The organism is Flavobacterium limicola (genome assembly GCF_003634755.1).
Lineage (GTDB): Bacteria > Bacteroidota > Bacteroidia > Flavobacteriales > Flavobacteriaceae > Flavobacterium > Flavobacterium limicola.
On record NZ_RBXA01000001.1, the window covers coordinates 1 to 230,686 of the forward strand.

The window sequence follows — 230,686 nt, forward strand, 5'->3', positions numbered from 1 at the left end:
CTTTTGTTCTAAGATCTCTCTTAAAACGGCTGTCAATTCAATATGTCTAGGAACGTGTTCTTATCTTGTTTTTCAACTTCTTTTAACACTTGTTATAGTGTTTCTCGAAGCGGGTGCAAAAGTACAACTTTCTTTTTAACTGGCAAGAAAATTTTGAAGTTTTTTTTAAGATAAATTTTATCTTATCTACTTCTCTTTTCTTATCAATCTATCAAGGAACTTTGCGCGTTTTGCGGGGTGCAAATGTAACATCCGTTTTCTAATCTCACAAGCTTTTACAAATCTTTTTTAGAAAATACTTCTTCTCTTTTGATTTGTTATACTTGTCAGTTTGTTAATGAACGGCTGCGTTGTTGCGGGTGCAAAAGTACCACCTTTATTCGCTTTTACAAGCTTTTTTAAACTCTTTTTTTACCCTTTTCTTAACTTTTACTTTAACATACTGAAAACATGGTTTTTGAAACAGAAAGTTTTTTTAACAAAACAGCAACCCAACAACCCATAAACACCATTTCAATCCAAAATCGCCGATTTCAGTACGATCGGATGCTTTCAACTTCCCTTCTTTATTTAATAATGCCTTCGAAATTCAATCTTTATTCATCTTTTATAAGCTCTTCACTAAGCGCTACTCCTTCAAAACAGTCTGCTTTGACAGTATTTGAACAAAAGAAACTCGTCTGCATCAATAAAATGGTTTTATACTATACCTTATATAGTAACCAAAATCCCTTTTTCATTCTCTTCTATATATAAGGTAACCTTATCATCTTGATATGAGTTCTTCTACTCTTGATTGAACTGAATATCCTAATTATTCTAAACTCGCGTTAGGGATAGCAGCAAAAAGCCCACAGTCTCGTCTTTTCGGACGAGACGAGGACTTGTAGCGAATAGCCCGACTTATAAAATACAGAGAGGCGATTACCCTTTACGATAATCGCCTCTCTGTATTTTATGAGGAACGCCCGAAAGATAAACTAATCGAAACGGATGGCTTTGACCGGTGAAATTTTGGTTATGATATAGGAAGGAATTAGCAATACGAAGAAACAAACGGTCACGGTGAGCAGATTTAACAACAGTATGTACCCCCAATTTAAATATACTGGCGCTTGATTTACGTAATAATTCTCAGGTGGAAGTTGGATTATCCCGAATTGTTGCTGGATTAGCAGTAATGAGATGCCTATTAGATTGCCCCAGAAGAGCCCTCTTATTATAAGATAGAAGGCATTGTACAGAAATATTTTTCGGACTGACCAATTATTGGCGCCTAATGCTTTTAGGATTCCTATCATTTGTGTTCGCTCAAGAATCAACACCAATAATGCTACGACCATATTGATTGTGGCAACAAGTATCATGACTACTAATATGACAATGATGTTGAAATCGAAAAGTTGAAGCCACTCAAATATATAGCTATATTTCTCGATTATAGTTTTCGTATCAAGTGTAGACGACGTTTGCGCATAAACTTGTTCTCCGGTAGATTCTATAGCGTTAAAATCATCTACAAAAACTTCGAAAGCACCAATTTGATCTGGAGCCCATTTATTGATTCGCTGCATGTGACGAATATCTCCTATTATATAAGTAGCGTCGAATTCCTGGAAACCAGAATTGAAAATTCCTGTGATTTTAAATCTTCGAATATTAGGCAACTGGTTTTGATCTTCTTTGATGAAGAATGTATTAAAAAGGTCACCTACTTTCAAATTCAATCTATTTGCAAGGAATTGCGATATTAATACTTCTTGATTGACATTTTTTGAATAATTCGGTAATTTTCCTGAAACGAGATACTCCTTTATATTATCCCATTTATAATCATTCCCAACTCCTTTGAAAATAATTCCCTCGAAAGCGGTTTCGGTTCTAATGATTCCAGCTTTACTTGCGATAGCTTGAATATGCTCCACCCCAGAAACTGACGTAAACTTTGGATAAAAGTCCTGTTTTTTAGAAATTGGAACTAGTGTGACTTCAGATTGATTGTTGTCGTAATTTGAAATAATAATATGTCCGTTGAAAGCGGAAACTTTTTCTCGTATTTTTTGTTGCAGTCCAATTCCAGTTGCTACTGAAACAATCATCATAATCATACCAATGGCAATTGCCGAAATAGCAATTTTTATAATTGGAGCAGAAATGCTACTTTTATAATCTTTAGCAGTAATGAGTCGTTTGGCTATAAAATATTCTAAATTCAATTTGATTGCGTTTCTAATTTGGATTTGCTTCGCCAGTTTGCGTTGCTAAAGCCAAAAATACAGCTAAAAAACACGAATTACACTAATTGGACTTAATTTTATTTGAACCTCAATATGACTCCATTTCACAAAATATCAGTTTGCTTTATATATTTTATTATCATTTCAACATCTTGTTCCTCCAGGAAAACAGAGGTCAAGGAAAATATTAGCTCAGTTTTGGATAAAACTAAAGACAATACAAAAACAGAAATAAAAACTGGAGCCGATAATTACAACACCTACTTACCATTGTTAAAGGACAGGAAAATTGGAATTGTAACCAATCAAACAGGTATTCTCTCTAATAAAATACACGTGGTAGATTTTCTTTTAGAAAAAAATATAGCCATCCGGAAAATATTCGCACCAGAACACGGTTTTCGGGGAACTGCTGATGCGGGTGAACTTATCGTTGACGGAAAAGATTCTAAAACTGGGCTTCCAATTATTTCACTTTATGGTGACAATAAAAAACCGAAACCAGAGCAACTTGAAGCAATCGACATCATGGTTTTTGATTTGCAAGACGTAGGCGCTCGATTTTACACTTACATCTCTTCTTTACATTATATAATGGAAGCCTGTTCCGAAAATAACATTCCTCTTTTAATTCTTGACCGACCAAATCCTAACGGAAGTATTGTTGACGGTCCTATCCTTGAGCCAGCATTTACCAGTTTTGTGGGCATACATCCTATTCCTTTGCTTCACGGAATGACAATTGGCGAATATGCGCAAATGATAAACGGTGAAACATGGTTGAAAAATGAAGTGCAATGCAAATTGACCGTTATTCCTTGTATTAATTACAATAGAAAAATGAATTATAGTTTACTTATAAAACCCTCACCGAATCTTCCGAACGATCAAGCCGTAAATCTTTATGCGAGTTTGTGTCTTTTTGAAGGTACAAATGTGAGTGTGGGAAGGGGAACTGAAAAACAATTTCAAATATATGGTTCTCCTTATTTACCAAAAAGTGATTTTAGTTTTATTCCTAAACCAAATTTTGGCGCACAAAATCCTGTTTACAATGGTATCGAATGTTACGGAGAGGATTTAACTACAGTTACAAAAGTAGATCGACTGGAATTAAAATGGTTTATTAAAGCCTATCAAACTACAACGGACAAATCTAAATTCTTCAATCCTTTTTTTACCAAACTCGCAGGAACTAAAAAATTACAACAACAAATAGAAGCTGGAACTTCGGAAGATAAAATCAGAGAAAGCTGGAAGAAAGGATTAATCGATTTTAAAGAAATGAGATTGAAATATTTGATATATTAAAAAAGAATAAAGAAACAAGAGGCAAAGCTTGCTATAAATTATTTATAAAGGTAATTTCTTCTTCATTTCCTCAACAATATTAAAGGCTGCAGGACAAATAGCAACATTTTTTAGCGTTAAATCCGTGATTTGTTGAAACTTTTTTCTATCAGTATGTGGAAATTCTCTACATGCTTTTGGACGAACATCATAAATCAAACACGCATTTTCATTATCCAGAAAAGTACACGGTACACTTTGCAATACATAATCTCTGTCTTCATCGATGCGAAGATATTGCTCAATAAACTGCTGTGGTTTTTGTCTAAGATATTTTGAAACACGCTCAATATCGGCATCAGTAAATAATGGCCCAGTAGTTTTACAGCAATTGGCACATTTCAGACAATCCGTTTTCTTAAATTCAGCATCATGCAAATCCTGCATCACGTAATCTAAATTCTTTGGCGTCTTCTTTTTCAGTTTATCGAAATACTTTTTATTTTCGATATGCTTATCTTTGGCTTCTTTAGGAAGATTGTTTAAAATATGTTTCAAGTTTAAAATTTAAAGTTGGAACGACAAAAGTAATGAACTAGAAACCTGAAACCTTAAACTTTAAACAAAAAAGATGAAAGACCTTTTTGGCAAAGCCATACTAGATTTCCAAACTAATAATTCTCCGGAAGATTTAATCACGGAAACCTCCATTTCTGAGGAAGATGAAATGAGTGTTGAATATCTATTTCGTACATATGATGAAATGCCAAAACTGGAACAAAAAGCCTTGCAACTTGCCAAAGGAAAAATTTTGGATGTAGGTTGTGGTGCAGGAAGTCATAGTTTGTATTTACAAAACGAACGAAATCTTGATGTTTATTCAATTGATATTTCTAAAAATGCAGTTGAAGCATGTAAACTACGTGGATTGAAAAATGTTCAAGTTCAAAATATTCTTGAAATAGACTCTAATGATCCACAAAATAAATTTGATACCATTTTATTATTAATGAATGGAACCGGTATTTTTGGAACATTAAAAGAAACCACTAAATTTTTACAGAAACTGAGAAACTTGCTAAATCAAAATGGACAAATTCTTATTGATTCATCGGACATCATCTACATGTTTGATAATGATGAAGATGGTGGCAAATGGATAACCAGTACCGGTTATTATGGCGAATTGACTTTTACGATACGTTATAAAAATGAAAAAGAAGTGGAATTCCCTTGGCTATACTTGGATTATAATACATTACAAAATGCGGCTTTCGCCAATGGATTACAAAGCGAATTAATTCTTGAAGGAGAGCATTATGACTATTTAGCCAAACTTTCGATTTAAAAATATTATTAAATGGAAAATACAACATTAGAAAAATTACAGTATCCTATTGGTAAATTTACTGCCTCAGAAATTTATTCAAAAGAATACCTAGCTAATATAATTGCTGAAATCGCAAGTTTCCCTGAACGATTGAAAAATGAAGTAATTCATTTAACTGACGAACAACTAGAAACACCATATCGTAAGGGCGGTTGGATAATTCGTCAAGTAATCCATCATTGCGCGGACAGTCACATGATAATTTAACAATGCAAATCCAACCTACACTTTCTCTACTGAAAGGTTTACACTTTCGTTTAGCATATTTAATGAATAGTTTATCAGAATCTGATTTAGAAAAATCCTTTATTCATGAGGATAATAAAGCCACTTTTCAATTAAAGGAAATAATCGGAACATACGCTTGGCATGGGAACCATCATTTAGGACAAATTATTGAATTTAAAAAAATTACGATTTTAAAATTCAATAATCTAATTCCTTATGGTTATTGGAAAGTTATGGTAAATAACTCTTACTTTTTTACCATTCTGTTGACCAGGAGACCAATTAGGACATTTCAACAAAACCCTAACTGCCTCATCCCCGGCTCCTTCTCCTACCTCATTGATTATTTTTACAGAACTTATTGTTCCATTAGTCTCAATTACAAAATCAATTTTTAAAACTCCAGACAATCCTTCAACTTCGGGAGCTCTGTAATTTCTGGAAATATACTTAAGGAATTCTTTAAATCCTCCGGCATACTGAGGCTGATATTCCACTGTCTGGTAATCATAGAGATTATTATTATACACATCTCCATTTTGAGCTGTAGAAAATTGAAAAATAAAAAAACAGATTATCGAAATTGATTTTAAATACATCACAAATATTTTTTTTAAATGTAAGAAAAAAAGCTTACTTAAATCATTTTTCAACAATTAAAAAAAAGAATAAAACAAGTTTTTAACTATATTACAATTAAATAAATTAAATTCTACTTATTTTTCATTTTATAAAGTAAAAAATATAGATAATTGATTTATTTTCAATAATTCAAAAATATTAAATAAACATTTTAAAATTATTATAACTCACGAGAATTTATGTTATGTAAAAACCTTTACAGAAATAGATTAATTGAATGTAAAAAAATTAATTAAACTGCTCTATAATCTACATACAAAAAATTTGATAATCAATCGTTAGAATTTACTACACTATAAGAGTAATAACAAATTAAATATTACAATCAAATAACCACACTTATAATGACAATTTTACAAAATTGACTAGTATTATTTGTTGTCTACTACTATGGAATATTTAAATATTTATGGGTTTGAAGAGAAACACGCCATTTAGGATTATTCATTACGTAATCAACAATTAACGGAGTCATTTCTTCTTTTTTACTCCATTCCGGCTGCAGGAATAAAATAGCATTGCTATTTACCTTTTCTGCTTGTTCTTCCGCAAAAATAAAGTCATGTTTATTATAAATGATTACTTTCAATTCGTGCGCATTATCATAAACTGTATCCGTTGGCAGCTTATTTTTCTTTGGAGATAAACAAATCCAATCCCAAGTTCCTGTAAGTGGATAAGCTCCAGAAGTTTCAATATGAACCCTTCTATTATTCACTTTTAGCTTTTGCGTAAGCAAATTCATATCCCACATCAAAGGCTCACCACCAGTTATTACAACAGTTTCTGAATATTTACTAGCATTTTCAACTATTAGATCAATCCCAGTAGGAGGATGTAATTCAGCATTCCAACTTTCTTTTACATCGCACCAATGACAACCCACATCACATCCGCCAATTCTAATAAAATATGCGGCTGTACCTGTATGAAATCCTTCTCCTTGAATAGTGTAAAACTCTTCCATCAACGGAAGCATGGCTCCTTTATTAACTTCTAACTGTATTTCTTTTGATAACATTCTTTAATTTTAAAATGCAAAGATAGTTAATTTGAAAGGAGTTAATTTGAAAACAACGACTAATATGACAAACTTTGAAAGCGACAAGAAGTCTCATAGCCTAATTTAATCAACTACTGAATAAAAAAAATCTTAAAACTAAGAACCATAAAAAAACCGATAGCCACAAGACTAACGGTTTTCTAATTTGGAAATTAAACCTGTATTACTTTAATATTTTTATAGACTCTGTAGCATAATTATTAGCTGGATCTATTGCTAGCGTTTTTTTGAAATACTCAATAGCTTTAGCTTTGTCAGTGTTTGCAAAACTAGCAGCCATATTATTATAAGACTCAATAACCTTAGCTTTTACAGCTGGCTTAGCTAGTTCTTCTGCTCCTAGCTCAGTAACTTTCGCCACATAATCTTCATAATTCTTAACCATAACATCATCTTTTTCAAGCAATCTGTTTGTTCTTGCTCTATATAGATATGCCTCTAAATAAGTTGGAGAAGCTACTAATACTTTCTCAAAGGCTGCGTCTGCTTTTTGAAGGGCAACAACATCAACTTTCACATCTTTTCCTTTATTGATGTTAGCATAGTAATTTGCTAAGCCATAATATACATTATCATCTAGAAAACTTGTAGATTCTTTAGTGTTTGCACCAAATTCAAATATTGCAGCAGCTTCATTATATAATTTTTGCGTAAATAATTGTTTACCAACTTCACTTAAATCCTGCACCGCTAAAGGTTCCATCTCAATAGCTTTTTTAACATCTACCAAACCAGCACTAAAAGCACTCGGATCAATTGATAAACCATCAGCACTTGTTCCTTTTTTAATTTTAGTTAATCCTAAATACAAATAGTCTAGTGCTATCGCTTTATTTCCTGGAGCATTGATAAAACTTTCTAAAGATGTTATTGCCACATCGACATTTCCATTTTTGTAAGCAGCATATCCTAAATAACGATAAATCCTTGGATTAACTTTATCCAATTCTATCATTTTATTAGCTTCAGCTTCAAGAGCAACATAATCCTCAACTAAGATAAGAAAATCAGCACGACGCATTCTAGAATGAATTGAATAATCCGTTAAAGACATGTACTTGTCATAATATCCCATTGCCGTCTTATAATTCGCAGCAGCTTGAGATGGTTTATTACGTGCGATTTTATAATACGTTTCAGCCAATTCTCTATAAACTGGACCGTAATTAGGATTTATAGCAATAACTTCATTATAAGCTTTTAAAGCTTCATCATAAGATTTTGCTCCTTTCAATAAAACCCCCAATTGCATTTTTGCTCTTAATAAAGTATTATCTGCTTGGAAAGCATTTCTATAAGCAACATAAGCTTCATTTTGTTTTCCATCACCATAATAGGCATCTCCTAAAGCAAGTTGTACTTGAGCATCTTGAGAATTATTAATCGCAGCACGACTCAGAATTGCAATAGCACTCTTATAATCTGGCCTTTTGGCATTCATATATGCTCTAGCAACATAAACATACTCTTGAAAATCTTTTTTTCTCATGTCTTTAGTTGCCAATGCAAATTTAGCCTGAGCACCAGTAACATCATTTATATCTAAATCCATTTGGCCTAAACCAATATAATTTAGTTTAGCTTCTTCAGATGCATTTAGACCATTTTGAAAATAAATTTTCGCAGAATCTTCAATAGCCTGTATGAGATAAACGTTCCCTAGAGTATAATAAGCAGCCCCATTAGAAGGTTTAGTCTTAATAATAGATTTTAAAATCGATTTTGCACTTTCAAATTGCTCTGCATCAATAGCTTTTTTTGCTTGATTTATATCTTGCGCTTGACTCGCAAATGCTGAAGCTAGTAATGCAACACTAAAAATTGATAATTTATTCATTTTCATTATAATTAATTTATTTTTTATCATTGTATATTCCCTTTCTTACTTTAATCTTTCTGCTTGGTGTACGAAAAGGAAGCAGGCCTGATTTAAGCACTACTCTTTGACCTTGCTCTCCTGCAACAAAAGAAGCAAACCCCATTCCTAATCCAGAAGAACCTTGACAGTTTATTATATACAAATCACGTGCCAAAGGGTATTTTCCTTCTGCTATATTATTTTGTGAAGGAGGATAAAATTCATTCCCCGTAGTGCTTTTTACGCTAAGAACTTTAACCTTCTTAACAATATCTTTCATAACTCCTGAAGGTTGATAGAGCCAATTCAATCCAACAACACCTATCATGCCTTCATTTTCAGAAACAAACTTAATAACCTCTTCATTGGTTTTAAAAGAAAAAATTCCTTTTTCCGGACTCTCCTTTATCCCCGCCAAATCATTCATGTACCGAACAGTACTTGAATTTGGATTATCAAAAACCAATCCCTTTATACCATTTTGTGGTTGTCCTTTCATGAAAGCTATTATGTCATTCAAAGCTACTAAAGTGTCTTTGTTATTTTTATTAGAGATTAATGCAATCCCGTCTGTAGCAAAAAAAGTAACTTTAGGAATAATTTTTTTATTATCAAAAATCTTATTCTCTTCTGCTGTCAATTTTCTTGACAAAACGGCAATACTTGATGAATCATTTATCAAAGAGCGAACAACTTCTTTTTCAGATCTTGCATCCATGATAATTTTAGCCGGATAGAAATTTTCAAAAACTTCAATCTGATCTTCAATAATAGGCTTTATAGTTTCATCAACAAGAATAGTTACAGAACCTTTAAGAATTGTTTCCTTATCTTTCTTTTCATCATCGGATTTCTTGCAAGAAGAAATTACTAGAAAAAAAGAAAAAAATACAAAACACGGAATTACTGCAAAATTTTTCATAATCTAATTGTTATCGTTAATAAGTCGTGTGAATCTAAAAAAAGCATACACAATAAGTATTATACCAAATGCAATTCTGTAATTGGTATCCATAGCTATCGGAAATTCTTTCATAAAGATAATGAATAAACCTAAAACAAGATAAACTAAAAAAAACAAAATTCCCAAAACGAGAAGAAATCGCTCTTTGAGCGATTTCTTCTGTAAATTAATAAGTATGCTCTTTAACATTACTCTGCTGATTGTATCGTAATTGGTAACGAATAAAGTACCCTTACTTTTTTACCATTTTGCTCTCCAGGTGTCCATTTAGGACATTTCTTTAAAACACGAATAGCTTCTTTTCCAGTACCGTAACCAATATCTCTGATTACTTTAATATCTGTTAAAGATCCGTCTTTTTCTACTACAAAAGTAACGTACACTTTTCCTTTTAATCCTTCTTCTTCGGGAGTTTGATAATTATCCCCAACAAATTTATAAAATTTATTGATTCCTCCTGGAAAATCAGGTTTCACCTCAATACCGGCAGTGCTATAAATTTGATTATCCACTTCTTCAACTACAGCTGCAGTTCCAGTTCCTACTGGTTCTACAGACAATACCGCATCAGGATCTCCTTTAATAGTTTCTGCTCCAATTTTCTTGTCTTTCATTTCGACAATTTTTGGCGGCTCTTCCGTTATTTCCTCTGCTTTAGCCACAACTGGTTTCACAAACTTAACCTGATCCACTTTTGGTGCTGGTGGAGGTGGTGGCGGTAAATTTTCTTTAGGCTTCTCTTGCTTTGGTGGCAACTTTATTGCAGTTATCTTAATATCTCTGTTTTCTTCCACATCTGATGAATCAGGAAGCAAACTTAAAATAAGTGGTGCACTAACAGCTAAACCAAAAAGAATACTTCCAACAATAAGTGCTCTGACAGAAGTTTTTGTATTTGATTTTCTTAGTTGATATGCACCATAACTTTTGTTTCGTCCATCAAAAACGATATCAAGCCATTGGTTTTTAAATATATCTAATTTCATTTTTATTAATTATTAGGTTATCTGGGCAAAGAATAAATCTATTTACCTTCTAACAATTTTGTTTCCTCAGGCGTGTATTCATTGACTATCGCATAAGTTGATACGCCAGTTATAGCCATTTCATCAAGTATATCTACCAAATTACGATAATTAGACTTTTTACTTGGCTTTATAATTACAATGATTCCTTTATCTTTATTACCAGTATATTCAACTACTGATTTTTTTCTAGAAAACAATTCTTTACGAATACCCTCTTTTCCATAAGATATATCTTTTGGACCAGCAATAGGCGTAGCCAATAAACCCATATAATAAATCATCTTGTTATTCTCGCCAACTAAGACCGTCAAAGTTCGATTTTCATCTACTTTCATGTCCTTGTTTTTTGAAGGATCTTCGTCCTTATCAGGCAAGCCCAAATCCATCGATTGAGGCTTAGACAACGTAGTGGTAAGCATAAAGAATGTAATCAACAAGAAGGCCAAATCAACCATAGCAGTTAAATCTACTTTAGAATTTGCTTTTTTACTTCTTACTTTTCCACCTTTTCCGCCTCCGTCGCCGGTATTTAATTCAGCCATTGTAGTGTATATTATTTATTAAAAGTCTTCCGTTCTTAAACCAGTAACTAAATTAAAATTATTGATTTTTTGATCTTGTAAAATATCCATAACTCTTCTAACAGCTTGATATTCTTCTTTTGCATCGCCTTTTATAGCTATCTGCAATTCTTTGTCAGCTATTTCAATATTCGCAATACGAGCATTGTAAATCCATTCTTTCAACTGATTATCAAGAGAATCTTTTGGAATCCCAGGCTGATCTGCTTTACTTCTATCTACCGCTCTCATGTCAAGAATTTGCTTAAGACTTTCTATTGGAACACCAAATCCTTCCATTAGTGCAAATTCCTGAGCTTCTGATTCCGAAAAAGCAATCCCATATTTTTGCCCCATTAACTCCAAGGTTTTTTTACGAATGTCTCTTCCTTTTAAATCAAAAAACACTTTACCTTTCCCTATCGTTATGGTAGCTAAATCAGATTCAGGTAACTTCGTCTGAACTGTTGAAGAAGGCGTATCTACCGGCAATGCTTCTGGTATCTTTGCTGTTGCTGTCATTACAAAGAATGAAAGCAAAAGAAAAGCTACATCACACATAGCAGTCATATCTGTAGACCCTGCCTTTTTTTTCATTTTTATAGCCATTAATATATTTTTTAAATATTTATAAGAAAATAGAATCCTATTTACTAGACCTCTATTTCCTTATAAATTAAATTATTAATTATTTACTTGTGCTTCTAAAGTGTCTGTAAGTGTTTACAATTGTATTACCCGCTTCATCGATAGAATAAGTCAAGTCATCAATTTTAGATGTGAAAAAATTGTAAACTACAATAGCTAAAGCTGAAGTCGAAATACCAGTAGCAGTATTGATAAGTGCTTCAGAGATACCGTTTGCAAGAGCAGCAGAATCAGGACTACCTGCAGCAGACAAAGCACTAAATGCTTTAATCATACCTGTAACTGTTCCTAACAAACCTGCTAATGTACCTAAAGATACTAATGTAGAAAGAATAGTCATGTGCTTTTCTAACATTGGCATTTCCAATGAAGTAACTTCTTCTATTTCTTTGTGAATAGTTTCAGCAGCTGCTTCGCTATCTAAACCTTCTCTTTTAACTTCTTGATACTTCAATAAAGCAGATTTTATTGGATTTGCAACAGAACCTTTTTGTTTGTCACATGCAGCAATAGCTCCTTCAATATCTCCATTAACGATACTTGCTTGCACTTTTTTCATGAATTGATCTAGATTCCCTGTACCAGATGCTTTTGAGATAACAAAATATCTTTCAAAAGAAAAAACAACAACCATTAACAATAAACCTAACAAAACTGGAACAATAGGACCTCCTTTGTATACCATTGCTAACATATTTCCTGGTAATGGATGACCCGTATTAACACCACCTTCAAAATTTGCGCCATTACCCATTATAAAATTCCAAATCAACCATCCTACAAAAATACATGCTACAATAATGATTCCTGAAATCATTCCTCCTCCGTTTGCACCTTTTTCTTTTTTAACGTTTGCCATTTTTTTTTAATTTTAATAGTTTTAAATAAATTATCTTAGTTATAATAAACTTGTAGTGGAGCAAATTTATATTTTTAGTTTAAATAAAAAAACTTTTTTTAATTTTATTATGATTATATTTATTTCAAATATACATTTACAATTCGATAGTTTACATTTATATTAAAAAACGCAAATAAATCAGCCAATTTACATAAAAAAGCTTATTTTTTTATGAACTATCCACATAATATTTCAAAAACAATCTCAAATCTACCAAAAGGATTATTTTGCACTATTAACACTAAAAAAGCAAGAAAATTGCATTATACACTAAAACTATAGGTTTTAGAAAAAAAAAATTATCTTGCAATTGATTTAAATCCACACCTATTATGAGCAGAAAAGAAGATTTCATACAAGATATTACAGCCGGTTATAATTGTAAAGGAGAAAGTATTACTCTGGGAGGAGCAATTTTAGATGGAGAAGCCTTGACCGATGCACATGTAAAAATCCCCTTAAAAACCTTAAATCGTCATGGATTAATCGCAGGAGCGACCGGAACTGGAAAAACCAAAACCATTCAAGTTTTTTCAGAACAATTATCAAATTTTGGAATTCCCGTTTTAATGATGGACATTAAAGGTGATTTTAGCGGAATCGCGAAAGATGGTGAAGAAAAACCATTTATAACGGAACGCCACGCTAAAATTAATATACACTATACCACTGCAAGTTTTCCAGTGGAACTATTGACTTTATCCGAACAAAATGGAGTTAGGCTTCGTGCAACAATATCTGAATTTGGACCGGTATTATTTTCTAGAATACTCAATTTAAACGATACTCAGGCTGGCGTAGTTTCTGTTATCTTCAAATATTGCGATGACAATAAAATGCCTTTATTGGATTTAAAAGACATCAAAAAAGTAATCAATTACATTACCGAAGAAGGAAAAGATGAAATTGAAGAACATTATGGCAAGATTTCCACTTCGACAACTGGAACAATTCTTAGGAAAATAATTGAATTGGAACAACAAGGAGCTGATCTATTTTTTGGAGAAATGTCTTTTGATGTGGAAGATTTAATGCGCATCGATGAGAATGGAAAAGGATATGTTAACATATTACGATTGACTGATATTCAAGATAAACCAAAGTTATTCTCGACTTTTATGTTGAGTTTATTAGCGGAAATCTACCAACAAATGCCGGAAAAAGGTGATGCTGAGCAACCTGAATTAATTATTTTTATTGACGAAGCCCATTTGATTTTCAACGAAGCCAGCAAAACTTTGTTAGAACAAATAGAGACTATTGTAAAACTTATTCGTTCGAAGGGTGTTGGTATTTATTTCATCACACAAAACCCAATGGATATTCCAAGCGGGGTTTTGGCACAATTGGGTTTAAAAATCCAACATGCTTTAAGAGCTTTTACAGCCAATGACCGAAAAGCCATTAAACAAACCGCAGATAATTACCCAACGTCCGATTATTACAAAACGGATGAAATCCTGACCAGCCTTGGAATTGGAGAGGCACTTGTAACAGCATTAAACGAAAAAGGAGTTCCCACACCACTTGCAGCAACGATGATGCGTGCCCCGATGAGCAGAATGGATATTCTGACCGAGAGTGAAATTCAGGAAATCAATAACAAATCAAAACTGGTAAAAAAATACAGCGAACTGATTGATCGCGAAAGTGCTTATGAGATGTTAAATAAAAAAATTGCCGTTGTCGAAGAGGAAATTAACGAACAAGAGCAAAAACAGGAATCTCAAAAGCAGCAGAACCAAGGACCAAGTACAGCGAGTGTTGTTGGTAAATCAGTTTTGAAAGTGCTAACAAGTGCTACATTCATTAGAGGCGCGTTTGGTGTATTAACAAAAATGTTTAAAAAATAAATTAAGATCCCGAGTTTTAGAGGATAATTCTAAAAAAAATCCATCATGAAAAAATATTTTGTTCAAAACGCTCCGTTCATTGTTCCCACCAACGATGGAAAACTAATCGAAGAACATCACGGAAAAGCATCAACAGATAATAATGACATCTCCATAGCTCACATGATTGCACCGCCTAACTGGAGTGAACCTTTTCAAACCCCTGATTTTGAAGAATACACCTATATTATTAAAGGTAAAAAGCAATTCATAATTGAAGATGAAATTATCATTTTAGTGGCTGGACAATCGATAAAAATAGAAAAGAATACTCGCGTTCAATATTCCAATCCTTTTGATGAACCTTGCGAATATCTTGCGATTTGTAAGCCCGCTTTTTCTATACAAAACGTTAATAGAGAGGACTAACCCCTGCTTTATTTCTATCTTTATACTTTCAAAAGAAATTAGATATGGGAATTCAAAAAAAAATTGTAATTATTGGAGCTGGTTTTGCCGGTTTGCGTTTGGCTCAAGATTTAGAAAATACCGATTTTGATGTTTTATTAATCGACAAAAATAATTACCATCAATTCCAACCCTTAATGTATCAAGTAGCAACTGCAAGATTAGAACCTGCCAGTATCTCATTCCCATTACGAAAAGTTTTTCAACACTCAAAAAATGTCCGTATTCGAATTGCTGATGTTCTTAGTGTAGACACGCAAAATAAAAAATTAAAAACTTCTATTGCTGATTTTGAGTATGATCATCTTATAATCGCATTTGGATGTACTACGAATTATTTTGGAAATGCCGAAATAGAAAAATTCGCATTCCCTATGAAATCCGTACCTGAGGCAATTCAACTTCGCAACCAAATTCTGCAAACATTCGAAGATGCTTTAATTGCCCCACCAGATAAGATACAAGCTCTAATGAACTTTGTTGTCGTAGGCGGTGGACCTACAGGTGTAGAACTAGCAGGTGCTTTGGCAGAAATGAAAAAAAATATTCTTCCCAAAGATTATCCGGATAAAGATTTTTCAAAATTGACAATCTACTTACTAGAAGGATCTCCTAACGTTTTGAGCCCTATGAGTATTGATTCACAAAAAATGTCTCGTAAATACTTAGAAGAATTAGGCGTAATTGTAAAAACAAACACGATTGTAAAACATTATGACGGTAAAACTGTCAGCTTACAAAGTGGTGAAATTATCGAGTCAACTAATGTTATCTGGGCAGCCGGAATTATTGGAAATACTCTTGAAGGAATCCCTACAGAAAGCGTTACAAGAGGGAATCGGTTCCTTGTCAATCGATTCAACAACATCGTAAATCTTGAAAATGTATATGCACTTGGCGACATTGCTTTTATGGCTACGCCAAAATACCCTAACGGACATCCGCAGGTTGCCAGTGTAGCTATTGAACAAGCAAAAGTATTGGCTAATAATTTCAAACTTAGCCTTAAAAGTAAACCGAAAGTTGAATACGAATACCACGATAAAGGCTCCATGGCAACTGTAGGAAAGAGAAAAGCAGTAGTTGATTTGCCAAAATTTAGTTTTCAAGGAAGATTGGCATGGTTTACATGGATGTTCATTCACTTGATGTTAATCTTAAGCGTGAAGAACAAATTGTCTATTTTTGTTAACTGGATGTTCAGTTATTTCAATAATGACAGTACATTAAGAGTATTACTTAAACCTGCATCAAAAAATAAATAACATAAAAAAAGGACTCTTATTAGGAGTCCTTTTTTTATGTTAACAGTTCCAAAATTTTATTTTCAACAGCTTCTGAATCCCATATTTCAGTAATGTTTTCCATTTTTAAAACTTCTTCCATGATTGCATTTTGATAATCTCCAATCGCTAAAGCTTCTGCATACGGACGATCACTAAAAGTAACACGACTATATAAAGGAATCCATTTTTCAGGATGCTTATCCGAAAATGACTTTTCAATTTTCTTTTGCAAAAGGAAATTTTCATCAGCTGTCTTGGAGCTCATTTCTAAAAAATTACGATACGAAAGTTCCGCAATCGCATCTGCATTTGGTTTTCGTGATTTTTGATATTCCGAGAAAATCGATTTCCAATTGTCACCGTATTTCTCCATCATTTCATAAAGCACCGAAATATCTTCAAAACCAGCGTTCATTCCCTGACCATAAAAAGGTACAATTGCGTGGCTTGCATCACCAATAAGTGCAATTTTATCCTCATAAGTCCATGGATAACATTTCATTGTTACTAATGTACTTGTAGGATTCTTAAAGAAATCTTCCGCAAGTTTTGGAATTACATCAATAGTATCCGGTAAGTTTTTTTCGAAAAAAGCCTCCACTAATTTTATGTCATTTAATGATGCAAAAGAATTTTCTCCTTCAAACGGCATAAACAAAGTACAGGTAAAACTTCCATCAAGATTGGGCAACGCAATCAACATATACTCACCACGAGGCCAAATGTGAAATGAATTCTTATCTAATTTATAAGTCCCATCAGGATTTGCAGGGATATTTAACTCCTTGTAACCAATAGGCAAAAATTCTTGCGAATAGTCAAACATACTTTGGCGTTGCATGCGGTGACGAATCCTGGAAAAAGCACCGTCAGCACCAAAAACCATATCGTATTTTTTATCTTCCCAAGCGCCACGTTCCGTTTCACCAATATGAAGGGTTGCATCATCAAGTGAAACATCCCATATTTTTTGTTCAAAAAAGAATTCTGCTCCTGCGGCTTCCGCCAAATCAATCATTTTCCTATTCAAAAGTCCTCTCGAAATGGAATAAATCGACTCTCCTTCCTGACCGTAATTTTGAAAATTGAGTTTATCAACCAAGTGGATAGCGCGTTTTTCCATAGGAATCGCAATTTTACGAACCTCGTTTCCTATTCCTACTCCATCCAAAGCTTTCCATCCGCGATTAGACATCGCTAAATTAATGGAACGACCAGAAAATTGTATTTTTCGAATATCAGGACTTCTATCGTAAACATGAACCGTATGACCCGCTTTACGAAGATAAATAGCCAATAAAGATCCAACTAATCCTGAACCTACAACCGCTATTTTTATGGGAGTTTGCATTATTTTTTTATAAAAAGTTAAGCAAAATTACTGATTTATTATTTTAGGCTCTTTAAAAAGAATCATTTTTTACGGGGAATAAAAACCAATTTTGTTGAAGTTCTAACAATTTCCTCTTTATTGAGCATCATTCGCCTGAATTTACCGGCATTATATAACTCTGCCTGATCGCTATAATGTTCACTCAATGGATTCCCTGATTGTCCCGTAGGCAATATACTCCAGCTGTTTTCTATATCCGAAAAATCAATAATTCTTCTAGTTGACGGACCTCCTTTTACGATGTAATTCCCATCATCAGTAAAATCAAAAAACAGATTATTAATTACTTCCGTAGAACCAGAAACTTCAAAAGGACCAACATTAAAGATACTTCTTAAAGCCGCTACTTTCCCCAAAGGATGCTGGTGTTCTAAAGTGTGTACTTTATTCCAAGTCCAATCCGAAACTGTACTTCCCAATTGGTTTTCTAAAGCTGCAACGGATTCTTTGAATGATTTTGAGACAATCTGACTTCTTGTTTCTTTCTCATTTTTGGTATTGATGTTATCCCACCAAAGTGATTTTTCATTCGTGATTTGTCTTGCAATAATTTGCTTCATGATATGCGTTCCTAAAAACATCTTGAAATTTTCAGCACCAAGTTCATCTTCAAAAGTATTTTTTAAGTAATTAAAAATCCATTTATTATAGATTGTAGGAGCCACATCACTCAGATTATTAGTTCCTTTCCAATTTTTTAAAACACTAAGAGCTTGTTTTTCGTTTTCAGTAAGGGATTCCTGATCTACATTTGAGATTAAATCTTTCACAACTTTTGGAGCCACAGAAGAAGTATTATCAAAAATCATCTTCCCAACCGAAACCATATCCCAATCTGATTTTGGATTCAATAATTGCGTAATTCTTTTGGCTCGATCCTCTGGAAGATAATACCCCGGATACAAAAATCCGTCAATTGCTTCTGGTTGATTATTAGCGGAATACACATAATTCCATCTAGGGTTCACCGCGGAAGGATTTTTGGAGAAATCCAAAAAATCTTTAATATCATCCTCACCGCTCGCTCCATCCAAAATAAAATTGGGATTCACTCCTTCTTTATGCTTGTATAATTTTCCAGTTGCCCACCAAGCGACATTTCCTTTGGCATCGCCATACATCACATTCAATCCTGGCGCTGCAATTAGTGAAACTCCTTTCTGAAAATCTGATTTATTTTTAGCATGTGAAAGTGCATATACCGCATCAAGAATTTGAATGGGTTGTTGCGTATAAATCCAAGACATTGCAACAGGTTTGTCTTGCTGTAAACCATCTATCAAATCGTTCATTACAGGTCCATGTCGAGTAGTTTTCACTTTCAAAACCACGTTAGATGAATCTTTTACTTTGATTGTTTTCTCCTGAATTTCATACGCAATGAAACCATTTGGTGTCTTATATTCATTGGCATTAGCCGGATTATTCTGCTCTTGGTACAAATCAATATCATCATTTTCAAACATGGTCAAACCATAAGCATATTCCCTGTTGTGTCCCAATAACGGATACGGAGTTCCTGCTAAATAACAGCCGTACAATTCGAAATCCGGAGTAACAATATGCGCTTCGTACCAAGTTCCCGGTTGTGAAAATCCAATATGAGGATCGTTAGCAAAAATAACTTTTCCGTTTTTAGTTTTCTTTGGAGCAATAACCCAACTGTTGCTTCCTATAAAAGGTGATACTGGCGACTGCTCCAAAAGCGATGCTACTGATTTCGAAATAGCAGCATATTCTTGTGGCCTGTCTTTCGCATTTTTAATTTTAGTAGTATTGAAGGAACCATCAATTCCAAAATCCTTCAAATATTCCATTCCATATTTGTTTCGAATGTCGGTCAATAACGGATCTGATTTTTGAGCCATTGCAAAACTAAAAGACATGTATCCAAAAATATTATAAACGTCTTTAATGGTAAACTTCTCTTTTTTGACGCCTACTAAACTGAACTCTATTGGTGTAGTTCCTTCTTCCATGTATTGATTGATTCCATCTAAGTAAGCCATAGTCAATTGATAACTTGGACTGTTTTTGTCCAAACCTGCAATCGCTTTGGCGGAAGCTTCTTCGATTCCTAATCCAGCAAAGAACTTATCGTTTTTCAATGCCACTGAACCAAAAATCTCCGATAATCTTCCTGGGGCGATACGACGCATCAATTCCATTTGCCACAATCTATCTTGCGCATGCACATAACCCAAGGCTACCATGGCATCTTTTGAAGTAGTCGCATAAATATGAGGAACACCAAATTCATCAAAATAAACAATAGTCTCCTTCTTAATGTTTTGCAAGCGCAACTTGCCTTCGTATTTTGGTTTTAAGTAATAACCATAAACAAGCATCGTTACCGCTAAAACAATTACTAACGAAAGTAAAACGAGAAGGACTTTTCTAAGTATTTTCATCATTGGATAAATTGAAAAACAAATATATAGGATTTGGAAGTTATTTAAAAACTATTTATTCCAATGTATTTATTTCAAACTAAATAGAATAAATCATTGATGAATTTAAAATATTTTGTTTAATTTATTTCATATTTAATTAAACAAAAGTATATTTGTTTCAAATATGACTAAATATGAAACACATTTCAAGAGATGATATTTCTCAAATGGAAAAAATCGAAAGATTAAACTTAATCAATTCCTGCACTGGTTATAAATCAGCTAATTTGCTTGCTACAAAATCCCTCGACGGAAAGTCTAATGTTGCCATTTTCAGCAGCGTAACGCATCTGGGAAGCAATCCTGCTATGATTGGATTCATAATGCGTCCTACAACTGTTCCAAGAGATACGTATAAAAACATCAAAGACACTGGATATTTTACAGTAAATCACATTACTGTTGACATGATTGAAGATGCGCACCATACCTCTGCAAATTACGAACTGGGAATTTCCGAATTTGATAAAACCAATCTGGAAGAAGAGTATAAAAATGACATTGAAATTCCATTTGTAAAAGGAAGTCCGGTGCAGTTGTATTGCAAATACGTAAACGAATATTACATCAAGGAAAATGATACGATTCATGTAATTGCGTCTATTGAAAACTTATTTTTTGAAGAAGAATTAGAACATAAAGATGGCTGGTTACAAATTGACCGAGGCAATGTTGTGGCATTAAATGGTCTTGATGGGTATTGTTTACCCAAATTAGTGGATCGTTTTCAATATGCCCGAAAGGAAATTCCAACCACTTCCTTTTTTAAAAAATAATAAATGAAAAAACTGCGCTTAATCCTTGGCGACCAATTGAATTCAGAACATTCTTGGTTTGAGGAAACTGATAAAAACACAATGTATGTCTTGGCCGAAATGCGTCAGGAAACGGATTATGTCAAACATCACATCCAAAAAGTAGTAGCCTTTTTCGTGTCGATGAGGAATTTTTACACATCGATAAAAGCAAATGGACATCAAGCAGTCTATTTTCAAATTACCGATGCTGAGAATCCACAAGACTTAGAAAAAATCATTGCCATTTGTATTGAAAAATATAATATAGAAAAATTTGAATATCAATTACCAGACGAATACCGACTGGACCAACAATTAAAAACGATTTGTTCCAATCTAAAAATCGAATCTGAAGCTTTTGACTCTGAACATTTCTATACCACGCGTCACGAACTTTCTGATTTTTTTGAGGGAAAGAAGTTGTTGCTTATGGAGAATTTTTATAGGAACATGCGTAAAAAACATCATGTTTTGATGGATGGAAGCACTCCATTAGGCAACCAATGGAATTTTGATGCTGATAATCGCAAAAAATATAAAGGTGAAGTTCCTGTTCCATTAGAAAAGAATTTTCATGCGAATGTTTCTGAAGTTGTCGCCCAAATCAAAGAAGCAGGAATTGTGACTTTTGGAAACATCAATCCAGATAATTTTAGTTGGCCTACTTCGCGTGAGCAATCGTTGGAGGTTTTAGATTATTTCTGTAAAAATCTGTTGAAACATTTTGGTGATTACGAAGATGCGATGCACACCGATGAAAAATTCCTGTTTCACTCCCGTTTGTCTTTTGCCATGAACAGCAAAATGCTTTCACCAAAAGAAGTAATCGAGACCGTTATTTCTTTTTATCATGCCAATGAAACCGATATTACTATCTCACAAGTAGAAGGATTTGTAAGGCAAATTTTAGGTTGGCGCGAATACATTCGGGGAATATATTGGAAAGAAATGCCCAATTATGCCCAAATGAATGTCTTGGATAATACGAACAAATTACCAGATTTTTTTTGGACCGGTAAAACCAAAATGAATTGTATGAGCCACGCAATTAATCAAAGTTTAGACGAAGCTTACGCACACCATATTCAGCGACTGATGGTAATTGGAAATTTTACATTACTTACGCAAATTCATCCTGACGAAGTAGACGCTTGGTATCTTGGCGTTTACATAGATGCCATTGAATGGGTCGAAATGCCCAACACACGAGGCATGTCACAATATGCAGATGGCGGAATAATTGCCACCAAACCGTATGTTTCCTCTGGAAGTTACATCAACAAAATGAGTAATAATTGTGTCAAATGCCATTACAATGTAAAAGAAAAATTTGGAGAAAAAGCGTGTCCCTTCAATACGCTGTACTGGAATTTCCTGGATGAGAAAAAAGAATATTTCAAAGGAAACCAACGAATGGGAATGATGTTGAATTTATTAAAGAAAATAAATCCCGAAGAATTATATAAAATCAAAGTAAAGGCGAATGAAATAATTGCTAATATGGATTCGTATTAAACCCATATTTTCCCATAAAAAAAGAGTGTTTAAATTCTATTATGAACTTAAACACTCTTGCTTATTTACGAATAAATCTAATTCTTTTTGCTTCCGTCTATAATTGCTCCGGTCCCGGCTCCAATTCCTGCACCTGCAACACCACCAATAATAGCTCCTTGTACTTTTTTCTTACTGATAATTGCTCCTGTTGCAGCACCTACACCAGCTCCAATGACAGCACCTTTTGCAGTACTACTCCAGCCTTTTCTTTGGGTGGTAGTATTTGTTGTAGTCGTTGTTGTAGAAGGTGATTGCTTATTTACAACAACAACTTCTTTTTGTGTTTCAATTCTAGCAGCTTCAATTTTGACCATTTCTTGTTTCATAGAGTCAATTACTCTTGCCTTTTCCATTTCAACTTTCATGGAATCTACTGTTGCTACTTTAGCCTTTTCAATTTCCATTTTTCCTTGGTTCTGACAAGAAACAATAAGTATAGCTACTAATATAAAATATAATGCTTTCATAATTTAAATTTTTTCAATTTGTAATACTACAAAGAAACGTTTAAACCTGTGAATTGTCATTATGCAATTCAAGTTATTATTTATATAATTTAAAGATTCGCTTTGCCCAAAATACCTGCTTTTAGAATCTGACCAAACTCATACATATCTGTAAAAGAAGTATATAAAGGCACCGGTGCTAAGCGAATAACGTTAGGTTCGCGCCAATCCGTTATGACTCCGTTTTTCATCAAATAATCAAATAAACTGCGTCCTTCCCCATGCAGTAAGACTGATAATTGTGATGCTCTTTCCGATGGATTAGAAGGTGTAATAATCTCGAAACTACTATCGACTTCTTCGTCAATTTCATGCAATATGAATTCTAAATAAGAAGTTATTAAATCTCTTTTCTGGATTAAAGCGTCCATCCCTATTTCGTCAAACATATCTACAGATGCTAAATAAGGCGCCAAAGAAAGTACCGGTAAATTACTTATTTGCCAACCATCGGCTCCATGAACGGGATCAAAAGTGGGTTCCATCTTAAAACGACGTTCTTTATTATGTCCCCACCAACCCGCGAATCTTGGTAACTCCACATTATTATGGTGTTTTTCGTGAATAAAACATCCTGAAGCATTTCCCGGTCCTGAATTCATGTACTTATAACTACACCAAGCTGCGAAATCAATATCCCAATTGTGCAATTCCAGTTTCACATTTCCTGCAGCGTGAGCCAAATCCCAACCTACATAAGCTCCCGCTTTATGACCTGCGGCAGTTATGGTTTTCATATCAAAAACTTGTCCGGTGTAATAATTGACACCACCAATTAAAACTAAAGCCAACTCTTCACCAACTTCTTCAATTTTTGCCAAAACATCTTCTAAGCGAATGTTGTGTTCGCCTTCTCGACGTTTGATTTCGACAATAGCATCTTCTGGTTTGTATCCATGAAAATGAACCTGACTTTGAAACATATATTGATCCGATGGAAATGCTTTTTCCTCACAAATAATTTTATATCTGGCCTTTGTTGGTCGGTAAAAAGAAACCATCAACAAATGAAGATTTACTGTTAAAGTATTCATCACGGTAACTTCACTTGGAAGCGCACCCACAATTTTACTTAACGGATTTGCAAATCGTTCATGATAATCCCACCAAGGTTTTTCACTGTAAAAATGTCCCTCAACAGCTAAGTTTGCCCAATCATTCATCACCTCATCTACATACGCTTTAGTACGTTTAGGTTGTAATCCCAGTGAATTTCCTGTGAAATAAATCACCTTTTTCCCATTTACCTGCGGAAAAATAAATTCATCTTGGTATTTATGTAATTGATCTTGCGAATCCAATTTTTTTGCAAATTCAAGGGTATTTTCGAATGTCATGATTTGTATTTTGTTTTGTAAAAGTAGTAAAAATGGACGAATGATAATATAGTTAACATTGATTGGAAAGCTATACAATAGTTAAATTTTCGAATACAAAAAAATAGTTCCCAATTCCCATACTGAATTAAGAAACTACTCGTTATTTACTTATATTTGATTGAATTTAAAATTCTTAGCTATGCTTAAAAACAGTTTAAACGTTATTATTATTGCCATCGCTGTGGTAATTTCCTCGTATTTATTTTCGAATGCTTTTCAGAATCGAAATAAAAGTAACGATACTATAAGCGTTACAGGTTCCGGAAAGAAGGATTTCGTATCGGATTTGATTGTTTGGAGCGGTTCGTTTTCTAAAAAAAGCATGACTTTGAAAGATGCTTATGCCGCATTAGATGCTGACAGAGAGAAAATAAAAAGCTATTTATCAGGCAAAGGAATTGCGCCGAATGAAATGGTTTTCTCAGCGGTGAATTTCAATAAAGATTTTGAAACTACCTTCAATGAAAACGGAACTACAAGGCAGCAAATTTTTACTGGATTTACGTTGACACAAAGCGTAAGTATCCAATCTAAGGAAGTAAATAAAATTGAAGAATTGTCGAGACAATCCAGTGAATTGATCAACTCAGGCGTAGAATTTTATTCGTCTCCACCGGAATATTATTACACCAAACTAGCTGAGTTAAAAATAAAAATGATTGCCGAAGCCACAAAAGACGCAAGTATCAGAGCGAAAAGTATTGCTAAAAATGCTGATGCGAGTTTAGGGAATTTAAAGAAATCAGATATGGGCGTTTTTCAAATTACAGGTCAAAACTCATCGGAAGATTTTTCTTATGGCGGTTCTTTTAATACGCAATCCAAAAACAAAACGGCTAATATCACGGTGCGATTGGTGTATCAAGTGAATTAGGAACACAAACCTCTTTTATACACAGAACGTCGTGTGAGGGATGGAAGCGGCATCCTTTATTTTCTTTCTTTAAGAAAATAAAGATACAGCGTAGAGCCCGACCCGCTTTTTCAGCGGGACACACCCTTATAAAACAAAAAAAATCTCGCCATTACTGACGAGATTTTTTTATTTAGAATCTAACTTTAGATTAGATAATCATCATTGCATCACCGTAAGAATAGAATTTGTATTCTTTTTCGATAGCTTCTGCGTATGCTTTTTTCATTAAATCATGACCACAAAATGCGGAAACCATCATTAATAAAGTTGATTTTGGTGTGTGAAAATTAGTAATCATACACGTTGGAATTGTGAAATCATGAGGAGGAAAAACGAATTTGTTTGTCCATCCGTCAAACGGATTCAAGGTGTTTTGTGACGAAACTGAGCTTTCAACGGCACGCATAGAAGTAGTTCCTACGGTACAAATACGTTTCTTTTTAGCTTTGGCTTCATTCACAATATCACATGCTTCCTGAGTAATTTTTAATTCCTCAGAATCCATTTTGTGTTTTGATAAATCCTCAACCTCAACTGGATTGAAGGTTCCCAAACCTACGTGAAGCGTAACTTCGGCAAATTTAATTCCTTTGATTTCTAGTTTTTTTAATAAATGTTTCGAAAAGTGCAATCCTGCAGTTGGCGCTGCAACAGCTCCTTCTTCTTTAGCATAAATAGTTTGGTAACGTTCCGCATCTTCCGGAGTTACATCTCTAGAAATATATTTTGGGATTGGAGTTTCTCCAAGTTCTGTCAATTTATTTCTGAATTCTTCATAGGAACCATCGTAAAGGAAACGCAATGTTCTTCCACGGGAAGTTGTATTGTCGATAACCTCAGCTACTAATGAATCGTCATCTCCAAAATATAGTTTGTTACCAATTCTAATTTTACGTGCCGGATCAACTAAAACATCCCAAAGTCTTTGCTCAGAATTTAATTCTCTAAGTAAAAAAACTTCGATTCTAGCGCCAGTTTTTTCCTTATTTCCGTACAAACGAGCTGGAAAAACTTTCGTGTTATTCAGAATTAAAACATCACCTTCGTCAAAATAATCGATAACATCTTTGAACATTTTGTGCTCTATAGTTCCTTTCTTGCGATCAATAACCATTAGACGAGATTCGTCTCTGTTTTCAGCTGGATATTCGGCAAGAAGTTCTTTTGGCAAATCGAATTGAAAATGTGATAATTTCATTTGATAAATTTATGAGTTATGAATTATAAGTTACGAGTTAAGCCTCAATAAATTATAATAGTTTGCAAATATACGATTGTGAGATAGGCGTTGTCAAGTGTTTTGCTGTTTATTTTCAAAAGTCCACTGCCACAAAGGCGCGAGGGCACTACGTAAAATTTAATTTACAAAATTTCAGACACATTATATCCTAACTTCTTCATATCTTCCCAAAAATCAGGATATGATTTTGAAACGACTTCCGCGTTTTCGATGATAATTGGCACTTTTATAGCTAATGGTGCAAATGCCATCGCCATACGGTGATCGTTATAAGTAGCGATTTTTATATTAGGATTGATTTGGTTTGAAGCCAGAAGCGTTAAGCTATCATTGGTCACCGATATATTCGCTCCCAATTTTGTTAACTCAATTCTAAGTGCTTCGAGTCGGTCCGTTTCTTTAATTTTCAAGGTATGCAAACCTGTCAGATGGCAACCAATTCCTAATCCAAGGCAAGTAACCACAATGGTTTGGGCGATATCTGGTGTGTTATTCAATTCTAAGGTTAAATTTTCCAGTTTAAAATCAGACTGTTTTACCAGAGTCATTTTATTTCCTTCAAAATGCGTTTCAACACCCATTTGCTTGTAGATTTCAACCAAAGCCGAATCGCCTTGCAAACTAGTTTCTGTATAACTGTTTAATGAAATGGTAGCATTTTCGGCCAAGGCAGCTAAACTAAAAAAGTATGAAGCAGAACTCCAATCGGATTCTACGGTCATTACTTTCGACGCTACTTCTTGTTTTGGATATACCGTAATCACACTTCCTTCGAAACTGGTTTTGATATCCAAATCATTCAACAAAGCCAATGTCATTTTGATATAAGGAACCGAAGTGATTTCGCCAACCAAAGTGATTTCGATACCGTTTTCCAGTTTTGGCGCCACTAATAATAATGCAGAAATGTATTGACTGCTTACATTGGCATGAATATTCACTTTAGAAGCCGTAATTTTTTGTCCTTTGATTCGAATTGGCGGATATCCAATTTCTTTCTCGTAGGAAATTTTAGCCCCTAATTGCTCCAAGGCTTCCACCAAAACTTTTATGGGACGCTCCGTCATTCGTTGAGAGCCGGTCAATACTACTTCGCGACCTTCGTTTACAGCAAAATATGCCGTTAAGAAACGCATCGCCGTTCCCGCATGATGAATATCAACTATTTCTTCGTTTCCTTTCAATGCCTTTTGCATGACTTCGCTGTCATCAGAATTGGAAGTATTGGCCAAAGTAATATTTGGAAATAAAGCTTGTAATAATAGTAGTCGGTTGGTTTCGCTTTTTGAACCAGTAATATTTAATTGTGAATTATCAATTGTGAATTGTGAATTCGTACTTAATTTTAAATTCATGTAGCTAATTATGAGTTATGAATTATGAATTATGAGTGGTATAATTCAAGTTCGCAATTTACCACTCCACATTTATAATTCATAATTTATACTTCACAAATTATTTCAGTTTTTCGTTGTTTTTGTGACGGTCTTTGTCTCTAACGGATTTCAAATCCATCTTTTTATCGAAAGCGGCTTGTAAATCGATTCCAGTTTGGTTTGCCAAACACAATACCACAAAAACCACATCAGCTAATTCTTCGCCAAGGTCTTTATTTTTATCGCTTTCTTTTTCGGATTGCTCTCCATAGCGGCGGGCAATGATTCGGGCTACTTCCCCTACTTCTTCAGTAAGTTGCGCCATATTAGTCAATTCGTTAAAATAACGAACACCGTGTTTTTTTATCCAAGTATCAACGTCAAGTTGGGAATTTTTTAAGTTCATTTTATTCTCTATTTTTACTATCAATTAGTATTGTTACTGGCCCATCATTTAACAAAAGTACTTTCATATCAGCACCAAATATTCCAGTTTGTACTTTTTTACCCAATTCTTTTTCTAACTGAATTACAAAACTTTCATATAATGGAATGGCGATTTCTGGCTTAGAAGCTTTTATATACGAAGGTCGATTTCCTTTTTTGGTGGCGGCATGCAATGTAAATTGGCTTACTACAATGATATCGCCATCTATATCTTTGACGGATAAATTCATCACATCATTTTCATCCCCAAAAATACGGATGTTGGCTATTTTTGTAGCTAACCAATTGATATCTTCTTGATTATCTGAATCTTCAATACCAACTAAAATCAATAATCCTTTTTGGATATCGGCTACGATTTTAGTGTCTATTGTTACGGAGGCTGAGGAAACTCTTTGAATTACAACTTTCATTCTGCTTTAGAAATTAGGGTTTTTCAATTAACCATTCACAATTCACAACTACTCCCTCGTTTTATCACTAATAATTCTATCCTCGTTATGAATATCAGTACGGTAATTTTCATCGTCTCCTTCCAGAATTTTAAGGTAACTTCTGTAACGGGACCAAGCGATTTCGTCTTTTTCTAAAGCAACTTTAATAGCGCAATGCGGCTCGTCTTTATGCAAACAATTATTGAATTTACATTGCTCTTTCAATTTGAAGAACTCAGGGAAATAGCCACTAATTTCTTCTTTTTCCATGTCTACAATTCCAAAACCTTTAATTCCTGGCGTATCAATAATTTTAGCATCAAATGACAAATCATACATCTCAGCAAATGTTGTGGTATGCTGTCCTTGCTTGCTTGCTTCAGAAATTGTTTTTGTTTTTAAATGTAAAGAAGGTTCCATAGCATTTACCAAAGTGGATTTTCCAACACCAGAATGTCCTGAAAACATACTTACTTTACCAATCATCATTGCTTTCAATTCCTCAATCCCTTTCATTTCAGTTGAAGAAACGCGAAGGCATTTGTATCCTATTTCCTGATACACATGCTGCATGTACAATTGTTCGTCCAATGTTGCATCGTCTAAAGTGTCAATTTTATTAAAAACAAGTATCGTTTCAATTCCGTATGCTTCGGCTGTAACCAGAAAACGGTCTATAAAATTAAAAGTGGTTGGCGGATTATTAATCGTAACTAACAAGAAAACCCTATCAATATTAGACGCAATGATGTGCATCTGATGTGATAAATTTACTGATTTACGCACAATATAGTTCTTCCTATCGTGAATTTTATGAATAGTTCCCGTAACGGTATCAGATGTTTCTTCAAGTTCATAATCCACAACATCGCCCACAGCAATAGGATTGGTACTTTTGATTCCTTTAATTCGGAATTTCCCTTTCATACGGCATTCGATAAAATCACCTTGTTCGGATTTTACGGTGTACCAACTTCCTGTAGATTTATATACGAGTCCTGTCATTTAGGATTATTTGATTGAATATTAACGATTTTAGATTTCTGATTTAAAATCTAAGACTTTGCAAAGATAATTCTTTGTTTTAGGTTTATCCCGAAGCTTCGGGATAAAGTTTGAAGTTTTTCACTTTGAACAACCTTACATACAATTAAAAATAAAAAATCCCCACAACTTATGACAAAAGCAGTGGGGATTTGTTTTTTTAAAATACGGACTAAGCGTTCAACACTTTTTCTTGATGACCAATGCTTTCCTGGTGAATCGCTTTGAACATCCTTAGTACAAACTCTTCGGTCAATCCTTTTTTCTCACCATCCAAAATCATTTTTCCAAGGATTTCATTCCAACGATTGTTTTGCAATACAGCAACGTTCGCGTCTTTTTTCACTTGACCTATTTCATCTGCTACTTTCATTCTTTTACCCAAAAGCTCTAACAACGTAGCATCCAAAACATCGATATTAGCTCTTAATTTTTTCATTTTATGAGTGAACTCATCCGAAACATCATCTAACTTTCTAACTTTTAAATCAATAAAAATTTGTTTCAAAGCATCAGGAGTTACTTGTTGTGCAGCATCACTCCAAGCATTATCAGGATCAGTATGTGTTTCGATAATCATACCATCATAATTCAAATCTAAAGCTTCCTGCGTTACTTCAAGAATCATTTTGCGGTCTCCAGTAATATGAGACGGGTCAATGATTAAAGGTAAATCAGGAAATTTATTTTGCAATTCAATAGCAATTTGCCATTCTGGAATGTTTCTGTATTTTGTTTTTTCGTAAGTAGAAAAACCTCTGTGAATAACACCCAATTTTTCAATTCCAGCATTGTACAAACGCTCTACACCGCCTAACCACAATGACAAATCTGGATTTACTGGGTTCTTTACCAATACAATTTTCTTAGTTCCAGCCAAAGCATCTGCAATTTCCTGCACAGCAAAAGGATTTACGGTCGTTCTAGCTCCTATCCACAATACATCAATATCATATTCCAAAGCTAATTTTACGTGAGCCGCATTTGCCACTTCCGTTCCCATTAGCAATCCGGTTTGTTCTTTAGCTTTTTTCAACCATTTCAATCCAATTTCTCCAACACCTTCAAATCCTCCCGGACGCGTTCTTGGTTTCCAGATTCCTGCTCTAAAAATACTTACATCTGAATCTTTTAATTCATGTGCAATTTTCAATACTTGTTCTTCTGTTTCAGCACTACAAGGTCCTGCTATCACTAATGGATGAGTTAAATTAAATTCATTCAACCAATTTCTCATTTCTTTCTTGTTTTCCATCTTTTCTAATTTTATTTTTTTAGTTTTTTTGTGTTGTTCATTTTTACAGTAAAATGTGACTAATCACTTTTTCACGTTCATTCCGTTTAATATTTCCTTTATTTTATTGACACTTTGCATTTCATTGTAAATCGCATCGTAATCTTCCTTTTCTAATAATTCTTTAAACTTTGATAAATTCGAAATGTATTCGTCCAATGTTTTTACAACCTGTTTTCTGTTTTGTTTAAAAATCGGTGTCCACATTGCTGGGGAACTTTTGGCTAAACGAACTGTACTTTCAAAACCGGAACCTGCCATATCAAATATATCCTGTTCGTCTTTCTCTTTATTAATTACCGTTTTTCCCAACATAAATGCGCTGATGTGCGACAAATGCGAAACGTAAGCAATGTGTTTATCATGCGATTTCGGATCCATATAACGGATTCTCATTCCCAACGCCGTAAAAAGCTCCAAAGCCTTTTCCTGTAGTTTGAATGTTGTTTTCTCTACCTCGCAAATAATATTCGTTTTCCCTTGAAACAATCCTTTTATAGCTGCCGAAGGTCCTGAAAATTCCGTTCCTGCAATAGGATGCGTGGCAATAAAATTCCTCCTTTTAGGATGGTTGGCAACCGCTTCACAAATAGGCATTTTAGTAGAACCCACTTCAAAAACAATCGTATTATCCCCAATAACATCCAAAACTTTCGGTAAAAGTAGCAATGAGACATCCACAGGAACCGAAACAATTACAAAGTCGGCATCCACTAAATCTTCAAATGCAGCACCAGAATCCACAACTCCTAAAGCTATGGCTTCCGCCAAATGACTTTCGTTGGTATCAATTCCATAAATTTTGGCTTCCGGATGCAGCGTTTTAATGTCCAATGCCATCGAACCGCCTATTAATCCTATTCCTATTACGTATATTTTCATTTGCTAAAATCTATCAATTGCTTCTTGTACTTTTTCTTCTTTTACGCATAATGCAAATCGAATGTATCCTTCGCCGTTACTTCCAAAAATGGTTCCCGGCGTAATAAAAATTGATTTGTCATATAAAATTTCATCGATGAATTTCTCTGCTGATGTAATTCCGTCCGGCAACTTTGCCCAAACAAATAATCCAACACCTTCTTTATACACTTTACATCCTAATTTCTCAGCGAGTTGTTCGGTAAGAATTCTGCGTTTTCTATAAATCGCATTCATCGATTCAAACCAAGTCTTGTCACTTTTTAAAGCTTCAATTGCTCCTTTTTGAATCCCGTAAAACATTCCGCTGTCCATGTTACTTTTTACTTTTAGAACAGCATCAATACAAGCTGCATTTCCTAAAACCATTCCAACTCTCCAACCCGCCATGTTAAAAGTCTTGCTCAAAGAATTCAATTCTAAAGATACGTCTTTGGCGCCCTCTACTTGTAGCAAACTCATTGGATTGTCATTCAAAACAAAACTGTACGGATTATCATTAACTAACAAAATATTATGTTTTTTGGCGAAAGCCACTAATCTTGAAAACAACTCCAAACTTCCTCTTGCTCCTGTTGGCATGTGCGGATAACCAATCCACATTATTTTCACTTTCGATAAATCCAGTTTTTCCAAAGCTTCAAAATCCGGTTCCCAGTTATTATTTTCTTTTAAGTCATAATAAACTGGAACTGCTCCTACTAAATTCGTAACCGAAGTGTATGTTGGATATCCTGGATTTGGAATCAGCACCTGATCGCCTTCATTCAAAAAAGCCAGTGAAATATGCATAATTCCCTCTTTGGAACCCATCAAAGGCAAGATTTCGTTAGCCGGATTCAACACAACTCCGTAATTATTTTTATAAAAATCAGCCATGCCTTGACGCAATTCCGGTAATCCTTGATAACTTTGGTATTGATGCGCATTTTCATCTTGCATTGCCAAAACTACTGCGTCAATTACTGCTTGTGACGGTTGTAAATCCGGACTTCCAATTCCCATATTAATAATTGGTTTCCCTTCAGAAGCCAGTTGTCTTACTTCTCTCAATTTTGATGAGAAATAGTATTCTTCAATTATATCGAGACGTTTCGCTGTAGTAATCATGTTTAAATTTTAAGATTCTTTTGACTTTGTAACTTTGTAGCTTTCGACTAATTATAGTTTCGTGTTTTTATATTCACCTAACACTTTGAAATATTCCGCCATGATAATCAATAATGACTTTGCCTTTGCATAATCTTCGTATTTTTCGAAAGTTACATCAACAAAAAACGAATATTTCCAAGGTGTCTCTATTTTTGGTAACGACTGAATTTTGGTTAAATTCAATTTACAATCACTCATTACATTTAGTACTGCAGCCAAACTACCGCGTTTGTGATCCAATTCGAATTTAATGGACGCTCTGTTTATTTCGTTTTCCGGGACAAAAGAATTGTCCTTTTTTATAATCACAAAACGCGTCATATTGTTTTTAATCGTTTGAATTTCAGGAGCCAAAATCTCTAAATCATACATTTCCGAAGCTGTTTTACTGGCAATTGCAGCAATTCCTTTCAACTGTTTTTCCTGAATTCTACGTGCCGTTTCAGCAGTATCTTTGTCTTCAACTAATTTTATGTTTGGGTATTTTTTCAGGAATTCCATACATTGTAAAATAGCCATAGGATGTGAATGTACTTCTTGAATATCCTCCATTTTTTGGCCTTTTAAAGCCATTAAATTTTGATGAATTCTTAAATAATGTTCTCCTATTATGTGCAAATTATTTTTGTCAATCAATGCGTAATTTGGAATAATAGGACCCGCAATAGAATTTTCTATAGCCATAACTGCCTGATCTGATTTTCCTGAAAGCAGGTTATCTACTAATTCTTCAAAGGACAAACATTCGTCGACAATAACTGCTTGATTGAAATATTCCTGCGCCACCTGATGGTGAAAAGAACCCGTTACACCTTGTATTCCAATTATTTCATTCATTTTACACACTTTTAAGCAAAAAAAAATCCCGATTTTCATCGGGATTGTATATTTATAGTATCAATTTAATTTTATAATCAAATAACCATACGACAATCCCTTTCAACTTTCCAGAAGAAATAATAAGAGTTGCTAAAATAAAATCGGTTACTCAACATTTTGTTGTTTTTTTGTATTCATTACTCTGCGAATGTATTAATTATTTCCAGCTAACCCAAAAAAAAAGCTGATTTTATTGAACAAAAAGGAGATTCGCTAAAAAACTGGTTATTAATTGTGTAATACTTAAAAAAAGGCTTTTAAAATATTTTTTAATCAGCGTGACTTACAGTTTTAGAAAATTGAAACATTGTTTTTCATAATTATAACTTTATAATCTCACTAAAATTACGCCACTAATTTTTCAGTAAGCCATTTTTTTCCTTCCGAAATTCGAGTTACCATCATTGCCGATACTAAATCTCCATTCGCATTCAGCAATGTCGCCATCGGATCTACTAAAGTTCCCACAATCATTGCTGCCGGAAGCGCTTGTTCCATTGGAAATCCATAAATTGTAATCGCTAATATTTCTCCTATATAACCTCCGTTTGGAATTCCGCCTTCGACTACCGAAACAATTACTGTAATTCCCAAAGCCATTAGTATAGTATTAGGATCAGTTAAATCTTTTCCAAACATGGCAAAAATTACTGCAATTTTTATAATTGACGACATACTAGAACCGTCTTTATGCAAAGGTGCTCCTAGCGGAATGACAACATTTCTGATGTGAGCCGGGATATTCATTTTTTCGGCACCTTCCAGATTGGCAGGAATTGTAGCAATGCTGCTGCAAGTTCCCAATGCTGTTAAGGAAGGTGTAATGTTATTTTTCCAAAACACTTTAAATCCTAATTTCCCTCCAGCAATAAAAGCGTACATACTAAAGAATACGACAAAATAAAAAGCACAAACCGCATAATAAAGTCCTAATGGCTTTGCATAAGCACCAAATAATTGCGGCCCAAATATTCCCACCTGATACGCAAAATAAGTACCTAATCCTATTGGAGCCGTTTTCATAATGATGTGTAATAATTGTTTCATCACTTCATTGCCTGAATTCAAGAATCTACTAAAATCTTTCCCTTTTTCGCCCGATTGCAAACTGGCAAATCCTATCAAAAACGAAAATATAATTAGCGCCAACATGCTTTTTCGAGAAAGTAGCTCATAAAAATCCCCCGCTGTGAGCAATTGAGTAATTTGTGAACCTGTATTTGCACTTTGTACACTTTCCAAAGGTATTTTTGAAAGAATAATATCTTGATGAATGGGAAATAACAAAACAGCAACGAGCATCAAAATAGCCGAAATCAACACGGTGCTTAAAAACACAACAATGACAATTACAAACAATTTTCCAAGTTTCTCCGTTTTTTCTAAATTGGCAATCGAAGACGCAATCGTAAAAAACACCAATGGAATAATTGCTGTAAACAATAAATTCAGGAATATATCACCCAAAGGCTTAATCACTTCTACACCCTTTCCAAAAACTAAACCCAATATACTTCCTGCCAGAATTCCGCCAAGTAGTAATAAAATACTTTTGTAGTTTTTTAAGAAACTGCCAGATTGTGTAGTTTTCAAATTCATATCTTTATTGTTTACAGTAAATATATAAATCTAAAACAGAATCTACTCCTGCTTAGTAAATTTTCACAATGACTTTTCATGTATTGCACTAAAAAAACAATAAATCAATCCTTTTTCTGTTTACTTTTGCAACAAATAAAATTCCATGTCAATAGAAGTAAATAACATATCAAAAAGTTACGGTGCCCAAAAAGCACTGGATAACATTTCATTCTCTATTAAAAAAGGAGAAATCGTTGGTTTCTTGGGTCCAAATGGAGCCGGAAAATCGACTTTAATGAAAATATTGACAACCTACATCAATGCCGATAAAGGCACTGCAATCGTAAATGGAAATGATGTAAATACACAACAAAAAGCTGTGCAACTTTCTATTGGTTATCTTCCGGAACACAATCCGTTGTATTTAGATTTGTATGTGAGAGAATATTTAGCTTTCAATGCTGATGTCTATAAAGTAGCCAAATCCCGCATTGAAGAAGTAATTCAACTGACCGGTTTAAGCACCGAAAGCCATAAAAAAATAGGGCAATTATCCAAAGGATATCGTCAACGCGTAGGTCTTGCCAACGCTTTACTGCACAATCCAGATGTTTTGATTTTGGATGAACCAACAACCGGTTTAGACCCAAACCAATTAATGGAAATTCGTAATGTGATTAAAAACGTGGGGAAAGACAAAACGGTTTTCCTTTCTACGCACATTATGCAAGAAGTTGAAGCGATTTGTGACCGTGTTATTATCATCAATAACGGTAAAATTGTTACCGATAAAAAATTGGACAACTTAATTTCCGAAGACAAGGAGCAAGTTATCGAAGTAGAATTTGATTATAAAATAGAAGAACAAGCTATTTCCAAAATCGAAAATCTCGTTTCTTATAAAAATACACACGATATGATTTGGGAATTGACTTTCAAAGCGGATAAGGACATGCGCCCTGCTGTTTTTGATTTTGCGAATGCCAATGGTTTGAAAACCTTGCAGCTGAATCAGAAAAATAAAAATCTAGAAGCTGTATTTAGAGAGATTACGAAATAATTACAACAAAAAAGCTCGTTTAAATCCAATTTTAAACGAGCTTTTTTTATGAAATGCGATTCAACATTAAAAAACCTTACTCGCTATTTGTCTAATATTTTCTGATTTTCCCATAGAATAATAATGCAAAACGGGAACGCCGGCTGCTTTCAATTCTAAAGATTGTTGAATCGCCCATTCTATCCCTACTTGTCTGATTTCCGCATTGTTTTTACATTGATCAACTGCATGAATTAAATCTTCAGGCAAATCAATTCTGAAAATTTGAGGTAATACCTGTAAGTGTCTTTGCACTGCGATTGGTTTGATACCCGGAATAATAGGAACGGTAATCCCCATTTCTCTGGCTTTGGCAACAAACTCAAAGTATTTTGCATTGTCAAAAAACATTTGTGTCACCACATAATCAGCACCGGCATCAACCTTTTCTTTCAGTCTTTTTAAATCTGAAATTAAAGACGGAGATTCTAAATGCTTCTCTGGATATCCTGCAACTCCAATACAAAAATTAGCTTTGTTATCAACATCCATAACGTCATGCAAGTACTTTCCGCAATTCAATTGATTGATTTGTTTGACTAAATCTACTGCAAATTGATTACCGCCTTGTTTGGGAACAAATGACTGCTCGTCTTTCATCGCATCACCACGAAGCGCCATCACATTATCAATTCCCAGATAATGACAATCGACCAATAAATACTCGGTTTCTTCTTTCGTAAAACCACCGCAAAGCACATGAGGAACTGTATCTACGTTGTACTTATGCTTGATTGAAGCACAAATTCCAAGAGTTCCCGGACGCATTCTGGTTAGTTTTTTTTCCAGTAAATTATTTCCTTTATCTACGTAAATAAATTCTTCGCGAGAAGTAGTTACGTCTATAAATGGCGGTTTGAACTCCATCAACGGATCAATATTATCGTATAATTCCTGAATGCTTTTCCCTTTTTGAGGCGGAATAATTTCAAAAGAGAACAATGTTTCTCCTTTAGCTGCTTCTATATGTTGTGTTACTTTCATTTTCCTTAGTTTGAAGTTTAAGGTTTAAGGTTTAAGGTTCTCTCGAACGACTTTAAACTTTAAACTTTAAACAAAATTTCAACTTTAAACTATTTCTAATCCGCAATATTCGGGTTCAACCATTTCGCAGCCACTTCTGTCGAAACACTTCTTCGTTTGGCGTAATCAATAACTTGGTCTTCTTTTATTTTTCCAAGTCCAAAATACTTACTTTCCGGGTTTCCAAAATAATATCCCGAAACCGATGAAGCTGGCCACATTGCCATACTTTCCGTTAAAGTCACTCCTATTTCTTTTTCCACATTTAGTAATTTCCAAATCGTAGGTTTTTCTAAATGGTCAGGACAAGCCGGATAACCCGGTGCAGGACGAATACCTTTATAGACCTCATCAATCATTGCTTCGGTAGTTAAATTTTCATCCGAAGCGTAACCCCAAATTTCTTTACGGATTTTTTCGTGCAAATATTCTGCAAAAGCTTCTGCAAAACGATCTGCCAATGCTTTGACCATAATCGAATTGTAATCGTCTAAATCTCTTTCGAATTCAGCCGCCCATTCATCCACACCAAAACCGGTAGTTACACAAAATGCACCCATATAATCGACTTTTCCACTGTCTTTTGGAACAATAAAATCCGACAATGCAATATTTGGAGCGCCTTTGGTTTTTTGTGATTGCTGACGCAAAGTCAAGAATTTCTCTAATACTTTTCCACTTTCATCACTCAATTCAATATCATCATCATTCACTTGATTCGCAGGAAAGATTCCGTAAATTCCTTTGGCGGTTAGTTTCTTTTCTTTCAAAATAACCTCTAACATTTCTTGTGCATCCGCAAAAACAGAAGTAGCTTGTTCGCCAACAACATTATCCGTTAAAATAGCCGGATATTTTCCAAACAATTCCCAAGTTCTAAAAAATGGAGTCCAATCAATGTACGGAACCAAAACATCCAAATCGACTTCGATTGTTTTTGTTCCAATAAAATTAGGTTTCATTGGGTTGTAATTTTCCCAATCTAATTTCAGTTTATTGACACGAGCTTGCTCTATTGTCAAGAAATTTTTGTCGCGTGAACGATTCAAAAATGTTTCTCTAAAAGCATCATATTCTGCTCTGATGTCACTTGCATATATTTTTTTCTCACTATTCAACAAATTTCCAGCAACCGTTACGGCTCTCGAAGCATCATTTACATGAATCACAGTTGATTTATATTGTGGTGCAATTTTCACGGCAGTGTGCGCTCGGGAAGTCGTTGCTCCACCAATCATCACAGGGATCTTTATGTTTCTTTTGTCTAATTCCTTAGCCAAATACACCATTTCATCAAGCGAAGGTGTTATCAATCCGCTTAATCCAATAATATCAACATTGTGTTCTATTGCTGCCGCGATAATTTTCTCTGGAGCCACCATGACACCTAAATCAATAATTTCGTAATTGTTACAAGCCAAAACAACCGAAACAATATTTTTTCCAATATCGTGTACATCTCCTTTTACAGTAGCCATTAATATACGACCCGCAAAACTAGAGACACCATCTTTTTCGGCTTCAATAAATGGCAATAAATAAGCAACCGCTTTCTTCATTACACGAGCCGATTTTACTACTTGCGGCAAAAACATTTTACCCGAACCAAATAAATCTCCAACGACATTCATTCCTGCCATTAAGTTGATTTCGATTACTTCGATAGGTTTTGTTGCCGCCTGTCTGGCTTCTTCAACATCAATTTCTATAAATTCATCGACTCCTTTTACTAACGAGTGCGTCAATCGTTCCTGAACAGTTCCCGAACGCCATTCCTGAACTGCTTTTTCATTACTCTTTACGTCTCCCTTTACATTTTCTGCAAAGTCCAACAAACGTTCCGTTGCATCATCGCGTCTGTTTAGAATTACATCCTCAACACGTTCTAATAAATCTTTTGGAATTTCATCGTAGATAGAAAGCATTTCTGGATTCACAATTCCCATTGTCATACCATGCTGGATTGCATGATATAAAAACACCGAATGCATTGCTTCCCGCACCGTATCATTTCCTCTAAATGAAAACGAAACATTACTTACACCACCACTGATATGTGCGTGAGGAAGATTTTCGCGAACCCATTTGGTCCCTCTAAAGAAATCCAAAGCGTTCAATTTATGTTCTTCCATACCTGTTGCAACAGGAAATATATTTAAATCGAAAATAATATCTTGCGGAGGAAAGCCAACTTTATTTACCAAAATATCGTACGAACGCTGGCAAATTTCTATTCTACGTTCGTAATTGTCAGCTTGACCTACCTCATCAAAAGCCATAATAATTGCTGCAGCACCGTAGCGCTTAATCAATTTAGCATGATGAATAAATTGTTCTTCCCCTTCTTTCAAAGAAATCGAATTTACTACACTCTTTCCTTGCACTACTTTTAATCCCGCCTCAATAATATCCCATTTTGAGCTGTCAATCATGATTGGAACTCTAGAAATATCCGGTTCAGCAGCAATTAAATTCAGGAATTTTGTCATAGCATATTCGCCATCCAGCATTCCTTCATCCATATTAATATCGATGATTTGTGCACCACCTTCTACTTGCTCTTTAGCAATGCTGAGTGCTTCTTCGTATTTTTCTTCCTTAATTAATCTTAGGAATTTTCTAGAACCTGTTACATTCGTTCGTTCACCAATATTCACAAAAACGCTGTCCGGCGTAATGATCAAAGGCTCTAATCCCGATAATACAAGGTTTTTTCTAGTTTCTTGTGCCATTTTTTATTTTATTTAATCCTGCACGATTTCAGCAAACGTGTAGGTTTCGTATATCTTATTAATATTTTGGGCGTGACCCAAAAAGGGTCGGGCTATTCGTTGCAAGTCCTCGCTCTTCCTTCGTCAGGCTGTGGGTTTTTCACTGCTATCCCTCACGCGGGCATTCTTGGTTACATCGTTGCTGTCGAAACTCTCGGCTTGTAATCTTTTGCGATATCAGCAATAAACTTAATATGTTCTGGCGTTGTTCCGCAACAACCGCCTATGATATTGACTAAATTATCGTCTAAATATTCTTTGATGAAAGCTTGCATTTGCTCTGGTGTTTCATCATACTCTCCAAAAGCGTTTGGTAATCCTGCATTAGGATGTGCCGAGACATTGAATGACGTATTTTGAGACAAAGTTTGCAAATAGGGCTTTAACAAATCAGCTCCCAAAGCACAATTGAAACCTACGCTCAACAATGGAATGTGCGAAACCGAAACCAAAAAAGCCTCTACCGTTTGACCTGAAAGTGTTCTTCCTGATGCATCCGTAATCGTTCCGGAAACCATTATTGGAATATCGATATTACGTTCGTCCTTGACTTCTTCGATAGCGAAAAGTGCTGCTTTGGCATTTAAAGTGTCAAAAATAGTTTCTACTAAAAGTAAATCACTTCCTCCGTCAATCAAGGCTTCTACTTGTTGCTTGTAAGCAATACGCAAATCATCAAACGTTACGGCTCTGTAACCCGGATCGTTTACATCCGGTGACATACTCGCCGTTCTGTTTGTTGGTCCTATTGAACCCGCAACAAAACGAGGTTTGTCCGGATTTTTTGCTGTAAATTCATCAGCTACTTCACGGGCAATTCGTGCTGATTCATAGTTGAGTTCAAATACCAAATCTTCGAGATGGTAATCGGCCATTCCGATGGTAGTTCCAGAGAAAGTATTGGTTTCAACGATATCCGCTCCAGCTTCAAAATAAGCTGCGTGAACTGCTCGTATTGCTTGTGGTTGCGTGATTGATAATAAATCGTTATTCCCTTTTAAGGAATGTGGAAAATCTTTGAAACGTTCGCCTCGAAAATCTTCTTCGGAAAAATTGTAGCGTTGCAACATGGTTCCCATAGCTCCATCGAGTACGAGTATGTTTTTTTTAATGGCTTCTTGAATTGTTGACATCTTTTGTTTTATTCTCGCAAAACACTAAGTATTAAGCGCTTATTATTAATTACAAAAGTTCACTATTTAAGCTCTTTAGCCCCGATTGCAGTGAAAATCCTTTTACTTTTTTTGTTTAAAAAAGTAAAAGATTGCAACGGAAAGCGGGAACGGTATTGGCAAAAAAATGCCAATTGTTCGCTCCTGATACTGAAATTAATTCAGCAGGCTAAAAATATATGTTGTCAAGAAAAGGTTTGAGAAATACTAAGTGAGTATTCGTGTGTTATCTATCTTAGATACTGAAACTGTTCAGTACAAAGTAGAATGTAGCACCTTCTTTAAAGATAAAGGGTTGCTAAGGTTTCATTGGGTCTTTCCCTCCGCCTTTCGTGATAACGATCAATAAATATATGAACAATGCAAAGTAAAGACAAAGCGCTAATACTTGCAAGTATTAGCGCTTAATTTTTTAACTAGTTTGGGCTAAGTTGTTAAACTATTGCTTTCACCACGGCTTTTGGAGCTTCTTTACGAGTTCCGTCAAATCCATCAACACCGGAAACTGTAGTGTATTTCAATACATATCTCTTACCCGGATTGATGATTTGGTAAGCTGCCTGACACATTAATGTTGCTTCGTGAAATCCACAAAGAATCAACTTTAATTTTCCCGGATAGGTATTTACATCACCAATGGCAAAAATTCCCGGAATATTGGTTTGATAATCCAAAGCGTTATTTACTTTGATAGCATTTTTTTCAATGTCTAATCCCCAGTCTCCGATAGGACCTAATTTTGGCGTTAATCCAAAAAGTGGAATAAAATAATCCGTTTCAATAGTTCGGTGTGCGCCATTTTCCTCGACTACAACTCCTTCTAAATGTTCAGCACCTTTCAAGCCAACAACTTCTCCAGGCGTAATCATTTTTATTTTACCGGAATTTTTCAATTCCTGTACTTTTTCTACAGAATCTAAAGCACCTCTGAATTCGTTTCTACGGTGAATCAAAGTCACTTCAGAAGCTACATTCGACAAGAAAATACTCCAGTCTAAAGCTGAATCTCCTCCTCCAGCAATTACTACTTTTTTGTCTCTGAACTTCTCTGGATTTTTGATAAAGTATTTGATTCCTTTATCTTCGTAAAATTCGATGTCTTCAATCAATGGTTTTCTTGGCTCAAAACTTCCTAATCCACCTGCGATTGCTACTACAGGAGCATGAAATTTTTTTCCTTTATTTGAAGTTACAATAAAAGTTCCGTCTTCTTGTTTTTCAATTGTTTCAGCACGTTCACCCAGCGTGAATCCCGGTTCGAATTGCTTGATTTGTTCCATTAGATTATCTACTAAATCTCCCGCTAATACTTCAGGAAATCCTGGAATATCATAAATAGGTTTTTTAGGATATAATTCAGATAATTGTCCGCCCGCTTGTGGCAAAGCATCCAGAATATGACATTTTAATTTTAACAATCCTGCTTCAAAAACTGCAAATAAACCCGTAGGTCCGGCTCCTATTATAAGTATGTCTGTTTTAATCATTTTTTTATTCTTTATGTAATGTAATTGTGCTAAACTATTTAATTGCAAATGAACGATTGATTTTTATTACTTTAAATGATAAATATCAGTCGGATTCTTTGTTCTTAATGCTATTCTCTTGGTTCTTTATTCTTCAACGACTCGGTGATTTCATTCATCTTCTGCACTTTTTCTTCAAAATTCCCTTTTAGAGTTTTGCGATATTCATTTAGATTTTCAACCATTTTATTAATATCGTCCGGAATGATTTCTTCAAAAAACTCCCGTAATCTTTTGGCAGTTGTTGGTGATTTTCCATTGGTTGAAATTGCGATTTTTACATTTCCTTTGGTCACAATTCCGCCCAAATAATAATCACATAATGGCGGTGTATCAGCAATATTGCAAATCAAATATCTTTTTCTGGATAAATCATAAATCCTTTTATTCACTTTCAAATCATCCGTACAAGCAATAACCATGTGGCGTTTACGAAGCATCCATCGATTGAATTTTCTATACGTTAATTGTACCGAAGGATGTTTTGCAGCTAAGCTTTCCAGTTCTGGTAAAAACCTCGGCGCCACCACCTCAACATTTGCGTTTGGACTCGATTTCAACATAAAAGATAACTTTTCTAAACCCACATTTCCTCCGCCAACAATAAGTACGTTGAGGTTGTGTAATTTTAAAAATATTGGATATAATTCGTTCCTCTCCCCAGCCCTCTCCAAAGGAAAGGGAGTTGAGTCTTGATTATTGGAATATGCTTTATTTTGTTCCACAATTATTTTAATTCTTTGGCAATAAAATCTTCGTAAAATCCTTTCAATTTATTACTTTCTTTTACTACTTCTCCAATGACAATTATGGCAGGTGAACTTAATTTATGCTCCGTCACAACTTGTTGAATTGTATTAATTGTTCCAACACCAATTTTCTCCTGAGCAGTAGTTCCGTTTTGAATAATCGCAGCAGGAATTTCGCCTTTAGATTCTTTTTGGAATAAATCAATAATCTGAGACAGTTTGCTCATTCCCATCAAAATCACAACAGTTGCCGATGATTGCGCTGCTAAAGCCACATCATTTGACAATTTTCTATCAGACGTTGTACCTGTAATTACCCAAAAACTTTCCGAAACACCTCTTTTGGTCAACGAAATCCCTTGATAAGCAGGAACAGCAATCGACGATGAGATTCCAGGCACTACAAATGTAGGTATCCCAAAACTTTCTACAAAGTCTATTTCCTCACCCCCACGACCAAAAATAAACGGATCACCGCCTTTTAACCGAACCACATGTCCGTAGGTAAGCGCGTTATCTACAATTAATTGGTTGATTTGGTCTTGCGTGTATTCATGACAGCCTTTTCTTTTTCCAACGAATATTTTAATTGCTTTTTTAGGAGCATAACTTAAAATTTCTTCGTTTGCCAAAGCGTCATACAAAATCACATTGGCCTCAGCTAGTGCCTTTGCACCTTTGATTGTCAGTAAATCCGGATCACCTGGACCCGCACCCACTAGCGTTACTATTGGTTGTATCTTTTTAAGCATCGGCTAAGTCTTTTTCTCTGTACGATTCAATTGCTTCAAAAAAGACAATTGCATCTTGAATGTATTTTTGTGCAAATTCAGCAGAAGGTTCATTCTGATTGATTTGGTATACTAAATCTCTTAATGTTGACTTCAATTGAATGATATTCGTTGCTACGAAAACTGTATCAAACAAATCGATAATTCCAGCTTGGTGATTTGTTTTTTGGTTTTCAGCCAATAATAATGCTTTGGCTCCATTTACGAATCCTGCGTATGCCAAATAAATTGCATCAGCCCATTTTGCATCATCAAAAGCTTCCTGTGCGAAAGTTAATTTATCTTTGGCTTCCAATAATAAGGTAGCCACTAAATCAATAACAACACCAGCGCATTCTCCAACTCCAACCGCTTTTACGTAGTTATCAGCATTTCCCCAATCTACAAAATCAGCTTCGGTAAGATTAGTCAAATCGGCTAATGGTTTCAAAAATTCGTAGAAATATTTTTCGCCTTTGGCATCATAATAATTCAAGAATGATTGCCCGTTTCCATTTGCTTCAAAATCATTTAAAATGAAACGCAAAGCATCAGGTCCTCTTCTACTAGGAATTTTGATTACTTTATCCGAAAATCTTCCGTTTCCATTTCCTAAATTTCCTCCGCCTAATAACACTTGTAATGCTGGTGCCACTAATTTCCCTGAATTGATAGACATTCCTTGGAAACCAATTTCAGCCATATTGTGTTGTCCACAAGCATTCATACAACCACTGATTTTAATCGTGATTTCTTGATTGTTGCTGTATTGTGGATATTCAGTTTCTAAAACTCTTTCCAGTTCTACTGCGATTCCGGTGCTGCTTGCAATTCCTAAATTACACGTATCTGTTCCCGGACAAGCTGTAATATCTGAAATGGTATTGTAACCAAGAGCGACAAAATCTAATTTGGCTAATTCTTGGTAGAAAAAAGGTAAATTTTCTTCTTTTACGTGACGAATTAATATGTCTTGTCTCAAAGAAAAACGCAATTCATTAGCCGCATAATTTTTAATCAAATCAGCCAATAATCTCGCTTTATCAGTATAAAAATCGCCTAATAAAACTTTGATTCCAATCGCTACATAACCCGCTTGTTTTTGCGCAATTACATTTGATTTCTTCCAAGCTTCGAAAGCTGCCGTGTCTTCGATTACTACTTTTGGAGCTTCCAATAAAGGTGCTGGAATTTCAGCATCAAAAGCTGTTGTATCTATTTCAACTGTTTCGTGAGACAACGCTTTTTTCTCTTCATCCACCAATTTTAAAAATTCATCTCTACCAATATCTTTGATTAGGAATTTCATACGCGCTTTCAAACGTTTCGCTCTTTCGCCATAGCGGTCAAAAATTCTCAAAACGCCTTCAGTTGTTGGTATAATTTGGTTTACCGGAATAAACTCCGATAATAATTCGGCATGACTTGGTTGAGAACCTAATCCTCCACCTAACATTACTTTAAAACCTCTTTCGCCATTTACAATTTTTGGAATAAATCCTAAATCATGCAAATAACTCAATCCTGTATCTTTATCTGAAGATGAAAATGACATTTTGAATTTACGTCCCATTTCCTGACAAACCGGATTTCTCAAGAAAAACTGAAACATAGCATGCGCGTATGGCGACACATCAAAAGGTTCTTCTGAATCAATTCCTGCTGTTTCGCTCGCCGTAATATTTCTTACGGTGTTTCCACAAGCTTCACGAAGTGTAACATCATCTTTTTCTAATTCAGCCCAAAGTTGTGGTGTTCTGTCCAAACTCACATAGTGAATTTGGATATCCTGACGTGTTGTAATGTGCAAACGTCCGGTTGAATATTCATCAGAAACTTTAGTAATACGCAACAATTGTTCGCTGGTCACTTTACCAAAAGGCAATTTGATACGAATCATTTGTACGCCTTCCTGACGCTGACCGTACACTCCTCTCGCCAAACGAAGGCTGCGGAAACGTTCATCATCTATTTTTCCGTCACGGAATAAAGCAATTTTTCTTTCTAAATCGATAATGTCTTTTTGGACAATCGGGTTTTCTATTTCGGTTCTAAAACTTTCCATCTGTGTGTTGTTTTTGGCAAAAGTTAGATTTAGTTTATAAATCCAACTCCAGCAGTTGTGTTGGTTGCAGCATCAATTAATATAAAAGCGCCGTTTGATTTGTTGTCATTATAGGCATCAAAATACAAAGCTTTGCTTAATTTAATATTTACTTCGCCTATTTCATTTATAGCCAATTGAGTCGCTGGTGTAACTCCAGAATAATCGGTTGCGATTACGTTTTTCACGCTTTCAATTTTTGCCAAAACTCTGTTGGTATTGTGTTGTACCAAATATTTTGTGCCAGCAACTAACTTTTTGCTATCCATCCAGCAAATCGTTGTATTGATGTCTTTTTCAATTTTAGGCAACTCATCCGATTTTACAATCATGTCGCCTCTTGTTACATTGATATCATTTTCCAGTTCCAAAGTAATCGAAGAACCTGCAGTCGCTTCATCAAATTGCTGATCAAAAAAGTGAATATTAGTCACTTTAGATTCTGTCAAAGAAGGAAGAACCGTTACCGCATCACCCACTTTGATATTGTTTCCGTATAATTTTCCGGCATATCCTCTAAAATCATGATACTCTTCCGTTTTTGGTCTGATAACTGTTTGAACCGGGAAACGTGCTTTTCCTGTTTCAAAAACATCTTCTGGCTCTAAAGCTTCTAAATGTTCCAAAACTGTTTGTCCAGTGTACCAAGGCATATTCTCTGATTTATCAGCAACATTCCCTCCATTGATAGCACTCAACGGAATGTAGCTTACGTTTTGCTCTTTGAATGAACTTTTGCTGTTCAACGCTTGAAAATCAGCTTTGATTTTATTGTAGACTTCTTCCGAATAATCAACTAAATCCATTTTGTTTACCGCAACAATTACCTCTTTTACTCTCAATAAATTATTGATAAAAAAGTGTCTGTACGTTTGCTCAATAACGCCTTTACGAGCATCAATCAAAATAATTGAAACTTGTGAAGTCGAAGCTCCCGTAACCATGTTACGTGTATATTCTACGTGACCCGGAGTATCGGCAATGATGTAACTTTTCTTGGCTGTCGAAAAATAAATATGCGCCACATCAATCGTAATTCCTTGTTCTCTCTCAGCAACCAAACCATCGGTAGCTAATGAAAAATCTAAGTAATCGTATCCTTTTTGTTTGCTACTTTTTTCTATTGCTTCAATCTTATCTGTAGTCAATGATTTTGTGTCGTACAATAATCTCCCGATTAAGGTACTCTTTCCGTCATCTACACTTCCTGCTGTTGCTATTTTTAAAACTTCCATTTTATATTTGGTTTAAAGTTTAAGGTTCAAAGTTGTTTAACTTCGTTACTTAAATCTTTTAATTTTTAAATCCTTAAATCTTTCAATCGCTATTTTCTAAAAGTATCCTTGTTGTTTTCTTTTCTCCATTGCAGCTTCAGAACGTTTGTCGTCAATTCTGGCTCCTCTTTCTGAAATAGTCGAAGATCTTATTTCGCCTACAACTTCCTGAATTGTTGCTGCGTAAGAATCAACGGCTGCCGTACAACTCATATCTCCAACAGTTCTAAAACGAACAATTCGTTCTTCAATTTCTTCATCCTCTTCTTGGTACACAAATGGAGAATGTGACCAAATCATACCGTCTCTCAAGAATACTTTACGTTTATGTGAAAAGTAAATCGATGGAATTTCGATTTGCTCTTGCTCAATATAACTCCAAACATCAAGCTCTGTCCAGTTCGAAATTGGGAAAACACGAACGTTTTGACCATTTTCAATTTTTCCGTTCAAAATATCAAACAATTCCGGACGTTGGTTTTTCTCATCCCATTGACCAAAATCATCACGAACAGAGAAAATACGTTCTTTTGCTCTTGCCTTTTCTTCATCACGACGCGCACCACCAATACAAGCATCAAATTTGAATTCTTCGATTGCATCCAAAAGTGTAATCGTTTGTAAACTGTTTCTGCTAGAATATTTCCCTGATTCTTCAACTACTTTACCTTCGTCAATAGCATCCTGAACATTACGAACAATTAATTCTAATCCTAATTCAGTAACCAATCTATCTCTAAATTCAATTGTTTCCGGAAAGTTATGTCCCGTGTCTACATGCAACAATGGAAAAGGAATTTTTGCAGGAAAAAATGCTTTTTGCGCTAAACGCACCAATGTAATCGAATCTTTTCCACCAGAAAAAAGCAATACCGGTTTGTCAAATTGAGAAATTACTTCTCTAAAAATGTATATCGCTTCGCTTTCTAAAGCGTTTGTTTTTAATATTGAACTCATTTTTTTAATTTAAAGATTTAAATGATTGAAAAATTTAAAGATTCCAACAATCATTTATAATTTATAATTCATAATTTAAAATTACTTCTGGTGCAATCCACATTCCTTGTGACTAGATTCCCACCACCATCTGCCTGCTCGGATATCTTCTCCAGGAACAATTGCTCTGGTACAAGGTGCGCAACCTATGCTGAAGAAACCTTGTTTGTGTAAGGCATTTTGTGGTACACTGTTATCGTCTAAATATTTCTGAACCTCTTCTAAAGTCCATTTTAATAAAGGATTGAATTTTATAATATCGAATTTTTCATCGTATTCAAAAAGGTCTAAATCATTTCTATTTTCTGATTGTTCGGCTCTCAAACCGGTAATCCAAATCGCATTTCCTTTTAAAGCTTTAGTCAAAGGCGCTACTTTTCGAATGAAACAACATTCTTTTCTATTCTCTACTGATTCATAAAAGCTATTTGGGCCTTTTTGATTTAACAACTCTTCAACTGCACTTGTTTCCGGAAAATAAGTTTTAATATCTATTTGATACTTTTTTAAAGTCTTATGAAAAACATCATAAGTCTCTTGAAATAACCTTCCGGTATCTAAAGTAAAAATGGTAATAGGTAAATTATTTTTTCCAATTAAAGCAGTAATCACTTGGTCTTCCTGTCCAAAAGAAGTAGAAAAAACTACTTTGCCTTTAAATTCATCAGTCAAAAAAGTAAGCGTTTCCTCGATAGATAATCTTCTTGTTTTGTCTAATAAAGTGTTTGTTATCGCTATGCTCATAATTTCGTTTCTCTTTTATAATAATTTAGACAGTGTTTTTAAACTTAAAACAATAATTAAAACGCCTACCAAAATCATCATAGGCTTTCTCTTTATTCTATTGACTAAAATTGCGGCAATTGGAGCAGCAATCACACCACCCAAAATCAACCCTATAATCACTTGCCATCCTTGTATTCCTCCAAAAAGCATAAATGTTACACCACTTGCAAAAGCTACCGCAAACTCCGCTGCATTGACAGAACCAATAGTATATCTTGGATTTCTGCCTCGTCCTAATAAGGTCGAAGTCACAATTGGGCCCCAGCCACCACCACCAACAGCATCCATAAAACCTCCAAAAGAAGCTAAAATATTCAGTCGCTTGGTTTTCTTTTTAATGATGTTTTTCTGCATTGCTTTTCTGATGATTATAATTGCCAGCCCTATCATGTATACCGCAATAAAAGGCTTTATCGCATTCCCATCAATTACATCCGACAATAAATAAGCACCCGCAATAGAACCTAAAACACCCGGAATCAATAGATGTCTCACTAGTTTTTTATTGATGTTCCCAAAGCGATGATGAGAAATAGCCGAAGCTCCTGTTGTAAACATTTCAGCAACATGAACTCCTGTACTGCTTATCGCTGGTGGAATTCCATACGCTAATAAAAAAGAAGTAGAAGTTGCTCCATACCCCATTCCTAAAGTTCCGTCTACTAATTGTGCAAAAACACCAATACAGAAAAAGATTAAAAATTCCTGATTAAAGCCTGCTATTAGGCCATTCCAAGAAAATTCAGCATGATGATTGTAAACCAATGTAGAAATTAATCCTACTAGTAAAACAACGGGAATAATAACCCACAAGCGTTCTTTAAAAGTAGTTTCCGATTTTTCATTTATCGTAATGGTTTTCAATTCTTTACTCATACTTTTTTTAATTCAATTTTTTTAACTTAAATCTATTACCCTATCGGAATAGTAGATTACTTTGCAAAAGTAAAACTTTTAACTTAACTACAAAATTTATTTTGTGATTATTCTTTAAAAGGCAATGTCAGCCAAGGTGTTACTTTCTAAGATTTTAAGTGTATTATCGCGCACCTCAATCATCAGTTTCCGAACCGCACAAGTAGCTTCATTTGAACAGTCCAAACAAGGCTCGTAAAAATTATGACTGGCACAAGGAAGTAATGCAATTGGCCCTTCGAGAATGCGATACACATGAGCCATATTGATGTCTTTGGGATCTTTTATCAAATAATATCCTCCACCTTTTCCTTTTTTGGCACCCAAAAAACCAGAATGGCGCAGTAATAATAAAATACTTTCTAAAAACTTGATCGAAATATTCTCGCTCTTGGCTATCTCTGCTATTTGAACAGGAGAATTGTCTTTTTGGCGCGCCAAAAAAGTAAGAGCTTTTATTCCGTATTTTGTTTTTTTAGACAGCATTTAAAAAGATATAAGATTGAAGATTAACGATTTTTGATTTCAGATTTTACAAAATCAGAAATCTATTTGTCTTTTATTGTAGCAACAAAAATATACTTTTTGAATGAAAAATGGTGAAAGGAGATTAACGATTATTGTTAGATTGGAAATCTGCTCCCGAAACTTCAGGACAAAATCGTTAATCCCAAATCAAAAATCATTAAGACAACGCCTGCTCTAAATCGGCAATTACATCTTTAACGGTTTCCAGTCCTACTGAAACACGCACTAAACCATCGGTAATACTGACTGCCAAACGCTCATCAACTGATAACTTACTATGCGTAGTTGACGCTGGATGCGTAACAATAGTTCTGGTATCGCCCAAATTTGGTGATAAAGAACATAATTTTATTTTGTCTAAAAACGCCCTTCCTGCCTCAAGACCACCTTTTATTTCAAAAGCTACAATATTTCCGCCCAACTTCATTTGCTTTTGAGCAATTTCGTATTGTGGATGCGATTTCAAAAAAGGATATTTCACTTTATTTACATGCGGATGATTTTCTAAAAACTCCGCTACTTTCAAGGCATTTTCACAATGTCTGTCTAAACGAATCGCTAATGTCTCTAAACTTTTAGACAATACCCAAGCATTAAAAGGCGATAAAGAAGGTCCTGTCAATCGAGAAAACAAATAGATTTTCTGAATCAATTCTGCATCGCCAACTGTTATTCCGCCTAAAACTCTCCCTTGCCCGTCCATTAGTTTTGTAGCTGAATGCACTACTAAATGTGCACCCCATTTTATCGGTTGCTGTAAATAAGGCGTTGCAAAGCAGTTGTCAATGACCAAAATCAAATTATGTTTTTTGGCAATATTCCCAAGCAATTCCAAATCGATAATATCAACCGCTGGATTGGTAGGTGATTCAGCAAAAAGAATCTTAGTATCGGGCGTAATCAAACCTTCAATGGTTTCCGGCTTGTTAATATCAAAATAGGAAGTTTCGATATTCCATTTTGGAAAATAATTAATGAACAACGAATGTGTGGCTCCAAAAACACTGCTCGAAGAAACGATATGATCTCCAGATTTCAATAAAGCTGCCAAGGTTGAATACACCGCAGCCATTCCGGATGCAAAGGCAAAACCAGCTGCAGCACCTTCCATAGCACAAACTTTATCAACAAATTCGTTGGTGTTTGGGTTGCTATAACGGCTGTAAATATTCCTGTCTTTTTCTTCGGCAAAAGAAGCACGCATATCTTCGGCATCTTCAAATACAAAACTTGACGTTAAGTACAAAGGCACTGAATGCTCTAAATATTGTGTTCTTTCTAGTTGGTTGCGTATGGCTTGGGTTTCAAAACCAAATTCTTGATCGTTCATTTTTTTATCGTTTAAGGTTTAAGGCTTAAAGTTGTTGGAACATTAAATCCAGACACTTTGCTTAAACTACAATGGTTTATTATTCAAAACTACTTTGTAATGTATAGTTGCTGTTGGCTCTAATGTTTTAGAAACCGAACAGTATTTTTCGAAAGAAAGTTGTGCGGCTCTGGCTGCTTTTTCTTCATTTATTGGCCCTTCCAAGTAAAACACAATGTGGATATCCTTGAAAGGTTTCGCTTCTCCAACTTGTACACGTTCTCCTTCTACCTCAGCTTTGAAAGAGGTGATTTCCTGACGTTGTTTTTTCAAAATTGAAATCATATCAATGGCACTACAACCCGCAACACCCATTAATACTAATTCCATTGGACTTGCGCCCATATCATTTCCACCAAATTCTGGTCGGCTATCTACGTTAACTATATGTCCTCTTTCGTTTTTTAATTCAAAATGGAAATTGTCGTTTACTCTGTTTAATGTTATTTTCATATTATTCCCCTCCCCAACCCTCCCCGAAGGGAAGGGAGCCAAGACTGGAGGCAGTCCCTTTTTTTTAAATTTATATTTTATTACAACACGAATAGAAAAAGTAATATTGAAATAAGCCAGAACATACTATTGAAACAACCGTCTAAAAATAGTGCTCTATCCATTGTCCAGTAAGTATCAACACTGTTTCTTTTATATTTTAAGTAAAATGATTTGCTTAAAACATAATATGCAAACTGCGTCATCATTGGTGCAAATAATGAATTAATAGCAGTGTTTTTTCCAAAACCAATCAACACACTTATTGAAGCAATTAAAAACAATATTACATTTAAAATTAATAGTTTAAAAAACCATTCTTTATTATCTAATTTACTTTTATCAAACAAGAATATCAATGACACATTCATTCCAATTATAATAAAAATGACATTCATATCAATTTCTTTTTCTTATTGATTACTCCAAACTGATCACTGAACACTATTTTTACCCTTTATCCGATAACCTTAAAATATCTCCAAAAACGCCTCTCGCTGTCACTGCTGATCCTGCGCCTGCGCCTTGAATCACGATTGGTCGGTCTCCATAAGACTCTGTGTAAATTTCGAAGAAAGAATCTGAACCTTTTAATCCGCCCAGCGCCGTATCAGATGGTACCGAAACTAATTTCACTTCCAGATTTCCTTTATCATTTTGCAAATCACCTGACAATTCGCCTATGTATCGCAATACGCGATTTGGCTTTTGGTCGGCTTTTATTTTAGCATAAATCGGGTCAAACTCCGTCAATTTATTCAAGAAATCAGAAACATCTCCTTCACGTAAATGTTCTGGAATCAAATTTTGAATATCAATTTCTTCAAATTCATTTTGCAAGTCTAATTCTCTAGCCAAAATCAATAATTTCCTACCTACATCATTCCCGCACAAGTCCTCTCTTGGATCCGGCTCAGTATATCCGTTTTCGATGGCTTCTTTCAATATTTCGCTGAAAGGAGCGTCTTTTGCAGAAAAATTATTGAACAAATAACTCAATGTCCCAGAGAAAACACCCTTAATCTTAGTAATATTTTCTCCAGAAAGATGCAATAATTTAATCGTATCAATCAATGGTAATCCCGCTCCAACATTCGTTTCATAAAGATAACTCTTTTGATTATCTGCTAGCACTTTTCGTAATTTTTTATAAAAACTATAACTTAATGTATTCGCTACTTTATTCGATGAAATCAAATCAAAGCTACTTTCTGCTAGAGGAATATAATTTTCAACAAATGTGGCACTTGCCGTGTTATCAATCGCAATCAAATTCTCTAAATGATGCTCATTTGCGTACGCAATTACATCATCAATAGTATAAGAGAATCCATTGTTTTGAATTTCATTTTTCCAATTTGGAGTAACCCCATTTTTATTTAAAAGCACATTACTGGAATTAGCAATCGCAAAAACATTCAGTTTGATGTCCTTTCTTTTTTCGATGGTTGCTGCTGATTCTAATATTTGGTTAATCAACGTTCCTCCCACTAATCCATGTCCGAAAATAGCAATATTAATTTTCTTTGAAACTCCAAAAATCTCTCCGTGAATCACGTTTAAGGCTTTGTTCAGTTGCGATTTTTTTACCACTAAACTCACATTTTTACCTGTAACCGTATTATTGAAAAGAATCGGGACAATTTTATTTTTTATCAACGCCGTATAAGGCTTGTGAAACGTACTCAAATCCTGACCAATGATAGAAATCACCGAAACATCATCGGTCACCGTGATTTTATTCACATCTTTAGAATAGAAATCATTTTCGAATTCTTTCTCTAATTCAATCATGGCTTTTGTCGCTTTATCAGCAGCTACGACTAAACCAATTCCTCTCTCTGAAGATCCTTGAGAAATGATACTCACACTAATATCATTATCACCCATCACTCTGAAAATACGGGCATCAACGCCAGTTTTACCAAGCAATCCCCTTCCTTCCAGATTCACTAACGAAACATTTTCAAGTACCGAAAGTGTTTTAATTCCTTCCTTATTAGAATTAGAAGTAATTAATGTTCCTTTATTTTCGTGGTTGAATGTGTTCAAAATACGAAGCGGAATATTTTTTTCCAATAAAGGAATTATCGTTTTGGCATGAAGAATCGTCGCACCAAAATTGGCTATTTCATTGGCTTCGTTAAACGACAAATGATCGATTTTTTTTGCATCAAGCACTAAGTCCGGATTAGCGGTATAAATTCCGTCTACGTGTGTGTAATTCTGTAATTCGTCTGCATTTAAGTAGTTCGCTATCAACGAAGCGGTATAATTACTGCCGTTTCTTCCTAAAGTAGTCGTGTCATTATTATTATTAGAACCGATGAAACCTGTAATAATATTCACGGCTGGTCCGTTATTCTGCTTAAAATAATTGATGACGTTTTTCTTCGAAATTTGTTCCAAAGGTTGCGCATCACCAAATTTCGAATCAGTTTTAATCAATTCCCGAGTATCTGCAAAGCGAGCATTTATTCCATTTTCAACGAGAATAGCTGTCAGTAATTTTGCCGAAAGCAACTCGCCTTTAGATAAAACCTGGTCTTTAATTTTATTGCTGTAATCACCAATTAGACTTACGCCTTCAAATAATTTCTCCAAAACATTGAACTCCTCAGACAAATCTACGTTCTCATATTCATCTTGCTGGTATTTTTTAAAATCTTCAAAAAGCAGTTTATAATCATTATTAGTAGCCGCAACCTTTAAAATTTCTTCTAGTTCATCTGTGGCATTCCCTCTTGCTGAAACTACAATGGCAATTTCCTCTCCTTGATTTACTTTATCGGTTATAATCGCAACAACCTTATTTATTCCGTCGCCATTCGATAAAGATTTACCTCCAAATTTTAATATTTTCATTGTGTTGTGTTTTTTGGCTTAGAATATATCCTGAAGCAAATTGTGTAATTGTTTGTATTCTATCAAAAAAGCATCGTGTCCATGAATGGAAACAATTTCCTGATAGCTAACCTTATTTTTATATCTTTTTAATTCCTCGTAGGTTGCTTTATTTTCATTTGCCGTAAAAAACAAGTCTGAATTGATTCCGATAATGTGAATATCAGCTTCAATTCGAGATGTTATTTCTTGAAACGAAGCGCTGTTTCTCGTAACATCTATCGTCTTCAATAGTTGATTCATCATTTTGTACGATGAAATTTGAAAACGTTTCTGCAATTTTTCGCCATGATGCAGCAACCAACTTTCCACATTAAAAACAGCCAATTCTTCATTCGTAGTTCGCTGAAATTTGGCAGTAAAAGATTCCGGAGTTCTATAGCAAAGCATAGCATGAGTTCGGGCATCTTCAATAGGTTTTGAAGAATTTTTTAAAATTTGTTCCTGCAAAAAACAGTTTGCAATTAACCAGTCTGTAGATTTCCAATCGGTTGCAATGGGAATTAAATGTTGTGTGATTTTTGGTTCTAAAGCGACCATTTCCCATGCAATTCCACCGCCTACAGAACCACCAATAATGGCGTATAGTTTTTTAATTTCAAGAAGCTGAATTCCTTCAATAAAAATTCTGGCAATATCTCTGGCATTAAAATCTGAATAATTTTCGATGCTAAAACCATCAAATCCATTTCCGGGAACATTAAACGCGAGAATTGTATATTTTGTAACATCTATAGTTTTATGTTCTCCAATTAGATCATTCCACCAACCATTTTCGCCCACAACTTGGGAGTTTCCAGTCAATGCATGATTTACCAAAACGATTGGCGCGGTATGCAATTCAGGTCCAAAAACTTGAAAACTTAAGTTTAAGACAGCATAAAAAGCGCCACTTTCGGTGGTGAAATTTTGTAATGTGATAGATGTTGGTTTATTTTCCAATTTCAAATCTTTTATGATTTTTGACCTGTGTTTGGAAATATTAGAAAGAAAGCTAGGAGTTATCTAGACAAATTCTTAGTGTTATCTTTCCACGTTTGGCGTGGTAGAATGCAGCACCTTCTTCGATAAATCGAAGGGTTGCTAAGGCTTCATCGGGTCTAATCCCTCTGCCTTTCTTTATAACATTTCAATACGTTTGTGAACTTATAATTGCAAATTAAGGACTATTTTTTGTAACAACCAAATTTTTATGCGCAATCGATTTCTTTGTATGGTTCAAATAAAAACCTGAAAACAATAAACATACAAATGTTATTTTGACGAAGCATTACAAACTAATTACAGTTCTTACCTCGTCAAAACAACAATTTTAAATATCCTTTTGAGAATCTCAAAACCGAAAAAAAATTCGGATTTATTAAATAAAAAGTGCTTCATTCTCTTGAGAATACATTAAAAAAAGTAATGAATTTGGCACTATTTTTTGTGCCAAAGCATCGTTTTTTGAAATTTCAAATCTAGGATGAATCAATTCGTTTTTTGAATCATTCTCCTTTTGTTTTTTATTCCTGTTATTAATCCTCTCTAATAACTGGAATGTTTTTGGGAAATACTTAGTTGTGCTCATAATTTTTAGGTGTTAAGTTTTTAATTCATTGTTGGTTTCATTCGCATTATGTTTTTTAAAAATAAAATATAATCTTAAAACAAAAAACCCTTTTAGATACGTATCCAAAAGGGTTTTAAGTTGTTTGTAAACTTATACTTTTGGAATCAACAGACGTAAATACACATAATGGCCTTGGCAGCGATCATCTTATTGACAGTTGAATTATTTGTAAACTGGAATTTTAGGTTATTCATTTATATTTTTTATTTCTATACTATTATTTCTGTTGCATTCAAAAAAAAGCTTCCCGTTATCTGGGAAGCTTTTGCTATATAATTTTAATTTAAAAATTATGCAATAAACGACCCTCAGGAGTTGTCCTGCGCGACCTTAAACATATTACAAATATTAAATTTCATTTTTTACCTTTTTTTAAAAATCAAATTTCCAAATTATTTTTTAAATATCCAAATAAGTTTCAAAAATATTTATCAAAATCCTATTAGAATTATTCTTGGCTATCAACAGAACCTGAAAAAAGATTTATCCGCAAAAAAAAGTTAAGATTAATTTGCAATTCAAAATGGTTTCATACATTTGCATCCGAATACAAGAGGAAAAATTTGAACTGATTGCAACCTCTTCATAATGAAATCAATTCATTATGGATACTGAAAATTTTTCAGTAGAAAAAATGCTAAAGCAGGAACCCTCCTTTAGTCCTTTTCAGCAATTATTTTTTCTCGCTTAATTTAAAAATAATAACTATTATGGCCTATTTATTTACGTCAGAATCTGTAAGCGAAGGACACCCAGACAAAATTGCAGATCAAATTTCAGACGCATTAATTGATAATTTTTTGGCATTTGATGCTGATTCAAAAGTAGCTTGCGAAACTTTAGTAACTACTGGCCAGGTAATTTTGGCTGGTGAAGTAAAATCAAATACTTATTTAGATGTACAACAAATCGCTCGTGAAGTAATCAGAAAAATTGGTTACACGAAAAGTGAATACATGTTTGAAGCCAATTCTTGTGGAATCCTTTCTGCTATTCACGAACAATCTGCTGACATTAATCAGGGTGTTGACAGAAAAAATCCTGAAGAGCAAGGCGCTGGTGACCAAGGAATGATGTTTGGTTACGCTACTAATGAAACAGATAATTATATGCCATTGGCACTTGATTTATCTCATAAATTATTACAGGAATTAGCCATTTTAAGACGTGAAAATAACGAAATTACGTATTTGCGTCCTGATGCTAAATCTCAAGTAACTTTAGAATATAGCGATGATAATAAGCCAACTCGTATTGATGCTATTGTAATCTCGACACAACATGATGATTTTGACGAAGAAGCTACAATGCTTGCAAAAATCAAAAAAGACATAGTTGAAATTTTGATTCCAAGGATTATTGCAAAAAATCCAACGCATGCCCATTTATTCAATGATGCTATCCAATACCATATTAACCCAACCGGAAAATTCGTAATTGGTGGACCACATGGAGATACTGGATTGACAGGAAGAAAAATCATTGTGGATACTTACGGTGGAAAAGGTGCTCACGGTGGTGGTGCATTCTCTGGAAAAGATCCAAGTAAAGTAGATAGAAGTGCGGCTTATGCTACACGTCACATTGCTAAAAACTTAGTTGCAGCTGGTGTTGCTGACGAGATTTTAGTTCAGGTTTCGTATGCAATTGGTGTTGCTGAACCAATGGGTATTTTTATCGATACGTACGGTACTTCAAAAGTGAATTTGACCAATGGTGAAATTGCTAAAAAAGTAGAAGCTATTTTTGATATGCGTCCGTACTTTATCGAGCAACGTTTGAAATTAAGAAATCCAATCTATAGTGAAACTGCTGCTTACGGGCACATGGGACGTACTCCAGAAACAGTTACTAAAACTTTTTCTGCTCCAGGTGGAAACGAAAAAACAGTTACTGTTGAATTGTTTACTTGGGAAAAATTAGATTTCGTAGACCAAGTTAAAACTGCTTTTGGATTGTAATCATCTAAAAAATATATCTAAAACCCGCAATTCAATTGGATTGCGGGTTTTTTTTTAGCCTTGATGGAATGGAAATCATTTGCTGAAGAAACATTCATTTTTTCTTATAAAAAAGAGCGACCAACGGAAGCTCCTTTATTTATTTAGAAAAACAATCTTTTTCAGGAAAGATTGAAATGTACAGCAGAAATAGCTCCTACAAATTATACTTTAAAGAAAAAATTACATACCGTGGCTGAACGGTATATTGTGAGGTTCTGGTTGCAAACTGACTGAAGTTATCGTCATTTAATGAGGTTGTGTTCAATAAATTTGTTCCGCTTACTTTATATTCTAACTTGCTGCCTTTCTTTTGATAAATCAAACTGGCGGTTAAGAAATCATATTCATTATTGACCGTTCTAGTGTTATTATAATAATGATAAAACTCATATTCAGCAACAAAAGAAAAACTCTTTAAAAAGAAATAATCCAGTCTCGCAAAAGGCTTTTCTGTGTAAAAAGTAGCATTATTATAATCGTTGGTTACAATATTATATCCCAACTCTAAATTAGGCATGTTTTTATAATTCGTGGATGCTTTCAAAGTATAGTTTTGGGTAAAACTCTCGTTTGTTGACAGCACATTATTCTGGATGTTATTGAATTTAGACCAATTAAGAGAAACACCCAAAGAGGCTTTGTAATTTTTCAAAAAAGAACGTCCGTAAGAACCATTCCCTGACAGTGTTTCATCTGCAAAATCAGAATTAAATGGAGATGAAGTTTGATTGACTCCGTTGAAAACAGCACGGGTTTTTATGGCATCCACTCTTTTCGAATAGGTTGCAAAAGCCGTAATATTTTCAAAATTAAACATGTTGTATTTAAAGTAACGTAACGAATGTACTTGGGCTATCGCGTTTTCTAAAAGTCGATTTCCCTTGCTTAAACTGTTGTAATTGGAGAAAATAAATCCTTCGGCTAGTTGATTGATGTCCGTAAAATTATTGGTATACGAAAAATTATAGGTTAATGTTTCTGCTTTCTTGATTTGATAAATCGCTAAGAAATCAGGTAATGCTCGGAAGAAATTTTGGTTGTTACTGCTTCCTAATTGCTCGTTAGTCATGTTGTAACTATGCAAACTCACTCCTGGTGTAAACGTGAATTTTCCAGTCAAAATCTTATAATGCAATCCTAAAAACGTGTCGTTGAAATTGTAAGTTACATCATTTGTATTGGCACTATTAGTCAAATTATTAACTGTTTCATTATCCAAAATTTGGAAAATACCGGAATTGAAATTTTGATGTGAATAGGTATTTCCTAACGTCACATTGATATTGCTTTTTGGCGTTATCATGTAGTAATAATCCAATTTAGAATCTATTTTATTGGTTTTTACAAAACGACTTTGATTAATGTCATTTCTGTTTTGTCCCGAAACATATCCGGCCAAACTAAAAGGTTGAAATTTCAGGTTTGCATTGTAAAAAGGATCTTCCTCTTGGTACAAATGCTGCATTTCAAAAGCGAAAATATTCTTGTCGCTTTGCGTGAAATATAAACTCAAGTTTTGATTTATTGAAATTGGATCTTGATTTTTTTTCGTGTTAATATTTTCAAGTGTTCCGTTATTCCCCACAATAGATTCTCTTAATAAAGAATTGCTCTCGTCTTGCTTAGATAATTTAGTCAAAATATCATAATCAAATTGAAACCGCGCACTGGGTTTATAACTGGAGCTCAATTTGAATAATCCCAGATTACTTTTTTGGTTTGCCGTTTCCTGACGGTTCTCTGTCGAAAAAATTTCAGAGGAATTAGGCTGTAAAATATTTGTTTGTGACTTTGTTTCTAAATCCGTTAGCGAAGAAGAAAGAATTCCAAAACCACTTAAAGTCCATGCTTTATTCATATTGTAGGAGAAATTTGTAGCTCCAAATTTAGTTTCAATTTCCTTAGCTCGATTATTTCTAAGCAGTGAAATTCCTAAATCGTTTGAAGACACATTAAAACTGGAACCACCTTTTTGCATCATCCCGCGAAAACCACCTGTGAATTTAAAATAATCCTGAATTGTCAAAGGCAATTCGCCAATATTATTAAAATTTGTGATTAAATTAATGCTGTATTTTGGGCTGTAATAAAATAATTTCGGGTTTATCAAATACCGGCTTTCCTCGTGTGCTACTCCAATTCCAGCAGTCATATCTCCAAACCAGAAATTTTTCTTTCCTGATTTAAGTTTGATATTCATTGCAATATTATCCTGATTGTTCTCTACTCCTTTTAGGATCGAATTTTCGTTGTAATTGCGCAACACTTGGATTTTGTCAATGGCATCAGCTGGAATATTTTTGACTCCTAACTTCGTATCACCATCAAAAAAGTCTTTTCCTTCTACCATTAATTTAGTTACTCGTTTACCTTCAACTTCAATTTCACCGTCGGCGTTTACCTCAACTCCTGGTAATTTTTTCAGAATATCTTCTAGTTTTCTTTCTGTGCCGGATTTAAAAGAATCCGCATTATAAACAATGGTATCTCCTTTTATCGAAACTGGCATTTCACGAACAATTTCAACTCCGTCGAGTTCAATTCCCCCTTCTTCAAGCGCAATGTTTTTAATGCTATTTTCTGAAGTTGTAGTGATTTCCAACTCTTTATTCTGCATTCCCAAATAACTGATTTTGATATTATACGCTGTATTTGGCTTTAGATTAAGAAGAAATTTTCCTTTGTCATTTGTTATGGCATAGGCATCCATTGCCTTTGTAGCTTTATTTACCGCCATTACATTGGCCATTTCAAGACCTGCAGCTTTCGAATTGGTTATAAGACCTTCTAATTTAACGGATTGAGAAAAGGAAATTGAGGTAATAAAGAAAAATAAAAAAAGGTATTGGTTTTTCATTGACTTGGTTTATGAAATGAATTGATATTGTAAATGTTTAATTAGTTGTAGTAAAAATTATATTTCCATCCTTATCCTTTAAACTATCCATTTTTGCCTTTTGAGTTTTATCAAATTCCGCTTGAGTAACTATTTTTCCCGTATTAGGAACTTTTATTTTAGTTGTCTCTTTGTTACTCAATGTAACTTTAGAACAAAGAATAATCATATTTTCTTCGTTAATCTCTAGAATTAATCCTGGTAAGCCCCAATAGTTAATGGGCCCCAGACTAACTGGTATTTCAGGAGTATACCATGCAGTAATCACTCTGTCTTTAGGTTCTTCCATGGGAAAAAGACTGCTTTTCTTTTCTTGCTTTTTCAGAAAATCTTTGTAAGCTTGCTTTTGTTTTTCCGTAACCGGGACAACAACTTTAGCTTTATAACAAGAGTAATCCCCAATTTTTTTAGTTTCATTTACTAATTTCCAATTTAGCTTTTCAAGAGGCTCAACGATTAGAAATTCTTTGCCAAAAATCTCATCTTCTACAATTTTAGATTTATCCTTAAGGTTTAAGTATTTTTTTCCAGGACCTGAAAATTTAACACTAAAAGAAAGTCCATTATCGCCTACTTTTGGCTTCTCCAATTCTTCAATTTCCTCGTAAAGAGACTCTTGCTTATTAAAAGTTAAGATATACTTTTTCTCGGTTGCCTTTTTCATAGCTTCTTCAACCATAACTTTAAATGCAGCATCTTCATCTGACTTAATTTCTGACTCTCCTCCTTTCTTTTTCAAAATAGTTTTCGAAAAATACTCCGCTTTACCCTGAAATTCCTGGGCGCTTGCGGCAAGTACTGCCAACAAACAAAACAAAACAATTGTAATTTTTTTCATAATTTTTTATTTATACGTTAATTACCCTCCAATTCTCATTCTCATTCCTCCATTTCCACCTCGTCCTTGATTCATCTCTCTAAACTCTTCCATTTTTTTCAATACGATTTCGTCAAATTCTTTTTGAGATGTAACTTTTCCTTTCGATGACGCTTTTATTTCGGTTTTAACTTTTGGATTCAGAACCACTTTCGAACATAAAATAACAGTTTTACCGTCATTCACTTCTAGTATTAAACCCGGTAATCCCCAATAGTTTTCCGGCCCTTGACTCACCGGAATTTCCGGAGTATACCAAGCAGTAATTACCGTTTCTTTCGGCATATCCAGTTCATCTAGAATACTGGTTTTCTTGGCCGCATCCGCTGGCTTTGTTGTTGCATCATCTTTTTTAGGTCTGAAATTTCTAAAATCTGTTTTACTCGCAGGGCGTACAGCAGTTGCTTTGAAACAATTGTAACCACCAATAACTCTGGTTTCTCCTTCCATTTTCCATTGTAAATTAGGCAACGAATCTTTTACCAGAAACTCTTTGCCCATAAATTCTTTATCAACGGTATACGATTTCTCTTTTACATTTTTATAATACGTTCCACCACCCCCAGTCATAGACATCATCATTCGCATTCCACCACCACCTTGACCTGGAGCATCGAGTTTTTCTTCTTCTTTATATATTGATGCCGATTTATCAAAATTAAGGATAAATGTCTTTTCGAACATTTTCTTCATTCTTTCTTCGATCATTTTTTGCATGTCCGGAGTCATATCCTTATTGCCTTCCATTCTAGATTTAAAATCGGAAGTGCTGGTTCTTGATTCATACACCGCCATTCCTTGAAATTCCTGAGCTTGAAGTCCCATAAATGATAAGACTGCTAATACTAATGTGAAAATTACTTTGTACATACTATTGGATTTTGATAAATAAGAGTGAAAAATACTATTTTTGTTACAAGTATTCTGTTAAAATAATAATAAGACAATCAAAATTGTATAAGGTTTAATTGTAATTTCGCTTTCATGAAAAAAGTAATGCTATTGCTATTTATCGGTTCATTTTCAATAATGATTTCTCAAAACCTAAAGCAAAATACTGTTTTAATGGATTCCATACGTTTTGACGGTGATCAATTTCTGGGATATGATCCTTTTGGTTTTTATTACACCATAAAAAACAATGTCTTTTCTAAAGTTGGATCGCTGGACACAATAGAATACAAGAATATTTCTTTAGGTAAAATCACCAAAGTAGACTTACAAAACCCACTTAAAATCGTTTTGTTTTACGAAAACTTCAATACAGTTGTCATTCTGGATAATCAATTGAATGAAACTCAAAAAATCAATTTTTCAGAAAATGTGATTCCTATTGTTGCTTCAGCAGTTGGAATAGCTTCTCAAAATCAGCTTTGGATTTATAACAGCATGAATCAGCAACTGGGATTATATGATTATTTGAACACTATTTACAAAACTATTTCAGTTCCTTTTACGGAAAGTATTAAAAATTATTTTTCAGATTTTAATACATTTCATTGGATTGATAACAAAAACAATTGGTATGCCTGTGATATTTTTGGAAGAATTACTAACAACGGAAAAATCCCTGATTTTGAATCGATTGAAATTATAAATAAAAACCAGTTTATCTATTCTAAAAATGGGATTTTAATTTTTCAGGATTTGGAAAAAGACCAAAAAACGGAGATTAAAATTGCAGAAAAAAGCTTTAAAAAATTCTATTACAAAGACCAAATTTTATCTATTTTTACATCTGAAGGAATTACAAATTATAAAATCATAATACCGTAATGCACATAGCAATAGCAGGAAACATAGGCTCTGGAAAGACAACTTTGACACGATTACTAGCGAAACATTTCAAGTGGGAACCGCATTATGAAGACGTTGTCGACAATCCGTACCTAGATGATTTTTACCATCAAATGGAACGTTGGTCTTTTAATTTACAAATATATTTCTTGAACAGTCGTTTTCGTCAAGTGATGCAAATTCGCGAAAGCGGTAAAAAAATCATTCAGGACAGAACCATTTATGAGGATGCACACATTTTTGCGCCTAATTTATATGCAATGGGTTTGATGACCAATCGTGATTTCCAGAATTACTCTTCACTTTTTGAATTGATGGAATCCACAGTTAAAGCACCTGATTTATTGATCTATTTAAGAAGTTCAATCCCTAATTTAGTAGGGCAAATTCATAAGCGAGGTCGTGAATACGAAAACTCAATTTCTATTGAATATTTGAGTCGACTGAACGAAAGATACGAAGGTTGGATTCAAACCTACGACAAAGGAAAATTATTAATCATTGACGTTGACAAAATAAATTTTGTGGACAATCCAGAAGATTTAGGAAACATTTTTAACCGTATCGACGCGGAATTGAACGGGTTATTTTAGAATTCTCTCCCCAACCCTCTCCTTCGGAGAGGGAGTAGAAACTGGATATAAAAACACATATAAACATAAATGCCTCGCAATTGCGAGGCATTTATTATTTACAACACTTTTAATCATTTCAAAGAATCAATCTTAGTTTGAACTTCTTCGTCAGTTCCTTCGAAATTCTGAACAGTAACTTTTCCGTTAATATTTGTTTTAATGGTCGCTTTTACTTTTCCATCAACATTCATTTTTTCGATAGAAACTTCTTTAGACATCATATGATTTGGCATTGCTGCTGCAGTCATAAATTTACACGTTTTACTGTCACATCCTTTTGCCATACACTCTTCTTTAGACATTGAGGTACACATTTCAGTTGTAGCGCAACAGGCTGCTTTATCAGAAATTGTATGACTTCCGTTTCCTAAAATTGGGGCAATTACTAAACCTATCAAACACGTCAATTTAATTAAAATATTCATGGATGGCCCAGAAGTATCTTTGAACGGATCACCAACAGTATCTCCGGTAACCGCTGCTTTGTGCGCATCAGAACCTTTAAATGTCATTTCACCATTAATCATCACTCCTGCTTCAAAAGATTTTTTAGCGTTGTCCCAAGCACCACCTGCATTATTTTGAAAAACAGCCCAAAGCACTCCAGAAACGGTAACTCCAGCCATATAACCTCCTAACATTTCTGCAATTAATTGGTTGTTATCCGCATAAACTAATTTACCAAGTAAAACAATCGCAATTGGAAAACCAATAGTCAAAATTCCTGGTAACATCATTTCGCGCAAAGCGGCTTTGGTAGAAATATCGACACATTTTGCATATTCAGGTTTTCCGGTTCCTTCCATGATTCCTGGAATTTCCCTGAACTGGCGACGCACTTCATACACCATATCCATCGCGGCTTTCCCGACTGAATTCATCGCTAAAGCAGAGAAAACTACCGGTATCATTCCACCCACAAATAACATGGCTAAAACAGGCGCTTTGAAAATATTGATTCCGTCAATCCCCGTAAACGTTACATAAGCAGCGAATAAAGCCAGTGAGGTTAATGCCGCCGAAGCAATTGCAAATCCTTTCCCAGTTGCTGCAGTTGTATTCCCAACTGAATCCAAAATATCAGTTCTGGTACGCACTTCTTTTGGCAATTCGCTCATTTCAGCAATTCCACCAGCGTTATCCGATATTGGCCCGAAAGCATCGATTGCCAATTGCATTGCTGTTGTTGCCATCATTGCTGAAGCAGCCAAAGCCACACCATAAAATCCTGCTAATGCATACGAAGTCCAAATTGCTGCTGCAAATAAAAGTACAGTTGGAAACGTAGAAATCATTCCCGTAGCTAAACCTGCAATTACATTTGTTCCTGCTCCAGTTGAAGATTTTTGTACAATTGCCATAACTGGTTTTGTACCCAATCCTGTGTAATATTCTGTAACTGATGAAATAACGGCTCCAACCACTAATCCTACAATTGTAGCATAGAAAACACGCATCGATGAAATTTCTTTAGTACCCTCACCAAAGAAATCCATTTTCATCGTTTCTGGTAGCATATAATCAACTAAAAAATAACAGGCAATAAGGGTTAATCCTATAGAAAGCCAGTTTCCCCTATTTAACGCGCTTTGTACTTGTGCTTCTTTTGCATTATCATCTGTAATTTTTACAACCATCGTTCCGATAATAGAAAATAAAATTCCAAAACCGGCTATTGCCATTGGTAATAAAATAGGTCCAATTCCGCCAAAAGCATCTTGAATATTTCCGCCCATATCTTTGATTACATAATTCCCCAGAACCATAGCCGCCAAAACGGTTGCGACATAAGAACCAAACAAATCAGCACCCATTCCGGCAACATCTCCCACATTATCACCTACATTATCTGCAATTGTAGCTGGATTACGAGGGTCATCTTCGGGAATTCCTGCTTCAATTTTTCCCACCAAATCAGCACCAACATCGGCCGCTTTCGTATAAATTCCACCACCAACTCTGGCAAACAAAGCGATAGATTCTGCTCCAAGAGAAAATCCGGCTAATGTTTCCAATACAATGGTCATGTCTTCTGTTGAAGTCCAAACGCCATTCATAAAAAAGTGAAAGAAAAATATAAAGAAAGTGGTCAATCCTAAAACGGCCAAACCCGCAACTCCTAATCCCATTACGGTTCCACCACCAAAAGATACTTTAAGTGCTTGCGGCAAACTGGTCCGAGCGGCCTGCGTTGTTCTAACATTTGTTTTTGTTGCAATTTTCATTCCCATATTCCCCGCTAAAGCCGAGAAAAAAGCACCAAAAACAAAAGCAACTACTATTAATATATGTGTTGTAGGAACTAGAAATGAAATTCCTGCTAAAGCCACACTCGCTCCAATTACAAAGAAAGTCAATAACCTATATTCTGCTTTCAAAAAAGCCAAAGCTCCTTCGTAGATGTAATCCGAAATCTCTTTCATCTTACCGTCACCCGGATCTTGTTTTAAAACCCATGCACGTTTTGTAAACATAAATGCCAGTCCAATAAATGCCATGGCTATTGGCAAATAAATCATTATTGTATTCATAATTTTGGTTTGGTTTTTGGTTAATATTAATAGTGTAACAAAACGAATTTAAACAAAAAAGCAATACTCTTAACAGAATATTGCTTTTTTTGTAAAAATTATGATGTAAAATTATTTAATACTAAATAATCCTTCTGGTTTGTTTTCAATATCATTAAAACGCTTCGTACATTCTTTGATAATGGCATAAGCTTCATTTACATCGCCCCAACCACCAACATCTACTGTTTTGTTTTCAAGATCTTTATATACTTGAAAGAAATGTTCGATTTCTTTTAGTAAATGTGGATTCATATCAGACAAATCATTTAGAGAGTTCCAGATTGGATCTGAAACCGGCACACAAATCACTTTTTCATCCGGTCCTTTATCATCTGCCATGTGGAAAACACCGATAGGTTTTACTTCCATTACACATCCAGGAAAAGTTGGTTCGTTTACCAAAACCAAAACATCTAATGGATCTCCGTCTAATGCTAATGTTTCCGGAATAAATCCGTAATCAGCCGGGTACATCATCGAAGAGAATAACATTCTATCAAAACGCATTCTTTTTATTTCGAAATCATATTCGTATTTATTTCTACTTCCTCTTGGTATTTCGATTAAGACATCGAAAGTTGTTAATTTGTCTGCAGTCATTTTAGTTTTTTCTTATCTATATTTAATGGTTGCAAAAATAAGTAAAGTATCCCTTTTTACAATAAAAAATTCATGTTATCTCTTGATTAAATTTTAACATTGAGTACTTTAGTAAACCACTGTCCTATTTCGTTTCTTTAAATAATGATGCCATAAAAGATAGGTTGCGTAAGAACGATACGGACTCCATTGTTCAGCATGAATTTCCATGGCGTCTTTATCATGAATATCTAGTAATTCTTTTATGGTATTTATTACCGCAATATCTCCTAAAGGCAATAAATCCGGGGATTCCAGACAAAACATTAAGTAAATATCGATGGTCCAGTTTCCTATTCCTTTGATTTTTATGAGCTCTTCGCGTACTTGCTGAGCCGTTTTGGTTGGCAAACTTTCTAAATCTAACTCTTTATTTAATAGCGCTGTCGCCAAAGCTTTGATATAAGACGTTTTTTGTCGGCTTACGCCAAGATTCCTAAATTCCTCGTCAGATATTTGAAGAAGAACTTCGGGTGCTATGGCTTTTTGACTGGCTTTTATTTTTAAGAAAGTGGCTTTCGCCGAATCTATCGAAACTTGTTGTTCTAAAATCAACAATACCAATGTCTCAAAACCTTGTGGTCTTTTGGGAATTATTGGCATTCCGTATTGTTCAATAATTGACTTGAAAATAGTATCTTTTTCTAAAAGGTAGTCTATGGCTTCTTGCATAATCAGATATTTTTTTTTAGCCCAGATGGAAACGGCATCCTTTTTATAAGGCGATTTTTTTCGCCTTATAAAAAGATATAGTGTACAGCTGGAATGGCTCCTAAAAATTAAACCCGAACGATCCTTTTACAGTAAAACGATTCGTGTCCGGCGTATTGAGATAATTGGCTCGCCATGCGAAATCGATGCGGAATACTTTGAAGATATTCCCAATTCCAGCGCTGTATTCCCAATAGCCTTTTTCAGGTGCATTGTATATTAAACCAGAAGCATTAATCGCTCTATTTTCATCAGAAATGGTTCCATAAACCCCTTTTACTGAGACAATTTCTCTCCAATTGAGTTTGCGCATGAACGGTATTCTGGAAAAAATTCGGCCATTGAAATTGTGATTCCACTGCAAAGTAGCATATTGGTCTGACACAAACTCATAAAAATTAAGGTTGCTAAACGTGTTTTCTATAGTAAAATAGGTTTGATTTCCTGGAATAACGCTCAGTAATCCTAACGGCACTTTCCCGAAGGTTTTCCCCACTTCCATAATAATATTTGTTCTTCCTAAAGGCCCGATAATTATAGGTTGTTTATAATACAATTGTACTTTATCATATTTAAAATCACTATCCAAAAGCCCTTTGAATCCATGACTGTAATTAATAAAGAAACGACTGAACGGACTGTCAACATTGCTTCTTTCAACTCCAAAACCTATCGTTTTTCTCTTTGGCGAATACTCAATCTGAAAGTTCGCTTCGGATTGTTTGACATCACTTTTAGTAATAGAGTTTGCTATATCCGTATAATAATCTAAACTAAAAGTTGGCGATGCGGACTCCAGCGTACGGTACGAAATACCAGCTTGGAAAATCAAATTTTTAACAGGCTCCATTTCTATCGCCATATTGGTCAAATTGATATTAGTCAATTTCCCGTTGCTACCGGACGAAAATACGGAGGACGAAGCAAAACTTCTGCCCAAAACATCGTTCGTAGTGGTTAAACTGGCGCCTATTTGTTCAATGTCGCGCCTATTTCCTCCGGACAAAATAATGCGGTTTTTTTTATCGACCATCCATTTTCCTGAAAATCCATATTTAAATTTATCGTCATTAAACCCATACGCTGTGTAGGCTTGAATACGCCAAGGATCATTAGGTCCAAAATAGGTTCTTCCTCCCACTCGCAATCGCACTCCTTCGACTTCATTGTATCCAAATGTGGAAAAAACAGGTCCGTAATCGAAGTTTTTAAATTCTACATAACCGCTTCCTAGTATGGAAACTAAGCTGTACAATTGTTTAAATTTATTTACAGTTTGCAATGTATCCAGCATTTTATAAACGCCTAATTCATCCTTGCTTAGGTTTTCAAAACGGTTTTCATTCCAGTACTCATTGGATTTATTGTAGACTTCATCATCCATATAATTGACTTCATCTTTATAAAAAGCATCCGGCAATTCTTTATTGAATTGATGGTTTCTATAAAAACTAGTTCGTTTTCCATAAACGCCTTTGGAATTTTCTTTTTTGTTCAAAGCAAAATCGGACATTAAATAATCCTTAGTCAATAAGAAAACAGAGTCACTGACCACTTCAAATTCCTGCTCTAAGTAAATATCTTTTACCCAGTTGATATTGGCGCTTTTGGTAACAGCCATATTAATTTTCTTGATGGCAAATGTCGAATCATTCACCCAGAAATCCCCTTTGAAAGTCAATTCGTTTTTACGTCTTGGATAAAAAACAATATTATAACACCATTTATTGTCAATATACGCACTGTCTTTCAAGACATAATTATAAACATCAATTCCTGTTTTAGACAATGGACTGGTAAAACTTTTGTCAAAAAAAGTCAAGTAATTATTGTAAATATTATAATCTGAATACAAGTCTTTTACAAAAGATAAAATTTGTTGATTCCCATTGAAACCAGATGTTTTATTGGCTTTTATTTTCTCTTTTACTTTCTTTAATTTGTTGTCTCCATAAACATCATTGAGAGATTCATTTATAAAAATAGGCAAATAGGTTTTCCCGGTTACTCTGGAAGTATCCATTTGATCGAATATAAATTCCATGCCTTTGAAAAGCTTACTTTTCATAAAAGCACTATCAATAGAGTTCATGTCAAATTCTATTTTTTCATACTTTTCCATCTGGTATTGATCAAACTGATACAACCCATTTTTACGCTTTCTTTCCCAAATTTTTCTTAGGATGTCTAGTGCCGGATTGTTCTTTTTGGAAGTTTTTCCGGCAAAAACCACTACTTCATTTAAACTTTCGGCTTCATTCAGCTGGATTTTGAAATTATAATTTACCGGTTTATCCAAGATAATTTCTTTCTCAGAAAAACCTACCGAAGAGATAACTAAAGTAGTATGCGTTTTTTGAGATTCTAGGTAAAACTTACCGTCTTCATTAGTCACAATTCCTTCGCTGGAACCTTTGAAAACCACATTTGCAAATGGAATGGGTTGATTTTGTTTATCAACCACGACCCCACTCACTTTTGTTTGCGCAAAAACAGTACTTGCTGAGACCAATAACAAAAGCACAAAAAACAAGAGATTCTTTTTCATAATCATTCAAAAAAAAACTTCATCAAATTAAATAATTGATGAAGTTATTAAGTTTAGACTTTTAGATTACTAGAAATTTTAGATTAAGATTTTACAATCAAAAAAATATAATAATCTAAGTGATCTATTTTTTATACAGTACTTTTTTAACCGCTTTTACTACATCACCAGCATTTGGCAACCATTCTTTCAATAAAACTGGAGAGTAAGGTGCTGGAGTATCCGCCGTTGTGATACGTTGAATAGGTGCATCCAAGAAATCAAAAGCGCGTTCTTGAACAATATAGGTAATTTCAGAAGCGACACTTGCAAAAGGCCAAGCTTCCTCAAGAACTACTAATCTGTTTGTTTTTTTAACCGATGTTAAAATCGTCTCATAATCCATAGGACGTACCGTTCTCAAATCGATAATTTCACAAGAAATTCCTTCTTTGGCTAATTCGTCAGCAGCAATATGTGCTTCTTTGATAATTTTACCGAAAGAAACAATCGTTACATCCGTACCTTCACGCTTGATATCCGCAACTCCTAACGGAATTACATATTCACCATCTGGAACTTCTCCTTTATCGCCATACATTTGTTCTGATTCCATGAAAATCACAGGATCGTTATCACGAATAGCCGCTTTCAACAAACCTTTAGCATCATAAACCGTAGATGGAACTACTACTTTAAGACCTGGAGTATTCGCAAACCAGTTTTCTAATGCTTGTGAGTGTGTCGCTCCTAATTGTCCTGCCGAAGCTGTTGGACCACGAAAAACGATTGGTACATTAAATTGTCCTCCGGTCATCTGACGCATTTTGGCAGCATTGTTTATGATTTGGTCAATCCCAACTAAACAGAAATTGAACGTCATATATTCCACAATCGGTCTACATCCATTCATTGCCGATCCTACTGCAATACCAGTAAAACCAAGCTCAGCGATAGGAGTATCAATGACTCTTTTCTCGCCAAATTCAGCAAGCATTCCTTTAGATGCTTTATAGGCACCGTTATATTCTGCAACTTCTTCACCCATTAAGTATATTGACTCATCGTGACGCATTTCTTCACTCATCGCTTCGCAAATGGCCTCTCTAAATTGTATCGTTCTCATATTATATGTTGTATGTCTAATTTTCGAAAAGCAAAAATAAATATTTTAAATCACTTAAAAGCATAAATTACCCTAAATTAATATAAGATTCACTACTATAATTTTCAGGAGCTGTTTCCGGCTATCCGCTGTATCTTCCTGTGGCTAAAGGAGCCACAAGAAGGATGCCGCTGCTATCCGGGCTACGAAATCGAAATAGTATTAAAAAAATATTATGCATGCATAGTATATTATTCGAATTAATATTTTAAATTTGTAAAAGAAATTAAGAATAATTAAATATATACTTATGAAAATATTAGTTTGCATCAGTCACGTTCCTGATACTACTTCAAAAATTAACTTTGTCAACGGTGATTCTGAATTTGACACCAATGGAGTACAGTATGTAATCAATCCAAATGATGAATTTGGTTTAACACGTGCTATTTGGTTTCAAGAACAACAAGGCGCAACGGTTACTGTTGTAAATGTTGGAGGACCAGAAACCGAACCAACTTTAAGAAAAGCATTAGCAATAGGCGCGAACGAAGCTATTCGTGTGAACGCAACTCCTACTGATGGATTTTTCGTTGCCAAACAACTTGCTGAAGTAATTAAAAACGGAGGTTACGATGTAATCATTGCCGGAAAAGAATCTTTAGACTATAATGGCGGAATGGTTCCTGGAATGATCGCTGGAATTTTAGGATACAACTTCCTAAACTCTTGCACTAACCTTACTGTTGACGGAACAAACGTAAAAGCTGTTCGTGAAATTGACGGAGGAAAAGAAACTGTTGCTACTACTTTACCATTAATCATTGGTGGACAAAAAGGATTAGTGGAAGAAAAAGATTTGCGTATTCCTAACATGAGAGGAATTATGACTGCAAGAACGAAAGCATTGACAATTCTGGAGCCAGTTGACGCTACTGTAAATACAAAAGCAGTAAAATTTGAAAAACCAGCTCCTAAATCAGCCGTGAAATTAATTGCTGCTGACAATTTAGATGAATTAATCAATTTATTACACAACGAAGCGAAAGTAATTTAGTAATCAGTTTTCAGTCTCAGTTTTCAGTTCCAAAACTTTAAACCTGACCCGAGAGCTTTGCTCGAACAGGCGAAGCAAACTTTAAACTTTAAACAAAAAATCATGTCAATATTAATATACGCGGAATACGCCGAAGGAAAATTTAAAAAAGTAGCATTCGAATTGGCTTCTTACGCAAAAAAAGTAGCAGAATCTTTAGGAACAACTGTAACGGCAGTGACTGTAAACGCAGGAGATGTTTCTGAATTATCGAAATATGGAGTAGACAAAGTTTTAAAAGTAAACAACGATCAATTATCAGGATTTACCGCAAAAGCATACGCTGATGTCATCAAACAAGCGGCTCAAAAAGAAAACGTAAAATTAGTTTTACTTTCATCTACTACAGATAGTATTTACCTTTCCTCACTTGTTGCGGTAGCTTTAGAAGCTGGTTATGCATCAAATGTGGTTGGATTACCGGTTTCAACGTCACCTTTTCAAGTAAAAAGAAATGCTTTTTCAAACAAAGCGTTCAATATTACTGAAATCGCAACAGACGTAAAAGTGCTGGGACTTGCAAAAAACTCGTATGGGATTTTTGAAACACCTTCAACATTAACTGAAGAAGATTTTAACCCAACTATTGGAGACAATGATTTTGGTGTAAAAGTAGAATCAGTTGAAAAAGTTTCTGGAAAAGTTTCCATAGCTGACGCTGATATTGTAGTATCGGCTGGTCGTGGATTGAAAGGTCCTGAAAACTGGGGAATGGTAGAAGAATTGGCAACCGTTCTTGGAGCTGCAACTGCTTGTTCAAAACCAGTTTCTGATTTAGGATGGAGACCTCACGGAGAGCACGTAGGACAAACTGGAAAACCGGTTGCTACAAACCTTTATATTGCGATTGGAATTTCTGGAGCAATACAACACATTGCGGGAATCAACTCTTCTAAAGTAAAAGTTGTAATCAATAGTGATCCCGAAGCACCATTTTTCAAAGTCGCTGACTACGGAATTGTAGGCGATGCATTTGAAATTGTTCCACAATTGATTGAGAAATTTAAAGCTTTCAAAGCTCAGAATTCATAAATTATAGCATACCATTAATTTAAATGCTACTTAAAAACAAGATTTTGTATCTTTGCTTTTAAGTAGCATTTCTTTTTTGAAGTTGCTGCTTAATTTTTTATCAAAAAAAGTACATCGTACTTTCCCATAACAACAATTATGAGCTTAGTTAAATTATCCATAAAAGGAATTTCATACAGTCAAACTCAAAACGGAGCATACGCTTTGATCTTGAATGAGGTTGACGGCGAAAGAAAATTGCCTATCGTAATCGGTGCTTTTGAAGCCCAATCCATCGCCATTGCTTTGGAAAAAGAAATAAAACCACCACGTCCTTTAACCCATGATTTATTCAAAAATTTCGCAGAACGTTTTGACATTGTAGTAAAACAGGTCATCATTCACAAACTGGTAGATGGCGTTTTTTATTCTAGTATCATTTGCGAAAGAGATAAAATCGAAGAAATCATTGATGCAAGAACTTCAGATGCCATTGCTTTGGCGTTGCGTTTTAACGCTCCAATTTTTACTTACAAAAACATTCTGGATAAAGCAGGAATCTATTTGAAGGCAAATCCTTTGGAAAGCAATAATGATTCTCAGGAAATAGATGATGTCCTTTCAAATCCTGACACTTTTGGTCTTGAAGAAGAGAGCAATCAATCTGGAGAAACCTATTCTAAACACAGTCTGCAAGAATTGAATGAACTGCTCGACCAAGCAGTTTCCCATGAAGATTATGAAAAAGCAGCTAAGATCAGAGATGAAATTTCGAAGAGAGAATCGTAAATCGTTAATAGGGTTATTTGTCAATTTGATTGCAAATAACTAATTAAAAAATCACCGAACCAACCAAAAATGAAGCAATATTTAGATTTAGTGCAACACGTGATGGAAAACGGTTGTCAAAAAGGAGATCGGACAGGAACAGGAACAAAAAGTGTCTTTGGATACCAAATGCGTTTCGACTTGAATGACGGTTTCCCGATGGTTACCACCAAAAAACTGCACTTAAAATCTATTATTTATGAATTGCTTTGGTTTTTAAAAGGCGATACCAATATCAAATATCTTCAAGAAAACGGAGTTAAAATTTGGGATGCTTGGGCTGATGCAAATGGTGACTTAGGACCTGTTTACGGACACCAATGGCGCAACTGGAATAGTGAAGAAATTGACCAAATCTCCGAATTAATTAAAGAGTTAAAAACCAATCCTAACAGCCGCAGAATGTTGGTTTCGGCATGGAATCCTTCGGTACTTCCTGATACTACAAAATCATTTGACGAAAATGTTAGCAACAATAAAGCCGCTTTGCCTCCTTGTCACGCCTTCTTTCAGTTTTATGTTTCTGATGGTAAGTTATCGTGTCAATTGTACCAACGTAGTGCTGATATTTTCTTAGGTGTTCCTTTTAATATTGCTTCGTACGCATTACTCACGATGATGATTGCACAGGTTTGCGACTTGCAACCCGGGGAATTCATTCACACTTTTGGCGACGCACACATTTACAACAACCATTTTGAACAACTCGAATTGCAGTTGTCACGTGAGCCAAAACCATTACCTAAAATGATTTTGAATCCTAATATAAAAGACCTCTTCGCATTCGATTTTGACGATTTTACTCTAGAAGGATATGAACCGCATGCCTTGATAAAAGGTAGTGTCGCAGTATAATGCAATAAAAAACGGTGTTTTAGCTATACTACTAAAACACCGTTTTCATTTCCTGCAAACTCATTCCATTTGAAAGAATCTGCTTCCGGTTCATTGACAAACGTACCGTCAATTACATATTTAAATTCGTAGGCTGAATCTTTTTTTACATCGAACACCCCTTTAAAAGTACCATTTTTCAATTTGCTTAAAGCACCTTCAGCAACATTCCAATTGTTGAAATCGCCAACAACAGAAGCTTGACTTGCTTCTTTTGCCACTACCGAAAAAGTAACTTTACAAACTGGTTTTGTTTTTATAAATTGCTTCTTAATTGCCATAACTAATTCATTTATAGATTTATAAAACAAAGTAAACGAAACATATTGGAGTTTCAATAGCCAAAGTAAAGATTTAATGAAATACAGTAAACAATGTTAATTTTTGGCAAATTAAATAATTTAAACCTTATAAATTTTACTATTCAAAAATCAGAAAACGTTTTCTTCCAAAATAATACAGAGTCAAAACAGTGACTTTGCAAAATAAATTTTACCTTTATAAACTAAAATAAGATTGATGGAAAAAGAATTACACGAACAATATGAATATGCAAGAAGAAGAATAAAACAAAAGAAACGACTGTATTATCATTTTGTTCTTTTCGTTCTAGGAAGTTTGCTCTTATTTGTTGCCCATAATTTCCTTGATAGCACTGTAGTTACTGATTGGTATCTTTGGATCATTACAATCTGGCTGTTCCTATTTATTCTTCATTTTATAAAAATTTTCATCACAGACCGATTTATGAATAAAGATTGGGAAAGAGAACAAATAGACCGTCTTGTCGCTTTGCAAAAAAAGAAAGTAGATCAATTGCAAACACAAGTAGCTAATGACGAACTTAAACAATAGCAAATAATAATTATGATAATAATGATTGCGGCTGTTGCCGAAAATAATGCACTTGGGAAAGGCAATAAATTAGTCTGGCATTTGCCAAATGATTTCAAAAGATTCAAAGCACTGACTTCCGGGCATCATATCATAATGGGAAGAAAAACATTTGAAAGTTTCCCCAAACCATTACCTAACAGAACCCATATCATCATCACCAGACAAAAAGAATATCAAGCTGAAGGATGTATGATTGTTGACAGCATGGAAAAAGCACTTGAAATTTGCCCCAAAGATGAAACCTCATTTATAATAGGTGGTGGAGAAATTTACAACATAGGACTTCCTTATACTGATAAAATAGAAATTACACGAGTACACCGTGACTTTGAAGCGGACGCTTATTTTCCTGAAATAGATCCTAACGAATGGAAGATAATACTATCCGAATTCAATGAAAAGGATGAAAAACATCTTTACGACTATACTTATCAGACTTTCACTAGAAAATAAAACAAAAAAACATCCTTTTTACGGGATGTTTTTTTTAACCATGATTAGGAGAAATGAACTACTCTTGAAAGAGTATTTGATAACATAAAATAAAAATTACAAATACTAATAACACTCCAGAAATGGAGATTATAATATTTGATGTTTTTTGAGAATACATCTCAAAAAAGCCTTTAATACCAAATACCACGAAGGTACTAAAGACGAAAAAAATTAAAATTTCCAAAAACAAATTTAATCCTAAGAACGTGTGTTGCGCTTTAAATACAATACAGTTTTGTAAAACAGTATTTTCAAAACAGCTAACAAGAACAAATGAGATGATTAGCACTAAAAACATCCATTTGATTTGGTTCACTGACTCTCTTTTAATCATTTAATATGGTTATTTCTTGAACACAAATTTGTACAATAAAAACTGGCGTTGCAATACCCACTTTTAGTGATATTTCAAATAAAAGCATTTTTTATTTTTTAAAAGAAATAAAACTCGATTCAAATTTTTGAAACTCATTTTTAGTTCATCAAGTTTGTCCTATATTTGTACAAATTAAAAAAATGTCAGAAAAGATAACTCCCTATAAAAATTCTGCCTTAGGCAAAAAAGAACAAGTTGCGCAAATGTTCGACACTATTTCAGGAAATTATGACAATCTTAATCGTGTCATCTCTTTCGGTATAGATATAAAATGGCGTAAAAAAGTATTGCAAATGGTTGCCAAATCCAATCCGAAAATAATTTTGGATATTGCTACAGGAACTGGTGACTTAGCTATTTTGATGGCACAAACCAATGCTGAAAAAATTATTGGTTTAGATATTTCGGCTGGAATGCTGGATGTGGGAGAAAAAAAAATCGCTGCAAAAAATTTATCTGGCACTATTGAAATGATTTTAGGAGATTCCGAAAACATGCCTTTTGAAGACAACTACTTTGATGCAATCACAGTTGCTTTTGGTGTCCGTAATTTTGAAACATTAGAAAAAGGATTAGCTGAGATTTTAAGAGTTCTAAAGCCAAATGGCGTTTTTGTGATTTTAGAAACTTCAGTTCCGGACAAAACACCTTATAAACAAGGATACAATTTTTATTCTAAAAATATACTTCCAATCATTGGCAAAATATTCTCAAAAGACAATGTTGCTTACGGGTATTTGTCTGAATCAGCAGCTGCATTTCCTTATGGCGAAGCATTAAACAATATTTTGAGAAAAATTGGGTTTATAGATGTTGTAGCATTACCCCAAACTTTTGGCGTTGCTACTATTTATTCAGCTTCAAAAAAATAATACTGGAAATTTTCAGCATGCATATGAAAAAAATTTTTGTCTTACTTTTACTTTCCTTAATAACAAAGGGATATCCTCAGTTTACTAAAAATATATTTAGTAAAGACCCCATTATTAATTTAGAAAATTTCCAAAAGCAAAAATTACATTTTGGATTTTATTTAGGATTCAATTCTTACGATTTTAAGATTGATTATAAAACTGAATCACCCGATATCCTTGTCAATAAAACTACCGGTTTTAATGTAGGACTTGTTACTGATTTAAGACTGCACGAATACATAAATCTTCGTTTTGAACCTGGATTATATTATACTAAAAGAGATTTAAATTATGATGAAAGCTACTTTAGCACAACAAATGTTCCCTTCACATCATCAAACAGATTAAGAGAGGTCAATAGTACGTATATTAATTTCCCTCTTTTATTAAAATTTTCATCATTGAGAACAGGAAATATTCGTCCATTCCTTTTGGGAGGCGCATCAGCAACCTTAAATTTATCCAGTAATTCTAAATCTAAGGATGATAATTTAGAACAACGATTTAGGGTGAAATCTTGGACTACAAATTATGAGTTGGGATTTGGAATCGATCTTTTTTCAGAGTATTTCATCTTTTCTCCTTCGGTAAGAGGTGTTTTTGGATTAAATGATGAACTAATCAGGGACAAAGATCCAAACAGCCCTTGGACTGGCAACATTGAATCTATGAAAACGAGAGCGGTATTCATAAATTTTACTTTTCATTAAAAAGAGAAAATTTGTCCTTGATAAAGAATTTAAATTAAGAATTTCTTCGAAACTCACTTAGAATTATAGCCGTAGCAGTCGCTACATTTAAACTTTCCGTTTTTTGCAGCTCTCCAAAACGAGGAATTGTAAGTCGGTTTGAAATTAGCTCTTCCAGTCCCATTGAAATTCCATTAGCTTCATTACCCATAACAATAACTCCTTCTGTTGGCAATGTAGATTTATATATATTCGCCCCATCCATAAAAGTTCCATACACAGGAAGTTTTGTTTGAGCCACAAACACATTCAAATCAACATAATTCACATTAACTCTAGCTATTGAACCCATTGTTGCCTGAACCACTTTTGGGTTGTAAAGATCAACGGTTTCTTTTGTACACAAAACCTGTCTAATACCAAACCAATCACACAATCGCAATATGGTCCCTAAGTTTCCCGGATCACGGATGGAATCAAGTGCTAAAATCAAACCTTTTTGGGCGATTTGTTTTTCATCTGGCATTTTAAACACTGCCAAACAGGAGTTTGCGGTCGACAAAGCACTTATTTTTTTTAAATCGGCATCGTCAATAATTGTTTTTCTTTCATTGGAAACTTCCTCAAAATCATTTTGAGTTGAATACAAATGTTCCAACACAAAATTAGATTCCAGTAGTTCGCGAATCACTTTTACACCTTCGGCAAAAAATAATTTATTAGCGGTTCGATATTTTTTTTGCTGTAAACTCGTTATAAGCTTTATTTGGTTTTTACTAACCATAAAATAATGTACTTTTGAATTAAATATTATAGAACAATTGAAAAAAGTTTCCACAAAAATAACAGCATTTATTCTAATTGCAATACTAATTTCCGCTTGTAACGCTGTAAAAAGAGTTCCTGATGGCAAACACCTGCTTACAAAAAACGAAATTCTAGTAAATAACAAAAAAACAAGCGAAGAAAATGTGTTCAATCAATTGTATCAAAAACCCAATAGCAAGTTGCTTGGCTACCGCCTACGATTGAATTTATACAATTTAGCCAATCTGAATCCAGACTCTACCTATCAGGCAAAATTCACAAATAATCCAAAAAAACATGAACAAATGTCCAAATGGTTATCGGCAAAACAAGTGGACAGATTAGGCAAATCTTTTTGGTACAAAGGCATTCATGATTTTTTAAAAAGCACAGGAGAACCTCCGGTCATCATCGACAATGCAAAAACGGATAAATCCATATTACGCTTGAGATACTATTATTTCAATAATGGCTTTTTTAATGTAAAAGCTACATATAAAGTAGACAGTTTAAAAGCAAAAAAGGCCAAGATAAATTATGTGATTACAACGGGAGAACCTTATTTTTTAGACTCATTAAACACTACTATTTCAACCCCAGTTTTAGACTCATTGTATGCGATTGAGAAAAACAATAGTTTTATTAAATCCGGAAAACAATACAAAACTGAAGATTTTGAGAACGAAAAAAATCGAATCACCACACATTTCAGAAACAATGGTGTTTATTTTTTTCAACCCAATTACGTGAATTTTGATATTGATACAATCAAAAAAATAAATAAGGCAAATGTAAATTTAATCATAAACAATTATTCTTATCAAGAAAGAGATTCCAGTAAAACAGAACCTTTTAAAATGTATAGAATAAGCGATGTAAACATTTACACGGATTACTCCGCTAGTACGGCAAATGAAAAATTTACAGACAGCGCGACATACAATAACTTTAATTTATTTAGTCACAAAAAATTAAAATACAAACCTAAGGCTATAACAAATGCAGTTTTCATCACAAAAGGCGGGTTATATGCGGATTACAAAACTGTTTTAACGACTCGATATCTAAATAATCTCAAAATTTTTAATTACCCATCGGTTCAATATGAAGTAGATAAAAGAGACTCTACCGCAAGTTCCTTGATTGCAAAGGTATATTTGACTCCAAGAAAAAAATACAGTTTTGGAGCCTCTTTTGACGTAACACACTCAAACATACAGGATATTGGAATTTCATTTAGCCCTTCTTTATCGATCCGAAATGTATTTAACGGTGCTGAAACCTTAGAAATTTCAGGTCGGACCAATATTGGCTCTTCAAAAGATTTAGCCAATCCTAACAATCAATTTTTTAATGTCTCCGAGTATGGACTTGATTTCAAATTAAACATTCCACGTATTTTCATGCCCTTTAGAACTGAAAAAATCATTCCCAAAAGCATGATTCCTTCCACATTAATAGCATTAGGTTTCGCCACACAAAAAAATATTGGATTAGACAAAGAAAATTTTACTGGTGCATTCACTTACAATTGGACACCCAAAAGATACAATACAGCCCGATTCGACCTGTTCAACATTCAATTTGTAAGAAACCTAAATCCACAAAATTATTTCAATGTATATAGTTCTTCGTACAGGGCTTTAAATAGTTTGGGTAAAGAATACAATACAAATCCTTCCTATTTTAATAATAGCATTGATAAAGATTTAATAATTGAAAAAGGAACCGCTGGATTTACTAATGACGTGTTATCCGGTAATGCTAACTTTTTGAAACCAATTACAGCCGAAAATTTTCAAACAATAAAAAGCATTGAAGAGCGAAGACTGAGACTTACTGAGAACGATTTTATTTTAGCTACAAGTTTTACTTTTTCAAAGACGACTAAAAAAGACTTAGCTGACAAAGGATTTTATCTTTTTAAAACTAAAATAGAATCTGCAGGAACACTTTTATCTCTATTTGCAAAAACCACTAATCAAGATAAAAATTCAAATGGAAATTATGATATATTCAATTTAGAATATTCAGAATACATAAAAACAGAATTTGATTATATCAAACATTGGGATTTAACCAAAGAAAAAATATTTGCAATTAGAAGTTTTTTTGGAATAGCAATTCCCTTTGGAAACTCCGACAACATTCCTTTCTCAAGAAGTTATTTTTCTGGGGGATCCAATGACAACAGAGCTTGGCAACCCTACAGCTTAGGCCCCGGAAGTAGCGGAGCAACAAATGATTTCAATGAAGCCAATCTTAAAATTGCACTTAGTGCCGAATATCGATTTAAAATATTGGGCAGTCTTAAAGGAGCACTTTTTGCAGATGCAGGAAACATCTGGAATGTACTTGATAATGTTGAAGATGAAAAATCAAGTTTTACTAGTTTGAGTGATTTAAAAGAGATTGCTTTAGGTTCTGGATTTGGTTTTCGATACGACTTGAGTTTTTTTGTAATCCGTTTTGATTTCGGATTTAAAACTTACAATCCATCCAGCGAAATAGGCAAAAGATGGTTTCGAGAATACAATTTCGGAAACTCAGTTTTAAATTTCGGAATAAATTATCCGTTCTAATGCTAATTAATTCTTATTTTTGCAAAACTAAAAACTAAAAAAATAACTAAAAAAAACACAATGGCACATAACATAAAACCAGGCGTAGCTACAGGAGATCAGGTTCAAGAAATTTTTAATTATGCTAAAGAAAAGGGATTTGCACTTCCGGCAGTAAATGTTACAGGATCAAATACTATCAATTGCGTTCTTGAAACTGCAGCAAAGTTGAATGCTCCGGTTATTATTCAATTCTCTAATGGAGGAGCACAATTCAATGCTGGAAAAGGACTGTCTAATGTAGGTGAAAAAGCAGCTATCGCTGGTGGAATTGCTGGTGCATTACACATTCATACCTTAGCGGAAGCATACGGAGCAACGGTAATTTTACATACTGACCATTGCGCCAAAAAATTATTGCCTTGGATTGACGGTTTGTTAGATGCTTCAGAAGCACACTTTGCAAAAACTGGAAAACCATTGTACTCTTCTCACATGATTGATTTATCTGAAGAGCCAATCGAAGAAAATATCGAAATTTGCAAAGGCTATTTAGCCCGAATGAGCAAAATGGGAATGACACTTGAAATCGAACTTGGAATTACAGGTGGTGAAGAAGACGGTGTTGACAACTCAGATGTTGACAGTTCAAAATTATACACGCAACCTGAAGAAGTTGCATACGCTTATGAGGAACTTTCTAAAGTAAGTCCTAGATTTACAATTGCTGCTGCTTTTGGAAACGTACACGGGGTTTACAAACCAGGAAATGTAAAATTGACTCCAAAAATCTTAAAAAATTCTCAAGATTTTGTTCAAAATAAATTCAATACAGGTCACAACCCAGTGGATTTCGTTTTCCACGGTGGTTCAGGTTCTACATTGGAAGAAATCAGAGAAGGAATTAGCTACGGTGTAATAAAAATGAATATCGATACTGATTTACAATTTGCTTTTACGGAAGGTATTCGTGATTATATGGTCAAAAACATCGACTATTTGAAAACTCAAATTGGAAACCCTGAAGGCGCTGATGCTCCAAACAAAAAATATTACGATCCAAGAAAATGGCTACGTGAAAGTGAAATTACTTTCAATAAAAGACTTGAACAAGCATTTGCTGACTTAAACAACGTGAATACATTATAATAAAAAGTTTAAAGTTTCAGGTTTAAGATTTCAAAACTTTAAACTTTAAACCTGGAACAACAAAAACAATGAAATATGGCTTGGTTTAAAAGAAAAGAAAAAGGGATTACTACAGCTACCGAAGACAAAATGGACATTCCAAAAGGACTTTGGTACAAATCTCCAACTGGAAAAGTTATTGATGCCGACGAACTAGCTCGTAACTTATTTGTAAGTCCTGAAGATGGTTTCCATGTTAGAATTGGAAGTACAGAGTATTTTCAAATTTTATTTGACAATAATGAGTTTGTTGAATTAGATAAAAACATGACTTCTAAAGATCCTTTGCATTTTGTTGACACAAAAAAATATGCAGATCGATTAAAAGATGTTATGGAGAAAACTAAACTTAAGGATGCAGTTCGTACTGGAGTTGGAAAATCCAAAGGAAAAGATATTGTGATTTGCTGTATGGATTTCGCTTTTATCGGTGGTTCTATGGGAGCTGTTGTAGGTGAAAAAATTGCCAGAGGAATTGACCATGCGATCAAAAACAAACTACCCTTTGTAATGATTTCAAAATCTGGTGGAGCAAGAATGATGGAAGCAGCTTATTCATTAATGCAATTAGCTAAAACATCTGTAAAACTCGCTCAACTTGCTGAGGCAAAATTACCATACATTTCATTATGTACGGACCCTACAACTGGAGGAACAACTGCTTCTTATGCTATGCTGGGCGACATCAATATATCTGAACCAGGCGCACTAATTGGATTTGCCGGGCCTAGAGTCGTTCGGGATACAACCGGTAAAGATTTACCAGAAGGTTTTCAAACTGCTGAGTTTCTTCTTGAACATGGTTTCTTAGACTTTATAACACCAAGAAAAGAATTGAAAGACAAAATCAACTTGTACATTGATTTGATTCAGAACAATAATATTAGATAAATAAAATAATCCCGATAATTCGGGGTTGTTTGTTTAATCGAAATACTTGTTGATATTTAAACAAAAAGGCTTCTAAATAATTATTTAGAAGCCTTTTTGTTTAATTAAACTCGAGAGTCAAATTATTACATCCCTGTTCTAATTGCCTCAACTGGATCCAATTTAGAAGCAGCTATTGCAGGAAGAATTCCAGAAATCAGTCCAATTAAAGCAGCCAGACCAGTCCCTAAGAGAATATTACCCATCCCTAAAACAAATTCAAAATCTAACGCTTTTGTTACAATAAGAGCAATAACCCAGACCAAAAGCAGTCCTATTACCCCTCCAATAACAGATAAAATTATGGCTTCGAATAAAAACTGAAACAATATAAACCTGTTTTTTGCTCCCAATGATTTCTGAATACCAATTAAGTTGGTTCGTTCTTTTACGGAAACAAACATAATATTAGCGATACCAAAACCACCTACAAGCAGCGAAAACCCACTTATCACCCATCCAACCAAATTCATTTGACCTAAAATTCCATCAATAAGATCTGTAAAACCAGAAAACACATTAATAAAAAAATTATCGATTTCTCCAGCTTTTAACCCTCTGAAACTTCTTAATTTCTGAGATATTTCCCCTTTATAAGCGTCCATATCTACTCCTTCTTGAGGTTTAAAAATAATAACATTTACTAATGATGTATTGTTATCGCCATACAATTGACGAACAAAATTGACTGGAATAAAAGCAGAAGTATCATCACTATCACCAAACAGGCCTGCTCCTTGCTTTTTTAAAACACCAATAACTGTAAAACGCTTACCGTACAAACGTATATTTTTCCCAATAGGCTCTGAACCCTCAAATAATGACTTTGCAATTTCGTTTCCTAATACAACAACCGTAGTTCCTGAATTAGCCTCAGATTCATTATAGAACCTTCCTTTTTCAAATTCTAATCCCTGAATATCAATCAGTTCATGAGAAGCAGGCACTATGTTTACGTCACTAACTGTTTTAGAATCGTATTTAATAGATTCCCTTCTAGTAAATATTTGATACCCCATTTGATCTGTATTCGTCATTGCTCCTTTCATGTAAGTATACTCATCATACTTTACATTAGGAAACTGCTCTCTTTTCCATTGCGGAATATCTGATGGTCCGAAAGAAAATTTCATCAAATAAATCGTATTTTTATCCAAACTGCTCAAGTCTTTGGTGATTTTCCTATCCAAAGAATCTACAGCAGCAAGCACGGCTATTATTGAAAATATCCCAATAGTAACCCCTAATAAAGAAAGTAAGGTTCTTAATTTATTGTTCCGTAAAGCATTCATTGCAAAACCAAAACTCTCTTTTAACAACCGAAGATATACTAACATAAAAACTTTTTTGCGTTAAGGTAAAATTCTATATATATTTTTCATAAACATAATAAAAAACCACCTACCAATTGGTAGTTTTTTTTAAGATAATGTTACATAAATTCATTGAAATTTATAATCAAAAAAAACTATTTTTGTATTTTATAATTATAACTACACAATGAACACAACAAAAACAATTCAATCTGCACTAATCTCGGTTTTTTCAAAAGAAGGTCTTGAGCCAATTGTAAGAAAACTACACTCTCAAAACGTAACGTTTTATTCAACTGGGGGAACCGAAGATTTTATAAAAAATTTAGGAATCCCTGTAGTTCCTGTTGAAGATGTAACTTCCTATCCTTCAATTCTTGGCGGAAGAGTTAAAACATTACACCCAAAAGTATTTGGAGGAATTTTAAACCGTCAGGACAATGATAGTGATGTGCAACAAATGCAAGAATTCAATATCCCTCAAATTGATTTGGTAATTGTTGATTTATATCCATTTGAAAAAACGGTTGCTTCAGGAGCAAGTGAAGAAGATATTATTGAAAAAATAGATATTGGCGGTATTTCTTTGATACGTGCAGCTGCAAAAAACTTTAAAGACACCGTAATTGTAGCTTCGGTTGACGAATATAGTTTGCTTTTGGATATGATTACGGAACAAAACGGAGCAACTACTCTTTCCGACAGAAAATTATTGGCAACAAAAGCATTTCATGTTTCATCGCATTACGATACTGCAATATTCAATTATTTCAATACGGACGAAACAATATACAAACAAAGTATTGCTAACGGTCAAGTTTTAAGATACGGTGAAAACCCACATCAAAAAGGATTTTTCTTTGGTGATTTTGATGCTATGTTCAAAAAAGTTCACGGAAAAGAATTGTCTTACAATAATTTATTAGATGTAGATGCCGCTGTAAATTTGATTAATGAATTTAAAAATGACGGACCTACATTTGCCATATTGAAACACAATAATGCTTGTGGTTTAGCAACAAGAAAAAACATCAATGAAGCCTATTTAGCCGCATTAGCTTGTGATCCTACTTCAGCTTTTGGAGGTGTTTTAATTTCGAATACAAAAATTGATGTAGCAACTGCCACCGAAATAAATAAATTATTTTGCGAAGTTGTCATTGCTCCAGAATACGACACAGAAGCCACCGCAATTCTACAAGAGAAGAAAAACAGAATTATATTAGTTCAAAACGAAGTAGCATTACCGCAAAAACAAGTAAGAACTTGCTTAAACGGAATTTTAGTTCAAGAAAGAAATAACATAACTGACAATAAAGAAGACTTAAGAACCGTTACTACTACAGCACCAACTGAAGAAGAAATTCAGGATTTAATTTTTGCTTCTAAAATTTGCAAAAACACAAAATCAAATACGATTGTTTTTGCAAAAAACGGCACACTTATTGCGTCTGGTACAGGGCAAACATCAAGAGTTGATGCCTTATTGCAAGCCATTGAAAAAGCAAAAACTTTTGGGTTTGATTTACATGGGGCGTCTATGGCAAGCGATGCTTTCTTCCCTTTTCCAGATTGTGTAGAAATAGCTAAAGAAGCAGGAATAACTGCTGTAATTCAGCCTGGAGGGTCCATTAAAGACGAATTAAGCATCAATTATTGTAATGAAAATAAAGTTGCAATGGTATTTACAGGAACTCGTCATTTTAAACATTAATTTGTTTAACTTTGCGCGTCACAAATTTATAACTTTTTAACCCTTAAAAAACTTATGGGATTTTTTGATTTCATGACCGAGGATATTGCGATAGACCTTGGTACCGCTAATACTTTAATCATACATAATGATAAAGTCGTAATTGACAGTCCCTCAATAGTTGCTCGTGATAGAGTTTCTGGTAAAATCATTGCTGTTGGTAAAGAAGCCAACATGATGCAGGGAAAAACACATGAAAACATTAAGACGATAAGACCGTTGAAGGATGGTGTAATTGCTGATTTTGATGCTTCAGAAAAAATGATTAGTATGTTTATCAAAAGCATACCAGCATTGAAGAAAAGAATGTTTACACCCGCATTAAGAATGGTTGTTTGTATTCCTTCTGGAATAACCGAAGTGGAAATGAGAGCGGTTAAAGAATCATGTGAAAGAGTGAATGGTAAAGAAGTATACTTGATACACGAACCTATGGCAGCAGCAATAGGTATTGGTATCGACATCATGCAACCTAAAGGAAACATGATTGTAGACATAGGTGGTGGAACAACTGAAATTGCCGTAATTGCCTTAGGTGGAATTGTATGTGACAAATCAGTAAAAATTGCGGGTGACGTATTTACAAATGATATCGTATATTATATGCGTACCCAACACAATCTTTTTGTTGGAGAAAGTACTGCAGAGAAAATAAAAATTCAAATTGGTGCCGCAATTGAGGACTTAGAAACCGCACCAGAAGACATGTCTGTCCAAGGTAGAGATTTACTTACCGGTAAACCAAAACAAGTGGAAGTTTCCTATAGAGAAATTGCCAAAGCTTTAGACAAATCAATTCAAAGGATTGAAGATGCCGTAATGGAAACTTTATCTCAAACCCCTCCAGAATTAGCAGCAGACATCTACAATACCGGAATCTATCTTGCAGGTGGAGGATCAATGTTGAGAGGTCTTGACAAAAGAATTTCGCAAAAAACAGATTTACCTGTTTACATTGCTGAGGATCCGTTGAGAGCTGTAGTTCGTGGCACTGGTATGGCCCTCAAAAACATTCCTAAATTTAAAAGTATATTGATAAAATAATAACTTTTAACACTATTAAAGTCTTTAAAATTTAAAGGTTTTGATAAAGTATTAAGGTTAGAACTTAATTTGAAATAATAAAATAGGAAATGCAGCAAATATTTAATTTCATATATAAAAACAGTAATAGATTACTGTTTTTGCTGCTTTTGGGTATTTCGTTGTCATTAACAATACAATCACATTCTTTTCATAGAAGCAAAATGATTAGTTCCGCCAATTTCTTAAGTGGTGGTGTTTATGAGAGGATCAATAACTTAAACGAATATCTTAACCTAAAAGTCCAAAATGACGCCTTAGCATCTGAAAACGCTAAACTTAGAAGCATTTTATTTAACGTTAAAGACACTTCAAGCATTGCCAAATTAGACAGTATAAAAGGCGTTAAAAATGAAAATATTTTAATTTCAAAAGTGATTCATAACTCCTATAATGTTCATGAAAATTATTTGACTTTAAATTCAGGAGAATTACAAGGTGTAAAACCAGACATGGGAGTAATCAACAGTCTAGGGATTATAGGAATTATAGACAACACTTCCCCCCATTATTCAACTGTAATTAGCATTTTGAATAAAAAATCTCAAATCAACGCTAAAATTAAAAAATCAAATCATTTTGGATCACTTGTTTGGGATGGAAAAAGCACAGGCTTCGTTCAATTAGTTGATGTTCCAAGACTTGCATCAATCAAAAAAGGAGACACTATTGTTACAGGCGGACAGTCCGTTATTTTTCCAGAAAACATAGGCATTGGTACAATTGCTAATATCTATACTGAAAAAGAAACAAATTATTATAAAATAAACGTTAGACTATTCAATGACATGACAAATTTAGGTCATGTCTATATCATAAAAAGTAAAGATCGTGAAGAGCTTACCAACTTAGAAAAAAGAGAAAAAGATGAATAGCGCCTTGTTAGTCAATATTTTCCGATTCGTTCTGCTATTGGCACTTCAGATTATCATATTCAACAATATGAATTTTTTGGGCTATATCAGTCCTTTTCCTTATATATTATTCATCATACTTTATCCTGTAAATGGCAATAAATCCGGCTTGATAATTGCCAGTTTCTTACTTGGACTTATCATGGATATGTTTAATAATTCCGGAGGAGCACATGCAACAGCCTGCTTAGTTTTATCATATTTCAGACCATCCTTGTTTAAATTTGCATTTGGTCTGAGTTATGAATATCAAACAATAAAACTAAATGATGTTTTAACTCCTGAACGATTTTCTTTTATATTATTATCAGTACTGATTCATCACCTTACCCTATTTTTATTAGAAGCTTTCCAATTGAGTTTTATATTGGATACCCTTGTAAGAACGTTATTAAGCACAGTATTTACTATCATTATCTGCATTATCACAATATATCTTATTAAGCCAAACAAAAGATGAGAAAAGTTTTATTACCTTCCTTAATCATTCTTGCTACCTCTTTGCTTGTAATACGAATCTTTTATTTGCAGATTGTTGACGATACCTTAAAGTTAGAATCAGAAAACAATGCCATTAAGAAAAAGTACGAATATCCGGAAAGAGGATACATCTATGATAGAAAAGGAAAACTATTAGTTGCTAACCAAGCATCGTATGATATTATGGTCATACCTAGAGAAGTAAAAAATACAGATACATTAGAATTTTGTCAATTACTGAATATTACAAAAGAAGACTTCATTAAAAAAATTGAAAAAGCTAAAATATACAGTCCACGTTTACCATCTGTTTTCTTATCGCAATTAAACAAAAGTGAATTTGCAGCTTTTCAAGAAAAAATAAGAAAATATGAAGGTTTTTATTTTCAGAAACGTTCTCTTCGCGATTACGAAGTAAATTTTGGTGCTAATATTTTTGGGTTCATCACTCAGGTAAATGAAAAACTAGTTGCCAAAAATCCCTATTACAATAGCGGTGATTTAATAGGAAGACAAGGCGTTGAAGAAAGTTACGAGGATCTTTTGCGTGGAATAAAAGGCATAAAATACATCCAAAAAGACAAATACAACAGAGAAATCGGCTCTTACAAAGATGGAAAATACGATACAATCGCTGTTCAGGGAGAAGATATAAACCTCACCATTGATGCCGAACTCCAAAAATATGGAGAAGAATTGATGATTAATAAACGAGGTGGAATTGTTGCTATTGAACCGAGAACCGGCGAAATATTAGCACTTGTAACGGCTCCATCTTATGACCCTGGAATATTGGTAGGAAGACAAAGGTCTAAAAATTATACTAGATTGTACCGTGATTCTATAGCAAAACCACTTTACGATAGAGGTTTATTGGCTGAATATCCTCCCGGTTCACCTTTCAAAATCCTCACCGGGCTTGTTGGACTCCAAGAAGGTGTTGTAAATGAGAATTCTACTTACTCGTGTTATGGTGGTTTTAGCTACGGTCGTGGTCGATTCCAAAAATGTCATTGTAAAATTTTTGGATCTGTAAAATTACATAACGGCATTTTTAGATCTTGCAATGCTTATTTTTCGAATGTCTATTTGCAAACCATTGGTAAATACGCAAAACCAGCGTATGCAGTTGATGTTTGGAGTAATCACATAAAAAGTTTTGGATTAGGACAGTTCATGGGATATGACTTACCAACTGGCAAAAAAGGGAACGTACCCAATTCTAAAACTTATAAAAAAGTATATCCCAACGGTGGCTGGCGAGGGACAACAATCATATCAAATGCCATAGGACAAGGAGAAGTTTTGATGACACCCATTCAATTAGCCAATATGATGGCCACGGTTGCAAATGAAGGCTATTATTACACGCCTCACATTATCAAAAAAATTGAAGGTCATAAAATCGATAAAAAATTCACAACTAAACACGTTACCACAATTGACAAAAAGTATTACAAACCAATGATCAGTGGCTTATTTGATGTGTACAACCAAGGAACCGCATTTGGATTAAGAGTGGAAGGAATTGACATTTGTGGTAAAACAGGAACCGCAGAAAATTTTGCTAAAATTAACGGCATAAGAACAAAACTGGAAGACCACTCCATATTTGTGGCTTTTGCACCAAAAGACAACCCAAAAATCGCCATAGCAATATTGGTTGAAAACGGAGGCTACGGAGCCGCTATAGCAGGTCCAATAGCTAGTTTGATGATTGAAAAATATTTGCGACAAAAAATTACTAGAGTTGACTTGGAGAAAAGAATTCTGGCTACAAGTTTACAAAGTCGATATGCAAAATTAGGTGGACTTTCAGAAGCTATTAAATTACAATTAAGAATAAGTGATTCTCTGCTACAGAAGAAAAAAATAATTCCAAGCGTGAAAGTAAAAATTGATTCTACTAAGGAGAATAAAAAAGCTATTTAATTCAAATGAAAAACCAAAGCATAACAAATAATATCGATTGGATTAGCATAGTCATCTATGTTGCATTAGTTATTTTGGGCTGGTTAAATATCTATTCATCCTCTATATCTTCAATGCAAGATACATACGAAAAACAATTAATATTTATTGTCTTAACTATTCCTTTAATATTCATCATACTTGCTGTCGATGGTAAGTTTTACGAGAAATATGCCAGTATAATTTTCGGGATTTCCCTCCTGACACTAGCTGGATTATTTTTATTCGGAAAAACCATAGCAGGACAACGTTGCTGGTATGCCATTGGAAGTTTTACAATTCAACCTTCAGAATTTGCCAAAGCCGCTACATCTTTGGCGTTAGCAAAATTCTTAAGCGACACTCAAATCAATTTAAAAGATACCAATAGACAAATACAGGCTCTTGCAATAATCTTTCTACCTGTTTTACTTATACTACCACAACCGGATCCAGGAAGTGCTTTAATATACAGCATATTCATCATTGTTTTATACCGAGAAGGTCTTCCGGGTTGGTATGTATTGACAGGATTTGTTACAATACTTTTATTCATATTAACACTGTTATTAGAGCCCCAGTATGTGATTCTTATCGGATTAGGAGTGCTGATCATCGTCCATTTAAAATCAAGATTAGCCGATAGAAACATCGTTTTGAGCAGTATTCTTTTAGTGTTGATTTCTGCATTCGTATTATCTGTGGATTATGTATTTGATAATTTATTCAAACAGCATCACCGAGATCGATTCAATATACTTCTAGGCAGAGCAGTTGACCTTAAAGGCATAGGATACAATACCAATCAATCGGAAATAGCCATTGGATCAGGAGGATGGTTAGGAAAAGGATTTCTCGAAGGCACGCAAACCAAAGGTGGATTTGTACCAGAACAACATACGGATTACATTTTTACAACAGTGGGTGAAGAATGGGGATTTGCTGGCTCATTAGTGGTAATTGCGCTTTTTACTGGCTTATTTCTTAGAATTATATATCTCGCTGAAAGACAAAAAACAAAATTCAGTAGAGTATACGGATATTGTGTTGCCGGAATATTATTTACACATTTCTTTGTAAACATCGCAATGGTTGTTGGTATTTTCCCAACAATCGGGGTACCTCTTCCTTTCTTTTCCTATGGAGGATCAGGTCTTTGGGGATTCACAATATTGCTTTTTATATTTATAAAAATGGATGCAAATAAAGTAAATGAGTGGTAATTAGGAAACTTTAACCTAAAATAAATTCACAGCAACCTCACCATTGACTACTACTCTTCGATTTTAATCAATGAATGTATTCACCTTATTACCAATTAGTTGAATCCGAATATTATTGATTCTCAACCAAAATTCAAATGGTAATTTGCAATAAATCCGGTCTTTGATCGGATACATTTCGGCAAACTAAATTGTAAACAAACAGCATCAATTTACTTATCTAATTCTCCTCCAAAAAGTTACATAAACTTAAAATGATAGCAACATAAATAAAAATGCCCTATAGATTCTTTCGAATTCATAGGGCATTCCTATTATTATGACCTAAACCTTTTAGAAAAAACTACTTAAGATTTAACTAATTTATCTTTTTTCAATTTAACTGGAATTCCTTTTTTAGTAATGGCTTTAGATTGTAAATCATCCAATACATTTAAAGCTTCTTCAACATAAATATCTTTAGCTAAAGATTCATGCCATCTGTCTCTTTTCTCTTTTAAAACAGCATCTTTATTAAGTTCTTCAATTTCATTGGGTAGAGAATTAAATTTCAAACTATTTTTATACTCGAATATAGGTTTATACTTTTTAGCTTTCTCTTCAATAGAATTTTGAGCAACTTTGAATTTATCAATATTTAGACTGTATGTATTTTCTTCAGATCTACTGTCAATCCATTTTGCATTATCTTCAATCAATTTAAATTGACCATTTTGAGCTATCCTCATTTTACTGTTAACAATAGCTTGATTAAATTTAGCATTATCATTCCAAGTAGTATATTCAGCTGCATCAATTTTATCCCATGGCATTGCATTTTCCACATCGCGTTCTCCCATTTTCAAATAGGCATATCTATCCGGCATGACCACATCACTACTTACGCCTTCAAGCTGAGTAGACCCTCCATTTATTCTATAGAATTTTTGAGTCGTAGTTTTCAACGCCCCCATATCTCCCATAGTAGTATTACGAACAAACTGGTTCAAGTCAATTACATTTTGAACTGTTCCCTTTCCGTATGTTTGTTTACTTCCAATAATAATTCCTCGTTTGTAGTCTTGAATGGCAGCGGCTAAAATTTCAGAGGCGGATGCAGAGAAACTATTTACCATAATTACCAACGGTCCATCCCACTCAATTTTAGGATCTCTGTCGTATAGCACTTCTTTTTTCTTACCTGCCGATTTTATCTGAACGATTGGCCCTTGTTCAATAAACAATCCTGCAATATCAACGACGGTTGAAAGAGACCCTCCACCATCATCACGAACATCTAAAACTATTCCATCAACACCTACTGCTTTTAATCTTTCAACTTCTAAAGCAATATCTTTTCCGGCATCTCTTCCATCTTTATTTTCAAAATCAATATAAAATTTAGGCAAATAAATCACACCATATTTAAATCCATTTTTATCAACTACACTAGACTTAGCATAGGTTTCTTCAATTTCTACAATATCTCTAATAATAGAAATTATTTTAATAGTTCCGTCTACTTTTTTCACGGTCAGACGTACTTCAGAGCCTTTAGGCCCTTTGATTTTTTTTACCACGTCATCTAAACGCATCCCAACTACATCAACTGGCTCACCATTACCTTGCGCTACTTTCATAATTAAATCACCAGATTCCAATTGTTTTCCTCTCCAAGCTGGACCACCGGATATTAATTCTGAAATTTCTGTGTAATCATTTTTCTTTTGAAGACGCGCTCCAATACCTTCCAATTTCCCACTTATACTGACATCAAAACGCTCTTTTTCTTCTGGAGCAAAATAATTAGTATGCGGGTCAAATCGGGAAGTAATTGAATTAATATAAACAGAAAACCAATCATTTCTGTCCAAATCATTCATAAAACCAAAATATTCATCTAAAGATTTCTCAGCATTTAACCTGGTTTCTTTTTCTAATTCTTCAAAACTTTTAGGAGTACTATTTTCTACACTTTTATCAGTTTTGTTACTATCTGATAGATTATCCAGATTAGAATCTGACTCAATCGCTGTAGTTTCATCACTACCTTTAACTTTAGTTTCCTGAATTTTCAAACGATCTGTCAATGAAGATAGAGTAGACAACTTAATTTGCTTTCTCCATCTTTCTTTTAACTCTGAAAAATTGATTGCGTACGGAGATTTATCATAATCCGTATTAAAACTTTCATCAACAGAATAATCAAATGGTTTGGTAAGAATATCTTTATATACTTTTTTACCTTCTAACATTCTTTTCATCAAACGATCATAAGTAAGATTAAAAAAAGTTAAATCCTTACTCATTAAATGGTCATCTAATTTCGTTTCATATTTTGAAAATTCATCTATATCCGATTGTAAAAAAAATCGTTTAGATGGATCTAAAGCCTGAATGTAATCTTTATAAACCCCCTTTGAAAAGGCATCATCAATAACAGCAGGATTATAATGTCCTTTTTCTATCACAAAAGTCAGCAATTCTAAAAGCAATTTATCTTTTTCAGGATCGTTATCTTTTTTTGTATTACTATTAAACGCAAAAAACACGACCGAAAGGCATAAGATGACAACGAGGATTTTATAATTTCTTTTCATAAAGTTAAGAATAGTATTCATCAATTTTTTAATCTAAATTACGGTAAAAACTATGCCATCAATGGCAAGGCCCCTATAAATTTTTGTTAAAGATATAAAAATGTTTTTTTGTTTTATGTTATAATCAACCTACATAACAAATTTTTATCTTTTGTTTACTAATTCCCATTATGTGTCATTACATTTGCCATCAAAATCATAAAACCAACCTTTTTTTGCCATATTAATAATGAAAAAAAACAGACCTTTAATTTTAATAACGAATGATGATGGTATTTCCGCTCCAGGACTTAGAGCATTAATCTCTGTAATGGCTGAATTGGGAGAAATCGTCGTGGTCGCTCCAGATACGCCACAAAGCGCCATGGGTCATGCCATTACCATCAACAGCACATTATATCTGAACAAAATTTCAAAAGATAACGATCCTTTTCTGGAATACAGTTGCTCCGGAACACCGGTTGATTGTGTAAAACTAGCCGTTAACGAAATTTTAAAACGAAAACCTGACTTGTGTGTTTCGGGTGTGAATCACGGTTCAAATTCTTCCATAAATGTGATTTATTCCGGTACAATGAGTGCCGCCGTTGAAGCAGGAATAGAAGGAATTCCCGCCATAGGTTTCTCATTATTGGATTATGATTGGAATGCCGATTTTGACACAATAAAATCTTTCATACGCAAAATATCGGTTGAAGTTTTACAAAACGGACTTCCAGATGGTGTAGTTCTAAATGTTAATTTTCCAAAATTAAAAGAAGAAGATATCAAAGGGATTCGGATTAGCCGTCAAGCGAAAGCAATCTGGGTGGAGAAATTCGATAAAAGAAAAACCCCGCAGGGAAGAGACTATTACTGGCTTGCGGGAGAATTTGTAAACCAAGACAAAGGAGAAGATACAGATGAATGGGTTTTAGAAAATGGGTTTGTATCCGTAGTTCCTGTTCAATTTGACTTGACCGCACACCACGCTATACAACAACTTAACACCTGGAAATGGAATGAATAAAAAAGACGTATTGCTCGGATTTTTAATAGGGTTTGCAACTACCCTACTTGGATCGTATCTATTTATAACCTTTTTTACGGAGTTTAAATTTATCGCCGGAATTCAAATAATGAAATCGCAAGGTAATTTAGGCAAAATTATCACATTGGGATCCATTCTGACATTGATTGCATTTGGAATTTTACTCAAAATGAATAAAGAAATTATGGCTCGTGGAGTTGTTTTGGCAGTCATTGCCTTGGCGATTCTTACTTTATTTATTTAAGTTTATCTTTGCATCAGAATAAAATGATTGCAACAAAAATGATTTTATCCGTTTGATTTTAAAAATTCCAAATCGAAAAAACATGAAATATTATATAATTGCGGGAGAAGCATCTGGTGATTTACACGGTTCTAATTTAATGAAAGAGCTTTACAAAAAAGATCCAACTGCTGATATCCGATTTTGGGGCGGTGATTTAATGAAAAATGTTGGCGGAACTTTAGTGAAACATTATCGTGAGCTAGCATTTATGGGATTTATCGAAGTGATTTTTAATCTAAAAACCATTCTTAACAACATCAAAATCTGTAAAAAAGACATTCTTAAATTTCAGCCTGATGCACTTATCTTCATTGATTATCCTGGTTTTAATTTGCGAATTGCAAAATGGGCGAAAGCATTGGGAATGAAAACCCACTACTACATTTCCCCGCAAATATGGGCTTGGAAAGAAAGTAGAATAACTGATATCAAGCGCGATATTGATAAAATGTACGTGATTTTACCTTTCGAAAAAAAGTTTTATGAGGAGAAACATCATTTTCCAGTAGCGTTTGTTGGTCATCCACTGATTGATGCTATTCATAACCAACCAACAGTTGATCCGGTTCTTTTCAGAAAAGAAAACCAATTAAACGACAAACCAATTATCGCCATTTTACCGGGCAGCAGAAAACAGGAAATCACAAAAATGTTAGCCGTGATGCTAAGTGTTATCAAAAATTTTCCAGACTATCAATTTGTAATTGCGGGTGCTCCAAGTCAGGAATTTTCTTTTTATCAAAATTTTATCACTCAGGAAAACATAAAATTCATCTCTAACAAAACCTACGATTTATTGCGAAACGCAACTGCAGCGCTAGTAACATCCGGAACTGCAACATTGGAAACGGCATTATTCAAAGTTCCCGAAGTAGTTTGTTATAAAGGCAGTTGGGCTTCCTACCAAATTGCGAAACGAATTATCACGCTCAAATACATTTCATTAGTGAATCTAATCATGGATGAAGAAGTCGTGACCGAGTTAATTCAAGAAGAATGCAATACAAAACGCATTCAGGAAGAACTCGAAAAAATATTAAAAACAGACTATCGCAATACGCTTTTAGAAAAATATGCGTTATTAGAAGATCAATTGGGCGGAATTGGAGCTAGTGAAAAAACGGCTACATTGATTGTAAATGATTTAAAATAATCTACAGTTTATTTCCGAACTTTAATATCAACTTAAAAAAACTCTTTTGAAACGTTTTGTATTCCTCTTATTCCTTGTCATCTTTTTTACGGCTTGTAAATCGACATCGCCCATTGTAACTTCGAAAAAAGGAGCACCAAAAGAGAAATTATCTCGATCCGAAAAGAGAAAAACAAACCAATTAGCAGAACAATTAATTGAGGCAGCTGCTGATAATTTGGGTGTAAAATATAAATATGCAGGAACAACTAAAGCGGGTTATGATTGTTCAGGATTAATCTACACCATCTTTAATGCAGAAAACATTACTCTTCCGCGCAACTCGTTTCAACAATCAAAAATTGGTGTTGTTTTAAATCCAAAAAGAGATCACGCTCAAAAAGGCGATTTGATATTTTTTAAGACCAATAAAAACAGAGAAATAAATCACGTTGGAATTGTGATTGAAGCTTCCGATGAAGAAATAAAATTCATTCATTCTTCGACCTCAAAAGGAGTAATTCTTTCCTCGACCAAAGAACCTTATTATCAAAAAACCTTTGTTCAGATTAATCGTATACTTTAAATAACAGTCTTTTAGCTAAAATTTATTTGTTTTTTTAATTAAAAAAACAAATCCGTTTCTTACTAAAAATGTGTACTTTAGAACTATGAAAGTACTACATTTCCCACTGGCAAGAATAACAATCGGGTTTATATTAGGTATACTTTTTGCTTTTTACCTGCAACCTTCTATTTCGGCTGTTTTTATTGCTCTTATCTCTTCCGTAAGTATTTTTATTTTGTTCTATTTTTTGTCAAAAAACAAAACCAAACTATCCCTATATTTTGGTGTCGCAACTTATCTCTTGTCTTTTATCATCGCTATTTCAAGCCAAATAGCTCATACCGATTATTTCCAAAATAGTAATTACATTCACAATACCGCTATTTTTGAAAAACCTCATTTCATTTCTTTAACGATTCGAGAAAAAATGAAAAGTTCTCCGTTTAGCGATCGTTATCTCGCCATTGTAAATCATATCGATCAGAAAGAACAAACCGGCAGAATCATATTGAACATACAAAATGACAGTTTACATCATATTCTACAAGTTGGAAATTCGCTACTAATAAAAGGCACATTAACAAAAAACAAACCGCCCAACAATCCCAATCAATTTGACTACAGCAAATACCTTGAAAACAAACAAATCTATGCGCAACTGTATGCTGATGTTGTAGACATAAAAATTGGAACTGAAATAGAGAAAGACATTTGGTATTATTCATCCAAATTACGGACAAGGATTATTCGGAATTTAGAAAAAAATAACTTCAACAAAACAGAATTAAACGTTGCCATTGCTTTAATAATGGGACAACAACAAGATATTTCACCAGACATTATTCGGGATTATCAATATGCGGGAGCTGTTCATATTTTATCCGTTTCCGGATTACACATTGGATTTATATTGCTATTTGTAACCTTTATTCTAAAACCAATTCCCAACACAAAACGAGGTTCATTTATTAAGTTAATCGCTATACTTATCTCTTTATCCATGTTCGGGATAATTGCGGGTTTAGCACCTTCAGTAGTGCGTTCCGTAACCATGTTTTCCTTTGTCGCCATTGGAAATCATCTACGCAGAAGTGTCAATATCTACCATACATTGTTAGTTTCTGTATTGTTGATTCTACTTTTCGAGCCTTCTTTCCTATTTGATGTTGGTTTTCAATTAAGCTACATTGCGTTATTTTTCATCATTTGGCTGCAGCCACTTTTATCCTCCATTTGGAAACCGAAATACAAAGTTTCAAAATATATTTGGGATATATTGACCGTTTCCTTTGCGGCCCAAATTGGGACTTTACCCCTCAGCATTTACTATTTCCATCAGTTTCCGGGTTTGTTTTTTATTACTAATCTGATCATTATTCCACTACTGAGCCTCATCATGATTCTGGGAGTTTTGGTGATGCTTTTGGCGGCGTTCAACATTATTCCCGTATTCTTGTCACAACTGCTGGAATGGAGCATTTATTATTTAAATAAAATCATCAATGCAATTGCCTCTTTGGAACAATTCATTATTCAGGACATTCCACTTCATTTTTATTTGTTGTTCAGCGGTTACTTACTATTGTTTGCTTTAATCATATGGTTCAAAAAACCAAGCTTTAATAGATTGGCTGTGATTTTAATATCCATCATTATTTTACAATTATCTTATTTTAAAATACAGTATAAAATTCTAAACGAAGAGGAATTAATAGTTTTCAACAGTACAAAAAACACCTTGATTACAGAAAGAAAAGGAGAAAATATTATTGTTTATGCCAACGACAGCATTTTGAAAACCGCTCAAAAAAACAGTTTTTTAAAATCCTATCGCATTGGAAACTTAAGCACTTTACAACAGAAAAAACGACTTCAAAATTTCATATTCATTAATGGGAAGAACATTTTTGTTTTAGACAGCTCGGGAATTTATCCTAAAAATATCAAGCCGGATATTATCGTATTGACACAATCTGCTAAAATAAACGCTGATCGTTTGTTCAAAATAATGAAACCCAAATTAGTTATCGCTGATGGATCCAACTTTAAAAACATACAAAAACTATGGAAAGCCAGTTGTGAAAAACAGAAAATCCCTTTTCACGCAACTGGTGAAAAGGGATTTTATAAATTGAATTAAGAATTTTTATTTTTTCAGAAAACCATTTGCTACAGCTAACCAAGCTGAAGGTCCACCGGCAACATAACCTGTACTTCCTATACCTTCAAAATTGACTTTACCTTCTTTTGTAGTAGCATTTGCCAATATGATTGTTGGAAAACCTTGAATTCCAAAAGCCATTTGCAATTCATTATTCTGTTTTTTAATTTCCTCCGTCTGTGGCGCTTTCCTTGGATAATCCAATTCTACTAAAACCACATTCTCCTTGGCCCAAGCCGCAAATTCTGGAGTTTTCAAAACTTCTTTTTGCAAACGGATACACCATCCGCACCAATCGCTTCCCGTGAAAAACAGTAATAGTGGTTTCTTGGTTTCAGTGGAAATTGCCATTGCCTTAGTGACATTGGTTTCCCAAACTAATTCTTGTGCTTCGGCGGCAAATGAGCCAGCAAACAATAACAAAGCAACTATGATTTTCTTCATATTTATAATTTTATTGATTCAAAATCAAAAATGATGCCTAAAATTTATCGAACACCGTGCATCAATTTTTTAATAACCGGAGTCATCGCAACAGAGAATAAAGCAACAACAATGGAAATAATTGTTAACATCCAAAAGAAGTAACTCAATCCGTGTTCATTGGCAATTTTATCAATATTTTCTCCAAACATACCTGCACCTTTCATCCCGATTGCAACCGCTAAGTACCAAACACCAAACATGAACGCAATCATACGAGCCGGAACTAATTTACTCACGTAAGACAATCCAACCGGAGAGATACACAATTCAGCCATAGTATGGAAAAGATACACTAGAATCAACCAAATCATACTTACTGAAGCGGTTTTTGCACCTGCTTCGATTCCGCTTGCGCCAAAAGCTACACAAGCCATTCCAAGCGCTAATAATCCCATTCCGATTCCGTATTTCAAGTTTGCAGAAGGATTGTATTTACTTTCCCACCATTTAGAAAATAACGGCGCTAATGAAATAATAAACAAAGAGTTTAAGGTCGAGAACCAAGTTGCAGGAACTTCTGTTAATGCCGTAGTAACTTTGTCAATTTTTAAAGCTTGTAAAGTTGAATCTGACAATGATAAATATCCAGCAGTATAATAATCTTTTGTTAACATCCAGATAGCTATTGCCCAGATAATAATAAAACTTACGCTTAAAATAATATTTGCAAGCGCATAGAATTTAAAGGTCTGTTTGAATAATAAAATCAATACCCAAGTGATAATTACTAAAGGCAAAATAGTAATCAATGAATTCATCACTAAAAACACCACACTCCAATTACCGGTTAAAACACGATCCGTATAATCACTGGCAAAAATGGTTAAACTGTTTGGCGATTGTTCAAAAATTGCCCAAAAGAAAATAGTCAAAAATGCGAAAAATGTAACCGCAATTAATTTCTCCTTGGTGATTTTTGAATATTGAGTAAATCTGTAAACCAATAAGATAATGAATACAACTAATGCAGAAACAATAGCTATAGAGTTCCCATTAGGTCCTAAGAATGAAAAAATATTCACTTTACCTCCTGAAATTTTAGAAGCTGGATCGTTCAATAACCACAATAATGCTAAAATTGAAGAGAAACCTATTGCTGCTAATTGTATTGGAGAAAAAGGATTTCTTTTATCGGTATCCAAAGCTTCAGCTTTTGCTTTGCTTTCTTTATTTGGCTTCAAACCAATATCTCCAAAGATATTTTGAGACAACCAAAACTGTAACATTCCAAAGAACATGAAGATTCCGGCTAAACCAAATCCGTATGTCCAACCTACTTTTTCACCTAAATAACCACAAAGCAAAATCCCGAAGAATGCGCCGGCATTTACACCCATGTAAAACAAAGTATACGCACCATCTTTCTTTTCAGGACGGTCTTTATACATTTCAGATACGATTGAAGTCATGTTTGGTTTAAAGAAACCATTTCCAAAAACCAACAATACTAATCCTAAATAAATAGAAAATTCTGTTTCGACAGCCATAGAAGCGTGTCCTAAAGTCATTAAAGTGGCTCCAACAACGACAGCCCATCTAAAACCAATTACTTTATCAGCGAAATAACCACCCAACATAGTCGATAAATAAACCAAACCTACATAGGATCCAAATAATGCAGAAGCATTTTCACGAGTCCATTCCCAACCACCATCTGTAAATGAAGCGGTTAAAAATAATATCAATAAAGAACGCATTCCGTAGAATGAGAAACGCTCCCACATCTCTGTGAAAAACAAAACGAATAATCCCGCAGGGTGCCCTAAAACGGTACTTTTAAAAAATTGATCTGTAGTATTTTGACTCATATTATTAATTGTTTAATTCTTTATCTACTCCGTGCATTAATTTTTTTATTATTGGCGAAAGTACTAATAGTAGTAATCCAAAACCAAGTCCTGTGTAAAATAAATATTCAAAAAGCACTAAATAACTTTGTTTTGCTAAATTCAAATCAGGCGCTGTACCATTTGAAGTATCTACAGAAGCGATATTCGCTAAAATAGACGCTATAAATTCGGAGCTGGCTGTTGCCAAAAACCAAACGCCCATCATGAAACCAACTATTTTTGCCGGTGATAATTTAGTTACCGCAGAAAGTCCTACCGGCGACAAACTCAATTCCCCACAAGTGTGTAAAAAATAAGCTAATATCAACCAAATCGCTGCTACTTTTCCTGCGCCAGAAAGATTGATACCCATAACTAATGCTCCAAAACCTAAACCAACGAAAGCTAATGCAAAAGCAAATTTCACGGCTGTATTCGGATTGTATTTCCCTAATTTTGGCCATATCCAAGCAAAAACGGGTGCTAACAATATTATAAATAAGGCATTAAAACTTAAGAATTGACCAGCAGAGACTTCATAACCAAATATAGTTCGGTCTAAAATCCGGTCAGCAAATAAATTCATGGAGGTATACGCTTGCTCAAACAATGCCCAGAAGACAATCGTAAATACAATCAGAATAGTCAAAGCGATCAATTGGTGACGAGCTTTACCATCGAGTTGCGTTGCTGCGTAATAAACGATATAGATAAAAGAAATTCCACCTGCAATTTTCAAAGCCCATGAAACTGCATCGTGATTTTGGACCATTTGCCAAAACAATAAAGTTGACAAAACACTTCCAATATAAATCAACCACTCATTTTTAAGTCCAAATGATTTGTTTTCCAGGAAAGATGGGTTGTTTGACTCTCCTTTTCCCATCAATAATTTTCTTCCGGAAATAAAGGTCAATAATCCAAAAAACATTCCGACTCCAGCCGCACCAAAACCATAGCTCCAACCGTATTTTTCGCCTAGCCAAACACAAATTAGTGTAGCCATAAAAGAACCTAAATTAATTCCCATGTAAAACAAGGTAAATCCAGAATCTCTCCTTTTGTCACCTTTTTCATATAGTTCTCCCACTAATGACGAGATATTGGCTTTTAGAAAACCAACACCAACAATAATTAATGATAATGAAAAGTAAAATATTTGCAATGCGGTTTCATCCCGCGTAATTTCACCAGTTATGGATTGCGTTGCGGCATTTCCTTCATACGCCATTCCTATATGACCTAACACTAACATAATCCCACCAAAAACGATGGCTTTTCTAAATCCCAAATACTTATCGGCTATAAAACCACCTAAAACTGGAACGGCGTATACCAAAGCAGCATAACTTCCGATCAGTAAATTCCCAGAAGAATCCGAAAACAAATGGTACTTTGTTAAATAAAAAATCAACAAAGCTTTCATTCCATAAAAGGAGAAGCGTTCCCACATTTCGGTAAAAAACAATATAAAAAGCGCCTTTGGATGTCCAAAAAATTCTTCCTTATTCAATGCGTCGTTTGTCATAAAGCGCTGTTATAAATTTTCTTTAATAAAATTAGTCATTTTTGTGTACAACTGAACTCTGGTTTTTCCACCGTAAATCCCGTGATTATTGTCTGGATAAATTTGGGAATCAAATTGTTTGTTAGCTTGAATTAAAGCTTCCATCATTTGCATGGAGTTTTGAACATGCACATTATCATCTCCCGAACCGTGAATCAAAAGAAATTTTCCTTTCAATTTATCCACATGGTTTATTGGTGAATTATCATCGTATCCACTCGCATTCTCTTGCGGTGTCGTCATGTAACGCTCCGTATACACACTATCATAAAAACGCCAATTCGTCACCGGAGCTACAGCAATTGCCATTTTGAAAACATCATTCCCTTTCATAATACAATTAGAAGCCATAAAACCACCATAAGACCAGCCAAATATACCAATTCTAGCTTTATCAACAAATGCGTAATTTCCTATTACTTTGGCAGCATCTATTTGGTCTTCCACTTCGTATTTTCCTAATTGCAATTGAGTCACTTTTTTGAAATCAGCACCTTTAAAACCAGTTCCGCGTCCGTCAACACAAGCCACAATATAACCTTGTTGTGACAACATCATAAACCAATAATCATCAGTACTATTCCACTCATTGTTTACTTGTTGGGAACCCGGACCAGAATATTGGTACATGAAAACAGGATATTTTTTAGCCGGATCAAAATCTTTCGGTTTAATCATCCAAGCATTTAGTTCATTCCCTTTTGCTGTTTTCAAAACAAAAAACTCTTTTGCCGGTAAATCATAGCTTTTTAACTTTGCAGCCAAAGATTCATTATTTTCTATAACCTGAACTTGTTTGCCAAATTTAGCATCGTTCAACGTGTAAGTTGTAGGTTGAGCCGCGCTAGAAAACGTATTAATGTAGTATTGAAAATTTGGGCTGAAAGTCGCCGCATTCGTTCCTGTAAATTGAGACAAACGAACTTTATTTTTTCCATCAAGACTTATTTTGTAAACGTCTCTGTTGATGGATCCATTCTCCACCGACTGATAGAAAACCGTGTTTGTCTTCTCGTCTAAACCATAATAATTAGTCACTTCCCATTTTCCTTTGGTCACTTGATTTTTCAATTTTCCGTTTTTGTCATATAAATAAATATGATTGAAACCGTCTTTTTCGCTGGTCCAAATAAAACTGTTGTCTTTCAAAAAAGTCAAATTGTCTGTCACATCAACATACGCTTTATCTTTTTCGTTCAAAACTACTTTTGCAGCTCCTGAATTTCCATCGATAAATAACAAATCTAAATTGTTTTGGTGGCGATTCAATACCTGCGCAGATAATATATTGGCGTCATTTGTCCATTTCATTCTGGCAATATAAAAATCGTTATAATTACCAAGATTTATATTTTTTACCGCATTCGAATTAACATCATAAATATGTAAAGAAACCAACGCATTTTTCTCACCGGCTTTTGGATATTTAAAGGTTTGCATCGTTGGATACAAGTCTTTTCCAAACATGGACATCGAAAATTCCGGCACCTGACTTTCGTCAAAGCGGATGTAGGCAACTTTTTTGCTGTCAGCACTCCAATCGAAAGCTTTCACAAAAGCAAATTCTTCTTCGTAAACCCAATCCGTAATACCGTTGATAATGCTGTTTTTTTGTCCGTCTGTAGTAATTGGAGTCGATTTATCAGTAGCTAAATCATATACATACAGATTATTTTCTTTGGCATAAGCAATCCTATTTCCATCAGGTGAAAAAGTAGGCTCTTGGACCTGAAAATCAAATAACTTTTTTATTTTTTTACCAGCAATATCGTATAAATAATAATCAGCAGTAAACGAGTGGCGGAAGATTTGATTGGTATTGCAAGCCAATAGAATCATTTTTTCTGAAGCGTCAAAAGTATAACTATCAATCCCGCCAGACAATTCTCTGTGCGCTTTTGTATCTATTAATGTAGACACTTTCTTCAAAGTTGCAAAATCATATAAATCAATCTGCATGCTTCTGGACTGTCTGTCCGCATTCAAAACCGTGTACTGGTTTGTGTTTTTCAACGACTGCAATTCATCCATTCCCTGAGCACGAAATGTACCGTTATAAAGTTCATCAATTGTGATTTTTTGTTGACCAACAACCGTAAAACACAAGAATAAAAATAACGCTATAATTTTTTTCGAATACATAGTATTTATTTAAAGATAAAAACCGTCAATTTTAGTGAAAAAATTACAATTATCGGTCATTTTATATGTTAAATGTAAAAAGCAATATAAAAAATAACCGTTCACTGAATATAATTTGATTGTAAATAAAACGGCTAAAACCGTATATTTGCAACTAATTACACCATAATCAATTGAGAATGAACAAGGCTATTAGCGGATTTTCTAAATTATCCAAAGAAGAAAAAATTAAATGGATTGCCAATCAATATTTTTCAACACCTACAGAAGCCATCGCCTTGTTGAAAAACTATTGGAATTCTGATGAAAAAATACAGAAATTACACGATGAATTCATCGAAAATACGATAACCAATTTCTACATTCCACTGGGAGTTGCCCCTAATTTCCTGATTAATGGAAAATACAGCACCATTCCGATGGCTATTGAAGAAAGCTCTGTGGTTGCCGCTGCCGCAAAAGCCGCTAAATTTTGGTCCACGCGAGGCGGATTTAAAGCAACCGTAATCAATACCGAAAAAATTGGTCAGGTTCATTTTATCTATAAAGGTGATGTTTCAAAATTGAACTTGTTTTTTGCCCAAAACAAAAGCAAATTCTTTTCAGAAACCGAGTCGATTACCACAAATATGCAAAAACGCGGTGGAGGAATTTTAGACATTGTTCTAAAAGACAAAACCGATTTATTACCAAATTATTTTCAGCTTCATGCCACTTTTGAAACTAAAGATAGCATGGGAGCAAATTTCATCAATTCGTGTTTGGAACAATTTTCCAAAACATTAAAAGAAGAAGCGCATAATTATGCTTTATTTACAGAAACGGAGAAAGAGATTGAAGTCGTAATGAGCATTCTTTCGAATTATGTTCCAAATTGCATCGTAAGAGCCGAAGTTTCTTGTCCAATTGAAGAATTAGAAGAGAAACACATTCTAAACCCTAAAGAATTTGCCGAGAAATTTGTGCAAGCCGTTCAAATCGCCGAAGTCGAGCCGTATCGTGCCGTAACACACAATAAAGGAATCATGAACGGAGTGGATGCTGTAGTTTTGGCAACAGGAAATGATTTCCGCGCCGTTGAAGCCGGAATTCACGCCTACGCTTCCCGAAACGGAAAGTATTCCAGTCTTTCCCATGCTAAAATCGAAAATGGTATTTTTACTTTTTGGTTGGAAATTCCTTTAGCACTAGGAACTGTTGGAGGTTTGACTTCCTTACATCCGTTAGTAAAATTGTCCTTGGAAATGTTAGAAAAACCATCAGCCAAGGAATTAATGCAGTTTGTAGCCGTAGCGGGTTTAGCACAAAACTTTGCCGCTTTACGTTCCTTGACTACAACCGGAATTCAAGAAGGACACATGAAAATGCATTTGAATAACATCATCAACCAGTTTGAAGCCACCGATGACGAACGTATTTTAATCCAGAAATATTTCAAAAAAAATACCGTATCGCATAGCGCTGTGGTTACATATATTGAAAGTTTAAGAAAATAATATAGATTTCCGACAGCCCTATCAGGGTTTTGAACCCTGATAGGGATTAAAATAAGACAATGAAAAAAACATTCTACAGTAACGGAAAACTTTTAATCACAGGAGAATATCTAGTTCTTGATGGTGCCAAAGCCTTTGCATTACCCACAAAAATGGGACAAAATCTTATTATTGAAGAAGGAAGTAATAAAGAAATCATCTGGAAGAGTTATGATGCGGATGGAAGCATTTGGTTTGAAGACACTCTTTTATTCTCTGATATTTCTAAAAAGGTTAATCCTGAAAACGAATCGGTCAAGGCTACACTTATGACCATTTTACACGAAGCTTTTAAACTAAATCCTGACTTTATTTTAAATTCAAATGGATACACAATTACAACAGAATTAGGATTTCCAAAAAGCTGGGGTCTGGGAACTTCATCGACTTTGATAAACAACATTGCCCAATGGTTGCAAATTGATGCTTTCACATTGCTTAAAAACAGTTTTGGAGGTAGTGGTTATGATATTGCATGCGCGCAAAACGACAATCCAATTGTATATAAATTGGAACAAGGAAATCCTACAGTTGAAAAAGTATCTTTTAGTCCGGATTTTACTAAAAACCTTTACTTTGTATATCTGAATAAAAAGCAAAGCAGTAAAAGCGCAATAGCTGCTTACAACATGAATAAAAAGAATAATCTGCCGAGAACAATCGCTTTAAATGACGTGATAACTTCTGAAGTTTTGAATACTACTACAATTCAATCTTTTGCTTCAGCAATACAAAAACACGAGGTGCAAATGAGCATTATTCTGGAAACACAAACGATAAAAGAATCTTTGTTTCCTGATTTTAATGGTGTGATAAAAAGTCTGGGAGCTTGGGGAGGTGATTTTGTTATGGCAATTGCAACTGAAAATCCGAGCCATTATTTTATCTCAAAAGGATATCAAACTATAATTCCTTATGACGAAATGATTTTATCTTAGTTTTTATAATTACATCCATTCAATAAAAACCTATTAAAAGCAAAATCCCGATACATTCAGCATGTATCGGGATTTTTATTTTGATTAATTACTTTTTAACTAGTAATTAAAATCTTGTCTGTTATCTTCAATTTTAGCATTAGCTTTCAATGCAGGAAGTACTCTATTTGCATCTGAAGCGCTTTGTGCTTTCAATTTAGTGACATAAGCAGCGTGGCTTTTTAAAACTGGTGCTTTAACTGTACTTATGTTTTTCACTACATAAACTCCAGTATTTCCTTCAATTGGAGCAGACATTTTATTTGCTGTTAAAGCAAATGCATTACCCACTACTTTTGGCTCTGGACCAACATTTGGCAACATTGCATTTTCCATAGTAAGACCAGTTGCTTGTTGCACCGTTCCACCTACTGCTTTCGCAATTGCTTCAAGTGAAGAACCATTCATTTTAGCTTTGATCAGTTCTGCTTTTTTCTTGTTTTTTAGTATTTGTTCTACATAAGGTCTCGCTACTGAAACGGCAACTAAACCTGATTTATCAATACTTTTCAACTTTGCAATAACGTGTCCAACATTAGCCACTTCAAATCTTTTTACAGATCCTTCTTTAACTCCGTCTTCAAATGCCCATCTCACGATAGTTCTCTGATTTCCTAGTGTTCCAAAGTTCTCATCCATTCCTTTTACAGAAACAGCTGGAGCAACTTTAAGTCCCATTTCTTTTGCAACTTTATTAAAATCTTTATCAGCAGCATCCATTTCAAATTTGGTTGCTTGTGTAAATATTCTATCAGAAGTAACTTCTGAAGCTTCTATCTTTTGAGCTACAGTAGCTAAACGAATTCCGTCTTGTTTGTCGGTAATTTTAATAATATGAAAACCAAAATCAGTTTGAACTAAACCAACTTTACCAATACCGTTATTAAAAACAAAATCATTGAAAGGTTTCACCATTTGGTTTGGACCAAAATAACCTAAATCACCCCCTTGTTGTGCTGATGAATCATCAGAATTAGTGAATGCCAACATCAAGAAACTATCTGGACTAGCATTTACTTGCGCCAAAATACTTTCTGCTTTTGCTTTCGCTTGTTCTTTTGTTCTTTTTTCTTTTTGGTTAGGAACTTGTGATCCTTCGTAACCAATTAAAATATGACTTGCTTTTGCATTAACTCCTGATTTCATTCCCATAGATTTTGAAATACAGTAATAGTTACCAAACATGTATGGACCATAAACTGCACCTGGGGCAAGATTAAATAATTTATCAGCATCTATAGCCGGTAAATCTTTTTTAGCAATGTAAGTTGAATCGTAAGGAACATCTGAATTTGAATTTACAAACTCAATTGTATTGGTCGTTGTTCTAAATCCAGGTAGAGTATCATTCTTTCCAGTCGCTTGGTTGTACACCACACTTCCGGTCAACAATGAATTTATTTTTGATTTCACTTCAGCTTCATCCGCAGGAGATGCTTTGTCTTCAATCAAAACATATTCGACTTCACGAGATTCGTCCGCTTTGTATTTTTTCTCATTTTTCTTCATGAAATCAACAATCTCCGAATCAGAGATTTTTACTTCACTGTCTTTAATTGTAGAATATAAACCGGCAACATAAGCAAAGTTTACTTTATTAGCTTCCATTTCATATTTCAACTTCCCTTCGCTTTCAGTTGTAAAAACTGCCGCTTTAATCATTGTATTGTACATTTGATATTTAGCGTTTAAGTCAGCGTCTTTTTCTCTGTCTTTCAAAAACTGAGCTTGTGCAGGATTAGCTTTGAAATACTCTTTGAATTTAGCAACATCAAAAACACCGGCAGCATTTAAAAACAATGGATTTCCACCAATATTTTGATCCGCTTTCAACACTTCCAATAAATGCTTTTCACCAACTCTCAATCCTAATTTTTCAAATTCAGAAGTTAGCAAAGCAACAGAAACTTCTTGCTCCCAAACTCTGTTAGCTGCTTCAGTTGAAGTTATGCCTTGACCACTTTTTTCAACATTACTAACTTTAACTCTAAAATCTTCGAATGAAATATCTTTTCCATCGATGCTTCCTACATCTTTTGATGTACTGTTGAAACCACCACTGTTGAATATATCACCTATGATAAATGCTAATAAACAAAACCCGATAACGAGTATCAGAAGAAGTGAACGTTGTCTAATTTTTTGTAAAACTGCCATTTTATTGTTGTTAATTTTTATATTCAGTTTGCGAAAATACAATTATCTAATTAATAATTATACTAGTAGCGTTTTATTTTGCAAGAATTTTTATTTTCATAATAAAAATCACTCTTGCACGGTCATTTTTACTAATTCTATTTTCTTATTTGTAGCTTCTTCAACAACAAAACGATAGATTCCAATGGTGATTATCTCCCCTTTTTGCGGAATTTCTTTCGTAAAATCAACAATAAAACCGCCAAGTGTTCCGTAAGAATCACTCTCTGGAATTTGAAGCTTATAGGTTTGATTTAAATATTCCACATCAAAGCGAGCTGAGAATACAAAAACACCTTCGCCCAACTCTTTTTCTATCAATTCCTCATCTGAATCGTGCTCATCCTCAATCTCTCCAAAAAGCTCTTCCACAATGTCCTCAATAGTAATAATACCTGACGTTCCACCATATTCATCTAATACAACGGCAACACTTTTTCGCTTTTTGGTAAGCAAACTCATAGCGTCTTTTATGAACATTGTTTCGGGGACAAACTCTACCAAAATAACAATTTCATTAATACTATTTGGTTTTTTAAACAAATCAAATGAATGAACGTATCCAATAATATCGTCGAGTGAATTTTGGTATACTACTATTTTAGAATAACCCGTTTTTATAAATAATTCTTTCAGTTCCACGATTGAATCAAACAAATCAACGGCTATTATTTCAGTGCGGGGCGTCATCACATCTCTGGCCTTAACACCTGAAAATTCCAATGCATTTTGAAACATTAATATTTCAGAATCTACTGTTTCGTTATCTTCCACGCTACTCATTTGTTCCGTAATATAATTCCCAAGTTCGATTTTACTAAAATAAAGCTGTACATTATCTCCTTCTGTTTTGAAGAATTTTTTCAAAATAAGATCGGAAACCCAAATAAAAAATGTAGAGATAAAATAGAAAAAAGTGTAAAAGAAATAGGCTGGAATCGCAAAGAATTTAAACAGCGAATTGGCGTAAATTTGAAAAAAAACTTTAGGGAAAAACTCGGCAGTAATCAATACTATTATCGTAGAGATGAGTGTTTGTAATATCAAATTCAACAAATCAGAAAATTGATATCCCAAAGCAAGAAACCATCTCATCACTAGTTCGCCCATAAAAAAACCATAAACCACCATCACTATATTGTTTCCAATGAGCATGGCAACAATAAATTTAGAGGGTTTTGCAGTGAGTTTAGTGAGAATTTTTGAAAGAAAATTATCTTGTTTTTTTTCAATCTCAAGATATATCTTATTAGAAGAGACAAAGGCTATCTCCATTCCTGAAAAAAAAGCACTTAGTATTAGACAGAATATGATAATACTAACTTCCATAAATTAGGATTTTTTATTTCGTTCTTCGGCTTTTTTAGCAAATTTTCTTCTGAAGAAAAACATAAAAATCGCCAATCCTGCAACCATAAAACTCAACCAAGGTGTGCCAGTAGGATCATTTAGTTTAGTAAAGCCATCATAAATAAAAAATGCTCCAAAAATAAGATAAACGTATTGTGTGTATTTTAAATAATTCATAATTATTATATTATTCGGCGGTTTCTACTTCGCCTGTTATTTTTTGCGAATTAATCACTTTAAAATCTTTACTAAAATCGATTCCTTGACCGTTCGAAACGCCTTTGGGATCTGAAAATTTAAATTTTCTTTCCGTAAAAAACCATTCATTTTTTTGATCAAAATACAACTGCTCTGTTTCAAGAGTTTGACCCTCTTGCGTAAAAATTTTTACTTTTCCCTGCAAATCAATAATGCTGGTGCCTTTGTAAGAAATAGCATAATTTGACTTAATAAATGTTTTCTTCGCTTTTTTATCAAATAAAGTAACATCTATCCCTTTTGGAAACTCCGTGAAAGGAAAATCAATATTCGAATAATCCAACATTTTCGAACTTATCAAAATAGCTGTAATACGACCTGAATCCGTGTATTTCAGATTAACAACATCCGCATCACTTGTAGGTATAAATTCTGAAAAATTTATCTTTTGTATTTCTTTAAAATTACTTTCGCACCCAAAAAACAGTGTCACAGCAAAAACTGTGACAACTGATTTAATATAATATTTTTGGACTAAAGTCATATGCTATAATCGACAAAGAAGTTTGGCAATACTTACCCAATTCTTGTTTTTAATTAAATTTTCGTTTTACGAACCATGTATCATTAAGTGAAAAACTGACACTCAAATTAGCATAATTTTCTTGCACCAGATTAGACTCTGTCGTCCCTTTTTTCCCTAATTCGAAACCAATATTTACATTCGAAAATGTTCCATTCAACGGCAATCCAAGTCCAAGAGTCAATCCCATATCATTAATAGATTGTGAATTCACCATTAACCCTGTTTTTTCATATCTCAAACCACCTCTGTAAACAATTCTTTTTGCGTAACTAGTAAATGAATTGTAATTTGGAATATAATAACCTCCCAAACTTACACTCCCATACCTACCGTAACCAACATTGTCTGCTATATTATAATAATTTTGTTGTCCTGAATTTTTTTGATACGCTATTTTTCCTCCAAAAACCCATTTTTTAGATTCTCCAATACCTGCAGAAACAGACAACCTGCTTGGCAACTTTACGTCTGTTTGATTTGTTTGTTCTCCAAGTGGATCTACAATTTGCAAATTAAAACTGGAATCATAAATCACCGTGGAAATATTTCTGGTGTTTTGAGATTTCAAATTACCTTGCAAAGTATAATTCACACTACTAAAGACGCTTAATTTTTTATTGATTTTAGTCTGATACATCATCCCAATATTAAAATTTACCCCAGACAAATCTGCTGAATTAAATTCACTGGTCCCTGCGGATACATTAGGAATAAATTCCAAACTATTCGTTTCAATTTTTCCAAAATTATAATTAACATCCGCACCAATGCTAAAGTTTGTTGCAATCTTATATCCAACTCCTAAAAAAGCTTTATTAAGACCCCCAGTACCATTAAATCTTCTACTATTGTCAGTATTGTCTCCAGATATAGATTCAATTTTATACCCAACAGATGAATATGGAATCAATCCAAAGCCCACTCCAAATTTACCTAAAGGCAAACCAACTGCTAAATAATCCAAGGTAGTTCTTGTTGCCTTTGCAGACTCAGAATCTGTTTTTAGATTTGTAGAATTATAAGTTCCTCCAATAGTGAATGACGTTAACTTTAAATTAGAATAGCTTGCCGGATTCTCTAAATTAATATGAATACTATCTTGCTCAACGGCTACTCCACCCATAGAACGACTCTCAACGGTTCCTCTGAACCTTATATCACCTATTCCATAAAAGGAGTACGGGGATGCAGTTCCTTCTTGAGCAAAAGATACTAATGACAAAAACAGACATGCAACTATTATAATTTTTTTAATCATTTTTAATTTTATATTGAAATGTTTGGTTCAAACTCTCTAAAAGAAAATTTGAATTGGCAAATATGGTATTTTTTAATCGTTTAGCCAAAAAATCTGTGTCCCCACCCGTTAAAATTATTATAAAATTTAAATACCGAGCCCTATATTCATTTATGAAACCATCAATTTCATAGACTAATCCATTTACTACACCGGAATGAATGGAATCTGAAGTTGAATTTCCAATTAAATTTTCTGGGTTTTCCAATGCTAACAAAGGCAATTTCGCAGTGTAATTGTGTAAGGATTCGTACCGTAATCGTAATCCTGGCGCTATTGCTCCGCCAAGATAATTATTATCTTGATCTATAAAATCGAATGTCACACAAGTTCCTGCATCAATAACCAGTCTGTTTTGATTCGGAAACTGCAATGTCGCTCCGGCAGCAAGTACCATTCTGTCAATTCCCAAAGTTTGTGGTGTGGCATATTTATTCTGGAACGGAAAAGGATCCGTATTCGAAATAAAATGAACATTTAAGATGTTCTCAAATGCTAGAAAAGATAGTTTTTCGACATCACCCACTGATGAAACCACTAAATCTGATACTTTTTTAAACTTTTTTAAAATAATTTCAATATTTTTTTGAAGTTCAATTTTGGTAAAAACAAAAATTTCCAAAAGTATAGCACCCTCAAATACAGCGCCTTTAATTCTGGTATTTCCCACATCGATAACTAAAATCATAATTTGTTTTTTGATGTTGCGAAGGTACGAATTGATTTTTTTTAAAAAATGTTTTGGATAAACTAAAAATCATCCTATATTTGCACCCGCAATAGCGAGGTACCTTAGCTCAGATGGTAGAGCAATGGACTGAAAATCCATGTGTCCCTGGTTCGATCCCTGGAGGTACCACAAAACCCGAATAGAAATATTCGGGTTTTTTGTTTTTATACCTTTCTCTAAAATATCCTTCATCTTCTTAAATAAAAATTCACACCAATACGAAAGAATGTTTCTATTTTTAAACGACTATTAAATTCCCACACTCGTTTAGCGAAATCAAAAAAATACAGCTTAACTCTCCATATATGTTGAAAATTATTCCATCAGACAACGATTGGTTTTAAAAATCAAACTCTTTCACAAAGCAATTTAATTTACTAAAAATGCACCAATAATTCAACAAAAATAAAGGGTTCGTATTTTTTTTCTAATTTTTTTGCGAAATTCAAATAACAATAGTTGCTAATTTATTATATTTATGCAAAATTTATATATATGGAGATTTTAACCTGCCCGAAATGCCAAGGTAACCAAATCACAAAAAGCGGCATAATCAACAGTAAACAAAGGTACTTATGTAAAAAATGTAATTATTTTTTTACAGTCAATAAAATCGGGAAAAAGATAGATGATTATTATGTTACCAAGGCATTACAGCTCTACCTTGAAGGCTTAAGCTTTCGTGAAATAGAGCGAATTATAGGTGTTTCCCATGTCACTGTAAGCAACTGGGTCAAAGCCTTTAATATAAAAAAACCATCGCATGCCAATTACCATCCTACTTATAAGATTTTAAGCCATTTAGAACTTATTGAATACCTCAAAAACAAAGAACTTCTTTCCGGAGCAGGAATGATTATAACAGAGCTTGGAGACAAATTTATGCTCATAAAATGGGAAAGATTCAAAGATTAGCTATATACTTTACACATAAATATATCTAAATTTTTTTTTAGAATAAAATAATAGAATTTGGCACTTTATTAACCAACCATTTAATAACCAAAATTTTATTTATGAAAAAAATATTTTTTATAGCGGCAGTACTCTTACTATCACTAAAAAGTTTTTCACAAGGCTCCACTGATTACGGCAGCGGAATGAAATTCAATTTGAACGAAGATGGTTCAAAATACATGCGATTTATTGCATGGAACCAAATATGGTTTCGTTCCAGCCAAATGAACCCTGGAACAATGATTGGAAATGAAGCGGCAACAACCGGAACCGACATTGGAAACAGACGTTTGCGTTTTCTGACCTACTCTCAATTATCTAAAAGATACATGATTGTAACGCACTTTGGAATCAACAATCAAACCTTTACTAATGGTGGTGCAGCGGGAACTTCTGGAACTGGCGGATACGGTGCCGGAAAAAAACCAGGTTTGTTTTTTCACGATGCTTGGAACGAATACGCATTAGTTTTACCTGAAAAAGACAAAAAATTCAGCCTATCGCTTGGTGGAGGACTGCATTATTACATGGGATTATCGAGAGCAACAATGGCTTCTACACTGAACTTTTTAACAATTGACGCTCCTATCTTCAACTGGCCTTTAATAGAAAATTCAGATCAGTTTGCCAGACAAATGGGTCTATTTGCTAAAGGAAAATATGGTAAATTAGAATACCGTTTGAGTTACAACAAACCTTACGCCACAAACTTAGTTCCCACTGACGCAACTGTAGCAGATAACGCAGTAGCAGTTGACAACAGCGGAAATACGAAATGGTCAAAAGCCGGTTATTTCGAATATCAATTTTTAGATCAGGAAGCTAATTTATTGCCTTACAAAGTAGGAAGCTATTTAGGAACTAAAAAAGTATTCAATATTGGCGCTGGTTTTTATACGGCACCTGACGCAACCAAATCTTCGGTTAACAGTACTATCAGCAAACACAACATCAATCTTTTTGCAGCAGATGTTTTTCTTGATTTACCTATTGGAAAAAAAGAAAACAAAATGGCTGTAACCGGATACAGTGTTTTCTACGATTATGATTTCGGTCCAAATTATTTGCGTAACGTAGCCATTATGAATATTGGATCCGTTGACCCAAACTTTACAGGAAGCAGAGCTTTGGCGGGACCTGGAAATGCACAAGCTACTATTGGATCAGGAAATATCTGGTACACACAAGCGGGAATTTTATTACCAAGCAAAGTAGACAAACCTAAAGTACGCGTACAGCCTTTTGGAGCTTTTACTTACAAAAGCTTTGACGCTTTAGATAAGTCAAGTACTCAATTTGATCTTGGAACCAACTTTTTCTTGGATGGACAACATGCTAAAATAACCGCGCAATATTCAACAAGACCCGTTTACACGACTCCATCTAACATCTCAGGATCAAAAGGGGAATTCGTAGTACAACTTCAAATCTATCTATAATCTAATTTTAAAAAATATAATTTATGAGTACTAAATCAACAAAAGGAATTTGGAAAGTCATTTCCGCATCCTCAATGGGTACAATGATCGAATGGTATGATTTCTATATCTTTGGAAGTTTAGCCGTTGTAATTTCAACAAAATTTTTTCCTTCAGATAATCCTACAGCAGCCTTCTTGTCGACTTTGGCAACATTCGCAGCCGGATTCGTAGTTCGTCCTTTCGGAGCCCTTTTCTTTGGAAGATTAGGCGATTTAATTGGAAGAAAATACACGTTCATGGTGACGTTGTTATTAATGGGTGGTGCAACCTTCCTGATTGGATGTATCCCGAGTTATGAAACTATTGGATTCATGGCGCCTTTATTAGTATTAATTCTTCGTTTACTTCAAGGTCTTGCTTTGGGTGGCGAATATGGCGGAGCTGCAACGTATGTGGCAGAGCACGCTCCCGTCGGACAAAGAGGATATTGGACTTCTTGGATTCAAACTACTGCAACGGTGGGTTTATTCATCTCTTTGATGGTAATTTTAGCCACGAGAAACATCCTTACACCAGAGCAATTTGACGAATGGGGATGGAGAGTTCCGTTCTGGGTTTCTATCGTAATGGTAGGGGTTTCGTATTTGATTCGTAAAAACATGGATGAATCTCCTGTTTTTGCTAAAGCAAAAAGCGAAGGAAAAACAAGTACCAATCCTTTAAAGGAAAGTTTTGGAAACCGTTACAACTTGAAATTTGTATTATTGGCTTTATTTGGAGCAACCATGGGACAAGGAGTTGTATGGTATACCGGTCAATTTTACGCGATGAGTTTCTTAAAAACGGTAATGTCTATCGACTCCTCTCAAGTAGACACACTACTAGGAATTGCATTAATTCTTGGAACACCATTCTTCATCTTTTTTGGTTGGTTGAGTGATAAAGTAGGTAGAAAATACATTATGATGGGTGGAATGTTATTGGCTATTTTATTATACAGACCAATTTACAAACAAATGTACGAAACCACATCGGTGAAAAACAAAACCGAAATGGTCGAAAAAACTACGGTACTTGCTGAATTGAAAGAAAATAAAAAGCAAACCATGGATTCTATCTATACGACCAACAAAGAGTATGTGGATGGAACTACTTTTCAAGAAATAAAAACCGTACATTTAGAAAACGGAGCAGTAATAGTGGTGGATGGTAAACCAAAAGTGGACACCAAAACCACTATTAAAATTAACTCTAGTGACAATTGGGCTTTGATATTTCTAGTATTTGTACAAGTGATATTTGTAACGATGGTTTACGGACCTATCGCAGCGTTCTTAGTTGAAATGTTCCCGGTAAAAATTAGATATACCTCGATGTCATTGCCATACCACGTAGGAAATGGAATTTTTGGAGGGCTACTTCCAGCTATTTCAACCTATTTTGTAACCAATGCAAAAGACTTAGGCCATCCGGAATTTTACCTTGAAGGACTTTGGTATCCAATTGTTATTGCTGCAGTCAGTTTTGTAGTTGGAATGGTTTACATTAAAAATAAAGATAAAAACGCTCACGTATAAAAAACACAGCTATGAATCAGATAAAAAGAGTTTTAGGATTAGTTTGGATTGCTTGTGCTGCTGCTGCAGCGTATTTCTGCATCTTCACTTTTGGATTACCAAAATTTATGTCAGGAAAACAAGAGGATCTAGTATTCGGGATTATCATCCTTTTCATACTTACACCATTAATCGTTTTAGGATTAGGAACTTTTGGTTACTATGCCTTAATGGGAGATTATGACGAAAAAAAATAATTAAATTTCCAATAGACAGTCTCTGCATGAACTTGCAGAGATTGTTTATTTTTACTTTAAAAGCACAGGTTTGAATACCGAATCTTTAAAAAACAAAAGCACATTCCGCTGCAAAGCAAACTGCATCTTCTTATGAAAAAGAGACATGAACAAAAGTTGGTTATTCTTTCAATGCTAATGCTATTAGCTTTGAACGTGCCACTCTTGTTGTTATTTGACAGTTCGCAACCACTTTTTGGATTCCCAATTATCTACATTTATATCTTCTCGGCATGGCTGTTTTCAATTGCCATATCGTACCTAATCATAAAAAGATATTATGAATAGCATTGGACTCTTGTTAATATTAGTGCTTTATTTGTCGATTCTTTTTTACATTGCCTATTGGTCCGAAAAAAGAAGCCATTCTAAATGGACAAATAATCCCTATATCTATTCCTTTTCACTAGCCGTATATTGTACCGCCTGGACCTATTACGGAAGTATTGGTGTTGCTGCAGAATCCGGTTTGAGTTATTTACCCATTTATTTAGGACCCATATTAATTATCCCAACGTGGATGATTATTCTCAAGAAAATTATCCGAATTTCGAGAGTAAATAAAATTTCCAGTATTGCAGATTTTATTTCTTTACGATACGGAAACAGTAGATTTCTGGGAGCTTTAGTAACTACGATTTGCATTGTTGGTATTTTACCCTATATATCTTTACAATTAAAATCAATTTCAGACACTTTTCATATTGTCACCAAAACGCAGGCAAGTTCTAATATTTTCACTGACACCACAACCTATGTTTGCATAGCGTTGGCTTTATTTGCTTCCTATTATGGTACCAAATATGTAGATGCTTCCGAGAAAAGACGCGGAATCGTAACCGCAGTGGCCATGGAATCTATCCTGAAGTTAGTTTTCTTTTTGATTGTGGGGATTTATGTTACCTATTTTGTTTTTGACGGTTTTGATGATATTTATCAAAAAGCGGCTGTCCTTAAAGATTTCGACAAAAAAAATACAATTGGTGGTATCACAAACGGAATCAACTGGTTCTTCCTTTGTATTCTATCGATGTTTGCTATTTTCCTTTTACCAAGACAATTTCAAACTGCGATTGTAGAGAACAATAAAGAAACTCACATTAGAACAGCGATTTGGCTTTTCCCGTTGTACCTGCTACTTTTCAACCTTTTTGTTTTTCCAATTGCTTGGGGCGGCAATATTCTTTTTGAAGGAAAAGGGCATAATTCAGATACGTATTCCTTATTGATCCCACAGTTTTTTGACAATAATGTATTGACAGTAATGGTTTTTCTGGGCGGATTTTCGGCAGCGATTTCAATGATTATTGTATCTTCAATTGCACTCGCCACGATGCTGAGCAACAACTTACTGATTCCGTATGGCTTCATTGGCTCACTAGAAAATTCTTCACAGAAAAAAAACAGTAAACGGATTGTAAACAGCCGAAAAATAGGAATTTTTTCGCTTATCATTTTGGCGTATGCCATCTATAGAATATTCATTTTGGACTATTCTTTGGTTTCCATCGGGTTGGTTTCCTTTGTCGTTATAGCACAACTGGCTCCTTCCTTTTTTGGTGCATTATTCTGGAAAAGAGGTTCTAAATATGGTGCGGTTACCGGAATTATTCTTGGGTTTTTAACCTGTTTTTATACGCTGCTAATTCCGTACGCTATTGGAATCACAAAATCAACCAGTCTATTTATTCAGGAAGGACCTTGGGGAATTGAATTGCTAAAGCCTTTTCAACTATTTGGATTGGATTATTTAGAACCCATTCCACATGCTGTTTTTTGGAGCTTATTAATTAATATTCTGAGTTATGCTGCGGTTTCTGTAAGTTTCAAAGGCAATTACAGAGAACGCAATTATGCCGAAATGTTTGTGGATATTGACAAATACATCACCAATCACGAAAACGCTTTTGTATGGAAAGGAACTGCGTATATTTCTGATATTCAAAAAGTGTTGCAACGATTTCTTGGCGAAGAAAGAACCAAGCGCGCTTTGACTATTTTTAATTTAAAATATAATATTGACAAAGACATTACCACTGCCGATGCCCGATTTATAAAATTTGCCGAGAATTTATTGACGGGACATATTGGTACGGCTTCCGCCAAAATATTAATATCGAGTGTGGTCAAAGAAGACAAAATTAGTTTACCCGAAGTATTGCGAATTTTGGAAGAATCCAAAGAAAACATCATCATCAACAAGAAGTTGACGGATACTTCAAATGAATTAAAAAAAATATCAGAACAACTCAAAAATGCGAATCAGGAATTAGTCAACAAAGACATTCAAAAAGATGAATTTCTAGACACCGTTACCCATGAATTGAGAACTCCGATAACCGCAATTCGTGCCGCAAGCGAAATCCTTCATGATGATGACGACATTCCCGAAGAGCTGAGAAAACAGTTTTTGCAAAACATCATTTCCGAGTCGGACCGATTGAATCGTCTGATTGATAAAATTCTGGATTTAGAAAAATTTGAAACTGGCAAACAAAAGATTTATTTGTCTAAAAACAACATCACAAGAACGATAAAAAACACGTTGGATTCCCTCCAACAATTAGTAAAAAATAAAAAAATAACTATTGAATTTAAGGATGCATCCAAAGAAATAAAAGCTTTTTATGATGAAGAAAGAATCGTTCAGGTCATCCATAATTTAGTTTCAAATGCCATAAAATTCTGTTCGGAAACAGACGGAAAAATAGTGATTTCCATTGCTGAAAATAAAGACAATATCGAAGTCAAAATACACAACAACGGCAAGGGAATTAAAAAAGAAGATTTTGAAGCCATTTTTGATAAATTCTATCAATCTCGAAACCAAAACGTAAAAAAACCCATAGGAAGTGGACTGGGTTTAGCCATTTGTAAACAAATAATAGAACATCATAAAGGTAAAATTTGGGCCGAAGATAATGTGGTTGAAGGAGCCACTCTCATCTTCACATTACCCAATTATAATACAGCAGAAAATAGTTAAAAAATGAAAAAGATTTTAATTGTAGATGACGAACCAAACATTGTAATGTCACTGGAATATACTTTCAAAAAGAACAATTTTGAAGTTTTCATAGCGCGCGACGGCCAGGAAGCACTGGATATTTTACAAAAACAACTTCCGGATGTCATAATTCTGGATGTCATGATGCCTATGGTGGATGGTTTTGCCACATTGGAACAAATAAAAAAAGACGAACGACTGCGGCATTGCAAGGTCATTTTCCTTTCAGCAAAAAACAAGGAAAAAGATATTGAAAAAGGACTTTCATTAGGTGCTAATTTATATGTTGTGAAGCCCTTTTCAGTTAAAAAATTAGTCGATCAAGTTCATGAATTAATTCAATAAGAAACAAATTCAACACAATGGAATACAAGGAAATTTATGAGGACAGCATTGCGCATCCAGAAAAATTCTGGGCAGAACAAGCTGATGCAATTGAGTGGTACAATAAACCGGAGACAATTTTATCGAAAGATGAAAATGGATATCCGCTTTGGTACAAAGATGGAGAATTGAACATTTGTTATCTGGCGTTAGACAAGCACATTCAGGATGGCTGTGGAGATCAGGTCGCTTTTATTTATGATTCGCCGGTGACACAAACCGTAAAAAAATACACTTTTTCGGAAGTAAAAACCGAAGTCGCAAAACTCGCGGGAGGCATGCAATCATTGGGATTAAAAAAAGGCGACACCGCCATAATTTACATGCCCATGATTCCTCAAACTGCTTTCGCGATGTTGGCTTGCGCGAGAATTGGCGTGATCCACTCGGTTGTTTTTGGGGGTTTTGCACCACATGAATTGGCTATCAGAATCGACGATTGCAAACCCAGAGCGATTATAACGGCATCATCCGGAATAGAGATTGACCGATTAATTGCTTACAAACCTTTGGTGGATGAAGCCATTGCACTTGCTTCACACCGACCGAAAAAAGTAATCGTTTTCAATAGAAAATTAGGCGCCAGAATTCCGTTTAAGAAATATGATGTAGATTACGATGCGTTGGTTTACGGCTCCGAAGAAACGTCTTGTGTTCCTGTTAATTCGAATCATCCGCTGTATATTTTGTACACATCCGGAACTACGGGAAAACCAAAAGGAATTGTTAGAGATACTGGTGGATATGCCGTAGCATTGAAATTTTCGATGAAATACATTTACAATGTAAAGGAAGACGAGACTTTTTGGGCGGCATCGGATATGGGTTGGGCAGTTGGGCACAGCTACATTCTTTACGGACCATTATTAAACCGAAATACAACAATAATTTTCGAAGGAAAACCGATAAAAACTCCGGATTCGAGTACGTTTTGGAGAATAATTTCAGAACATAAAGTAGGCACCATGTTTACCGCTCCAACCGCCATTAGAGCCATCAAAAAAGAAGATCCTGACGGAGAATTCATCAAACAATATGATTTAAGCCATCTTAAAAACCAATTTTTGGCGGGAGAACGTTGTGACAATGCTACGCTGGAATGGTACCAACAGCACATTCCTATTCCTGTAATTGACCATTGGTGGCAAACAGAATCGGGCTGGCCAATGATTGCTAATTCTCTTGGAATTGAAAAAATGCCGGTCAAATCCGGTTCTGCCACAAAAGCTGTTTGTGGGTATGACATTCGGATTTTTAATGAAAACGGCGACGAATTAAGCGCCAATGAAGAAGGTTTGGTGGTTGTAAAATTACCTTTACCTCCGGGAAATATGTTGGGTATTTGGGAAAACGAAGCACGTTTCAAAGCTGGATATTTCAGCAAATTTGACGGTTATTATTTGTCTGGCGATGGAGGCTATAAAGATGAAGACGGATATATTTTCATCACCGGAAGAACGGATGACGTGATAAATGTTGCGGGACATCGATTGTCAACAGCAGAAATGGAAGAAGTTGTTGCTTCCCACCATTCGGTGGCTGAATGTGCCGTTATTGGAATTCACGATGAGTTGAAAGGACAAATTCCTTTGGCTTTGGTGGTAACCAAATCAGGAGATGAAATCGAACATTATCAATTGGAACAAGAAATCATTAAACTGGTTCGTCAGCAAATTGGCGCAGTTGCCTCGCTGAGAAATGTAATTATTGTACAACGATTACCAAAAACACGCTCGGGGAAAATCCTCCGAAAACTGATGCGCAGCATTACTGATGGAGAGGAATTCCAAATTCCATCCACCATTGATGATGAAAACATTATCGAAGAAATCGTTACCACATTAAAAAAGTATAAAATAGGTGTTTATAATATTTAAAATTTACCAAAATCATGAGTTACTATAAAATTAATAATTTAGAAGAATACTTCAAACATTACAAAAAATCAGTTCGTGAACCCAAAAAATTCTGGGACAAAGTGGCGTCTGAAAATTTTACTTGGTACCAAGAATGGGATAAAGTAGTCGATTTTAATATGGCTGAGGCCGATATAAAATGGTTTACCAATGCAAAAGTAAACATTGTAAAAAACTGTATCGACAGGCATCTTGCTAAAAAAGGAGATAAAACAGCTATCATTTTTGAACCAAATGATCCCAATGAAGAAGCTTTGCATATTTCGTATAATGAATTGTACGAACGTGTTTGCAAAATGGCGAATGTCTTAAAAGAACAAGGCATACAAAAAGGAGATCGTGTTTGTATTTACTTGCCAATGATTCCTGAATTAGCGATTACCACTTTGGCCTGCGCCAGAATTGGAGCCATTCACTCGGTTGTTTTTGCAGGATTTTCAGCTTCGGCAGTTGCAGCAAGAATCAATGACAGCGAATGCAAAATGGTCATCACTTCAGATGGTGGATATCGCGGGAACAAAACCATCGATTTGAAAAGTATCGTTGATGAAGCCTTATTGAATTGTCCTTGCGTAGAGAACGTTTTGGTGGCTAAAAGAATAAACTCAACTATCAAGATGAAAGAAGGTCGTGACCAATGGTTACAGCCTCTTTTAGACCAAGCTTCGGATAATAATGTGGCAGAAATCATGGATGCCGAAGATCCTTTGTTCATCCTTTATACTTCCGGTTCAACAGGAAAACCAAAAGGAATGGTACACACTACTGCGGGTTATATGGTGTATTCAGCCTATACATTTAAGAACGTTTTTAATTATGAAGACAATGATATTTTCTGGTGTACCGCTGATATTGGCTGGATTACCGGACATTCTTATATTCTTTACGGACCATTATTGAACGGAGCTACGACGGTAATTTTCGAAGGCGTTCCGTCTTATCCTGATTTTAGTCGCTTTTGGCAAACCATCGAAAAACACAAAGTTACCCAGTTTTACACGGCACCAACAGCTATTAGAGCCTTGGCAAAAGAAAGCATCGAATACGTGCAAAGGTACCAATTGACCTCTTTAAAAGTGATTGGATCAGTGGGAGAACCTATTAATGAGGAAGCTTGGCACTGGTACAACAACCACGTAGGAGACAAGAAATGTCCTGTCGTAGATACTTGGTGGCAAACGGAAACCGGAGGAATTATGATTTCGCCAATTGCGTTTGTAACGCCAACAAAACCTACTTATGCTTCGTTACCGTTACCGGGAATCCAACCTGTTTTGATGGATGAAAAACGCAACGAAATTGAAGGCAATCAAGTAACCGGAAGTTTATGTATTAAATTCCCTTGGCCAGGAATTGCCAGAACGATTTGGGGCGATCATCAAAGATACAAGGAAACCTATTTTTCTACCTTTCCAGGTAAATATTTCACTGGCGACGGCGCTTTACGTGACGAAGTTGGGTATTACAGAATCACTGGTCGTGTAGATGATGTGGTTATCGTTTCCGGACACAATTTGGGGACTGCACCGATAGAAGATGCCATCAATGAACATCCTGCAGTTGCAGAATCAGCCATTGTAGGTTTCCCACATGATATCAAAGGAAATGCATTGTATGGTTTTGTAATTCTAAAAGAAACCGGAGAATATCGAGATAGAGATAATCTTAGCAAAGAGATTAACCAACACATATCAGATCATATTGGACCCATAGCAAAATTGGACAAAATCCAGTTTGTTTCCGGTTTACCAAAAACCCGTTCCGGAAAAATCATGCGTAGGATTCTGCGTAAGATTGCTGAAGGTGATTACTCTAATTTTGGCGATACCTCAACGTTGTTGAATCCTGAAATTGTGGATGAAATTAAAGACGGTAAAATTTAATTTTTAGTTTTAATTTGTTGTTAAAAACTGCTTCATTACCGAAGCAGTTTTTTTTATACAAAAACGGCTGTCTTTTTAGGGACAGCCGTTTTTCACTAATTCAACGTATTCTTAATTTCTCAACAGTTTCAATACCTTCATTTCATTATTTTCATCAAATGCTTTTACGATGTAAAGTCCTTGATTCAAATCACTAACCATAAATTTACTTCCTTCAGATTGATTTGCATCAAACGATTTTACCAATTGTCCCGTGATAGAAAAAATCTGTACTTTAGAAGTCGTTTCATTCAATGTAAAATAATCAGACGCTGGGTTGGGATACAACACAATTGTTGGTGATTTTTCGTAATCGGCTATAGCCAAAAAAGCCGTTTTATTACCGTAGATTCGGTATTCTCCGGGCAGAATTGTTATTGGATCATTTACATTAGTCACCGTGATTGTTGTATTATCCATCAAATTGTACCACTGTCCAATATAAGGAAATCCAGTTGCCACATTTTGTGTAGTTACATTAAAATTAGCCAAAATCAAAACATCTTTAAGTTGGCTTGACGCCAAAGCACTATTGGTAATTCTGATATTTGGATACAAGGAACTGGTATTCGACATGGTTGCAGTTCCCGAAAAAACAGGCTCTACAGTTTTCATCGTAATCATTTTAGACCAATCGTTATAAATTTTACTTCTATTGGCATCTCCAAGCCAATTATTAACCCATTGCGGCTGTTGTTTAGTATCTAATTTACAATCCCCAGATGTAGCATCTGACGAAGTATTTACCGTTCCATTGTTACAAGCAAAAATAGAATTTTCCCAACCTAGTTCCCCAAAATGCCAAATCATCTTTGGTCCTGGAACCAATAAAGAAACGGCTCCAATTGCTGACATTCTAGACAAAGCTACATTTAGTGTTTTTACATTATGAGCAGCATTGGTACTATTCCCGAATTGTAAATTCTTATACATTAGTCTTTCCTCATCATGACTTTCGGCATAACCGATCAATCTATTTGTGGTAAAACCTCTGCTCGTGCTATTCATGCGAGAAATATTTCCAGAATATCCCATAGACAATTCATTGTATTGACTGGTCATTATTCCCCACATCATAATCCCTTTACTAATTCCATCAGACTCACCTGTAATTCTGTAATTAGCCCAAAGTTGCTCTTCATCATCATTCCCTAAGTGTTCAAAAATAGTATAATGAGTTGGGTCTAAACTCCAAGAATAATCAGCATAGGCTTTCAAAACATCTACACGATCTTGTTGTTTAACATTGGTACATGGATCTTGACCACCAGCGACATTCGAAGGGCAATTTTGAGTAAAACCTTTGGTTAAATCCCAACGAAATCCGTCAATTTTAAATTCTTCAATCCATTGTTTAATGACCCGTTGCACATAATTTTGTGTTCTTGGCTGTTGGTGGTTAAAATCATTACCCACACTGTAACTATGCATTGCCGTTGTATTAAAATAAGGATTTTCAGAAGTAGGCCCGCCCCATCCGTCACCATCAGGATCGTTCATCCACATCCTAACCATCGGATTTCTATCAAAAGCATGATTTAAAGCAACATCCAGAATCACAGCAATTCCATTTTGATGGCATAAATCAATAAACTCTTTTAATTTATCAGAAGTTCCGTAAAATTTATCCAAAGCCATGTGAAAAGAGGTATTGTATCCCCAACTTTCGTTGCCTTCATATTCCATTACAGGCATTAACTCAATCGCATTTATTTTCAAGTTTTTGAAATAATCGATTTTATTAATTAGGTCCTGATAGCTTCTATTAGCATCAAAATCACGTACTAACAATTCGTAAACTACCAGTTTTTCTTTTGCAGGCTTAACAAAATTTGTTGTGGCGCTACTCCATGCGTAAGGTGTTTTTCCCGTTTGCAATACTGTTACTTCTCTGTCTTGACCTACTGGATAAACTGGTAGATTTGGATAACTGGAAGCAGGAATAAAAGGATCGTCATTAGGAGATAATACTAACGTCGAATACGGATCGGCAGTTTTCACTAAAGAAGGTGTTCCAGCAATAGGTGTTGCATCAACTACCCAATACTGGTATGTATAATTTGTACCTGAAACTAATCCAGTCAATTCTAACCAAAACTTACCCGAAGCCGAGTCTTTTTTCATGGCAAAAGAACTAGTCGGTTGCCAATTGTTGAAACTTCCCGCTACGTAAATAAAATCTTTGAACGGAGCATCCAAAACCAAAGTTGCTCTTGTAACGTCGGAAGAATTATAATTGATTCCGTCCAATAAACCAGCAGGCATCGCCTCACTAACCACACTTGGATTCACTATAGCGCTAAACTTTTTAGTAATTACAGTTGTCCCTTGAGTAACCTGCAATTCGTAGTTTTGATTCCCTGTGATATTTGTGTGATTAAAAGCATAGCTAGAAGTAGCTGCATTTGTATTTAATGTAATACCGTTTGCTTTCAATACATAACTGGCATTTCCACCCGTATTAGAAGCTGAAATATTCAAACTTCCACCAGATGCAATAATTGTAGAACCATTTTCTGCGGGTGTATTTAGAGTCACTTGGTACGCACCTACTTCAACAAAATTATCTTGCGATTTTTTGTCCCCAGTCCCATCCTTAGCTTTCACTAGGAAACCTATTTTACCTATTCCGTTTCTGTTGTAAAAGGTAGTGGGAGTAAATGTTTTTGTATAGGTATCTGTGGCCGAATTATAGGTAAAACGATTTGCCTCGCTAGATGAGGTCCATGTGCCATTAGTAGGGCAGTCAATACTGTTCGCATCATTAATATCAAAAGACCAGGTCCACATATATAATGCATTTCCGTTAACTCCCCAAGTTGCTTCATTTACATTATTCCCATTGATAGTAATGGTAATAGATGTCGTTTCTTCAAAAGTAGCTGGACTTATGCTATAAGCGATTGTTTGTTGTTGCCCAATCGCGATAATTGAAAAGAAAAGCGATACTAAAAGTATAATTTTTTTCATAGTTTTTTGCTTTTATAAAAAAAGGGCTATCCATGAGATAGCCCTTTTACATTAATTAAAAATTACTAATTCTTAACAATGGTATACGTTTTAGCAGTAAAATCGGCTACAATAGTATAATTACCTGCTATTTGAATCGGGATATTAGCTCCACCTGACTCTAATGTTAGATTATTTCCATCATCTCCAAAGTTTGTTGCCCATGCGTCATCTAATCTAAATTTAATTTCTCCAACTGCTAAATCAATTGTAATTGAATATTTTTTAGTAGTCAATGAATAATCTAAATTTACATCTGAAGCCCAACCATCACCACCAGTTGTTGCTGCTGTTGCACTACCAATCATACCCCAGTTTGGCCAAGCTGGATAAGGCGTTACTTTGATAGTAAAAGAATTAGACACTTGAGGAAGCGAACCCACTCCACCTACTGTAGATTTGATACGCACATCGATTTGAGCTTCAACAAAAGGTGCAAATCCAGCATTTAAAGCAGCTGAGTTCAGTTCCCCAACGGTAAAGCTTTTAAATTTATCGGTTGTTGTTCCAGCAACAGAAGGTGTTGCAAAATCAGTACCGGCTTTTGCCATTTCGATTGTGTAGTTTACCACAGTACTGCTTCCTTCGTATTGTGCATCATCCCAAACAAAAGTTGTTGCTAAATTTCCAGCATTAGTATTTTGGAGTACTATATTAAAATCTCCTTGAGGAGTAAGCAATACAGGAGCTGTTGCTTCAGTAATTACTGGTCTATTTTCAACATCATCACCAGAGCATGACACGGCTAATACGCCAATAAATGCGATTAAAATTTTATTTATGTTTTTCATTTTTATTATGTTTTAAAATTAGTTAGTATCCAGGGTTTTGAATTAAAGTTGGGTTAGCTTGAATTGCCGTTGCAGGGATTGGCATAAGATTACGGTAAGATGCTGTAGAAGTACCGTTTTTAACGCCACCTTTCCATTGCCATATTTTACTTGAACCTGTAAATTTGTCAAATCGAATTAAATCTGTTCTTCTGTGACATTCCCAAAACAATTCTCTACCTCTTTCTGCTAGAATAAAATCAAGGGTTAAGTCTGTAGCTGTAACTGCAGTTGCACCAGCTCTGGTTCTTAACTGGTTAATATAAGTAACCGCTGTTGGAATAAGTCCACCTGCACCACCTCTTAATGTAGCTTCTGCATACATTAAATAAACATCTGACATTCTAAACATTGGAAAATCAATATCAGGAATATCGTTTCTTTGAGCAGGGCTACCATCTGCTTTTTTATTGATATATTTTGTAACGGCATAGCCATTTGTAAAGGTACCTACTGCATCAATATCTAATGTCTGACCGTTAGTATAAAAACTACCTCTTTTATCAGCAGTCCCTGTTTCGTCAGGGAAGGATTGAACAAATTCTTTTCTTGTTCTAATTCCTTGCCATCCGCCATCCATACCTCTGTCACCTGCAACCATAGATCCTCCAATAGAAGCGTGCATAATAAAACTCATTCCTGCACCTGTTGCTCTTATTAAATTACCATCACTTACTACAGGAAAAATGATTTCATTTTGAGAACCGTTAGTATTGTTATCCGCAGAAAATAAATATCTATAAGGAACATTTGCAAAAGAGTATGCTGAATTTATTACATCATTACAAGCAGTAATACATTCTGTGTTTTTTGCTGTACCAGTATACACTTTTGCGTTTAAGTAAATCTTAGCTAATAAAAACTTAGCGGCTGTTTTATCAATTCTTCCGTATTCATTAGCTTTAGATGCTTTTAAACTATTATCTAAATCTTTCAATTCGTTTTCAACGAAAGCGAATACTTCTGCTCTTGATTTTTGAACTGGATTATAAAATCCTACTGGATCAGCCTCAGTTGTAATAGGCACATTTCCAAATAAATCCATTAATTGAACATAGTCAAAAGCTCTTAAAAAACGAGCTTCTGCTCTAAAAGTGGCGATTTCTGCTTTCAGAGCAGCATCAACTCCTCTAGCCTCTAATTTATCATCGCTTGTCTGTCTTAAAAACTCATTTGCAAGACTTATCTGATAAAAAGATCTGGAATATACTCCATATAAAAACTCATTATTCGGAGTCCATGTTTGAGTGTTCATAGTAGGCAGTGAACCATCAGCCCAAGCAATAATTGCTTCATCAGTTGTGAACTCTTGCATCACAAAAAGCAATCTTAAGTAACTGCTAAAATCGCCTCCAATTCCAGAGATATCTCCGCTAGAATCTCCATCATTTCCTCCTACATATAAACCAGCATACAATTTTGCTAATACTTTTTTATATGAACTAGGATCCTTAAAGAAAACTTCTGATAGAAATTCATCATCATCTTTTGGAGTTACGTTCAGGTCATCGCTACATGAAGTAAAAGCGATATTCATTCCTAAAATCATTAGAAGTAAATAACTTATTTTTTTAAATGATATTTTCATTTTATTCGTTTTTAAATTTTATTTATATAAAAAATATATAATTAGAAATTAGCATTTACGCCAAATACAAAAGTTCTAGCGCGTGGATAGACAGAACCGTCAACACCTGAGAAATTTTCTGGATCTAGTCCGTCATATTTACTGAACACTAAAGCATTTTGAACCCCTAATGAAAATCGTAATGACACATCTTTAAGTAATGATTTATCCATACTGTACCCAACAGTTACGTTATCTAATTTTATAAAAGAAGCATCTTTTACAAAATAATCAGATAAATAACGTTGTGTACCATTGTCTTCAAAAGTGAAGCCTGTTGCATAATAATCAGGTGTAATATTTGCTAAATCAGAATCTCTTCTCAATGCAGCTTGTAAATATCCTTTATCCGAATTAATGTTATCGAAGATGAAATTTCCTAGACTTGCTCTCCAACTCATTGTAAAATCGAATTTTTTATAATTCAAAGTACTAAACAATCCAAAAGTATAATCGGCATTTGGTTTATGAAAACGGTATCTATCGCTATTATCAATTTTACCATCTGCGTTTCTATCTACATAAGCACCTTGAATAGGTCTCTTGTTTGTATCATATAATTGCTCAAAAACATAAAATGCACCCGGATTAAATCCAACTGAATTAATTTTTACTTTATTATTACTCCCTCCGGCTATATTATCACCCGTTTCATAGCCTTGAAATCCTGGAACTGTAAGTCCTAAATCGGTAATCTCTTGGTGTATGTAAGCCGTGTTAAAAGCAAGATTCCAGTTCAAGTTTTCATTTTTAACAACATCTGCATTAATATTAAATTCAATACCTTTAGTTGTAACACTTCCGATATTTGAAAAACCTGAATTTCTTAAGTTTGCACCATCGGGATAAGCGATATCAGCTAAAAGATCATTTGCCTCTTTCTGAAAATAATTTACTGACCCATTGATTCTGTCATTGAATAAACCATAATCTAAACCAATATTAATCTCACTAGTTTCTTCCCATTTAATATCCTTATTATATCCTTCCGTTTTTGCTACCTGGTATGCTGTACTTCCAAATATGTAATTTGAATTAACCGTACCTAAAGTAACTCTTCTCAAGTAGTCATAAGATGCAGAAATATCTTGTTGTCCAGTTGTACCGTATCCTACCCTTAATTTCAAACCAGATACTGTTTCGTTATCTTTCAAAAAAGACTCTTCAGCTATATTCCAAGCAAAAGCAGCTCCAGCAAAATTACCCCATCTGTTCTCTTCTGAGAAACGAGAAGTTCCATCTCTTCTGTAATTTAGAGTAATCAAATACCTACTATCATACCCTAAATTAGCTCGGCCAAAATAAGATTGTAAATTTATATCTGGATCTGTAGCAACATCTTGAGCTGGATTTGGACGTCTTAAGTCTCCACTTACATATCCTTCTCTTTCGAACATCTGATAGTTATAGCCTCCCGTTAAATCTACTTTAAATTTCCCAAATTCCTTAACATAATTTAAATAAGCATTTAAATTTTTGTTTTGGCGTGTATCAGTATATTTTTTATAATCTCCAACATTAGTCCATTGCCCTGATGAAAAAGTATTTAATTGAAATCCAGTAATACTATTAGGACTAGTTTCCTCAAAACCATTGCTGTCAAATTTATCAATCCCTAATTCAGCAACTGCTCTTAATTCTTCTAAAAAATGAAATTTATAATCAACTCTAATATTACCCCATTTTCTTGTAGATGTTGACCTTCTGTTATTTTGATTCAATAAAGCTACTGGATTTTTTGCTGCCAATAAATTCACGTCCCCATTAGCTTCTAACCATTCAAAATACCCTCCATAACGAGAACCATCTTGATAAACAGATTGCGTAGGATCAAACCCTATTGCACTTCCAATAACTCTTCCTTCATCTTGAAATTGATTTTTACCAAATGATAAATTTCCATTAATATCAATCTTCAAATGATTATCAAGAAAAGTTGGATTTAAAGATAATGATGTAGTAGTTCTTTCAAAACTAGTATTTTTCAAAATACCTGGCGTATTGGTGTTCCCTACAGAAATTCTTGCTGGAAGTTTCTTAAACAGAGAGCCGCTTACAGCAATATTATTGTCCGAAGTAAAAACATTGCTAAATATTTCATCTTGCCAATCCGTATTAGCAGTACCTAATTTTGCTTTTTGTGCAGCAGACCCATTTGCATTAACCAAAGCACGAAACTCATCCGCACTTAAGACATCTACTGTATTTGCTACTGTACTTAAACCGGTTTGCGAATTAAATGAAACTTTCAATCCATCTTTAGAACCTTTTTTAGTTGTAATTACAATTACCCCATTTGCTGCTCTTGATCCATAAATTGCAGCTGCGGAAGCATCTTTTAAAACAGTAAAAGTTTCAATGTCATTAGGATCTATTGTAGATAATATACTTGTAGAACCATTTGGAACAGCATTACTCAATGGCAATCCGTCTAAAACAATCAAAGGCTCATTGGAAGCATTCAAAGATGACCCACCTCTAATTCTAATGTTAGCTTTTGCACCAGGGGATCCACCTCCGGTAATACTTACTCCCGCAACACGCCCTGTAATCAAGCTTTCAGCAGTAACATTTTGTCCTTTATTAAAATCTTTAGCCGCTAAAACTGTAACCGCACCGGTCGCATCTTTTTTCTTAACAGTCCCGTACCCAACCTGAACTACAACTTCCTGCAATTGATTAGCATCTTCTTCTAAAGAGACATTTAATGAATTCTGAGTAACATAGTCTACAACAGTATTTTTGTATCCAATGTAAGAGAATACGATTTTATCGCCTTTCTTAATTTTAGTCAACTGGTATTTACCATCAAAATCAGTAGAAACACCATTTGCGGCACCTTGCACATTTACATTTACTCCCGGAATAGGCTGTCCTGACACTTTATCAAGAACAATCCCACTAACTGTATTCTGAGCCAGAATACTAAAAGGGAGCAGCAGTAATAAAATCAACAACTTTTTATAAATTGTTTTCATACTTTTTGTTTAAATTAATTTAATTTTTGGTTTATTTTTCATGCTTAACTATTACTTCGAATGTTAAATTTATGTAAATTTTGTTACGCTCGACAACAGCGCTTTTTATTTGAGTTACGAAAACGTAATAGTGTTGAAAACTTTCTGATTTATATAAATTTTTACCACTTTAATTACCATTTGTAAAATTAAATTTTACCTTTAGTAAGAAATAAATTTTTACCACATCTTCACCATGAAAAGGAAAATAACACTTAAACAAATTGCTAAAGAACTTGACGTTTCAATTTCTACCGTTTCAAAATCTTTAAGAAACAGCTTAGAAATCAGTGAAGAAACTAGACTCAAGGTACAGGCTTTTGCTAAATTCTACAATTACAAACCTAACAATATTGCCCTTAGTCTAAAAAACAGAAAAACCAAAACGATTGGAATCATCATTCCTGAAATTGTACACCATTTCTTTTCAACGGTCATCAATGGCATAGAGCACGTAGCCAATGAAAACGGGTATAGCGTTATCATTTGCCTGTCAGACGATTCCTTTGACAAAGAAGTACTTAACATGGAAATGTTAGCTAATGGCAGTATTGATGGATTCATTATGTCACTTTCAAAAGAAACGCAGTTCAAAGCAGATTTTCATCACATCACAGAGGTTATCGATCAGGGAATGCCCGTAGTAATGTTTGACAGAGTCACTAATGAAGTCCTTTGTGACAAAGTAATCATAGACGATAAGTTAGCAGCTTACGAAGCAGTTCAAAGTTTGATTGATAAAGGTCGAAAAAAAATTGCCCTGGTAACTACAGTAGATTACGTAAGTGTCGGAAAACTTCGAACTGACGGCTACGTAAAAGCATTACTTGACAATGAAATACCATTTGATGAAAACCTGATTATAAAAATTGAAGATGTGGACACTTGTGAAATCACCATTGGAAAACTTCTCGAAGACAAAGCTATTGATGCCGTTTTTGCAGTGAACGAACTTTTTGCAGTGACGATAATTAAAACAGCTAACAAAATAGGATTAAATGTTCCTAAAGACTTAGCAGTCATCGCTTTTACGGATGGAATTATTTCAAAATATTCTACTCCAACTATTACCACCGTAAGCCAAAGCGGAATAAAAATGGGAAATAAAGCAGCTAAAATGTTAATAGACAGACTTGAATCTGAAGATCAGGATGAGGACGAAAACTATAAAACCGAAGTAATAGAAACTCATTTGATAGAAAGAGAATCTACAAATTAGATGAGCTGGATAAAATTCTGAATTTAAAATATTTATTTAGGTATAATTCTAATTACCAATTTTGGAAACTAATAATCTAAGAAGTCTAAAAATGTAACTAATCTAAGTAGGCCATTCTGTATTTTATTCAGTACTACAACCTTGTAGTTAAAAATGTTTCTCTTTTTTTGTTTCTGAAAAACAAAAATTTGAAATATATTTTTATATTTACCCCATCAAAGCTTTAACTTTTACTTCGAAAATAAGATAAGTTTTGATAAGCATAGCGCTTATCGTATTCATTTTTAAATTACGATAATGGAAAAGCGTAGATTAAGTTTCTGGGAAATTTGGAACATGAGTTTTGGTTTCTTGGGAATACAGATGGGTTTTGCCCTTCAAAATGCTAATGCCAGCAGAATTCTTCAAATTTTTGGTGCTGATGTTCACGAACTTTCTTGGTTTTGGATCATTGCTCCTCTAATGGGACTTATTGTACAACCAATAATAGGACATTATAGCGACAAAACTTGGGGTAAGTTCGGCAGAAGAAAACCTTTCTTTTTAGTAGGTGCTTTACTAGCATCCGTTGGTTTAATATTAATGCCTCAAGCCGAAATTTTTATTGCTTTTCTACCTGCCTTATGGGTTGGTGCAGGAATGCTGATGATTATGGATGCTTCTTTCAATATTGCCATGGAGCCTTTCAGAGCTTTAGTGGGAGATAATTTAAGAACAGACCAAAGAACACTTGGGTTTAGCGTACAAACCGCATTAATTGGCTTTGGTGCTGTTATTGGTTCATTATTACCTTATGTATTAACGAATTATTTTGGCGTTTCAAATAGAGATGAGGATGGCGGTGTTCCTATGCACTTGATTTTATCATTTGTAATTGGAGCCATTATTCTTGTAGGCTCGATTATGGTTTCCATATTTACGACCAAAGAATATTCTCCGGAAGAATTATTACAATTTGAGGATGAAATGGCACATCAGGAAACTAAAATTGCAGATGCCAATGCTAAAGAATCCAGTTTATTAGACATTTTTGATGATTTCAGAAAAATGCCCACGACTATGCGACAATTAAGCTGGGTACAATTTTTCTCTTGGTTTGGTCTTTTTGGAATGTGGGTTTTTACCACTCCAGCCATAGCCCATCATATTTATGGCTTACCCATTTCAGACAGCAAAAGCGAAGCCTATCAAAACGCAGGAGACTGGGTAGGAGTCCTTTTTGGAATTTACAATTTAGTTTCTGCTTTCTATGCCTTTGCACTACCGTATATCGCAAAAAAAGTAGGAAGGAAATTAACGCATTCTATCTCCTTAATTATTGGTGGACTCGGATTAATTTCCATCTATTTTGTACCCAATGAAGACTGGCTTATCTTATCCATGATAGGTGTTGGAATCGCATGGGCAAGTATTTTATCTATGCCGTATGCCATATTAGCGGGATCAATCTCTCCAATGAAAATGGGAGTTTACATGGGTATTTTCAACTTCTTTATCGTTATTCCCCAAATTATCAATGCCTTGATTGGCGGACCGTTAGTTAAATATTTATACAATGACAATGCCATATTTGCATTAGTTACCAGTGGCGTCAGCTTCTTGATTGCTGCTATTTTAGTAGTGAAAGTAAAAGATGTTGATGACGTAATAAAACAACAATAATGAATACAAAAGCATTTATATTCGACCTGGACGGAGTGATTGTTGACACGGCTAAATACCATTATTTAGCATGGCAAAAAATCGCAAATGAATTAAATATCGAATTTACACACGAACATAATGAATTATTAAAAGGAGTAAGCCGCGTGCGCTCTTTAGATATTATATTAGAATTAGGAAAAGTAACGGCCTCACAAGAAGATAAAGACAGATGGTTAGTTCAAAAAAATGAGGAATACTTATCCTATTTAGTTGACATGAATGAAAGTGAGATTCTTCCTGGAGTCTTTCCTATTTTAAAATTTTTAAAAGAAAACAACCAACCCATCGCATTGGGTTCAGCCAGTAAAAATGCCAGACCTATTTTGGAAAAAACAGGACTACTCCCTTATTTTGATGCTATTGTGGATGGAAATGATGTGACCAATGCCAAACCAGATCCTGAAGTTTTCCTAATAGCTGCAAAACTATTGAACATCACTCCAGAAAATTCAATTGTTTTTGAAGATTCAGTGGCGGGAGTTCAAGCCGCGAATATTGGTAATATGACCAGTATAGGAATAGGTGAAGCAAACACATTACACGAAGCAAAATACATCTTCAACGATTTTACAACCATCGACACGCACTTCATAGAAGAATTAATTAAAGAATAAAAAACAAGATTCAAAAACAAGAAAAAAGGATCAGATTGTATGTGACCCACAACAATCTTTGAATTTTTAATTATTGAATTTTTAAATAAAAAAAGAATGAATCAAGATTATATAAAACCAGACAATTGGTCTATCATAGAAGAAGGATTTGATGCCGAGTGTGTAAAATCATCTGAAAGTTTGTTTAGCATTGGCAACGGTGCTATGGGACAACGTGCTAATTTTGAAGAAAATTATAGCGGCGAAACATTTCAGGGAAGTTACATTGCCGGAATCTATTATCCTGATAAGACTAAAGTGGGCTGGTGGAAAAACGGATATCCGGAATATTTTGCCAAAGTTTTAAATGCGCCAAACTGGATTGGAATCGACATTGAAATCAATGGTGAAAAATTCGATTTGAATACTTGTTCCGAAGTCAAAAATTTTCGTCGTGAATTAAATATGAAAGAAGGTTGGTACAATCGTTCTTTTGAAGCCACTTTGAAAAACGGGACTGAAATTTCAGTTACTATTCGTCGCTTTCTTTCTATCGTTTTGGATGAAGTTGGGGTTATCAATTATGAAATCACACCTTTAAACAAAGATTCAAAAATAATTTACAAACCGTATATCGATGCAGGTGTAACGAATGAAGATGCCAACTGGGAAGAAAAATTCTGGGAACCACTTGATGTGAAAAAATCAGGAAATGAAGCTTTTGTAACAGCACAAACGTTCAAAACACATTTTAAAGTAACCACATTCATGCACAACAGCATTTTGAATAATGGTGAAAAAACAGCTATTTCTCCTTCTAATATTGATGCAACTGCTGATAAAATTCAATTCAGTTATGATGTAATTGTGGGGCAAGGCCAAAAATCATCCATCCAAAAAATTGGTGGATACACGGTTTCCTTAAATCATGAAAATACCATTACTGCTGCTGAAAAAGTGATTCAATCCGCTTTAACATTAGGATATGATCAAATGTTACAGGACCAAATTGCTGCTTGGGCAAAAATTTGGGAAATGTCAGACATTACCATTGATGGCGATGTAAAAGCGCAACAAGGAATCCGTTTTAATATTTTTCAATTGAACCAAACGTATTTAGGTAAAGATTCCCGATTGAATATTGGGCCAAAAGGTTTCACTGGCGAAAAGTACGGAGGTTCAACGTATTGGGATACCGAAGCCTATTGCATTCCGTTTTACATGGCAACCAAAGACCAAGAAGTAGCAAGAAACTTATTGACGTACCGCTACAATCAATTGGACAAAGCCATTGAAAACGCTGCTAAATTAGGATTTACTAATGGTGCTGCTTTGTATCCAATGGTGACCATGAATGGTGAAGAATGTCATAACGAATGGGAGATTACTTTTGAAGAAATTCATAGAAATGGAGCTATAGCATTTGCCATTTATAACTTTTACAGATACACTGGCGATTACAGCTACATTCCTGAAAAAGGATTGGAAGTATTAATAGGAATTGCACGTTTTTGGCATCAAAGAGCGAATTTTTCGACCAATTTAAACCAATACGTAATTCTTGGCGTTACGGGTCCAAACGAATACGAGAACAACGTAAACAATAATTTCTACACCAATTATATTGCAAAATGGTGTCTGGAATATACCTACGAACAAATTCAAAAAGTGTCTCTGGAATATCCTATTGACCACAAAAGAATTACCGAAAAAGTAAAAATCTCGGATTCTGAATTGCAATCTTGGAAAAAAGTTTCCGATAATATGTACTTCCCTTTTTCGGAAGAACATAATGTGTATTTGCAACAAGACGGTTTCTTGGACAAAGATTTAGTTCGAGTAGCTGATTTGGATAAAAGCCAAAGACCGATCAATCAAAAATGGTCTTGGGATCGAATTTTACGTTCGCCTTATATCAAACAAGCGGATGTTTTGCAATGTTTCTATTTCTTCGAAGATCATTTTTCGAAAGACGAACTGAAAAATAATTTTGAATTTTACGAATCCTTTACGGTTCATGAAAGTTCACTTTCGCCTTGCGTACACTCAATTCAAGCGGCATTATTAGACAAAATGGATATGGCGTACACGTTCTATTTAAGAACTTCCCGACTGGACTTAGATGATTACAATAAAGAAGTAGAAGAAGGTTGTCATATTACTTCAATGGCAGGAACTTGGATGAGTATCGTAGAAGGATTTGGCGGAATGAGAATTAAAGAGGATAAACTTCATTTTTCTCCAAAAATACCAAAAGAATGGAACGGGTACTCCTTCAAAATAAATTTCAGAAACCAAATTTTGAAAGTAGCTATCAATCATCAGGAAACAACTTTTTCAATTGTTGGCAATACAGAATTGGAAATCGTAGTAAACGGAAAGGCACTTGTTGTTTTTGCTGATAAATCGGTTACCGCATAAATAAATTGTTGGAACTTGTAGTAAATTCTATTATTTAATAAGAGGACTCTATGCCTCACAAACAATCCCAATTTTCATTGGGATTGTTTAATTACCAACAGTTTCTAAAATTTAGTTCGCTGCAATTGCAATTTAACACCACTAAAAAGTACATACTAATGAATAAAATTGGTACATTCCCTTTTATAAATAGGAACCTTATAAAAAAAATAACCTTATTCTTTTTCTTTATGTCTTTATCATTAAACGCTCAAATTCAAAGAGTCGAACCTCCTTTTTGGTATGCGGGTATGGAAAATCCGGAATTACAAATTCTATTTTACGGTAAAGACATCTCTCAATACCAAGTCATGGTTTCTGATGGGATAAAAATAACCAACGTTAAAAGAACAGAAAATCCCAACTACATTTTTGTAACCATTGATACCAAAAAAATTTCGGCCTCTGATTTCGTTTTTAACTTTAAAAGCAAAAACAAAGAAACGTTCACTCAAAAATATTCTTTAAATAAAAGAAGAGAAAATTCTGCGCAACGCAAAAGCTTCGATTCTTCGGATATGATGTATTTATTGATGCCGGATCGCTTTGCCAATGGAAATAGGAATAACGACAGCGAAAATTCAACACAAGAAAAATATAACAGAGAATTACCGGGCGGAAGACACGGTGGCGACATCGAAGGAATTATAAAAAACCTGGATTATATATCAGAACTGGGTGCAACAACCATTTGGAGTACGCCGCTTTGTGAGGATAACGATGCTAAACATTCCTATCATACTTATGGTCAATCTGATGTTTATAAAATAGATCCACGCTTTGGAACCAATGCTGATTATGTTCGATTGGCTTCCGAAATGCATAAACGAGATATGAAACTGGTGATGGATTATGTGACGAATCACTGGGGAATTGAGCATTGGATGATGAAAGATTTACCAACCAAAGAGTGGATTAATCAATTTAACACTTACACTCAAACCAACCATAAAAGAACGGTTATTCATGACACTAACGCCTCTGAAATTGATAAAAAAATCGCAATAGACGGTTGGTTTGTTCCGTCAATGCCTGATTTGAATTTAAAAAATCCTTTGACTTTAAAATACCTGATTCAGAATGCCATTTGGTGGATTGAATACGCTGATTTGGATGGTTTCAGAGTAGACACCTATAATTATTCAGACCCAAAAGGAATCGCAAAGTGGACAAAATCCATCACCGATGAATACCCAAATTTTAATATTGTAGGGGAAGTCTGGATGCAAAGTCAGGCGCAAATGGCGTATTGGCAAAAAGACAGTAAAATTGCTGAAATTCAAAATTACAACTCGTATCTGCCAAGCGTAATGGATTTCACATTGTATGAAGCAACCAGCAAAGCTTTCAGCGAAGACGAAGGTGCGTGGGACAAAGGAGTAGTGAAAATGTATGACAATTTTACCAATGATTTTCTGTATCCAAATATCAATAATATGTTGATTTTTGTCGAAAATCATGACACTAATCGGTTCAATCAAACCTACGCAAACGACATCAGAAAATACAAAATGGCAATGACTTTGATGGCTACCGTTCGTGGTATTCCACAATTGTATTACGGTAGCGAAATAGGAATGGCCGGCGATAAAGACAAAGGTGATGCTGATATTCGTCAAGATTTTCCAGGCGGATGGGAAGGTGATCAAAACAATGCCTTCATCAAAGAAGAAAGAACTCCAGGGCAAAGTGAGTATTTTGATTTTACGTCCAAATTATTCAATTGGAGAAAAACAAAAGCGGCAGTACACTTTGGAAAAATGACACATTATATTCCAGAGAACAATACCTACGTTTATTTTAGATACAACACCAGTGAAACGGTAATGGTTTTGATAAACAACAGTAATGAAACCCACACCATAAATACTCACCGTTTTAAAGAAAACATAAAGAACTTTAAAACCGGAAAAGATGTGATTTCTGAACTTACATTTGACGTTACAAACGAAATTATAATAGAGCCAAAATCGGTTTTGATTTTAGAGTTGAAGTAATTAAAATTCTATCAGAAAAAGCATAAAACAAAAGCGCTTGACAGAAAATGTATCGCTATTATTTCAACTTATATGACTTATATGTTTCAAGAAAAACAATCATTTAACACTGAAAAAATGAAAAAATATTCAATCCCACTTTTACTATTAACCATGACAATTTTAAATAGTTGCTCCAGTACAAAAACGGTTGCTGAGAGTAACAAAACACCTTTCGTTTGGGAAGGAGCCAATGTTTATTTCTTAATGACAGACCGTTTTAATAATGGCGACACTTCAAATGATATAAACTTCAACAGAACCAAAACAACGGGAAAGCTTCGTGGTTTTGAAGGTGGCGATATCAAAGGGATTTCTCAAAAGATTGACGAAGGTTATTTTGATAAATTAGGAATTAATGCCATTTGGTTCACACCTGTAGTGGAACAAATACACGATGGCGTTGACGAAGGAACCGGTTTGAGTTATGGTTTTCATGGGTACTGGGCTAAAGACTGGACCAACTTAGATCCTAACTTTGGAACCAAAGAAGACTTGGCTGCGTTAGTTCAAAAAGCACACGCAAACGGAATCAGAATTATTCTTGATGGCGTAATCAATCATACCGGACCTGTAACTGCTGAAGATACGGTTTGGCCAAATGACTGGGTGAGAACGGGACCAACTTGCGATTATAAATCATTTGAAAACACCACCGCTTGTACACTCGTAGCTAATCTTCCAGATGTAAAAACAGAGAGCAATCAAGCTGTGACTTTACCTCCTTTTTTAATCGAAAAATGGAAAAAAGAAGGGCGTTACGAACAAGAAATGAAAGAGCTAGATGCGTTTTTTGCTCGCACCGGTTATCCAATAGCGCCAAAATATTATATCATCAAATGGTTAACGGATTATATTGCCGATTACGGAATTGACGGATACCGTGGCGACACCGTAAAACATACTGATGAAACCGTTTGGGCAGATTTCAAAACCCAATGTGATTACGCTTTTGCAACTTGGAAGAAAAAAAATCCAACAAAGATTTTAGATAATAATGCTTTTTACACCATTGCTGAAGTCTATAATTACGGCATTAGTGGCGGACAAGATTTTGATTTTGGAGACAAAAAAATAAACTATTTCAAAAATGGTTTCAACAACATTATCAATTTTGAATTCAAATGGGATGCACAAAAAGATTATGAATTCATTTTCTCCAAATATTCAAATAAGCTGAACAATGACTTGAAAGGATATAGTGTTTTGAACTATTTATCTTCACATGATGACGGCGGACCATTTGATGCAAATCGTACCAAAACTATAGAAAGCGGAACAAAATTATTACTAAGTCCAGGACTTTCTCAAGTATATTATGGTGATGAAAGCGCTCGTTCGTTAGTAGTTGAAGGCACTCAAGGAGATGCAACATTGCGTTCGTTTATGAATTGGGAAGCTATCAAATCAAACCCTGAAACACAAAAAACTTTGTTACATTGGCAGAAATTGGGCCAATTCAGAAAAAATCATCCTTCAGTGGGAGCAGGAATTCACAAGCAAATTTCGACTCAACCGTATGTTTTTAGCAGAACATTTTCTAAAGGAGATTATATGGATTCAGTAGTTCTTGCATTGGATTTGGCAGTCGGATTAAAACAAATTTCTGTAGGATCTATTTTCGCAAACGGCACCTTATTAAAAGATGCTTACTCTAGTACAGAAGTACGTGTTGTAAATGGAAAAGTGACAATCGATACTGAATTTGACATTGTTTTATTGGAATTGAAAAAATAATTTTTAAAATAATTTAATCCAAACGCCTTTAGAAATGAAGGCGTTTTTTTTATGTTTACCTTTACCAAAAAATAAAAGACAATGCTCAAAATTGGACATCGTGGTGCAAAAGGATATGAACCAGAGAACACCTTTGTTTCGTTCCAAAAAGCATTAGACATGCAAGTGGACGGCATTGAACTTGACGTGCATTTGAGTGCTGATAGCGAAATAATGGTTATTCACGACGAATCTATTGACCGAACGACCAACGGAAAAGGTTTTGTAAATGCATTATCTTTGCGCGAATTGAAAGCCTTTAGAATAAATGAAGAGCAGCAAATCCCAACTCTGAAGGAGGTTTTTGATTTGGTAAACCAAGATTGTTTTATCAATATTGAACTCAAAAGTTATGAAGCAACAGATAAAGTAGTTTCCCTAATTGAAAAATACGTCACTAAAAAAGGATGGAAATACGACCGTTTTTTAGTTTCCAGTTTTGATTGGAATGCGTTGCAACAAGTGGCATTTTTAAATGATAAAATTCCAATTGGCGTTTTAACGGAAACCGATTTAGACCTGGCTTTGGCTTTCGCCAAATTTATTCAGGCAAAATCCATTCATCCGCATTTTCATTTATTGACAAAAGAAAACACGGCACAAATGCAGGAAAAAGGATTGCAGGTTTTTCCATGGACTATAAATGAAGTAGAAGACATTCAAAAAATAAAAACATTCAACGTAAACGGAATCATCACTGATTTCCCAAATAGAATATGAACCAGAATTTCGATATAATAATAGTAGGCGGTGGCGCAGCAGGTTTTTTTACAGCAATAAATATTGTGGAGAAAAATCCAAAACTGAAAGTTGCAATTTTGGAACGTGGTGCAGAAGTATTGCAAAAAGTTCGGATTTCCGGCGGCGGAAGATGCAACGTAACGCACGCTTGTTTTGAACCGAATGAATTGGTAAAATTTTATCCACGTGGCGAAAAAGAATTACGCGGTCCTTTTCATCAGTTTTGTTCTGGCGATACGATTGAATGGTTCGAGAAACATGGCGTAGAACTCAAAATTGAAGCGGACGGACGTATGTTTCCCGTTTCAAATTCTTCACAAACCATTATCGATTGTTTCCTAAAAGCCACACAAAAACTGGGAATCGCAGTACTTACAGGACAAAGTGTACAATCTATTTTCAAAAAAGAAAATGAATGGAAAATTGAAACCCAAACTGAAAATTATCTTGCCGAAAAGTTAATTTTAGCCACAGGAAGCAATCCTAAAGTATGGGAAATGTTACAAAATTTTGGCCATGCTGTTGTCAGTCCGGTTCCTTCCTTATTCACTTTCAACATCAAAGATTCCAGAATAAAAGAATTACCCGGAGTTGCGGCACAAGTAACTGTAAAGGTAAAAGATACTAAACTAACATCAACAGGACCATTGTTAATCACGCACTGGGGAATGAGTGGCCCGGCGATTTTGAAACTCTCCGCTTGGGGTGCCCGAATCTTGCATGACAAAAATTATCAGTTTACCATTTTCGTGAACTGGTTGAATGATGAAGACACAGCGGATGTTGAGAAAAAACTAAAAGAATTAAAACAGGAACACGCAAAAAAATCGGTTTCAAAAAAATCCCCATTCGAATTAACCAATAGATTATGGGAAAGTTTGGTGCTCGCTTCTGGAATTGAATCGGAAACAAAATGGGCAGATTTGTCAAAAATACAATTGCAGAACTTGGCAAATCAATTAACGAATGGGACTTTTCAAGTCAACGGAAAAAGCACCTTCAAAGAAGAATTTGTAACTGCAGGCGGAATTGATTTGAAAGAAATCAACTTCAAAACCATGGAAAGTAAGCTTCATGAAAACCTTTATTTTGCTGGTGAAATAGTTAATATTGATGCTATTACAGGTGGTTTCAATTTTCAAAATGCGTGGACGAGTGGGTTTATTGTGGCAAGTGCTATATAAAACCAAAGTCATTACAGCTCAATACTTTAATTAAGATAAATTTAGTTTTAGCTTAACAAGACTTTACCATTCAGTTTTCATTTTCACGGAATGATTTGAATATGTTTGTAATCAAATCACTACGAATGGTAAAAATCTACTCTTCTATTATATTATTATTTGTATATCAGTTTGGTTTCTCGCAAACTGAAAAATTAATTCACGGGAAAGTTTTACACGAACAATTTCCAGTGGAAAAAGTTGACGTTGTTAATTTCAGTTCTAAAAAAATCGTAATTACGAATGCAGCTGGGGAATTTTCTATTATGGTAAAATCGGGCGACGAACTCATTTTTATTTCAAAAGACCATGACATCAAAAAAATTGTTCTGGATGAAAAGACCGTTTATAAAAACAACCTTCTTATTTCATTAATACTTAAACCGCAAGAATTAAAAGAAGTAGTAATTACAAAAATACCAGCAATAAAATTAAGCACAGATAAAGCCTACGAACAGGGAAAACTTGACAAACTAGCCGTAGAAAAGTCTGCAAGAAGTTTAAAAACGGGCGTTTACAATGGTAGTATTGAAAACGGCATGGATTTAATGCGGATTGGCGGAATGATTTTAAAGTTGTTCATTAAAGAAAAAGAAGTCGTTAAAGAAACTGCTCAAATTGAATTCAAACAATTAGCAAAAAGCAGTTGTGACAAAAAATTTTACCATCAAACTTTAAAATTAAAACCAGACCAAATAGAGCTGTTCTTAGAATTTTGTGATGCGGATCCAAAATCAAAAATAGTTGCCCAAAGCAACAATGTATTGACTGTAATGGATTTCTTGTTTGCGAAAAATATTGAATTTAAAAAACTGTAAACAGAATTTTATCTATTCAACCACCAGATACTTCCATTCAAAACGGCAGCAAAACTTACCCAAGCCAAATACGGAATAAACAAATAACCCGCAATTTTATTGATTTTGGAAAACTGAATGTACGTTTCAAAAATCATCAACCACAATATGATAATTTCTAATCCGGCTAGCATTGGGTTGTGCAATCCAAAGAATAAATACGACCATAAAGCATTTAATGCCAATTGTATCGCAAAGAAAACTAAAGCTTTTTTTACGACTTCTTTTTCAGTTTCTATTCTATCCCAAACTAATCCTGCCGCAACACCCATCATTACGTACAACATACTCCAAACGGGTGCAAATATCCAATTGGGCGGATTAAAACTTGGTTTTATTAAGGTTGGATACCAAGTAGTAATTGCAGAACGAGTAACCGTCCCAGAGAAATAACCAATAGCAAGACACGTAACAACTACAGCTAATATTCGGGTGATTTTATTCATTTTTATATTTTTCTAATGTGAGCCAAATTTAATCAAAAAGTTAGTATAATTCGACGAATAAACAAATCTGCTTGTAAATCAAAAAAAGTATCTTTGCGTAAATTTTTCATTTTATGATTTCAGTAGACGATTTTATTCCATCAAAATATACGCATCCAGTTGAAAAAGGAAATTTTCAATGGAGCGCACCCAGCAACATTGCCCTTGTAAAATATTGGGGGAAAAAGGACAATCAAATTCCAGCGAATCCTTCGGTAAGTTTTACGTTGAATAATTGTAAAACGATTACCAAATTGGCTTTCGCCAAAAAAGAAAACGATGGTACATTTTCCTTTGATTTACTTTTTGAAGGACAACCAAAAGAAGATTTCAAACCGAAAATCCAAAAATTCCTGGAGCGAATTGAAATCTATTTGCCATTTCTGAAAGACTTTCATTTTACGATTGACACGGAAAATACTTTTCCGCATAGTTCTGGAATTGCTTCATCAGCATCTGGAATGGCTGCTTTAGCGATGAACTTGATGAGTTTAGAAAAAGCGTTATATCCCGAAATGACTGAGGAATATTTCTATCAAAAAGCGTCATTATTAGCGCGTTTGGGTTCCGGAAGTGCTTGCAGAAGTATAAAAGGCCAAGTAGTGGTTTGGGGAAATCACGCAAACATCTCCGGAAGTTCTGATTTATTTGGAGTGGAATTTCCAAATGCAATTCATGCTAATTTTAAGAATTTTCAAGATACCATTTTACTGGTTGACAAAGGTGAAAAACAAGTTTCAAGTACAGTGGGACATGATTTAATGCACAACCATCCTTTTGCCGAAAGGCGATTTGCACAAGCGCATGAAAACTTGGACCAACTGATTTCAATTTTTGAAAGTGGAAACTTGGATGAATTCATCAAAATTGTAGAGAGTGAAGCTTTGACGTTACATGCCATGATGATGACCTCAATGCCATATTTTATATTAATGAAACCGAACACTTTGGAGATTATAAATGCGATTTGGAAATTCAGAAATGAGACTAAAATTCCGGTTTGTTTCACGCTGGATGCCGGTGCAAATGTGCATGTTTTATATCCGGAAAATGTCGCTGCAAAAGTTTTACAATTTATTAAGAACGAATTAGTTGGCTATTGCCAAAATGGTCAGTACATTTGTGACGAAATTGGAAATGGCGCTGTGCTGATTTAATTTATTTATTTTTCCCTATCTTTATTTTTTAAAGAGCTGAAATTATGGATATTCAATCGGAGAAGTTAGAATTGATTAAGTTATTGTTAGAAACGAACGACAACGCTATAATCGAGGCTATCAAAAACATTTTCAAAGCACAAAAAAAAGACGTTTGGAAAGATTTATCTCCCGAACAACAAGAGGAAATTGATCTGGGAATCTTAGAAGCAAATCGCGGAGACCAAGTTGATTTATAAAAATTACTATACAAATACCTAATTATCAACCCCAAATTGTTAATTTAAAACATCATATGAAAGGACCTTTGTTTTACTCAAAAATATTACTCTTTGGAGAATACGGAATTATTCGTGACTCAAAAGGGCTTTCAATTCCTTATAATTTTTACAACGGAGCACTTAAAAAAGAAGAAAATCCATCTGACGAAGCGATTAAATCAAACGGTCACTTGAAACGATTTGTAACCTATTTAGAAACGTTACAAAACGAACAACCGAATTTAGTAACTTTTGATTTAGACACATTGAAAAGCGATGTAGAAACCGGAATGTATTTTGATTCCAGTATTCCTCAAGGTTATGGTGTAGGGAGCAGTGGCGCACTTGTAGCCGCTATTTATGATAAATATGCACACAACAAAATCACGGTTTTGGAGAACTTGACTCGTGAAAAATTATTGCAATTAAAAAATATATTTTCTCAAATGGAGAGTTTTTTCCATGGGAAAAGTTCTGGTTTGGATCCTTTGAACAGTTACTTGAGTATCCCGATTTTGATTAATTCGAAAGATAATATTGAAGCAACCGGAATTCCTACACAAAGTTTTGATGGTAAAGGCGCTGTGTTTTTATTAGATTCAGGAATTGTGGGCGAAACGGCTCCGATGGTAAATATTTTCATGGAAAGCCTAAAAGACAAAGGTTTCCGTGCGATGTTGAAAAATCAATTTGTAAAATATACGGATGCTTGTGTGGAAAATTTCCTTGGTGGAGACATGAAATCATTGTTCATGAATACCAAAAAATTATCAAAAGTAGTTTTGAATAACTTCAAACCAATGATTCCGGAACAATTTCACGGAATTTGGCAACAAGGAATTGACAGCAATGATTACTATTTAAAATTATGCGGTTCGGGTGGTGGCGGTTACATCTTAGGTTTTACCGAAGATTTAGAAAAAGCCAAAGCATCGCTGAAAGATTATAAACTAGAAGTAGTTTATCAGTTTTAGTCCTTAATCCTGAAGAGGAATTTAAAAATTAAATTATAATTTTATAATGTTAAGCAGGCAGCACAAACTTCTCCTAATGAAAATTGCAAGTTTGTTCTCTGTAGTTAGAGGCTATAACATTCCCGTCATTATTTTGGCGCAATACCTTTCGGCTGTATTTATTTTAGCTCCGGAAAAAAGAGCGCTTGATATTTTGCTCGATTTCAATTTATTTATTCTGGTTTTTGCATCGTCACTTACGATTGCTTCAGGATATATCATCAACAACTTTTATGACAGCCAGAAGGATTTAATCAATCGGCCTAACAAATCGATGTTGGATCGATTGGTGAGTCAAAAGACAAAATTGAATGTATATTTTACGCTCAATTTTATTGTCGCTTTGATGGCTTTGTTTGTTTCCTGGCGCGTATTTTTATTCTTTTCAGGATATATATTTTTCATCTGGTTTTATTCCCACAAAATAAAAAAATACCCAATAATAGGAAACCTGACCGCTGCATTATTAGCCGTTTTGCCTTTTTTTGCCATACTGTTGTATTTTTACACTCGAATTCCATTTGAAGAGATTGAAAATTACAGAAGGCAATTAGGCGTCATTTTTTCTCATGCCTCATTTTTGTTTTTGCTTTTGCTGATTCGGGAAATGATCAAGGATTTAGAAAACCTAAAAGGAGATTTAGCTAATGATTACAAAACAATCCCTATTGTTTACGGTGAAGAGATATCAAAAATAACCATTACTGTTTTGACTATTCTGACGGCATTACCGGTTTACGCTTTGATTGATATTTATGATGTGGGTTACATGGATATTTATTTTTATTCATGCCTGATTATCCTAATTTTCTTCTTGCTTTACTTGTGGAAATCTAATGCGAAACCACAGTTTTTACTGCTTCACAATGTATTGAAATTTCTTATTGTTGCCGGAGTATTTTGCATTGTCTTGATTAACCCAAGTGTTTTATGGCACGGAAAAAGACTGTTGATGGTTTAATTTTTCCTTTTTCCAAATTATAAAAAGGATAAAAAACCATTCTCGAAATTCTCCTATATTCCCCGATTAGCTTAGCCCCGATTGCAACGGCATCCTTTTTCTTTTTCCTTTAAAAAGAAAAAGATAGAGTGGAAAGCGGGAAATAGCTCCAAAAACCACACTAAAATATATTAATTGGCTTATTAACTAGATAGTTAGCGTTTTTATAATTGGTGGTTATTGATTGTCAAGTATATAAATAGTATCTTTGCACAAATTATTGGAATATTATGAATAACAAGGAAGGCAATAATAAGAAAAGTGGTCCTAGAGCAGCTAGCTCAAGACCAAGTTCGAATAAGCCAAAACCTGCCATGCAGAAGCGCGCTCAAGGGCCGAAAAAAGTTAAAGTAAATACTAAAGTTGCCGATATCGCTACTGATAAAGTAGAGAAAAAACCAAATCAAGCACCAAAGAGACCGAAAGTAAAAGACGAAATTCGTTTGAATAAATATATTGCTAATTCTGGTGCGTGCTCGCGTCGTGATGCGGATATTTATATTCAATCCGGAACGGTGAAAGTAAACGGAATTCCTGTTACCGAAATGGGATACATGGTAAAACCGGGAGATGTTGTGAATTTTGACGGTTCGACTTTGACACCGGAGAAAAAAGTATACATCTTACTGAACAAGCCTAAAAACTTTACAACTGCGATGGACGAAGGTCAGGAATATCGCAATGTATTGGAATTAGTAAAAGGTTCTACGACTGCAAAAATTGGTGCAGTGGGAAGAATGGACAAGAATACAACTGGTTTGTTATTGTTCACGAATGACACGGATATGATTCGTAAATTCACGTTACCAAGTCAAAAATCATCTAAAATTTACCAAGTTTCACTTGATAAAAACTTGAAATTTGAGGATTTAGAAAAAATAAATAAAGGGTTGACGCTTGACGGACACCGCGTTTTTGTGGAAGATGTAAGTTACATTGAAGGTGAAGCGAAAAGTGAAATTGGGTTACAATTGCGTTCAGCTAACGTAAAAGTAGTTCGTTCTATTTTTGAACACTTTAGCTATGATGTATTGCGTATTGACAGAGTTTCTTTTGCTGGTTTGACCAAAAAGAATTTACCAAGAGGAAACTGGAGATTGCTTACTGACCAAGAAATTATCAATTTGAAGAACGTTTAATATTTCTTTGAAATTATACAATGAAATCCCTTCCGTTTATACGGAATGGGATTTTTTTAATTAAAAATTCAATCCTAAATAAGTATGACACCAGAAAAATTACAATCAATTGCTTTTAAATGGTTTGAAACTTTCAATAATAAAGAATTAGAAAAATTATTGTCTTTATATGATGAAGATGCGGTGCATTTTAGTCCAAAACTAAAAATGTACAAACCGGAAAGTAACGGTTTTGTTACCGGTAAAGAGGCCTTGCGAGAATGGTGGAAAGATGCTTTTGAGCGTTTACCAAGCTTGAATTACAAAGTAAAATCGCTAACTGCCAATGGCGACCGCGTTTTTATGGAATACATAAGAACGGTTACTGGTGAAGAAGATTTGCTGGTAGCGGAAGTATTGGACATCAGAGAAGACAAAATAATTGCTTCTCGCGTGTATCACGGATAAAAACCGATTTTGATTAGAAACAAAAAACCCTACGACAATTTATTTATGTCGTAGGGTTTTTATTTTAGAAGAAAATATACTTATCCTTTAACTTTTTTAAGTGGTTCTGCTTTTTTGTCCAGACCTCGTTTTCTCAACAAAGGCTCGATACTTGGTTCGGCACCACGGAAGCCTTTGTACAAAACCATAGGGTCTTCGGTTCCTCCTTTTTCCAAAACATTCTCACGGAATAATTTGGCTTTTTCAGGATTGAACAAAGTAGTTGTTTTGAACGCTTCAAAAGCATCCGTATCTAAAACTCCTGACCAGATATAGCTGTAATATCCTGAAGAATATCCTCCTGAGAATATATGGCTGAAATATGTGCTGCGGTATCTTGGAATAATAGAAGAAATTAAACCAATTTTAGTCATTGCTGCTTTTTCGAAAGAGTTTGCATCAACAGTAATGTCTTTGGTTTGAGAATGGTATTCTAAATCCAATAAAGATGCTGCAAGATATTCTGTTGTGGTAAAACCTTGGTCAAAAGTACCTGCTTTCTTCAATTTATTCACTAACGCTTCCGGAATCACTTCTCCAGTTTTATAATGCTTTGCATACATTTTTAAAACTTCTGGTTCAGCCGCCCAATTCTCCATAATTTGAGAAGGAAGTTCTACGAAATCTCTTGGAACACTTGTTCCTGCTAAACTTTTATACGTCACATTCGACAATAACCCGTGTAAAGAATGTCCAAATTCATGAAAGAAAGTCGTCACTTCGTCAAAAGTCAAAAGCGCCGGAGCATTTGCTGATGGTTTTGTAAAATTACATACGATAGAAACCACTGGAGCAACACGCTTTCCGTCCACCGTTTTTTGACTTCTGTATGAGGTCATCCAAGCTCCGCCACGTTTCGATTCACGCGGATGAAAATCCATGTATAAAACCCCAATATGCGATCCATCTTTTTCTAAAATCTCCCACACGGTAGAATCTTCGTGATATTTTGGAACATTAGTCAACTCTTTAAATTGAATTCCGTATAATTTTTCAGTTACTTGAAAAACACCTTTACGAACATTATCTAAACTGAAATATGGTTTCAATTCTTCTTCGTCAAGATCAAAACGTTCTTTTCTGATTTTCTCCGTGTAATATCTCCAGTCATACGGTTGTACCGCGCCTTTAATTCCTTCTTTAGCCATCATTTTCTGAATATCGGCGGCTTCCGTTTTAGCTATTTCCAATGCTGGTTTCCACAAATCATTCAACAGCTTGTTTACATTCTCCGGTGTTTTAGCCATCGATTCTTCTAATACATAATTGGAATGCGATTTAAATCCTAACAATCTCGCTTTTTGTCCACGAAGATTTGCTAAATCCACTGCATTCTTCTTATTATCAAAAGCATCGTCATGGTTGCCTCTGGTTTGGTAGGCATTCCAAATTTGCTTGCGCAATTCTCTATTAGAACTGTATTGCAAAAACGGCATCACACTAGAATTGGAAAGGGTGAAAACCCACTTTCCTTCTTTTCCTTTTGCTTTAGCATCAACAGCGGCAGCATCAATTAGTCCTTGTGGCAATCCGGCTAAATCTTTTTTAGAATCAATAACTAACTCGTATGAATTGGTCTCCGCCAAAATATTCTGACCGTACTTTAAACTGGTTAGCGAAAGATCTCCGTTTATTTTACGCAATATTTCTTTGTCAGCATTTGATAAATTAGCTCCGCTTCGAACGAAATCTTTGTACGCATTATCTAAAATTTTGGCTTGTTCTAAGTTTAAGCCTAAAGTTTCTCTTTTGTCCCAAAGCATTTTTACTTTTGCGAATAATTTCTCGTTCAAGTAGATATTATCTCTGTGAGCGGAAAGATTTGGCGCCATTTCTTTGGCAATATTTTGAATTTCTTTATTAGTGTTCGCCGAATTCAAATTAGAAAAAACCGTATTCACATCCGACAATAATTCTCCTGCATTTTCCATAGCAAGAATTGTATTCTCAAAAGTGGCAGGCTGCGTATTATTTGCAATAGCATTAATCTCCGCTTGATGTTTACTGATTCCTTCTAAAATAGCAGGTTTAAAATGTTCATTTTTAATTTTGACGAAAGGCGGCACATTAAACGGCGTGTCGTAAGCTTGAAAAAATGGATTCATAGTGGTGTTTTCTTTTTTCTCTTGTGCTTCAATTGTTAGCATATTCCCAATGACTAACAAAATGAAAAAGGATTTTTTTTTCATTTAGGTGTGATTAATTAGAATAGTAAATTTAGCCGAAATCTATTTAAAACAAGAACTACAACGGCGCCTTAACTAAATTTTATGAAATAGAGAAAGTCTTTTATCAAACGAAAAACTATTCTTACGTTATAAATTGAAAAAAATCAATAAATTAGCTCAATGAATTACTAAATATACATTATGAAAAAAATAACCACTCTTTTACTTTCCGTAACCACGTCATTATTGTTGGTTAACTGTAAATCCGAAGATAAAAAACAAGACTTCAGCAGTCTGACGAAAAACTATTTTGACGACAAAAATGCGATGAGTCCATTGGATGCGACTCAAAGTGGTCAAAATCAATACAACGATCAATTGCAGTTTGAAATGACAGACAGTTTCAGAAAATCGCAAGCAGCTTTCTTTGACAAATACCAATCTGCACTGCAAAATATCACTGTCGAAGATTTATCCGAAGAAGAAAAAAACAGTTACGAAATCATCAAATGGGAAGTTGAGATTGGTAAAGATTTACTAAAACAACCTACAAATTTGCTTCCTGTTCATCAATTTTGGGGAACACATTTGACTATGGGGCAGTTTGCAGGCGGAACCGGAGCACAACCTTTTAAAACAGAAAAGGACTATATGAATTTCCTAAAAAGAATGGATAAGTACGCTGTTTGGATTGATTCAGCTATGGTCTACATGAAAAAAGGACTTGCAAAAGGTGTTATATTACCCAAATCGTTAACGGTAAAACTGATTCCACAATTTGCAGAAATGGCTACGCCAAATATTGAAGACAATCTATTTTACTCTTCAATAAAACTAATGCCTGCTTCTTTCCCTGACAGCATAAAAGAAGATTTAACAGCAAAATACACAGCGACAATCAATACCAAACTGATTCCGCAATACAAGAAAATGGCTGATTTCCTGAATAAAGAATATCTTCCTGCTTCAAGAGCAACCAGCGGAATAGGAAGTTTGCCTTTTGGAAAAGAGTTATATGCCGCATATGTAAAACAATGGACTACTACCGAAATGACTCCCGAGCAAATTCATGAATTGGGATTAAAAGAAGTAGCGCGATTGAATGCCGAAATGGAAAAAGTAAAAAACCAAGTCGGTTTCAAAGGCACTTTATTAGAATTCTTTGAGGAGGTTAGAAATAAAAAGGAATTAAAACCTTTCACAAAACCGGAGGAAGTGATTGCTAATTTTCAAAGCATTTATACGCACATCAAACCGAATGTAGATAAATTATTCGCATTGCAACCCAAAACGAAATTCGAAATTAGAAGAACGGAAGCTTTTAGAGAAAAAACAGCCAGTGCTGAGTACAATCAAGGAACTGCTGACGGCACGCGTCCCGGTATTTTCTATGTTCCAATTCCTGATGTAGCGAATTATAATATGTATGGCGATGAAGATTTGTTTTTGCATGAAGCGATTCCAGGACATCACTTTCAAATCTCTTTGCAACAAGAAAACGAAAGTCTTCCTGATTTCAGAAAATTCAATTGGTTTGGCGCTTACGGCGAAGGTTGGGCTTTATATACGGAAAGTTTAGGAAAAGAACTTGGATTGTATCAAGATCCGTATCAGTATTTTGGAATGCTGGGCAATGAAATGCACCGTGCGGTTCGATTAGTTGTTGACACCGGCTTACATTCCAAAGGTTGGACCAGAGAGCAAGCTATCAAATATTCATTAGCAAATGAAGCCGAAAGTGAAGCGAGTATTATTCCTGAAATTGAGCGTTACATGGCGATTCCGGGACAAGCTTTGTCATATAAGATTGGCCAACTGAAGATTATGGAATTACGCAAAAAAGCGGAAACTAAAATGGGCACTAAATTTGATATTAAAAAATTCCATGAAAAAGTATTGGAATCCGGAGTAATGCCATTAGCATTATTGGAAAAGAAAATTAATGCTTGGATAAACTAAATAATTAAAATATGAAAAAAAAATATCATTGTAATACTTTTTTTAATACTTTTAATATCTATAGTACAAATATAAATTATTTACATTGTTGTTAAGGTATTAAAATTTAACAATTAATGTTTTTTGAATACCTTAATTTAATCAGTAAACATGAAAAAAATATTATTAACTGCTTTTTTGATTTGTGTTAATACATTAATTTGTAATGCACAACAAACTCTTGATGCTTTAGGTCAGAATAATGCTTCTGTCTTATATAGAAATAAAGGTTTTGACAAAAAAGAATCAAAAGATGTTGAAGGTACTCCGTATTTAATTAAAGAATTTAGACCTGCCGAAGTTTCAGGAATTAGCCAAAAATTAATGGTTCGTTACAATGCTGAAACTGATCTTGTCGAAGTTCAAGATGATAATCAAGAGTTTTTTCCATTAATAAAAAAAGAACCTTTTAGCACAATCAATATAGTTCCATTTACTAATAAACTCAGACTTTTAACCTATAAAACAAAAGAAGGAGTCATAAATGGTTATTTAACCGAATTACTAAACGATAATAATATTACATTATTTAGAAGAGATAAGATTATTATCCGAATGGGTAAAGAGAGTAGCAGTTCTTATAGTGCTGCTAGCCCAAGCAAATATGTTAAAGCCAATAATGAATATTATTATATATTAAAAAATGAGGAAGCTTTAATTATGCCAAAAAACAAAAAGGAGTTAGAACAACTATTTCCATCAAAAAAAGAAAAAATAGAACTTTATCTAAAAAAAAATAAATATTCTTTAGATAATGAAAATAGCATTATAGAAATGGCAAAATTCATATCAACTTTGTAAACCATAAAAAAAGCTTCTCAAATGAGAAGCTTTTTTTATGTTGTTGGCTCACTATTAAAGAAATTAGAGAGAAAGAAATTAAGTAATACTACTGCTACCCTAGAAAAAAACTAAAAATATTGGAAGCAAAACTTGATTCTCTTTTTTCCTCTATAATTTCAAAAGTGGATACTCCAAGAAGAAGTCGGATTCCTTCCGGCATAGTGCTCAAAATAATTCTTTTTTGGTCATTTATAAGCAACTGAAGGCTTTTGAAATTCTGATTTTGACTTTTAAAATATGAAAAAACTAACATTGCTGAAAAATTTAATATAGCAGAAGCTGTTTCGCTTTTTACACCAATTTCGTTTGAAATCATTTCTGAAATCCTATCTTTTTTATTTGAAAAAATTAAGTTTAGCGGTTTACAACCTTCTTTATTGAAGGAACTATTTATAATTAAAGTTTTTGTAGCTTCAAATTTAACATCGGTATAAAACTCAGAATTAGAAATATATTCCATAAGTTCATCATAAAGATTTTTATCATCAAACTTATTATTCAATCCTATCAAGATAGTAGAAATACTTGTTTCTATCGACTTTTTCATCAGCACTTCACTCTCATTGTATTCCTTACTAAATTTTGAAACAAGAAATGGTGAAATAAAACCTCTTAATTGATTATGTAAATATGCAACCATAGACCACCTGTTTAATTAATTTAAAATATCGACTAAATGTTATTTTTCACCGTTCAAGTGTTAAATTTATAAAAAATAATACTTATTTTTTATAAAATTTATATATATTTTACATCTAGTAGGTTTTAAATAGACACAAGTTCAAAATAAGTAATTTTTTTCTTTCAATAATACTTTTGTACAATTTTAAAAAAAATACATCTGAAGCCAAAATAATATTTAATTCATTTTGTCATAAAACAAATTCCAAATTCTAAAATGCATATAACTGCATCATTATTAATTAAAAAGAAAGTAATAAAAATAGAAAACAATTTCAAGAATGGTCAATTTACAGCTAATTTTTCAGGAAATTAATGGTATAAATACGAAAATAAAAAACCCTTTAAACGTTAGAATAACGATTAAAGGGTTTTTAAAGTGCGGATAATAGGACTCGAACCTACACGCCTTGCGGCACCAGATCCTAAGTCTGGCATGTCTACCAATTTCACCATATCCGCGCAATTGTGGGTGCAAAGATACACTTAACTTCCAATTTTCAAAACAATTTTGATAAAAATTATTCATACTCTTTTTTGTACTTTTGAAATATAAACAAAATTCAAATAATGGAAAATATTAAAGCATACGTTCAAGAACACAAAGACCGCTTTATCAACGAGTTAATCGAATTATTAAAAATCCCATCCGTAAGTGCTGACACTGCTTATTCTCACGATGTTTTTGAAACAGCTGATGCCGTAAAAGCCAGTTTAGAAAAAGCAGGCTGTGATTTTGTTGAAATTTGTGATACTCCAGGGTATCCAATCGTATATGGCGAAAAAATCATAGACCCAGCATTACCCACCGTTTTAGTCTACGGACATTATGATGTGCAACCACCAGATCCAATCGAATTATGGACTTCTCCCCCTTTTGAACCCGTAATCAAGAAAACCGAAATTCATCCTGAAGGCGCCATTTTTGCCCGTGGATCATGTGATGACAAAGGCCAAATGTACATGCACGTAAAAGCATTAGAATATATGGTTCAATCCAATACTTTGCCTTGTAACGTAAAATTCATGATTGAAGGCGAAGAGGAAATTGGTTCTAAAAGCTTAAGCTGGTTTGTAGAACGCAATCAGGAAAAACTAAAAAATGATGTGATTTTAATTTCGGATACCGGAATGATTTCTAATCAGCAGCCATCAATTACAACAGGTTTACGTGGCTTAAGCTATGTAGAAGTTGAAGTTACGGGACCAAACCGTGATTTACATTCTGGATTATACGGAGGAGCCGTTGCCAATCCGATAAACGTTTTAGCTAAGATGATTGCTTCGCTTCATGATGAAAACAACCACATTACCATTCCCGGTTTCTATGATAATGTAGCAGAATTATCCTTAGAAGAAAGAGCTGAAATGGCCAAAGCGCCTTTCAATTTAGAAAACTATAAAAAAGCATTGGACCTTAATGACGTTTATGGGGAAAAAGGTTATGTAACGAATGAAAGAAATTCCATTCGTCCTACACTGGACGTTAACGGAATCTGGGGTGGTTACACCGGAGAAGGCGCCAAAACAGTTATTGCAAGCAAAGCTTTCGCTAAAATCTCGATGCGTTTGGTTCCAAATCAAGACTGGGAACAAATCACCGAATTGTTTACCAAACATTTCACCAGCCTTGCTCCTGCCGGCGTTACCGTAAAAGTAAAACCGCATCATGGCGGACAAGGTTACGTAACCCCAATAGACAGCATTGGCTACAAAGCCGCAAACATGGCGTATACGGAAACCTTTGGCGTTCCCGCAATTCCGGTGCGTTCCGGTGGAAGTATTCCTATCGTAGCGTTGTTCGAAAAAGAACTGAAAAGCAAGACTATTTTAATGGGATTTGGTCTGGACAGCGATGCCATTCACTCGCCAAACGAACACTTCGGGATCTTCAATTACCTAAAAGGAATTGAAACCATTCCGTTGTTTTACAAATATTTTGTGGAGTTGTCAAAATAAATTCCTTTCATCAAATACTAAATCCGCTCTAAACAGGGCGGATTTTTTTTTGGGCGTTCCCCGCTGAAAATAGCGGGTCAGGCTGTCCGTTCTCAATCTTTTTATTTTTTAAAACAAAAAAATAAAAAGGATTTCCACTTCCATCCTTAACGCAAACCGCTGACTACCAAAATATTTTTCTCTAAAACTTGTTTATTTGCTTTTTTATTCTACATTTGTAGAGCAAACTCTATTTTCGTAGAACAAAATTATTTTATGCGACAAACTGTTATTGTAATCGGCTTGGTATTTTTGTTTTTTGGCTGCAAGACCAATCAAATGAAAAATAAACGTAGAGAAGGACTTTGGATTGAAAAATACGCACAGGATAGTTCCCACTATAAATCAATTGGAAAATACCGAAAAGGTGATCCCGTAAAAAAATGGAGGTATTACTTAAATGGTAAAATCATTAAAAGAGAAAAATACAAAGACAACATTTGCAACACTACTTTTTATCATGAGAATGGAAAAATACAATCCAAAGGAAAAACAAAAATGGAAACGAGCGATAAGTACGCGCATTGGTTTTATTTTGGTGACTGGAACTTCTTTAATGAAGATGGAAAACTAATAACGATAAAGAAATATAATAACGGGGAATCATTTTCCGAAATAGAAATTAAATAAAACATGCAACAACTCACGAACGCCGAAGAACAAGTAATGGAACACCTTTGGAAACTCGAGAAAGCCTTTATGAAAGACTTGCTGGAAGCCTACCCAAAACCAAAACCTGCAACCACAACCATTGCTACTTTATTAAAAAGAATGATCGACAAGCAATTTGTAGCTTATAATGAATTTGGGAACTCTCGGGAATATTATCCTTTGGTCAAAAAAACCGATTATTTCTCGAAACACGTCAATGGATTGATTAGTAATTTTTTCAACAATTCGGCATCACAATTTGCTTCTTTCTTTACTACCGAAACGAATTTATCGCAAACGGAATTGGAAGATCTCAAGAAAATAATAGACAGTGAAATTCTAAAAAAGAAAAAATGAGCGACTTTCTAATCAAATCGACAATTACTTTATTCGTGCTACTGGCGGTGTATTATTTGTTTTTGGAAAAAGAAAAAATTCACGTTTTCAATAGGTTTTACTTGTTGTTCAGTCTTGTTTTCTCTATGGTGATTCCATTTATAACTATTGAAGTGATTCAGGAAATAGCACAACCTACAGTCAATCCGGGAAATATCCAGATACTTCAAGGAAGCGCAGTAATACCGGAGGAAACAAACTACCTCGCAATAGGATTATGGAGTTTGTATGCTGTAGTAACACTCGTTTTGGCGGTACGCTTTACCAGCAATATCATCAAGATTTCGTCTAAAATGAAATCGAATACACCAATTGAATACAAGAATGCCAAATTGATTTTGGTAGCAGAAAAAACCTTGCCACACACTTTCCTGAATACGATTTTCATCAACGAAACGGAGTACAACAACCGTCAAATTGAAGCTGAATTGTACACACACGAATTGACGCATGTAACCCAAAAACACACTTTGGATATTTTATTCATCGAACTATTGAAAACCGTTTTTTGGTTCAACCCCATTTTTATTTTTTACAAAAAAGCCATACAACTCAACCACGAATTTCTTGCTGACGAGAAAGTAGTGACCTCCTATAACAATGTTCCGTTCTACCAATCTTTATTACTATCGAAAGCAAACGAGAACCAAACTTTTTACTTGGCCAGTAATTTGAATTATTTAATAACTAAAAAACGATTACTTATGATGACAAAAACCACATCAAAAACAGAAGCTTTATTAAAAAAAGCAATGCTAATTCCTGTAGTAACTGCCTTATTGTTTTTATTGTGTACGAAAGTCGTTGCACAAGAAACCAATGTAAAAAAAGAAACTACTCCTGCGAAACCAGGAAATTTAATTAAAACGTATTACGACAAAACTACTTTTAAAATCAAAGATGAAAAAGGAAAGGTTGCCAGCGAAAAAAAATACAATGAACTAACTGCTGTAGAAAAGAGAGCTATACCTTCTATCCTATCCAAAGAAAAAGAATTGCCTACAAACGAGGAACTTCTGGCAACATTAAGTAAAGGAGCTCCTGAAGTAATTGAAATTGACACGTACGATTCTGAAAATCAGTTTGTCCAAAAAGGGGAAAATGAAGTCTACAATACTGCTGGAATAACCGAAAAACCAGATTTTCCGGGAGGAATGATGGAATTTTACAAATTTGTCGGCAATAATTTTAAAACTCCAGAACAACCTAACTTAAAAGGAAAAGTATACATCACCTTTATCATAGAAAAAGACGGCAGTTTAAGCGACATAAAAAACATACGAGATATTGGCTATGGAACTGGTGAAGAAGCCATCCGTGTTTTGAAAATATGCCCGAAATGGATTCCCGGTAAAATGAACGGCATTCCTGTGAGAGTAATGTATAGCTTACCAATAACTATTCAATCTGGAAAGGCTTAATTGTAAAAAAAGAAATCCGCTTCAAAAGAAGCGGATTTATCAAACTAACTTTTTATGGATTTTAAATGGTGGGGAATTCGGAACCTTTCACTTGTCGGGTTAACGAAAACTTGATGCGAAAAGATAATTATACTAAACTCCAGCTATCTCAAAATGGCTGTTAGCTGTAGCCGTTTTATGTTATGTTATTCGTAGGTTTTTATTGTCGTCAATAATTCATTTTTAAAGTCATAAATTTCGTCTAAAGAGGAAATTAGCTTTTTCTCTCCGCTATCTTTTCCGTTATGGAAAAGTTCAACGTATTTATTTGCGGAATTAAAATGTAAGCGACAAATCGGTTTTCTGTTATTATCATCTAATAAAACACCAAAATAAGATTGAGTATCTCTAAATGCAATCCTTGAAGAAGGTAAAATTTCTCTTAAAATTGCTTTTACAATTTGTGAACCTTCAATTTCTTCTTCTGTTGTGATAAATTTTGGAGTTTCTACATTTTCGTCAATCGTAGTGGTTTGTTCAGTTGCTTTTGAAGGAACCGTTTCAGATATATTTAAAGCATTTTTTAATCTAAAGTTTATAGTTTCATTTATTGAAGTAGAAAATGCTTTTTTAGTATATTCCTTAAACGCAACCAATCTTGGAGCAGTTAAAGGTTTATTGAAAAATCGATTTACTAAAAGACGAACCATTTCGTCTGAAGGTTCTTGTATTTCTTGTTCAAATTCTTTTCTAATTGCTTTTATATATTTTAATCCTTCTGCTGAATCTAAAATTTCTTCAAGATTATAACCATTTTTAGAAAAATTTTGTAAAATTTTTAAACTTGTTTCTTTCAAGTCTGATATGTCTAAAGTAAAAAATGGCTTTTCATCCATAATATTAGGCTTCTCTAAATCAGCATAAAAGTTATAAATATGACCATTTGTTAAAACACCAAAACGAGATTTTGAAACGTGATAATATCTATGAAGTTGAGAATTATGAGCATCAACATTTTCATTCCATTTTTTACATTCAATGATTAAAATAGGTTCGCCATCTTTTTTAATTACGTAATCTATTTTCTCTCCTTTTTTAGTACCAATATCACAAATATATTCAGGAATTACTTCTGTTGGATTAAAAATATCATAACCCAGTATTTGAATAAAAGGCATTACAAAAGCATTTTTAGTCGCTTCTTCTGTATTTATTTGGTCTTTTAAAGAATCAACTCGTTCATGTAGTTGTTGTAATTTTAATTTTAAATCTTCCATTGGTTTTTATATTTAATATATTTTTAATAAGCACTATTTTTCTGTTTTTACGGTACGTTTACAGCGAACTAGTATATAAGCGAAACAAACCTCTGTATACAAACCCAAACATGGGTAGATCAGCGAAGGTCTGTTTCGCTCTCCGTTTTCCAAATATATTAAAATTTTCTTACAATTTAGTAAAAAAAGGCGCGTCATTAAAATGCGTTGCGTGAGGGATGGCAGCGAAAATCCCTTATGTTTTTTAACCTGAATTTATTTCAGGTTCTAAAAAAACATAAAGATTGTAGCGAACAGCCCGACCCGAAGTTGCGAGGAGGAACGACGAAGCAATTTGTAGGGTCACGCCCATACTTCGGCTACGCTCAGCATAAATAAAGAATTTTAAAAAACAAATCCGCTTCAAGAGGAGCGGATTTATCAAACTAAAAATCTAAAAAAAACTACTAACTAAACTCTTTATCCGGATTGTATCCTAAATACGGCATGGATTGTTCCTTGAAAACAACACCGTATTCTTCTAATTCTTTCAAAATAGGCTCATAGACTTCCTTACGAATGGGCAATTGCACTCCCGGAGTCGTGATTTTGCCATTCAAGATTAATAAGGTCGCCATTGCAACGGGTAAACCCACTGTTTTTGCCATGGCTGTATAGGTTTGATCGTCACCAATGCAAACCATCTTGGAATCTATTTGTTCCTTTTTGCCATTGAATTCGTATCCAAATTTGTGATACATGACAATCATATCTTTATCATCTTGCTGAAGCGTCCAACTATCCGTCAATATTTTTTCCAGAATTTGAGCCGGCGTGGCGTTTTTCAAACCTACTTTCTTGTTTGGGTTGAACAAATCGAGTTCCAATAATTTGTCCCACATGATATCATCTTGGTCAATTTTCAGAATCAAACGGGTCTTGATTTCTACAGAATCCGTGGGATGATATGGCAGGAACGAATTCACAAATTCTCTGTAACTCATGTTCTCTGAATCCTCCATAACGTAACTGTCATCCGTCATTCCTAATTGCACAAACATATTCCATGCTTTAGAGAAACCCACTCTACGAATCGTTCCTCTGTACAACGTAAGCACATTATCTAAGCCATACACACTGCGGTATTTCAACGAATCGCGATTCGAATAGCCTTCGAATCGACCATATCCTTCCACTTGCAAAAACTCGGTTCTGCGAAACAAATTACAATACGGAATGTATTTATAAGTCCCTTCCTGAATAAACTTGGCAGCGCCACCCTGACCCGCAAGAACTACATTGCGTGGTGCCCAAGTAAATTTATAATTCCAAAGATTTGTATCGGATTCCGGAGCTACAAGTCCGCCACAAAAGGATTCAAATAAAATCATCTCACCGCCTTTTTCCTTAATCTCATCAATCACTTTCATGGCACTCATGTGGTCAATGCCTGGATCAAGTCCAATTTCATTCATGAAAATAAGATTGTTTTCCTTTGCGGCAGCGTCTAATTCCTGCATGGCATCACTCACGTAGGAAGCGGTAACTAAGTGTTTTTTATAAATAATACAATCTTTGGCCACTTGAATATGCAAATGTGCCGGCAACATCGAGATAACAATATCAGCAATTTGCACCGCTTTTTTTCTTTGATCTTCATCAAAAATATCTAAGGCAATTGCCGTTGCATTGGGGTGATTGTTTGTCTTTTTTTGAGCTAAAGCCAAAGACAAATCACCAATAACAAGATGCAAATTCTCTTTTTCAGATTTATTTAAAAGATACTGAATCAAAGATGAAGCTGATCTTCCTGCCCCAATGATTAAAATTGTTCTCATTTTTTATATATTTATAACACAAACATACAAAAATGTTGTATTTATAACAAATAGTGTTGCGAAAAATTTTATACAAGTCTTAAAACTTAATCTACAATAAATCAATAGAAGGAAAAAAGTAACCTAGAAAACATTTTCAATTTAAGCACGGATGAGATACTTTTGTGATAAAATAAAATCAACATGGACAAAAAGATACTTTCAACAGGAGCTATTTTAGGAATGATTGCAATAATTCTAGGAGCTTTTGGCGCCCATGCCCTAAAAAAAGTACTGTCTATTGAACAACTTTCCACTTTTGAAACTGGAGTACGTTATCAAATGTACCATGCACTCTTTTTATTGTTTATTGGTCTACTGAAAAATATATCTCTTAAAGCAAAAAAAACAATCTATTTTTTGGTGGTTTTTGGTATTCTTTTGTTTTCAGGTTCCATTTATTTATTAGCGACCAACGACCTTACCGCTTTTGATTTTAAAGTAATCGGATTTGTAACACCAATCGGAGGATTGCTATTAATAGTGGCTTGGGTGGTTTTATTTATAAACATAAATAATAAACAGTCACAAATTTAAGAGAATCAAAGGCTATCTAGAATTAAATTTCTATTTTTGCACTCTAGAAAAAACCCACACAACAACAATTATATGGACAATAAAACGCTTTCTACGCAATCGATTTCGTTAAAAGAACTAGGAATTGAAAATGCAACGATTAATTACCAGTTAACTCCTGATGAATTACACGAAATAACTATAAAATCAGGGCAAGGAATTGAGGTTTCAACTAAGTCATTAGCTGTTAATACAGGAGAATACACCGGGCGTTCCCCAAAAGATAGATTTATAGTAAAAGATAGTCTGACTGAAAATGAAGTTTGGTGGGGAAAAGTCAATATTCCATTTGCGCCGGAAGCTTTTGAAGCATTGTATAATAAAGTTACTGCGCATTTATCCAATAAAGAAATTTTTGTTAGGGATTCCTATGTATGCTCAGATCCAAATTACAGATTGAATGTAAGAGTAATTACTGAAACAGCTTGGGCAAACTTATTTTGCTACAATATGTTTTTGAGACCTGAAATTCAGGAATTAGCTGATTTTACTCCTGAATGGACGCTACTTTGTGTACCAAGTTTTATGGCAGATCCTGCTGTGGATGGAACACGTCAAAGCAACTTCGCCATTCTTGATTTTACCCGAAAAGTAGTATTGATAGGTGGTACCGGTTATACTGGAGAGATGAAAAAAGGAATTTTTTCTGCTTTGAACTTTATCTTACCTGTTTTCAAAAATACTTTGCCTATGCACTGTAGTGCCAATGTAGGAAAAGAAGGTGATACAGCAATTTTCTTCGGGTTATCAGGAACTGGAAAAACAACTTTGTCTGCAGATCCCAACCGTAAATTAATCGGTGATGACGAACACGGATGGACTAATGAAAATACCGTTTTCAATTTTGAAGGAGGTTGCTATGCAAAAGTGATCAATCTATCCGAAGAAAACGAACCAGATATCTTTAAAGCGATTAAAAAAGGATCTATTTTAGAAAACGTAGGGATCAAACCAGGAACAAATGAAGTTGATTTCGAAGACGTTACAATAACAGAAAACACACGAGTAAGCTACCCAATTTATCATATTGACAACATTCAACCAGGTTCAATTGGTAAAAACCCAAAAAATATTTTCTTTTTAACCGCTGATGCCTATGGAATCTTGCCTCCAATTTCCAGATTAACTCCTGGACAAGCGGCCTATTATTTCATATCAGGGTATACTGCAAAAGTAGCAGGAACTGAAGCCGGAATTACGGAACCTCAACCTAATTTTTCTACTTGTTTTGGCGCTCCATTTATGCCATTACACCCAACACGATATGCTGAAATGTTGAGTAAAAAAATGAAAGATGCTAATGTAAAAGTTTGGCTTATCAATACCGGTTGGACAGGTGGTCCTTACGGAGTAGGAAGTCGGATGAAATTGAAATACACGCGTGCTATGATTACCGCAGCATTAGAAGGTCAGCTAAACGATGTAGCATATGAGAACCACAAAGTGTTTGGAATGGCAATACCACAAACCTGTCCAAATGTTCCAAGTGAAATATTAGACCCTAGAAACACATGGGAAAACCCAGAATTATATGACCAGAAAGCAATTGAATTGGCACACAAGTTCAAAGAAAACTTTACTCAATTCGAAGAGTTTGCTAATGCTGAAATTATGACTGGAGCTCCATTAGTATAATTACAATTATAGTTCCAAATTATAAAAAGCTGTTCTACATGAACAGCTTTTTTTATGCAAAAAAAGCTAATTAAAAACATATCAACTATTTATACCAAAAATCATTTTTTTGGCGTTAAATTTGTAATCATCAATCACCCGAGCTAGAATAGTAAACTGGCGAGGCAATCAAAAAAATTAATTATGTTAAAACATTTTTTTATCCTTTGTTCCGGAGCCGACAAAGACATACTTGAAGGCTGTTCCGAAGGCGAACAAACCAAATATGTAGGTATTGGCGCCACTGTTTTTTTTACCGCAGTCATGGCTTTTCTTGCCAGTTCGTATGCACTGTTTACCGTCTTTGACAGTATGTATCCCGCAATTGCGTTTGGAATCGTTTGGAGTTTACTCATTTTTAATTTAGATCGTTTTATTGTTTCCACTATTCGAAAAAGAGACAAAATAGGAAGTGAATTCCTGCAGGCAACTCCCCGAATTATTTTGGCGGTAATTATTGCGATAGTAATTTCGAAACCATTAGAAATTAAAATCTTCGAAAAAGAAATCAATACCGTTTTGTTGAAAGAGAAAAATGCGATGGCTTTGAATAACAAAAAAGAAGTAGCGAATTATTTCAAGTCGGATTTGGATAAAAACAAAGCAGAAATCGATAAATTAAAATCAGAAATCACAAACAAAGAGAAAGAAGTAAATACGCTGTATGAAACCTACATCACAGAAGCCGAAGGAACCGCAGGAACCAAAAAATTAGGCAAAGGTCCCGTTTTTAAGGAAAAGATTGCCAAACATGATTTGGCAAAACAAGAACTGGACACCTTACAAAAAACCAACTTGGTTAAAATTGCTGCAATGGAGAAAAATACCAAAACCCTCCAAACCGATTTAGACAAGAAAGTTAGCGAAACCCAACCTATTATTGATGGATTTGACGGTTTAATGGCACGAATCAATGCCTTGGACAAATTACCGTGGCTTCCTTCATTTTTTATTATGCTACTGTTTTTAGCCATTGAAACTTCTCCTATTATTGCTAAACTCTTATCTCCAAAAGGGGAATACGATTATAAACTGGAAGATCTGGAAACAGCGTTAAAAGCAACAATCGAACAAGACAAATACCAACGTACTTTACTCGTAAAAACTAGTGCAACGATGCACGATAAAGTCTACGGAGATATTGCTGACGATAAAAAACTGTATGATTTGCAACGGAAAAACGCTACCGATTTGCTCGAATTACAATCCAATAATTTTGTAGAAAAACAAAAGAGAACGCTATGAGTAAAAGGTTGAAAGTCCTAAAATCAAAACGGAAAATATCTTTTGACTTTAGGACCTTCGACTTTAAGACTAATTACATATGACTCAAAATTTCTTTTTTGAAAGCGTCATATTCGCCTTGTAAAATCAATCCGTTGTCCAATAATTTTTTATAATTCTGTAATTTCTCAAAAAGTTCATCTTGTGATAAATCACTTAACGATTTGTCTTTTGGAGTTGCTGGAACGTTTTCGAATACTTGATTTTCAGCAATAAAATTAGGCTGTGAAACTGGCATTATTTCAGCAAAACTAATCACTTCTTCCGTTTCCATTTCTTCGATAATCTCCACTTCTTCTATTGGAGAAACTGGAATCTCATCCATCATTGTTGCGTTCAAAACCGACCCGACTTTCAATATATCCAATTGTTCTTTAGCGTATGTAAAAATCTTTCTGGCTTGAATTTTAGGAATGTAATCAATAGAAACCTCCATATTTGTTCTGGTTGTAAAAGAAAACTCTGAACCCAGAATATTTTCTTTCACAAAAGTGCCTTCAATTTCGTCCCAAGTGTAATCAATAAAATTCATTGATAGCCCCAGATTTTTAGGCTGACAAATGATAATTCTTTTATTCGTCATCACAATACTATCCGGCAAAACGGTAATCGCTGGTTTTTTTTGAACAGCAATATATCCTATTTCTTCGTTTTTCATCAATAAATCACTCAGTTTTGAAGCGATTTTCTCAATAGCCTTTGGGTCTTGTTCTTCGTTCAAAAACTTTTTAAATTGTTCTTTCATATGATAGGCAGAATTTATTTCAGTACGTGTTTGTAATTTTTATTCTAAATTTCTTTACAAAAGTAATGCCTAATTTTGAAGTACATACTGTTTAAATAAATTTTATTGAACTATTCCCTCTTTACAGTAATCTACTGTGTGAATGCTTTTAAAAACAAAAAACAAAAATCTATTTTTCATCTCATTTCAAGCTAGTCTCTGATCGTCAGATAAACAAATCTCTACCTAAGAAATTCAGCATCAAATTGTCCAAAGAGTTACAAACCAACTATGAAAACAAATAATGTAATAGCAAACCTAAACTTTAGATTAACAATACTCATTTAATATTAATTTGCCGTTGCATAATCATCTCAAATTTTGAACGGTAGAAAAAATAGTCCTTAATACAAATGTTAAAAGAACTGCGAGCAATCTAATGTTTTAAAAATTTAAGACTTACTATTTAAACACTCAAAAAAATAGTAAAATAAATTCTGTTAAACACCTCTTTTTTTTCTTAAATTAGTAAACAATTAGACCCCAAACCTAAAGCTGAACTGATGAAATTATTGAAGATATTCCTTATTGAAGATGATTCTTTTTTTGGAGAAACGTTAAAATTCCATTTAAAATTAAACCCTGATTTCGAAGTATTTCTTTTTCAAACAGGAAAAGATTGTCTTAACAATTTATATCAAAAACCTGACATTATTTGTCTGGATTTTGGACTTCCAGATATAACCGGAGATATACTTTTGAAAAAAATTCATGAAATTAATAATCAAATCCCAATTATCATTATTAGTGGTCAAGAAGAAATTGAAGTTGCAGTAGATTTCCTAAAATCAGGCGCAAGGGATTATATTATAAAAAATAGTCATACTAAAGATTTACTATGGAATTCAATACTAAAAATTAAGGAGAATCTTTCTTTGGTAAGTGAAGTAGAAGAATTAAAAGAAAAACTAGAACAAAAATTCAGCTTTGAAAAAACTATAATTGGCCAAAGCGAAGCCATAAAAACTGTTTTTAATAAAATTAATAAAGCTTTAAATACTAATATAAATGTATCTATAACTGGAGAAACAGGAACTGGAAAGGAGGTTGTAGCTAAAGCAATTCACTATAATTCCGAAAGAAAAAATAAACCATTTGTGGCGGTAAATATGGCGGCAATCCCTAAAGAACTAATTGAAAGCGAATTTTTTGGCCATGAGAAAGGTGCCTTTACAGGTGCTAATAATAGGAATATCGGAAAATTTGAGCAAGCTGACGGTGGAACAATTTTTCTTGATGAGATTGCCGAATTAGATTTAAATCTCCAAAGTAAATTATTAAGGGTTTTACAAGAACGTGAAGTGGTACGCCTTGGGGGGTCAGCCAGAATAAAATTCAATGCCCGTTTAATAATTGCAACCCACAAAGACTTGTCTGCAGAAGTGAAAAAAGGAACTTTCAGAGAAGATTTATACTATAGGATTATGGGATTACCGATCGAACTTCCTCCTTTAAGAGATCGTGAAAATGATATTTTATTGTTGAGTAAACATTTCATTGATTCCTTTGTAAAAGAAAATAAAATGAAACCGCTAAGCTTGTCAAATGAAGCAAAAACTAAGTTAATTAAATATCCTTTTCCCGGCAATATACGAGAATTAAAATCTGTGATAGATCTAGCTTGTGTGATGTGTGACGGAAGCGAGATTTTACCGGATGATTTCACCTTTAATAGTATTAACCAAACTGATTTATTTTTGTCCGAAGAAAAAACCTTAAAACAATATACTTCAGAAATTATACTTCACCATTTAAAGAAAAACAATAACGATGTATTGAAAACTGCTTTTAAACTCGACATCGGAAAATCGACTATTTATAATTTAATTCAATCATTAGAACCAAGAAATAGTTTATGAAAGTAGCTTCTTTATTATATCAAGACATGGCTTTTTCGAAAGAAAAAAACGAAGAAAATTTAGATTCGAACAAAGCACAATTAGTTCTGGCCTTTGGTTCTAGAGAATTAATTACGGATCCGGAATCCTATATAGCAATAAAAAATAAATTCCCAATTGCACAAATTGCCCTAAGCACCTCAGCCGGAGAAATTTATGATACAGAGGTTGTAGATCATACTATTTCCATAGTTGCAATAGAATTTGCCTCAACAACTATTACAACATCTCAAGTAAATATTGCTGATTTCAAAAATAGTTTTGACGCGGGACAACTACTGGTTAAGAGCCTCCCAACAAAAAATTTGAAACTAATTTTTGTGCTCTGTGATGGCGGAAAAGTTAATGGTAGTGAACTTGTTAAAGGAATGAATAGTGTAAAAAAAGACGGAGTTTTGATTACCGGCGGATTAGCCGGTGATGGAATGAAATTTGAAAAAGCATATGTTGGACTGAATAAAGTTCCTAAATCGGGCGAAATTATTGCTATCGGATTTTATGGCGAAAAACTTATTTTAAGCCATGGTTCTATTGGGGGTTGGGAGAGTTTTGGCCTAGAAAGAATTGTAACAAAGTCTAAAGACAATGTACTTTATACAATTGACAATAAAAACGCACTAGATTTATATAAAAATTATTTGGGAAAATATGCTGCAGACCTTCCAGGATCCGCGTTGTCTTTTCCATTATCGCTAAAACTTTCTGATAATGAATCTATTGTTGTAAGAACCATCCTTTCTATTGATGAGACTAATCAATCTATGACTTTTGCAGGCGATATTCCCCAAGGAAGCAAGGTACGCTTTATGAAAGCTAATTTTGATCGATTAATTGATGCAGCAAGTGATGTGGCAAATTCTTGCCTTGAAATGACAAGTGCTAACCAAAAATTAGCAATTTTAATCAGTTGTGTAGGTAGAAAAATTGTCTTAAGTGATAGAATAGAAGAAGAAGTTGAAGCAGTTGCTGACGTTTTTGGCAAGGACATGATGCTGACCGGTTTTTATTCTTATGGTGAAATTTCACCTTTACGCCCAATGGCAAACTGTGAGCTGCACAATCAAACCATGACAATAACTTGTATCAATGAAATCATATAATATGAGCCTTCACAAATTACTCAAAAGACAAATCAATAAATACTTACCCTCAGATTATAACGATAATCCAGTGTTGAAGGAATTTATAAACGCAATAAATCATTCCTACGTATCGTATGAAAGAGACAAGGAATTGATGGATCATGCATTTAAGGAAAGTGAAATTGAATACCATCAAGTTAATGACAGTTTAAAAACCGAAGTAGAATTAAAAAAACAATCTATTGCAAATTTATATGATAGCTTGGAAGTTTTAGAAGATGGATTCAATACCATAAAAAATGTGGATGAAATAGATGATTTATTATTCATTTCAAAGTATTTAAACCAGCAAATTGAAAAACGCAAAGAAATCGAAATAAAGCTAAAAAGGCAATCTGAAATGAAACAGATTCTTATGAATTTAGCTTCAAAATATATAAATATACCATCTGATAAAATAAATGCAACTATCAATGATTCTCTTCAAGAGATTGCTCAGTTTGTAAAAGCTGACCGTGCATACATTTTTAAATATAACTTCCCGTCTGAAAACTGTTCAAATACTTATGAATGGTGCAATGAAGGAATTGAACCTCAAATTCATGAATTACAAAACATCCCTTTAGAGTACATGGAAGCTTGGGTTGAGGCCAATAAAAAAGGGGAATCAATCCATATTCCTAAAGTCTCAAAATTAGAAGAAGGAACGTTAAAAGAAATTTTAGAGTCACAAGACATCAAAAGTCTATTGGTCATTCCTTTAATGAGTAAAAAAGAGTGTCTGGGCTTTGTTGGCTTTGATTCTGTCAAAGACCATTATCATTATACTGAAAAAGAAAGAGAATTATTAGATTTTTTTTCCCAAATGATCATTAATGTAGAAGAAAAAACGAAAATTGAAAATGATCTAGTACGTACAATAGAATTGTTAAAAACTTTACTAGCCAATCTTCAGTCAGGGGTTTTGGTAGAAGATGAAAATCGAAAAATTCTGTTTACCAATCAACTTTTTTGCAACATGTTTTCTATACCTATGCCCCCTGAAACAATGATTGGTGTTGATTGTACAAACTCTGCCGAACACTCAAAATATTTATTTAAAAACCCGGAATTATTTAGTCCAAGGATAGAAGAAATCCTTAACGATAGAGTCTTGACTACAAATGAACTTCTAGAGACTGTTGCACACACTGTTTTGGAACGGGAATACATTCCAATCTTTATAGATAATGAGTACAAAGGCCATCTTTGGAAATATACAGATGTTACTGAACGCATAACAACTCAAAACTTACTTGAACAAAGTGAGGAACGAAACCGCCTGATTATGAATTCAGCCCTTAATGCCATAATCACTATAGATAATAAAGGGATGATTACATTCTGGAACAATCAAGCTGAAATCATTTTTGGCTGGAAACGGGAAGAAGTTTTAGGCCATCTTTTATCAAATATTATTATCCCAGATCAGTATAAAGATCGGCACGAAAAAGGGATGAAACACTATTTAAAAACTAATGAAGGACCAGCCTTAAACAAGCAACTAGAACTTCCTGGATTACATAAAAATGGACATGAATTCCCTGTAGAAATTTCTATTATTCCCGTAAAACAAAATGGGGAAATGTTTTTTTGCTCCTTCATTCAAGATATTTCTGAAAGAAAAACTGCAGAAAACAACCTAAAATATCAAGAAGAAAAATATCGAAATATTATTGCCAATATGAATCTTGGTCTAATAGAAGTCGACACGAATGAAATTATTAAATTTGCGAATCAAAGTTTTGCAGAAATATCAGGCTATGAAATAAATGAATTAATCGGTAAAAATCCTTCGGAAATATTTGTTTTTGGCGAAAATTTTGAAATAATGAAAGCTAAAAATAATAAAAGACTACAAGGTATTTCAGATATTTATCAAATCCCTATAAAAAATAAACGTGGGGAACTAAAATGGTGGGCCATAAGCGGTGCGCCAAACTTTGATGACAAAGGAAAATTTGTAGGCTCGATAGGAATTCATTTAGATATTACGGAACAAAAACAGCTTGAAATCGATCTGGAAAAAGAAAAAGAAAACGCACAGGAAGCATCAAAAGCCAAAGAAGCTTTTCTGTCTAATATGAGCCATGAGATAAGAACCCCCCTAAATGCAATTATAGGATTTTTGAGAGAACTTGAAAAACAAGATTTAACGAACCTACAAAAAAAATATATTGACAATAGTACTGTAGCATCCAAACATTTACTAGCTATTATTAACAACGTTTTAGATATTTCAAAAATTGAAGCCGGCGAAATGTCATTTGAGTCTGAAGATTTTATTTTGGAAAACTCCATAAAAAATGTAACAATTGTCCTGCAACCATTACTAGACCAAAAAGGATTAGAACTTACGACTGTAATAGCACCTGAAATAGAGAATGTATTAAAAGGAGACACGCTTCGTTTGCAACAAATTTTATTTAATCTCATTGGTAATGCCATAAAATTTACTCAAAAAGGTACTATTTCAATAAATTGCGATGTAATAAGTAACAATACCATTTCCCAGGAACTACGAATTTCAGTATCAGATACTGGTATTGGAATGGAAAAAAACTTTATAGAGAATATCTTTAATAAATTTTCTCAAGAGGATAAGGGAATTACCCGAAAATATGGCGGAACAGGCTTAGGTCTTTCCATTACTCGAGAACTTATCAAATTAATGGATGGAAGAATTGAGATTGAAAGCGAAAAAAATAAAGGAACAACCATCTGTTTTTATCTTAGTTTTCAAAAAGGAAGTACAGATAATATTGCCATTCTAAATATTGAGAAAACAATCACTAGGATAGACAATATTTCAATTCTTCTTGTTGAGGATAACTACTTGAATCGAATGGTGGCTCAAAATTCCTTACAATATTTCAACTGTAAAGTCACTGAAGCAGAAAACGGCTTAGAGGCTTTAGAGATACTTAAAAATCAAAATTTTGATGTAATCCTTATGGATATCCAGATGCCAGAAATGGGAGGTATTGAAGCTACCGAAATCATAAGAAAAAAACTAAAAATTATTACTCCCATAATTGCACTTACTGCAAATGCTTTTAAAACAGAAATTGACAAATGTAAGAAAGTCGGTATGGATGACTATGTAACTAAACCCTTTGATGAAGATGTTCTGATTGAAACTATAGCAAAACACACTATAAATAAGAAGCCATTAAATCTAACACCAATACAAAAGGATACCACTGATAAACTCTATAATCTCGATTCCTTATATAATTTAGGAAGAGGTGATACTGAATTTATAGATAAGATGATTTTCATATTTGTGGAACAGACTACAGAAACTATCGAAAAAATAACAAATGCAATATACCAGCCTGATTACATTGAAGTAAGCCGATTAATCCACAAGATAAAACCTAGTGTAGAAAGCATGGGAATAACCAGTATTCTAAGTGAATTAAAACAAATTGAAAAGATAGCTAAGACAACAAATGACAAAGAACAAATTACTGCTCTTTTCAATATTATAAAAAAAGTTTTAGAAGAAGCAGTACTTCAAATAAAGAAAAATGAATTTAAAAATTAATTCTATTCCCGATAGCCTTACTAAGAATTAATTCCAAAATATGGAAATAAAAAATATTTAATAAAATTCAAACTACTGATTTTCAACGTTTTGCTTTTTTGGCTTGAATTTGGCAATTCTGTTTTCAATTAAAAAAACAAAATGGAAAATCAAAATCAATTTAAATTATTTATCGTAGATGACGATGTCTTTTGTGCTACCCTGTATCAAAAATCTTTAAGAAACATGGGACATAATGATATTACTTATTTTAGTAATGGAACTGATTGCTTAAATAATATCAACCTCAATCCTGACATTATTTTCTTAGATCATAATATGGAAGACATAACAGGATTTGAGGTTTTAAAGAAAATAAAACGCTACAATCCAAATATTTATGTAGTTATGGTCTCTGGCCAAGAAAATATTACCACTGCTATTGATGCCCTTAAATATGGTGCCTTTGATTACATCATTAAGGACAGTGATGTCAGTACTAAAATGACCCTGATTATTAATAAAATTATTCGGGTAAAAGAGGAGTTAAAAAAATCAAACCCCACTATAATACAACGATTCCTTTCCTTTTTCTAAAAATTACGCAATCATAAACATGAAAAAAATATTAAAAATATTCCTTTTAATACTACTCTTTGCATCGTGTAAAACGCAAAATTTATTCGTCAATGAGGTAGAACCTAGTAAAAGCACGTCTTTTTTATATGATGCAAACTACCAGTACAAAATTAGAAAAGATGATAAAATCTCGCTTTCTGTTTGGGGAGAAGACAACCTGAGCGTAGGATCTGTTTACGGAATCTATAATTCAAATGAAGTATATGGGAAATGGCTTTTAGTGGACACTAATGGCTGCATTGAAATCCCTAAAATAGGGACTACAATTGTAATGAACAAAACTATTCCTGAGCTAAAAGAAGAAATTAAAACAATATTAAAAAAATGGTTAGTTAACCCGATTATTGATGTAAAAGTACTCAATAAAGAAATTACCATATTAGGTGAGGTACGAAATCCCAACACGATTCAAGTAGACAAAGATCATGTCAAACTACTTGAAATGATAAGTAAAACAGGAGGATTTGATTTTTATGCCAATTTGAAGTCAATTAAAATATTACGACAAGATGGAGAAAATGTTGCAATTGCAAATATAGATTTAACCAATCCTAATGATATTTTAAATACAAATATTGAACTTCATCCCGGAGATATTGTCATTGTACCGTCAAAAAAGAATAAAGAGTTTGACAAACGTATCGCAACGATAATCCCCCTGACCACCACAATTAGTGCTGCGGCAATAATAATGGGATTATTCTAAACTACTCACCTATGAATGAAAATATAAGATTATTCAAACCTTTTTTACGTGGACTGCCAATTATTATTGCAGTAATGATTATTTCCGTTTTAGCAGCTAAAAAATATCTTAATTATGTAACTCCTCTTTATGAGAGCACTAGCATGCTTAAGCTTGCAGATGTACAAGAAGGCTTGCCAAGCGCTAATCTATTTAAAGATCTAGATGTTTTTGCAACTGCCAATAAAATTGCAACTGAAATAGAAGTTTTAAAATCGTCTAACCTTATTCAAAAAACACTGGATGAAATTCCTTTCAATAAAGAGATCTACAGGAAGGGCAATATGCTAACGGTTGAATTGTTTGGCAACTCCCCAATCCTTATTGCAGGTGCTTTTCAATCCGATAAAGCATTGGACAAAAGATATTCCGTGAATGTTATTTCTAATAAAGATTTTCAGTTTTTTTATCCCAATTCCAATCAAAGTATTTCTGGGAAATTTGGAATACCCTTAAAAATAGATGGAGCCATACTTTTAATTACATTAAATATTCCGTTTATAAAATCTAAGAAGGAGATCAAAATTATTGATTCCTATGAGTTTGAGTTTCTAAGCAATCAAAAACTAATGGAGAAGATCAATAAAAATTTAGACATTGTTCCAGTAGACAAAGATGTTCCAGTAATACGAATTAATATGAAAAGTAATGTTCCGGAGAAAGCGGCACTTTTTGTGAATAAACTGGCGGAAGTATACATAAGAGATTACATCGAAAATAAATATAAAGCGGCTAATACCACGGTAGATTTTTTGCAAAAAGAGATCAATAGTTCTAACAAAAAACTGACAAATTCTGAGAATAACATTCAAAACTACAGAGATAAAAAAAATATTATCAATCTACCACAAGAAACAGAAACCGATTTACGCAAAATTTCGCAACTTAAAATTGAGCAAACTAATATAAAGATGAGTTTGAATGCGATAAAAGATTTAAATAAATATATCGATGCAGGAAAAACAAATTATTTAGAATTAGCTCCAAATTTCGAAGCTTTTACCGATCTTTTATCGACGGAAATGGTGAAAAATATCAAAAAATTGCAATCTGACAAAAAGGATTTATTGCTGACATATACGCCTGAAAATGAAAAAGTAAAAATTATAGACACTAAACTAAAAGACATTATAGATTATCAAATTGAAAGTATTAAAAATACTGAGAAAAATTTACAAATAAAATACAATAATCTCACCTCTGACATTACCGAATCAGAAAAAGTATTTATTGGCCTACCAGAAAAAGAAAAAAGATTAACAATATTGAACCGCGATTTTAATCTTTATGAAACCAATTATAATTTCTTGAACGGAAAAAGAATAGATGCAGAAATAGCACGATCAGCAAAAATTGCTTTTCATAAAATAATAACACCTGCAGAGATTTCAAAAACACCCGTCTCTCCTATTCGAGGTATTATAATAGTAGTAGCAGCGATAATGGGACTCTTTGTGTCTACTGTGCTTATATATATAATTCATTTTGCCAAAGCTAAAGTGAATGACATTTATACCATCGAGAAAAACAGTACAATCCCGGTCGCTATAGCAACACCGTTTCTAAAAGGACAATCAGCTATTGATGATAATTTCTTGAAAGAGGCAATTCAAATAGAATTAAAAGGACTAATCAATAAGAAAAATATAATAGCAATAAGTTCCTATGACAATGAAAAAGACCATCTTTTTCATAGTAGAAATTTGGCTCTCGCTTTCAAAAAACAAGGACGGAAAATTGTAATTATTGATGCAACTGGACAATTAGAAAATGAATTTGAACCTACAGAATATCTTGATTTTTCAGATCCAAAATATTTAAGCTATACAAAGGCTACTTTTCAAAATGAACTTGAAGAAATGATGCAAGAATGTGAGTTGTGCATCATTCACAATCAATCCATAAAAAAAGATAAACTAGCACTGCTATTTATGAGTCTGGCAACAACAAATTTAATCGTTTTAGACAGTCGAAAATCAGCGGAGAAGAACATCCTGAAAATCGAACTATTAAAAGACGAATATAAATTACCCGATGTTTGGTTTGTCTTAAATAAATCAGGTTATAATCCAAGCGTGTTAGGTGAAGTCAAAAAAATATGGCTGAAATACATTAAGAAATAAAAAAAATCCATGTATATCATTAAAAAAATAGCTTCATCTGCCTCTCTAATGGTTGTAATTGATCAGGCTATCAGTAGCGGTACTACTTTTATATTGACTCTGTTCTTAGCTCAAAAATTAGACAATAGAGATTTCGGCACATTTTCTTCTATTGTTCTGGTGAGTTATTTAGTGATGAGCATTACAAATGCTTTATTGATTCAGCCTTTTCAGGTTTCTATCTCTAAAATTATTAAAAAAAAACAATATCAGGTCTTTCTAATGCTGAGTTTGTTTGTATTGTCAATATTGATTTTTATTTTAATTCAATTTGGAGTACTTTTTTTAACAAAAACGAACGAATATCGTGTAAACATCTATTCTATTGCCTGTTTCTTAATAGGATTTATAATAAACGACTTTTTTAGAAAGTTGTTTTTAGGCATTAACAAGGTAAAAAGTGTTTTTGCAATGGATTTCATTTTTTTAGTACTTATTGCTATCGTTTTTTTATTAACAAAAACAATCCAATTATCAAATGTGCTTTGGATTATTGGATTGTCTAACCTAGTTACTTCGTTTCCTGGCATATACTTTATTATTAAAAATTACGAATTACCCAAATCTTGGAGCTCCTTTTTTTATAGTCATTTGTATCAGGGCAAATGGTTGCTAAGTGTAGCAATTTTACAATGGTGTTCCAGTAATTTCTTTGTACTGATATCCGGAATATATTTGGGCATTGAAGCCCTTGGAGCCTTGCGATTAGTGCAGTCCTTTTTTGGTGTCCTGAATGTAGCATTACAAACCGTTGAGAACTATTTTTTACCTAAAGTGGCAGGAATTTATAATGAAAATAGTGCCAAAGCAAAAAAATACCTATTCAACATTACCTTGTACGGAGCTGCATTTTTTGCTGTTTTATTATCCATACTTTTTATATTTTCTAATGAAATTATTGTTTTAGCTGGTGGCCAAAAATATCATACATATGGTTATATAGTCCGAATTATTTCAGTTTTATATTTTTTTATTTTCCTGAGTTATCCTATCAGGATTGCCATTAGAATATTAGTGCTAAATAAAATTTTCTTCTATGGATATGTGCTTTCTTTTACTGCTTCGCTTCTCTCTTTTCATTTCCTACTCAACAGCTTTGGTCTTTACGGAGCAGTTTCAGGACTTATAATTAATCAAATCATTATGATTTTGTTTTGGCAAAATCAATTGACTAAAAATAAATTTCAACTATGGAGATAATACATATAGTACTTGGGAAAGCCAATCCGGAAAGAATGAATGGCGTAAATAAAGTGGTACATCAATTAGCGAGCAAACAAACTGAATTTGGAGAGACAGTTTCCGTATGGGGAATTACAAATGATTTAGTGGTTAATTATGGTGATCGTAATTACAAAACTGAATTATTCTTAAAAGAATCCAATCCTTTTGTTATTCCAAAACGCTTAAAAGAATCTATTTTAAATAAAAAAAATAAGGCTGTTTTTCATTTTCATGGTGGTTGGATTCCTATTTTCTATACACTTTCACAATTATTACATAAAAACAATATATCATTTGTTTATACACCACACGGCGCTTACAATACAATAGCTATGCAAAGAAGTACGTGGAGAAAAAGGATATATTTCTCCTTATTCGAAAAAAAACTACTTGAGAATTCGACAAAAATTCACTGTATCGGAAAAAGTGAAGTTATGGGTTTAAGAAGAATATTTAAAAACAAGAAATCTATTTTACTGCCATACGGCTATGAAAACACCACACCCATTGTACTTGAAAAATCTATTAATCCTGAAATTATTTTCGGATTTATAGGTCGGTTAGATATTTATACCAAAGGACTAGATACCTTATTGGAAGCTTTTCAAAAATTTCAAAAAAAAGTCCCAGACTCAAAACTTTGGATCATTGGAGAGGGTCCCGAAAAAATGATTTTGGAACAGCAACTAAAAGGCAAAATGTACAGCGCAAATGTTACTTTGTTTGGGAGTAAATTTGGAACAGAAAAAAAAGAATTACTTCAAAAAATGGATGTCTTTGTTCACCCATCGCGCAATGAAGGATTACCGCTTTCAGTAATTGAGGCGGCAAGCTTTGGGAAACCATGCATTGTTACTGCTGCAACTAATATAGGCCAATTGATTACTACTTGCCAAGCAGGAATAACAATTTACAATCAAAGCAGCAAATTACTAGAAAACGCAATGTGCGATATATACTCTTGCTGGAAAAATTCAGATTCTTTTCTTCAAATGCAAAATAGTGCTATAAAAATGATTGAAAAAAATTACGATTGGAAACAATTAATATCGCGCTTTAACATTGAATTATACCGTTAGTTATGGAAACAGTTACTGCAATTCATGAAAATTTCTTAAAAAAAATAAACAATTACATGTTTATCATTTTACTATTGATGGTAGCATGTTTTTTTACTTGGAGTGAAAATATCAATATTACTCGCGCAATAAAAGTAGTAGGCCGTATGGGCTTGATGTTGTCTTCGATTGGAATCTATTATAAAATTATTCGTTATGGGGCTGTAAACACTATGAGCTATAAGAATACGCTTTCCCCATTATTTTATTTAGCATACTTGGGATTAGGTTTTTTATCTTTTATGTGGAGTACCAACCCAGGTTTTAGTGCGCTGCAGTGGTTCATGACTTTTCAAAGTTTTACATTTGCTTTTTTTTTCATAAAAAGTATCAAAGTACTTGATGCGTTTTTTGAGGGACACAGCATCCGTTTGTACCATCTTTTAGGGAATACAGTTTTTGTGTTACAGTTAGTTTTTGTTGTAGGAATGTGGATTGATCCTGACACTTTTTTCCGATTGACAAATGGAGGAGAAGAAGCAAGATTGGGTGGTGTAATGATGAACCCGAATGAACTCGGAATGCTTGCCGGTGTGGGTGTTGCTTGTTTGATTTTTGATTTGTACCGAAAACAGAATAAAGTGTGGACTATTATCAAAATTATAGTAATCTTTTATGCTTTATTCATGACGGGATCCCGTTCCTCACTTATTGGCGTTTTAATAATCATCTTTTTCCACATTAATCAAACCAAAAAGCAAGGCTTAAAAATGGCTATCATGGGCTGTGTATTGTTAGTAATCCCCTTTGCTATCAATCAAATTATTCTAAAAGGAGGTGACAAAGCCAGAATGGAAGAAATATTGACCTTAACCGGACGACTACCCTTTTGGCAAGCCCTAATTTCCGAAGGATTACCAAGAGAACCATTATTAGGTTTTGGCTATATGAGAATTGATTATAAAGAGTTTTTTCAAAGTGTGCACACATATCCTGGTAAAATGACGCATAACACTTTCATGCAAGTGCTTATGAATTTAGGTTTTGTAGGTTTATGTATTGCCATGCTTCAAATGTTTTTTACTTTCAAAGCATTCACAACAGAGAATAAAGAAACACGATTGATGTTAATAGGCATATTAATTCCCATAATGATTAATTCATTTACTGAGTTCGGAATTTTTGGTGAAAGTAATTATGGAATTTTATTTTACCAAATGATTATTTTTTCAGTTTCTTTCAAAAACAACCCACATTTAACAAGTCTTCAAAAGTTACATTTAAGAAAAAGAAGATCTGATTTAGTTCTTTAACTTTCCAAAAATTATAATTTTTCCATATTTTGGAAAAAAAATTCGCAAGCAAAAAGCAAGCAAACCCCTGTAAAACAGGGGTTTTTATTTGTTGGCATGATATTCCTATAGTCTCAAATATAAATTTACTATTATGGAAATCATTTTTAAAATCATTGGACATCCCCTATCTATAACCCAAATTAATAGCACAGATAAAGTCATGGATGTACTTTATATTAAAAATCCTGATGGTACACCCAGATGGATTTGGGAGAAAAAGCTAAACAATCCCTTGTTCTTAAAATTCTATTCCGTAAGTAATTATAGGTCTAAAATTTTTGCTATATCCATTCAAATCGTATTTTATTTGAAACTTCAAAAATTAATCTTCTCTAAAAAGCGTTTTTTTGTCCCTTTTGAAAGTACTCCTTTAATACGCACAGAGGATAATTGGGCTTTATTTACAGGAACAGCTGGCCCCAATAAAAAAGCTATCTTATATGCTAATAGCTCTTTCTACAAAATTGCCACCACACCATCTGCTCAAAGGTTGATCCAAAAAGAGTATGAAATATTACAAGAAGTAGATGGGTTAATTCAAAATCTGAATACACCACAATGTACTAAAATATCGAATGACATCATTCAGGTAACGGATGTGTCAAAACATGGCAAAAGAACGAAAACCATCACTACTGCCCACCTCAAAATTTTGTCAGCGCTAAGTTTAGTAAAAAGTACCACAATTGCTGTTCATAAATGGACTCTTTTCAACACCCTGAAAAACGACTTTCAATGTCTAAATGATGCTAGAATACCGGTAAATATGACTCGGAAAATCAATCTGCTTTTAGAGAAAACAAATCCGGATGAAACCGTTATGATATCGCTCTCGCATGGCGATTTCACACCTTGGAATATGTATAAAGTAGGTGAAAGTATCGCACTTTATGATTGGGAGCTTGCTAATTTTAATAGACCTAAAGCCTTTGATTATTTTCACTATATAATTCAAAACGGCGTTCTGGTGGAGCGCAAAAATTGGTCAGAAATATACGAAAGCATAAAAGAAAATTGTTCAGGAGAATTTGCAACAACATTCTTTGACAATGATATTGATCTGTTAAATAAATACCTAAAATGGTACTTGATGATTAACTCTATGTATTATTTAAAAGTTTATGCTTCACAAGCTAAGTGGCACATTCAAATAGAATGGTTATTGCTCGCTTGGAACGAAGGCTTAAATCAATTCTTAACGGAAGAAAAAACAGCAAGAGAATTACTTATTATGGATGTTTTTGATTGTATACAAAATCGAAAATATGCGGCTTTGAAATTGCATGATGGCTTCCCCGAAACTTTAAATATAAATTCAGACATAGACTTGATATTAGCAAAAAAAGAAGGCATAGCGCTAACCAATTTTATCAAAAATCATCCTTTAGTTTTAAATATCACCACCAATAAAAAATCATTTATGAATAGTATTCTTATTTTCCTAAAAGATGGATCATTGTTGGCCTTGGATCTTATCACACAATTAAAGGTTAGAAATCTAGAAATATTAGACTTGAATAAAATCATAGTCAACAGTTCAAGAAATCTTTATGGTGTGTCTCATGCCTCGAATATGGATACGGCACGCTATGTTGCTTTGTTTTATATGCTGAACGCCTCTAAAATTCCCGAAAAATACAAGCCTAATCAAAATCATATTATAAATTCAACTGAAGTTTTAGATGTGATGATACGAACAAATCCAGCTAATCTTTTGAATTTCATCAAAAGTAACAAACAAAATAGCTCTTTCTATTTCATCAAAAATACTCTATTATACGTTTGGGACACTATAAAAAACAACTCAAGAAATCACGGTTTCATTATCACATTCAGTGGCGTAGATGGTGCCGGAAAATCAACAGTCATAGAAAATATAGCGCTAAGAATCGAAAAACAACTGCGAAAAAAAGTGATTGTATTGCGCCACCGTCCTTCTATATTACCCATACTTAGTGTTTGGACTAAAGGTAAAGAGAAAGCACATCAGGACGCCATTGAAAGTTTACCCAGATTAGGAAAAAATAATAGCTTGCTTTCCTCCTTATTACGGTTTTCATATTATTATACGGATTATATATTGGGTCAGTTTGTTATCTATTTCAAACATATCGTTCGTGGTCATGTGGTAATTTATGACCGTTTCTATTTTGATTTTATAAATGACAGTCGACGTAGCAATATAGAATTGCCTAAAAATATAACCTTGTTTTGTTATCGTTTTTTACTAAAACCAAAGTTTAATTTTTTCCTTTTTGCAGATGCAGATGTCATTTTGAAAAGGAAGCAGGAACTCAGTAAAATAACCATCGAAAAACTAACTCATGATTATCATTCATTGTTCGAATCATTGAGCTCAAAAAGTGACTTTTCTATTTATCAAACCATCAATAATATAGAACTGGAAACTACCTTAAATCGAATAGTAGGCACCCTAATTCAATCTAAACGATGAAAAAACTAATTCTAAAGATTATCCATCTAAGAAACCCTAATTTTTTATTTGATGAGTCACTGAATACCAGCGCATTAATTCAATTCATTTGGATTCAGATTTGGAGCTTACTAAGAGGTTGCATAGTACTTTTTTTGTTCCGAAATCCAAAAGGGATGTTACTAGGAAAAGGTGTTTCTTTTTTCAATACTTCTAAAATAAAATGGGGGAAATTCCTTCGATTGGGTAATCAAGTATTCCTATCTGCCTTGAGTAAAAATGGTATTCAATTCGGGGATAATGTAAGTATTGGAGCTTACAGTCAGGTAATAGTTTCTACTTCCCTTCATAATATTGGGAATAAGATCACCATTGGAAACAACGTTGGAATTGGAGAATTTGCGTACCTCGGAGGTGCTGGAGGACTTGAAATTGGCGATGAATGCATTGTTGGTCAATACTGGAGTTGCCATCCGGAAAATCATAATTATGACGATTTGAATGTCTCCATAAGACACCAAGGGGTAAGCAGAAAAGGCATTAAAATTGGAAAAAACTGCTGGATAGGAAGCAAGGTAACCGTACTGGACGGAGTTCAAATAGGAGACGGATGTATAATTGCTGCTGGCAGCGTGGTAACCCAATCATTTCCGGAGAATAGCATAATAGCTGGTGTTCCTGCTAAAATTCTAAAAAATAGAAATCATGAGTAACAAAACTAAAACTATTGTAGCTACCTGTTATGCTATAAATCCATATAAAGGTTCCGAAGACGGAATGGGATGGAATTTTGTTTATCAAATTGCTCGATTCAATAAAGTGTTTGCCGTCACTAGAAAAAATAACCAAGGAGCGATTGAAAAATTTATGATCCAAAATCCAGATTTAATTTATAACAACATTACTTTCCTTTACTATGATTTACCGTACTGGATGCGCTTCTGGAAAAAAGGAGGCCGTGGTGCTATGCTGTATTATTATATGTGGCAAAGAGGAATTGTCAAATTCATCAAAGACAAAAAACTACATTTTGATATCGTCCACAATGTCAATTTTCATAACGATTGGACACCAAGCTTTTTGTACAAGTTAGAAAAACCAATGGTTTGGGGACCTGTTGGACATCATCCTATTATTCCGCAACAATATTTGAAATTTGCTTCGACTCGTTTTAAATTAAAAGACAGCCTAACCTGGCTAATAAAAAAATTCTTTTGGAAATGGTCGCCTTCCTTAAACAAAACCATTGAAAATGCCAATCATATTTGGTGTATGAATGATAGTGTACCCAGTATTTTAAACCTAAAAAACCAGCCCTTTTCTGTTTATCCTTCGGTAGCTTCTGAGGATTTTTATACTGATGCAATTGCAAAAAAGGAAAACTTTCATCTAATAAGCGTTGGTCGGTTTGTCACTTTAAAAGGTTTTGATTTGACCTTGCACTCTTTTGCTACTTTTGTAAATGCTCTTTCGCTTCCCGAACGCCAACGATGCAAACTTACTCTAGTGGGATCAGGTCCTGAAAAATTATTATACGAAAAAATTATAGCTCAAAACAATATAGCACAATACGTAGAAATAATAGAATGGATCGAACGACCAAAGTTGATGCAATTATATGAAAAATCAACTGCTTTCCTATTCCCCTCGCATGAGGGAGCAGGCATGGTAGTGGCAGAAGCGTTGTCTTTTGGACTGCCAATTATTTGTTTAGACAACGAAGGCCCTGGACAATATATCGACAGTTCCTGTGGATTTGCGATTCCTGAATCAGATTATTTAGAGACGGTAATTGGACTAAAAACAGCTATTCAAGAACTATATACAAATCGAGACTTACTAGATCGAATGAGTATCAATGCCAGAAAAAAATACCAAGAACGATTTACTTGGAACAGTCGAGGGGATCACTTAAGAACTATTTATAACCAATTGAAACCATGAGAATAATAGCTATCCATTTATTGAACGATTATAGTGGAAGCCCTAAGGTATTAATGCAATTACTAAATGGCTGGTCAAAAAGAAAAATAGAAACACACCTCTATACCTGTAGTGGGAGAGATGGTTTTCTATCTGGTATTGATCAAGTAAAAAACCACTTTTTTTGGTATCGTTTAGCTAAAAACTCTTACTTAAGACTTCTTTTTTTCATGACCAGTCAGCTCATACTGTTTGTTCAATTAGTATTCAAATTACAACAGAACGACATTGTTTATATTAACACTGTTCTTCCCTTTGGAGCGGCTATTGCGGGTAAATTAAGAGGTTGTAAAGTTATTTATCATATTCATGAAACAACAATGAAGCCAAAAATTTTAAAACTATTTCTTTTTAAAATTGTAAAAATAACTGCTTCGGAAGTTGTTTATGTTTCAAATTTCATTGCCAATCAAGAGCCTTTGAATATAAAAAAAAATATACTCTATAATGTATTGGAAAGCAGCTTTGTCAAACAATCCCTTTCGAACTTTAATACTGAAAAAAAAACTAAAACAGTATTGATGATTTGTTCGCTAAAAAGATACAAAGGAGTCAATGAGTTTCTAAAATTAGCACAAGTAAATTCTAATTTTACTTTTAAGCTAGTGGTAAATGCCACTCAAAATGAAATTAATAATTATTTTAAGAAAGAAACAATTCCGAGCAATTTAATTGTTTACCCCACTCAAAAAAATACCCATTATTTCTATAAAGAAGCTAGTATAGTTCTTAATTTATCTGATACTAATTTGTGGGTAGAAACTTTTGGACTTACTATTCTTGAAGCAATGGCTTATGGACTACCTACCATAGTCCCTCCCGTAGGAGGTGTGACAGAATTAGTTTTTGAGGGAAAAAATGGACACTTAATTGACAGCAAAAATATTTCCCTAATATCAAAAAAACTAAATATGATTTTGTCAGATTCAAACTTATATGCCCTAATGAGTAAAGATGCTTTAGCATACAGTCAGTTCTTTAGTGAAGACTATTTTGAAAATGAGTCTGCCAAAATTATTTCCAATTAAGTACATGCATTCCAAAATATGGAAGTTTATACAAGTTTAAAAAAAACATAAAACACACGTTTTAAACACCTTAAGCAAAATAGCATAATTATTGGCATAGTGGTATTAAATGCAACTAAAATGAGAAAAAATAAAGTAGCCATAATTGGCACAGTAGGTTTACCAGCAAAATATGGCGGATTTGAAACGCTGGCAGAACACTTAGTAACCCATTTATCTGATCAATATAATTTCACTATATATTGCTCAAAAAAAAGATATAAAAAAGAAGAACAAATTAAAACCTACAAAGGTGCCAACCTAAAATACGTTCCATTAGATGCTAATGGTGTACAAAGTATTCCGTACGATACAATTTCAATTCTTCATGCAGTGTTCACATCGGATGTTTTGCTTATTTTAGGAGTGGCTGGCGCGTGGATATTGCCGCTAATTCGATTATTTTCCAACAAAAAAATTATCATTTCTATCGATGGTATTGAATGGAAAAGAGACAAATGGTCCATAATGGCAAAATTATACTTATGGTGGGCCGAAAAAATAGCTGTTCGATTCTCGCACATAGATATTTCTGATAATGAATCCATACAAGATTACACCGCCTTGCGCTACGAAACCTTAAGCCGGGTTATTGAATACGGTGCCGATCATACTATGAGAGTAAAATCTACACAACAGGATTTTGAGAAATACTCTTTTTTGAGAACTGAATATGCCGTAAAAGTTTGCCGGATTGAACCCGAAAACAATGTCCATCTAGTGTTAGAAGCTTTCAAGATACAGGAGCAAATGACACTCGTAATCGTAGGTAACTGGACCAATAGCGAATATGGAAAACTTTTAAAAAAAACTTATTCTAACATTGAAAACATTACTTTACTAGACCCTATTTACAACCAAAGAGAAATTGATTTAATTCGAGGAAATGCAAGCTTATACATACATGGACATTCAGCAGGAGGAACAAACCCTTCACTCGTAGAGGCTATGTATCTGGGTCTGCCAATTCTTGCTTTCCAAGTTTCCTATAATGTTACAACAACGGAAAATAAGGCTGTTTATTTTTCTACAGCTAAGGAATTGATATATCAATTAAATGCCCTTTCGACAACACAAAAAAACCTATTAAAGCATGAAATGAAAACCATAGCCAACCGAAGATACACCTGGAAAACTATAGCAAAACAATACGGATTATTGATACAGGAAGCTTTACTTATTAAAAATAAAAACAGTATTCATTCTGATTTAAAAACCCTAAACTCCTCATTTATTGCAGAAAATCAATTAACACATCTGCATAATAATTATATATTTTACGAAAAAAGATAACTCCAAGTTATTTCACATTAATACAACAAACCCATGAAAACCAATATAACGTTTACCATCTTAGGAACATTATCTTTTTTACTAACCATAATTCTGATTCCACTTTTAAAAAAAATAGCAGTACAACTAAATCTTGTTGACAAACCCAATTACAGAAAAATACACCAAAATACAGTTCCGCTTATAGGAGGAATTGCTATAGCTATAGTTACATTTATAGTATTAGGTACCCAATTTTTGTTATTTAATAGTGCTATGGAATATCTAACCGTTTTCACATCAGCATTCGTACTTTTAATAGTAGGAGTCATTGATGACAAAATGGACGTCAAAGCCAAATACAAATTAGGAATTCAGCTCTTACTAGCTTTTATAATTGCTTCTTCATCCATTAGAATAACGTCTCTTTTTGGGTTGTTTGGTATTTATGAAATTGCAGTTTGGGCACAATATTTACTAACGATTATAGTCATTACGGGTGTGGTAAATGCTTTTAACTTAATGGATGGTGTCGATGGATTAGTTGGAAGTTTATCATTGTTAGGTTTTTCTATGTTATTAATATCTTCATTCTATTTCAAGGACAAAACATTAGGACTCATTAGTATTATTTTCATTGGAGCAATAATCGGCTTTTTGAGGTATAATTTATCCTCGAAAAAAATATTTATGGGTGATGCAGGCTCTCTATTTTTAGGCTTTATTCTGATTACTCTTGGAATTCAACTCATGGAAAAACAATCAAATATTTCAAATACCACTTACAGCTATGGCTTTTTATTGCTTATTGCCTTTTTCTCTATTCCGGTACTAGATTCCTTAAGAGTTTACATGGGCAGAATCAAAAGAGGAAATTCCCCGTTTAATGCTGACAAATCCCATTTACACCATTTATTGCTAATTGCTGGCTTGACCCATCAAAAAGTCTCCATCATAGTTGTTGGATTTAGCCTTTTATTCTATTTTATTGGATTTGGACTCGTTTCATTTTACTCTGTTACTTTAATAATTGTAATAACATTTTTTGTTTTTTGGATAATTATTAGATTCCTATTAATGATAAAAAAACTCAAAGAATGGGGGGATACTCTAAAAAAACTAGAACAAAGCTAGCACTAGATAAATTTCGCACTGTTAAATAGGCTCTATGCTTTAAGACTCTTCAATCTCGCTGCGAATCCTTTTTGTTAAACTTTTGAAAACCAATTCGTAGGAATGATCTATCAACTCTTTGACAAGCGCATCCGAAACCGATTCATTCACAGCAATTGTATTCCAATGGGTTTTACTCATGTGAAAACCCGGTTGAATGTCATCATATTCCGCTCGCAATTCCTCGGCACGCTCTGGATCGCATTTCAAATTAACTGACGGTTGCCCTTTCTCCCATTGACTTAAAGACGATAATGCAAACATTTTTCCGCCTACTTTAAAAACTAAAGTATCTTCATCAAAAGGGAAATGTTCCGTAACTCCTTTTTTAGACAAGCAATATTCATAGTACGTTTCTAAATTCATTTTTTGACATTATTTGCATTCATCATTTAAAATAGCATACAAAACCGGTTTACTCGGACTCGCGTCATTCTCAAAGGATGCGATTTGTAAATTCAGTAAATAGCCACCGTCTTTAACTTCGTCAGACACAAAAATCATTTCGGTAATCGTGCAATCCAATCGTGCATCAGCATTCAAATTGTTTACATCTTTCACATTCCAAAAAGCTTTATGAGCCAATAATTTTCCATCATCTTTTTCTTTATCGACACTTGGCAAATCAATCAATAAATGCTGAATACCGCTTTCGCGAATGAAACGCGCAGCCTCCTCAGAAAGATATGGCGGATTGGTATTCGAATATTTTAAAGATTTTTTTATTTTAAAATTAGGTAGCGTTCTAATGATTAGCGCTTCTTTTGGAACACCTAATTTCAGTGTCACTTCAAGCGCATTCAAAATATTATCCAGTGTAATCACCAAGTCTTCTCCTTGCAGTTCCGGCACAACCGAAATCAATTCAGCCACAAAGAAAAACTGTTTCAACGACTGATTAATGCTGTAAAATTCTCGTGTAATATGCCCCAGACATTCCGTATGTGTTCCATGCCCGTGTGGATTGAATAAAATATTATTGAAATTAGTAGAAGATTTTCCTTCCGAAACTTTGCCTATCCAATCCCCAAAAACTACAGGTTCAAATACCGGTTTATCGATATACCAAGCAATTGGGTTTTCATCCGTATTCGTCAATGGAATCGAAATATCAATTGGATTTGATAGATTGACTTGATATTCATTATCTATAATTGCTAGCATAATTATTTAACCACAAAGGGCACTAAGATTATCACCAAGATCAAAAATCACAGTGGGCTTTGCGCCATCTTTGTGTTCTTAGTGGTTATATGTTATTCCAAATTTAAGTAAAACAAATCACTTGCAATTCCATCCGTCAAAAACTTTCCTTTTGGAGTCGGTTTTAGAATGTTATTTTCGATAAAAACTAAATCATCATCAAGGAATTTCTGGGCTTGTTTGTTCAAATATCTTAAATATTCGCTTCCAAATTCGTTTTCAATTCTATCCAAAGAAACGCCCCAGATAGTGCGCAATCCTGTCATAATATATTCGTTGTATCGGTCAGCTGTCGAAAGAATTTCAATTTCGTTGGGCAATCTATCTTCCTGAATCGATTTTAAATACAGTGAATTATTTGCAATATTCCAACTTCTGGAAACACCATCATAACTGTGTGCGGAAGGTCCGATACCAATGTATTTTTTTCCCAGCCAATACGCCGAATTATTTTTAGAAAAAAAATTTTCTTTCCCGAAATTTGACAATTCATAATGGACAAAAGCATTGGCTTCGAGCATTTCAACCAAAATAGCAAAATGCTCTTGGGCAACTTCATCTTTTGGCGCGGCAATTTTTCCTGTTTGGATGAGTTTATTCAAAGCCGTTTTTGGCTCTACGGTCAAGGCATAACTCGAAATATGTGGAATCCCAAAAGACAAAGCATTTTCTATATTTTGTTTCCACTTCTCGTTGCTCATTCCCGGAATTCCGTAAATCAGGTCAAGAGAAATGTTATCGAAATATTGAGTAGCAACTTCAAGGCACTTTTTGGCTTCCGCCGAATTATGCGCCCGATTCATCAGTTGCAAATCATCTTCAAAGAAAGACTGAATCCCAATGCTTAACCGGTTGATTTTACTTTTAGACAATTCAATTATTCGCTCTTCGGACAAGTCATCTGGGTTTGCTTCGAGTGTAATTTCAGGATTTTCTGCAACTTTATAATTGCTGTACACTTCAGCGATCAGGAAGTTGATTTCTTCGGATGTTAAAACACTTGGCGTTCCTCCCCCAAAATAAATGGTTTCAACTTGTTCCTTTTCGAACTCGCTTTTACGCATATGAATTTCTTTGGCAATAGCCAAAACCATTTCCTCTTTCTTCTTCATTGAAGTCGAAAAATGGAAGTCGCAGTAATGACAAGCCTGCTTGCAAAAAGGGATATGGATGTAGATTCCGCTCATTTATTAGTGTTCAGTCGCAGTCGCAGTTTCCAGTTGCTGAGACTGAAAACTGCGACTGAAAACTATTTCTTAACTCGTTCTTCGTTTTGTTTTACAAAAGCATCCCAGCCGGTATAACTTTTTTCTCCAACCACTTTTCCAGAATTGAAAAAATGACAAACAGCGGCTGCCAATCCATCAGTTGAATCTAGGTTTTTAGGTAATTCTTTCAATCCTAAAAGCTGCTGAAGCATTTTGGCAACTTGCTCTTTACTAGCGTTTCCATTTCCGGTAATTGCCATTTTTATTTTCTTGGGTTCGTATTCAGTAATCGGAATATCCCTCGAAAGTCCCGCAGCCATGGCAACGCCTTGTGCGCGTCCCAACTTTAGCATAGACTGCACGTTTTTACCAAAGAAAGGCGCTTCGATTGCAATTTCATCTGGATTGTGTGTATCGATTAGCTCAATCGTACGCTCAAAAATGATTTTTAGTTTTTGATAATGATTGTCGTATTTGGACAATTGCAGTTCATTCAATTGCAAAAATTCCATTTTTTTATTGACAATTTTTATCAATCCAAAACCCATAATCGTTGTTCCTGGGTCAATTCCTAATATGATGCGTTCGTTTGCCAATTTTAATTTGTTATTTTGCAGTAATGATTACAATTCCACACAAAACTAAGCAATTCCTCGTACTTCTAATCAAACTTTTGATTGTGGGTGGTGCGTTTTATTTTATTTACAATCAATTGGCCAATAACGACAAACTAGATTGGCAAAAATTCATTGTTTTATTTCAAAAAAATCAATCCATTGGCGGAATCGCGTTTATTTTGTTATTGAGTGTTTTGAATCGTTTTTTTGAAATATTGAAATGGCAAAACTTAGTCGATTTTATCCATAAAATCTCTTTGGGAGAAGCAACCAAACAAGTTCTTGGCGCATTGACTGCAGGTCTTTTTACGCCAAACGGCGTGGGAGAATATGCCGGAAAAGCGTTGTTTTTTGACAAATCAAACACTAAAAAAGTGATTTTCTTGAACCTGATTTGCAACGGAATCCAAATGATATTGACCGTTATTTTTGGAATTTTTGGGTTGTTGTATTTCAATGCGCAGTACAATGTGATTACCACAAAAACGGTAGCGCTGCTTTTTGGAATGCTCCTACTGCTTTTCATTGTTTTATTTTCCGTCAAAAAAATTACTATCAAAGGCTACTCTATCGAAAAACTGATCCATAAGATTAATGAAATCCCAAAACATATTCATCAAAAAAATATTTTTTTAGGCATTTGCCGCTATATGGTTTTCTCACACCAATACTACTTTTTATTTCTTGCTTTTGATGTTGATTTACCTTATTTCACCTTGATTGCGACCATTTCGTCTGTTTACTTTTTAGCTTCCTCCTTGCCTACTTTTCAGTTTTTAGACTTTGCCGTAAAGGGAAGTGTCGCCGTTTATTTCTTTGGGATTTTAGGCGTTAACGAATGGATTGTGATTTTCATTTCGACTTTAATGTGGTTTTTGAATGTGGTTTTACCGGTGATGATTGGCACTTATTATGTATTGAATTTTAAAATTCTCTCCAAAGTAGAAGGAGACAAAACGCAATAAAAGATGATGATTACCATTGTTTTATACATCATAATCTTCATGTATTGTTTGGCGATAATTGTACTGATTTATGGTTTTACCAAAGTGAATACAATTGAATATACCGGCTTAACGCCAAAAACAAAATTCTCCATTATTGTTCCTTTCCGGAATGAAGCCGAAAATCTGCCTATTTTACTAGCAAGTTTATCAAAGTTGAATTATCCGATGGAATTGTTCGAAGTGATTTTGGTCGACGATGAATCTAAAGAATCATTTGAAGTTCAAGATTTAAAGTTCAAAGTCTCAATCATAAAGAACATTCGAGTTTCCAATTCACCGAAGAAAGACGCCATCGTAACTGCGATGCAAATTGTGACTACGGACTGGATTATTACTACAGATGCCGATTGTGTAGTCAATGAAAACTGGTTATTTACATTAGACAATTACATTCAGCTTCACGATGTTTCGATGATAGCCAGCGCGGTAACTTATGATTGCGGCAATTCATTTCTGCATCATTTTCAGCAATTGGATTTGGCGAGTTTACAAGGAGCAACCATTGGGAGTTTTGGCATCAACAAAGGGTTTATGTGCAATGGCGCCAACTTTGCGTATACCAAATCATTTTTTAAAAAGCTAAACGGTTTCAATGGAAACGATTCAATTGCCAGTGGCGATGATGTTTTCCTGTTACAAAAAGCGATTGCGAAATCCCCTGAAAAAGTGCATTATCTAAAATCTCAAAATAATATTGTCACCACAAAAACATTGGATGATTGGAAATCATTATTCTATCAGCGCGTTCGCTGGGCATCTAAAACCAGTTCGTATCAAAGTACTTTCGGAAAAGGATTGGGGGTGTTAGTTTTTGCGGGAAATTTGGTTTTGATTGTAAGTGTTGGATGTTGGGTGTTGGGCGTTATTCCGTTTCAAAATATAGTTTTGCTATTCCTTTTAAAATTTCTTGTTGATACCGTCTTGATTTACAAAGCCAATTATTTTTTAACCAAGACCAAAATACAGTATTTGATTTTGAGCAATTTGTTGTATCCCTTTTTTAGTGTGAGCGTGGCTTTGTATTCATTATTTGGAAAATACGAATGGAAAGGCCGAAAATTCTAATTTGCACTAAAACCCTAGCCCAGATGGAAACGGCATCCTTTTTCTTTTTTTGTTTAAAAAGAAAAAGATACAGTGAACAGCTGGAAGCAACTCCAAAAAAATCTACTCCACTTTGAGAATAACCGGAAGAATAAATTGCGTTTTTACGGGAATTCCGCGTTTGATGGCTGGATTTATTTTTGGAAAATCAACCAAACGGGCTTTAAGAATACTGTCAATTTTGATTTTATCGTAGGTTACGGAGTCTTTTGGAAATTGAGGCTCAAATTGCAGGGTTGCATTTGGAAAAACAGTAACCTTTACTTCAATCGTATCCAATTCAGGGTAGAGAATAGAAAGTGTATCAACGCTTAACTTCTCTTGAATCAACTGGGTTAAAACCTCAAAAAAACACTGTTGGCGTTGGGCTTTATTATCAATTTTTTCACAATCTACTACCGATGGGTATTCATCGACTTCTTTCCAGTTGATGGATTTCAGTTCCTTTTGTAACAATTCCTTTTCCGAAGGGATTTGTTTGTCAAAGTATTGACAAGAATTAAAAAATATAAATACTAAAAAGAGGTAATACTGCTTCAAGGTTTTGTTTTTGAATTGGACTAATATTCTATAAAAATACAATTATTTCTTTTGAGATGCTTTCGAAAGCAAATAATCTTCGTAGTTTTCAGTAAACCATTTCTTTTTGTTTTCGGCAGCAATTTCTTTTTGATCTGGATACAGAGCCGCCAATCGATCTGAAAAAACAGCAATTTGAATCGTGTAACTATAGAATTCCTCCTTTGTCAATACTAAATTTGGTTCTGATTTTTTATCAAAAAACTCAAAAAAAAGCGCATCAAACTCTTTCAAGGAAAAATTCAATACTTTTACTCTGTTTTCGTTGTAAATGGTCTCTTTCAAAAGCATATCATTTCCGGTTACAGTTTTCTCTTGAGCGTTTACTGACCAAAAAGAAAGCGTGAAGAAGAGCGTTGCTGAAAATAATTGTATCAATTTAATTCTGTTCATTAGCTAAATACAGGTTGCTTTTGTGTTTTCAAAATTACTAAAAATAAATTTATGGATATCTTACTTTTAATTCTAGGTTTCGCGTGCATTATTATAGGCTTAATTGGCAGTTTTTTACCGGTTTTACCAGGGCCAAGTGTGAGTTGGGTTGGGCTTGCACTTCTTTATTTTACAAATGCTGTTCCGGCAAATTATTGGATTTTAGGAATTGCTTTGTTGATTACGGTTATTATTTCCGTTTTGGATTACGTAATTCCGGCCAAAGGAACCAAGAGATTTGGCGGTAGCTCGTATGGTATTTGGGGAACAAACATAGGTTTGGTTATAGGTATTCTCGCTCCAATACCATTTGGTTTCCTTATTGGACCGTTTCTTGGCGCACTGATAGGTGAACTTATTTATGATTTTAAAGACCACAACAGAGCTTTGAAAGCGGCTGCAGGTTCCTTTGTAGGGTTTCTGGCCCCCAGCTTTATGAAATTTGTGATTTGCGTAATGTATTTAGGATTGTTTGTGTGGATTGTATGGAAGTATAAATCCGAGTTATTTTAATTTATAAACGTACAAAAACAAAAAAAGCTTTTCTATTAAGAAAAGCTTTTTTATTACTGGTCTCTTTTTTGGAACGAGAGGACTTGAACCCGTCTCGTCCCAAAAGACTAGATGACATAGCATGTGTTCTATTCAACTTGAAAACTGCTTACTAACCTTTCTATCGAAGCAACATTAAGTTTTTTTAATCGTAATTCTTCTTTTAATGCTTCCGTTTTGGTTTCAAATTCTTTGAAATACACCAAAATCCATAGACTTTTTCCAGAAGTATATCGGCTCAAATCATTATTGTGCTCAAAAATACGCTTATCAAGATTTTGAGTAAATCCTTTGTAAAATAATCCTTGATGATTTTTTATGATGTAAACAAAATACATATCGATTACTATTTGAATTTTACAAAAACAAAAAAAGCTTTTCTTAATAGAAAAGCTTTTTATTACTGGCGGTCTGGACGGGACTCGAACCCGCGACCCCATGCGTGACAGGCATGTATTCTAACCAACTGAACTACCAAACCAGTTTTTTAATCTATAACATTCTAATTCTGAAATCGAACCCGTCTCATCACAAAAAAACGAGATGACAGGCATGTATTCTAAACAACTGAACTACCAAACCTGCTTCTTTTTAAATCAAAAAAGCTATCCACAAAAGTGGAAAGCTTTTCATTGGTCTAACTACTAAACCCGCTACGAGTTACAAATTCGTAGCAAACAACACAACTAACGTTAAAAACCTTATGGGGCAAAAAAGCCTTTCCGTTACGAAAGGCTTTCCCCAATATTGCGGTCTGGACGGGACTCGAACCCGCGACCCCATGCGTGACAGGCATGTATTCTAACCAACTGAACTACCAAACCTCTGCGTTATTGCGGTGGCAAAGATACAATAGATTTCCGTTTACGCAAGCGTTTTTTGAAAAAATAATTGATAAAATTTTGCCTTATTATCCAAAGTTTTGTTTTTCAACCAAGTATGTCATTAAAATTTTCTCGAAACTTTCATCCACACTCACCGGAATGTACTTTATTCGGTTTTGAGAGCAGGTTAAAGCCAACTTCTTGAAGTAACTTTCCACCTCTTTTTCGTATTCCTTCTTAACAGTATCGGCAAAAACAGCCACTTCTTCTCCCGTTTCCACATCAATAAACTTCCTTGGAGCATTATCAAAGTCAAAATTTAACTCTGTTTTCTTATCAACAACGTGAAACAGGACTACTTTATGCTTGTTGTGTTTCAAATGTTGCAGCGCATTAAAGAGTGCTTCTTCTCCGGATGATTCTGGACCGGACTGAAACATATCCGTAAATAAGATGATCATCGAACGACGGTGGATTTTCTCCGCTATTTGATGCAAAAATGTAACTGTGTCTGTCTTTTTTTCAACAGGAGGTTTCACAAGCAAGCCTTCGAGTGTATTCAAAATCATTCGGTGATGGCGATCACTACCTTTTTCAGGCGCATAGGACTCGTATCTATCCGAAAACACACTTAGACCCACAGCATCGCGTTGTTTCTTCAACAGATTCATTAAAACTGCCGAAGCCAATACTGAAAACCCAATCTTATTCTCAAAAAAGTTCTGATTCTCTTTTAGTTTTGGATAATGCATCGATGATGAATTATCAATAATAATATGACACCGCAAATTCGTTTCCTCCTCAAAACGTTTAGTAAACAGGCGATCCGTTTTAGCAAAAAGCTTCCAATCAATGTGCTTGGTGCTTTCACCAACATTATACACTTTATGCTCAGCAAATTCAGCTGAAAAGCCATGAAACGGACTTTTATGCATTCCAGAAATAAAACCCTCCACAACTTGATTAGCCAGCAGTTCTAGGTGCTGAAAACTAGAAATTTTCTCTATTTGTGATTCAATCTTCATCTACCAAATATATTAAAAGATTGAACGATTTAAAAATTAAAAGATTACCGTAGCAAAACTTAATTAAGAAGCTGAAATCAATTCAGTTAAAACAAAAAAAAGGCCTGACTTTCGTCAAACCTTTTCTCTGAATCCTTACAGATTCTATATAAATCATAATCTACCGATTACAACAAAGCGTCTAAACTATCAGCGTAAGTTTGTTTCGGAGCAACTCCTACTTGTTTTCCTACTACTTCTCCGTTATGAAAAACCAATACTGTTGGGATATTTCTAACTCCGTATTTAGCTGCAAATTCTTGGTTTGCATCAACATCAACTTTTCCTACAACAACTTTACCTTCGTATTCGTTGCTCAATTCATCAATGATTGGACCTACCATTCTACAAGGTCCGCACCATGCTGCCCAAAAATCTACCATTACTGGTTTGTCTGATTTTAAAACTACTTCTTCAAAAGTAGCATCTGTTATTGCTAATGCCATAATATTTTATTTAAAGTTTACCGTCCGAATATTTTATTGTTTCAAACTAGATTACAAATTTAGAAATTAAAAACAAATCAAACACTATTCCCAAATTAGTTTTGACTATTAATCCATTATCAATTCCTATCTCTACTGGTTGCAAAATTCCGGTTTTGATTTTCAGAAGCTATTTCCTGCTGTACGCAATTATCTTTTCCGGCTTAAAAAAGCCTGAAAAGGTAATTGCGCTAGCAATTCGACCATCAGGGCTAAAAACCCGTGTTACCAAAACCTTTTTTTAAAACAAAAAAGGGATGCTTTTTCAAACATCCCTTCTCCTATAATAAAATTGTATTACAAACTATATTTCAATCCTAAAGTCAAACCAAGACCACTGATTCCAACATAAGAACTTAATTCATCTGTAGGTCTAGAAGTATCTACAGTGTTAAATTGAGAATTATTAGAATTACTATCCAAACGATCCGTATAATTAGAATGTACTTGAGAAGTGCTACGCGTGCTCAATCTATCCGTTCCGTTAATAGTGAATTCTGTAGTCTCTTTATCTTTACCATGTACCGTAAAGTTACGGTATTCCAATTCTGCGAATGCAGAAATATGGTTTCCTAATTTAAATGAAGTACCCAATGCTGCCTGAAAACCTACAGTAGGATTTGGTTTGATAACATCTTTACTGAATACATTTACTCCAGGAGCTGCAACTGCATTAGTTTTAATTGTTAAATCACCATGAACAGGAACAATTACACCTACCTTGGAATAAGTTTCGAAACCTTTTACTTCACCTAAAAACAATACAATCGCAGGAGCTAAATCAAAAGCAGTGATTTGACCCACGGATTTCAAGGTTACCAATCCATCATCTACTCTCTTAACCATTGTCTTATCATTACTATTATAATAATTGATCCCCATTTCAACACCTAAACGATCTGTGAAACGGTATCCAACAGTTGCTCCAGTTCTAAAACCTTCACCAAATGAACCTGTAACACTTTCTTCAGAAACTAATTCCCCTCCTACATAAACCTTACTCAATGCTGCATTCCCTCCAACTGTTGGAAATTCTGTAGCGGCAGTTTGCATGAAGTAAGATCCTCCAAGCTTAAAATACCAACTTTCTTTTTTTTCAGTTTGAGCAAACATAGTCATAGAACAAACCATTAATCCTAATACAAATAGGTTCTTTTTCATAATTTTATTTTTTGTTGTGCGACAAACTTATATAATTTTAGCTAATGCTTTTGTGTATTTCTTAAAGAAATGTGAACACAAAAAAAACATTATATGCATGCATATAAAAATCAACCCTTTACATAGAAAAATTTAACGTTTCAGATCTAAAAAAACAACAAACAACAAGCAAAAAAAAGCAATAATTAGATAAATTGAACCTTATTTTGACACAAGTAACCTTAAAAATAACCCTCTCGATTCTATATTATTCTAATTCCGGGATTTAAATTTTATTTATCTGTACTGCTGACAAGGCCTAATTAAGCTTAAAATTAATCTGCATTTTTTCTAACTCCAATAATAATTCATTAGAAATCTTGATTTTCAATTTTCTGCTAGGCATGGTTAATTTAGTCACAACCTTAATTTCCTCGACTTCTTCAACTTTTGCAATTGAATTTGCCTCTGGAATTTCGAGAGTTCCCATTTCAGAATCTTCATTTTCATCAACAAAAGCTACCTCTTCATTCTCTAATTCAACTGGAGCAACGGCAACGAGGCGTTTCGTTTTTTCCAATTCCATAACTTCAAAGGAAACTGTATTATCGCCTTTATTTTCCTGAAAAATATGGCTCAATTTATGGATAAAATCAGTTTCTAAATCCTTAATATTTAGCAGCACAATTAATTTTCTAGCGAAAGTTTCTAACACATCTTGCAATTGTTTTACCTCAACAAACTGTAGCCTAGGCTCTCCTTTTTTACCTGTATCTCGGTCTGTCCAACCCTCTTTCACCATCACTTTCATAAAGGTAAAATTATTCTGGATAAAGAAATGGCGAAACTTTAAATACTCTTCACCAAAAATTCGGAATTCATAACTTTCATCATACCCTTCTAAAGTAAACATACCCCAGCCTTTTCCATTTTTAGCTACACGGTGCTGTACATTATTGATAATCCCTCCAAAAGCCAAACTTTTACTGACATGCAATTCCATGTTTTTCAATGCTTCCAGTTTGGCATTACAAAAATATTTCATTTCAAATTTGTAATCGTCCAACGGATGTCCCGATATATATATCCCAACTACTTCTTTTTCTTTAGCCAATTTTTCCATCGTGCTCCAATCCTCGCAAGGCGGCACAATAGGTTCTGCTATTTGAACATCACTGCTGTCGCCAAACAAACTGACTTGCGATGAATTCTCATTTTCCTGAAACTTTGCACCATACCGAATCGCTTTTTCATAAAAGGTAATTCCATCACCATCATCATGAAAATATTGCGCTCTTGTAGTTCCTGTAAAGGAGTCAAAACCGCCAGCTAAAACCAAATTTTCTAATGCTTTTTTATTAGCCGCACGCAAATCAATACGTTTGGTTAAATCAAAAATAGATTTGTATCTACCATCTTTTCTATTCTCTACAATTGTTGCCACAGCTCCTGAACCCACGCCTTTAACGGCTCCCATTCCAAAACGTACTGCATAATCATCATTTACTGTAAATTTGTAAAACGACTCATTCACATCAGGCCCTAAAACCTGCAATCCCATACGTTTACACTCTTCCATAAAGAACGAAACCTGCTTAATATCACTCATATTATTCGAAAGAACCGCTGCCATATATTCGGCCGGATAATTCGCTTTCAAAAATGCTGTTTGGTATGCAATCCAAGCATAACAAGTAGAGTGCGATTTATTAAAGGCATATTCAGCAAAGGCTTCCCAGTCTTTCCATATTTTCTCCAATTTATCTTCGTCATGACCTTTGGCGGCAGCCTGACTGATAAATTTAGGTTTCATTTTATCCAAAACGTCCTTTTGTTTTTTTCCCATTGCTTTACGCAAAACGTCGGCATCACCTTTGGAGAAATCTGCCAATTTTTGGGACAAAAGCATTACCTGTTCCTGATAAACCGTAATTCCGTACGTATCTTTTAATAATTCTTCGCAAGCATCTAAATCATAAATAATTTCCTCTTCGCCATTTTTTCTTTTTACAAAACTCGGAATATAAGCAATAGGTCCCGGACGATACAACGCATTCATCGCAATCAAATCGGGAAATACTGTTGGTTTCAATTCCTTCATGTATTTCTGCATTCCAGGACTCTCATATTGAAAAATTCCCACCGTTTCTCCTCGTTGAAAAAGCTCATAGGTCTTCAAATCATCAATCGGAAAAGTGTCTGGATCAAGATCAATTCCAGTTCTGTATTTTACTAATTTAACGGTGTCTTTTATAAGAGTCAGGGTTTTCAAACCCAAGAAGTCCATCTTCAGCAATCCGGCACTTTCCACAACCGAGTTATCAAATTGGGTCACATACAAATCGGAATCTTTGGCGGTAGCCACAGGAACAAAATCAGTAATATCGCTTGGCGTAATAATTACTCCACAGGCGTGAATCCCTGTATTTCTTAAGTTTCCTTCTAAAACTTTAGCTTGCTGAATGGTTTCTCCACCCAAATCATCTTCATTAGCAAGACCTATTAATTCTTTTATTTTATCGTATTCTTCCGGACGAACGGCTTTCTTAATGACATCCTCCTTTTCATTTAAAAACCGAGCCAAATTCCACTTAGACGGCATCATTCCCGGAATCAATTTCGCAATTTTATCGGCTTCGAATAAAGGCAAATCCAATACACGAGCGGTATCTCGAATCGCTGATTTGGTTGCCATTTTACCATAAGTGATAATCTGTGCCACTTGTTTTGAACCGTATTTTCGGATTACATAATCCATTACACTGCTTCGTCCTTCATCATCAAAATCGATATCAATATCGGGTAATGACACACGATCCGGATTTAGGAAACGCTCAAAAAGCAGGTTGTACATCAAAGGGTCAATATTGGTAATTTTCAAACAATATGCCACCACAGATCCTGCCGCAGAACCCCTTCCAGGCCCAACAGAAACGCCCATACTTCTCGCTTCGGCAATTAAATCCTGTACAATCAGGAAGTAACCCGGATAACCAGAATTGGAAATCGTTAACAATTCAAAATCCAATCGTTCCTGAATTTCTTCAGTAATTACTGGATAGCGTCTTCTTGCTCCTTCAAAAGTCAAATGTCTTAAATACGCATTTTCACCTCGTACTCCGCCATCAACTGCATCTTCTGGATTATTAAACTCAACCGGGATTTCAAATTTTGGAAGTAAAACTTCACGAGCCAAATCGAAAATTTCAATCTTGTCCACAATCTCCGAAATATTCGAAATCGCTTCCGGCAAATTGGCAAAAAGCTGCTTCATTTCGTCTCCCGACTTGAAATAATATTCCTGATTCGGCAATCCGTAACGATAGCCGCGACCTCGTCCTATTGGCGTTGTCTGCTTTTCGCCATCACGCACACAAAGCAAAATATCGTGTGCATTCGAATTTTCTTTGTCTATATAAAAGGTATTGTTTGTCGCTATAATTTTGACCTCATGCTTTCTTGCCAATGAAATTAAAGACGCATTCACCCGATTTTCATCTTCCTGATTGTGACGCATCACCTCAATGTAAAAATCTTCCTTGAACTCGTTTTTCCACCAAATCAAGGCTTCTTCAGCTTGGTTTTCACCAATATTTAAAATCTTATTTGGTATTTCGCCATAAAGATTTCCAGACAAAACAATAATATCTTCTTTGAACTCCTGAATGACTTTTCGGTCGATTCTTGGCACATAATAAAACCCTTCCGTATAAGCGATGGAAGACATTTTAGCCAAATTATGGTAGCCTTTTTTGGTCTTCGCCAAAAGAACTATTTGATATCCATTGTCCTTAACCGATTTATTTTTATGGTCTTCACATACAAAAAATTCGCAGCCCACAATTGGTTTCATCGGAACTTCTGTAGGTTCCTCGCCATTTTCGATTGCCGCTTTATTCTTGGCTTCAGCCGCTTTATTATGGTATAAAATATCGCGCACGAAATGAAAAGCTCCCATCAAATTCGCATGATCCGTCATGGCAACTGCAGGCATTTTTTGTTGTGCTGCTGCTTTTACCAATGCCGCAATACTAATGGTAGATTGCAACACCGAGAACTGCGTATGATTGTGCAAGTGCACGAAAGGTGTATCTATAAGCACCTTTTTATTCTCAGAAAGCTCTGCTCTGGAAACGGCCGGCGCTTGTTTTTCGCCAAACTGCTGACGAATTTTATCCGAAGCTTCCTTGAGATTTATATGTTTTAAACCAATGAGTTTAATCTCATTTGGATTCTTACTTTGAAAATCTTGAAAATAACTGGCTGGAACATCGAGCTCCTCTTTTGTGAAAACATCTCGACGAATCAACTCCAAGAAACAACGCGTAGTTGCCTCCACATCTGCAGTTGCATTGTGCGCTTCACCAAAGGGTTTATTAAAAAGATAAGAGTGTAATTCTGTTAATGTTGGCAGTTTGAATTTTCCTCCTCGACCACCAGGCAGTTTTAATAAGGAAGCAGTAACTTCAGTACAGGTATCCAGAATTGGCATTGAACTCATTTGGCTTTCAACGCCCATTCTATAAAACTCACAACCCATAATATTTATATCAAAACCTAGATTTTGACCTACAATGAATTTGGCTTTACCCAATGCGATATTGAATTTTTCCAAAACTTCCGCCAAAGAAATTCCATCAGCTTCCGCCAATTCAGTAGAAATACCGTGAATTCGTTCTGCGTCATACGGAATATTAAAACCTTCGGGCTTGACCAAATAATCTTGATGCTCGATGAGTTTTCCCATATCATCATGCAACTGCCAAGCAATTTGAATACAACGCGGCCAGTTATCCGTATCTGAAATGGGAGCGCCCCAACGCTTTGGTAATCCTGTAGTTTCGGTATCGAATATTAAGTACATATCTGGAGTTGAAGTGTTTGTGATTTTAAAAAATCGCAAAAAATGAATTTCAAATTTAGTTTTTTTTAGGGTAGAATAGCAGCTAAGTTATCAACAAAACTAAATTTATTTTCAAGGACTATTCTCCTATTAAAACTACAATCATTTTGAACAAATCATCTTAAACGTACTTTGTTATAAAGATAAAAAGACCACATATTGATTTTTGGATGTCGTAGTATTTTATCAAATAAAAATACTGAAATACGAGTAAAAAAAAGTCAACTTACTCATGAAATCAGGTTTAAAAACAGCTTCAATAAAAGTTAAATAGCGAATTTAAAATTAAAAAAAAATCAATTTAAATCCCATTTAATTAAATATTCATAATCATAACCGCTTTTAAGACATGAATACTAACTATTCGATAAATATCAAAAAATTAAAAAAACTGACGATACATTTTATTTAAATAAAAAACTACACTACTAAAAAAGAAGTCTAAAAGACAAAATTCAATTAAGAAATATCCGGATGAGATTTTGGGTATCGTATATAATGAAATATTGGTAAGTATAGACTTGATTGTTTTTTTAGTTTTGCTATCATAGTTATCATCTTAGCCAACTTGGCTATAAAAAAATACATTAAAATATATCAAAATGAGTACTACATTATTTGACAAAGTATGGGATTCGCACGTGGTGCGTAAGATAGAAGATGGACCGGACGTGTTTTTTATTGACCGTCATTTCATCCATGAAGTTACTAGTCCTGTAGCTTTTTTAGGTTTAAAAGAACGAGGGATTTCGGTTTTATACCCAGAACGCACTTTTGCTACCGCAGATCACAACACCCCAACTATAAATCAACATTTACCTGTTGAAGATGCATTATCTGCAAATCAACTTAAGGCATTAGAAGACAACGCAGCAGAATATGGTATTTCTCACTGGGGATTAGGTCATAAAAAAAATGGAATTGTACACGTAGTAGGACCTGAAAACGGAATCACTTTACCAGGCGCCACTATTGTTTGTGGAGATTCTCATACCTCTACGCATGGTGCTTTTGGTGCTATTGCCTTTGGTATTGGAACTTCTGAGGTTGAAATGGTGATGGCTACACAATGTATCATGCAACCAAAACCAAAGAAAATGCGCATCAACGTAAATGGTAAATTGAGCAAAGGTGTTGGTCCGAAAGACGTTGCACTTTATATTATTTCTCAATTAACAACTTCTGGAGGTACCGGATATTTTGCAGAATATGCCGGAAACGTTTTTGAAGATATGTCGATGGAAGGTCGTATGACTGTTTGTAACTTGAGTATCGAAATGGGAGCTCGTGGTGGTATGATTGCACCTGACCAAAAAACATTCGATTTCTTAGAAGGAAGATTATACGCTCCAAAAGGCGAAGCTTGGACAAAAGCAGTGGAGTATTGGAAAACGTTAAAAACCGATGCTGATGCTGTTTTTGATGCAGAATTAAATATTGATGCTGCAGATATCGAACCAATGATTACTTATGGTACAAATCCAGGAATGGGAATTGGTATCTCAAAAAATATCCCGAATGCCAACCAAGTGGAAGGTGGCGAGGAAACATACAAAAAATCGTTAGCCTATATGGGTTTTGAAGAAAACGACGTAATGATTGGCAAACCAATCGATTTTGTTTTCTTAGGAAGTTGTACCAATGGTAGAATCGAAGATTTCAGAGCTTTTACAGAAATTGTAAAAGGGCGACAAAAAGCAGATAATGTTACGGCTTGGTTAGTTCCAGGTTCTCACGTAGTAGAAGCACAAATCAAAGAAGAAGGATTGCTAGACATTCTTACCGAAGCTGGTTTTGTATTGCGTCAACCTGGTTGTTCGGCTTGTTTAGCAATGAATGACGATAAAGTTCCTGCGGGCAAATACGCGGTAAGCACCTCAAACAGAAACTTCGAAGGTCGTCAAGGTCCTGGTTCAAGAACATTATTGGCAAGTCCAATTATGGCCGCCGCTGCTGCAGTGACGGGAGTATTGACAGATCCAAGAGATTTATTTTAAAAGATTTCAGAATTTAGATTAACGATTTTTGACCCGAGCGTCAGCGAACTGGCGCAGCAATTCAGATTTCGTTAAAATCGACACAGCATTTCAGTTTAAATTAATAGAATATAAAATAATATTAGTTAGCGGTTAAGATTCCATTTTCCACTCGGTAAATCTAAAATCAGAAATCGTTAATCAAAAATCAAAAATCAAATGGCATACGATAAATTTAATATCCTTACCAGTAGTGCAGTGCCACTACCAATAGAAAATGTGGATACCGATCAAATTATCCCAGCACGTTTCTTGAAAGCTACCAAACGTGAAGCTTTTGGAGACAATCTTTTCAGAGACTGGAGATACAATGGAGACGATACTCCAAAAGCAGATTTCGTATTGAATGACTCAACTTACAGTGGAAAAATATTAGTAGGAGGAAAAAACTTTGGTTCGGGTTCTTCGAGAGAGCACGCAGCTTGGGCAGTTTACGATTATGGATTTCGTGCTGTAGTTTCAAGTTTTTTTGCTGATATCTTCAAAGGAAATTGCTTAAACATTGGTGTTTTGCCAGTTCAAGTGAGTCCAGAATTTGCCGACACAATTTTCAAAGCTATCGAAGCAGATCCTAAAACAGAATTGGAAATCAATCTTCCGGAACAAACGATTACTTTACTAGCAACTGGCCAAAAAGAATCTTTTGATATTTCAGGATACAAAAAAGACAATATGGTTAATGGTTTTGATGATATTGATTATTTGCAAAATATCAAAGAAGAAATTGTTGGGTTTGCTGACAAACTTCCTTACTAAAAAACTCACTAAAATACAGTTATCTTAAGCTGAATTGTATTTTTAGTTAGGTAACTGTTTTATCTTTTTATAAAAACGACTACAAATTATTAAAGTCAAAACCACTTTTAGCATCAAATTTATAATGGAAAAAAGAAAAATTGAAATAATGGATACGACACTCCGTGACGGTGAACAAACCTCGGGAGTATCATTTTCTGCTGCAGAAAAACTAACCATTGCGCAATTGTTGTTGGAAGAATTAAATATTGATAGAATCGAAATTGCTTCTGCACGCGTGAGCGAAGGAGAATTTCAAGGTGTAAAAGGGATTATGACTTGGGCTAACGAAAAAAATTACTCCAATAGAATTGAAGTTTTAACCTTTGTAGATGGCGGACTTTCCATAGATTGGATGAAAAAAACTGGTGCAAAGGTGCAGAATTTATTGACCAAAGGATCTTTGAATCATTTGACCCATCAATTAAAAAAAACACCCACACAGCATTTTACCGAAATTGCTCAAGCCATAACTTTGGCTCAGCAAAATAATATTGAGACCAATGTGTATTTAGAAGATTGGAGTAACGGAATGCGTAATTCCCCTGAATATGTGTTTGAATATTTAGATTTTCTAACCAAACAACCTATAAAAAGAGTCTTGCTACCGGACACTTTAGGCGTTTTAATTCCTTCTGAAACTTTTGAATTTATTTCGAAAATTATAGCAAGATACCCTAACACCCATTTTGATTTTCATGCGCATAACGACTATGATTTAAGCATCGCTAATGTAATGGAAGCTGTAAAAGCTGGTATTCAAGGACTCCACGTGACCGTAAATGGAATGGGAGAACGCGCTGGAAATGCTCCACTTGAAAGTACGGTTGCTGTAATAAATGACTTTTTTCCGCAAATAGAAATCGGTGTAAAAGAATCATCATTATATTCTGTGAGTAAGTTGGTCGAAACTTTTACAGGATACAGAATTCCGGCAAACAAACCCATCGTTGGTGATAATGTGTTTACGCAAACTGCCGGTATTCACGCCGATGGAGACAATAAAAACAACTTATATTTTAATAATTTACTTCCGGAACGTTTTGGAAGAAAACGAAAATACGCTCTTGGAAAAACATCCGGAAAAGCTAATATTGAAAAAAACCTTCAGGAATTAGGCCTTCAATTAAACCCTGAGGATTTAAAATTAGTTACGCAACGTATCATTGAATTAGGTGATAAAAAAGAAACCGTTACCAAAGAAGATTTACCTTATATAATCTCTGATGTTTTAGACAGTCAAACCTATCAGGAAAAAATTATTGTCGAGTCCTATATATTGTCTCATGCAAAAGGCATGCGTCCATCGACCACTTTATCTTTAAAAATAGACGGTGAAATCATTGAAGAGCATGCACAAGGTGATGGACAATTTGATGCTTTCATGAACGCTTTGGCAAAAATATACAAAAGCAAAAATTTAGAATTGCCAAAATTGATTGATTATGCCGTACGAATTCCGCCAGGAAGTAGTTCTGACGCATTGTGTGAAACCATAATTACCTGGACGAATAATGAAAAAGAATTTAAAACCAGAGGACTGGATTCAGACCAAACAGTTGCCGCAATCATTGCAACCCAGAAAATGTTGAATGTTGTTGCTGCCCAATAATAAATAGAAATACATTAATATAAAATATACCTAATGAAATTTAACATAGCCCTATTAGCCGGAGACGGAATTGGACCAGAAGTAATTAATGAAGCCGTAAAAGTTTCTGATGCTATTGCAAAAAAATTTAACCATGAAATCACTTGGACGCCTGCACTTACAGGAGCTTGTGCCATTGATGCCGTTGGAGTTCCTTATCCTGATGAAACGCATGAAATTTGTATGGCAGCTGACGCCGTTCTATTTGGAGCTATTGGACATCCAAAATATGATAACGACCCAAGTGCGCCTGTAAGACCCGAACAAGGTTTATTATTGATGCGTAAAAAATTAGGTTTGTTTGCCAATGTACGTCCAACCTTTACATTTCCATCTTTAATTGATAATTCTCCTTTAAAAAGAGAACGCATTGAAGGAACTGATTTGGTTTTCTTAAGAGAACTTACTGGAGGAATATATTTTGGAGAAAAAGGAAGAAAAGACGATGGCGAAACAGCTTTTGACACCTGTACGTACACCAGATCTGAAGTACAACGTTTAGCAAAAAAAGGTTTTGAATTAGCAATGACACGAACTAAAAAATTATGTTGTGTAGACAAAGCCAATGTAATGGAAACTTCCCGATTATGGAGAGAAACAGTACAAGCCATGGAAAAGGACTATCCAGAGGTGGAGGTGAGTTATGAATTTGTTGATGCGGTTGCCATGCGTTTGGTACAATGGCCAAACTCTTATGACGTATTGATTACCGAAAACTTGTTTGGAGATATATTAACGGATGAAGCTTCTGTAATATCAGGTTCTATGGGATTGATGCCTTCTGCATCTGTTGGAGAACATACTTCATTGTACGAGCCTATTCACGGATCTTATCCACAAGCTACAGGATTAAATATCGCTAATCCATTAGCTACGGTTTTATCTGCTGCAATGATGTTTGAAGATGCTTTTGGATTAAAAGAAGAAGCAGAAGCTATTAGAGCGGTGGTGAATAAATCCTTAGAACAAGGAATTGTAACCGAAGATTTAGTTGCAAAGGGAAGTAAAGCGTATAAAACGAGTGAAGTTGGCGACTGGTTAGTTGCTAATCTATAAAATTTATTTTGTTTAAAAATTGAGCAATAGCTAAGATTACAACCTGAAAAACAACACTCACTTTTAGCTCTTACTCAGCTTTAAACCAAATAATAAACAACAAAAAAGGTGTCAATAAATTGACACCTTTTTTTATAGCTAGAAAAAAATATTAATATCCTCCTCTGTTTCCACCACCACGGTTTTCTCCACCACGGCTGTTTCCACCACCATAACCACCGCGTGAATCTCCACCACGACTGTTATTGTTAAAACTTCTTCTTTCACCTTCTGGTTTAGGCTCAGATTTGTTTACTACGATTGCACGTCCTTGAACAGTAGCTCCGTTCAATTCGTCAATTGCTTTTTGAGCTTCGTCATCATTTGGCATCTCAACAAAACCAAATCCTTTACTTCTTCCTGTAAATTTATCAGTAATAATTTTAACTGAATCAACTGCTCCGTAAGCCTCGAAAGACTCTCTTAAATCTGCTTCCTCAATACTGAATGGAAGGCTTCCAACAAAAATATTCATATGTACTTATTTAAATAATAGAGCAAATGTACGTCTATTTTTTTCTAATCCACTATAAATTAGCTTATTTATGTTTTTTATTTTAATTAAAAAAATAAAAAGAATATTCTAAAACACCTAATTCAAGGGTTTTAGGAATTTAACACAGCATAATTTCCAAAATCATTAACTTCCCTGAAACTAATAAAATATCGCGATAAAAATTAACAACATCAAATTTTAAACAAATAATACAGACTTATAACATACAAAACAAAATCAAAAACAACCCTAATCCATTATCATTCATTTAAGTATAGTCAGATTAGTATTTATCAATAAAAGATGTATCTTTGCACCCTTAATTAACAGAGGTCGAGTACCTCAAAATTTAATCATAAGATTATGTCAGTAAAAATTAGATTACAAAGACACGGTAAAAAAGGAAAACCTTTTTACTGGGTTGTAGCTGCAGATGCACGCTCAAAAAGAGACGGTAAATACCTTGAAAAAATTGGTACTTACAATCCAAACACAAACCCAGCAACTATCGACTTAAACCTTGATAGCGCAGTAAAATGGTTGCACAATGGTGCTCAACCAACTGATACTGCAAAAGCGATTCTTTCTTACAAAGGAGCTTTATTGAAACATCACCTTGATGGTGGTATCCGTAAAGGAGCTTTAACTCAAGAACAAGCTGATGCTAAATTAAATGCTTGGTTAGATGCTAAATCTGGAAAAGTTGATGCTAAAAAAGAAGGTTTAACAAAAGCGCAAGCTGACGTTAAAGCTAAAGCTTTCAAAGCAGAACAAGATGTTAACGCTAAACGTTTAGCTGCAGCTGCTCAAGCAGAAGCTGATGCTATCGCTGCTGCAACACCAGCTGTTGAAGAAGTTGCTGAAGTTGAAGCTGAAGAAGCTCCTGCTGCAGAAGAAAATAACGAAACAACTGAAGCATAATTTTAGAAGGCGAACATGCGTAAAGAAGATTGTTTCTATTTAGGTAAAATCGCTAAAAAATTTAGTTTCAAAGGGGAAGTTCTTGCCTATTTAGACACGGACGAACCTGAGTTATACGAAAACTTGGAATCAGTGTTTGTTGAATGCAACAAACACTTGGTTCCTTTTTTTATTGAAAGCAGTTCGCTGCACAAAAACGATTTCCTTAGAATTCGTTTTGAAGATATGAATACCGAAGAAGATGCCGACGCCATAATAGGTAACGCCATTTATCTTCCTTTAAAAATGTTGCCAAAACTTACCGGCAACAAATTCTACTTCCACGAAGTAATTGGTTTTGAAGTTGAAGACAAACGCCTTGGTGTTGTTGGGAAAATTCAATCTATAAATGATACAACAGCCCAGCCTCTTTTTGAAGTTTTAAACGGTGAAGTAGAAATCCTTATCCCCATGATTGACCATTTTCTTGTGAAAATTGACAGGGAAAACAAAAAAGTCATCATGGACTTACCTGAAGGATTAATCGAAATGTATCTTTAGAACAGTTTAATCGGTTATTTGTTTATTCGATTAATCTAAAATCAAAGTTTTAAGCTGCTGAAATCTGCAATCAAAAATCGTTAATCCTCAATCTGAAATCATCATGTTTTCATTCAAGCAATTCTCAATCCAGCAAGATCGTTGTGCCATGAAAATTGGAACAGATGGTGTTTTACTTGGTGCTTGGGCGCCTTTGGAAAACCAACCCTTTAGCATTTTGGATATTGGAACCGGAACCGGTCTAATTGCTTTGATGCTAGCACAACGAAGTCATGCCGAACAAATTGATGCGTTAGAAATTGATGAAGAAGCGTACGAGCAATCCGTAGATAATTTTGAAAACTCCCCTTGGAGTGATCGCTTATTTTGTTTTCATGCAGGATTAGACGAATTTGTAGAAGAACCAGAAGACGAATACGATTTAATTGTTTCCAATCCTCCTTTTTATACCGATGAATACAAATCTGACAACGAACAGCGCGATTTAGCCCGTTTTGCTGACGCAATGCCTTTTGAAGATTTAATTGAAGCTGCTGATTTATTACTTTCGGAAAACGGAATATTCGCTGTAATTATTCCTTACAAAGAAGAGCAAAATTTTTTGGCTCTAGCCGCAGCATTCGAGTTATACCCCTTAAAAATCACAAGAGTAAAAGGAACTCCAACTACCGAAATCAAACGCAGTTTATTGGCTTTTAGCCGAAATGAAAGTATGAATTTCCCAGTTGATGAATTAATTATCGAAACCGCGAGACATATTTACACCCCAGAATACATTGCCCTGACTAAGGATTTTTATTTGAAGATGTAGTTAATTAAACTACATTCAATTAACAAATTCAACTTTCAAAAGAAAGAACCGTGAAGTCCTTTTGTAAAATGCAATAGTCTATTTCTAACCATCGTTGGAAACAACGAGCCCTTTATACCGTAAAAAAACATATTCTTAGTTGGTTTAGAACAAAATTCCGCAAAACCCAAATAACATCATTCCTATACAAGAGTGAGCACTTAATATTCCATGAAATACAACTGCGTTTTATTTCATGTATCTACATATTATGATGCAGATTTAGCTAAACAAAATTATAAGAAACAAGAGAAAGACGAATCCAAAATAAATGATTTTATCTTTAAAATTAAATACCTAATTAAAGAATTCTTCCAAGGAGTTAAGTTCAAAGCAAATTGTGCGAATTTTTTCAAAAACAGAAAATTTCGCATATTAATTGAGTTAACCGACCAATGTATAGAAAAATAAATAGAAAGGTGATTTATGTTTTAGACAACGAACGACTTAAATCCAAAAAAATAATTCGTTGAAGAATGCTCTTTTGTTACTAAATCTTCAAAAAAAATTGCGATTTTATTTTCTAAACAAATACAAAAAAATCTTTTTTCATCTGATAATCAATTATATCAGAATAAAGTAAAAAGAAAATCAGATGAAATGAAAAAAATATGCAAAGAAACTTAATTATTTCTGATTAGTTTATTATTTAACTTTATTTACACTTAAAGTGTAAAGCTGACCACTATTTCAATAATACCTTTGGCTAATAAATTTCTTTAAAGATACCTTCAGTTAAGATGTAATAGGTTAATATTAATAAAATAATAATTTAACAACATCAAAAAATCTATCTTTTAGAGGTCTTTAGGTAATTGAAAATAATAAGAATCAAAATAGTTTGATTCTTATTAAAATAAGTTTTAAATCGGCTTTTTCAACTAGTAATCAATAGATTTTAATACAACAAAAGTCATCAACAAAAAATCACCGAAAACACACAGCAGTTTTCAAAATTATAGTGTTAGTCAAAAAGATTTTGCCGCTTCTAGATTGTAAAATTATACACAAAATAGAGCCGTCTAAATAAACCGCTTGCAAGCAAAAATTAATGTTACTTTTTAAAGAGTTGGTTTGGTAACATTTCTTATAAAAAAATCAACCACAAAAAAAAAGCCATACTTCAAAAATGTTTTCGACGACATAAAGTATGACTGCAAATAATTAAAAAACAAAAATATGAAAAAATTATTATTTGGCTTAGTGGCTACAGTTATGATTTCTTTTACAGGGTCTGCAAACACTATTGATCATACCTTAAATTCAGCAAATGAAGTAAGAACAGAAAAAGCATCTATATCTATTCAAACTGCTGATGCTAAAACAGTTTACAATTTTAATTCTATCAATGATTTTAAAAATCACACCAATGAAATTATAGAGGACATTAATAGTCAATCACTTGAGGAGGCTTGTACTGTAACCATTACAATGGAAGTTTCAGTTACTGTAAGTGCTGGCATTGGAGTAGTTGGAGGAGAAATAACAACTACCGTTTCAGGCTCAGTAACGGCTAGCTGTGAGGGAGCTGTAGCTGCTGGCAAAAAATTACGTGCAAGTCTTGTAGCTATGGCACAAGGTTAAAAAATCTAAAAGCCCTAACTTTGCAGTTAGGGCTAATTTAAAAAAAATGTTTATGAAAATAAATCAAATTTTTCTTTTGCTTTTATTTGCAACAAATAGTTTCTCTCAAAACTTTATTTCTACTGGGCAAATAGATTATGAAATGATGATTTATTCTGGAATTTCGTATGATAATTATACTGCTTCATTATTGTTTAACGACTCCTTTTCGAGGTTTAATTATCGTAGCAAAGATATTGGAGATGTAGTTACTGAAAACAAAGTGAGCAATAACAACACCTCAATTAATATAAGAAAATCAGATACTACTAATTATGCTATTTTTAATGATTTAAAAAAATCGGCTTTATATGCTTTAGGTGGCAATGAAGTTATTTTTGAAAATGAAACAAAACAAGAATGGGAGCTAGTAAACGAAGAAAAAAAAATAGGCAATTTATTTTGTTTCAAAGCGACTTGCGACTTTAGAGGACGCTCGTACACTGCATGGTACGCTACTTCTATTCCAATACCGTTGGGACCATGGAAATTTAAAGGACTACCTGGATTAATTATTGAACTTTCGGATTCCAAAAATGAAGTGATTTTTTCTGTTAAAAAAATAGAAATCCCTTTTCAAAGTGAAGTAAATGGTATAGATCTTAAATACAAGTTAATATCAAGAGAAGAAGCTAAAATAATTACTAGTGCACAATTGATCAAGCAAAAAGCTAAAATGGAAGAGCGAGCTAAAATTTTGGAAAGTAAAGTTTCAAAAGGAGAGCGTTTGAAAATAAATGTATCTACGCCTATTTTAAAAAGAGGAATTGAATTAGATTAAGATGTAAAGATTGCAAAAATTAGACCCTTCCCTACAAATACTGCAGCAACTGACATTAAAAAGCAATGAAATCATTACTCATTCTCCTATTATTACCCTTTTATCTACTTAGCCAAAATTCGACAGGTGAAATTGTATATTCTTATTATGTAAATGATGGAGGTTACTACAAATCAACCCTTTCATTTTCTCAAACTGAAAGTCTATTTAAGAAAACTATAAAAAAAATGAAAAAAAGGTTGCTGTTAAGTCCGATGATGAAAAGAATGAAGTTCATTTAAGTTTCAACTTAGATTCGACGATTCCGGAAGCATTAGGGATGTATACCAATTTAAAAGAAGGTTTAATTATTGAAAACATTTATCTTCCTGTAGGATTATCAAATAAAAATGATACGCTTTACGTAAAAGATAAAACGAGAATTATTGATTGAGAAATAAGTGACGAAACAAAAAAGATAAGTCAATATCTATGTAAAAAAGCTATAGGGAAATTTCGTGGTAGAATTTATAAGGTATGGATTACCAATGAAATTCCCGTAAGTTTTGGTCCATGGAAATTAAACGGATTGCCTGGTGTAATATTGGAAGCCCAAGACGAAACAAAAACATTTATGTTTTTTGCTGAAAGTGTAACACTAAATAAATCAATAGAAATAAATCAAGATAAATTTATTGTTAAAAAATACGCTACACCTATCATTGCTAAAGACAAGACTATTGCTATGTACAAAAAAATAGAAGAAGATATTTCAATGAAAATAAGAACTTCTTTACCTAGAGATGTAAAAATTACTAGTACAAAAACTGAAACAAAAGGAGTTGATGAAAATGATTTTATTGAAAAAAGTTTCGATGATATAAAATAAAAATAACGTATTACATTCTAATACGACGATACGAAAATGAACAAATTCCTCTTTCTCTTTTTAGTAAGCTTTTCCATACAAGCACAATCGACTCTGACAGGTCACATACATGACATTACAAAAAATCCCATTCCGTTAGTGAATGTATACATCAAGCCAACCGGGAGCAATGCAATTGATGCTTACACCACTTCTGATAAAGATGGGAATTACAGTCTGACAACAAAAAAAACAGGGACCTTTGAGCTTAGTTTTAGTGCCATGTCCTATAAAACAGCTACTTTTTCAGTAGAAATAGAGCCCAATAAAGCATCTGTACAAAACGCAGTGTTAAGTAACGAGCAACTAGTCCTCAAAGAAGTAATTGTACAGTCGGAAAGACCCGTAACAATCAAAAAAGATACCATTACGATTAATGTGAAAACATTTTTAAAAGGTAATGAAACTGTGGTTGAAGATTTATTACGAAACTTACCGGGTGTAAATGTAAGCGAGGATGGTACGATTAAAATTGGAAGCAAAGAAATTGAAAAAGTAATGGTAGAAGGTGACGATTTTTTTGAACGGGGCTACAAATTACTGACGAAAAACTTGAATGCTAACACAATCGATAAAGTAGAAATTTACCAAAAATACTCTAACAATAGACTACTCAAAGGAATTGAAAACAGCGACAAAGTAGCTATCAATTTAAAACTTAAAAAAGATTTAAAATTGCAGTGGTTTGGCAACATGAGTTTGGGTTATGGAGTGGTAAGTGAAAATAGATATGAACTAAGAACCAACTTAATGTCTTTTGGAAAAAAAGCCAAATATTACCTCATTGGTAACCTCAACAATACAGGAATTGATGCAACTGGTGATATTGACCAACTAATTCGGCCGTTTCGAATGGATGACATAGGAACTTTGGGTGATGATGAACAGTCAAATAGTTTGTTAAGTTTAAATAGTGCAAGTCCATCGTTAAAAAAAGAAATCACCAATTTTAATAATGCCGAAATGACATCGCTTAATACAATATTTACGTTATCTCCAAAAGTTAAAATGAAAACCTTGGGCTTTTTCAATTGGGATGAAAATGATTTTTTTAGAAATGGATTCCAATCTTACAAAATCAACAATACCTCTTTTACTAATACCGAAGATTATGCTTTGGAGAAAAAAAAGGTCATTGGTTTTGGGAAAATTGATTTGATTTATGATGTGTCCAAAACCAAAATGTTGGAATTTACTAGTAAGTACAACAATGGTCGACATGAAAGTCAGTCCAGTTTGGTATTCAACAATGATCCAACCATTGAAAAACTTAAGGAAGACAACCAATTGATTGATCAAAAATTGGTTTTTACCAATAAAATATCCGACAAAAAAGTGTTTATTATATCTGGACGATATATCAATGAGAAATCGCCACAACAATATAACATTAATTCGTTTTTGTTTCCTGATTTATTCCCTTCGCAAAGCAATACTGAGGCTTTGTCGCAAATGAGTGAAAACAAAATGCAATTTGGCGCCATCGATGGCCATTTGCTAGACCGAAAAAAGAACGATAATTTACTAGAAATACAAGCGGGTTTTAAATTCCGTCAAGATATTTTAAATACATCCTTGCTTTTTGAAACCAACAATACAAGCACAGTAGCTTCGCAAGATTACCAGAACCAAGTACAATACAACAGCAGCGATTTTTATTTTAAATCGAAATATTTGTACAAAAAAGGAAAGTATGGCCTTGTTGCTCAAATAGATGCACACCAACTTATTAATCATTTTACTTTTTTTGATGAGGAGCAAAAGCAACAACCTTTTTTTGTGAATCCAAAAATTGGCATGAACTGGGAAATCAACACAAACAACAAAGTAGTCACCTCTTATTCTTACAACACGACCAATGCTAAAATTCTTGATATCTATTCTGATTACGTACTTACAAGTTATCGAAACTTTGATAAAGGCGTTACTAGCTTAAACCAGCTCAACGCGTGCACATTCTTTTTCAATTATGGCATAGGCAATTGGGGCAATAAGTTTTTTTCTAATTTTTCGGCGGTTTATAACAAAGACCATGATTTTTATTCCACTAACACAACTTTAGCTCCTAATTATTCGCAAACAGAAAAAATCATCATCAAAAACCGTGATATGTTTAGTTTGAGTACCAATGCTGATTATTTTATTAAATATATTAGTTCCAATCTAAAACTGACTTCGAGTTATTCGAAATCCAATTATAAAAACATCGTAAATAGCACTGATTTCCGGGAAGTAACTTCTAAAAATTACAATTATAGCTTTGAACTGAGGTCAGGTTTCAAAGGAATTTTCAACTATCATATAGGTAGTAAATGGACAACAAGCGAAGTGGAAACATCGATTGTAAATACAAATACAAACAATATGAGTTTTTTGGATTTAAATTTTAATTTTTCTAATAAATTCAATGTCGATCTTCAAAGTGAGCGCTACTTTTTTGGCAACCTAAACAAAAACAACAACCGTTATTACTTCTTAGATTTAGAATCAAAGTACACTGTCAAAGACAATAAATTATCGTTTGTTATCTCTGGCAAAAATCTTTTCAATACTAAAAAATTCACCGAATACTATGTGAGTGATATCTCTGTATCTTCTACAGAATATCGTTTGTTATCTCGATATGTACTGTTAAAGATTGACTATAGGTTTTAATGACAAAGGCCTTGGAATATTTAGCAATTTATTTTTTAAAACATTAAGAAATTAAGGTTCATTGAGTCTTTTTCTTAATTCCCTTAATTTCTTAATGTTTTAATTTATATTATTTTCATGTCTAAATTCCAATTCAAACAATTTGCTGTCGAACAAGGCCGTTGCGCTATGAAAATTGGCACCGATGGAGTTCTTCTTGGTGCTTGGGCTCCCATCACCAATAATCCTTTTAGTATATAGATATTGGTGCCGGAACGGGAATCATTGCCTTGATGCTTGCACAACGAAGCAACGCACAACAAAAAGATACTTTAGAAACTGACGAAGACGCCTACTAAAAAGCGACTGATATTTTCGAAAATTCGCCTTGAGGCGATCGCTTATTTTGTTTTCATGCCGGTTTAGACGAAATTATAGAAGAACCCGAAGATGATCCGAGCCATAGCGAATTGGCACAACAATACGATATAATTGTTTCGAACCCTCCATTTAATACCGAAGATTACAAAACTGATAACGAGCAGCGGAATCGAGCCCGTTTTGCTGACGCAATGCCTTTTGAAGATTTTATTGAAGCTTCCGACTTGTTACTTTCGGAAAACGGAATATTCGCAGTAATTATTCCTTTAAAACAAGAAGAAACTTTCTTGGCTCTAGCCACAACATTAGAATTATACCAATTAAAAATCACTAGACTAAAAAGAAATCCAACCACCGAAATCAAGCGTAGTTTATTGGCTTTTATCCGAAATGAAAAAATTGACTTTCCTATTGACGAATTGATTATCGAAACTTCCCGACACATTTATACTACCGAATACATTGAATTGACTAAGGATTTTTACTTGAAGATGTAATTCAAAATCACAACTAAAAACAACAGCACTATTACTCCAAATAAATTTCCAACGAGAACTAATTATTTTATTGTAAATTAGTATATTGATTTTTAAATAAAACGAGCTTTCAAAAACCCCCTTTTTATTTATAAAATCATTTACTTCTAGGTTACAACATAAAAATATAACATTTGTTAATGCTTTTGTTATATTTCTTTATGTAAATTTGCATTACATTAAAATTAACATCCATGAAACCAGACTTATTTCAATCTCCAGATTATTACTTACTCGACGACTTACTAACCGAAGAGCACAAACTAGTGCGTGACTCCGCACGTGCGTGGGTAAAAAAAGAAGTTTCTCCTATAATAGAAGAATATGCTCAAAAAGCCGAATTTCCAAAACAAATCATAAAAGGTTTGGGCGAAATTGGCGGATTTGGCCCTTATATTCCGGAAGAATATGGCGGAGCAGGTTTAGACCAAATTTCATACGGTTTGATTATGCAGGAAATTGAGCGCGGTGATTCTGGCGTTCGATCTACTTCTTCTGTACAATCCTCTTTAGTGATGTATCCAATTTGGAAATACGGGAATGAAGAGCAACGCGTAAAATATTTACCTAAGTTAGCCACTGGCGAATACATGGGATGTTTTGGATTAACGGAACCTAATTATGGTTCAGATCCAGGAAGTATGATTACCAACTTCAAAGATATGGGCGATCATTATTTATTGAATGGTGCCAAAATGTGGATATCAAATGCGCCGTTTGCGGATATTGCAATAGTTTGGGCAAAAAATGAAGAAGGAAGAATTCACGGTTTAATTGTAGAACGCGGAATGGAAGGTTTTTCTACTCCAGAAACACATAACAAATGGTCACTTCGTGCATCGTCTACTGGAGAATTAATTTTTGACAATGTAAAAGTTCCGAAAGAAAACTTATTACCAAATAAATCTGGATTAGGAGCACCACTTGGCTGTCTTGATTCAGCACGTTACGGAATTGCTTGGGGTGCTATTGGTGCTGCAATGGACTGTTATGATACGGCGCTGCGTTACGCAAAAGAAAGAATCCAGTTTGACAAACCTATTGCAGGAACTCAATTACAACAAAAGAAACTAGCCGAAATGATTACTGAAATCACTAAAGCACAATTATTGACTTGGAGATTAGGTGTTTTAAGAAATGAAGGCAAAGCAACAACTGCTCAAATCTCAATGGCAAAAAGAAACAATGTAGATATGGCGATTCATATTGCTCGCGAAGCTAGACAAATGCTAGGTGGAATGGGAATTACAGGAGAGTATTCTATCATGCGACACATGATGAATTTAGAATCGGTGATTACGTACGAAGGAACACATGATATCCATCTATTGATTACCGGAATGGATATTACCGGAATTCCAGCTTTTAAATAGTAGTAAACGATTATTAAAGTATTTGTAAAATTGATTGAAAAAGCTTCTTGGAAACAGGAAGCTTTTTTATATTTACATAAAAAATACCACCTATGAATATTGAAACAATCAACAATAGCATTCAGCCCCAAAAAGAACTATTGTTACAACATTCTTTATACAAAAAAGTAAAAACTATTGAGGATTTACAGTGTTTTCTAGAAAATCATGTCTATGCAGTTTGGGATTTCATGTCGTTATTAAAAGCACTACAATCTAAACTGACCTGTACAACAACTCCATGGTTTGCCACTCAAAATCCTGAAACAAGATATTTGATAAATGAAATAGTACTTGCCGAAGAATCTGATTTAACACTAGACGGAAACCGTTCCAGTCATTACGAAATGTATATTGAAGCAATGAAAGCCTGTGGAGCAAACACCGCTGGAATTGAAGATTTTTTATCTGAAGTGGATTCACTTAAAAACATATTTGTTGCGATTAAAACCAGTCATTTACACCCAAATATCAAAGCTTTTTTAGACTTTACTTTCAGAGTCATTGAAGAAGGGAAATCCCATGAAATAGCGGCCGCTTTTACTTTTGGAAGAGAAGATTTAATTCCAAGTATGTTCACTGAAATCTTGAAAAATTTTCAATCAAATTTCCCGCAAACGGATTTGAGTAAACTCATTTATTATTTTGAAAGACACATCGAATTAGATGCTAACGAACACGGACCAATGGCAATGAAAATGATCACAGAACTTTGCGGTACGGATGCACAAAAATGGTTCGATGTAGAAGAGGTTTCTAAATTAGCCTTAGAAAAACGTATTGGTCTTTGGGATGCTATTGAAGAGACTATCATGATGAATGTAGAATTGGCATAGACCCAATTTACCCAAATAAATGTAAGTATCGCTTAGAAATGAATTAGATCTAATTTCAAATTAATGAAAAACAACTTCTTCAAATAATACCAATGAAAAAATAGCTTTATTAGCTATTTTTTTTATCTTTATTTTTTAAATTAAATAAATGTCTTCCCAAGAACGATTGACTAGAGCTTACAAAGAAGCCCACAGAATTCCTTTTGACGATCAATCAAAATTCATTCTTTTTAGTGACTGCCACAGAAGTGATAATAGTTTTGCGGATGATTTTGCAAGCAATCGAAATGTGTATTTTCATGCGATGACCCAATATTACAACGATGGCTTTTCTTATTGTGAGTTGGGAGATGGAGATGAATTATGGGAGAACATTTTTTTTAAAACCATTTTTGAAGCACACAAAAACGTGTATCTTTTACTAAAGAAATTTCACGATTCCAATAGATATTATAAGATTTGGGGAAATCATGAAATGACTTTTCGAGATAAAGATCATGTAGAAAAAACACTTACCACCTATACAAATACACAGAACGACAGAATTGAGCCCTTGTTTACTGGTATAAAATGTCACGAAGCAATCGTTTTAGTTCATCAGGAAACCAAACAAGAACTATTTTTGACCCATGGTCATCAAGCTGATTTTATGAATTATGTAGGTTGGAAAATCAACAGAACCATGGTGCGATTATTATGGAAGCCATTACAAATCTGGGGAATATCCGATCCTACAAGTCCCGCCAAAAATTATGTGGAACGAATAAAAATCGAACTACGTATCAAAAAATGGATTGAGAACAACAATCGCAAAATTACTATTGTGGGCCACACGCACCGCCCTAGTTTTTCTTACCCAAGTCAGAACGCGACACCTTATTTCAATGACGGAAGCTGCGTTCATCCTAGAAGTATCACCGGGATTGAAATAGTAAATGGAACGATAACACTTATAAAGTGGTTTATCGACACTAAGGAAAATGGCATTCTGCAAGTTGTTAGAGAAGTACTGGAAGGCCCTACCAATCTAAAGGATTATAAATAAATAAAACGTTTGCCTCAGCAAACGCTTTATCATTAATTTTCCGGAGCTAACTCCAGTTCTAATCCTTCGAGACTTTCGGTGATTGGTATTTGACAGCCCAAACGACTGTTTGATTTTACGTAGAATGCTTCTGACAACATCGCTTCTTCATCCTCGCCCATTGCCGGCAAAGGCACGTCATTAAGAACGTAACATTGACAAGAAGCACACATGGCCATTCCGCCACAAGTCCCTTCTACAGGAAGCTCATAGGCTTTACATAATTCCATGATATTCATGGCCATATCTGTAGGAGCTTGTAATTCATGCACTACTCCTTCTCTATCTTTAATTTTTATTAATACATCCATGTGATTGTGGGTGTTTGGTTTTAACCAATCGGTATTGATTATTGAGTACTGGATTGCGTGAGGGATAAAAGCCAGCTACCGAAGTAGCGCGTATAGCCCGACGGTTTTAAGAAAAAAGGCCTTTACCCGTTAAAACAAGTAGCCTTTTTTCTAAAAAGGGTCACGCCCAAAATATTTATAGAATATTTACAACAGTCTCTATTTGTGGTGCAAACTTTTTGATGGTAGTTTCCACGCCGGCTCTGAGTGTCATTTGGTTTACACTGCAACTGGTGCATGCTCCCTCTAGACGTACTTTTACGTGTTTGTCGTCCTCGATGGAAATCAATGTGATATCACCGCCGTCAGAATTCAAAAAAGGTCTGATTTCTTCAAGTGCTTTTTGAACTTCTACAAATAATTCTTCTGTTGTCATTTTCTTTATTTAAAGATTGAAAGATTAGAAAATTGAAAGATTAAAAATCATTTTCAAAAGATTCTAATTTCTATTTTTTTACTGCTGAACAACCGGCCATAGTAGTAATTTTAACTGCCTCAGTCGCAGGTAAACTTTCATTTCTATTTACGGTTTCTTGCACTACATTTCTTGTGATTTGTTCGAAAACGGTTTCAATAACGGAACCGGTTTGCATTGCTGCCGGACGACCGTAATCTCCCGCTTCACGAATGGATTGTACGATAGGCACTTCACCAAGGAACGGCACGCCTAAGTCTTCTGAAAGATTTCTGGCTCCTTCTTTTCCAAAGATGTAATATTTATTTTCCGGTAATTCTTCTGGTGTGAAATACGCCATGTTTTCTATAATTCCCAATACAGGAACATTTATAGCTTCAGACATGAACATTGAAACTCCTTTTTTGGCATCGGCCAAAGCTACAGCTTGTGGCGTACTTACAATCACAACACCCGTTATAGGCAATGATTGAACGATAGAAAGGTGAATATCTCCCGTTCCTGGTGGCAAATCGACTAACATGAAATCCAATTCTCCCCAGTCGGCATCAAAAATCATTTGGTTCAACGCTTTGGAAGCCATTGGCCCCCTCCAGATTACCGCTTGACTTGGGGCTGTAAAAAATCCAATCGAAAGAATTTTTACTTCGTAACTTTCAACAGGTTTCATTTTTGATTTCCCGTCAACTGTTACAGAAACTGGTTTTTCATTTTCTACGTCAAACATGATTGGCATAGACGGCCCGTAAATATCGGCATCAAGGATTCCAACTGAGAAACCCATTTTTGCTAGTGATACCGCTAGATTTGCGGTAACAGTAGATTTCCCAACTCCTCCTTTACCAGAGGCAACACCTATGATGTTTTTGATTCCCGGTATTGATTTTCCTTTGATTTCTGGTTTGTCCGGAACCTCAACTTTACTATTAATTTTGATTTTAGCATCCGGAGACACTAGTTCAAGAATTGTTTTTCTGATGTCGTCTTCTGCACGCTTTTTAATGTGCATCGCCGGTGTGTGCAATACTAAATCCACTACTACTTCATCGCCAAAAGTGATCACATTTGCTATTGCACCACTTTCAACCATATTTTTCCCTTCTCCAGCTATAGTTATCGTCTCTAAAGCTTTAAGAATGTCTTTTCTGTCTAATTTCATTTTTAGTTTATTGTTTTCTATTGGCATTTTAGCGCCAGAATATTATCTTTATTTAAACTGA

Annotated in this window: 190 protein-coding genes, 4 tRNA genes, 2 pseudogenes and 2 riboswitches; of the genes and pseudogenes, 104 read left to right on the top strand and 92 right to left on the bottom strand. The window is 34.3% G+C overall.

All coding sequences use genetic code 11. The features are described 5' to 3' along the window. Positions 1-980: 980 nt before the first annotated feature. A complete protein-coding gene (locus tag BC952_RS00005; protein ID WP_121363685.1) occupies positions 981-2,216 on the bottom strand; it encodes an ABC transporter permease in 1,236 nt (411 codons plus the stop codon). Positions 2,217-2,330: 114 nt separating this feature from the next. On the opposite strand from BC952_RS00005, the gene BC952_RS00010 reads away from it, so the two are divergent. Beyond that, positions 2,331-3,548 carry an exo-beta-N-acetylmuramidase NamZ family protein gene (locus tag BC952_RS00010; protein WP_121363686.1) on the top strand — a complete coding sequence of 406 codons (1,218 nt, stop codon included), beginning with the start codon at positions 2,331-2,333 and terminating at the stop codon, positions 3,546-3,548. 42 nt (positions 3,549-3,590) lie between these two features. On the opposite strand, the gene BC952_RS00015 is transcribed toward BC952_RS00010, so the two are convergent. After that, entirely contained in the window at positions 3,591-4,085 is a 495-nt protein-coding gene (locus tag BC952_RS00015) for a YkgJ family cysteine cluster protein (protein ID WP_121363687.1), read from the bottom strand. A gap of 73 nt (positions 4,086-4,158) precedes the next feature. Between BC952_RS00015 and BC952_RS00020 the strand changes: the two genes are divergently transcribed. The 3 genes and pseudogenes from BC952_RS00020 to BC952_RS15165 form a co-directional block, all read left to right on the top strand. Next, positions 4,159-4,875 carry a class I SAM-dependent methyltransferase gene (locus BC952_RS00020; protein ID WP_121363688.1) on the top strand — a complete coding sequence of 239 codons (717 nt, stop codon included), beginning with the start codon at positions 4,159-4,161 and terminating at the stop codon, positions 4,873-4,875. 12 nt (positions 4,876-4,887) lie between these two features. Next, positions 4,888-5,124, top strand: coding sequence for a DinB family protein (locus BC952_RS14960; RefSeq protein WP_244200068.1), 237 nt, complete (start codon positions 4,888-4,890; stop codon positions 5,122-5,124). Positions 5,125-5,186: 62 nt separating this feature from the next. Continuing rightward, positions 5,187-5,252 (top strand): annotated as a pseudogene (locus BC952_RS15165) (hypothetical protein); the annotation flags it as partial. Between the two features lie 99 nt (positions 5,253-5,351). On the opposite strand, the gene BC952_RS00030 reads toward BC952_RS15165, so the two are convergent. The 8 genes from BC952_RS00030 to BC952_RS00070 all read right to left on the bottom strand — a co-directional run bounded on the left by BC952_RS00030 (position 5,352) and on the right by BC952_RS00070 (position 12,767). Further along, positions 5,352-5,744 (bottom strand): energy transducer TonB, encoded by a 393-nt coding sequence (locus BC952_RS00030; protein ID WP_121363689.1) that lies wholly within the window; start codon positions 5,742-5,744, stop codon positions 5,352-5,354. 431 nt (positions 5,745-6,175) lie between these two features. Further along, positions 6,176-6,808 carry a 7-carboxy-7-deazaguanine synthase QueE gene (locus tag BC952_RS00035; protein ID WP_121363690.1) on the bottom strand — a complete coding sequence of 211 codons (633 nt, stop codon included), beginning with the start codon at positions 6,806-6,808 and terminating at the stop codon, positions 6,176-6,178. Between the two features lie 205 nt (positions 6,809-7,013). Beyond that, on the bottom strand, positions 7,014-8,717 hold the full coding sequence (locus tag BC952_RS00040; protein WP_341866814.1) for a tetratricopeptide repeat protein: 1,704 nt from the start codon (positions 8,715-8,717) through the stop codon (positions 7,014-7,016). Continuing rightward, on the bottom strand, positions 8,704-9,630 hold the full coding sequence (locus BC952_RS00045; RefSeq protein ID WP_121363691.1) for a PstS family phosphate ABC transporter substrate-binding protein: 927 nt from the start codon (positions 9,628-9,630) through the stop codon (positions 8,704-8,706). The genes BC952_RS00040 and BC952_RS00045 overlap by 14 nt, the downstream gene beginning before the upstream one ends. A gap of 230 nt (positions 9,631-9,860) precedes the next feature. Then, on the bottom strand, positions 9,861-10,658 hold the full coding sequence (locus tag BC952_RS00055) for an energy transducer TonB (RefSeq protein ID WP_091173366.1): 798 nt from the start codon (positions 10,656-10,658) through the stop codon (positions 9,861-9,863). Between the two features lie 38 nt (positions 10,659-10,696). Beyond that, positions 10,697-11,242 carry an ExbD/TolR family protein gene (locus BC952_RS00060; RefSeq protein WP_121363692.1) on the bottom strand — a complete coding sequence of 182 codons (546 nt, stop codon included), beginning with the start codon at positions 11,240-11,242 and terminating at the stop codon, positions 10,697-10,699. An 18-nt stretch (positions 11,243-11,260) separates the two neighbouring features. Continuing rightward, positions 11,261-11,857, bottom strand: a complete 597-nt coding sequence (locus BC952_RS00065; RefSeq protein ID WP_244200069.1) for an ExbD/TolR family protein — start codon at positions 11,855-11,857, stop codon at positions 11,261-11,263. A gap of 91 nt (positions 11,858-11,948) precedes the next feature. After that, a complete protein-coding gene (locus tag BC952_RS00070; RefSeq protein ID WP_121363694.1) occupies positions 11,949-12,767 on the bottom strand; it encodes a MotA/TolQ/ExbB proton channel family protein in 819 nt (272 codons plus the stop codon). 374 nt (positions 12,768-13,141) lie between these two features. Here BC952_RS00070 and BC952_RS00075 point away from each other — a divergent pair, with 374 nt between their 5' ends. Genes BC952_RS00075 through BC952_RS00085 form a run of 3 tightly spaced genes read left to right on the top strand, consistent with a single transcriptional unit; the run spans position 13,142 to position 16,374 of the window. After that, a complete protein-coding gene (locus BC952_RS00075; RefSeq protein ID WP_121363695.1) occupies positions 13,142-14,662 on the top strand; it encodes a helicase HerA-like domain-containing protein in 1,521 nt (506 codons plus the stop codon). A 45-nt stretch (positions 14,663-14,707) separates the two neighbouring features. Continuing rightward, a complete protein-coding gene (locus BC952_RS00080; RefSeq protein WP_121363696.1) occupies positions 14,708-15,070 on the top strand; it encodes a cupin domain-containing protein in 363 nt (120 codons plus the stop codon). Positions 15,071-15,114: 44 nt separating this feature from the next. After that, the gene (locus BC952_RS00085; protein WP_121363697.1) at positions 15,115-16,374 is read left to right on the top strand and encodes an NAD(P)/FAD-dependent oxidoreductase; all 1,260 of its coding nucleotides are present in this window, start codon (positions 15,115-15,117) and stop codon (positions 16,372-16,374) included. A gap of 34 nt (positions 16,375-16,408) precedes the next feature. Here the strand turns inward: BC952_RS00085 and BC952_RS00090 are convergent, their stop codons facing one another. Together BC952_RS00090 and BC952_RS00095 are read right to left on the bottom strand one after the other, a co-directional pair. Then, complete coding sequence (locus tag BC952_RS00090; protein ID WP_121363698.1) at positions 16,409-17,746, bottom strand: FAD-dependent oxidoreductase; 1,338 nt, start codon at positions 17,744-17,746, stop codon at positions 16,409-16,411. 62 nt (positions 17,747-17,808) lie between these two features. Then, complete coding sequence (locus tag BC952_RS00095) at positions 17,809-20,199, bottom strand: penicillin acylase family protein (protein ID WP_121363699.1); 2,391 nt, start codon at positions 20,197-20,199, stop codon at positions 17,809-17,811. 176 nt (positions 20,200-20,375) lie between these two features. Between BC952_RS00095 and BC952_RS00100 the strand changes: the two genes are divergently transcribed. Next, positions 20,376-21,017 carry a flavin reductase family protein gene (locus BC952_RS00100; RefSeq protein WP_113664354.1) on the top strand — a complete coding sequence of 214 codons (642 nt, stop codon included), beginning with the start codon at positions 20,376-20,378 and terminating at the stop codon, positions 21,015-21,017. 3 nt (positions 21,018-21,020) lie between these two features. Beyond that, positions 21,021-22,553, top strand: a complete 1,533-nt coding sequence (locus tag BC952_RS00105) for a cryptochrome/photolyase family protein (RefSeq protein ID WP_121363700.1) — start codon at positions 21,021-21,023, stop codon at positions 22,551-22,553. A 77-nt stretch (positions 22,554-22,630) separates the two neighbouring features. Here BC952_RS00105 and BC952_RS00110 read toward each other — a convergent pair whose 3' ends face one another. Together BC952_RS00110 and kynU are read right to left on the bottom strand one after the other, a co-directional pair. Further along, a complete protein-coding gene (locus BC952_RS00110) occupies positions 22,631-23,062 on the bottom strand; it encodes a YMGG-like glycine zipper-containing protein (protein WP_121363701.1) in 432 nt (143 codons plus the stop codon). An 89-nt stretch (positions 23,063-23,151) separates the two neighbouring features. Then, positions 23,152-24,438: a kynureninase gene (kynU, locus tag BC952_RS00115; RefSeq protein WP_121363702.1), complete on the bottom strand. Its 1,287-nt coding sequence runs from the start codon at positions 24,436-24,438 to the stop codon at positions 23,152-23,154. 181 nt (positions 24,439-24,619) lie between these two features. Between kynU and BC952_RS00120 the strand changes: the two genes are divergently transcribed. Continuing rightward, positions 24,620-25,354: an SIMPL domain-containing protein gene (locus BC952_RS00120; protein WP_121363703.1), complete on the top strand. Its 735-nt coding sequence runs from the start codon at positions 24,620-24,622 to the stop codon at positions 25,352-25,354. Positions 25,355-25,544: 190 nt separating this feature from the next. Here BC952_RS00120 and queA read toward each other — a convergent pair whose 3' ends face one another. The 10 genes from queA to BC952_RS00170 all read right to left on the bottom strand — a co-directional run bounded on the left by queA (position 25,545) and on the right by BC952_RS00170 (position 35,782). Continuing rightward, a complete protein-coding gene (gene queA, locus BC952_RS00125; RefSeq protein ID WP_091173319.1) occupies positions 25,545-26,594 on the bottom strand; it encodes a tRNA preQ1(34) S-adenosylmethionine ribosyltransferase-isomerase QueA in 1,050 nt (349 codons plus the stop codon). A gap of 164 nt (positions 26,595-26,758) precedes the next feature. Then, on the bottom strand, positions 26,759-27,991 hold the full coding sequence (gene aroA, locus BC952_RS00130) for a 3-phosphoshikimate 1-carboxyvinyltransferase (protein ID WP_121363704.1): 1,233 nt from the start codon (positions 27,989-27,991) through the stop codon (positions 26,759-26,761). A 100-nt stretch (positions 27,992-28,091) separates the two neighbouring features. After that, positions 28,092-28,418 carry a nucleotide pyrophosphohydrolase gene (locus tag BC952_RS00135; RefSeq protein WP_121364886.1) on the bottom strand — a complete coding sequence of 109 codons (327 nt, stop codon included), beginning with the start codon at positions 28,416-28,418 and terminating at the stop codon, positions 28,092-28,094. Position 28,419: 1 nt separating this feature from the next. Continuing rightward, positions 28,420-28,872 carry a D-aminoacyl-tRNA deacylase gene (gene dtd / locus BC952_RS00140; RefSeq protein ID WP_121363705.1) on the bottom strand — a complete coding sequence of 151 codons (453 nt, stop codon included), beginning with the start codon at positions 28,870-28,872 and terminating at the stop codon, positions 28,420-28,422. Positions 28,873-28,920: 48 nt separating this feature from the next. Next, the gene (gene rsgA, locus BC952_RS00145) at positions 28,921-29,898 is read right to left on the bottom strand and encodes a ribosome small subunit-dependent GTPase A (protein ID WP_121363706.1); all 978 of its coding nucleotides are present in this window, start codon (positions 29,896-29,898) and stop codon (positions 28,921-28,923) included. Between the two features lie 211 nt (positions 29,899-30,109). After that, entirely contained in the window at positions 30,110-31,192 is a 1,083-nt protein-coding gene (locus BC952_RS00150) for a bifunctional 3-deoxy-7-phosphoheptulonate synthase/chorismate mutase type II (RefSeq protein ID WP_121363707.1), read from the bottom strand. Positions 31,193-31,255: 63 nt separating this feature from the next. Continuing rightward, a complete protein-coding gene (locus BC952_RS00155) occupies positions 31,256-32,113 on the bottom strand; it encodes a prephenate dehydrogenase (RefSeq protein ID WP_121363708.1) in 858 nt (285 codons plus the stop codon). 3 nt (positions 32,114-32,116) lie between these two features. Beyond that, positions 32,117-33,262, bottom strand: coding sequence for a pyridoxal phosphate-dependent aminotransferase (locus BC952_RS00160; RefSeq protein ID WP_121363709.1), 1,146 nt, complete (start codon positions 33,260-33,262; stop codon positions 32,117-32,119). 51 nt (positions 33,263-33,313) lie between these two features. Further along, on the bottom strand, positions 33,314-34,141 hold the full coding sequence (locus BC952_RS00165; RefSeq protein WP_121363710.1) for a prephenate dehydratase: 828 nt from the start codon (positions 34,139-34,141) through the stop codon (positions 33,314-33,316). Between the two features lie 387 nt (positions 34,142-34,528). Next, positions 34,529-35,782 (bottom strand): dicarboxylate/amino acid:cation symporter, encoded by a 1,254-nt coding sequence (locus BC952_RS00170; RefSeq protein WP_121363712.1) that lies wholly within the window; start codon positions 35,780-35,782, stop codon positions 34,529-34,531. Positions 35,783-35,927: 145 nt separating this feature from the next. Between BC952_RS00170 and gldA the strand changes: the two genes are divergently transcribed. Further along, positions 35,928-36,824: a gliding motility-associated ABC transporter ATP-binding subunit GldA gene (gene gldA / locus BC952_RS00175; protein WP_121363713.1), complete on the top strand. Its 897-nt coding sequence runs from the start codon at positions 35,928-35,930 to the stop codon at positions 36,822-36,824. 66 nt (positions 36,825-36,890) lie between these two features. Here gldA and metF read toward each other — a convergent pair whose 3' ends face one another. The 18 genes from metF to BC952_RS00260 form a co-directional block, all read right to left on the bottom strand. Beyond that, positions 36,891-37,847, bottom strand: coding sequence for a methylenetetrahydrofolate reductase [NAD(P)H] (metF, locus tag BC952_RS00180; protein WP_121363715.1), 957 nt, complete (start codon positions 37,845-37,847; stop codon positions 36,891-36,893). Between the two features lie 95 nt (positions 37,848-37,942). Then, positions 37,943-40,618, bottom strand: coding sequence for a methionine synthase (gene metH, locus BC952_RS00185; RefSeq protein ID WP_121363717.1), 2,676 nt, complete (start codon positions 40,616-40,618; stop codon positions 37,943-37,945). Positions 40,619-40,788: 170 nt separating this feature from the next. After that, positions 40,789-41,790: a homocysteine S-methyltransferase family protein gene (locus BC952_RS00190; protein WP_121363718.1), complete on the bottom strand. Its 1,002-nt coding sequence runs from the start codon at positions 41,788-41,790 to the stop codon at positions 40,789-40,791. A gap of 262 nt (positions 41,791-42,052) precedes the next feature. Continuing rightward, positions 42,053-42,171: riboswitch (SAM riboswitch) on the bottom strand. A 92-nt stretch (positions 42,172-42,263) separates the two neighbouring features. Continuing rightward, a complete protein-coding gene (locus BC952_RS00195; RefSeq protein WP_113637758.1) occupies positions 42,264-43,316 on the bottom strand; it encodes an NAD(P)/FAD-dependent oxidoreductase in 1,053 nt (350 codons plus the stop codon). A 110-nt stretch (positions 43,317-43,426) separates the two neighbouring features. Then, on the bottom strand, positions 43,427-44,029 hold the full coding sequence (locus BC952_RS00200; protein WP_121364887.1) for a precorrin-2 dehydrogenase/sirohydrochlorin ferrochelatase family protein: 603 nt from the start codon (positions 44,027-44,029) through the stop codon (positions 43,427-43,429). A 53-nt stretch (positions 44,030-44,082) separates the two neighbouring features. After that, positions 44,083-44,856, bottom strand: a complete 774-nt coding sequence (cobA, locus tag BC952_RS00205; protein WP_121363720.1) for a uroporphyrinogen-III C-methyltransferase — start codon at positions 44,854-44,856, stop codon at positions 44,083-44,085. After that, positions 44,849-46,939, bottom strand: coding sequence for a nitrite/sulfite reductase (locus BC952_RS00210; RefSeq protein ID WP_121363721.1), 2,091 nt, complete (start codon positions 46,937-46,939; stop codon positions 44,849-44,851). The genes cobA and BC952_RS00210 overlap by 8 nt, the downstream gene beginning before the upstream one ends. 29 nt (positions 46,940-46,968) lie before the next feature. After that, positions 46,969-48,213, bottom strand: a complete 1,245-nt coding sequence (locus tag BC952_RS00215) for a sulfate adenylyltransferase subunit 1 (protein WP_121363722.1) — start codon at positions 48,211-48,213, stop codon at positions 46,969-46,971. Positions 48,214-48,309: 96 nt separating this feature from the next. Next, the gene (cysD, locus tag BC952_RS00220; RefSeq protein ID WP_121363723.1) at positions 48,310-49,209 is read right to left on the bottom strand and encodes a sulfate adenylyltransferase subunit CysD; all 900 of its coding nucleotides are present in this window, start codon (positions 49,207-49,209) and stop codon (positions 48,310-48,312) included. Positions 49,210-49,290: 81 nt separating this feature from the next. After that, a complete protein-coding gene (locus BC952_RS00225) occupies positions 49,291-49,992 on the bottom strand; it encodes a phosphoadenylyl-sulfate reductase (RefSeq protein WP_121363724.1) in 702 nt (233 codons plus the stop codon). 15 nt (positions 49,993-50,007) lie between these two features. Beyond that, positions 50,008-50,910, bottom strand: coding sequence for a sulfite exporter TauE/SafE family protein (locus tag BC952_RS00230; RefSeq protein WP_121363726.1), 903 nt, complete (start codon positions 50,908-50,910; stop codon positions 50,008-50,010). A gap of 114 nt (positions 50,911-51,024) precedes the next feature. Further along, the gene (locus BC952_RS00235; RefSeq protein ID WP_121363727.1) at positions 51,025-51,435 is read right to left on the bottom strand and encodes an RrF2 family transcriptional regulator; all 411 of its coding nucleotides are present in this window, start codon (positions 51,433-51,435) and stop codon (positions 51,025-51,027) included. Between the two features lie 199 nt (positions 51,436-51,634). Further along, positions 51,635-52,807: a trans-sulfuration enzyme family protein gene (locus tag BC952_RS00240; RefSeq protein WP_121363729.1), complete on the bottom strand. Its 1,173-nt coding sequence runs from the start codon at positions 52,805-52,807 to the stop codon at positions 51,635-51,637. A gap of 66 nt (positions 52,808-52,873) precedes the next feature. Further along, complete coding sequence (locus BC952_RS00245; protein ID WP_091173227.1) at positions 52,874-53,299, bottom strand: OsmC family protein; 426 nt, start codon at positions 53,297-53,299, stop codon at positions 52,874-52,876. Between the two features lie 80 nt (positions 53,300-53,379). Beyond that, positions 53,380-53,736: a hypothetical protein gene (locus BC952_RS00250; RefSeq protein WP_121363731.1), complete on the bottom strand. Its 357-nt coding sequence runs from the start codon at positions 53,734-53,736 to the stop codon at positions 53,380-53,382. Positions 53,737-53,788: 52 nt separating this feature from the next. Next, the gene (thrA, locus tag BC952_RS00255) at positions 53,789-56,203 is read right to left on the bottom strand and encodes a bifunctional aspartate kinase/homoserine dehydrogenase I (RefSeq protein WP_244200070.1); all 2,415 of its coding nucleotides are present in this window, start codon (positions 56,201-56,203) and stop codon (positions 53,789-53,791) included. 18 nt (positions 56,204-56,221) lie between these two features. Next, positions 56,222-57,184: an alpha/beta fold hydrolase gene (locus tag BC952_RS14970; protein WP_244200071.1), complete on the bottom strand. Its 963-nt coding sequence runs from the start codon at positions 57,182-57,184 to the stop codon at positions 56,222-56,224. A gap of 78 nt (positions 57,185-57,262) precedes the next feature. Further along, positions 57,263-57,370, bottom strand: a riboswitch (SAM riboswitch). A 232-nt stretch (positions 57,371-57,602) separates the two neighbouring features. Beyond that, the gene (locus BC952_RS00260; protein ID WP_113637747.1) at positions 57,603-57,812 is read right to left on the bottom strand and encodes a hypothetical protein; all 210 of its coding nucleotides are present in this window, start codon (positions 57,810-57,812) and stop codon (positions 57,603-57,605) included. A 752-nt stretch (positions 57,813-58,564) separates the two neighbouring features. Here BC952_RS00260 and metK point away from each other — a divergent pair. Then, entirely contained in the window at positions 58,565-59,815 is a 1,251-nt protein-coding gene (gene metK / locus BC952_RS00265; RefSeq protein WP_121363732.1) for a methionine adenosyltransferase, read from the top strand. Between the two features lie 196 nt (positions 59,816-60,011). Here metK and BC952_RS00270 read toward each other — a convergent pair whose 3' ends face one another. Genes BC952_RS00270 through BC952_RS00280 form a run of 3 tightly spaced genes read right to left on the bottom strand, consistent with a single transcriptional unit; the run spans position 60,012 to position 64,500 of the window. Beyond that, on the bottom strand, positions 60,012-62,714 hold the full coding sequence (locus BC952_RS00270; protein WP_121363734.1) for a carboxypeptidase-like regulatory domain-containing protein: 2,703 nt from the start codon (positions 62,712-62,714) through the stop codon (positions 60,012-60,014). Positions 62,715-62,751: 37 nt separating this feature from the next. Beyond that, a complete protein-coding gene (locus BC952_RS00275; protein WP_121363735.1) occupies positions 62,752-63,591 on the bottom strand; it encodes a GLPGLI family protein in 840 nt (279 codons plus the stop codon). 21 nt (positions 63,592-63,612) lie between these two features. Beyond that, positions 63,613-64,500 carry a GLPGLI family protein gene (locus tag BC952_RS00280; RefSeq protein ID WP_121363737.1) on the bottom strand — a complete coding sequence of 296 codons (888 nt, stop codon included), beginning with the start codon at positions 64,498-64,500 and terminating at the stop codon, positions 63,613-63,615. Between the two features lie 114 nt (positions 64,501-64,614). On the opposite strand from BC952_RS00280, the gene BC952_RS00285 reads away from it, so the two are divergent. Continuing rightward, the gene (locus BC952_RS00285; RefSeq protein WP_121363738.1) at positions 64,615-65,406 is read left to right on the top strand and encodes a hypothetical protein; all 792 of its coding nucleotides are present in this window, start codon (positions 64,615-64,617) and stop codon (positions 65,404-65,406) included. After that, complete coding sequence (locus BC952_RS00290) at positions 65,406-66,020, top strand: deoxynucleoside kinase (RefSeq protein ID WP_121363739.1); 615 nt, start codon at positions 65,406-65,408, stop codon at positions 66,018-66,020. The genes BC952_RS00285 and BC952_RS00290 overlap by 1 nt, the downstream gene beginning before the upstream one ends. Positions 66,021-66,133: 113 nt before the next feature. Here the strand turns inward: BC952_RS00290 and BC952_RS00295 are convergent, their stop codons facing one another. The 5 genes from BC952_RS00295 to BC952_RS00315 form a co-directional block, all read right to left on the bottom strand. After that, on the bottom strand, positions 66,134-68,593 hold the full coding sequence (locus BC952_RS00295; protein WP_121363741.1) for a sodium-translocating pyrophosphatase: 2,460 nt from the start codon (positions 68,591-68,593) through the stop codon (positions 66,134-66,136). 111 nt (positions 68,594-68,704) lie between these two features. Then, positions 68,705-69,235, bottom strand: coding sequence for an inorganic diphosphatase (locus BC952_RS00300; RefSeq protein ID WP_113637499.1), 531 nt, complete (start codon positions 69,233-69,235; stop codon positions 68,705-68,707). A 108-nt stretch (positions 69,236-69,343) separates the two neighbouring features. Beyond that, complete coding sequence (locus tag BC952_RS00305; protein WP_121363742.1) at positions 69,344-69,946, bottom strand: DNA-3-methyladenine glycosylase family protein; 603 nt, start codon at positions 69,944-69,946, stop codon at positions 69,344-69,346. A 100-nt stretch (positions 69,947-70,046) separates the two neighbouring features. Beyond that, entirely contained in the window at positions 70,047-72,533 is a 2,487-nt protein-coding gene (locus BC952_RS00310) for a DUF5686 and carboxypeptidase-like regulatory domain-containing protein (protein WP_121363744.1), read from the bottom strand. 124 nt (positions 72,534-72,657) lie between these two features. Beyond that, on the bottom strand, positions 72,658-73,638 hold the full coding sequence (locus BC952_RS00315; RefSeq protein WP_091255586.1) for a pyruvate dehydrogenase complex E1 component subunit beta: 981 nt from the start codon (positions 73,636-73,638) through the stop codon (positions 72,658-72,660). Positions 73,639-73,927: 289 nt separating this feature from the next. Between BC952_RS00315 and BC952_RS00320 the strand changes: the two genes are divergently transcribed. The 4 genes from BC952_RS00320 to BC952_RS00335 all read left to right on the top strand — a co-directional run bounded on the left by BC952_RS00320 (position 73,928) and on the right by BC952_RS00335 (position 77,407). Then, the gene (locus BC952_RS00320) at positions 73,928-74,674 is read left to right on the top strand and encodes an electron transfer flavoprotein subunit beta/FixA family protein (RefSeq protein WP_091173183.1); all 747 of its coding nucleotides are present in this window, start codon (positions 73,928-73,930) and stop codon (positions 74,672-74,674) included. A gap of 102 nt (positions 74,675-74,776) precedes the next feature. Continuing rightward, positions 74,777-75,745, top strand: coding sequence for an electron transfer flavoprotein subunit alpha/FixB family protein (locus BC952_RS00325; protein ID WP_121363745.1), 969 nt, complete (start codon positions 74,777-74,779; stop codon positions 75,743-75,745). Positions 75,746-75,883: 138 nt separating this feature from the next. Continuing rightward, positions 75,884-76,513, top strand: a complete 630-nt coding sequence (locus BC952_RS00330) for a bifunctional nuclease family protein (RefSeq protein WP_091173180.1) — start codon at positions 75,884-75,886, stop codon at positions 76,511-76,513. 69 nt (positions 76,514-76,582) lie between these two features. Continuing rightward, on the top strand, positions 76,583-77,407 hold the full coding sequence (locus BC952_RS00335; protein WP_121363747.1) for a thymidylate synthase: 825 nt from the start codon (positions 76,583-76,585) through the stop codon (positions 77,405-77,407). 23 nt (positions 77,408-77,430) lie between these two features. Here the strand turns inward: BC952_RS00335 and BC952_RS00340 are convergent, their stop codons facing one another. Further along, entirely contained in the window at positions 77,431-77,727 is a 297-nt protein-coding gene (locus BC952_RS00340) for an isoamylase early set domain-containing protein (protein ID WP_121363749.1), read from the bottom strand. Positions 77,728-77,965: 238 nt separating this feature from the next. Between BC952_RS00340 and BC952_RS00345 the strand changes: the two genes are divergently transcribed. The 4 genes from BC952_RS00345 to porT all read left to right on the top strand — a co-directional run bounded on the left by BC952_RS00345 (position 77,966) and on the right by porT (position 80,838). Then, entirely contained in the window at positions 77,966-78,301 is a 336-nt protein-coding gene (locus BC952_RS00345; RefSeq protein WP_091173158.1) for a 2TM domain-containing protein, read from the top strand. Positions 78,302-78,313: 12 nt separating this feature from the next. Beyond that, entirely contained in the window at positions 78,314-78,796 is a 483-nt protein-coding gene (locus tag BC952_RS00350) for a dihydrofolate reductase (RefSeq protein ID WP_121363751.1), read from the top strand. A 558-nt stretch (positions 78,797-79,354) separates the two neighbouring features. After that, positions 79,355-80,086 carry a bifunctional demethylmenaquinone methyltransferase/2-methoxy-6-polyprenyl-1,4-benzoquinol methylase UbiE gene (ubiE, locus tag BC952_RS00360; protein WP_121363753.1) on the top strand — a complete coding sequence of 244 codons (732 nt, stop codon included), beginning with the start codon at positions 79,355-79,357 and terminating at the stop codon, positions 80,084-80,086. Positions 80,087-80,109: 23 nt separating this feature from the next. Beyond that, complete coding sequence (porT, locus tag BC952_RS00365; RefSeq protein WP_121364889.1) at positions 80,110-80,838, top strand: type IX secretion/gliding motility protein PorT/SprT; 729 nt, start codon at positions 80,110-80,112, stop codon at positions 80,836-80,838. 34 nt (positions 80,839-80,872) lie between these two features. On the opposite strand, the gene BC952_RS00370 is transcribed toward porT, so the two are convergent. Then, a complete protein-coding gene (locus tag BC952_RS00370; protein ID WP_121364890.1) occupies positions 80,873-81,601 on the bottom strand; it encodes a TrmH family RNA methyltransferase in 729 nt (242 codons plus the stop codon). Between the two features lie 37 nt (positions 81,602-81,638). Between BC952_RS00370 and tamL the strand changes: the two genes are divergently transcribed. From tamL to accD, 3 genes are all read left to right on the top strand, one after another. Then, entirely contained in the window at positions 81,639-84,206 is a 2,568-nt protein-coding gene (tamL, locus tag BC952_RS00375) for a translocation and assembly module lipoprotein TamL (RefSeq protein WP_121363754.1), read from the top strand. 60 nt (positions 84,207-84,266) lie between these two features. Beyond that, positions 84,267-85,334, top strand: coding sequence for a class II fructose-bisphosphate aldolase (gene fbaA, locus BC952_RS00380; RefSeq protein WP_121363756.1), 1,068 nt, complete (start codon positions 84,267-84,269; stop codon positions 85,332-85,334). Between the two features lie 75 nt (positions 85,335-85,409). Further along, a complete protein-coding gene (accD, locus tag BC952_RS00385) occupies positions 85,410-86,264 on the top strand; it encodes an acetyl-CoA carboxylase, carboxyltransferase subunit beta (protein WP_121363757.1) in 855 nt (284 codons plus the stop codon). Positions 86,265-86,389: 125 nt separating this feature from the next. Here accD and BC952_RS00390 read toward each other — a convergent pair whose 3' ends face one another. Beyond that, a complete protein-coding gene (locus BC952_RS00390) occupies positions 86,390-87,640 on the bottom strand; it encodes an ABC transporter permease (RefSeq protein WP_121363759.1) in 1,251 nt (416 codons plus the stop codon). Positions 87,641-87,803: 163 nt separating this feature from the next. Between BC952_RS00390 and purH the strand changes: the two genes are divergently transcribed. The 6 genes from purH (at position 87,804) to rodA (ending at position 95,019) form a co-directional block, all read left to right on the top strand. Then, positions 87,804-89,330, top strand: coding sequence for a bifunctional phosphoribosylaminoimidazolecarboxamide formyltransferase/IMP cyclohydrolase (purH, locus tag BC952_RS00395; RefSeq protein ID WP_121363760.1), 1,527 nt, complete (start codon positions 87,804-87,806; stop codon positions 89,328-89,330). A gap of 54 nt (positions 89,331-89,384) precedes the next feature. Next, positions 89,385-90,413: a rod shape-determining protein gene (locus BC952_RS00400; RefSeq protein WP_091173134.1), complete on the top strand. Its 1,029-nt coding sequence runs from the start codon at positions 89,385-89,387 to the stop codon at positions 90,411-90,413. A gap of 89 nt (positions 90,414-90,502) precedes the next feature. Further along, the gene (gene mreC, locus BC952_RS00405; RefSeq protein ID WP_091173131.1) at positions 90,503-91,327 is read left to right on the top strand and encodes a rod shape-determining protein MreC; all 825 of its coding nucleotides are present in this window, start codon (positions 90,503-90,505) and stop codon (positions 91,325-91,327) included. Next, entirely contained in the window at positions 91,320-91,826 is a 507-nt protein-coding gene (locus BC952_RS14975; protein ID WP_121363761.1) for a rod shape-determining protein MreD, read from the top strand. The genes mreC and BC952_RS14975 overlap by 8 nt, the downstream gene beginning before the upstream one ends. Then, positions 91,823-93,778, top strand: coding sequence for a penicillin-binding protein 2 (gene mrdA / locus BC952_RS00415; protein WP_121363763.1), 1,956 nt, complete (start codon positions 91,823-91,825; stop codon positions 93,776-93,778). The genes BC952_RS14975 and mrdA overlap by 4 nt, the downstream gene beginning before the upstream one ends. A 5-nt stretch (positions 93,779-93,783) precedes the next feature. Next, the gene (gene rodA / locus BC952_RS00420) at positions 93,784-95,019 is read left to right on the top strand and encodes a rod shape-determining protein RodA (protein WP_121363764.1); all 1,236 of its coding nucleotides are present in this window, start codon (positions 93,784-93,786) and stop codon (positions 95,017-95,019) included. A gap of 347 nt (positions 95,020-95,366) precedes the next feature. Here the strand turns inward: rodA and BC952_RS00425 are convergent, their stop codons facing one another. Then, a complete protein-coding gene (locus BC952_RS00425; RefSeq protein ID WP_121363766.1) occupies positions 95,367-97,619 on the bottom strand; it encodes a carboxy terminal-processing peptidase in 2,253 nt (750 codons plus the stop codon). Positions 97,620-97,827: 208 nt separating this feature from the next. Here BC952_RS00425 and surE point away from each other — a divergent pair, with 208 nt between their 5' ends. The 5 genes from surE to BC952_RS00450 all read left to right on the top strand — a co-directional run bounded on the left by surE (position 97,828) and on the right by BC952_RS00450 (position 102,754). Next, the gene (surE, locus tag BC952_RS00430) at positions 97,828-98,607 is read left to right on the top strand and encodes a 5'/3'-nucleotidase SurE (RefSeq protein ID WP_121363767.1); all 780 of its coding nucleotides are present in this window, start codon (positions 97,828-97,830) and stop codon (positions 98,605-98,607) included. Further along, positions 98,600-98,872: a hypothetical protein gene (locus BC952_RS00435; RefSeq protein WP_121363769.1), complete on the top strand. Its 273-nt coding sequence runs from the start codon at positions 98,600-98,602 to the stop codon at positions 98,870-98,872. Before surE ends, BC952_RS00435 begins: the two co-directional genes overlap by 8 nt. A gap of 82 nt (positions 98,873-98,954) precedes the next feature. Beyond that, positions 98,955-100,067: a lipid-A-disaccharide synthase gene (gene lpxB, locus BC952_RS00440; RefSeq protein ID WP_121364891.1), complete on the top strand. Its 1,113-nt coding sequence runs from the start codon at positions 98,955-98,957 to the stop codon at positions 100,065-100,067. A gap of 46 nt (positions 100,068-100,113) precedes the next feature. Then, positions 100,114-100,632 carry a C40 family peptidase gene (locus tag BC952_RS00445; protein WP_121363770.1) on the top strand — a complete coding sequence of 173 codons (519 nt, stop codon included), beginning with the start codon at positions 100,114-100,116 and terminating at the stop codon, positions 100,630-100,632. A gap of 85 nt (positions 100,633-100,717) precedes the next feature. After that, complete coding sequence (locus BC952_RS00450) at positions 100,718-102,754, top strand: ComEC/Rec2 family competence protein (protein WP_121363772.1); 2,037 nt, start codon at positions 100,718-100,720, stop codon at positions 102,752-102,754. Positions 102,755-102,760: 6 nt separating this feature from the next. On the opposite strand, the gene BC952_RS00455 is transcribed toward BC952_RS00450, so the two are convergent. The 4 genes from BC952_RS00455 to BC952_RS00470 are packed head-to-tail and all read right to left on the bottom strand — an operon-like array spanning position 102,761 to position 108,799. Further along, positions 102,761-103,219: a thioredoxin family protein gene (locus BC952_RS00455; protein WP_121363773.1), complete on the bottom strand. Its 459-nt coding sequence runs from the start codon at positions 103,217-103,219 to the stop codon at positions 102,761-102,763. A gap of 44 nt (positions 103,220-103,263) precedes the next feature. Beyond that, on the bottom strand, positions 103,264-105,069 hold the full coding sequence (locus tag BC952_RS00460; protein ID WP_113637560.1) for a peptide MFS transporter: 1,806 nt from the start codon (positions 105,067-105,069) through the stop codon (positions 103,264-103,266). A 4-nt stretch (positions 105,070-105,073) separates the two neighbouring features. Further along, positions 105,074-106,618: a peptide MFS transporter gene (locus BC952_RS00465; protein ID WP_121363774.1), complete on the bottom strand. Its 1,545-nt coding sequence runs from the start codon at positions 106,616-106,618 to the stop codon at positions 105,074-105,076. Between the two features lie 9 nt (positions 106,619-106,627). Continuing rightward, entirely contained in the window at positions 106,628-108,799 is a 2,172-nt protein-coding gene (locus BC952_RS00470; RefSeq protein WP_121363775.1) for a S9 family peptidase, read from the bottom strand. A gap of 179 nt (positions 108,800-108,978) precedes the next feature. On the opposite strand from BC952_RS00470, the gene BC952_RS00475 reads away from it, so the two are divergent. After that, the gene (locus BC952_RS00475; RefSeq protein WP_121363776.1) at positions 108,979-110,295 is read left to right on the top strand and encodes a hydroxymethylglutaryl-CoA reductase, degradative; all 1,317 of its coding nucleotides are present in this window, start codon (positions 108,979-108,981) and stop codon (positions 110,293-110,295) included. 59 nt (positions 110,296-110,354) lie between these two features. Beyond that, positions 110,355-111,272: a GYDIA family GHMP kinase gene (locus BC952_RS00480; RefSeq protein ID WP_121363778.1), complete on the top strand. Its 918-nt coding sequence runs from the start codon at positions 110,355-110,357 to the stop codon at positions 111,270-111,272. Between the two features lie 99 nt (positions 111,273-111,371). On the opposite strand, the gene BC952_RS00485 is transcribed toward BC952_RS00480, so the two are convergent. The 6 genes from BC952_RS00485 to BC952_RS00510 form a co-directional block, all read right to left on the bottom strand. Next, entirely contained in the window at positions 111,372-113,468 is a 2,097-nt protein-coding gene (locus BC952_RS00485) for a peptidylprolyl isomerase (protein WP_121363779.1), read from the bottom strand. 108 nt (positions 113,469-113,576) lie between these two features. Continuing rightward, on the bottom strand, positions 113,577-114,836 hold the full coding sequence (locus BC952_RS00490) for a hemolysin family protein (RefSeq protein ID WP_121363781.1): 1,260 nt from the start codon (positions 114,834-114,836) through the stop codon (positions 113,577-113,579). A 3-nt stretch (positions 114,837-114,839) separates the two neighbouring features. Beyond that, positions 114,840-115,034: a hypothetical protein gene (locus BC952_RS00495; protein ID WP_121363782.1), complete on the bottom strand. Its 195-nt coding sequence runs from the start codon at positions 115,032-115,034 to the stop codon at positions 114,840-114,842. A gap of 10 nt (positions 115,035-115,044) precedes the next feature. Beyond that, on the bottom strand, positions 115,045-115,599 hold the full coding sequence (gene lptC, locus BC952_RS00500; protein WP_091173061.1) for an LPS export ABC transporter periplasmic protein LptC: 555 nt from the start codon (positions 115,597-115,599) through the stop codon (positions 115,045-115,047). A 49-nt stretch (positions 115,600-115,648) separates the two neighbouring features. Continuing rightward, the gene (bamG, locus tag BC952_RS00505) at positions 115,649-116,899 is read right to left on the bottom strand and encodes a BamG family beta-barrel-assembly machinery protein (RefSeq protein ID WP_121363783.1); all 1,251 of its coding nucleotides are present in this window, start codon (positions 116,897-116,899) and stop codon (positions 115,649-115,651) included. After that, positions 116,892-117,626 carry a type III pantothenate kinase gene (locus BC952_RS00510; RefSeq protein WP_121363785.1) on the bottom strand — a complete coding sequence of 245 codons (735 nt, stop codon included), beginning with the start codon at positions 117,624-117,626 and terminating at the stop codon, positions 116,892-116,894. Before BC952_RS00510 ends, bamG begins: the two co-directional genes overlap by 8 nt. Positions 117,627-117,724: 98 nt before the next feature. Between BC952_RS00510 and BC952_RS00515 the strand changes: the two genes are divergently transcribed. The 9 genes from BC952_RS00515 to acs all read left to right on the top strand — a co-directional run bounded on the left by BC952_RS00515 (position 117,725) and on the right by acs (position 129,088). Further along, positions 117,725-117,797: transfer RNA gene (locus tag BC952_RS00515), tRNA-Phe, on the top strand. A 366-nt stretch (positions 117,798-118,163) separates the two neighbouring features. Further along, positions 118,164-118,583 carry an IS1/IS1595 family N-terminal zinc-binding domain-containing protein gene (locus BC952_RS00520; RefSeq protein ID WP_091173051.1) on the top strand — a complete coding sequence of 140 codons (420 nt, stop codon included), beginning with the start codon at positions 118,164-118,166 and terminating at the stop codon, positions 118,581-118,583. A 101-nt stretch (positions 118,584-118,684) separates the two neighbouring features. Beyond that, positions 118,685-120,064: a porin gene (locus tag BC952_RS00525; RefSeq protein ID WP_121363786.1), complete on the top strand. Its 1,380-nt coding sequence runs from the start codon at positions 118,685-118,687 to the stop codon at positions 120,062-120,064. A gap of 23 nt (positions 120,065-120,087) precedes the next feature. Next, a complete protein-coding gene (locus tag BC952_RS00530; RefSeq protein WP_121363787.1) occupies positions 120,088-121,623 on the top strand; it encodes an MFS transporter in 1,536 nt (511 codons plus the stop codon). 11 nt (positions 121,624-121,634) lie between these two features. Further along, on the top strand, positions 121,635-121,859 hold the full coding sequence (locus BC952_RS00535) for a DUF6814 family protein (protein ID WP_121363788.1): 225 nt from the start codon (positions 121,635-121,637) through the stop codon (positions 121,857-121,859). A gap of 319 nt (positions 121,860-122,178) precedes the next feature. Then, the gene (locus tag BC952_RS00545; RefSeq protein WP_121363789.1) at positions 122,179-124,884 is read left to right on the top strand and encodes a sensor histidine kinase; all 2,706 of its coding nucleotides are present in this window, start codon (positions 122,179-122,181) and stop codon (positions 124,882-124,884) included. A gap of 3 nt (positions 124,885-124,887) precedes the next feature. Next, a complete protein-coding gene (locus BC952_RS00550) occupies positions 124,888-125,250 on the top strand; it encodes a response regulator transcription factor (protein ID WP_113637591.1) in 363 nt (120 codons plus the stop codon). A gap of 17 nt (positions 125,251-125,267) precedes the next feature. Continuing rightward, entirely contained in the window at positions 125,268-127,166 is a 1,899-nt protein-coding gene (locus BC952_RS00555) for an acetate--CoA ligase (protein ID WP_121363791.1), read from the top strand. Between the two features lie 14 nt (positions 127,167-127,180). Next, positions 127,181-129,088, top strand: coding sequence for an acetate--CoA ligase (gene acs / locus BC952_RS00560; protein WP_121363792.1), 1,908 nt, complete (start codon positions 127,181-127,183; stop codon positions 129,086-129,088). Between the two features lie 111 nt (positions 129,089-129,199). Here the strand turns inward: acs and BC952_RS00565 are convergent, their stop codons facing one another. The 4 genes from BC952_RS00565 to BC952_RS00580 form a co-directional block, all read right to left on the bottom strand. After that, the gene (locus tag BC952_RS00565; protein WP_121363794.1) at positions 129,200-132,097 is read right to left on the bottom strand and encodes an alpha-amylase family glycosyl hydrolase; all 2,898 of its coding nucleotides are present in this window, start codon (positions 132,095-132,097) and stop codon (positions 129,200-129,202) included. A 65-nt stretch (positions 132,098-132,162) separates the two neighbouring features. After that, entirely contained in the window at positions 132,163-132,927 is a 765-nt protein-coding gene (locus BC952_RS00570; protein ID WP_121363795.1) for a SusE domain-containing protein, read from the bottom strand. 22 nt (positions 132,928-132,949) lie between these two features. Continuing rightward, a complete protein-coding gene (locus tag BC952_RS00575; protein WP_121363796.1) occupies positions 132,950-134,554 on the bottom strand; it encodes a RagB/SusD family nutrient uptake outer membrane protein in 1,605 nt (534 codons plus the stop codon). A 41-nt stretch (positions 134,555-134,595) separates the two neighbouring features. Further along, positions 134,596-137,571 carry a SusC/RagA family TonB-linked outer membrane protein gene (locus BC952_RS00580; RefSeq protein ID WP_121363797.1) on the bottom strand — a complete coding sequence of 992 codons (2,976 nt, stop codon included), beginning with the start codon at positions 137,569-137,571 and terminating at the stop codon, positions 134,596-134,598. A 235-nt stretch (positions 137,572-137,806) separates the two neighbouring features. Between BC952_RS00580 and BC952_RS00585 the strand changes: the two genes are divergently transcribed. The 9 genes from BC952_RS00585 to BC952_RS00625 all read left to right on the top strand — a co-directional run bounded on the left by BC952_RS00585 (position 137,807) and on the right by BC952_RS00625 (position 150,180). After that, positions 137,807-138,829, top strand: coding sequence for a LacI family DNA-binding transcriptional regulator (locus BC952_RS00585; protein ID WP_121363799.1), 1,023 nt, complete (start codon positions 137,807-137,809; stop codon positions 138,827-138,829). 297 nt (positions 138,830-139,126) lie between these two features. Next, positions 139,127-140,491 carry an MFS transporter gene (locus BC952_RS00590; RefSeq protein ID WP_121363801.1) on the top strand — a complete coding sequence of 455 codons (1,365 nt, stop codon included), beginning with the start codon at positions 139,127-139,129 and terminating at the stop codon, positions 140,489-140,491. Next, positions 140,491-141,147, top strand: a complete 657-nt coding sequence (gene pgmB / locus BC952_RS00595; protein ID WP_121363802.1) for a beta-phosphoglucomutase — start codon at positions 140,491-140,493, stop codon at positions 141,145-141,147. Before BC952_RS00590 ends, pgmB begins: the two co-directional genes overlap by 1 nt. Positions 141,148-141,243: 96 nt before the next feature. Next, positions 141,244-143,547 (top strand): glycoside hydrolase family 65 protein, encoded by a 2,304-nt coding sequence (locus BC952_RS00600; protein WP_121363803.1) that lies wholly within the window; start codon positions 141,244-141,246, stop codon positions 143,545-143,547. A 230-nt stretch (positions 143,548-143,777) separates the two neighbouring features. Then, on the top strand, positions 143,778-145,583 hold the full coding sequence (locus BC952_RS00605) for a glycoside hydrolase family 13 protein (RefSeq protein ID WP_244200072.1): 1,806 nt from the start codon (positions 143,778-143,780) through the stop codon (positions 145,581-145,583). 117 nt (positions 145,584-145,700) lie between these two features. Beyond that, positions 145,701-147,359 carry an alpha-amylase family glycosyl hydrolase gene (locus tag BC952_RS00610; RefSeq protein ID WP_121364892.1) on the top strand — a complete coding sequence of 553 codons (1,659 nt, stop codon included), beginning with the start codon at positions 145,701-145,703 and terminating at the stop codon, positions 147,357-147,359. 81 nt (positions 147,360-147,440) lie between these two features. Then, positions 147,441-148,118 carry a glycerophosphodiester phosphodiesterase gene (locus BC952_RS00615; protein ID WP_121363806.1) on the top strand — a complete coding sequence of 226 codons (678 nt, stop codon included), beginning with the start codon at positions 147,441-147,443 and terminating at the stop codon, positions 148,116-148,118. Then, positions 148,115-149,323: a BaiN/RdsA family NAD(P)/FAD-dependent oxidoreductase gene (locus BC952_RS00620; RefSeq protein WP_121363807.1), complete on the top strand. Its 1,209-nt coding sequence runs from the start codon at positions 148,115-148,117 to the stop codon at positions 149,321-149,323. Before BC952_RS00615 ends, BC952_RS00620 begins: the two co-directional genes overlap by 4 nt. Before the next feature lie 125 nt (positions 149,324-149,448). Continuing rightward, on the top strand, positions 149,449-150,180 hold the full coding sequence (locus tag BC952_RS00625) for a hypothetical protein (protein WP_121363808.1): 732 nt from the start codon (positions 149,449-149,451) through the stop codon (positions 150,178-150,180). Between the two features lie 8 nt (positions 150,181-150,188). Here the strand turns inward: BC952_RS00625 and BC952_RS00630 are convergent, their stop codons facing one another. Further along, on the bottom strand, positions 150,189-150,665 hold the full coding sequence (locus tag BC952_RS00630) for a TspO/MBR family protein (protein ID WP_121363810.1): 477 nt from the start codon (positions 150,663-150,665) through the stop codon (positions 150,189-150,191). A 113-nt stretch (positions 150,666-150,778) separates the two neighbouring features. On the opposite strand from BC952_RS00630, the gene BC952_RS00635 reads away from it, so the two are divergent. From BC952_RS00635 to BC952_RS00660, 6 genes are all read left to right on the top strand, one after another. Further along, complete coding sequence (locus BC952_RS00635) at positions 150,779-151,861, top strand: diphosphomevalonate decarboxylase (RefSeq protein ID WP_121363812.1); 1,083 nt, start codon at positions 150,779-150,781, stop codon at positions 151,859-151,861. Between the two features lie 44 nt (positions 151,862-151,905). After that, positions 151,906-152,100: a hypothetical protein gene (locus BC952_RS00640; RefSeq protein ID WP_121363814.1), complete on the top strand. Its 195-nt coding sequence runs from the start codon at positions 151,906-151,908 to the stop codon at positions 152,098-152,100. Positions 152,101-152,156: 56 nt separating this feature from the next. Continuing rightward, positions 152,157-153,095 carry a mevalonate kinase family protein gene (locus BC952_RS00645; RefSeq protein ID WP_121363815.1) on the top strand — a complete coding sequence of 313 codons (939 nt, stop codon included), beginning with the start codon at positions 152,157-152,159 and terminating at the stop codon, positions 153,093-153,095. Between the two features lie 46 nt (positions 153,096-153,141). After that, the gene (locus BC952_RS00650; RefSeq protein ID WP_121363816.1) at positions 153,142-154,095 is read left to right on the top strand and encodes a geranylgeranylglycerol-phosphate geranylgeranyltransferase; all 954 of its coding nucleotides are present in this window, start codon (positions 153,142-153,144) and stop codon (positions 154,093-154,095) included. A gap of 269 nt (positions 154,096-154,364) precedes the next feature. Continuing rightward, a complete protein-coding gene (locus BC952_RS00655) occupies positions 154,365-155,273 on the top strand; it encodes a pseudouridine synthase (RefSeq protein WP_121363817.1) in 909 nt (302 codons plus the stop codon). Positions 155,274-155,357: 84 nt separating this feature from the next. Beyond that, positions 155,358-155,720, top strand: coding sequence for a nuclear transport factor 2 family protein (locus tag BC952_RS00660; protein WP_073352809.1), 363 nt, complete (start codon positions 155,358-155,360; stop codon positions 155,718-155,720). A gap of 80 nt (positions 155,721-155,800) precedes the next feature. Here BC952_RS00660 and BC952_RS00665 read toward each other — a convergent pair whose 3' ends face one another. Next, positions 155,801-157,948, bottom strand: a complete 2,148-nt coding sequence (locus BC952_RS00665) for a M3 family metallopeptidase (RefSeq protein ID WP_121363819.1) — start codon at positions 157,946-157,948, stop codon at positions 155,801-155,803. A 180-nt stretch (positions 157,949-158,128) separates the two neighbouring features. Between BC952_RS00665 and BC952_RS00670 the strand changes: the two genes are divergently transcribed. Together BC952_RS00670 and BC952_RS00675 are read left to right on the top strand one after the other, a co-directional pair. Continuing rightward, positions 158,129-159,886: a DUF885 domain-containing protein gene (locus BC952_RS00670; protein WP_121363821.1), complete on the top strand. Its 1,758-nt coding sequence runs from the start codon at positions 158,129-158,131 to the stop codon at positions 159,884-159,886. A 150-nt stretch (positions 159,887-160,036) separates the two neighbouring features. After that, positions 160,037-160,726, top strand: coding sequence for a hypothetical protein (locus tag BC952_RS00675; protein ID WP_121363822.1), 690 nt, complete (start codon positions 160,037-160,039; stop codon positions 160,724-160,726). A gap of 94 nt (positions 160,727-160,820) precedes the next feature. Here the strand turns inward: BC952_RS00675 and BC952_RS00680 are convergent, their stop codons facing one another. Beyond that, positions 160,821-161,408, bottom strand: coding sequence for a DUF937 domain-containing protein (locus tag BC952_RS00680; RefSeq protein WP_121363824.1), 588 nt, complete (start codon positions 161,406-161,408; stop codon positions 160,821-160,823). Positions 161,409-161,829: 421 nt separating this feature from the next. Continuing rightward, positions 161,830-161,911 (bottom strand) — tRNA-Leu (locus tag BC952_RS00685). 108 nt (positions 161,912-162,019) lie between these two features. Between BC952_RS00685 and BC952_RS00690 the strand changes: the two genes are divergently transcribed. The 4 genes from BC952_RS00690 (at position 162,020) to BC952_RS00705 (ending at position 165,915) form a co-directional block, all read left to right on the top strand. Beyond that, positions 162,020-163,408, top strand: a complete 1,389-nt coding sequence (locus BC952_RS00690) for a dipeptidase (RefSeq protein WP_121363826.1) — start codon at positions 162,020-162,022, stop codon at positions 163,406-163,408. A gap of 318 nt (positions 163,409-163,726) precedes the next feature. After that, positions 163,727-164,077: a hypothetical protein gene (locus BC952_RS00695; RefSeq protein WP_244200073.1), complete on the top strand. Its 351-nt coding sequence runs from the start codon at positions 163,727-163,729 to the stop codon at positions 164,075-164,077. Positions 164,078-164,080: 3 nt separating this feature from the next. Next, complete coding sequence (locus tag BC952_RS00700) at positions 164,081-164,455, top strand: BlaI/MecI/CopY family transcriptional regulator (protein WP_121363828.1); 375 nt, start codon at positions 164,081-164,083, stop codon at positions 164,453-164,455. Then, positions 164,452-165,915 (top strand): energy transducer TonB, encoded by a 1,464-nt coding sequence (locus BC952_RS00705; protein WP_121363829.1) that lies wholly within the window; start codon positions 164,452-164,454, stop codon positions 165,913-165,915. Before BC952_RS00700 ends, BC952_RS00705 begins: the two co-directional genes overlap by 4 nt. Before the next feature lie 185 nt (positions 165,916-166,100). Here the strand turns inward: BC952_RS00705 and BC952_RS00710 are convergent, their stop codons facing one another. Together BC952_RS00710 and BC952_RS00715 are read right to left on the bottom strand one after the other, a co-directional pair. After that, the gene (locus BC952_RS00710) at positions 166,101-167,171 is read right to left on the bottom strand and encodes a type I restriction endonuclease (RefSeq protein ID WP_121363830.1); all 1,071 of its coding nucleotides are present in this window, start codon (positions 167,169-167,171) and stop codon (positions 166,101-166,103) included. 446 nt (positions 167,172-167,617) lie between these two features. Further along, positions 167,618-168,988, bottom strand: coding sequence for a saccharopine dehydrogenase family protein (locus tag BC952_RS00715; protein ID WP_121363831.1), 1,371 nt, complete (start codon positions 168,986-168,988; stop codon positions 167,618-167,620). Between the two features lie 183 nt (positions 168,989-169,171). On the opposite strand from BC952_RS00715, the gene BC952_RS00720 reads away from it, so the two are divergent. The 3 genes from BC952_RS00720 to BC952_RS00730 all read left to right on the top strand — a co-directional run bounded on the left by BC952_RS00720 (position 169,172) and on the right by BC952_RS00730 (position 172,522). Further along, on the top strand, positions 169,172-169,564 hold the full coding sequence (locus BC952_RS00720; protein WP_121363832.1) for a DUF423 domain-containing protein: 393 nt from the start codon (positions 169,172-169,174) through the stop codon (positions 169,562-169,564). 72 nt (positions 169,565-169,636) lie between these two features. Further along, complete coding sequence (gene pckA / locus BC952_RS00725; RefSeq protein WP_121363833.1) at positions 169,637-171,238, top strand: phosphoenolpyruvate carboxykinase (ATP); 1,602 nt, start codon at positions 169,637-169,639, stop codon at positions 171,236-171,238. 183 nt (positions 171,239-171,421) lie between these two features. Next, complete coding sequence (locus BC952_RS00730) at positions 171,422-172,522, top strand: DUF4407 domain-containing protein (RefSeq protein WP_121363834.1); 1,101 nt, start codon at positions 171,422-171,424, stop codon at positions 172,520-172,522. A gap of 73 nt (positions 172,523-172,595) precedes the next feature. On the opposite strand, the gene BC952_RS00735 is transcribed toward BC952_RS00730, so the two are convergent. Further along, positions 172,596-173,306 carry a PH domain-containing protein gene (locus BC952_RS00735; protein WP_121363835.1) on the bottom strand — a complete coding sequence of 237 codons (711 nt, stop codon included), beginning with the start codon at positions 173,304-173,306 and terminating at the stop codon, positions 172,596-172,598. Between the two features lie 542 nt (positions 173,307-173,848). Here BC952_RS00735 and BC952_RS00740 point away from each other — a divergent pair. The 15 genes from BC952_RS00740 (at position 173,849) to BC952_RS00810 (ending at position 194,966) form a co-directional block, all read left to right on the top strand. Continuing rightward, positions 173,849-175,204 carry a sigma-54-dependent transcriptional regulator gene (locus BC952_RS00740; RefSeq protein ID WP_121363836.1) on the top strand — a complete coding sequence of 452 codons (1,356 nt, stop codon included), beginning with the start codon at positions 173,849-173,851 and terminating at the stop codon, positions 175,202-175,204. Continuing rightward, the gene (locus tag BC952_RS00745) at positions 175,201-176,343 is read left to right on the top strand and encodes an FIST signal transduction protein (RefSeq protein WP_121363837.1); all 1,143 of its coding nucleotides are present in this window, start codon (positions 175,201-175,203) and stop codon (positions 176,341-176,343) included. Before BC952_RS00740 ends, BC952_RS00745 begins: the two co-directional genes overlap by 4 nt. Further along, a complete protein-coding gene (locus BC952_RS00750; RefSeq protein ID WP_121363838.1) occupies positions 176,330-179,914 on the top strand; it encodes a PAS domain S-box protein in 3,585 nt (1,194 codons plus the stop codon). The genes BC952_RS00745 and BC952_RS00750 overlap by 14 nt, the downstream gene beginning before the upstream one ends. 141 nt (positions 179,915-180,055) lie before the next feature. Beyond that, positions 180,056-180,490 carry a response regulator gene (locus BC952_RS00755; RefSeq protein WP_121363839.1) on the top strand — a complete coding sequence of 145 codons (435 nt, stop codon included), beginning with the start codon at positions 180,056-180,058 and terminating at the stop codon, positions 180,488-180,490. A 19-nt stretch (positions 180,491-180,509) separates the two neighbouring features. Further along, entirely contained in the window at positions 180,510-181,238 is a 729-nt protein-coding gene (locus BC952_RS00760; protein ID WP_121363840.1) for a polysaccharide biosynthesis/export family protein, read from the top strand. A gap of 11 nt (positions 181,239-181,249) precedes the next feature. Next, a complete protein-coding gene (locus tag BC952_RS00765; RefSeq protein WP_121363841.1) occupies positions 181,250-183,400 on the top strand; it encodes a GumC family protein in 2,151 nt (716 codons plus the stop codon). Between the two features lie 9 nt (positions 183,401-183,409). Then, complete coding sequence (locus tag BC952_RS00770) at positions 183,410-184,639, top strand: lipopolysaccharide biosynthesis protein (protein ID WP_121363842.1); 1,230 nt, start codon at positions 183,410-183,412, stop codon at positions 184,637-184,639. Then, positions 184,630-185,742, top strand: a complete 1,113-nt coding sequence (locus BC952_RS00775; RefSeq protein WP_121363843.1) for a glycosyltransferase family 4 protein — start codon at positions 184,630-184,632, stop codon at positions 185,740-185,742. The genes BC952_RS00770 and BC952_RS00775 overlap by 10 nt, the downstream gene beginning before the upstream one ends. A 2-nt stretch (positions 185,743-185,744) precedes the next feature. Then, complete coding sequence (locus BC952_RS00780; RefSeq protein ID WP_121363844.1) at positions 185,745-187,034, top strand: O-antigen ligase family protein; 1,290 nt, start codon at positions 185,745-185,747, stop codon at positions 187,032-187,034. A 133-nt stretch (positions 187,035-187,167) separates the two neighbouring features. After that, entirely contained in the window at positions 187,168-189,531 is a 2,364-nt protein-coding gene (locus BC952_RS00785; protein WP_121363845.1) for a nucleoside/nucleotide kinase family protein, read from the top strand. Beyond that, the gene (locus BC952_RS00790) at positions 189,528-190,223 is read left to right on the top strand and encodes an acyltransferase (RefSeq protein ID WP_121363846.1); all 696 of its coding nucleotides are present in this window, start codon (positions 189,528-189,530) and stop codon (positions 190,221-190,223) included. Before BC952_RS00785 ends, BC952_RS00790 begins: the two co-directional genes overlap by 4 nt. Next, entirely contained in the window at positions 190,216-191,454 is a 1,239-nt protein-coding gene (locus BC952_RS00795; protein WP_121363847.1) for a glycosyltransferase family 4 protein, read from the top strand. The genes BC952_RS00790 and BC952_RS00795 overlap by 8 nt, the downstream gene beginning before the upstream one ends. Next, on the top strand, positions 191,451-192,521 hold the full coding sequence (locus BC952_RS00800; protein WP_121363848.1) for a glycosyltransferase family 4 protein: 1,071 nt from the start codon (positions 191,451-191,453) through the stop codon (positions 192,519-192,521). Before BC952_RS00795 ends, BC952_RS00800 begins: the two co-directional genes overlap by 4 nt. Positions 192,522-192,641: 120 nt before the next feature. Next, positions 192,642-193,853, top strand: coding sequence for a DUF1972 domain-containing protein (locus tag BC952_RS00805; RefSeq protein WP_121364893.1), 1,212 nt, complete (start codon positions 192,642-192,644; stop codon positions 193,851-193,853). A gap of 33 nt (positions 193,854-193,886) precedes the next feature. Beyond that, positions 193,887-194,966 (top strand): glycosyltransferase family 4 protein, encoded by a 1,080-nt coding sequence (locus BC952_RS00810; protein WP_121363849.1) that lies wholly within the window; start codon positions 193,887-193,889, stop codon positions 194,964-194,966. A 39-nt stretch (positions 194,967-195,005) separates the two neighbouring features. On the opposite strand, the gene BC952_RS00815 is transcribed toward BC952_RS00810, so the two are convergent. The 4 genes from BC952_RS00815 to ruvC form a co-directional block, all read right to left on the bottom strand. Further along, positions 195,006-195,371 carry an MmcQ/YjbR family DNA-binding protein gene (locus BC952_RS00815; protein WP_121363850.1) on the bottom strand — a complete coding sequence of 122 codons (366 nt, stop codon included), beginning with the start codon at positions 195,369-195,371 and terminating at the stop codon, positions 195,006-195,008. Between the two features lie 9 nt (positions 195,372-195,380). Then, positions 195,381-196,169, bottom strand: coding sequence for a cyclase family protein (locus BC952_RS00820; RefSeq protein WP_121363851.1), 789 nt, complete (start codon positions 196,167-196,169; stop codon positions 195,381-195,383). Between the two features lie 92 nt (positions 196,170-196,261). Then, positions 196,262-197,395 (bottom strand): radical SAM family heme chaperone HemW, encoded by a 1,134-nt coding sequence (gene hemW / locus BC952_RS00825; protein WP_121363852.1) that lies wholly within the window; start codon positions 197,393-197,395, stop codon positions 196,262-196,264. 62 nt (positions 197,396-197,457) lie between these two features. Continuing rightward, on the bottom strand, positions 197,458-198,012 hold the full coding sequence (gene ruvC, locus BC952_RS00830) for a crossover junction endodeoxyribonuclease RuvC (RefSeq protein ID WP_073205242.1): 555 nt from the start codon (positions 198,010-198,012) through the stop codon (positions 197,458-197,460). Between the two features lie 23 nt (positions 198,013-198,035). Here ruvC and BC952_RS00835 point away from each other — a divergent pair, with 23 nt between their 5' ends. Together BC952_RS00835 and BC952_RS00840 are read left to right on the top strand one after the other, a co-directional pair. Beyond that, positions 198,036-198,998 carry a lysylphosphatidylglycerol synthase domain-containing protein gene (locus tag BC952_RS00835; RefSeq protein WP_121363853.1) on the top strand — a complete coding sequence of 321 codons (963 nt, stop codon included), beginning with the start codon at positions 198,036-198,038 and terminating at the stop codon, positions 198,996-198,998. Positions 198,999-199,007: 9 nt separating this feature from the next. Further along, the gene (locus BC952_RS00840) at positions 199,008-200,105 is read left to right on the top strand and encodes a glycosyltransferase family 2 protein (protein ID WP_425269341.1); all 1,098 of its coding nucleotides are present in this window, start codon (positions 199,008-199,010) and stop codon (positions 200,103-200,105) included. Positions 200,106-200,207: 102 nt separating this feature from the next. Here the strand turns inward: BC952_RS00840 and BC952_RS14785 are convergent, their stop codons facing one another. Next, a complete protein-coding gene (locus BC952_RS14785) occupies positions 200,208-200,684 on the bottom strand; it encodes a hypothetical protein (protein ID WP_167445657.1) in 477 nt (158 codons plus the stop codon). A 42-nt stretch (positions 200,685-200,726) separates the two neighbouring features. Beyond that, positions 200,727-201,116 (bottom strand): hypothetical protein, encoded by a 390-nt coding sequence (locus BC952_RS00850; RefSeq protein ID WP_121363854.1) that lies wholly within the window; start codon positions 201,114-201,116, stop codon positions 200,727-200,729. A 51-nt stretch (positions 201,117-201,167) separates the two neighbouring features. Here BC952_RS00850 and BC952_RS00855 point away from each other — a divergent pair, with 51 nt between their 5' ends. Further along, on the top strand, positions 201,168-201,668 hold the full coding sequence (locus tag BC952_RS00855; protein ID WP_121363855.1) for a DUF456 domain-containing protein: 501 nt from the start codon (positions 201,168-201,170) through the stop codon (positions 201,666-201,668). Positions 201,669-201,796: 128 nt separating this feature from the next. On the opposite strand, the gene BC952_RS00860 is transcribed toward BC952_RS00855, so the two are convergent. The 7 genes from BC952_RS00860 to dnaE all read right to left on the bottom strand — a co-directional run bounded on the left by BC952_RS00860 (position 201,797) and on the right by dnaE (position 210,084). Further along, positions 201,797-202,045, bottom strand: a complete 249-nt coding sequence (locus BC952_RS00860; protein ID WP_167445659.1) for a GIY-YIG nuclease family protein — start codon at positions 202,043-202,045, stop codon at positions 201,797-201,799. A gap of 66 nt (positions 202,046-202,111) precedes the next feature. Next, positions 202,112-202,188: transfer RNA gene (locus tag BC952_RS00865), tRNA-Asp, on the bottom strand. A gap of 269 nt (positions 202,189-202,457) precedes the next feature. After that, positions 202,458-202,531: transfer RNA gene (locus BC952_RS00870), tRNA-Asp, on the bottom strand. Positions 202,532-202,617: 86 nt separating this feature from the next. Beyond that, on the bottom strand, positions 202,618-203,556 hold the full coding sequence (locus BC952_RS00875) for a DUF58 domain-containing protein (RefSeq protein ID WP_121363857.1): 939 nt from the start codon (positions 203,554-203,556) through the stop codon (positions 202,618-202,620). A 167-nt stretch (positions 203,557-203,723) separates the two neighbouring features. Continuing rightward, a complete protein-coding gene (trxA, locus tag BC952_RS00880) occupies positions 203,724-204,041 on the bottom strand; it encodes a thioredoxin (protein WP_024980008.1) in 318 nt (105 codons plus the stop codon). Positions 204,042-204,377: 336 nt separating this feature from the next. After that, entirely contained in the window at positions 204,378-205,241 is an 864-nt protein-coding gene (locus tag BC952_RS00885; RefSeq protein ID WP_121363858.1) for an outer membrane beta-barrel protein, read from the bottom strand. 298 nt (positions 205,242-205,539) lie between these two features. Beyond that, positions 205,540-210,084 carry a DNA polymerase III subunit alpha gene (gene dnaE / locus BC952_RS00890; RefSeq protein ID WP_121363859.1) on the bottom strand — a complete coding sequence of 1,515 codons (4,545 nt, stop codon included), beginning with the start codon at positions 210,082-210,084 and terminating at the stop codon, positions 205,540-205,542. Positions 210,085-210,725: 641 nt separating this feature from the next. On the opposite strand from dnaE, the gene leuC reads away from it, so the two are divergent. The 4 genes from leuC (at position 210,726) to leuB (ending at position 215,661) form a co-directional block, all read left to right on the top strand. Further along, positions 210,726-212,120: a 3-isopropylmalate dehydratase large subunit gene (leuC, locus tag BC952_RS00895; protein ID WP_121363860.1), complete on the top strand. Its 1,395-nt coding sequence runs from the start codon at positions 210,726-210,728 to the stop codon at positions 212,118-212,120. Positions 212,121-212,318: 198 nt separating this feature from the next. Then, the gene (gene leuD / locus BC952_RS00900) at positions 212,319-212,915 is read left to right on the top strand and encodes a 3-isopropylmalate dehydratase small subunit (RefSeq protein WP_121363861.1); all 597 of its coding nucleotides are present in this window, start codon (positions 212,319-212,321) and stop codon (positions 212,913-212,915) included. Positions 212,916-213,039: 124 nt separating this feature from the next. After that, positions 213,040-214,566: an alpha-isopropylmalate synthase regulatory domain-containing protein gene (locus BC952_RS00905; protein ID WP_121363862.1), complete on the top strand. Its 1,527-nt coding sequence runs from the start codon at positions 213,040-213,042 to the stop codon at positions 214,564-214,566. A gap of 33 nt (positions 214,567-214,599) precedes the next feature. Beyond that, complete coding sequence (gene leuB / locus BC952_RS00910) at positions 214,600-215,661, top strand: 3-isopropylmalate dehydrogenase (RefSeq protein WP_121363863.1); 1,062 nt, start codon at positions 214,600-214,602, stop codon at positions 215,659-215,661. Positions 215,662-215,812: 151 nt separating this feature from the next. Here leuB and BC952_RS00915 read toward each other — a convergent pair whose 3' ends face one another. Next, a complete protein-coding gene (locus BC952_RS00915) occupies positions 215,813-216,175 on the bottom strand; it encodes an RNA recognition motif domain-containing protein (RefSeq protein ID WP_066079550.1) in 363 nt (120 codons plus the stop codon). Between the two features lie 384 nt (positions 216,176-216,559). On the opposite strand from BC952_RS00915, the gene BC952_RS00920 reads away from it, so the two are divergent. The 11 genes and pseudogenes from BC952_RS00920 to BC952_RS00975 all read left to right on the top strand — a co-directional run bounded on the left by BC952_RS00920 (position 216,560) and on the right by BC952_RS00975 (position 228,662). Further along, positions 216,560-217,117 (top strand): 30S ribosomal protein S16, encoded by a 558-nt coding sequence (locus tag BC952_RS00920; protein WP_113664488.1) that lies wholly within the window; start codon positions 216,560-216,562, stop codon positions 217,115-217,117. A 15-nt stretch (positions 217,118-217,132) separates the two neighbouring features. Next, complete coding sequence (gene rimM / locus BC952_RS00925; protein WP_121363864.1) at positions 217,133-217,657, top strand: ribosome maturation factor RimM; 525 nt, start codon at positions 217,133-217,135, stop codon at positions 217,655-217,657. 103 nt (positions 217,658-217,760) lie between these two features. Then, on the top strand, positions 217,761-218,468 hold the full coding sequence (locus BC952_RS00930; RefSeq protein WP_121363865.1) for a tRNA1(Val) (adenine(37)-N6)-methyltransferase: 708 nt from the start codon (positions 217,761-217,763) through the stop codon (positions 218,466-218,468). Positions 218,469-219,686: 1,218 nt separating this feature from the next. Next, the gene (locus BC952_RS00940; RefSeq protein WP_121363867.1) at positions 219,687-220,091 is read left to right on the top strand and encodes a hypothetical protein; all 405 of its coding nucleotides are present in this window, start codon (positions 219,687-219,689) and stop codon (positions 220,089-220,091) included. A gap of 52 nt (positions 220,092-220,143) precedes the next feature. Further along, a complete protein-coding gene (locus tag BC952_RS00945) occupies positions 220,144-220,911 on the top strand; it encodes a GLPGLI family protein (protein ID WP_167445661.1) in 768 nt (255 codons plus the stop codon). A 436-nt stretch (positions 220,912-221,347) separates the two neighbouring features. Next, the gene (locus BC952_RS00950; RefSeq protein WP_121363869.1) at positions 221,348-221,779 is read left to right on the top strand and encodes a GLPGLI family protein; all 432 of its coding nucleotides are present in this window, start codon (positions 221,348-221,350) and stop codon (positions 221,777-221,779) included. Between the two features lie 36 nt (positions 221,780-221,815). After that, positions 221,816-224,473: a carboxypeptidase-like regulatory domain-containing protein gene (locus BC952_RS00955; RefSeq protein ID WP_121363870.1), complete on the top strand. Its 2,658-nt coding sequence runs from the start codon at positions 221,816-221,818 to the stop codon at positions 224,471-224,473. A 117-nt stretch (positions 224,474-224,590) separates the two neighbouring features. Continuing rightward, a pseudogene (locus tag BC952_RS00960) lies at positions 224,591-225,330 on the top strand (tRNA1(Val) (adenine(37)-N6)-methyltransferase). 233 nt (positions 225,331-225,563) lie between these two features. After that, positions 225,564-226,742 (top strand): acyl-CoA dehydrogenase family protein, encoded by a 1,179-nt coding sequence (locus tag BC952_RS00965; protein WP_121363871.1) that lies wholly within the window; start codon positions 225,564-225,566, stop codon positions 226,740-226,742. A gap of 92 nt (positions 226,743-226,834) precedes the next feature. Then, positions 226,835-227,617 carry a DUF3050 domain-containing protein gene (locus BC952_RS00970; RefSeq protein ID WP_121363872.1) on the top strand — a complete coding sequence of 261 codons (783 nt, stop codon included), beginning with the start codon at positions 226,835-226,837 and terminating at the stop codon, positions 227,615-227,617. A 148-nt stretch (positions 227,618-227,765) separates the two neighbouring features. Next, positions 227,766-228,662: a serine/threonine protein phosphatase gene (locus BC952_RS00975; RefSeq protein WP_121363873.1), complete on the top strand. Its 897-nt coding sequence runs from the start codon at positions 227,766-227,768 to the stop codon at positions 228,660-228,662. Positions 228,663-228,694: 32 nt separating this feature from the next. On the opposite strand, the gene BC952_RS00980 is transcribed toward BC952_RS00975, so the two are convergent. From BC952_RS00980 to BC952_RS00990, 3 genes are all read right to left on the bottom strand, one after another. Continuing rightward, positions 228,695-229,012, bottom strand: a complete 318-nt coding sequence (locus BC952_RS00980; RefSeq protein ID WP_091172746.1) for a 2Fe-2S iron-sulfur cluster-binding family protein — start codon at positions 229,010-229,012, stop codon at positions 228,695-228,697. A 175-nt stretch (positions 229,013-229,187) separates the two neighbouring features. Further along, positions 229,188-229,427 (bottom strand): NifU family protein, encoded by a 240-nt coding sequence (locus tag BC952_RS00985; RefSeq protein WP_113636516.1) that lies wholly within the window; start codon positions 229,425-229,427, stop codon positions 229,188-229,190. Positions 229,428-229,497: 70 nt separating this feature from the next. Next, a complete protein-coding gene (locus tag BC952_RS00990; RefSeq protein WP_121364895.1) occupies positions 229,498-230,625 on the bottom strand; it encodes an Mrp/NBP35 family ATP-binding protein in 1,128 nt (375 codons plus the stop codon). Between the last annotated feature and the right edge of the window lie 61 nt (positions 230,626-230,686).

Bases quoted from the DNA above. Each gene is read 5' to 3' on its own strand.
- BC952_RS00455 (WP_121363773.1), bottom strand. From the start codon at position 103,219: ATGAAGAAAATCATAGTTGCTTTGTTATTGTTTGCTGGCTCATTTGCC.
- BC952_RS00915 (WP_066079550.1), bottom strand. From the start codon at position 216,175: ATGAATATTTTTGTTGGAAGCCTTCCATTCAGTATTGAGGAAGCAGAT.
- BC952_RS00450 (WP_121363772.1), top strand. From the start codon at position 100,718: ATGAAAGTACTACATTTCCCACTGGCAAGAATAACAATCGGGTTTATA.
- BC952_RS00195 (WP_113637758.1), bottom strand. From the start codon at position 43,316: ATGATTAAAACAGACATACTTATAATAGGAGCCGGACCTACGGGTTTA.
- BC952_RS00735 (WP_121363835.1), bottom strand. From the start codon at position 173,306: ATGAAAGAACAATTTAAAAAGTTTTTGAACGAAGAACAAGACCCAAAG.
- BC952_RS00615 (WP_121363806.1), top strand. From the start codon at position 147,441: ATGCTCAAAATTGGACATCGTGGTGCAAAAGGATATGAACCAGAGAAC.
- BC952_RS00610 (WP_121364892.1), top strand. From the start codon at position 145,701: ATGAAAAAATATTCAATCCCACTTTTACTATTAACCATGACAATTTTA.
- BC952_RS00275 (WP_121363735.1), bottom strand. From the start codon at position 63,591: ATGAAAAAAATTACAATTGTTTTGTTTTGTTTGTTGGCAGTACTTGCC.
- BC952_RS00510 (WP_121363785.1), bottom strand. From the start codon at position 117,626: ATGATTTTAGTTATCGATGTGGGAAATACCAGAATTAAAGGCGCTGTA.
- BC952_RS00390 (WP_121363759.1), bottom strand. From the start codon at position 87,640: ATGTTAGTATATCTTCGGTTGTTAAAAGAGAGTTTTGGTTTTGCAATG.
- BC952_RS00690 (WP_121363826.1), top strand. From the start codon at position 162,020: ATGGAAAATATTAAAGCATACGTTCAAGAACACAAAGACCGCTTTATC.
- kynU (WP_121363702.1), bottom strand. From the start codon at position 24,438: ATGACATTCGAAAATACCCTTGAATTTGCAAAAAAATTGGATTCGCAA.
- BC952_RS00955 (WP_121363870.1), top strand. From the start codon at position 221,816: ATGAACAAATTCCTCTTTCTCTTTTTAGTAAGCTTTTCCATACAAGCA.
- BC952_RS00300 (WP_113637499.1), bottom strand. From the start codon at position 69,235: ATGACTGCAGACAAATTAACAACTTTCGATGTCTTAATCGAAATACCA.
- BC952_RS00290 (WP_121363739.1), top strand. From the start codon at position 65,406: ATGCACATAGCAATAGCAGGAAACATAGGCTCTGGAAAGACAACTTTG.
- mreC (WP_091173131.1), top strand. From the start codon at position 90,503: ATGCAGCAAATATTTAATTTCATATATAAAAACAGTAATAGATTACTG.
- BC952_RS00555 (WP_121363791.1), top strand. From the start codon at position 125,268: ATGGAATACAAGGAAATTTATGAGGACAGCATTGCGCATCCAGAAAAA.
- BC952_RS00245 (WP_091173227.1), bottom strand. From the start codon at position 53,299: ATGAAAATAACATTAAACAGAGTAAACGACAATTTCCATTTTGAATTA.
- BC952_RS00720 (WP_121363832.1), top strand. From the start codon at position 169,172: ATGGACAAAAAGATACTTTCAACAGGAGCTATTTTAGGAATGATTGCA.
- gldA (WP_121363713.1), top strand. From the start codon at position 35,928: ATGTCAATAGAAGTAAATAACATATCAAAAAGTTACGGTGCCCAAAAA.
- BC952_RS00315 (WP_091255586.1), bottom strand. From the start codon at position 73,638: ATGAGAACGATACAATTTAGAGAGGCCATTTGCGAAGCGATGAGTGAA.
- BC952_RS00855 (WP_121363855.1), top strand. From the start codon at position 201,168: ATGGATATCTTACTTTTAATTCTAGGTTTCGCGTGCATTATTATAGGC.
- BC952_RS00565 (WP_121363794.1), bottom strand. From the start codon at position 132,097: ATGAAAAAAATTATACTTTTAGTATCGCTTTTCTTTTCAATTATCGCG.
- dnaE (WP_121363859.1), bottom strand. From the start codon at position 210,084: ATGTACTTAATATTCGATACCGAAACTACAGGATTACCAAAGCGTTGG.
- thrA (WP_244200070.1), bottom strand. From the start codon at position 56,203: ATGAAAATATTAAAATTTGGAGGTAAATCTTTATCGAATGGCGACGGA.
- BC952_RS00030 (WP_121363689.1), bottom strand. From the start codon at position 5,744: ATGTATTTAAAATCAATTTCGATAATCTGTTTTTTTATTTTTCAATTT.
- BC952_RS00280 (WP_121363737.1), bottom strand. From the start codon at position 64,500: ATGTACAAAGTAATTTTCACATTAGTATTAGCAGTCTTATCATTTATG.
- BC952_RS00190 (WP_121363718.1), bottom strand. From the start codon at position 41,790: ATGTCAACAATTCAAGAAGCCATTAAAAAAAACATACTCGTACTCGAT.
- BC952_RS00150 (WP_121363707.1), bottom strand. From the start codon at position 31,192: ATGGAAAACAAGAAAGAAATGAGAAATTGGTTGAATGAATTTAATTTA.
- BC952_RS00650 (WP_121363816.1), top strand. From the start codon at position 153,142: ATGTTAAGCAGGCAGCACAAACTTCTCCTAATGAAAATTGCAAGTTTG.
- BC952_RS00575 (WP_121363796.1), bottom strand. From the start codon at position 134,554: ATGAAAATATCATTTAAAAAAATAAGTTATTTACTTCTAATGATTTTA.
- BC952_RS00155 (WP_121363708.1), bottom strand. From the start codon at position 32,113: ATGAAAATATACGTAATAGGAATAGGATTAATAGGCGGTTCGATGGCA.
- BC952_RS00370 (WP_121364890.1), bottom strand. From the start codon at position 81,601: ATGGTTAGTAAAAACCAAATAAAGCTTATAACGAGTTTACAGCAAAAA.
- BC952_RS00020 (WP_121363688.1), top strand. From the start codon at position 4,159: ATGAAAGACCTTTTTGGCAAAGCCATACTAGATTTCCAAACTAATAAT.
- BC952_RS00705 (WP_121363829.1), top strand. From the start codon at position 164,452: ATGAGCGACTTTCTAATCAAATCGACAATTACTTTATTCGTGCTACTG.
- aroA (WP_121363704.1), bottom strand. From the start codon at position 27,991: ATGAATTTAAAATTAAGTACGAATTCACAATTCACAATTGATAATTCA.
- fbaA (WP_121363756.1), top strand. From the start codon at position 84,267: ATGGCACATAACATAAAACCAGGCGTAGCTACAGGAGATCAGGTTCAA.
- leuD (WP_121363861.1), top strand. From the start codon at position 212,319: ATGGCATACGATAAATTTAATATCCTTACCAGTAGTGCAGTGCCACTA.
- BC952_RS00760 (WP_121363840.1), top strand. From the start codon at position 180,510: ATGAAAAAAATATTAAAAATATTCCTTTTAATACTACTCTTTGCATCG.
- BC952_RS00745 (WP_121363837.1), top strand. From the start codon at position 175,201: ATGAAAGTAGCTTCTTTATTATATCAAGACATGGCTTTTTCGAAAGAA.
- acs (WP_121363792.1), top strand. From the start codon at position 127,181: ATGAGTTACTATAAAATTAATAATTTAGAAGAATACTTCAAACATTAC.
- BC952_RS00600 (WP_121363803.1), top strand. From the start codon at position 141,244: ATGAATCAAGATTATATAAAACCAGACAATTGGTCTATCATAGAAGAA.
- BC952_RS00850 (WP_121363854.1), bottom strand. From the start codon at position 201,116: ATGAACAGAATTAAATTGATACAATTATTTTCAGCAACGCTCTTCTTC.
- BC952_RS00730 (WP_121363834.1), top strand. From the start codon at position 171,422: ATGTTAAAACATTTTTTTATCCTTTGTTCCGGAGCCGACAAAGACATA.
- BC952_RS00905 (WP_121363862.1), top strand. From the start codon at position 213,040: ATGGAAAAAAGAAAAATTGAAATAATGGATACGACACTCCGTGACGGT.
- BC952_RS00120 (WP_121363703.1), top strand. From the start codon at position 24,620: ATGCTTAAAAACAGTTTAAACGTTATTATTATTGCCATCGCTGTGGTA.
- BC952_RS00460 (WP_113637560.1), bottom strand. From the start codon at position 105,069: ATGAGTCAAAATACTACAGATCAATTTTTTAAAAGTACCGTTTTAGGG.
- BC952_RS00570 (WP_121363795.1), bottom strand. From the start codon at position 132,927: ATGAAAAACATAAATAAAATTTTAATCGCATTTATTGGCGTATTAGCC.
- rsgA (WP_121363706.1), bottom strand. From the start codon at position 29,898: ATGACAGGACTCGTATATAAATCTACAGGAAGTTGGTACACCGTAAAA.
- BC952_RS00590 (WP_121363801.1), top strand. From the start codon at position 139,127: ATGGAAAAGCGTAGATTAAGTTTCTGGGAAATTTGGAACATGAGTTTT.
- BC952_RS00550 (WP_113637591.1), top strand. From the start codon at position 124,888: ATGAAAAAGATTTTAATTGTAGATGACGAACCAAACATTGTAATGTCA.
- BC952_RS00990 (WP_121364895.1), bottom strand. From the start codon at position 230,625: ATGAAATTAGACAGAAAAGACATTCTTAAAGCTTTAGAGACGATAACT.
- BC952_RS00875 (WP_121363857.1), bottom strand. From the start codon at position 203,556: ATGAAGATTGAATCACAAATAGAGAAAATTTCTAGTTTTCAGCACCTA.
- BC952_RS00710 (WP_121363830.1), bottom strand. From the start codon at position 167,171: ATGGAAGATTTAAAATTAAAATTACAACAACTACATGAACGAGTTGAT.
- BC952_RS00645 (WP_121363815.1), top strand. From the start codon at position 152,157: ATGAAAGGACCTTTGTTTTACTCAAAAATATTACTCTTTGGAGAATAC.
- BC952_RS00530 (WP_121363787.1), top strand. From the start codon at position 120,088: ATGAGTACTAAATCAACAAAAGGAATTTGGAAAGTCATTTCCGCATCC.
- BC952_RS00860 (WP_167445659.1), bottom strand. From the start codon at position 202,045: ATGTATTTTGTTTACATCATAAAAAATCATCAAGGATTATTTTACAAA.
- BC952_RS00055 (WP_091173366.1), bottom strand. From the start codon at position 10,658: ATGAAATTAGATATATTTAAAAACCAATGGCTTGATATCGTTTTTGAT.
- BC952_RS00975 (WP_121363873.1), top strand. From the start codon at position 227,766: ATGTCTTCCCAAGAACGATTGACTAGAGCTTACAAAGAAGCCCACAGA.
- BC952_RS00040 (WP_341866814.1), bottom strand. From the start codon at position 8,717: ATGATAAAAAATAAATTAATTATAATGAAAATGAATAAATTATCAATT.
- BC952_RS00310 (WP_121363744.1), bottom strand. From the start codon at position 72,533: ATGAAAAAGAATCTCTTGTTTTTTGTGCTTTTGTTATTGGTCTCAGCA.
- BC952_RS00525 (WP_121363786.1), top strand. From the start codon at position 118,685: ATGAAAAAAATATTTTTTATAGCGGCAGTACTCTTACTATCACTAAAA.
- BC952_RS14975 (WP_121363761.1), top strand. From the start codon at position 91,320: ATGAATAGCGCCTTGTTAGTCAATATTTTCCGATTCGTTCTGCTATTG.
- BC952_RS00215 (WP_121363722.1), bottom strand. From the start codon at position 48,213: ATGGAAGTTTTAAAAATAGCAACAGCAGGAAGTGTAGATGACGGAAAG.
- BC952_RS00700 (WP_121363828.1), top strand. From the start codon at position 164,081: ATGCAACAACTCACGAACGCCGAAGAACAAGTAATGGAACACCTTTGG.
- BC952_RS00170 (WP_121363712.1), bottom strand. From the start codon at position 35,782: ATGAATTTGAAAACTACACAATCTGGCAGTTTCTTAAAAAACTACAAA.
- BC952_RS00270 (WP_121363734.1), bottom strand. From the start codon at position 62,714: ATGAAAAACCAATACCTTTTTTTATTTTTCTTTATTACCTCAATTTCC.
- rodA (WP_121363764.1), top strand. From the start codon at position 93,784: ATGAAAAACCAAAGCATAACAAATAATATCGATTGGATTAGCATAGTC.
- BC952_RS00620 (WP_121363807.1), top strand. From the start codon at position 148,115: ATGAACCAGAATTTCGATATAATAATAGTAGGCGGTGGCGCAGCAGGT.
- BC952_RS00695 (WP_244200073.1), top strand. From the start codon at position 163,727: ATGAAAAATAAACGTAGAGAAGGACTTTGGATTGAAAAATACGCACAG.
- BC952_RS00250 (WP_121363731.1), bottom strand. From the start codon at position 53,736: ATGAATGTCATTTTTATTATAATTGGAATGAATGTGTCATTGATATTC.
- BC952_RS00080 (WP_121363696.1), top strand. From the start codon at position 14,708: ATGAAAAAATATTTTGTTCAAAACGCTCCGTTCATTGTTCCCACCAAC.
- BC952_RS00605 (WP_244200072.1), top strand. From the start codon at position 143,778: ATGTCTTTATCATTAAACGCTCAAATTCAAAGAGTCGAACCTCCTTTT.
- BC952_RS00400 (WP_091173134.1), top strand. From the start codon at position 89,385: ATGGGATTTTTTGATTTCATGACCGAGGATATTGCGATAGACCTTGGT.
- BC952_RS00335 (WP_121363747.1), top strand. From the start codon at position 76,583: ATGAAGCAATATTTAGATTTAGTGCAACACGTGATGGAAAACGGTTGT.
- BC952_RS00070 (WP_121363694.1), bottom strand. From the start codon at position 12,767: ATGGCAAACGTTAAAAAAGAAAAAGGTGCAAACGGAGGAGGAATGATT.
- BC952_RS00435 (WP_121363769.1), top strand. From the start codon at position 98,600: ATGAATAAAAAAGACGTATTGCTCGGATTTTTAATAGGGTTTGCAACT.
- bamG (WP_121363783.1), bottom strand. From the start codon at position 116,899: ATGATTAAAAAAATTATAATAGTTGCATGTCTGTTTTTGTCATTAGTA.
- accD (WP_121363757.1), top strand. From the start codon at position 85,410: ATGGCTTGGTTTAAAAGAAAAGAAAAAGGGATTACTACAGCTACCGAA.
- BC952_RS00065 (WP_244200069.1), bottom strand. From the start codon at position 11,857: ATGAAAAAAAAGGCAGGGTCTACAGATATGACTGCTATGTGTGATGTA.
- BC952_RS00225 (WP_121363724.1), bottom strand. From the start codon at position 49,992: ATGAGCATAGCGATAACAAACACTTTATTAGACAAAACAAGAAGATTA.
- lpxB (WP_121364891.1), top strand. From the start codon at position 98,955: ATGAAATATTATATAATTGCGGGAGAAGCATCTGGTGATTTACACGGT.
- BC952_RS00805 (WP_121364893.1), top strand. From the start codon at position 192,642: ATGAGAAAAAATAAAGTAGCCATAATTGGCACAGTAGGTTTACCAGCA.
- BC952_RS00230 (WP_121363726.1), bottom strand. From the start codon at position 50,910: ATGAGTAAAGAATTGAAAACCATTACGATAAATGAAAAATCGGAAACT.
- BC952_RS00660 (WP_073352809.1), top strand. From the start codon at position 155,358: ATGACACCAGAAAAATTACAATCAATTGCTTTTAAATGGTTTGAAACT.
- ubiE (WP_121363753.1), top strand. From the start codon at position 79,355: ATGTCAGAAAAGATAACTCCCTATAAAAATTCTGCCTTAGGCAAAAAA.
- BC952_RS00765 (WP_121363841.1), top strand. From the start codon at position 181,250: ATGAATGAAAATATAAGATTATTCAAACCTTTTTTACGTGGACTGCCA.
- BC952_RS00985 (WP_113636516.1), bottom strand. From the start codon at position 229,427: ATGACAACAGAAGAATTATTTGTAGAAGTTCAAAAAGCACTTGAAGAA.
- BC952_RS00095 (WP_121363699.1), bottom strand. From the start codon at position 20,199: ATGAAAATACTTAGAAAAGTCCTTCTCGTTTTACTTTCGTTAGTAATT.
- BC952_RS00520 (WP_091173051.1), top strand. From the start codon at position 118,164: ATGGAGATTTTAACCTGCCCGAAATGCCAAGGTAACCAAATCACAAAA.
- BC952_RS00490 (WP_121363781.1), bottom strand. From the start codon at position 114,836: ATGGAAGTTAGTATTATCATATTCTGTCTAATACTAAGTGCTTTTTTT.
- leuB (WP_121363863.1), top strand. From the start codon at position 214,600: ATGAAATTTAACATAGCCCTATTAGCCGGAGACGGAATTGGACCAGAA.
- BC952_RS00465 (WP_121363774.1), bottom strand. From the start codon at position 106,618: ATGACAAACGACGCATTGAATAAGGAAGAATTTTTTGGACATCCAAAG.
- BC952_RS00790 (WP_121363846.1), top strand. From the start codon at position 189,528: ATGAAAAAACTAATTCTAAAGATTATCCATCTAAGAAACCCTAATTTT.
- BC952_RS00240 (WP_121363729.1), bottom strand. From the start codon at position 52,807: ATGAACGATCAAGAATTTGGTTTTGAAACCCAAGCCATACGCAACCAA.
- BC952_RS00305 (WP_121363742.1), bottom strand. From the start codon at position 69,946: ATGCAAGAAGCCATAGACTACCTTTTAGAAAAAGATACTATTTTCAAG.
- metF (WP_121363715.1), bottom strand. From the start codon at position 37,847: ATGAAAGTAACACAACATATAGAAGCAGCTAAAGGAGAAACATTGTTC.
- BC952_RS00785 (WP_121363845.1), top strand. From the start codon at position 187,168: ATGGAAATCATTTTTAAAATCATTGGACATCCCCTATCTATAACCCAA.
- BC952_RS00090 (WP_121363698.1), bottom strand. From the start codon at position 17,746: ATGCAAACTCCCATAAAAATAGCGGTTGTAGGTTCAGGATTAGTTGGA.
- BC952_RS00810 (WP_121363849.1), top strand. From the start codon at position 193,887: ATGAAAACCAATATAACGTTTACCATCTTAGGAACATTATCTTTTTTA.
- dtd (WP_121363705.1), bottom strand. From the start codon at position 28,872: ATGAAAGTTGTAATTCAAAGAGTTTCCTCAGCCTCCGTAACAATAGAC.
- BC952_RS00970 (WP_121363872.1), top strand. From the start codon at position 226,835: ATGAATATTGAAACAATCAACAATAGCATTCAGCCCCAAAAAGAACTA.
- pgmB (WP_121363802.1), top strand. From the start codon at position 140,491: ATGAATACAAAAGCATTTATATTCGACCTGGACGGAGTGATTGTTGAC.
- surE (WP_121363767.1), top strand. From the start codon at position 97,828: ATGAAAAAAAACAGACCTTTAATTTTAATAACGAATGATGATGGTATT.
- queA (WP_091173319.1), bottom strand. From the start codon at position 26,594: ATGAAATTATCACATTTTCAATTCGATTTGCCAAAAGAACTTCTTGCC.
- BC952_RS00670 (WP_121363821.1), top strand. From the start codon at position 158,129: ATGAAAAAAATAACCACTCTTTTACTTTCCGTAACCACGTCATTATTG.
- BC952_RS00105 (WP_121363700.1), top strand. From the start codon at position 21,021: ATGAAAAAACTGCGCTTAATCCTTGGCGACCAATTGAATTCAGAACAT.
- BC952_RS00470 (WP_121363775.1), bottom strand. From the start codon at position 108,799: ATGTATTCGAAAAAAATTATAGCGTTATTTTTATTCTTGTGTTTTACG.
- BC952_RS00345 (WP_091173158.1), top strand. From the start codon at position 77,966: ATGGAAAAAGAATTACACGAACAATATGAATATGCAAGAAGAAGAATA.
- BC952_RS00085 (WP_121363697.1), top strand. From the start codon at position 15,115: ATGGGAATTCAAAAAAAAATTGTAATTATTGGAGCTGGTTTTGCCGGT.
- BC952_RS00945 (WP_167445661.1), top strand. From the start codon at position 220,144: ATGAAAATAAATCAAATTTTTCTTTTGCTTTTATTTGCAACAAATAGT.
- BC952_RS00260 (WP_113637747.1), bottom strand. From the start codon at position 57,812: ATGAGCACAACTAAGTATTTCCCAAAAACATTCCAGTTATTAGAGAGG.
- porT (WP_121364889.1), top strand. From the start codon at position 80,110: ATGAAAAAAATTTTTGTCTTACTTTTACTTTCCTTAATAACAAAGGGA.
- BC952_RS00075 (WP_121363695.1), top strand. From the start codon at position 13,142: ATGAGCAGAAAAGAAGATTTCATACAAGATATTACAGCCGGTTATAAT.
- BC952_RS00755 (WP_121363839.1), top strand. From the start codon at position 180,056: ATGGAAAATCAAAATCAATTTAAATTATTTATCGTAGATGACGATGTC.
- BC952_RS00135 (WP_121364886.1), bottom strand. From the start codon at position 28,418: ATGAACTTAAAAAATTCCCAACTTGACGTTGATACTTGGATAAAAAAA.
- BC952_RS00715 (WP_121363831.1), bottom strand. From the start codon at position 168,988: ATGAGAACAATTTTAATCATTGGGGCAGGAAGATCAGCTTCATCTTTG.
- BC952_RS00675 (WP_121363822.1), top strand. From the start codon at position 160,037: ATGAAAAAAATATTATTAACTGCTTTTTTGATTTGTGTTAATACATTA.
- BC952_RS00820 (WP_121363851.1), bottom strand. From the start codon at position 196,169: ATGCTAGCAATTATAGATAATGAATATCAAGTCAATCTATCAAATCCA.
- BC952_RS00425 (WP_121363766.1), bottom strand. From the start codon at position 97,619: ATGAATACTATTCTTAACTTTATGAAAAGAAATTATAAAATCCTCGTT.
- BC952_RS00655 (WP_121363817.1), top strand. From the start codon at position 154,365: ATGAATAACAAGGAAGGCAATAATAAGAAAAGTGGTCCTAGAGCAGCT.
- BC952_RS00340 (WP_121363749.1), bottom strand. From the start codon at position 77,727: ATGGCAATTAAGAAGCAATTTATAAAAACAAAACCAGTTTGTAAAGTT.
- BC952_RS00285 (WP_121363738.1), top strand. From the start codon at position 64,615: ATGAAAAAAGTAATGCTATTGCTATTTATCGGTTCATTTTCAATAATG.
- BC952_RS00940 (WP_121363867.1), top strand. From the start codon at position 219,687: ATGAAAAAATTATTATTTGGCTTAGTGGCTACAGTTATGATTTCTTTT.
- BC952_RS00775 (WP_121363843.1), top strand. From the start codon at position 184,630: ATGGAGATAATACATATAGTACTTGGGAAAGCCAATCCGGAAAGAATG.
- leuC (WP_121363860.1), top strand. From the start codon at position 210,726: ATGAGTACTACATTATTTGACAAAGTATGGGATTCGCACGTGGTGCGT.
- BC952_RS00035 (WP_121363690.1), bottom strand. From the start codon at position 6,808: ATGTTATCAAAAGAAATACAGTTAGAAGTTAATAAAGGAGCCATGCTT.
- BC952_RS00965 (WP_121363871.1), top strand. From the start codon at position 225,564: ATGAAACCAGACTTATTTCAATCTCCAGATTATTACTTACTCGACGAC.
- BC952_RS00585 (WP_121363799.1), top strand. From the start codon at position 137,807: ATGAAAAGGAAAATAACACTTAAACAAATTGCTAAAGAACTTGACGTT.
- purH (WP_121363760.1), top strand. From the start codon at position 87,804: ATGAACACAACAAAAACAATTCAATCTGCACTAATCTCGGTTTTTTCA.
- BC952_RS00480 (WP_121363778.1), top strand. From the start codon at position 110,355: ATGAAAAAAACATTCTACAGTAACGGAAAACTTTTAATCACAGGAGAA.
- rimM (WP_121363864.1), top strand. From the start codon at position 217,133: ATGCGTAAAGAAGATTGTTTCTATTTAGGTAAAATCGCTAAAAAATTT.
- cysD (WP_121363723.1), bottom strand. From the start codon at position 49,209: ATGAGTTCAATATTAAAAACAAACGCTTTAGAAAGCGAAGCGATATAC.
- BC952_RS00640 (WP_121363814.1), top strand. From the start codon at position 151,906: ATGGATATTCAATCGGAGAAGTTAGAATTGATTAAGTTATTGTTAGAA.
- BC952_RS00920 (WP_113664488.1), top strand. From the start codon at position 216,560: ATGTCAGTAAAAATTAGATTACAAAGACACGGTAAAAAAGGAAAACCT.
- cobA (WP_121363720.1), bottom strand. From the start codon at position 44,856: ATGCTTAAAAAGATACAACCAATAGTAACGCTAGTGGGTGCGGGTCCA.
- mrdA (WP_121363763.1), top strand. From the start codon at position 91,823: ATGAGAAAAGTTTTATTACCTTCCTTAATCATTCTTGCTACCTCTTTG.
- BC952_RS00235 (WP_121363727.1), bottom strand. From the start codon at position 51,435: ATGCTGTCTAAAAAAACAAAATACGGAATAAAAGCTCTTACTTTTTTG.
- BC952_RS00210 (WP_121363721.1), bottom strand. From the start codon at position 46,939: ATGGAAAGTTTTAGAACCGAAATAGAAAACCCGATTGTCCAAAAAGAC.
- BC952_RS00580 (WP_121363797.1), bottom strand. From the start codon at position 137,571: ATGAAAACAATTTATAAAAAGTTGTTGATTTTATTACTGCTGCTCCCT.
- metK (WP_121363732.1), top strand. From the start codon at position 58,565: ATGGCCTATTTATTTACGTCAGAATCTGTAAGCGAAGGACACCCAGAC.
- BC952_RS00330 (WP_091173180.1), top strand. From the start codon at position 75,884: ATGAGCTTAGTTAAATTATCCATAAAAGGAATTTCATACAGTCAAACT.
- BC952_RS00100 (WP_113664354.1), top strand. From the start codon at position 20,376: ATGAAACACATTTCAAGAGATGATATTTCTCAAATGGAAAAAATCGAA.
- BC952_RS00165 (WP_121363710.1), bottom strand. From the start codon at position 34,141: ATGAATGAAATAATTGGAATACAAGGTGTAACGGGTTCTTTTCACCAT.
- BC952_RS00800 (WP_121363848.1), top strand. From the start codon at position 191,451: ATGAGAATAATAGCTATCCATTTATTGAACGATTATAGTGGAAGCCCT.
- BC952_RS00930 (WP_121363865.1), top strand. From the start codon at position 217,761: ATGTTTTCATTCAAGCAATTCTCAATCCAGCAAGATCGTTGTGCCATG.
- BC952_RS00350 (WP_121363751.1), top strand. From the start codon at position 78,314: ATGATAATAATGATTGCGGCTGTTGCCGAAAATAATGCACTTGGGAAA.
- BC952_RS00485 (WP_121363779.1), bottom strand. From the start codon at position 113,468: ATGGCAGTTTTACAAAAAATTAGACAACGTTCACTTCTTCTGATACTC.
- BC952_RS00495 (WP_121363782.1), bottom strand. From the start codon at position 115,034: ATGAATTATTTAAAATACACACAATACGTTTATCTTATTTTTGGAGCA.
- BC952_RS00625 (WP_121363808.1), top strand. From the start codon at position 149,449: ATGGTAAAAATCTACTCTTCTATTATATTATTATTTGTATATCAGTTT.
- BC952_RS00010 (WP_121363686.1), top strand. From the start codon at position 2,331: ATGACTCCATTTCACAAAATATCAGTTTGCTTTATATATTTTATTATC.
- BC952_RS00060 (WP_121363692.1), bottom strand. From the start codon at position 11,242: ATGGCTGAATTAAATACCGGCGACGGAGGCGGAAAAGGTGGAAAAGTA.
- BC952_RS00045 (WP_121363691.1), bottom strand. From the start codon at position 9,630: ATGAAAAATTTTGCAGTAATTCCGTGTTTTGTATTTTTTTCTTTTTTT.
- BC952_RS00160 (WP_121363709.1), bottom strand. From the start codon at position 33,262: ATGATTACTACAGCGAAACGTCTCGATATAATTGAAGAATACTATTTC.
- BC952_RS00630 (WP_121363810.1), bottom strand. From the start codon at position 150,665: ATGAATAAAATCACCCGAATATTAGCTGTAGTTGTTACGTGTCTTGCT.
- BC952_RS14960 (WP_244200068.1), top strand. From the start codon at position 4,888: ATGGAAAATACAACATTAGAAAAATTACAGTATCCTATTGGTAAATTT.
- BC952_RS00545 (WP_121363789.1), top strand. From the start codon at position 122,179: ATGAATAGCATTGGACTCTTGTTAATATTAGTGCTTTATTTGTCGATT.
- metH (WP_121363717.1), bottom strand. From the start codon at position 40,618: ATGGCACAAGAAACTAGAAAAAACCTTGTATTATCGGGATTAGAGCCT.
- pckA (WP_121363833.1), top strand. From the start codon at position 169,637: ATGGACAATAAAACGCTTTCTACGCAATCGATTTCGTTAAAAGAACTA.
- BC952_RS00835 (WP_121363853.1), top strand. From the start codon at position 198,036: ATGATTACAATTCCACACAAAACTAAGCAATTCCTCGTACTTCTAATC.
- BC952_RS00770 (WP_121363842.1), top strand. From the start codon at position 183,410: ATGTATATCATTAAAAAAATAGCTTCATCTGCCTCTCTAATGGTTGTA.
- BC952_RS00980 (WP_091172746.1), bottom strand. From the start codon at position 229,012: ATGGATGTATTAATAAAAATTAAAGATAGAGAAGGAGTAGTGCATGAA.
- BC952_RS00680 (WP_121363824.1), bottom strand. From the start codon at position 161,408: ATGGTTGCATATTTACATAATCAATTAAGAGGTTTTATTTCACCATTT.
- hemW (WP_121363852.1), bottom strand. From the start codon at position 197,395: ATGAGCGGAATCTACATCCATATCCCTTTTTGCAAGCAGGCTTGTCAT.
- BC952_RS00885 (WP_121363858.1), bottom strand. From the start codon at position 205,241: ATGAAAAAGAACCTATTTGTATTAGGATTAATGGTTTGTTCTATGACT.
- BC952_RS00320 (WP_091173183.1), top strand. From the start codon at position 73,928: ATGAAAATATTAGTTTGCATCAGTCACGTTCCTGATACTACTTCAAAA.
- BC952_RS00665 (WP_121363819.1), bottom strand. From the start codon at position 157,948: ATGAAAAAAAAATCCTTTTTCATTTTGTTAGTCATTGGGAATATGCTA.
- BC952_RS00475 (WP_121363776.1), top strand. From the start codon at position 108,979: ATGAACAAGGCTATTAGCGGATTTTCTAAATTATCCAAAGAAGAAAAA.
- trxA (WP_024980008.1), bottom strand. From the start codon at position 204,041: ATGGCATTAGCAATAACAGATGCTACTTTTGAAGAAGTAGTTTTAAAA.
- BC952_RS00325 (WP_121363745.1), top strand. From the start codon at position 74,777: ATGTCAATATTAATATACGCGGAATACGCCGAAGGAAAATTTAAAAAA.
- BC952_RS00750 (WP_121363838.1), top strand. From the start codon at position 176,330: ATGAAATCATATAATATGAGCCTTCACAAATTACTCAAAAGACAAATC.
- lptC (WP_091173061.1), bottom strand. From the start codon at position 115,599: ATGACTTTAGTCCAAAAATATTATATTAAATCAGTTGTCACAGTTTTT.
- BC952_RS00815 (WP_121363850.1), bottom strand. From the start codon at position 195,371: ATGAATTTAGAAACGTACTATGAATATTGCTTGTCTAAAAAAGGAGTT.
- BC952_RS00110 (WP_121363701.1), bottom strand. From the start codon at position 23,062: ATGAAAGCATTATATTTTATATTAGTAGCTATACTTATTGTTTCTTGT.
- BC952_RS00780 (WP_121363844.1), top strand. From the start codon at position 185,745: ATGGAAACAGTTACTGCAATTCATGAAAATTTCTTAAAAAAAATAAAC.
- BC952_RS00295 (WP_121363741.1), bottom strand. From the start codon at position 68,593: ATGAATACAATAATGATTTATTTGCCAATAGCCATGGCATTTATTGGA.
- BC952_RS00740 (WP_121363836.1), top strand. From the start codon at position 173,849: ATGAAATTATTGAAGATATTCCTTATTGAAGATGATTCTTTTTTTGGA.
- BC952_RS00635 (WP_121363812.1), top strand. From the start codon at position 150,779: ATGATTTCAGTAGACGATTTTATTCCATCAAAATATACGCATCCAGTT.
- BC952_RS00535 (WP_121363788.1), top strand. From the start codon at position 121,635: ATGAATCAGATAAAAAGAGTTTTAGGATTAGTTTGGATTGCTTGTGCT.
- BC952_RS00795 (WP_121363847.1), top strand. From the start codon at position 190,216: ATGAGTAACAAAACTAAAACTATTGTAGCTACCTGTTATGCTATAAAT.